General features: G+C 70.7%; 151 protein-coding genes, 6 tRNA genes and 3 pseudogenes. 76 read left to right on the top strand and 84 right to left on the bottom strand.

The genetic code is table 11. The features are described from left to right. Nucleotides 1–64: 64 nt before the first annotated feature. On the bottom strand, nt 65–508 hold the full coding sequence (locus MMR14E_RS04430; RefSeq protein WP_331312992.1) for a DUF488 domain-containing protein: 444 nt from the start codon (nt 506–508) through the stop codon (nt 65–67). A 202-nt stretch (nt 509–710) separates the two neighbouring features. On the opposite strand from MMR14E_RS04430, the gene MMR14E_RS04435 reads away from it, so the two are divergent. Then, nucleotides 711–1,595 (top strand): GH25 family lysozyme, encoded by an 885-nt coding sequence (locus tag MMR14E_RS04435; protein WP_331312993.1) that lies wholly within the window; start codon nt 711–713, stop codon nt 1,593–1,595. A gap of 133 nt (nt 1,596–1,728) precedes the next feature. Next, nucleotides 1,729–2,502, top strand: a complete 774-nt coding sequence (locus MMR14E_RS04440) for a Crp/Fnr family transcriptional regulator (protein WP_331312994.1) — start codon at nt 1,729–1,731, stop codon at nt 2,500–2,502. A 15-nt stretch (nt 2,503–2,517) separates the two neighbouring features. On the opposite strand, the gene MMR14E_RS04445 is transcribed toward MMR14E_RS04440, so the two are convergent. Genes MMR14E_RS04445 through MMR14E_RS04460 form a run of 4 tightly spaced genes read right to left on the bottom strand, consistent with a single transcriptional unit; the run spans nt 2,518 to nt 5,811 of the window. Beyond that, a complete protein-coding gene (locus MMR14E_RS04445) occupies nt 2,518–3,315 on the bottom strand; it encodes an ABC transporter ATP-binding protein (RefSeq protein WP_331312995.1) in 798 nt (265 codons plus the stop codon). After that, nucleotides 3,315–4,367: an iron ABC transporter permease gene (locus MMR14E_RS04450; protein ID WP_331312996.1), complete on the bottom strand. Its 1,053-nt coding sequence runs from the start codon at nt 4,365–4,367 to the stop codon at nt 3,315–3,317. The genes MMR14E_RS04445 and MMR14E_RS04450 overlap by 1 nt, the downstream gene beginning before the upstream one ends. Further along, nucleotides 4,364–5,428: an iron ABC transporter substrate-binding protein gene (locus MMR14E_RS04455; RefSeq protein WP_331312997.1), complete on the bottom strand. Its 1,065-nt coding sequence runs from the start codon at nt 5,426–5,428 to the stop codon at nt 4,364–4,366. Before MMR14E_RS04455 ends, MMR14E_RS04450 begins: the two co-directional genes overlap by 4 nt. After that, on the bottom strand, nt 5,428–5,811 hold the full coding sequence (locus tag MMR14E_RS04460) for a VOC family protein (RefSeq protein WP_331312998.1): 384 nt from the start codon (nt 5,809–5,811) through the stop codon (nt 5,428–5,430). Before MMR14E_RS04460 ends, MMR14E_RS04455 begins: the two co-directional genes overlap by 1 nt. A gap of 240 nt (nt 5,812–6,051) precedes the next feature. Here MMR14E_RS04460 and MMR14E_RS04465 point away from each other — a divergent pair, with 240 nt between their 5' ends. Next, entirely contained in the window at nt 6,052–6,978 is a 927-nt protein-coding gene (locus tag MMR14E_RS04465) for a J domain-containing protein (RefSeq protein WP_331312999.1), read from the top strand. Nucleotides 6,979–7,105: 127 nt separating this feature from the next. Continuing rightward, nucleotides 7,106–7,930 (top strand): enoyl-ACP reductase FabI, encoded by an 825-nt coding sequence (gene fabI / locus MMR14E_RS04470; protein ID WP_012322413.1) that lies wholly within the window; start codon nt 7,106–7,108, stop codon nt 7,928–7,930. 54 nt (nt 7,931–7,984) lie between these two features. Here fabI and MMR14E_RS04475 read toward each other — a convergent pair whose 3' ends face one another. Together MMR14E_RS04475 and MMR14E_RS04480 are read right to left on the bottom strand one after the other, a co-directional pair. Further along, nucleotides 7,985–9,139 (bottom strand): AAA family ATPase, encoded by a 1,155-nt coding sequence (locus MMR14E_RS04475; RefSeq protein WP_331313000.1) that lies wholly within the window; start codon nt 9,137–9,139, stop codon nt 7,985–7,987. Between the two features lie 16 nt (nt 9,140–9,155). Further along, nucleotides 9,156–10,148: a polyphosphate kinase 2 family protein gene (locus MMR14E_RS04480; protein WP_331313001.1), complete on the bottom strand. Its 993-nt coding sequence runs from the start codon at nt 10,146–10,148 to the stop codon at nt 9,156–9,158. A gap of 96 nt (nt 10,149–10,244) precedes the next feature. Here MMR14E_RS04480 and MMR14E_RS04485 point away from each other — a divergent pair, with 96 nt between their 5' ends. The 3 genes and pseudogenes from MMR14E_RS04485 to MMR14E_RS04500 all read left to right on the top strand — a co-directional run bounded on the left by MMR14E_RS04485 (nt 10,245) and on the right by MMR14E_RS04500 (nt 16,650). Further along, a complete protein-coding gene (locus MMR14E_RS04485; RefSeq protein ID WP_331313002.1) occupies nt 10,245–10,832 on the top strand; it encodes a histidine phosphatase family protein in 588 nt (195 codons plus the stop codon). A 111-nt stretch (nt 10,833–10,943) separates the two neighbouring features. Continuing rightward, nucleotides 10,944–15,133 (top strand): annotated as a pseudogene (locus tag MMR14E_RS04495) (Pls/PosA family non-ribosomal peptide synthetase). Between the two features lie 362 nt (nt 15,134–15,495). After that, nucleotides 15,496–16,650, top strand: a complete 1,155-nt coding sequence (locus MMR14E_RS04500; RefSeq protein ID WP_331313004.1) for a GGDEF domain-containing protein — start codon at nt 15,496–15,498, stop codon at nt 16,648–16,650. Between the two features lie 14 nt (nt 16,651–16,664). On the opposite strand, the gene MMR14E_RS04505 is transcribed toward MMR14E_RS04500, so the two are convergent. Further along, on the bottom strand, nt 16,665–18,140 hold the full coding sequence (locus MMR14E_RS04505; protein WP_331313005.1) for a PAS domain-containing methyl-accepting chemotaxis protein: 1,476 nt from the start codon (nt 18,138–18,140) through the stop codon (nt 16,665–16,667). Between the two features lie 368 nt (nt 18,141–18,508). Here MMR14E_RS04505 and MMR14E_RS04510 point away from each other — a divergent pair, with 368 nt between their 5' ends. Further along, nucleotides 18,509–18,715, top strand: coding sequence for a SlyX family protein (locus MMR14E_RS04510; protein ID WP_020092944.1), 207 nt, complete (start codon nt 18,509–18,511; stop codon nt 18,713–18,715). A 39-nt stretch (nt 18,716–18,754) separates the two neighbouring features. Here the strand turns inward: MMR14E_RS04510 and MMR14E_RS04515 are convergent, their stop codons facing one another. Next, nucleotides 18,755–20,188 carry an NAD-dependent succinate-semialdehyde dehydrogenase gene (locus MMR14E_RS04515; protein ID WP_331313006.1) on the bottom strand — a complete coding sequence of 478 codons (1,434 nt, stop codon included), beginning with the start codon at nt 20,186–20,188 and terminating at the stop codon, nt 18,755–18,757. 101 nt (nt 20,189–20,289) lie between these two features. Beyond that, nucleotides 20,290–21,075: a class II glutamine amidotransferase gene (locus MMR14E_RS04520; RefSeq protein ID WP_331313007.1), complete on the bottom strand. Its 786-nt coding sequence runs from the start codon at nt 21,073–21,075 to the stop codon at nt 20,290–20,292. A 320-nt stretch (nt 21,076–21,395) separates the two neighbouring features. Here MMR14E_RS04520 and MMR14E_RS04525 point away from each other — a divergent pair, with 320 nt between their 5' ends. Continuing rightward, nucleotides 21,396–21,788 (top strand): response regulator, encoded by a 393-nt coding sequence (locus tag MMR14E_RS04525; protein ID WP_331313008.1) that lies wholly within the window; start codon nt 21,396–21,398, stop codon nt 21,786–21,788. Between the two features lie 353 nt (nt 21,789–22,141). Here MMR14E_RS04525 and rpsU read toward each other — a convergent pair whose 3' ends face one another. Then, entirely contained in the window at nt 22,142–22,477 is a 336-nt protein-coding gene (gene rpsU, locus MMR14E_RS04530; RefSeq protein WP_012322424.1) for a 30S ribosomal protein S21, read from the bottom strand. A 222-nt stretch (nt 22,478–22,699) separates the two neighbouring features. On the opposite strand from rpsU, the gene MMR14E_RS04535 reads away from it, so the two are divergent. After that, a complete protein-coding gene (locus MMR14E_RS04535) occupies nt 22,700–23,746 on the top strand; it encodes a low specificity L-threonine aldolase (protein ID WP_331313009.1) in 1,047 nt (348 codons plus the stop codon). Between the two features lie 253 nt (nt 23,747–23,999). On the opposite strand, the gene MMR14E_RS04540 is transcribed toward MMR14E_RS04535, so the two are convergent. Together MMR14E_RS04540 and MMR14E_RS04545 are read right to left on the bottom strand one after the other, a co-directional pair. Next, nucleotides 24,000–25,187 (bottom strand): DUF1501 domain-containing protein, encoded by a 1,188-nt coding sequence (locus MMR14E_RS04540; protein WP_331313010.1) that lies wholly within the window; start codon nt 25,185–25,187, stop codon nt 24,000–24,002. After that, a complete protein-coding gene (locus tag MMR14E_RS04545; protein ID WP_331313011.1) occupies nt 25,184–26,713 on the bottom strand; it encodes a DUF1800 domain-containing protein in 1,530 nt (509 codons plus the stop codon). The genes MMR14E_RS04540 and MMR14E_RS04545 overlap by 4 nt, the downstream gene beginning before the upstream one ends. 181 nt (nt 26,714–26,894) lie before the next feature. Between MMR14E_RS04545 and MMR14E_RS04550 the strand changes: the two genes are divergently transcribed. After that, nucleotides 26,895–28,508, top strand: a complete 1,614-nt coding sequence (locus MMR14E_RS04550) for a peptide chain release factor 3 (RefSeq protein WP_331313012.1) — start codon at nt 26,895–26,897, stop codon at nt 28,506–28,508. 10 nt (nt 28,509–28,518) lie between these two features. Here MMR14E_RS04550 and MMR14E_RS04555 read toward each other — a convergent pair whose 3' ends face one another. After that, complete coding sequence (locus MMR14E_RS04555) at nt 28,519–28,977, bottom strand: response regulator (RefSeq protein WP_331313013.1); 459 nt, start codon at nt 28,975–28,977, stop codon at nt 28,519–28,521. Nucleotides 28,978–28,984: 7 nt separating this feature from the next. After that, the gene (locus MMR14E_RS04560) at nt 28,985–29,452 is read right to left on the bottom strand and encodes a BLUF domain-containing protein (RefSeq protein ID WP_331313014.1); all 468 of its coding nucleotides are present in this window, start codon (nt 29,450–29,452) and stop codon (nt 28,985–28,987) included. Between the two features lie 310 nt (nt 29,453–29,762). Here MMR14E_RS04560 and MMR14E_RS04565 point away from each other — a divergent pair, with 310 nt between their 5' ends. The 6 genes from MMR14E_RS04565 to MMR14E_RS04590 all read left to right on the top strand — a co-directional run bounded on the left by MMR14E_RS04565 (nt 29,763) and on the right by MMR14E_RS04590 (nt 35,577). Continuing rightward, entirely contained in the window at nt 29,763–31,148 is a 1,386-nt protein-coding gene (locus MMR14E_RS04565; RefSeq protein WP_331313015.1) for a flagellar hook-basal body complex protein, read from the top strand. Between the two features lie 34 nt (nt 31,149–31,182). After that, the gene (gene flgK / locus MMR14E_RS04570; protein WP_331313016.1) at nt 31,183–33,066 is read left to right on the top strand and encodes a flagellar hook-associated protein FlgK; all 1,884 of its coding nucleotides are present in this window, start codon (nt 31,183–31,185) and stop codon (nt 33,064–33,066) included. Nucleotides 33,067–33,068: 2 nt separating this feature from the next. Further along, the gene (locus MMR14E_RS04575) at nt 33,069–34,667 is read left to right on the top strand and encodes a flagellin (protein ID WP_331313017.1); all 1,599 of its coding nucleotides are present in this window, start codon (nt 33,069–33,071) and stop codon (nt 34,665–34,667) included. A 147-nt stretch (nt 34,668–34,814) separates the two neighbouring features. Then, nucleotides 34,815–35,075: a hypothetical protein gene (locus MMR14E_RS04580; RefSeq protein ID WP_331313018.1), complete on the top strand. Its 261-nt coding sequence runs from the start codon at nt 34,815–34,817 to the stop codon at nt 35,073–35,075. Between the two features lies 1 nt (nt 35,076). Continuing rightward, a complete protein-coding gene (locus MMR14E_RS04585) occupies nt 35,077–35,301 on the top strand; it encodes a hypothetical protein (RefSeq protein ID WP_331313019.1) in 225 nt (74 codons plus the stop codon). Between the two features lie 3 nt (nt 35,302–35,304). Further along, nucleotides 35,305–35,577 carry a hypothetical protein gene (locus MMR14E_RS04590; RefSeq protein ID WP_331313020.1) on the top strand — a complete coding sequence of 91 codons (273 nt, stop codon included), beginning with the start codon at nt 35,305–35,307 and terminating at the stop codon, nt 35,575–35,577. On the opposite strand, the gene MMR14E_RS04595 is transcribed toward MMR14E_RS04590, so the two are convergent. From MMR14E_RS04595 to MMR14E_RS04605, 3 genes are read right to left on the bottom strand one after another with little or no spacing between them, the layout of a single operon-like run. After that, the gene (locus tag MMR14E_RS04595) at nt 35,574–36,047 is read right to left on the bottom strand and encodes a hypothetical protein (protein ID WP_331313021.1); all 474 of its coding nucleotides are present in this window, start codon (nt 36,045–36,047) and stop codon (nt 35,574–35,576) included. The two genes, MMR14E_RS04590 and MMR14E_RS04595, sit on opposite strands and share 4 nt — an antisense overlap. Next, entirely contained in the window at nt 36,034–36,393 is a 360-nt protein-coding gene (locus MMR14E_RS04600) for a rod-binding protein (RefSeq protein ID WP_331313022.1), read from the bottom strand. The genes MMR14E_RS04595 and MMR14E_RS04600 overlap by 14 nt, the downstream gene beginning before the upstream one ends. 25 nt (nt 36,394–36,418) lie before the next feature. After that, entirely contained in the window at nt 36,419–37,555 is a 1,137-nt protein-coding gene (locus MMR14E_RS04605) for a flagellar basal body P-ring protein FlgI (RefSeq protein WP_331313023.1), read from the bottom strand. A gap of 240 nt (nt 37,556–37,795) precedes the next feature. Between MMR14E_RS04605 and MMR14E_RS04610 the strand changes: the two genes are divergently transcribed. After that, nucleotides 37,796–38,212, top strand: a complete 417-nt coding sequence (locus MMR14E_RS04610; protein WP_331313024.1) for a flagellar assembly protein FliX — start codon at nt 37,796–37,798, stop codon at nt 38,210–38,212. A 63-nt stretch (nt 38,213–38,275) separates the two neighbouring features. Here MMR14E_RS04610 and MMR14E_RS04615 read toward each other — a convergent pair whose 3' ends face one another. Then, a complete protein-coding gene (locus tag MMR14E_RS04615; RefSeq protein ID WP_331313025.1) occupies nt 38,276–39,772 on the bottom strand; it encodes an ATP-binding protein in 1,497 nt (498 codons plus the stop codon). A 330-nt stretch (nt 39,773–40,102) separates the two neighbouring features. Between MMR14E_RS04615 and MMR14E_RS04620 the strand changes: the two genes are divergently transcribed. The 4 genes from MMR14E_RS04620 to dksA all read left to right on the top strand — a co-directional run bounded on the left by MMR14E_RS04620 (nt 40,103) and on the right by dksA (nt 44,485). After that, nucleotides 40,103–41,350, top strand: a complete 1,248-nt coding sequence (locus MMR14E_RS04620; RefSeq protein ID WP_331313026.1) for an Hsp70 family protein — start codon at nt 40,103–40,105, stop codon at nt 41,348–41,350. Between the two features lie 149 nt (nt 41,351–41,499). After that, complete coding sequence (locus MMR14E_RS04625; protein WP_331313027.1) at nt 41,500–42,873, top strand: MBOAT family O-acyltransferase; 1,374 nt, start codon at nt 41,500–41,502, stop codon at nt 42,871–42,873. A 2-nt stretch (nt 42,874–42,875) separates the two neighbouring features. Then, nucleotides 42,876–43,883, top strand: coding sequence for a hypothetical protein (locus MMR14E_RS04630; protein WP_331313028.1), 1,008 nt, complete (start codon nt 42,876–42,878; stop codon nt 43,881–43,883). 182 nt (nt 43,884–44,065) lie between these two features. Beyond that, entirely contained in the window at nt 44,066–44,485 is a 420-nt protein-coding gene (dksA, locus tag MMR14E_RS04635; RefSeq protein ID WP_012322444.1) for an RNA polymerase-binding protein DksA, read from the top strand. Between the two features lie 47 nt (nt 44,486–44,532). On the opposite strand, the gene MMR14E_RS04640 is transcribed toward dksA, so the two are convergent. Genes MMR14E_RS04640 through MMR14E_RS04650 form a run of 3 tightly spaced genes read right to left on the bottom strand, consistent with a single transcriptional unit; the run spans nt 44,533 to nt 47,466 of the window. After that, entirely contained in the window at nt 44,533–46,239 is a 1,707-nt protein-coding gene (locus tag MMR14E_RS04640; protein WP_331313029.1) for a TadE/TadG family type IV pilus assembly protein, read from the bottom strand. Further along, nucleotides 46,211–46,876 carry a TadE/TadG family type IV pilus assembly protein gene (locus MMR14E_RS04645; RefSeq protein WP_331313030.1) on the bottom strand — a complete coding sequence of 222 codons (666 nt, stop codon included), beginning with the start codon at nt 46,874–46,876 and terminating at the stop codon, nt 46,211–46,213. The genes MMR14E_RS04640 and MMR14E_RS04645 overlap by 29 nt, the downstream gene beginning before the upstream one ends. Beyond that, complete coding sequence (locus tag MMR14E_RS04650) at nt 46,855–47,466, bottom strand: TadE/TadG family type IV pilus assembly protein (protein ID WP_331313031.1); 612 nt, start codon at nt 47,464–47,466, stop codon at nt 46,855–46,857. The genes MMR14E_RS04645 and MMR14E_RS04650 overlap by 22 nt, the downstream gene beginning before the upstream one ends. Nucleotides 47,467–48,309: 843 nt before the next feature. On the opposite strand from MMR14E_RS04650, the gene MMR14E_RS04655 reads away from it, so the two are divergent. Further along, nucleotides 48,310–48,780: a hypothetical protein gene (locus MMR14E_RS04655; RefSeq protein WP_331313032.1), complete on the top strand. Its 471-nt coding sequence runs from the start codon at nt 48,310–48,312 to the stop codon at nt 48,778–48,780. A gap of 35 nt (nt 48,781–48,815) precedes the next feature. Here the strand turns inward: MMR14E_RS04655 and MMR14E_RS04660 are convergent, their stop codons facing one another. Next, the gene (locus MMR14E_RS04660; RefSeq protein ID WP_331313033.1) at nt 48,816–50,093 is read right to left on the bottom strand and encodes an FAD-binding oxidoreductase; all 1,278 of its coding nucleotides are present in this window, start codon (nt 50,091–50,093) and stop codon (nt 48,816–48,818) included. Between the two features lie 147 nt (nt 50,094–50,240). Between MMR14E_RS04660 and MMR14E_RS04665 the strand changes: the two genes are divergently transcribed. Beyond that, the gene (locus tag MMR14E_RS04665; protein ID WP_331313034.1) at nt 50,241–51,581 is read left to right on the top strand and encodes a glutamate--tRNA ligase; all 1,341 of its coding nucleotides are present in this window, start codon (nt 50,241–50,243) and stop codon (nt 51,579–51,581) included. Nucleotides 51,582–51,585: 4 nt separating this feature from the next. On the opposite strand, the gene MMR14E_RS04670 is transcribed toward MMR14E_RS04665, so the two are convergent. From MMR14E_RS04670 to MMR14E_RS04680, 3 genes are all read right to left on the bottom strand, one after another. After that, nucleotides 51,586–52,383, bottom strand: coding sequence for a class I SAM-dependent methyltransferase (locus MMR14E_RS04670; RefSeq protein ID WP_331313035.1), 798 nt, complete (start codon nt 52,381–52,383; stop codon nt 51,586–51,588). A 16-nt stretch (nt 52,384–52,399) separates the two neighbouring features. Further along, nucleotides 52,400–53,608, bottom strand: a complete 1,209-nt coding sequence (locus MMR14E_RS04675; protein WP_331313144.1) for an MFS transporter — start codon at nt 53,606–53,608, stop codon at nt 52,400–52,402. Between the two features lie 91 nt (nt 53,609–53,699). Continuing rightward, complete coding sequence (locus MMR14E_RS04680) at nt 53,700–54,734, bottom strand: OmpA family protein (RefSeq protein WP_331313036.1); 1,035 nt, start codon at nt 54,732–54,734, stop codon at nt 53,700–53,702. A 113-nt stretch (nt 54,735–54,847) separates the two neighbouring features. On the opposite strand from MMR14E_RS04680, the gene MMR14E_RS04685 reads away from it, so the two are divergent. Then, entirely contained in the window at nt 54,848–55,141 is a 294-nt protein-coding gene (locus tag MMR14E_RS04685; protein ID WP_331313037.1) for a hypothetical protein, read from the top strand. On the opposite strand, the gene MMR14E_RS04690 is transcribed toward MMR14E_RS04685, so the two are convergent. After that, nucleotides 55,078–56,157 carry a DUF2865 domain-containing protein gene (locus tag MMR14E_RS04690; RefSeq protein WP_331313038.1) on the bottom strand — a complete coding sequence of 360 codons (1,080 nt, stop codon included), beginning with the start codon at nt 56,155–56,157 and terminating at the stop codon, nt 55,078–55,080. The genes MMR14E_RS04685 and MMR14E_RS04690 overlap by 64 nt on opposite strands. Before the next feature lie 159 nt (nt 56,158–56,316). On the opposite strand from MMR14E_RS04690, the gene MMR14E_RS04695 reads away from it, so the two are divergent. Continuing rightward, on the top strand, nt 56,317–56,829 hold the full coding sequence (locus MMR14E_RS04695; protein ID WP_331313039.1) for a CreA family protein: 513 nt from the start codon (nt 56,317–56,319) through the stop codon (nt 56,827–56,829). Between the two features lie 62 nt (nt 56,830–56,891). Here the strand turns inward: MMR14E_RS04695 and MMR14E_RS04700 are convergent, their stop codons facing one another. Then, nucleotides 56,892–57,239 carry a hypothetical protein gene (locus MMR14E_RS04700; protein ID WP_331313040.1) on the bottom strand — a complete coding sequence of 116 codons (348 nt, stop codon included), beginning with the start codon at nt 57,237–57,239 and terminating at the stop codon, nt 56,892–56,894. Between the two features lie 310 nt (nt 57,240–57,549). On the opposite strand from MMR14E_RS04700, the gene cysS reads away from it, so the two are divergent. Together cysS and MMR14E_RS04710 are read left to right on the top strand one after the other, a co-directional pair. Then, on the top strand, nt 57,550–58,947 hold the full coding sequence (cysS, locus tag MMR14E_RS04705; protein ID WP_331313041.1) for a cysteine--tRNA ligase: 1,398 nt from the start codon (nt 57,550–57,552) through the stop codon (nt 58,945–58,947). Nucleotides 58,948–59,066: 119 nt separating this feature from the next. Beyond that, the gene (locus MMR14E_RS04710; RefSeq protein WP_331313042.1) at nt 59,067–59,846 is read left to right on the top strand and encodes a trypsin-like serine protease; all 780 of its coding nucleotides are present in this window, start codon (nt 59,067–59,069) and stop codon (nt 59,844–59,846) included. 82 nt (nt 59,847–59,928) lie between these two features. On the opposite strand, the gene ctrA is transcribed toward MMR14E_RS04710, so the two are convergent. Beyond that, on the bottom strand, nt 59,929–60,630 hold the full coding sequence (ctrA, locus tag MMR14E_RS04715) for a response regulator transcription factor CtrA (protein WP_010683835.1): 702 nt from the start codon (nt 60,628–60,630) through the stop codon (nt 59,929–59,931). 419 nt (nt 60,631–61,049) lie between these two features. Here ctrA and fliI point away from each other — a divergent pair, with 419 nt between their 5' ends. The 3 genes from fliI (at nt 61,050) to MMR14E_RS04730 (ending at nt 64,170) form a co-directional block, all read left to right on the top strand. Beyond that, complete coding sequence (gene fliI, locus MMR14E_RS04720; protein ID WP_331313043.1) at nt 61,050–62,402, top strand: flagellar protein export ATPase FliI; 1,353 nt, start codon at nt 61,050–61,052, stop codon at nt 62,400–62,402. Nucleotides 62,403–62,551: 149 nt separating this feature from the next. Further along, a complete protein-coding gene (fliJ, locus tag MMR14E_RS04725) occupies nt 62,552–62,959 on the top strand; it encodes a flagellar export protein FliJ (RefSeq protein ID WP_012322462.1) in 408 nt (135 codons plus the stop codon). Between the two features lie 143 nt (nt 62,960–63,102). Further along, entirely contained in the window at nt 63,103–64,170 is a 1,068-nt protein-coding gene (locus tag MMR14E_RS04730) for a lysylphosphatidylglycerol synthase domain-containing protein (protein ID WP_331313044.1), read from the top strand. 170 nt (nt 64,171–64,340) lie between these two features. Here the strand turns inward: MMR14E_RS04730 and flhA are convergent, their stop codons facing one another. After that, on the bottom strand, nt 64,341–66,491 hold the full coding sequence (flhA, locus tag MMR14E_RS04735) for a flagellar biosynthesis protein FlhA (protein WP_331313045.1): 2,151 nt from the start codon (nt 66,489–66,491) through the stop codon (nt 64,341–64,343). A gap of 230 nt (nt 66,492–66,721) precedes the next feature. On the opposite strand from flhA, the gene MMR14E_RS04740 reads away from it, so the two are divergent. Further along, nucleotides 66,722–67,318, top strand: a complete 597-nt coding sequence (locus MMR14E_RS04740; protein ID WP_331313047.1) for a hypothetical protein — start codon at nt 66,722–66,724, stop codon at nt 67,316–67,318. Nucleotides 67,319–67,357: 39 nt separating this feature from the next. On the opposite strand, the gene MMR14E_RS04745 is transcribed toward MMR14E_RS04740, so the two are convergent. Continuing rightward, entirely contained in the window at nt 67,358–68,599 is a 1,242-nt protein-coding gene (locus MMR14E_RS04745; RefSeq protein ID WP_331313048.1) for a capsule biosynthesis protein, read from the bottom strand. Between the two features lie 140 nt (nt 68,600–68,739). Continuing rightward, nucleotides 68,740–69,393: an ABC transporter ATP-binding protein gene (locus tag MMR14E_RS04750; protein WP_012322467.1), complete on the bottom strand. Its 654-nt coding sequence runs from the start codon at nt 69,391–69,393 to the stop codon at nt 68,740–68,742. 393 nt (nt 69,394–69,786) lie between these two features. Here MMR14E_RS04750 and MMR14E_RS04755 point away from each other — a divergent pair, with 393 nt between their 5' ends. From MMR14E_RS04755 to MMR14E_RS04765, 3 genes are all read left to right on the top strand, one after another. Beyond that, nucleotides 69,787–70,260: a PAS domain S-box protein gene (locus MMR14E_RS04755; RefSeq protein ID WP_331313145.1), complete on the top strand. Its 474-nt coding sequence runs from the start codon at nt 69,787–69,789 to the stop codon at nt 70,258–70,260. 55 nt (nt 70,261–70,315) lie between these two features. Beyond that, the gene (gene frc, locus MMR14E_RS04760; RefSeq protein ID WP_331313049.1) at nt 70,316–71,566 is read left to right on the top strand and encodes a formyl-CoA transferase; all 1,251 of its coding nucleotides are present in this window, start codon (nt 70,316–70,318) and stop codon (nt 71,564–71,566) included. A gap of 82 nt (nt 71,567–71,648) precedes the next feature. Then, nucleotides 71,649–72,827, top strand: a complete 1,179-nt coding sequence (locus MMR14E_RS04765) for an HPP family protein (protein ID WP_331313050.1) — start codon at nt 71,649–71,651, stop codon at nt 72,825–72,827. Nucleotides 72,828–72,830: 3 nt separating this feature from the next. Here the strand turns inward: MMR14E_RS04765 and MMR14E_RS04770 are convergent, their stop codons facing one another. From MMR14E_RS04770 to MMR14E_RS04800, 7 genes are all read right to left on the bottom strand, one after another. Beyond that, nucleotides 72,831–73,526 (bottom strand): esterase, encoded by a 696-nt coding sequence (locus MMR14E_RS04770; protein ID WP_331313051.1) that lies wholly within the window; start codon nt 73,524–73,526, stop codon nt 72,831–72,833. 182 nt (nt 73,527–73,708) lie between these two features. Beyond that, the gene (oxc, locus tag MMR14E_RS04775; protein WP_331313052.1) at nt 73,709–75,454 is read right to left on the bottom strand and encodes an oxalyl-CoA decarboxylase; all 1,746 of its coding nucleotides are present in this window, start codon (nt 75,452–75,454) and stop codon (nt 73,709–73,711) included. A 145-nt stretch (nt 75,455–75,599) separates the two neighbouring features. Next, on the bottom strand, nt 75,600–76,886 hold the full coding sequence (gene oxlT / locus MMR14E_RS04780; protein WP_331313053.1) for an oxalate/formate MFS antiporter: 1,287 nt from the start codon (nt 76,884–76,886) through the stop codon (nt 75,600–75,602). A 134-nt stretch (nt 76,887–77,020) separates the two neighbouring features. After that, nucleotides 77,021–78,826, bottom strand: coding sequence for a hypothetical protein (locus MMR14E_RS04785; RefSeq protein WP_331313054.1), 1,806 nt, complete (start codon nt 78,824–78,826; stop codon nt 77,021–77,023). Nucleotides 78,827–79,057: 231 nt separating this feature from the next. Then, the gene (locus tag MMR14E_RS04790) at nt 79,058–80,146 is read right to left on the bottom strand and encodes a branched-chain amino acid aminotransferase (protein ID WP_331313055.1); all 1,089 of its coding nucleotides are present in this window, start codon (nt 80,144–80,146) and stop codon (nt 79,058–79,060) included. 115 nt (nt 80,147–80,261) lie between these two features. After that, the gene (locus MMR14E_RS04795; RefSeq protein ID WP_331313056.1) at nt 80,262–82,022 is read right to left on the bottom strand and encodes an ABC transporter ATP-binding protein; all 1,761 of its coding nucleotides are present in this window, start codon (nt 82,020–82,022) and stop codon (nt 80,262–80,264) included. A 92-nt stretch (nt 82,023–82,114) separates the two neighbouring features. Continuing rightward, nucleotides 82,115–82,660, bottom strand: a complete 546-nt coding sequence (locus tag MMR14E_RS04800) for a Spy/CpxP family protein refolding chaperone (RefSeq protein ID WP_331313057.1) — start codon at nt 82,658–82,660, stop codon at nt 82,115–82,117. A gap of 155 nt (nt 82,661–82,815) precedes the next feature. Here MMR14E_RS04800 and MMR14E_RS04805 point away from each other — a divergent pair, with 155 nt between their 5' ends. The 4 genes from MMR14E_RS04805 (at nt 82,816) to MMR14E_RS04820 (ending at nt 87,994) form a co-directional block, all read left to right on the top strand. Then, on the top strand, nt 82,816–83,769 hold the full coding sequence (locus tag MMR14E_RS04805; protein WP_331313059.1) for a metal ABC transporter solute-binding protein, Zn/Mn family: 954 nt from the start codon (nt 82,816–82,818) through the stop codon (nt 83,767–83,769). Between the two features lie 176 nt (nt 83,770–83,945). Further along, on the top strand, nt 83,946–85,694 hold the full coding sequence (locus MMR14E_RS04810) for a heparinase II/III family protein (protein ID WP_331313060.1): 1,749 nt from the start codon (nt 83,946–83,948) through the stop codon (nt 85,692–85,694). Nucleotides 85,695–85,776: 82 nt separating this feature from the next. Further along, entirely contained in the window at nt 85,777–87,375 is a 1,599-nt protein-coding gene (purH, locus tag MMR14E_RS04815) for a bifunctional phosphoribosylaminoimidazolecarboxamide formyltransferase/IMP cyclohydrolase (RefSeq protein WP_331313061.1), read from the top strand. Between the two features lie 379 nt (nt 87,376–87,754). Then, nucleotides 87,755–87,994 (top strand): hypothetical protein, encoded by a 240-nt coding sequence (locus MMR14E_RS04820; protein WP_331313062.1) that lies wholly within the window; start codon nt 87,755–87,757, stop codon nt 87,992–87,994. Between the two features lie 601 nt (nt 87,995–88,595). On the opposite strand, the gene MMR14E_RS04825 is transcribed toward MMR14E_RS04820, so the two are convergent. From MMR14E_RS04825 to MMR14E_RS04845, 5 genes are all read right to left on the bottom strand, one after another. Further along, nucleotides 88,596–90,230, bottom strand: coding sequence for an MFS transporter (locus MMR14E_RS04825; protein WP_331313063.1), 1,635 nt, complete (start codon nt 90,228–90,230; stop codon nt 88,596–88,598). Nucleotides 90,231–90,524: 294 nt separating this feature from the next. Beyond that, nucleotides 90,525–92,207, bottom strand: a complete 1,683-nt coding sequence (locus tag MMR14E_RS04830; protein WP_331313064.1) for a cation acetate symporter — start codon at nt 92,205–92,207, stop codon at nt 90,525–90,527. Then, nucleotides 92,204–92,575 (bottom strand): DUF485 domain-containing protein, encoded by a 372-nt coding sequence (locus MMR14E_RS04835; protein WP_331313065.1) that lies wholly within the window; start codon nt 92,573–92,575, stop codon nt 92,204–92,206. Before MMR14E_RS04835 ends, MMR14E_RS04830 begins: the two co-directional genes overlap by 4 nt. A 136-nt stretch (nt 92,576–92,711) precedes the next feature. After that, entirely contained in the window at nt 92,712–94,658 is a 1,947-nt protein-coding gene (gene acs, locus MMR14E_RS04840) for an acetate--CoA ligase (RefSeq protein ID WP_331313066.1), read from the bottom strand. A 268-nt stretch (nt 94,659–94,926) separates the two neighbouring features. Then, on the bottom strand, nt 94,927–96,531 hold the full coding sequence (locus tag MMR14E_RS04845) for a PAS domain-containing protein (RefSeq protein ID WP_331313067.1): 1,605 nt from the start codon (nt 96,529–96,531) through the stop codon (nt 94,927–94,929). A gap of 326 nt (nt 96,532–96,857) precedes the next feature. On the opposite strand from MMR14E_RS04845, the gene MMR14E_RS04850 reads away from it, so the two are divergent. The 3 genes from MMR14E_RS04850 to MMR14E_RS04860 all read left to right on the top strand — a co-directional run bounded on the left by MMR14E_RS04850 (nt 96,858) and on the right by MMR14E_RS04860 (nt 99,876). Then, entirely contained in the window at nt 96,858–98,762 is a 1,905-nt protein-coding gene (locus MMR14E_RS04850; RefSeq protein WP_331313068.1) for a sensor histidine kinase, read from the top strand. Between the two features lie 159 nt (nt 98,763–98,921). Then, nucleotides 98,922–99,410 (top strand): phasin, encoded by a 489-nt coding sequence (locus MMR14E_RS04855; protein WP_331313069.1) that lies wholly within the window; start codon nt 98,922–98,924, stop codon nt 99,408–99,410. 130 nt (nt 99,411–99,540) lie between these two features. Beyond that, complete coding sequence (locus MMR14E_RS04860; protein WP_331313070.1) at nt 99,541–99,876, top strand: hypothetical protein; 336 nt, start codon at nt 99,541–99,543, stop codon at nt 99,874–99,876. 100 nt (nt 99,877–99,976) lie between these two features. Here MMR14E_RS04860 and MMR14E_RS04865 read toward each other — a convergent pair whose 3' ends face one another. From MMR14E_RS04865 to MMR14E_RS04885, 5 genes are all read right to left on the bottom strand, one after another. Next, entirely contained in the window at nt 99,977–100,624 is a 648-nt protein-coding gene (locus MMR14E_RS04865) for a L,D-transpeptidase (protein ID WP_331313071.1), read from the bottom strand. Nucleotides 100,625–100,771: 147 nt separating this feature from the next. Continuing rightward, complete coding sequence (locus MMR14E_RS04870) at nt 100,772–101,590, bottom strand: transglutaminase family protein (protein ID WP_331313072.1); 819 nt, start codon at nt 101,588–101,590, stop codon at nt 100,772–100,774. Between the two features lie 73 nt (nt 101,591–101,663). Next, nucleotides 101,664–102,593: a transglutaminase family protein gene (locus tag MMR14E_RS04875; protein WP_331313073.1), complete on the bottom strand. Its 930-nt coding sequence runs from the start codon at nt 102,591–102,593 to the stop codon at nt 101,664–101,666. A 73-nt stretch (nt 102,594–102,666) separates the two neighbouring features. Beyond that, the gene (locus MMR14E_RS04880) at nt 102,667–103,263 is read right to left on the bottom strand and encodes a response regulator (protein ID WP_331313074.1); all 597 of its coding nucleotides are present in this window, start codon (nt 103,261–103,263) and stop codon (nt 102,667–102,669) included. 120 nt (nt 103,264–103,383) lie between these two features. Further along, nucleotides 103,384–104,550, bottom strand: a complete 1,167-nt coding sequence (locus MMR14E_RS04885) for a transglycosylase SLT domain-containing protein (RefSeq protein ID WP_331313075.1) — start codon at nt 104,548–104,550, stop codon at nt 103,384–103,386. Between the two features lie 229 nt (nt 104,551–104,779). Here MMR14E_RS04885 and alaS point away from each other — a divergent pair, with 229 nt between their 5' ends. Then, nucleotides 104,780–107,458: an alanine--tRNA ligase gene (alaS, locus tag MMR14E_RS04890; protein WP_331313076.1), complete on the top strand. Its 2,679-nt coding sequence runs from the start codon at nt 104,780–104,782 to the stop codon at nt 107,456–107,458. Nucleotides 107,459–107,550: 92 nt separating this feature from the next. Here the strand turns inward: alaS and MMR14E_RS04895 are convergent, their stop codons facing one another. From MMR14E_RS04895 to mdeB, 6 genes are all read right to left on the bottom strand, one after another. Then, complete coding sequence (locus tag MMR14E_RS04895) at nt 107,551–107,820, bottom strand: hypothetical protein (protein WP_331313077.1); 270 nt, start codon at nt 107,818–107,820, stop codon at nt 107,551–107,553. 104 nt (nt 107,821–107,924) lie between these two features. Then, on the bottom strand, nt 107,925–108,335 hold the full coding sequence (locus MMR14E_RS04900) for a DUF2147 domain-containing protein (protein ID WP_331313078.1): 411 nt from the start codon (nt 108,333–108,335) through the stop codon (nt 107,925–107,927). Between the two features lie 35 nt (nt 108,336–108,370). Further along, nucleotides 108,371–108,955 (bottom strand): hypothetical protein, encoded by a 585-nt coding sequence (locus tag MMR14E_RS04905; RefSeq protein WP_419539301.1) that lies wholly within the window; start codon nt 108,953–108,955, stop codon nt 108,371–108,373. A gap of 343 nt (nt 108,956–109,298) precedes the next feature. Further along, nucleotides 109,299–111,008 carry a dihydrolipoyl dehydrogenase gene (gene lpdA / locus MMR14E_RS04910; RefSeq protein ID WP_331313082.1) on the bottom strand — a complete coding sequence of 570 codons (1,710 nt, stop codon included), beginning with the start codon at nt 111,006–111,008 and terminating at the stop codon, nt 109,299–109,301. Between the two features lie 11 nt (nt 111,009–111,019). Further along, complete coding sequence (locus MMR14E_RS04915; protein ID WP_331313083.1) at nt 111,020–112,396, bottom strand: 2-oxo acid dehydrogenase subunit E2; 1,377 nt, start codon at nt 112,394–112,396, stop codon at nt 111,020–111,022. Nucleotides 112,397–112,471: 75 nt separating this feature from the next. Then, nucleotides 112,472–115,147 carry an alpha-ketoglutarate dehydrogenase gene (mdeB, locus tag MMR14E_RS04920; protein ID WP_331313084.1) on the bottom strand — a complete coding sequence of 892 codons (2,676 nt, stop codon included), beginning with the start codon at nt 115,145–115,147 and terminating at the stop codon, nt 112,472–112,474. A 195-nt stretch (nt 115,148–115,342) separates the two neighbouring features. On the opposite strand from mdeB, the gene MMR14E_RS04925 reads away from it, so the two are divergent. After that, nucleotides 115,343–115,831, top strand: coding sequence for an Lrp/AsnC family transcriptional regulator (locus MMR14E_RS04925; RefSeq protein ID WP_331313085.1), 489 nt, complete (start codon nt 115,343–115,345; stop codon nt 115,829–115,831). Nucleotides 115,832–116,070: 239 nt separating this feature from the next. Here MMR14E_RS04925 and MMR14E_RS04930 read toward each other — a convergent pair. From MMR14E_RS04930 to MMR14E_RS04940, 3 genes are all read right to left on the bottom strand, one after another. After that, nucleotides 116,071–116,146: transfer RNA gene (locus MMR14E_RS04930), tRNA-Ala, on the bottom strand. 55 nt (nt 116,147–116,201) lie between these two features. Further along, nucleotides 116,202–116,277: transfer RNA gene (locus tag MMR14E_RS04935), tRNA-Ala, on the bottom strand. Nucleotides 116,278–116,441: 164 nt separating this feature from the next. After that, nucleotides 116,442–116,828 (bottom strand): TIGR02300 family protein, encoded by a 387-nt coding sequence (locus tag MMR14E_RS04940; RefSeq protein ID WP_331313086.1) that lies wholly within the window; start codon nt 116,826–116,828, stop codon nt 116,442–116,444. A gap of 266 nt (nt 116,829–117,094) precedes the next feature. Between MMR14E_RS04940 and aroA the strand changes: the two genes are divergently transcribed. From aroA to MMR14E_RS04955, 3 genes are all read left to right on the top strand, one after another. Continuing rightward, nucleotides 117,095–118,444, top strand: coding sequence for a 3-phosphoshikimate 1-carboxyvinyltransferase (aroA, locus tag MMR14E_RS04945; protein WP_331313087.1), 1,350 nt, complete (start codon nt 117,095–117,097; stop codon nt 118,442–118,444). 5 nt (nt 118,445–118,449) lie between these two features. After that, nucleotides 118,450–119,088 (top strand): (d)CMP kinase, encoded by a 639-nt coding sequence (gene cmk / locus MMR14E_RS04950; RefSeq protein WP_331313088.1) that lies wholly within the window; start codon nt 118,450–118,452, stop codon nt 119,086–119,088. 92 nt (nt 119,089–119,180) lie between these two features. Then, nucleotides 119,181–119,256: transfer RNA gene (locus tag MMR14E_RS04955), tRNA-Lys, on the top strand. A gap of 255 nt (nt 119,257–119,511) precedes the next feature. Here MMR14E_RS04955 and MMR14E_RS04960 read toward each other — a convergent pair. Beyond that, nucleotides 119,512–119,811 (bottom strand): hypothetical protein, encoded by a 300-nt coding sequence (locus MMR14E_RS04960; protein ID WP_331313089.1) that lies wholly within the window; start codon nt 119,809–119,811, stop codon nt 119,512–119,514. Nucleotides 119,812–120,279: 468 nt separating this feature from the next. Between MMR14E_RS04960 and MMR14E_RS04965 the strand changes: the two genes are divergently transcribed. Further along, a complete protein-coding gene (locus tag MMR14E_RS04965) occupies nt 120,280–120,567 on the top strand; it encodes a hypothetical protein (protein WP_331313090.1) in 288 nt (95 codons plus the stop codon). An 87-nt stretch (nt 120,568–120,654) separates the two neighbouring features. Here MMR14E_RS04965 and MMR14E_RS04970 read toward each other — a convergent pair whose 3' ends face one another. Next, nucleotides 120,655–121,614 (bottom strand): alginate O-acetyltransferase AlgX-related protein, encoded by a 960-nt coding sequence (locus MMR14E_RS04970; protein ID WP_331313092.1) that lies wholly within the window; start codon nt 121,612–121,614, stop codon nt 120,655–120,657. Nucleotides 121,615–121,866: 252 nt separating this feature from the next. Here MMR14E_RS04970 and MMR14E_RS04975 point away from each other — a divergent pair, with 252 nt between their 5' ends. Next, nucleotides 121,867–122,046 (top strand): hypothetical protein, encoded by a 180-nt coding sequence (locus MMR14E_RS04975; protein WP_331313093.1) that lies wholly within the window; start codon nt 121,867–121,869, stop codon nt 122,044–122,046. 18 nt (nt 122,047–122,064) lie between these two features. Here the strand turns inward: MMR14E_RS04975 and MMR14E_RS04980 are convergent, their stop codons facing one another. Then, nucleotides 122,065–122,355: a PilZ domain-containing protein gene (locus MMR14E_RS04980; RefSeq protein WP_331313094.1), complete on the bottom strand. Its 291-nt coding sequence runs from the start codon at nt 122,353–122,355 to the stop codon at nt 122,065–122,067. A gap of 408 nt (nt 122,356–122,763) precedes the next feature. Between MMR14E_RS04980 and MMR14E_RS04985 the strand changes: the two genes are divergently transcribed. Next, nucleotides 122,764–123,807 carry a hypothetical protein gene (locus MMR14E_RS04985; protein ID WP_331313095.1) on the top strand — a complete coding sequence of 348 codons (1,044 nt, stop codon included), beginning with the start codon at nt 122,764–122,766 and terminating at the stop codon, nt 123,805–123,807. A gap of 16 nt (nt 123,808–123,823) precedes the next feature. Here the strand turns inward: MMR14E_RS04985 and MMR14E_RS04990 are convergent, their stop codons facing one another. Both MMR14E_RS04990 and MMR14E_RS04995 read right to left on the bottom strand, forming a co-directional pair. Further along, nucleotides 123,824–124,165, bottom strand: coding sequence for a hypothetical protein (locus tag MMR14E_RS04990; RefSeq protein ID WP_331313096.1), 342 nt, complete (start codon nt 124,163–124,165; stop codon nt 123,824–123,826). A gap of 83 nt (nt 124,166–124,248) precedes the next feature. After that, nucleotides 124,249–125,112 (bottom strand): formyltransferase family protein, encoded by an 864-nt coding sequence (locus tag MMR14E_RS04995; RefSeq protein WP_331313097.1) that lies wholly within the window; start codon nt 125,110–125,112, stop codon nt 124,249–124,251. Nucleotides 125,113–125,279: 167 nt separating this feature from the next. On the opposite strand from MMR14E_RS04995, the gene MMR14E_RS05000 reads away from it, so the two are divergent. After that, entirely contained in the window at nt 125,280–126,884 is a 1,605-nt protein-coding gene (locus MMR14E_RS05000) for a cryptochrome/photolyase family protein (protein WP_331313098.1), read from the top strand. On the opposite strand, the gene bcsS is transcribed toward MMR14E_RS05000, so the two are convergent. Then, nucleotides 126,851–127,576, bottom strand: coding sequence for a cellulose biosynthesis protein BcsS (bcsS, locus tag MMR14E_RS05005; RefSeq protein ID WP_331313099.1), 726 nt, complete (start codon nt 127,574–127,576; stop codon nt 126,851–126,853). The genes MMR14E_RS05000 and bcsS overlap by 34 nt on opposite strands. 293 nt (nt 127,577–127,869) lie before the next feature. Between bcsS and MMR14E_RS05010 the strand changes: the two genes are divergently transcribed. Next, a complete protein-coding gene (locus MMR14E_RS05010) occupies nt 127,870–128,472 on the top strand; it encodes an exopolysaccharide biosynthesis protein (RefSeq protein ID WP_267965786.1) in 603 nt (200 codons plus the stop codon). Between the two features lie 7 nt (nt 128,473–128,479). On the opposite strand, the gene ldtR is transcribed toward MMR14E_RS05010, so the two are convergent. Continuing rightward, complete coding sequence (gene ldtR, locus MMR14E_RS05015) at nt 128,480–128,992, bottom strand: transcriptional regulator LdtR (RefSeq protein WP_024827984.1); 513 nt, start codon at nt 128,990–128,992, stop codon at nt 128,480–128,482. A gap of 160 nt (nt 128,993–129,152) precedes the next feature. After that, nucleotides 129,153–129,611 (bottom strand): DUF6163 family protein, encoded by a 459-nt coding sequence (locus MMR14E_RS05020; RefSeq protein WP_419539300.1) that lies wholly within the window; start codon nt 129,609–129,611, stop codon nt 129,153–129,155. Between the two features lie 224 nt (nt 129,612–129,835). Here MMR14E_RS05020 and hemB point away from each other — a divergent pair, with 224 nt between their 5' ends. The 10 genes from hemB (at nt 129,836) to MMR14E_RS05070 (ending at nt 140,433) form a co-directional block, all read left to right on the top strand. Further along, nucleotides 129,836–130,894 (top strand): porphobilinogen synthase, encoded by a 1,059-nt coding sequence (gene hemB, locus MMR14E_RS05025; protein WP_331313101.1) that lies wholly within the window; start codon nt 129,836–129,838, stop codon nt 130,892–130,894. Then, a complete protein-coding gene (locus MMR14E_RS05030) occupies nt 130,891–131,259 on the top strand; it encodes a hypothetical protein (RefSeq protein ID WP_331313102.1) in 369 nt (122 codons plus the stop codon). The genes hemB and MMR14E_RS05030 overlap by 4 nt, the downstream gene beginning before the upstream one ends. 98 nt (nt 131,260–131,357) lie before the next feature. Continuing rightward, complete coding sequence (locus tag MMR14E_RS05035; RefSeq protein ID WP_331313103.1) at nt 131,358–131,846, top strand: RDD family protein; 489 nt, start codon at nt 131,358–131,360, stop codon at nt 131,844–131,846. A gap of 124 nt (nt 131,847–131,970) precedes the next feature. Further along, nucleotides 131,971–132,717, top strand: coding sequence for an arginyltransferase (locus MMR14E_RS05040; protein WP_331313104.1), 747 nt, complete (start codon nt 131,971–131,973; stop codon nt 132,715–132,717). A 120-nt stretch (nt 132,718–132,837) separates the two neighbouring features. Next, a complete protein-coding gene (gene purB, locus MMR14E_RS05045) occupies nt 132,838–134,139 on the top strand; it encodes an adenylosuccinate lyase (protein WP_331313105.1) in 1,302 nt (433 codons plus the stop codon). A 35-nt stretch (nt 134,140–134,174) separates the two neighbouring features. Beyond that, nucleotides 134,175–135,947: a DUF262 domain-containing protein gene (locus MMR14E_RS05050; RefSeq protein WP_331313106.1), complete on the top strand. Its 1,773-nt coding sequence runs from the start codon at nt 134,175–134,177 to the stop codon at nt 135,945–135,947. 12 nt (nt 135,948–135,959) lie between these two features. Then, the gene (locus MMR14E_RS05055) at nt 135,960–136,814 is read left to right on the top strand and encodes a D-amino-acid transaminase (protein WP_331313107.1); all 855 of its coding nucleotides are present in this window, start codon (nt 135,960–135,962) and stop codon (nt 136,812–136,814) included. A 204-nt stretch (nt 136,815–137,018) separates the two neighbouring features. Further along, complete coding sequence (locus tag MMR14E_RS05060) at nt 137,019–137,210, top strand: hypothetical protein (RefSeq protein ID WP_331313108.1); 192 nt, start codon at nt 137,019–137,021, stop codon at nt 137,208–137,210. A gap of 157 nt (nt 137,211–137,367) precedes the next feature. Beyond that, nucleotides 137,368–138,660 (top strand): adenylosuccinate synthase, encoded by a 1,293-nt coding sequence (locus MMR14E_RS05065; protein WP_331313109.1) that lies wholly within the window; start codon nt 137,368–137,370, stop codon nt 138,658–138,660. A 279-nt stretch (nt 138,661–138,939) separates the two neighbouring features. Continuing rightward, on the top strand, nt 138,940–140,433 hold the full coding sequence (locus MMR14E_RS05070; RefSeq protein WP_331313111.1) for a histidine kinase: 1,494 nt from the start codon (nt 138,940–138,942) through the stop codon (nt 140,431–140,433). A gap of 89 nt (nt 140,434–140,522) precedes the next feature. Here the strand turns inward: MMR14E_RS05070 and rpoH are convergent, their stop codons facing one another. Both rpoH and MMR14E_RS05080 read right to left on the bottom strand, forming a co-directional pair. Next, nucleotides 140,523–141,416: an RNA polymerase sigma factor RpoH gene (rpoH, locus tag MMR14E_RS05075; RefSeq protein WP_331313112.1), complete on the bottom strand. Its 894-nt coding sequence runs from the start codon at nt 141,414–141,416 to the stop codon at nt 140,523–140,525. A gap of 236 nt (nt 141,417–141,652) precedes the next feature. Beyond that, the gene (locus MMR14E_RS05080) at nt 141,653–142,657 is read right to left on the bottom strand and encodes an RluA family pseudouridine synthase (protein ID WP_331313113.1); all 1,005 of its coding nucleotides are present in this window, start codon (nt 142,655–142,657) and stop codon (nt 141,653–141,655) included. Nucleotides 142,658–142,760: 103 nt separating this feature from the next. Between MMR14E_RS05080 and MMR14E_RS05085 the strand changes: the two genes are divergently transcribed. Beyond that, a tRNA-Glu gene (locus MMR14E_RS05085) sits at nt 142,761–142,836 on the top strand. 313 nt (nt 142,837–143,149) lie between these two features. On the opposite strand, the gene MMR14E_RS05090 is transcribed toward MMR14E_RS05085, so the two are convergent. Beyond that, entirely contained in the window at nt 143,150–143,308 is a 159-nt protein-coding gene (locus MMR14E_RS05090; RefSeq protein ID WP_331313114.1) for a hypothetical protein, read from the bottom strand. Between the two features lie 325 nt (nt 143,309–143,633). Between MMR14E_RS05090 and MMR14E_RS05095 the strand changes: the two genes are divergently transcribed. After that, complete coding sequence (locus tag MMR14E_RS05095; protein WP_331313115.1) at nt 143,634–143,831, top strand: hypothetical protein; 198 nt, start codon at nt 143,634–143,636, stop codon at nt 143,829–143,831. Between the two features lie 56 nt (nt 143,832–143,887). Here MMR14E_RS05095 and MMR14E_RS05100 read toward each other — a convergent pair whose 3' ends face one another. Further along, nucleotides 143,888–144,175, bottom strand: coding sequence for a hypothetical protein (locus tag MMR14E_RS05100; protein WP_331313117.1), 288 nt, complete (start codon nt 144,173–144,175; stop codon nt 143,888–143,890). 607 nt (nt 144,176–144,782) lie between these two features. Here MMR14E_RS05100 and MMR14E_RS05105 point away from each other — a divergent pair. Next, entirely contained in the window at nt 144,783–145,280 is a 498-nt protein-coding gene (locus MMR14E_RS05105) for a DUF6894 family protein (protein ID WP_331313118.1), read from the top strand. A 121-nt stretch (nt 145,281–145,401) separates the two neighbouring features. Here MMR14E_RS05105 and MMR14E_RS05110 read toward each other — a convergent pair whose 3' ends face one another. Further along, nucleotides 145,402–146,109, bottom strand: a complete 708-nt coding sequence (locus MMR14E_RS05110; RefSeq protein WP_331313147.1) for a sigma-70 family RNA polymerase sigma factor — start codon at nt 146,107–146,109, stop codon at nt 145,402–145,404. 180 nt (nt 146,110–146,289) lie between these two features. Here MMR14E_RS05110 and MMR14E_RS05115 point away from each other — a divergent pair. From MMR14E_RS05115 to MMR14E_RS05150, 8 genes and pseudogenes are all read left to right on the top strand, one after another. Then, a pseudogene (locus MMR14E_RS05115) lies at nt 146,290–147,526 on the top strand (PAS domain S-box protein). Nucleotides 147,527–147,617: 91 nt separating this feature from the next. Further along, nucleotides 147,618–147,791: a CsbD family protein gene (locus MMR14E_RS05120; protein WP_331313119.1), complete on the top strand. Its 174-nt coding sequence runs from the start codon at nt 147,618–147,620 to the stop codon at nt 147,789–147,791. Nucleotides 147,792–147,855: 64 nt separating this feature from the next. Beyond that, nucleotides 147,856–148,386 carry a CsbD family protein gene (locus MMR14E_RS05125; RefSeq protein WP_331313120.1) on the top strand — a complete coding sequence of 177 codons (531 nt, stop codon included), beginning with the start codon at nt 147,856–147,858 and terminating at the stop codon, nt 148,384–148,386. 49 nt (nt 148,387–148,435) lie between these two features. Next, nucleotides 148,436–149,359: a PhnA-like protein gene (locus tag MMR14E_RS05130; protein WP_331313121.1), complete on the top strand. Its 924-nt coding sequence runs from the start codon at nt 148,436–148,438 to the stop codon at nt 149,357–149,359. 84 nt (nt 149,360–149,443) lie between these two features. Further along, complete coding sequence (locus MMR14E_RS05135) at nt 149,444–149,659, top strand: CsbD family protein (RefSeq protein WP_331313122.1); 216 nt, start codon at nt 149,444–149,446, stop codon at nt 149,657–149,659. 84 nt (nt 149,660–149,743) lie between these two features. Next, the gene (locus MMR14E_RS05140; RefSeq protein WP_331313123.1) at nt 149,744–149,947 is read left to right on the top strand and encodes a CsbD family protein; all 204 of its coding nucleotides are present in this window, start codon (nt 149,744–149,746) and stop codon (nt 149,945–149,947) included. Nucleotides 149,948–150,043: 96 nt separating this feature from the next. Next, a complete protein-coding gene (locus MMR14E_RS05145) occupies nt 150,044–151,459 on the top strand; it encodes a TAXI family TRAP transporter solute-binding subunit (RefSeq protein ID WP_331313124.1) in 1,416 nt (471 codons plus the stop codon). A gap of 64 nt (nt 151,460–151,523) precedes the next feature. Further along, nucleotides 151,524–152,000 (top strand): YidB family protein, encoded by a 477-nt coding sequence (locus MMR14E_RS05150; protein ID WP_331313126.1) that lies wholly within the window; start codon nt 151,524–151,526, stop codon nt 151,998–152,000. 16 nt (nt 152,001–152,016) lie between these two features. Here the strand turns inward: MMR14E_RS05150 and MMR14E_RS05155 are convergent, their stop codons facing one another. The 9 genes from MMR14E_RS05155 to MMR14E_RS05195 form a co-directional block, all read right to left on the bottom strand. Further along, nucleotides 152,017–153,003 (bottom strand): ABC transporter substrate-binding protein, encoded by a 987-nt coding sequence (locus tag MMR14E_RS05155; protein ID WP_331313128.1) that lies wholly within the window; start codon nt 153,001–153,003, stop codon nt 152,017–152,019. Between the two features lie 142 nt (nt 153,004–153,145). Continuing rightward, nucleotides 153,146–154,411 carry an adenylate/guanylate cyclase domain-containing protein gene (locus tag MMR14E_RS05160; protein WP_331313130.1) on the bottom strand — a complete coding sequence of 422 codons (1,266 nt, stop codon included), beginning with the start codon at nt 154,409–154,411 and terminating at the stop codon, nt 153,146–153,148. Beyond that, entirely contained in the window at nt 154,408–154,806 is a 399-nt protein-coding gene (locus tag MMR14E_RS05165; protein WP_331313132.1) for a response regulator, read from the bottom strand. The genes MMR14E_RS05160 and MMR14E_RS05165 overlap by 4 nt, the downstream gene beginning before the upstream one ends. After that, entirely contained in the window at nt 154,803–156,842 is a 2,040-nt protein-coding gene (locus tag MMR14E_RS05170; protein ID WP_331313133.1) for a sensor histidine kinase, read from the bottom strand. Before MMR14E_RS05170 ends, MMR14E_RS05165 begins: the two co-directional genes overlap by 4 nt. Then, entirely contained in the window at nt 156,839–157,816 is a 978-nt protein-coding gene (locus MMR14E_RS05175) for an ABC transporter substrate-binding protein (protein WP_331313135.1), read from the bottom strand. The genes MMR14E_RS05170 and MMR14E_RS05175 overlap by 4 nt, the downstream gene beginning before the upstream one ends. Nucleotides 157,817–157,953: 137 nt before the next feature. Next, nucleotides 157,954–160,239 (bottom strand): TonB-dependent receptor family protein, encoded by a 2,286-nt coding sequence (locus MMR14E_RS05180; RefSeq protein WP_419539302.1) that lies wholly within the window; start codon nt 160,237–160,239, stop codon nt 157,954–157,956. Between the two features lie 133 nt (nt 160,240–160,372). After that, a complete protein-coding gene (locus MMR14E_RS05185) occupies nt 160,373–161,749 on the bottom strand; it encodes a PepSY domain-containing protein (RefSeq protein WP_331313137.1) in 1,377 nt (458 codons plus the stop codon). A gap of 38 nt (nt 161,750–161,787) precedes the next feature. Further along, on the bottom strand, nt 161,788–162,147 hold the full coding sequence (locus MMR14E_RS05190; protein ID WP_331313138.1) for a hypothetical protein: 360 nt from the start codon (nt 162,145–162,147) through the stop codon (nt 161,788–161,790). 160 nt (nt 162,148–162,307) lie between these two features. Continuing rightward, nucleotides 162,308–162,381, bottom strand: a tRNA-Gln gene (locus tag MMR14E_RS05195). A 178-nt stretch (nt 162,382–162,559) separates the two neighbouring features. On the opposite strand from MMR14E_RS05195, the gene MMR14E_RS05200 reads away from it, so the two are divergent. Next, nucleotides 162,560–162,649 (top strand) — tRNA-Ser (locus tag MMR14E_RS05200). 955 nt (nt 162,650–163,604) lie between these two features. Beyond that, the gene (locus MMR14E_RS05205; protein WP_331313139.1) at nt 163,605–163,775 is read left to right on the top strand and encodes a hypothetical protein; all 171 of its coding nucleotides are present in this window, start codon (nt 163,605–163,607) and stop codon (nt 163,773–163,775) included. Between the two features lie 672 nt (nt 163,776–164,447). Here MMR14E_RS05205 and MMR14E_RS05210 read toward each other — a convergent pair. Together MMR14E_RS05210 and MMR14E_RS05215 are read right to left on the bottom strand one after the other, a co-directional pair. Further along, complete coding sequence (locus MMR14E_RS05210) at nt 164,448–164,711, bottom strand: hypothetical protein (protein ID WP_331313140.1); 264 nt, start codon at nt 164,709–164,711, stop codon at nt 164,448–164,450. Further along, entirely contained in the window at nt 164,711–164,857 is a 147-nt protein-coding gene (locus MMR14E_RS05215; RefSeq protein ID WP_331313141.1) for a hypothetical protein, read from the bottom strand. The genes MMR14E_RS05210 and MMR14E_RS05215 overlap by 1 nt, the downstream gene beginning before the upstream one ends. Before the next feature lie 1,709 nt (nt 164,858–166,566). On the opposite strand from MMR14E_RS05215, the gene MMR14E_RS05220 reads away from it, so the two are divergent. Further along, nucleotides 166,567–168,450: a Hint domain-containing protein gene (locus MMR14E_RS05220; protein ID WP_331313142.1), complete on the top strand. Its 1,884-nt coding sequence runs from the start codon at nt 166,567–166,569 to the stop codon at nt 168,448–168,450. A gap of 39 nt (nt 168,451–168,489) precedes the next feature. Here MMR14E_RS05220 and MMR14E_RS05225 read toward each other — a convergent pair whose 3' ends face one another. Then, on the bottom strand, nt 168,490–170,154 hold the full coding sequence (locus tag MMR14E_RS05225; protein WP_331313143.1) for a putative bifunctional diguanylate cyclase/phosphodiesterase: 1,665 nt from the start codon (nt 170,152–170,154) through the stop codon (nt 168,490–168,492). Continuing rightward, nucleotides 170,151–170,341: pseudogene (locus MMR14E_RS05230) on the bottom strand (ATPase); the annotation flags it as partial. The gene MMR14E_RS05225 and the pseudogene MMR14E_RS05230, both read right to left, overlap by 4 nt.

Here is a 170,341-nt window from a genome sequence, read left to right on the forward strand (position 1 = left end):
CGGCGCCTCGCCGGCGCGCTGGGCATGCGCGCGCAGCAGCCCCTGTCGGGGCGCTGACACCCGCTCAGCCGTAGAGATCGCTGACCACGAAGCCCCGCGGCGCGAGCCGCTCGGCCAGCACGCGCCGGTGGCAGCCCGCCGGATCGCGCTCGAAGCAGAGCAGGCAGATCGGCGACGCCTCGGCGAGCGCGGCGAGCTCGTCCAGCGCCGCCATCCCGGCGGCGGTCTCCAGCACCTCCTCGCAGTAGATCCGGCGCATCAGGGCCGCGTCCCCGGCCCGCGCCGCCTGCCGGCCGGATGTCGGCGTGCCGAGGCCGCGCAGATGCGCGTAGCCGAGCCCGGCCGCGCGCAGGGAGGTGCCGAGCGCGCCCTTCGAGAAGCCGCGCTTGCGCGAGTTCGCCACCGCCCGGACATCCGCCAGCACCGCGACACCGGCGGAGCGCAGGACGCCGACGAGGCGCTCCGAGTCGAGGCCTTCGTAGCCTATGGTGAAGAGTTGCTTACTCACGGTGCCCCGTGCGGACTCGCGTTGCGGGACCGCGACTTAGCCGTACGCGGCCCTGTGAACCAGCCGGGGATCGGCGTCGTATGTCGCGGGGATGCAACGCGTCCCGGAATTCCGCCGCAATGATCGCAAAGCTCCGTTAACCGCGCCAGGGCCATCGAATACGCCTGTCTGTGGCGCATCTTCGGTGGCGGGCTAAACACTGATGTCGCGGATCTACACGCCTTCGCGGTCACCGATCGAAGATCTCGCTCGGGGCCTGACCAGTCGCCTGCGGCCGGCCCGGCGCCTCGCCGGGCGGTTCGCCGCCGCCGTGATCTTGGCCGGACTCGCGGCCTGCGCGTCGAACAACGACTTCTACCCGACGAAGGGCGACGCCAAGCCCCATCCGGGCGTGGCCAAGGCCAAGCTTCACCCGATCCAGGGCATCGACATCTCGAAGTGGCAGGGCAACGTCGACTGGGCCTCGGTCCGCGCCGCAGGGACCCAGTTCGCCTTCATCAAGGCCACCGAGGGCGGCGACCACGTCGACGAGCGCTTCCGGGCCAACTGGGACGGCGCGGCCCGGGCCGGCGTGCCCCGCGGGGCCTACCACTTCGTGTTCTGGTGCCGCTCCGCCCGGGAGCAGATGGACTGGTTCAAGAAGAACGTCCCGAACGACCCCACCGCCCTGCCGCCGGTCCTCGACGTCGAGTGGAACGGCCACTCGCAGACCTGCCCGAAGAAGCTGCCCAAGGCCCAGGCCCTGGCGATGGTCACCGAGATGCTGGAGGAGATGGAGCGCTACACCGGCAAGCGCCCGATCATCTACACCGACATCACCTTCCATAAGGACGTGCTGGAGGGCGAGCTCCCCGATTACCCCCACTGGCTGCGCTCCACCGCGGCCGAGCCGGAGCAGCGCTTTGTCAACCGCAAGTGGATGCTGTGGCAGTTCACTTCGACGGGCCGGGTGCCGGGCGTGCGCGGCGACGTCGACCGGAACGCCTTCTACGGCACCCCGTCCGAATGGGCCTCGTTCCTGACGACCGACTGCGATCCGCGCGAGCACAAGCGGCTCTCCGAGCAGGGTCTATGCACGGACAAGTAGATGAACGTCTTCGGCGAAACCTAGGTTAGTTCAGGGACGTAGGGCGCGGGGTATGGCTGACGGGCCCGCGCACCGGCGGGCGAGCCCGAGAGGATCCTGAAAGGAGACTCTCCTCCCGCACCTCTCCGTCCCCATGCCGATCGATTCTGCCGCCCCTACCGGCAACCTGCTCCTCGACGCGCTGCCGGGCCCCGACCGCGCCCTGATCGCGCCCCATCTCGAGCCGGTGACCCTCGTCAAGGGGGACACGGCGCTGATGGCCGGCGCTGCGGCGAGCCGCGTGATCTTCCCGCGCGAACAGGCCGTCGTGGCGCTGATCGTCGCCACGCGGGACGGACGGACGGCCGAGATCGCGGGCGTCGGGCATGAGGGGGCGATCGGCGGGATCATCGGCGAGGGGCGGATGCCGCCCGCGGTCAGCGGGTTGGTGCAGGTCGGCGGGGCGGCACTGCGCCTCGACGCCGATCGGCTGCGACAGGCCGAACTTGAGTCGTCGACGCTGCGCGACCTGTTCGCGCGCTACGCCGACTGCTTCCTGGCCCAGCTGTTCCAGATCGCGGCCTGCAACGCCCTTCACCCGATCGAGCAGCGCTGCCTGCGCTGGCTGCTGTCGCTGCAGGACCGGACCGGCGGCGACACCCTCCCGATCACCCACGAGTTGCTGGCCTCCATGCTGGGGGTGCAGCGGACCTACCTCACCCGCATCCTGCGGGTGCTTCAGGAGCAGGGCCTCATCCGGGTCGGCCGCGGGCGCATCACGATCCTCGACCGCCGGGCAGTCTCCAACGCCGCCTGCGAGTGCCACGCCCGCGTGCGGATGCAGTGCGAGGCGGTGCTCGGCGCGGTCTTCGGACCCGAGGAGCCGCGCCGGACCCAGCCGGTCGAGATGCTCTCGCGGGCCGGGTGAGGCATCGCCGCGCGGTCAGGCGACGACCGGCACGCACACCGGCGCCGCGAGGCCCGGCACCGGCGCCACGACGACGTCGATCCCGTAGATCAGGCGCAGCAGCTCCGGCGTGATCGTCGCGGCGGCGGGCCCGTCGGCGACGAGGCGGCCCGCGTGCAGGGCGATGAGGCGGTCGGCGCAGAGCAGGGCGTGACCGGGATCGTGCGTCGAGAACAGCACGGCGATGCCGGCCTGCGCGAGGCGGCGGATCTGCCCGAGGACGCGGGCCTGGTTGCCGAAATCGAGGCTGGCGGTCGGCTCGTCCATCACGAGGAGCCGCGGCTCGCTGCTGAGCGCCCGCGCGATCAGCGCGAGCTGCCGCTCGCCGCCGCTGATCTCCGTGTAGACCTGATCGGCGAGATGCCCGATCCCCAGGGTGGCCAGCGCCCGCTCGGCGGCCGCGACGTCGGACGGGCCTGGGGCGGTGAACGGACCGAGCCGGCTCGCCCGGCCCATCACGACGACCTCGCGCACGGTGAACGGGAAGAAGGCCGCGTGCGCCTGGGGCACGGCCGCGATCGTGCGGGCGATAGCGGTCCGCGAGAGACGCGCCAGGTCCGCGCCGTCGAGGTCGACCCGCCCGGCCCGGGCAGGCAGCAGGCCGAGCAGCGTCTGGAACAGCGTGGTCTTGCCGCCGCCGTTCGGCCCGACCAGGCACAGTACCTCGCCCGCGGCGAGGTCGAAGGAGACGCCGTGGCCGACGGTTCGGCCGGCGGTTCGGCCGGCCGTGCGGCTGCCATACCCGAAGGCGAGGTCCCGGACCCGGAGCAGCATCAGCTGAAGCCCCGGCGCCCGGAGGCCAGCAGCCAGAGGAAGAACGGTGCCCCGACCAGGGCCGTCAGGATGCCGAGGGGCACCTCGACGGTGCCCAGGTTCCGCGCGATCAGGTCGACCAGCACGAGGTAGCCCGCCCCGAGCACCAGCGAGGCGGGCAGCAGGCGGCGATAATCCGGCCCGACCAGCAGGCGGGCGACGTGCGGCACGATCAGACCGATCCAGCCGATGACCCCGGTCATCGCGACGGCCGCCGCCGTAATCAGCGTCGCGCCGGCGATCAGGACGGGGCGCAGCACCCGCGTCTCCACCCCGAGGGCCCGCGCCTCCGCGTCGCCGAGGCTCATCAGGTTCATGCGCCAGCGCAGCAGCACCAGGGGCACGAGGCCGAGCAGCATCATCGGCAGGGTGGCGGCGACGTCGCCGAGGGTGACCGAGGACAGGCTCCCGAGGAGCCAGAAGGTGATCGCCGGGAGCTGGTTGTAGGGGTCGGCCAGAACCTTGAGGAGCGAGATGCCCGCCCCGAGAACCGCCCCGACCGCGACCCCGGCGAGGACCAGCGTCAGGACCGGGTCGTGGCGCCGCACGGCGAGGCCGACGCCGTAGACCGCCGCGACGGCGCCGAGGCCGCCCAGGAAGGCCAGGGCCTGGATCGGCGCCACCGGCAGGCCGAGATAGATCCCGAGCACGGCGCCGAGGCCGGCCCCGGCCGAGACGCCGAGGATGTCGGGCGAGACCAGCGGGTTGCGGAACAGGCCTTGGTAGGTTGCTCCGGCCGCCGACAGGGCCGCGCCGACAACCAGCGCGGCGAGCACCCGGGGCAGGCGCACCTGCATCACGACGGTCTCCGCCGTCGCCGGAACCCGGAGGGGCAGCCCGAGCAGACGGTGGCCGAGGATCGCGGCGAGGTCGGCGGGCGCGACCGGGTACTTGCCGACGGCCAGCGCAAGGGCGGTCAGCGCCAGAAGGGCGAGCCCGGACAGCAGCGCCGCGGGCAGGGGGAGGCGGGTGCGCGTCCGGATCGTCGCGGCGGAGGCCGGGACGCGGCTCACCGGGACGGGCCCGGGGATGAGCCCGGGGCCGGCGGGCCGAGGAGGGCGGCGGCCTCACCGGCGTCGAGGTCGACATGGTAGAAGCGGCTGAAGAAGGCGCGCACCACGCCGGGCATCGGCTCCGGGAACAGGTCCGGATGGAGCCGGGCCGCCAGCCAGCGCAGGCCGATCAGCCGGTTTACCCCCGGCGGGGCGTCGAACCACGGGAACGGCTGGAGCGGCGCCACGTAGACCCGCCCAGTCTGGACCGCCCGGACGTCCCGCCACAGCGGGTCGGCGCGCAACCCGGCCGCGAAGACCGGGTCGAGAGTGACGATCACGTCCGGGTTCCAGGCGAGAACCTGCTCCGGCGAGACGTTGCCGAGGCGACCGCCGCCGTCCCGCGCGACGTTGCGGCCGCCCGCGGCCTCGATCAGCTCGGTGTTGATCGATCCGGCGAACCCCGTCTCCAGCCCGCGCGGCCCGCGCGCGTAGTAGACCCGAGGCCGCCTCTCCTCCGGAACCGTCGCGACGGCGCGCTCCACCGTGCCGGCGAGACGCTCGGCCTCCGCCGCCAGGGCGTCCGCGTCGGACTGACGGCCCAGGGCCGCGCCGAGCTGCCGATAGGCTTCCGGAGTCTTCGCGAGGCTGCCGTCGAGCAGGATGTAGGGGATCCCGATCTGGGCCTGCACCCGGTCGGCGAGCGACGCGTAGGTCGGCCCGAGGCTGCCCGAATCCACGATCAAATCCGGCTTGCCGGCCAGCACCGCCTCGACGTTGGCCGTGCCGCCGCGCCCGGTCAGGCGGCCGTAGGCGGGGAGGGCCCGGGTCCGGGGCTCGAGGAAGGGCAGCGCCTCGGGATGCGGGGCGCTCACCCAGCCGGCCATGAGGTCGGGCGCCAGGGTATAGAGCAGCACCGCGGCCGGCGGTCCCGCGGCGAGCACCCGACCGACCCGTTCGGGGAGTTCGACCGTGCGGCCGGCCGCGTCCGTGAACGGCCGCGCCGCCGCCCCGCCGGACGCCGCCAGCAGCAGGATCAGCGCCGCGGTCAGGGCGCGGCGGCGGCCGTGTCTCCGCGCCATCAGGCGGGCTTCCGCTCCAGGATCTCGATCAGCGCCCCGTCGGGCCCTTCCACGAAGGCGATCCGCAGTCCGGGGCCGCGCTCGGTTATGCCGGTCCGCACCGTGACGCCGAGGGCTTCGAGATCGGCCATCGCGGCCTCGATGTCGGCGACGCGCAGCCCGACATGCTCGATCCCGAGGCAGGGCGTAGCGGTCGCCGGCGCGATCTCATCCGGGGCCTGCTCGATGAAGACGGCGAGGCCGCCGAGGTCGAGTACGACGCGCTGCACCGGGTTCGCGCCGACGCGCTTCACCTCCCGGGCCCCGAAGGTCTCGACGTAGAAGGAGGCGGCCGCGACGGGGTCGCGGCTGCGCAGGTGAAGGTGGTCGCAGGCGTAGTGCATCGGCTCTCCGGCCCCGGGTGATCGCGTCGCGAGCGGCCTCCGGCGCCGTCCCGCCGGAGGCGCCGCCGCGCGCCGCGTCCGACGATAGGGCCGGCGCGGAGCCGCGGCGAGACCGGCCGCTTGACGTTCGGCGCGAACCCGCAGACTTTCGCCGCTAGGACCGTTGCAGGGATGCAACATCCATCCCACATCCCGGTTGCGAACGCACATCGCACAGCCAACCGCACAGCCAAGAGATCCATGCGCAATCCCTACGACGTGCTGGGCGTGGCCAAGGGGGCGAGCGAGGCCGAGATCAAGAAGGCCTATCGCAAGCTCGCCAAGGACTTCCACCCCGACCGCAACAAGAACGACGCGAAGGCCAAGGACCGCTTCGCCGAGGCGAACTCGGCCTACGAGATCCTGGGCGATTCCGAGAAGCGCAAGCAGTTCGACCGCGGCGAGATCGACGCCGAGGGCAAGCCGCGCGCGACCGGCTTCGAGGGGTTCGGCGGCTTCGGCGGCGGGCGCGGCGGCAATTTCGACTTCGAGAACATGGCGCGCGCCCAGCGCGGCGGCGGCATGGGCGGCGGGATGGGCGAGGACATCTTCTCGCACATCTTCGGCGAGGCCTTCCGCGCCGGCGGCGCCGGCCCGGGCGGCCAGCGCCAGGCGGCCAAGGGCGAGGACGTCGCCGCGGAGCTGCTGGTGACGCTGGAGCAGGTCGCCAGCGAGGAGAAGCTGCGCCTCGCCCTGCCCACGGGCCGGGAGGTCGACGTCGTGATCCCCCGCGGCGTGGTCGACGGCCAGACCATCCGGCTGCGCGGCCTCGGCCAGAGCGGCGGGCCCCGGGCCGAGCCGGGCGACGCTCTGCTCACCATCCGGATCCGCCCGCACCCGCGGTTCACCGTGGAGGGGGCCGACCTGCGCACCAGCGTCGACGTTCCGCTGGAGGATGCCGTGCTCGGCGGCACGATCCGCGTGCCGACGCTCACCGGCGCCGTCGAGATGAAGATCCCGGCGATGACGAGCTCCGGCCGGACCTTCCGCCTCCGCGGCAAGGGCCTGCCGAAGAAGGACGGGACCCGCGGCGACCTGTTCGCCACCACGGCGATCGTCCTGCCGGAAGGCGAGGACGCGGCGTTGACCGAATTCGCCCGCGGCCGCAGGGCCGCCAACGCGGCCTGACCGGCGGGTGTAGCCTCCGGGACGCGCATGAAGGCGCCCGGCGGCGTCCCGGACTTCCGTCGCCGGGCCGCCTCCGCTAAGGAGGCCCCCCGGCCCCGAAAGGGGGCGCGCGGCTTCGGGATCGATCATGGCGGAACACGGGCAGGGCCTTCTGGCGGGCAAGCGGGGCATCGTCCTCGGGGTCGCCAACAACCGCTCGATCGCCTGGGGCATCGCCCGCAGCGCCCGCGCCCACGGGGCCGAACTGGCCTTCACCTACCAGGGCGACGCCCTGCGCAAGCGCGTCGAGCCCCTCGCCAAGGAACTCGACGCCCACGTGATCGGGCACTGCGACGTCACCGAGTCGGCCACGATCGACGCGGTCTTCGCGGAAGCCGCGAAGGTCTTCCCAGACGGCATCGACTTCGTCGTCCACTGCGTCGCCTTCTCCGACAAGGACGAACTGACCGGCCGCTACATCGAGACTTCCGAGGACAATTTCACCAAGTCGCTCCTGGTCTCGTGCTACTCGTTCACCGCCGTGGCCCAGCGCGCCGAGAAGATCATGCGCCCGGGCGGGTCGCTGGTGACCCTGACCTATTACGGCGCCGAGAAGTGGATGCCCCACTACAACGTGATGGGCGTCGCCAAGGCGGCGCTGGAGGCGTCGGTGCGCTACCTCGCGGCCGATCTCGGCCCGAAGAACATCCGGGTCAACGCGATCTCGGCCGGCCCGATCAAGACCCTCGCGGCCTCGGGGATCGGCGATTTCCGCTACATCCTGAAGTGGAACGAGTACAACGCGCCCCTGCGCCGGACCGTGACGATCGGGGAGGTCGGCGAGACCGCATCCTACCTCGTCTCGGACATGGCGGCCGGCATGACCGGCGAGATCCTCCACGTGGATGCCGGCTACCACGTCGTCGGCATGAAGAACCCCGAGGCGCCCGACCTCACCCTCGACAAGGACTGAGATTCTTCGCTCGTCGCGCCCGCAGGGCGTGCGGCGCGATCGGGCATACAATCCTCACGCGTCTTCCGCCTCTTCGAACTCGCCCGAGAGCTTCAGCCCGTCGATCCAGGTCTCGCCGTCGCGCTTGATGACGGTGCGCGGCCGGACGTTGCCGCGCCGCGCGATCCCCGCCGCCAGCCGCTCCGAATGCGTCACGAGCCAGACCTGCGTCCGCTCCGCGGCCCGCGCGATCAGCCGCGCCAGGGGATCCATGAGATCGGGATGCAGGCTGGTCTCGGGCTCGTTGAGCGCGATGAACGGCGGCAGCCGGTAGCCGAGCAGCGCTCCGGCGAGCGCGAGGTAGCGCAGGGTGCCGTCCGACAGTTCCGGCGGATCGAAGGTCCGGGCGGGAAAGTCGGGAAAGCGCAGGCCGAAGCTCGCGTGACGGCCGGGCTCCGGAAGGACGAGCTCCGCGCCCGGGAAGGCGCCGTCGACGGCCGCGTCGATCTCGGTCGTGTCCTGCCGGATATGCGCCAGCGTGGCGAAGACGGCCGCGAGGTCGGTGCCGTCGGACGCGAGCGTCGGCGTCGTCACCGCGAGGCAGGGTCGGCGCAGGGGCGACTCGGCATCCGTCCGGAAATCGTGGTGGAAGCGCCACCCCGCCAGGGCGAGGCGGACCGCGGCGATCTCCGGATGGGCGGTGGCGTCGAGGAGGCATCCGAGGGCGGTCTCCGTCGGAAGCAGGTCCCCGCCGAGGCCGCGCTTGCGGCCCTCCGCGTCGCGGACGAACCCGCTGCGCCCGTCGCGATCGAGGATCACGGCGGTGCGGCCGCGGGTGCGGACCGTCAGGCGCTCGATCTTGACCTGCGGTTCCTTGCGGAAGGCGGCGCCGAAGGTGGTTCCGCCGACCTGCTGCACCAGCCCGATCTCGACCGCGTAGACGAAGTCCTGCCCGATCGTGTCGTGGCGGAGGGTTGCCGACAGGCAGATCCGCGCCGCCTCGCCCTGCCGCCGGCGGCCGGCCCAGAGGGCCGAATCCATGCCGCCCTCGGCGGCGAGGTCGCGGGTCAAGGTGCCCCGAGCTGCGGCCTGCAGCAGCTCCAGGGCGCGGTAGAGGTTGGTCTTGCCGGTACCGTTGCCCCCGACGAAGACCGACAGCGCGTCGACCGGGAAGCTGATCCGCCGCAGAGAGCGGTAGCCCGAGACCGCGACCTCCCGAACCACCAGCATCCCGGCTCCTCCCGCGTCAGTCCGGCACCGTCAGATCCGCGATGCCCCTGGCGGCCTCGGGGAATCGCGGATCCATGGCCTCCAGCGTATCCGCCACGGTGCGGGCAATCACGTAGTTGCGGAACCACTTGTGGTTGGCCGGCACCACCAGCCAGGGCGCGCGGGACGTCGAGCAGCGGCCGAGGGCGTCCGCGAAGGCCTGCTGGTAGGCGTCCCAGGATTTCCGCTCGACCAGATCGGCAGGGTCGAACTTCCAGTGCTTCTCGGGATCGGCGATCCGGTCCTCCAGGCGCTTCTTCTGCTCCGCCTTGGAGATGTGCAGGAAGAACTTGAGGACCGTGGTGCCCGATTCGACGAGCAGGCGCTCGAAATCGTTGATCCGGCCGTAGCGGCTCTGCCAGACAGCATCCGGCACGAGGCCCTTCACCCGGACCACGAGGACGTCCTCGTAGTGGCTGCGGTTGAACACCCCGATCATGCCGCGCCCCGGCAGCCGGGCGTGGTAGCGCCACAGGAAGTCGTGATCGAGTTCCTCGCTCGAAGGCACCTTGAACGAGGCGACCGCGCAGCCCTGCGGGTTCACCCCCTTCAGAACTGACCGGATCGTGCCATCCTTGCCGCCGGTGTCGATCGCCTGGAACACCAGCAGCAGGCTCCGGGCCCGCTCCGCGTAGAGGCGCTCCTGGAGGGCGACGATGCGCTCGCGCTCCTCGGCGAGGGCGTCCTTGGCCCAGTCCTTGTCGAGGTCGCCGACGTCGTCGGGATCGACCGCCGCGAGATCGAAGGGCGCGCCCGGCTCTACCGCCACGATGCCTGGCGCGGGGCGGATCGGCACCGGCTCGTGCTGGCCGAGCGCTGCCGGCACGGATTCGGCGACGGCGTCGACGCTTCCGGCCCACCGGGCCGTCGACGGGCGGTGATCCACGGTGGGATCGTGCAGATCGGCCTCACCTGTCATGCCGTCACCGCGCTTGTGGCCGCGATGATGCTTGCCGTGCTTCTTGGACATGGGGCAGGACCTGTTTCCGGATATTGCCGACCGACGGCGAGAACGGCCGGTATCCCAGGCTGTTCCGGACGCCTGTGCAGGACGGGGTTGAGACGGTTGGGTACGATCTACTTCATCCGGCACGGCCAGACCGCCTGGAATGCCGAGGGACGCCTCCAGGGCGGGCGCGACACCGACCTCAACGCGCAGGGCGAGGCGCAGGCCGCGGCCGTGGCGGAGCGCCTCGCCGCCGCGGCGGGGCCGGCGCTGGCGTCCGCCGATTTCGTCGCGAGCCCGCTCAAGCGTACCCGGCGCACCATGGAGATCCTCCGGACCGCCCTCGGCCTGCCGCCGGAGGCGTACCGCACCGACCCGCGCCTGCGGGAGATCGGCTTCGGCAGCTGGGAGGGCTCCACCTGGGCGGAGATCCGGCGCCGCGACCCGGCCGGCGCGGCCGGGCGCGACCGCGACCGCTGGCACTACCGCCCGCCCGGCCTCGGTGCCGAGAGCTATGCCGGCCTCGTGGAGCGCGTCGGCCCGATGATCGCGGGCCTTGAGCGGGACACGGTGATCGTCGCCCATGGCGGCGTCGCCCGGGCCGCCCTCGTGGCCCTCGGCCATCTCGACATCTACGCCGCGCCCCGCCTCGGTATCCGCCAGGGCGAGGTCCTGATCCTCGAGCCCGGAGGCTGGCGCTGGGCTTGATCCTGTGCGCCCGCGCAGTGCAAAGCCGCCTCGATAACGGCATGATCGGCAGGCTATAGGGCGGCGGCCAGGACAGGCGCCGGCACGAGCGGCCGGCCAGCGGAGCAGCGGATGAGCGACCTCGCCGAGAAGACCCGGCCCGGCCCGGCGGCCGGAGAGCCCGCGCCTCTCGGGGACGCGGCGGCGATCCTGCGCGGCGACCACCGGCCCGACCTGATCCGCGACGAGGTCCTGGCCGAGATCTTCCTCCATGCGGCCGAGACCCGCCCCGATCATTCCTGCCTCGTCGACGGGTCCCGGGTCGAGGCCGGGGGCGTGCACCCGCACCTGACCTACGCGGACGTCGCGGTCCGGGCCGGCCGGATCGCCGCCGGCCTCGCCCATCGCGGCATCGGACCGGGCGACGTGGTCGGCCTGTGGATGGCGCGCGGGCCGGACCTCCTCGTGGCGCAGATCGGCATCACGATCGATGCTGCCGGATACCGGGATCCCGACCCTCGTTCCGGGCTATGCGGCGGTTCCGCCCGGCCACATCGCCACGATCGTCACCAGCCTGGAGATGCTGCGACCGCCGCCCCCGCGGCCGCAGAAAAGCGGCGTGACCATCACAAGACCCGTGACAACCACNCGAAACCGCGAAGGGCGGCCTCTCGGCCGCCCCCGAATCGTATCCGAGGACAGGCTCCGCCTCAGCCGCGCTGGTCGACCGCCACGTAGTCGCGCTGGGCCGGGCCGACCTCGCCGCCGCGACGCCAGCCGACGCGCCGGTACCGGATCCGCGCGCGGCCGGGCTGACGCCCGAGCACCCCGCTTACCTGATCTACACTTCCGGCTCGACCGGCGTGCCCAAGGGCATCGTCATCAGCCACGCCAATATCTGTCACTTCCTGCGCTCGGGGAACGCCCTCTACGGGATGCGCGCCGACGACGTGGTCTTCCAGGGCGCCTCGGTGGCCTTCGACCTGTCGATGGAGGAGATCTGGGTCCCGTACCTCGTCGGCGCGACCCTGTTCGTGGCCAGTCCCGCCATGATGGGCGACCTGGAATCGCTCCCCGGCATCCTGGAAGCCGAGGGGATCACGGTGCTCGACACCGTCCCGACGCTGCTGGCGATGATCTCCGGCGACCTGCCGCGGGTCCGCCTCGTCCTGCTCGGCGGCGAGGCGCTGCCGGAGCCGCTGATCGCCCGCTGGGCGACGGGCGGCCGCCAGCTGTTCAACACCTACGGGCCCACGGAGGCCACTGTGGTGGCGACCGCGGCGGAGATGCGCCCCGGCGAGCCGGTGACCATCGGCGGCCCGATCCCGAACTACTCCGTCTACGTTGCCGGCGAGGACCTCTCCCTGCTCGGCCGCGACCAGCAGGGCGAGCTGCTGATCGGCGGTCCCGGCGTGGCGCGGGGCTACCTCGCCCGTCCCGAGCTGACGGCGGAGAAGTTCATTCCCAACCCCTTCCCGTCGGACGGGACCGACCCCGTCCTGTACCGCTCGGGCGACGCGGTCTCCCTCGATGCCGCGGGCCGGATCGTGTTCCACGGCCGCATCGACGACCAGGTGAAGATCCGCGGCTTTCGCGTGGAGCTGGGCGAGATCGAATCCCGGATCCGCGCGGTGCCCGACATCAACCAAGCCGCCGTCGTGCTCCGGAAGGACGACGGCGTCGACCGGCTCGTCGCCTTCCTGATCCCGGAGCGCGGCCGGTCCATCGACGCCGCCGCCCTGCGCCGGACCCTCGCCGGGCAGATGCCGCCCTACATGGTCCCCGGCCACTTCGAGGTGGCCGAGACCCTCCCGCGCCTGACCTCCGGCAAGGTCGACCGCAAGGCGCTGAAGATCGCCCCGCTCACCGTGGTCGCCGCCGACGGCGAGCAGGAGCCGCCCGCCAACGAGACCGAGTCGGCCCTGGTCGCCGCCGCCAAGCAGGTCTTCGGCAACCAGCCGATCGCCCTCGAGGGCGACTTCTTCTCCGATCTCGGCGGGCACTCGCTGCTGGCCGCCCGCTTCGTCTCGGCGGTGCGCGAGAATCCGCCGCTCGCCGGCATCACGCTGCCGGACGTCTACGCCCTGCGCACCGTACGGGCGATGGCCGACGCGCTCATCGCCCGGACGGGCGGCATGGGCGCCGGCACCGCGACCCGCGACCTGAGCTTCGAGCCGCCGCCGCTGCTGCGCCGGGCGCTGTGCGGCCTCGCGCAGCTCGTCGCGCTGCCCTTCGTGATCGCGCTGGCCACGGCGCAGTGGCTCGGCATGTTCGTGACCTACCTGCTGCTCACCGGCGGCGGGCTCAGCTTCTTCGCCGAGCTCGGGGTGCTGCTCCTCGTCTACGTGGCGATCAACGGCGTGACCGCGGTGGCGGCGGTGGCCGGCAAGTGGCTGATCCTCGGCCGGACCAGGCCGGGCCGGTACCCGCTCTGGGGCACCTACTATTACCGCTGGTGGCTCGCGCAGCGGTTGGCGCCCCTCGTCCACGTGAAGTGGCTGCAGGGTTCGCCGGCCATCGCCATCTACCTGCGGCTCATGGGCGCCAAGGTCGGCCGCGACACCCTGATCTCCGACATCGAGATCGGCGCGCCCGACCTCCTGACCATCGGCGACGGCGCGTCCCTGGGTGGCCGCCTCGTGATCGCCAACGCCGAGATCGTCGGCAACGAGCTGGTCATCGGCACGGCCGAGATCGGCGCGGACGCGGCGGTGGGCACCTCCTGCGTGATCAGCCACGACACGGTGATCGGGCCGCAGGCGGAGATCGCCGACCTGACCACGATTCCGGCGGGCTCGCGGGTCGGCGCGGCCGAGCGCTGGGACGGGTCGCCCGGCCGCAAGGTCGGCATGGCCGACCCGTCGGAGCTGCCCGCGCCCGCCGAGGCCTCGTTCGCGCGCCGCGCGGCCTTCCTGGCGGCCTACGTCGTGCTGCTCGGCGCGATCCCCGCGGTCGGCCTGCTGCCGATCTTCCCGGCCTTCTTCATCTTCGACCAGATCTCGGACTCGCTCTCCGACATCACCGACATCGACTACCACTGGTACCTGCCGATCCTCACCTGGCCCACCGCCATGCTGATGACGGCCGGCACGGTGCTGCTGATCGCCGGCATCCGCTGGGTGGTGCTGCCGCGGACCCGCTCCGGCACCTACTCGGTCCACTCGCTGTTCTACCTGCGGAAGTGGTCGCTGGCCCTCGCCGTCGAGGTCACCCTGGAGACGCTCTCGTCGCTGTTCGCGACCGTCTACATGCGCGCCTGGTACCGGCTGATGGGCGCCAATATGGGCCACGGTGCCGAGATCTCGACCAACCTCGCGGGCCGCTACGACCTCGCCGACGTCGGCGCGAAGAACTTCGTCGCCGACGAGGTTGTGTACGGCGAGGAGGAGATCCGGCGCGGCTGGATGCACCTGGAGCCGACCCGCACCGGAGCGCGGGTCTTCGTCGGCAACGACGCCGTGGTGCCGCCGGGCGCCGTCATTCCCGACGACGTGCTCATCGGCATCAAGTCGAAGCCGCCGGAGAACGCCGCGATGAGCCCCGGCGAGACGTGGTTCGGCTCGCCGCCGATCCGGCTCCCGGCCCGCCAGAAGGTCGATCTCGGCTCGACCGCCCAGACCTACGAGCCCGGCGCGTGGCCGAAGATCCGGCGCGGCATCTTCGAGGCCTTCGCGACCTCGTTCTCGCCGATGCTGTACATCACCCTCGCGATCACGGTGATCGACTGGTATTTCTACCCGGCCATCCTGGAGCAGGACTGGTCCGGGCTCGCCTACAGCTTCGTCGTGGCGAGCGTCGCGATCGCGCTGATCCAGTCGTCGGCGGTCATCGCCATGAAGTGGCTGCTGATGGGTGTCTACAAGCCCGGCATGCAGCCGATGTGGTCGTGGTGGGCGATGCGCACCGAGGCCATCGCGGTGGCCTACTGGGGGCTCGCCGGCAAGGTGCTCCTCGAACACCTCCAGGGCACGCCGTTCCTGCCCTGGGTGCTGCGGCTGTTCGGCGTGAAGGTCGGCAAGGGCGTCTGCATGCTCACCACCGACATCACCGAGTTCGACTGCGTCACCATCGGCGACTACGCCACGATCAACCGGGTCTCGGCGCTGCAGACGCACCTCTACGAGGACCGGATCATGAAGATCGGTCGCGTCGTCGTCGGGCGGGGCGTCTCGGTGGGATCGTTCTCGACCGTGCTGTACGACACGAAGGTCGGGGATTACGCCCGGCTCCGGCCGCTCACCATCGTCATGAAGGGCGAGTCGATCCCCGCCAACACCGAGTGGGAGGGGGCGCCCGCGGTCCCGGTGATCCATCGCGCCTGACGGGCGAGGCGCTCCCCGGGTCCGGACTCGCCTGCATCGGCTCGAAACGCCGGGGCTCGACCCGCGGGGGGGCGGCAATCCGGCGCCCTGTCCGGCCCCGCCATCCCGGTCGCGCGCGTGGAGGAGACCGCACCAAGGTCAGAGCCGGGGCGCTGCTGCAACCGGTCCGGGACGCCGGCTGGATTGTGCGATGAATATGCTGGTGTACTAGTACCTTCGCCCATTATCGTCATTATAATCTAGCTTATTGTGGCTCCGGGTGAGCTATAGTGTTATCGTCACCGGGCTCGTACGACCGTGCTGCCGCACGATTCGGGGAAGGGGACGGCGCCGACGTCCGGGTCGAGGATTGACGATCATCCGTGCAGCTTGATCCCGCCACCCTGCTGGTCGTCAGCGCGGCGACGACCTTCCTGGTCGGCACGCTGTTCATGGCCTCGTGGCGGCAGGCGCCCGAATCCCGGGTGCTGGCCTTCTGGGGCGCGGCGCACCTCGTGGGCGCTGCCGGTTCGGCGGGCCTCGCGTTGCGCAATCAGATCCCCGACCTGATCTCGGTCGGCCTGGCGAACGCCGTGGTGCTCGCCGCCTACGGCCTCATCTGGAGCGGCGTCCGCTCCTTCGAGCGGCGGGAGCCGCGGGTGGGCGTCGCGATGGCGGGCGCTCTCGGCTGGTGCGTCCTCTGCCTCATCCCGACCTTCTACGCGTCGATCGAGGCCCGCATCATCTACGCCTCCGCGGCGGCGGCGCTCTACTGCTGCGCGGCGACGGCGGAGATCTGGCGCGGCCGCGCCGAGCGGCTCGCCTCCCGGATCGCCGCCGCCGCCATCCTGGGGCTGCACGGCACCTTCTACATCGTGCGGATCCCCGCGACGCTGGTGGCGCCGCCGCAGCCGGGTCCGAGCCCGCTCACGTCGCCCTGGGTGGCGATCCTGTGCTTCGTCACCCTGATGTTCTCGATCGCCTCGGCCTTCACCTTCATGGCGCTGGTCAAGGAGCGGGCGGAACGCGAGCAGCGCATCGCCGCCTCCACGGACGCGCTCACGGGCGTGCGCAACCGCCGGGCCTTCGCGCAGGCCGCCGAGGCCGCGATCGCGCGGCACGGCGACGCCGCCCTGCTGCTGTTCGATCTCGACCGGTTCAAGGCCGTCAACGACCGCTTCGGCCACGGGGTCGGCGACGCGGTCCTCGTCGGCTTCTGCGCCGTGGCGACGACGCTGCTGCCCCGCGAGGCCTTGCTGGGCCGCCTGGGCGGGGAGGAGTTTGCCTGCCTGCTGCCGGCCGTGTCGCCCGCCGAGGCCCTGGCCCGGGCCGAGGAACTGCGCCGGACCTTCGCGCAGCTCGAGGTTCCCGAACTGCCGGCCCTGCGCGTCAGCGTCAGCATCGGGATCGCGCAGGCCCGCGCCGGGATCGCGTTCGACGAGCTGATGCGGCGGGCCGACGCCGCCCTCTACGCCGCCAAGGATGGCGGGCGCGACCGGGTCGCCGTGGCCGGGCAGGCCGCGATCCGCGCCGCCTGAGGCCTGCGGGCCGTTCAGGCGAGGGCGCGGGCGGCCTCCGAGACCTTGCGAACCGAGGCGTCGACCACGCCCGCCGAGGCCGCGATCTCCGCCATGGCGGCGTGGACGGCGGCGACGCTCTGCGCGGCGGACTGCATGTTCTCGGTCATGTCCCGGGTCACCGCGGCTTGCTCGGTCACGGCCGACGACACGCTCAGCGAGATCGCGCTGAGCTGCTCGATCGTGGCACCGATCCCGTCGATCGCCGCGACGGCCCGGGACGTCTCGGCCTGCACGGCGGCGATCTGGGTGCCGATCTCGCCGGTCGCCTTGGCGGTCTGCTCGGCCAGGGCCTTCACCTCGGCGGCGACGACCGCGAAGCCCTTGCCGGCGACCCCGGCCCGGGCCGCCTCGATGGTGGCGTTCAGCGCCAGGAGGTTCGTCTGGTCGGCGATCGAGCGGATCAGGTTCACCGCCGCGCCGATCCGGTCTGCGGCGCCGGTCAGGCCCACGACGATCGCCCCGGCCTCCCCGGCGCGGGTGACGACGAGGTCCACGGACGACTTCGCCTGCAGGGCGTGGCGGCTCAGCTCCTCGATCGAGGCGGCGAACTCCTCGGAGCCGGCGGCGACCGCCTCGACGTTCTGCGCGGTCTGACTCGACGTCTCGGCGGTCTCGTCGGCCTGCCGGACGACCCGGCTCATCGAGTCGCGGATCGCCGTGATGTCGGCATCGATGGCGCGCTGGCCCTCGGCCCGGCGCTGCCGGTCCTCGACCTGACGGGTGACATCCGTGGCGAACTTGACGACGGCGCAGGGTTTGCCGTCGGCGTCGAGGATCGGGTTGTAGGCACCGAAGATCCAGACGGTGTGGCCGTCCTTCCCGATCCGCCGGAACTCGCCGGCCTGATACTCGCCGTTGCCGAGGGCGGTCCAGAACGCCGTGTAGGCGGCGCTCGCCGCCTCGGCCGGCGGCAGGAACATCCGGTGATGCCGCCCCCGGATCTCGTCCAGGGTGTAGCCCATGGTGGCCAGGAAATTGGCGTTGGCGTCGGTGATCGTCCCGTCGAGGGCGAAGGTGATCACCGCCTGCGACCGGTCGAGGGCCGCGATCTGGCCGGCGTGGCGGGCGTTGCGCGCGCGCTCCTCGGTGATGTCGGTGGCGAGCTTGACGACCTTGGTCGGCCGGCCGCGCCGGTCGAGGATCGGGTTGTACGAGCCCTGGATCCAGACGATCTGACCGGACTTTGTGACGCGGCGGAAGGCGCGGGCCTCGTGCTGGCCGGCCCGCAGCCGGTCCCAGAAGGCGGCGTAGTCCCGGCCCGCGCGATCGTCCTCCGGAACGAAAACCCGGTGGTGCTGGCCGCGCACCTCGTCGCGCGTGTAGCCCAGGAGGTCGAGGAACAGCGGGTTCGCGTCCATGACGGTGCCGTCGAGGTCGAACTCCACGCGCGCCATCGTCCGGTCGATCGCCGCGAGCAGAGCGTCGTCGCGTGAACCAAACATCGCCATCGGAGCCCGTGCCCGCCTGATCTGTAGAGTCGCGACGAGCATGAGGAGACGCGCTTAAAAATCTGTCAATGGCACGCTCATTTCAGGGTGTGGGCTAGCGCGCGACCGTGGAAATCTGTGTAGCTCGCGTCGATCGTTGAGAGATGTACTTCCCGGTGAGAAAAACTCTATCGGCGTATAAACCGCGCTCGGTCGATCGCGGTGTATTGTCTCTCTATATCGCGTGACTTGGATTCCGCGGCCGGTCATGCCTGGGCGCTGCCGCTCCGGTTGCCCGGCGCGTGGCCCGCGCTAGGAGGAGGGCCGGGAGCCGGCGGCACGACGCGCGTGATGCCGATTCGCCGCACGGCACTGACGGGAGACCCGAGATGGACGAGGCCACGCGGATCGACCGCCTGGAGATGCGCCTGACCGAACAGGACGCGACGATCGAGGACCTGAACCGGACCGTGACCGAGCAGTGGCGGGTCATCGACCGACTCGTCCGGCAGCTCGACGCGCTGCGGGAGCAGGTCGAGGAGGCGGCCGCCCGGGCGGCCCCGCGGGGGCCGGAGCCGCCGCCGCCGCACTACTGAGGGGCGGGGCCGGCGCGCGGTGGCGCGCCGGCCGGGGCGTCAGAAGTTCGCCTGCGTGACGAACTTGGTGACCAGGTAGGCGTCGAGGGCCTCGGGGCCGCCCTCGCTGCCGTAGCCCGAATCCTTGACGCCGCCGAACGGCGTCTCCGGCAGGGCGAGGCCGTGGTGGTTGATCGAGATCATGCCGCTCTCGACCGCGTTCGAAACGCGCGCCGCCCGCTCGGCGGAGCGGGTGTAGGCGTAGGCCGCGAGCCCGTAGGGCAGGCGGTTGGCTTCGGTGAGCGCCTCGTCGTCGTCGGAGAACCGGTTGATCAGCGCCAGGGGGCCGAAGGGCTCCTCGTTCATGATCCGGGCGGTCAGCGGCACCTCGGTGAAGACCGTCGGCTCGAAGAAGTTGCCCCGGTTGCCGATGCGCTTGCCACCGGCGCGGAGCGTCGCGCCGCTCGCCTCGGCGTCCGCCGACAGCGCCGTGACGGCGTCGAGGCGCCGGCCGTGAACCAGCGGCCCCATCTTGGTGTCGGGATCGAGCCCGTCGCCGACCTTCACCGACTTGGCGAAGGTGGTGAAGCCCTCGACGAAGCGGTCGAAGACCGAATCGTGCACGAGGAACCGGGTCGGCGAGACGCAGACCTGGCCGGCATTGCGGAATTTCGAGGGAGCCAGGACGGCCACCGCCTTCTCCACGTCGGCGTCGCCGAACACGATCGCGGGGGCGTGGCCGCCGAGTTCCATCGTGGCGCGCTTCATGTGCTCGCCCGCGAGCGCCGCGAGCTTCTTGCCGACCACGGTCGAGCCCGTGAACGAGATCTTCCGGATCACCGGATGCGGGATCAGGTAGGCCGAGATGGTCTCGGGATCGCCGTAGACCAGCGAGAGCGCGTCGCCCGGGATGCCGGCATCCAGGAAGGCGCGGACCAGGGCGGCGCAGCTCGCCGGCGTGTCCTCGGGGCCCTTCAGGATCACCGTGCAGCCGGTGCAGAGCGCAGCAGAGATCTTGCGCACCGCCTGGTTGATCGGGAAGTTCCAGGGCGTGAAGCAGGCCACGGGGCCGACCGCCTCGCGGACCACCGCCTGCAGCACGCCGTCGGCGCGGCCCGGGATGACGCGGCCGTAGGCGCGCTTACCCTCCTCGGCGAACCAGTCGATGATGTCGGCCGCCGCGAGCGTCTCGACCCGCGACTCGGCCAGCGGCTTGCCCTGTTCCAGGGTCATGATGCGGGCGATCTCGTCGACCCGGGTGCGCAGCAGGTCGGCCGCCTTGCGCATCACCTTGGCGCGCTCGAAGGGGGCGACTTTGCGCCAGGCCGGGAAGGCGCGGGCGGCGGCCGCCAGGGCCTCGTCGAGATCCGCCGTGGTGGCGACCGCGCACTGGCCGATCGTCTCGCCCGTGGCGGGGTTCAGGACCCCCAGGGTGTCCCGATCGCCACCCGCGCGCCAGCGCCCGGCGATGTGAAGCTCGGTATCCGGATACATCGGTCGATTCCCGCTCGGCCGCACCATCGGCCGCAGGCGGAATGTGGCGATGTGGCGCGCCCCGGCAATCCCCGCGGCGGCATGGCTGGCGCCGACTGTATTCAGGCCGCGGCGCGGGCCGGCTCCGGCGCCTCGACGATGGTCGCGGTCCCGTGGCGGGCACGCAGGGTCGCGCCCTTCGGGACCACCCGCCAGCCCTCGCGGCAGCCGTCGATGGGCTCCGAGACGACGACGATGCCGCCCGGCCCCTCGCGGTAATACAGGCTCGGCGGCCGGCCGTCGCAGGCCCAGCGATAGGCGGTCAGCGTCTCGCCGTCCGTGAGCAGCGCGGTGAAGCGCAGCGGCTCGCAGACATGCGCCGCCTCCATCAACTCGCGGACGGTCTTCAGCGTCCGCGCCATCGCGCCGACGGGGTCCGCCTCGAGGCCGTTGGCGAGCGCCAGGAGGAAGATCGCCTCCGAGTCGGTGCTGCCGCGGCGATGGTCGTAGTAGGAATCCGGGATCAGCGCCTCGAGGCGACGCTTGATTCGGTGGTAGCCGCCGATCTGGCCGTTGTGCATGAAGAGGTGGCGGCCGAACACGAAGGGGTGGCAGTTGGCCCGGGCGGTGGCCGTCCCGGTCGAGGCGCGCACGTGCGCGAAGAACGTCCGCGCCCGCACCTGACCGCAGAGGTTCACGAGGTTCTCGTCCGACCACGCCGGGGAGATGTCGCGGTAGACACCCGGCTCGGGCCGCTCGGCGTACCACCCGATGCCGAAACCGTCGCCGTTGGTCTCGGTCTTCCCCTCGTCGGCGTGCAGCGACTGGTGCACCAGCGAGTGGGTCGGCGCGCAGACGAGGTCGGAGAGGAAGACCGGCTCACCGCTGTAGGCGAGGAAACGGCACATGTCGGACGATGATCCTTCAGCTCTGGGCCGCGTTCGATCCGGCGAAACGCTCCGAGCGGGTGGAGACGTTCCGCCGCAGGACGTTAACAGTCGGTCCACGCCGGTGAACAGTTTCTTAACCGCCCGGAAACTGCGCCATTTTCGTGCGTTCCGCATGAAAATGGTGCCGCCTGTCCGCAGGGCAGGCATTCGCCGCCGGAGCGATGCGACTCTTGTGAGCCGCCTCATGAAGGGTCAGCATGGCCGAATCGGGGAATCAGAAGCTCGCCCTCCAGGCGACCGCCCGACGCGGGGCACGGCACCGTCAGCAGGAGACTTTTATGGATCGCGCAACGCCCGATAGTTCCGCCCCCGTGGCGCTCGTCGTGGAGGACGATGCGGCTGTGCGCGATCTCGCGACGGCGGTGCTGGAGGAGACCGACCTCGGCGTGATCGCCTGCGAGAGCGCGGAGGCGGCCCTATCGGTGCTGGAGCGCGCGGACGTGACGGTGGCGCTGCTGTTCGCCGACGTGCGCCTTCCCGGCGCCATGGACGGCGTGTCGCTGGCGCAGGCGGTGAAGCGGCGCTGGCCGGACGTGCGCGTGGTCGTCACCTCGGGCGCGAGCCGGGACGCGCGGCTCCCCGATCAGGCGGTCTACATGCAGAAGCCCTGGCGGGCTCTCGACGTGCTGGTCCAGGCCGAGCGCGCGACGATAGCCGCCAAAGCGGCCTGAGCTGACGGCCTGAGCGCGCGGCGCTCGACGCTCTTCACGTCATCGCGAGTGCCGAGCCCTGGCCCGGCGCTACAGCCGCGACCCGCCGCCTCTCCCGTGCGGGAGAGGGCTGGGGTGACGGACCCGTTTTTTCCGGGGTGGTCGCATCCCTCACTCTGTTCCCTCCCGACGGATCTCGGGCCTGCCCGAGATCCGTCCTGAGAAGTCCGAGTCGGGCAAGCCCGACCTGGGTGGAAAGGGGAAACGCGCCACGTGCGGTTCGCGTGACTGGACGCCTCATCCGGCCGCGACCCAAAGAAAAAGCCCGGCCTGCGCGTGCAGGCCGGGCTTTCTCAAGACTGAGGTGGTGTCGCTCAGGCGGCGGGAGCCGGGCTGACCGGGGTCTGGCCGGCGGCGTTGCCGCCCTGGCCCTGCGCGGCGGACGGCGACGGGAAGCCGGGACGACGGCCGCCGGCGGGGAAGCGGGGCTTCGGCTTCGGCGCGGCGATCAGGCCCTCGCGGATCGCGGTCTTGCGGGCCTGCTTGCGGGCGCGGCGGACGGCCTCGGCCTTCTCGCGAGCCTTGCGCACGGACGGCTTCTCATAAGCCTTGCGCTGCTTCATCTCGCGGAAGATGCCCTCGCGCTGCATCTTCTTCTTGAGGACGCGGAGCGCTTGATCGACGTTGTTGTCGCGAACGAGTACCTGCAACGGACTTGATCCTCTGGACCTGAAGTTCTGGGTTCACGCGGCCCGCCGCCGATCTGGAAACCGGCAACGTCCCTCGCCCGGTTTGAACCCGGGAGGGACGGGAACGTCGGTTTCCGAATCGGCGTGGAGCTCACGCCTTGACGGGGCTATTACACCAAGCGCGCACCAGTTCCAACCTGTCCACGCGATCCATCCGCGCCTGCGCCGTGCTAGGTTGCGCGGATGAGACACGACGACTCGCAGCAATTCGCCAGCGACAACTATTCCGGCATCTGCCCGGAGGCCTGGGCGGCGATGGAAGCGGCCAATCGCGGCCACGCCCCCGCCTACGGCGAGGATGCCTGGACGGCCCGGGCGGCCGACGCGTTCCGGGACCTGTTCGAGACCCCGTGCGAGGTCTTCTTCGCCTTCAACGGCACGGCGGCCAACGCGCTGGCCCTGGCCGCGCTGTGCCAGTCCTACCACAGCGTGATCTGCGCCGACTCGGCCCATGTCGAGACCGACGAGTGCGGCGCGCCGGAATTCTTCTCCAACGGCTCGAAGCTGCTGACCGTCCGGACGGAGGGCGGCAAGCTCACGCCGGAGGCGATCCGCGGGCTCGCGCAGAACCGCAGCGACATCCACTTCCCGCGGCCGCGGGTGGTGACGATCACGCAGCCCACCGAGACCGGGCAGGTCTACAGCCTCGCCGAACTGCGGGCCCTGTCGGCAACCTGCCGCGAGCTGGGCCTCGCCCTGCACATGGACGGGTCGCGCTTCGCCAATGCCTGCGCGAGCCTCGGGTGCAGCCCCGCCGACATGACGTGGCGCTCGGGCATCGACGTCCTGTGCTTCGGCGGCACCAAGAACGGCATGCATGCCGGCGAGGCGGTGGTGTTCTTCGACGCCAAGCTCGCGGAGGATTTCGGCTACCGCTGCAAGCAGGCCGGCCAGCTCGCCTCGAAGATGCGCTTCCTCGCCGCCCCCTGGGTCGGCATGCTGGAGAGCGGCGCGTGGCTGCGGAACGCGGCCCACGGCAATGCCTGCGCCCGGCGCTTCGCCGAGGCGGTCGCCGGGCTGCCGGGGGTGCGGGCGCTGTTTCCGGTCGAGGCGAACGCGGTCTTCCTGACGATGCCGGCGGCCACGATGGATGGCCTGCGCGCCCGGGGCTGGCGATTCTACACCTTCATCGGCGGCGGGGCGCGCTTCATGTTCGCCTGGGATGCCCGGTCCGAGCGGGTCGACGAGCTGGTCGGCGACCTGCGCGCGCTGGCGGCCGCCGCGGCCTGATCCGGTGGACACAAGGGTGTACAGCCGCCCACCGAAGGTGTTTCGCGCGCGCTGATGTTGGCATCTGCTGGGTCGGATCAAAATGTTGGCGCGACAGGCGCCCGGTCGTCTTGCGAGCGCAGCGAAGCAATCCAGTGTCGCGCGACGCCATCCGATGTCGTGCAGCCCTGGGTTACTTCGCTGCGCTCGCGATGACGGAGGGCCCGAAGCCCGGGCCGGAAGGATGGGACGGCGCGATCCTTCGGCTCGCCCCCTACAACAGAGCGAGATCCGCCGGGTCCGCGCTGGGGAAGATCCGCCGCAGGCTCGCCTGGTCGAGCCCGTAGAGCCGCCGGAACAGGCCACCCAGCAGCCCGCGGTAGTCGCTGAGCACCGGATAGTCCCGGTTCTGGAACAGGTGCGCCTCGTCGGCCCGCACCTGCGGCCCCGCGATCCGGCCGCCGCGCACCCCGCCGCCGAGGATCCAGTAGACGCTGCCGTGACCGTGGTCGGTGCCGCGGCTGCCGTTCTCCCGGAAAGTCCGCCCGAACTCCGACAGCACGACCACCACCGTGTCGGACCAGCCGGGGCCGATCTCCTCGACGAAGCCCGCGAGGCCGCGCCCCAGCTCGCCGAGCCGGTCGGCGAGGTAGCCGGTGCCGGCACCCTGATTCACGTGCGTGTCCCAGCCGCCGACATCGACGAAGCCGAGGTTGAAATTCTCGCGCATCAGGCGGCCGATCCGCCGGGCCGAGAGTTCGAAGCCCTTGGGCGAGACCGCACCGCGGTCGGCCTGGCCGGCATGGTCGGAGATCGTCTGGTAGACTGCGTCGCGCACCCGGAAACCCTCGGTCACGGCGGCGGCCAGCTTGGTGTCGCTGTACATGGCGGCGATGAGGCGGGCCTGCCGGTCGTCGATGCCGGGCTTCCCGACGCCGTTGATGGCGATGTTGGGGACCGTCTCGCCGCCCCGGAAGATCAGCGGCATCTGGTCGGTGAAGGCGATCGGACGGACCTGGGTCAGCTCCGCGGCGAGCCGGGCCATGAAGCCGGAATTGTAGTCGCGGGCCGCGCCGACCGTCTGGCCCATCTCGATCGTGTCCTGCGTCTCGAAATGGCTCCGGGTCAGGTCGTCGGTGCCGGCGAACGGCACGAAGGCGGCCTGGCCCTTGGCGTAGAGCGGCAGGAGCGTGTCGCGCAGCGCCGGGTGCAGGCTCCAGTCGGCGTCGAGCGCCAGCGCCGCCTTCGGGTCCGACGCGTCGGGCTTGGCGATCGCGAGATTCGGCCGCGACCGGTAATAGAAATCGCTGCCGGTCGGGATGACCACGTTGGCGGCGTCGTAGGCGCCGCGCAGGAACACCACGAGGAGGCGCGCGTCGGCCTTCGGGGCGGCCCAGACGCGGCCGGCCACCGTGGACAGGCCGAGCGCCGCCGAGGCGCGGATCAGATCGCGACGGTTCATCGCATGAACTCCGGCGAGGCGAGGTAGAGCGTGTTCCAGTCCTGCGGCGAGACCGCCTGGGCGAGGGCCGCCCGCGTCGCCGCCGACAGGGTGCCGGACAAAGCCGCGAAGTAGAGCCCGTTCGCGAGGACCGGGAAGGCCGGCTCCTCGGCCTGATCGGGCAGCGCCGGCTTGAACAGGCCGGCCGAGCCGGACCCGATCTGCCGGGCGATCTCGAACCGCGTCGCGAGCTGCCCGGGCCCGCTCCAGGCGGCGGCGTCGAGGGGGTAGCCGTCCGGCGTCGAGCGGTTGAACAGGCCCTCGCCGAGGCGGTTCAGCCAGCCCAGGACCGGGCCGGCGTTGCGGATCACGCGCGCGTCGTAGGCCATGCGCAGGGCCGAGAAGACGTAGCGGACCGGGTCCTTGAAGGCGCCGCCGCGCTCGGCCGTGAGGGCCGGCTCGCGCACCAGCGCCTCCATCACCGCGGCGATGTCGCCGTCGGTCCGCGTGAACACGGCGGCGAGCCGGGCGACGAGGGCGTCGTCGGGCGGCTGGCCGACGAAGTAGGTGGCCAGTGCCCGGGAGACGCTGGTGGCGGTGGCGGGATTGCGGGCGATCAGGTCGACCGCCTCCTCGACCTCGGGCCAGCCGCTTCCCCGGATGCGCGTTCCGAGGAAGACCTTGTCGCCGTAATCGTGCCGGTTCGGGTTGAATTCGAACAGGCCGTCGCGGCGGAAGTCGGCGGCGTGCTCGGGGCGGAGCTTCGGGGTCTCGGGCTTCATGTCGATGCCGACCCCGCTCAGGATCCGCGCCAGCGCCTCGACGTCGCCCTGCGTGTAGCCGGAGCCGACGCCCATCGTGTGCAGCTCCATGATCTCCCGGGCGTAGTTCTCGTTCGGTCGACCGGCGGCGTTGGCGTCGTTGTCGAGGTACCGCAGCATCGCCGGGTGGCGCAGGCTCGCCATCAGCAGGTCGCGGAAGTGCCCGAGCACGTGCGGGCGGATCGCCGTGTCGAGGTAGTCGCCCACGGCGGCGCGCAGGGTCGACTTGCCCTGGTGGACGTTCAGGCGATTGAACCAGAACCACGTCAGCCGCTCGCGCAGCTGGTCGGGGCTGTAGAGCGCCCGCAGCACCCAGGCGGAGGCGGCGTTCCGCGCGGCCGCGTTGAGCGCCCCCTGGAACGCCTGCTGCGCGGCCTTCCGCGCCTCGGGGTCCGGAATGTCCTTGGCGGCCCTGGCCTGCGCGTCCAGCGCCTGGGCCCGCTCGAACAGGCTGCCCGGCGGGGTCAGCGCGTCGACCTGCGCCTGGGCCGCGGGGGGCAGCCGCGTTTCGGCCGGCGGGTGGAGCTGCGCGCGCAGCCAGCGCGCCCGCCCCTCCGCGTTGAGCTGCGCGTAGGACGAGGGCGTGGCGCCCCACGTCAGGGCATCGAGGAAGGCGGCATCGGCCGCGGCGGCGCGCGACGGCGCCTCCTCCGCGTGGGGGGCGTGGCCGGCCGCGGCGAGCAGCAGGACGGTGACCAGGTAGGAGCGTGTTGCGGCGCGCGACATCGGAGCCTCGCGAAGCGGAAATCGACCGGGGAAGCGTGGTGCCGCGCCCCTGTACGGTGCCTGAAAGGCGGCCCCATTCTGCCGCCGTCTTTGCCAATATCGGGGCTTGCCGCTACACGATCCCGAGACCGCGCGCCCGAGGCCGCGCCCACACGTTCCGCCGATCCAGAGCGTTCGCTCCATGCTGATGCAGACCAAGACCGAGGCGAGGCCGGCCGATCCGGTGTCGCGGCGGCGCACCTTCGCGATCATCTCCCACCCGGACGCGGGCAAGACCACGCTCACCGAGAAGCTGCTGCTGTTCGGGGGCGCGATCCAGCTCGCCGGCGAGGTCAAGGCCAAGCGCAACCGGGTGTCGACCCGTTCCGACTGGATGGGCATCGAGAAGGAGCGCGGCATCTCGGTCGTCACCTCGGTGATGACCTTCGAGTACGGCGACTGCGTCTTCAACCTCCTCGACACGCCCGGCCACGAGGACTTCTCGGAGGACACCTACCGGACGCTGACCGCGGTCGATTCGGCCGTCATGGTGATCGACGCCGCGAAGGGCATCGAGGCGCGCACGCGCAAGCTGTTCGAGGTCTGCCGCCTGCGCGACATCCCGATCGTGACCTTCATCAACAAGCTCGACCGCGAGGCCCGCGACCCGTTCGAGCTTCTGGACGAGATCGAGAAGACGCTGGCCCTCGACGTCGCCCCGGTCACGTGGCCGATCGGCACCGGCCGCAATTTCTCCGGCACGTACGAACTCGGCGGCAACCGCGTGCGCCGGCTCGACGCCGCCGAGGATGCCGGCATGGTGGCGGTGTCCGGCCCGGACGACCCGCTGTTCGACGAGCTGCTCACCGAGAACGGTGCGGCCGACGCGTGGCGCGAGGAGGTCGAGCTCGCCGAGGGCGGGCTGAAGCCGTTCGACCTCGACGCGTTCCGCGAGGGCCACCTGACGCCGGTGTTCTTCGGCTCGGCGCTGCGGAATTTCGGCGTGCGCGACCTGATCGACGGTCTCGCCAAGGTGGCACCGCCGCCCCGGGGCCAGGACGCCGACAAGCGCCTCGTGGAGCCGACCGAGCCGCGCATGACCGGCTTCGTGTTCAAGATCCAGGCGAACATGGACCCGAACCACCGGGACCGGATCGCGTTCATGCGGGTGTGCTCGGGCAAGCTCAACCGGGGGATGAAGGCCCGCCTCGTGCGCACCGGCAAGCCGATCTCGCTCTCGGCGCCGCAGTTCTTCTTCGCCCAGGACCGCGCCATCGCCGACGAGGCCTATGCCGGCGACGTGGTCGGCATCCCGAATCACGGGACGCTGCGGATCGGCGACACCCTCACCGAGGGCGAGGACATCGTGTTCCGCGGCGTGCCGAGCTTCGCGCCCGAGATCCTGCGCCGGATCAAGCTCACCGACGCCATGAAGGCCAAGAAGCTGCGCGAGGCGCTCCAGCAGATGGGAGAGGAGGGCGTCGTCCAGGTGTTCGTGCCGCAGGACGGCAGCCAGGCGATCGTCGGCGTGGTCGGCGCGCTCCAGCTCGACGTGCTGAAGGAGCGGCTCCAGGCCGAGTACGGCCTGCCGGTGGATTACGAGACCTCGCGCTTCGCGGTCTGCCGCTGGGTGTCGTCCGATTCGGAGGCCGAGCTCGACAAGTTCATCGACTCGCACGGATCGGCCATGGCCAGGGACCTGGACGGGGCCCCGGTCTTCATGGCGACGACGGCGTTCTCGCTCCGCTACGAGGAGGAGCGCTACCCGGCCGTGCGCTTCACCGACGTGAAGGATTACCAGAAGCGGGCGGGGTGACGCGTCGGCGTCAGAATTTCCCGAGCATCGGGAATTCGACGCTCAGGGTCGATTCGGACGCGATCGGCGCCTCGCGCTTGCGCGGCTTGCGGTTGAGCACCTGCTTCAGCTTGGTCTTCAGCACCGCCATGTCGAACGGCTTGAGGATGAAGGCGTCCGCGCCCGCCTGGTGGGCGAGGTTGATGTCCTCGAAGTCGAAGGACGACTCGGTGAGCATGAAGGGCGTGTTCATCAGCGCGTCGTCGGCCCGGATCTCGCGCAGCAGGCTGATCCCGTCCATCGGTTCCATGTCGAGATCGGAGATCACCAGGGCGTAGCGGCGCTGCCGCATCCGCTCGAGGGCCTCGGGCGCGTTGGTGACGCCCTCGACGTCCGGGAAGCCGATGCGGGTCATCAGCATCACGATCAGCCGCAGGAGCTTCTCCTGATCGTCGACGATGAGAATCGGGGGCGTATCGCTCTCGGACATCGGCGGCTCAGATGAAGAGGTGATCGATGCCCTGACGGGACATCGCGTCGGATTGGAGCGACAGGCACAGCCCGTGGATCGCCGACGCCTTCGGCGTCCCGCGCTGGAGCATCGGGAGCAGGTTGGCCTTGGCGAACAGGGTCTCGTTCCCGGCGGTGCGCTGCGCGCTCTTGAACGAGTGGACGAACTCGCGCTTGGCGATCTCGCGCCACTCGCTGATCTGGACGTCGCGGTGGCGGCTGTCGGCACTCACCCGATCGAAGGTCTCGTGCACCGACGTCCGCTCGCCCTCGATGACCTGACAGGCGAAGTTGCCTTCGATGACCAGGAAGCTCGTGATCACCGCGAACTCGTTCTTCTTCTGAGCGATGCGACCGATCTCGCTGATCTGCTCGGATCTCTTCGCCGCGTCCGACGACAGATTGAGACGCGAGAAGTAGATGATGTGGACGAGGCTTGTCCGTTTCGCCCGCATGATCCCGAGATCCGAAATCCGTACCCGTTCAGCGCTTCCGGACAGGACTCACCGCGCGTGGCCCCCGCCCGGCGGCATCTTCGCGCGTGTCGAATAACGCCGCGTAAACGCGGCCGGCCGGACTTCCCGCCCGGATCCGGCCTCCTGCGAGCCCCACCCGGCAGGATCTGCCGGGTGGGTGGCCGTGACCGGCGAACCCTGCCGGGTCGATGACGGACCGGTCTCGATTCATCAAGGGCTTAGCCGTGGCACGGCGGTTGCGGCCCGTCGGTCCTGCGGGCCAGTGCGGCGCGCATCGGGATCGTTCGCCATGGATCTTTTCTCCGCGCTGCAGACCTCGGTCTCCGGACTCCAGTCGCAGTCCTACGCGATCAGCAACATCTCCGGGAACATCGCGAACTCGCAGACGACCGGCTACAAGCGTATCGACACCAGCTTCGTCGACCTGATGTCCGAGAAGACGCCCGACCGAGAGGTCGCGGGTTCGGTGTTGGCCAAGTCGCAGCTCACCAACACGCTGGCCGGCAACATCGTCTCGTCGAGCGTGCCCACCAACATGGCCATCAACGGCCAGGGCTTCTTCACTGTCGTGCAGAAGACCGGGGACGCGAACGGCGCCACGACCTTCGGCGGCACGGACCTGTACACGCGCCGGGGCGATTTTGCCCAGGACAAGGACGGCTACCTCGTCAACGGCGCGGGCGGATACCTGACCGGATCCAACCTCGATCCCATCACCGGACAGACGACCAGCATCGGTCCGATCAAGATCGGCAACTCGACGCTGCCGGCGCAGGCCACCACGACGATCACGTACGCCGCCAATCTGCCCTCGACGCCGAGCACCTCGGCCTCGGCGACGTCGGGCTCCGATCTCTACAATCAGAACTCCGCGGCCGTCGTGACCTCCGGATCGGGGCAGACCGGCGTCAAGGTCGACTCGACCCAGACCGGCGCCGTCTCGACCTTCATGAGCAACAGCATCGCCGGCCCGTCGCTGCCGGTCTACACGTCGACCGGCGCGCCGCTCACGCTGACGACCCGCTGGGCCAAGGTCCAGGACGCGACGACGACGCCGGCTCAGCCGGCCGTGTGGAACCTGTACTACTCCACCAATCCGAGCGCGCTCAGCACGTCCGACTGGAACAACGTGGGCACGGCCTTCACCTTCGACTCGACCGGCAAGCTCACCTCGCCCTCGACGAACCCGATCGCGCTCGGGCCCGTCACCATGGGCGACTACACGTTCCCCAGCCTCACCATGAATCTCGGCGCGTCCGGCCTGACGCAGTACGCCGACACGACCGGGGCGGCGACCACCAACGCGCTGACGCAGAACGGCAACAGCTCCGGCACGCTGACGAGCGTGGCCGTCGGTCCGGACGGCAAGGTCAACGGCACCTTCTCCAACGGTTCGGTGGTGGCTCTCGCCTCGGTCGGTGTGGTCCAGTTCGCCAATGCGGACGGGCTGAAGGCCGATACGAACGGGAACTATCTTCAGACCGTCGATTCGGGGCCGCCGCTCTCGGGCCTCAACGGCAGCACGATCTCGGGGGCCAGCAACGAGCAATCCAACACCGACATTGCGAGCGAATTCTCTAAGATGATCGTAACCCAGCAGGCTTACTCTGCGAACACGCGCGTCATGTCGACGGCCCAGACGATGATGTCTGATCTGCTCAACGTGATCCGCTGAGTGAGGGTGCGGATCGAGCCGCGGAGGCCGTGACATGTCGCTGAATGCGATCTCCACCTCGACCGCAGGCCTCGCCGCCACGCAGGCGGCGATCAACATCGTCTCGCAGAACGTCGCCAACGCCGGGACGGCGGGTTACGTCAAGCGCACGCTCTCGACGGTCGCCAACGGCCCGAACAATTCCGGTGTCGCCACCGGGCAGATCACCCGCAGCTTCGACGCGGCGGCGCTGAACCAGCTGCGACTGGAAACCTCGGGCGCCGCCTACACGAGCACCAAGTCCGGAATCGCCACCCAGCTCGACGCGCTGTACGGTGTGCCCGGCAGCTCCACGTCCCTGGACGGGACGCTGAACACCTTCACCGAGTCGCTTCAGGAACTCGCCGCCAACCCGACCTCGGCGGCCGCCCGCACGACCGTGCTGGGCAATGCCTCGGCGGTCGCGAGCCTCATCAACAGCGCCGCCGGCACGGTTCAGAACCTGCGCACCGGCCTGGAGTCGCAGCTCGGCACCGACACGAGCGCCGCGAGCACGATCCTGTCCAACATCGCGACGCTCAACGGCAAGATCCAGAACACCACCGACAGCACCTCGCTGACCGATCTCCAGGACCAGCGCGACCAGGCGATCAACAGCCTGTCGAGCTACATGGACGTGCAGACGGTCGCGCAGCGCGACGGGACTGTCTCCGTCATGACCCAGTCGGGCGCGACGCTGGTCGATCGCGGGAACGCCGCGACCCTGACCTTCGACGGTCGCGGCGTGCTCAGCCCCACCGCGAGCTACGCGACCGATCCCGCGCAGCGGACGGTCGGAACCATCACGGCGACGCTGCCGGGCGGCGGCAAGATCGACCTCGGTGCGCCCGGCGTGCTGCGCTCCGGCAGTCTGGCCGCCGAGATCGAGATGCGCGACCAGACCCTGCCGCAGGCGCAGCGCCAGCTCGACGACCTGGCGGCCGGGCTCTCGACCGCGCTCACGAACACCGCGACCACCGGAACGTACAGCGGGACCGACACGCAGATCAGCGTGTCGACCATGCAGCCCGGCAACACGATCACGTTCCCGGTCACCGACAACACCGGGGCCGTGCGCAACGTGACGCTGGTGGCCTCCGCGACATCCAGCGGCACGATCGTGCCGGCCTCGCAGACCACGGATGCCAGCGGTCTCACCCTGACCTTCAACGCCAGCGGCGGGCCCGGCAGCTACGCGTCGGCGATCCAGTCCGCATTTGCGACATTCAACGCCTCTGGCAGCGCCTACAAATTGCCGACCCTGTCGGCGACGCCGGTCTCCTCGACCGCCACCAGCGCGACGCTGACGCTGGGGGCGGCCGGCAAGGTCGCCGGCGCGGCCAGCGCCAGCGTCTCGGCCGTCTCAGCGACGGACCTGAACACCGGCAACCCGTCGCTCGCGATGTTCGTCGATGGCACGGGCAACAAGCTGTACACCGGCTCGTTCGACGGCAGCTCGCAGCTCACCGGCTTCGCCCAGCGCATCACGGTCAACGGCGCCCTGGCGGGCAACACGGCCGCGCTGACGGCGACGAGCGCCACGGACACGAGCGCTTCCGGCGCCCGCGCCCAGAAGCTGTTCTCGGCGCTCACCGCGAGCCAGCAGACCTTCTCGTCGTCGAGCGGCATCGGCGGCGTCTCGGCGCCCTACCGCGCCACCGTGATCGGATTCGCGCAGGACATCGTCTCCACGCAGGGCGCCAACGCGTCGAACGCGTCGGCCCTCGACGCCACCCAGCAGACGGCGCTCTCCACCGCGCAGAGCCGGTTCTCCGCCGGGGCGGGCGTCAATATCGACCAGGAGATGTCGAACCTGATCGCGCTGCAGACCGCGTACGGCGCCAACGCCCGGGTGCTCACCGCGGCCCGCGACATGCTCACCCAGCTGCTGCAGATCTGATCATGACGACGATCACGCCCTTCGCGGCCGGCTCCTACCTGACGACCCGCAACGCCTCGCAGCTCCAGGCGCTGAAGGGTCAGCTCAACGACCTGACCAACCAGCTCTCCAGCGGTCAGGTCTCGCAGACCTACGGCGGCCTCGGTTCCGGACGGTCGACGGCGCTGTCCGCCCAGGCCACCCTGAGCGCGCTCACCGGCTACGCCGCCGGCATCACGGCCGCGCAGACCCGGACCGACCTCGCGGTCACGAGCCTGACTCAGGTGTCGACCCTCGCGACCTCCACCGGGACGATGCTCCAGAACGGCCTGCAGAGCGTGGCGGCGAACTCGGTCTCCGGGCGGTCGACGGCGCTCGCCAACCTGCAGACGGCGCTCGACACGCTCAACGAATCGGCGGCGGGCAACTACCTGTTCGGCGGCAGCAACACGACGACCCAGCCGGTGGTCGATTCGAGCAAGATCCTCAACGGCACGACCGACGCGAGCGGCAACAAGCTCGACGGGCTCTCGACCCTGATCTCGCAGCGGGTCACCGCCGAGCTTGGCACCGGGGGCAACGGCCGCCTGACGCAGACGCCGGCCAGTCCGACCACGGCCGTGCAGATCACCGAGGAGGCGAACAACGCGACGCGCGGGAAGTTCGGCTTCACCCTGGCGGGCGCGCCCACGACGACCGGCACGGCGATCGGCGCGACCTACACGGCGGGCACGGCCACGAGCCCGGGCAGCTTCACCCTCAGCATGACGACGCAGCCGAGCGCGGGCGACACCGTGTCGTTCGCGCTGAAGATGGCGGACGGGACCTCGACGACGATCACCCTCACGGCCGCGACGAGCGCGGACCCGAAATCGATCACCAGCTTCGCCATCGGCTCGACGCCCGCCCAGACGATGGCGAACCTGTCGACGACGCTGAACAACGCGCTCACCGGTGCGGCCAACAGCACGCTGGCGGTGAACGCCACCGCGGCGACCGCGTCGGACTTCTTCACGGGCTCGGCGAAGGGTGGTCCGTCGGGGACCGGCGTGATGCCGCAGCGCATCGCGTATGACGGGAACAACAACCCGATCGGCTACACGCCGGCAACGGCCCAGAACACGGTGCTGTGGTACCAGGGCGAGAACACCTACGATCCCGCGACAGGGAAGCCGACCTCGGCGATCGACACGCAGTCCGTCCAGGTGAGCGCGACCGGGAGCGTCGGAACCGGTGCCCGCGCCAACGATCCCACGGTCCAGAACGTGCTCGCTGGACTGGCGACGATGGCCTTCGGCCTCCCCACCACGAACGACGCCAACACCTACAACACCTACCAGACTGTGGCGACGAAGGCCGGCAGCCTGCTCGCCTCGGCCAATCAGACCCCCAGCGTCCAGGACACGATCACCCAGCTGACCGTCGCGTCGACCCGGCTGTCGAACGCCAGCACGACCAACAAGGCCACCCAGAACACGGTCCAGAATGCCCTCGACGGGATCGAGCAGATCTCCCCCGAGGAGGTCATCACCAAGCTGCTCGACGTGCAGAACCGGCTCCAGGCCAGCTATCAGGTCACTGCGACGCTGTCGAAGCTCTCGCTCGTCAACTACATCGGCTGAGCCGAAGGCGGTGACCCGTCACGGCGCGCCTGACGTTTGAAAAATTTTGTGACCGGTCGCATTCACCATAGTCTTGCCGCTTTCCGGGAATGAAGCGCAGCGTGCGGACGCGCTGACGCGCCGTCATTCGATTGAGGAGAGGTCGGCATGGCGCTGTCCGGACCCATCGAACTCGTCCTGTGCCTCGGAGCCGCCCCGCGGGTCGGCGCGATCGTCCTGGTGGAGCAGGCCGTCGACACCTACCTCGCCGGCTACGCGCATCCCGACGAGCGCGCCATCGCCCTCGACATCCTGCTGCGCGACCTCGCCCGCCTGCGCATCCACGAGCCTGATCTCGACGGATTCATCGGCGAGGTCGAGCTCTACATCGACCTGCTGCACCGGGATCTCGCCCGCCAGGCCGCCTGAGATGGGCGGCCGCCTCCGGCGCTGCACCGCCCTCGCGGCGATCCTGTCCTGCGCGGGACCGGCCGCGGCTCTCGACCTGCGGGATCTGCCGGTGATCCCGGGTCCGGTGCCGTGCCCGTCCAAGGGCCAGGGCTTCGTGCGCCTGCCGGGGAGCGACAGCTGCGTCCGAGTCTCGGGCCGCGTCGTCGCGGGGGCCGATCTCGCGGCGGGCCCGCCGGCCGCGTAGGCGGTGACCGCCTTCGTGACCTGCTGCAGGAAGGATTGCAGGTCGCTGCCGCTGTCCGTCGCGGGGTCGGCGGCTGCGGTGGTGGACGTGGTCGCCGATGCGCTCGCGGACGTGCTCGCGGACGTGCTCGCGGACGTGCTCGCGGACGTGCTCGCGGACGTGGCGGCGCCGGCCGTCGCCGGGCGCATCGCGGTCGACAACCGCGCCGACACCGATCTCGGCGAGGTGCGGACCTACGTCCGGATCGGCGCCGGCCGCCGTCCGGGCGGGCCCTAGAGGTTGCGCGAGAGGACCAGCGGCCCGCTGCGCACGCCGCGGCCGTACGGGGAGGGCGCCGGCGCCTGCCGCCCGTAGCCGGAGGGAAGCTGCGCCCGGCCGATCTCCTCCGCCAGGGTCTTGATCAGCCCTTCCGAGACGGTCTTGGCGCTGGCGAGCACCGTCTGGTTCGCCTCCACGGCTGCGGTGAATCGCCGGTGCGCCGCGCGCAGGGCCTCGACCCCGTCGGGATGGAAGCGCTTCAGCGCGACGGCATTGGCCTTCGCCACCTCGAGCCCCTGCATGTAGGCGGCCGCCAGCGCGGCCTTCGGCTCGGCCGCGGCAACGCCCTCCTGCAGCCGCCCTTCCCGGACGTAGGCCGCCTCCTCGGCGAGCACGGCCTCCAGCGCGGCCATGTTGCCGAGCACGCCCGCCACCAGCGCCTCAGCGGTGACCCGGTCCCCGACGCGGAGGGGTTCAGCCTTGTGCATGGATCGCTCCCTCGCTCGCCGCACCCTGCATCTTCATGATCTCACGAAAGACCGAGTCGGCGATGCCGACGCCGCCGCTCTTCACGATCTGCTTCGCGTATTCCTTCGTCAGCATCGAGCGGTAGATGCCGCCGCCGGTCCCGTTCTCGCCCAGCGGTCCGTCGGTGCCCTCCGACTGGGTCAGCCGGTCGAGGCTGTTCTCCAGGAACATCGACTCGAATTCGGTCGCCGTCTTCAGGGCCTTGGCCTTGTTGGCGGTCTTGAGGATCCCGTCGACGGCGCTCCCGGCCGCCGCGGTTCCGACGCTGGCGGCGGCGCTGGCCGCGAGACTGGCGAGTTGCAGCATGGATCGTTCCTTCGCGTCCGGTCGGTCACATGAGCTCGATATCGGCCTGGAGCGCGCCCGCGGCCTTGATCGCCTGGAGGATCGAGATGAGGTCCCGCGGGCCGACACCCAGCGCGTTGAGGCCGTCGACCAGTTCGCGCAGGCTGACGCCCTCCTTCACCAGGGCGAGCTTGTTGCCGTCCCCTGTATCGACCTTCACCCCCGTGCGCGGCACCACGACGGTGCGCCCGTTGGAGAGCGGCGCCGGCTGGCTGACCTGCGGCTGCTCGGTGATGGTCACGGTGAGGTTGCCCTGCGCGATCGCCACCGTCGACACGCGCACGTCCCGGCCCATGACGATGATGCCGGAGCGCTCGTCGACCACGACCCGGGCGGTCTGGTCGGGCTCCACCTTCAGCTGCTCCACCTCGGTGATGAGACGGATCATGTTGCCGTTGTAGCGGGCCGGGATCTGGATCGTCACGGTGGCCGGATCGGTGGGCTCGGCGGTGTCGGCGCCCATGAAGTCGTTGATCGCGGCGGCGATCCGCTTCGAGGTGGTGAAGTCCGGGTTGCGCAGCGACAACCGGAGCGAGCGCGCGTCGTTCAGCTTGAAGGCGATCTCGCGCTCGATATTGGCGCCGTTGGAGATCCGGCCGTTGGTCGGCACGCCCCGGGTGATCTTGGCGGCGTCGCCCTCGGCGGCGAAGCCGGCGATCGCCACCGAGCCCTGCGCCAGGGCGTAGACCTCGCCGTCGGCGCCCAGCAGCGGCGTGACCAGCAGGGTGCCGCCCTGGAGGGACTTGGCGTCGCCCAGGGACGAGACCGTCACGTCGATCCGGGTGCCCTGCGCGGCGAAGGGCGGCAGGTTCGCGGTCACCATCACGGCGGCGAGGTTCTGCGTGCGCATCGTCGCGCCCCGGGTGTTGACGCCCAGGCGCTCAAGCATGGCCTGGAGGGACTGCTTGGTGAACGGAATGTTGTTCAGCGTGTCGCCGGTGCCGTTGAGGCCGACCACGATGCCGTAGCCGACGAGCTGGTTCTGGCGAACACCCTCGATGGAGGCGAGGTCCTTGACCCGCGACAGGGCGAGCGCCGGCACGGACAGGGCGGCGAGCAGCAGGGCGCCCGAGAGGGCCGCCAGAAGAGACCGGAGAGGACTGAACGCGTGACGCGGGCGCATGCCGTGTTTCGACCGTGACGGACCTGACGCCATCCTGCCAGGGTCGTGCCATCCGCCATATCTGCGCAAGTCATTGGAGAAGACTAAGGTTTTGCGGGCTCCTTCGGGCCGCGCGTTCCGCGGCACCGGCACCGAACCTGCCGACCCGGCAGCTTCTGCCGGCTTGTTTACCCGGGCTTAACCCTGGCGGCCGAGTTTCCGGTTCTGCGCGGGGGCGCTAGGAGCAACGCGAACCGGATCATGCGCGTCGAGACTCGCCAGCCGATCCAGAGCGCCGGCAGTGTCGCGTCCGCCCGGAAGCCCGAGGGCGGCGCGGCCTTCAGCCTCGGCGCGGCCCCGTCGTCGCCGACGCCGGCCGCCGCCGCGACGCTCGCCGGGCTCGACGCGGTCCTGCTTCTCCAGGCCGAGGCCGACACGCCCCAGGAGCGGCGCCGACGCTCCGCCCAGCGCGGCCAGGACCTTCTCGACGGCCTCGACCGGCTGAAGGCGGCGCTGCTCGGCGGCCGCGTCGCGCCGCAGGATCTGCGCGCCATCGCCGGCCGCCTGAACGAGCGCGCCGGCCTCTCGGGGGATCCGCGGCTCGACGGTCTCATGGCCGAGATCGAGCTGCGGGCCGCCGTGGAACTCGCCAAGCTGGAGATGGCCCGGCGCGTCTGACCGGGATAGCGCGACCCACGCCGGGCACGTCCCCGCGGCGGGACCGACCGGCGCCCGATTCCGCTAGACGACCCGCCGCTTCGGCCCGGTCGGCAGCATCTGCGGCTCGCCCGGTCCGGTCTCGACGCCGAGATCCGGCACGGCGATGATCGGCGCGCCGCGCAGGTCCTTGCGGGTGACGATGGCGCCGCGCTCCTCGAGATAGGCGAGCATCCGCCGCGCCCGGCCGCCCGAGCTGGTGCCGTAGGCCTCAGCCAGCATGGTGTCGGTCGGGCAGGGCGCGCCCTCGATGGCGGCCCGCGCGACCACGAGGAACAGCCCGGCGAGGTCGTCCGGCAGGCCGGCCGCGATCGCTTGCGCCTGCTCCCAGCCGGAATTGTCCGCCACCGCGCCCCCGGCCTCGGCCCGCGCGACCGCGAGCCGCCGCTTGAACTCGGGCAGGCCCATCGTGTCGCCGCGCAGGCGCCGGATGCGGCAGCGGACCGTGAAGTCCTGATAGAGCGTCGCGGGAGTGCAGGCGGCGGCGTCGGCATCCGCCAGCACGGAGGCCAGCACCTCGGCGAGCGCCGCCTCGCGGGCCTCCGGGTCCATGGGCTCCTCCTCCGGCTCCTCGGCCGGCGCCGGCGGGCGGTAATTGGCGAGCTGGACGAGCACGTCCGGTGCCGGCGCGGGTCGCGGCTTCGGCCGCGGCGCCAGCGGCGCGACGGTCTCAGCGGGGCTCGCCGTGAGGATCAGCGCGCGGGCATCCTCAAGGGCGTCGGGCAGGGGCACGAGGACCGGCGAGGCGCTCCGGCTCACGGTCTGGGTCGGCCCGACCGCGATAGTGAGCGGGCGCCTGGACAGCGCCGGCCCCAGGGCCACGAAATGCCCGCGCGGCAGGTCGCGGAACGTCTCGGCCTGACGCCGCTCCAGGCCGAGGAGGTCGGCGGCGCGTGCCATGTCGATGTCGAGGAAGGTCCGGCCCATCAGGAAGTTCGAGGCCTCGGCCGCGACGTTCTTGGCGAGCTTGGCGAGGCGCTGTGTGGCGATGATGCCGGCGAGGCCGCGCTTGCGGCCGCGGCACATGAGGTTGGTCATCGCGCCGAGCGACAGGCGCCTCGCCTCGTCCGAGACCTCGCCGGCGGCCGCGGGCGCGAAGAGCTGCGCCTCGTCCACCGCCACCAGCATCGGGTACCAGTGGTCGCGGTCGGCGTCGAACAGGCCGCCCAGGAAGGCGGCGGCGGCCCGCATCTGACCGTCGGCGTCGAGATTCTCCAGCGACAGCACCACCGAGACCCGGTGCGTCCGCACCCGGGCGGCGATGCGCTGCAGGGCGACGTCGTCGCCGTCGGCCTCGACCACGACGTGGCCGTAGCGGTCGGCGAGGCTGGCGAAGTCGCCCTCCGGGTCGATGATCGCCTGCTGCACCAGGCCGGCGCTCTGCTCGAGCAGCCGACGCAGCAGGTGCGATTTGCCGGACCCGGAATTGCCCTGGACCAGGAGCCGCGTGGCGAGCAGTTCGGTGAGGTCGAGGAGCGCGGGGCGCTCGCCCGTCAGGCCGAGATCGATGTCGGAACGCATGGCGCCTCATAGCACGGCCCGGCGGGTCCGGGTGTGCCGCCGGGGCACTGTCCACGCTTCCCGCACGGGACCGCCCGGGCGGTCGACTGTCGCACGGCACCGCGCCGCGCGGCGTCCTGCCGTCGGGGCCGGGCGCCGGCCCGNCGGGGCCGGGCGCCGGCCCGCGGCCCCGGGACGACGTGGCCGATCCGCCCGACGAGAGCCGGCGACGGGCGTTCGTGCCGTCAACCCCCGTTCGGAAGCCCCGGGCCCTGCTCCTCCGGCCTGGACCCCGGCATGTCGGCCCTGTAGGCCCACGACCCTTCTCCCCATTCCCGGACTCACGACACGATGGCGGCCTGCGGCCTCGATTTCGGCACGTCGAACACCACCCTCGGGCATGACGGCCCGGACGGTCCGACGCTGCTGCCCCTGGAGGGCGCGCACCGGACGATCCCGAGCGCGATCTTCTTCGAGCTCGGCCGGGAGCCGATCATCGGCCGGGCCGCGACGGCGGCCTACGTCGAGGGCCGGTCCGGCCGGCTGATGCGCGGGCTGAAATCCGTCCTCGGCACGCCGCTCATGGAGGAGGCGACCCCGGTCGGCCGCCAGCGGCTGCGCCTGCGCGACGTCATCGCCCGCTACCTGACCGCCGTGAAGGCGCGGGCGGAGGCCGCCAGCGGCCAGAGCCTCGACAGCGTGGTCCATGGCCGCCCGGTCCACTTCGTCGACGGCGACCCGGAGGCGGACCGCCGCGCGGAGGACACGCTGCGCGACATCGCCCGCGACGTCGGCTTTCGGGAGGTGTCGTTCCAGTACGAGCCGATCGCCGCGGCGCTCGACTACGAGCGGCAGGTCCGCGCGGAGGAGATCGCCCTCGTCGCCGATATCGGCGGCGGCACCTCGGACTTCTCGATCGTGCGCCTCGCGCCCGAGCGCCGGGGGCGGCCGGACCGCGCCGGCGACATCCTGGCCAACGACGGCGTGCGGATCGGCGGCACCGATTTCGACCGCCAGCTCAGCCTCGGTACGGTGATGCCGCTCTTGGGGCTCGGCAGCCCGATGCGCCGCGGCGACCTGGCGGTGCCGAACGCCTACTATCACGACCTCGCCACGTGGTCGGCGATCAACCGCCTCTACAATCAGAAGACCCTGCGCGAGATCGACGAGGTCATCCGCGACGGCGCCCGGCCCGACCTGCTCGCGCGGCTGCGCGAGGCCGTCGAGGGCGAGCGCGGCCACGCCCTGGCGGGGGCAGTCGAGGGGGCCAAGATCGCGGCCTCCGAGCAGGACGCCACGGTGCTCGACCTCGAACTCCTGGAGCCCGGGCTCGCGGTGCCGGTGGATCGCGCGACCCTGGCCGCCCAGACCGGCGACCTCGCCCGCGCCGTGGCGGCCCGGATCGCGCGCTGCCTCGCACAGGCGGATCTGGCGGCCGATCGGGTCGACGCCCTGTTCCTCACCGGCGGTTCCACAGGCCTGCCGCACCTGCGCGCCGCGCTGACGGCCGCGCTGCCGTCCGCCCGGGTGGTGGAGGGCGACACGTTCGGCTCGGTGGGTCTGGGCCTGACCATCGAGGCGGCCCGGCGCGGGGCCTGAGGCCGCGCGCGGCGCCTGCCGGGGCCGCCGCGGGCACGTCCTGCACGCGGCGCGGCGATTGACGGGCCGGCCCCGATCCCCGACAAGGCCGTCCCTCCCGCTCGGAGACAACGGCGGCCCACCCGGGCTCCTCCGCGCCGCCCCGCCCGATGCTGTTCAACTCCTTCGTCTTCCTTCTCGCCTTCCTGCCGGCCGCGCTGATCCTGCACGGGCTGGTGGCGCGCGCCGCGCCCGCGTGGCGGCTGCCGCTCCTCGTCGCCCTGTCCTTCGTGTTCTACGGCTGGTGGGACATCCGGTTCGTGCCGCTGCTGGCCGGGTCGATCCTCGCGAACTGGTGCGTGGCCCGGGCCTATCGCCGGTGGCCGGGCCGCTGGCTGATCCCGGCGGCGATCGCCGCCAACCTCGCGCTGCTCGGCGTGTTCAAGTACCTCGACTTCGCGGCCGACCTCGCCAACCTGGTCCCCGGCCTCGAGGCGCAGCGCCTCGGCCTCGCCCTGCCGCTCGGCATCTCGTTCTTCACCTTCCACCACATCATGTATCTCGCCGACCTCCGGGCCGGCCGAGCGCCCGGCTTCGGGCTCGTGAAGTACGCCCTCTACATCGCCTTCTTCCCGCAGGTTCTCGCCGGCCCGCTCGTGCGCTGGAGCGAGATCATGCACCAGTTCGACGAGGCGCCCTACGCGCGGCCCGACGCCGCCGAGCGCTTCGCCCGCGGGCTGCTGCTGCTGACCGTCGGCCTCGCCAAGAAGGTGTTTCTCGGCGATCCGCTCGCGGCGTACGTGAACCCGGTGTTCCAGGCCGCCGCCGCCGGCAAGGCCGTCACGGTGGTGGAGGCGTGGCAGGCCACGCTCGGCTTCACCTTCCAGATCTACTTCGACTTCTCCGGCTACACCGACATGGCGCTGGGCATCGCGCTGCTGTTCGGCCTCGTCCTGCCGCAGAACTTCGACGTCCCGTACCGCGCCACCTCCCTGCGGGAGTTCTGGCGGCGCTGGCACATGACCCTGTCGCGCTTCCTGCGCGACTACCTCTACATCCCGATGGGCGGGAACCGCCGCGGGCTGCCGCGGCAGGTCGGGGCGCTCGTCGCCACGATGACGCTGGGCGGCCTCTGGCACGGGGCCGGCCTGACCTTCCTCGCCTGGGGCGCGCTGCACGGGATCGGCCTCGGGGCCGGTGTCCTGGCGCGCCGGGCCCGGATCGCGATCCCTGCACCCCTCGGCTGGGCGCTCACCAGCCTGTTCGTCGTGCTGACCTGGGTTCTGTTCCGGGCGACGAGCTTCGAGGCGGCGCTCGTGATCTTCAAGGGCCTGTTCGGGCTCGCGCCCAGGGGCTCCGGCTTCAAGTGGCGGACCATCGCCGTCGCCGCCCTGGTCGCGACGGTCGGGCCCACCGCATGGAACGCGGTGCACCGGCTGCCGCCGCGGCGGCTCCTCGCTTTCGGCTTCGCGCTGCTGTTCGTGCTCGTCCTGCTCAAGATCGGCGACGACGCGAACTACGAGTTCATCTACTTCCAGTTCTGAGGATGGCGCCCCCAACCCCCTCGACCGACCGGGACTGGCGCGGCTTCGCCCGCACCCTGATCCTGTCGATGGTCTTCCTGTCCGCGGGCTACCTGGCGCTCGCGGTGCTCATCGATCCCTACGATACCGGCCGCTCGACGCTGCTGTCCCGGGGCGCCGTGCGGCCGCAGGGACCCCGCACCGCGTCGGCGGTCCGCGGCCGCGACCCGGCCTACGCGGGCGTGGTCATCGGCAACTCGCACATCCAGCTCATCGAGCCGGCGGCGCTGACCCGGCTCACCGGGATCCCGTTCCTCCAGCTCTCGGTGCCGGCCACCGGTCCCTCCGAGCAGTTCGCCCTGCTCGGCTGGTACCTGCAGCACCATGCCCGACCCGCCGCGGTCGTGCTCTCGGCCGACTCGTTCTGGTGCGCGGACGACCCGTCCTTCCCGAGCGAGCACGGCTTTCCCTACTGGCTCGTGGGCGACTGGCCCGCCTACCTGCGGGGCCTCGTCCGCTTCTCGGCCGCGCAGGAGACGGTCAACCGCATCGGCTGGCTCCTGAACCCGCGCCGCAAGACCGCCGCGGTCGACGGCTGGTGGGATTACGAGCGCAACTACCTGAGCCAGGGCTTCGGCGTCGATCCAGCCAAGAAGGCGGCGCTGGAGATGCCGGTCGGGCCCGAACCGGAGCCGGGCCACGGCGGGCCGTTCCCGATCGCGGCGCGCCTGCGCGCCGAGCTGGCCCGGATCCCGGCGGAGACGCCGGTCGTGGTGGTGTTCCCGCCCGTCTACGCCCGCGGTGAGGCGCCGCCCGGCAGTCCCCGGGCGCGGGCCGAGGCGTCCTGCCGGGCCACGGTGCGCGCCGTGCTGGCGACCCACGCCCTCAGCACGGTGGTCGACTGGCGCGACGGCCGCCCGGCGGCGGCCGATCCCGATCAGTTCTTCGACCAGACCCATTACAGGCTGCCGATCGCCCGGAGCCTGACGACCGAGATCGGGGACGCCATCGTACGGTTGCGGACCAGATGACAGCGTAAAACATCTGTACCGTGGCCTGTTTGCCGCACGCGGCGATGCAGTGACAGCCGGTTACAGCCCCTGCATCTGTGTGCGTTGTGGCGCTGAGGCACCTCGACTATACGGCACCTCACGTTATCGCCGCACACCGGCCATCCCCTGGTGGGCGGTTTACCATCCAGCGAGGGTGACGCATGGCGAAGGTGCAGCTGGAGGACGGCTACGTCCCGTCCGACGACGAGCCCTTCATGAACGACCGGCAGCGCGAATATTTCCGGCGCAAGCTGCTGAGCTGGAAGAACGACATCCTGCGCGAGGCGCAGGATACGCTGGTGGCGCTGCAGAGCGAGAACGAGAACCACCCGGACCTCGCCGACCGGGCGTCGTCCGAGACGGACCGGGCGATCGAGCTGCGCGCCCGGGACCGCCAGCGCAAGCTCACCGGCAAGATCGACGCGGCGCTGGCCCGCATCGAGGACGGATCCTACGGGTTCTGCGAGGAGACCGGCGAGCCGATTTCCCTGCGCCGCCTCGACGCGCGCCCGATCGCGACCTTGTCGCTCGAGGCGCAGGAGCGGCACGAGCGCCGCGAGCGGGTCTACCGCGACGACTGATCGGGACCCGGCCGCGCGCCGGATCCCGCTTCCCGCCGGCGCGACGCCTACTGCGTGAGCCGCAGCGCGCCGATGCTCGCCTGGATCGACTTGAAGGCCTTGATCAGGTCGTCGGACGAGTTGGCGAGGTAGAACTGGTCCGGCGACGAGGCGCAGTTCCTCAGGAGCGTCTGTCCGGCCGAATCGATCGGATCCGTCGGGATGCTGAAGCCGATCGTGTAGATCGAGATGTTGACCGCCTTCGTGTTCGCGCACGCCTCGGCGGTGAGCGCGTCGAGCGCTTTCCGCGCCGTATTGCCGTCGGCGACGGTCGTGTTCTGGTACGCCGTCGTCAGGCGTGGGTTCGGCGTGGAGCCGTTGGCGTTCCGGAAATAGCCGTCGGCGAAGTAGAGCGAGCCGGTCGGCGCGCTCGAATTGGTCCCCCAGCTGTTCGTGCCGTCGGTCATCAGGATGATGATCTTGTTGATGGTCGTGGCGTTCGAGCTGTTCGCGCTCGACGCGTAGGGTTGGCCGTCCGCGAAGACGCTGTTGGGCGAGAGCGTGCGCCAGCCCCACATGAAACCCTCGTGGATGTTCGTCGACCCGGACGGTGCCATCTTGCTGATGAGGGCCTTCAGCGCGCCGGTGTCGCTGGTCAGCCGCTGGAGCGGCTGGGTCGTGCAGCCGAAATTCGGACCGTTCGGGATCCCCAGCGGGGCGCCGGAGGCGGGGTCCTTGGGCGTGATGTACTTGCAGGCTTGGCCGAGCGCGGTGTTGTACGTGCTGCTGTTCCGGCACGCGGGGCCGGTCTCGTCGTCGATGTAGCTGTTGTAGCTGTAGGCCGTCGCCCGCGAGGCGCCGACCGGGAAGGGCGCGACGCCCGAGGTGCCGTCACCTGGCTCGTCGGGTGCGAGCAGCGGGACGTAGAAGGAATCCTTGGTCGTGGGCGCGCCGTCTTGGACGTTGAACGGGTAGGGGAGCGCCTCGAGGCAGCCGGCCCAACCCCAGTTCCGGTTCGCGGCCTGCAGCTTCGCGAAGACGTCGAAGCGATTCTTGAACGGCGCCGGACTCGTCTGGATGATGTTCGTCCAGTGATAGCTGGAGAGGCCGTTCTGATCGATCCAGCTCGCGTAGCGGTAGGCGGCCGGGTCGACCGCCACCGCGGCCGCGAAGGGCACGATCGCCACCTTGGTCGCGCTCGAGAAGGCCGGGCTGGTGTAGACGTAGTTGACGAAATCGGTCGCGGCCGTCTGGACAGCCTGTAGCTTGGACTGTCCCCCGCTCGATGCGGCCATCGAGCCGGTGTTGTCGAGTACCAGGGCGATCTCGAAGGTCTTGGGCAGCGGCGTGGCGCATTGCGAGACGGCGCCCGGGTTGATGCGCTGGGTGCCGGTCAGACCTCCGAAGAAGGTCGTCGACTGCTTGTGAGCGGTCAGGGTGATCTTGCGCGGGCTGCTGGTGATGGCCAGCCGATCGACCACGAGGTTCCCGCCGCCCATGGCGCCGGTCAGCGTCGTCTGCGCCAGGGCGTTGAGCTCTGCCTCGGACGTCGTCAGCGGCGTCTGGCAGAGCAGGAGCGCCGTGGCGTCGGTGGCGGCCTGAAGCTTCGTCTCGAGCCGCGTGGCGAAGCCGTAATCGATTGCCGCGCCGCCGATCATCACCATCGGGACGCTGAGGAAAGCGAACAGCAGGGCGACGTTGCCGCCGCGGTCGCGCAGGACGTCGCGGCGGCGCCCGGGACGGCCGTCAGGACTTGCGGTCGATTTTCGTGCCATCGCAATTCGCGTGCTGGTCGTCCGGCAGGACGACTTCCGTGTAGGTGCTGGTGCCGTAGGCTTGCCCGCCGCGGGTCGGCCACGGCGCGCTGCTGGTGAACGTGATCGCGTTGCTCACGCCGCTGGCGAGCTTGACCAGGGCGCTCCCGACCATCGGCGTGTAGCTGATGCTGACCTCGGCCAGGACGTAGCGCATGCCCGGCATCCGGTAGCCGTCCGGCACTGCCAGGCCGGCCGCGGAGCCCGGACTCCGCGCGGTCCCGCTGGCGTTGGCGACGCTGGAGCAGACCACCGGAGGGCCGTTGGGGTTCTTCCCGTCGATGCCCATGGCGCTGACCACGATCTTGACCCTCGACGTGTCGAACGGGCGCATCACCGCCGTGGCGGAGGCGAGGATGTCGGTCATCACGGCGGTGCTGATCGGGTTCTGCGTGTCGCCCTGCGCCGTCAGGTCCGCCACGGTGCGGCCGAGCTGGGTCAGCTTGCGCCACTCGTCGATGGCGTGCGCCACCTCGGTCATGCCCGCCCAGATCGCGAGCAGGATCGGCAGGATGACGGCGAACTCGACCGCCGCGCCGCCGCGCCGGTCGTGCCGGAGCCGCACCGCCCGCCGGGTCAGGACGGCGAGGACGGGCACGGGCTCGCTCCGACGATCTGATAGGGCTCGGTGCGGAATACCGCGGTGGAGGTCAGCAGGCTCGATCCCTCGGCGGCCCCGCTGGTGAACTGCTTCGTCTTCGTGCCCATCAGGTTGAAGAAGGTCGGGAACGGCACCGCTGCCGTGACGACCACGATCGTCCCGGGCGACGCGCACTTGTAATTGGAGCCGAAACTCGTGCTCCACGTGCCGGTGGCGGTGTCGATCGGCTTGGCCGCGGCGGCGCCGGAGAAGCTGCTCGCGGTCGACACGTCGATCTTGACGTTCTGGCAGTTGAAGACGGTGGCGACGGGGCTGCTGGCCGGTCCGCACATCCGTGCCTTCAGGGTCGCCAGCACGGTCGCCGGATCGGTCTGCCCCGCGGTGTCGAGCTGGAACTGGCCGGTGAAGATCGTCCGGACCGCGTTCTGGAGCGCGCGATCGAAGTTCTGCGCCGCCCACATCTGGAAGACGATCTGGATGATCGCGCCGCACAGCGCCAGGAAGGGCAGGGCTACCAAGGCGAACTCCACCGCGGCCGCGCCGCCGGTGTCGCGCCGGAGGCGCTCCAGGAGACACCCCGGCGTCACTCTATACTGCGCGCTTGAAAGTCCTTGGCCGTTCATGGGCGAGCAGATCAGTCGGAAGTAGCCATCACGTTCGATGTGACGCCAAGCTTTTGCGAAACTCTTAACTCGATCGACTAGAACAGACTTATCAAACGTCTGCTACTTTGGGTTGTGCTGGTCGGGGCTGCTCGGCGAGGCCCGGTTGACGCCCCGCGGGGGCGCACCAGTTCAGCGCGCGCAGGCGTGGCCGGAGAACCGCATGAGATCATCGCTGATCGCGCTCGTGGCCGGTGCGTTGGCGCTCGGGCTCGCCGCCTGCGACGCGCCGAAGCCGGGGCCTGCCGGGCCACCTGGTGCGAAGGGGGACCGCGGACCGCCCGGGCCGGCCGGGCCGGCCGGAGTCAACGGCGCGACCGGGGCACGCGGACCCGCGGGTGAGACGGGCCCTGCCGGGCCCGCCGGTCCGCCGGGACCGTCGCTGAACAGCCAAGTCCGCCTCGACGTGGCGTGCCGCCGTGACGAGGAATTGATTGGCGCTTACTGCCGCGGCCTGGCGGTTGTNGACCGCGGACCGCCCGGGCCGGCCGGGCCGGCCGGAGTCAACGGCGCGACCGGGGCACGCGGACCCGCGGGTGAGACGGGCCCTGCCGGGCCCGCCGGTCCGCCGGGACCGTCGCTGAACAGCCAAGTCCGCCTCGACGTGGCGTGCCGCCGTGACGAGGAATTGATTGGCGCTTACTGCCGCGGCATGGCGGTTGTGCCGTCCGTGACCGACACGGACGGTGTGTCCACGGTCGGCTGCCTCGACATGACCGCCAAGGCCGCCAAGGATGCCCAGCCCGTCGCGGTCTGCATGAAGAAGCCATGAGATACGTCGTCCCCGCTCTCCTGGCCGCGCTGGCGTCCGGCCCCGCCTGCGCGCAAACCTTCGTGCCCACCGAGCGGGCGGCGATCGAGCTCGTGCGCGACCGGCGCACCGCCGGTTTCACCACCGTGGCGCGGACACTCGCCTATGCCGAGCGCGCGACCGGCGGCGCCTTCCGGTTCGGCGGCTATCGTGTCGATTTCCGCCCGGACGTCCCCTTCGCCCGGGTGCGGATCTGCTATCGATTGGGGATCGATCCGCCGACCTGTGGCCTCGCCTACCGCGTCGCGGTCGATCCCGCCCATGTCGAGCCGGCCGACCGCTACAACGGTCTGACGCGCGACCTGGAGCACGGCCCGCAGGCGTTCCTCCGGGCGCTCGCCCGGGAAGCCGATCTCCAGCGCCAGCCGGAGTTCCTGCGCAAGGTCGAGGCCGCGCTCGAGCCCTACAACCCCTACGACTGGCGCTGAGGGCGGACACCCTTCGGGGCACGGGACAACAGCCGTCAGAGCAGCCGCGGCCAGCGCAGGAGCCGTTCCGGCGCGAAGGCCGCGACCGGCACCGCCGGGGTCCGGCCGGTGGCGAGGTCGGCGACGATCTCGCCGGTGACCGGGCCGGTGGACAGGCCGATATGCCCGTGGCCGAACGCGAAGAGCAGGCCGTCGTGCCGGGGCGCCCGGCCGATCACCGGCATCCCGTCGGGCGTCGACGGGCGGGAGCCGAGCCAGGGCGCGTTGTCCAGAGGCCCGCCGAGCCGCAGGGTTCCGGCCGCCTCCCGGGACGCCGCCTCGATCTGGGTGTGGTCGGGAGTAGCGGCGCGGGCGTTGAGCTCGACACCGGACAGGACCCGGACCCGGTGCTCGCCCATCGGCGACAGGATCGAGCCCGCGCTGGTGTCGAGGACCGGACGGGTCAGCGGCGGGCTGTCCGGATGCAGCGCGTAGTGGCGATGGTAGCCGCGCTCGGCCGCCACCGCGAAGCGGTAGCCGAGGGTCCGGGCGATCGCCCCGGAGGCGGCGCCGGCCGCGAGGACGACCTGGCGGCCCCGGACGGTGCCGCTGTCGTGATCGACGCGCCAGCCGCCCGCCTCGGGCTCCATCCGGGCGACGCTGCCCCGCAGGCGGCGGCCGCCGAGACCGGTGAACAGGGTCTCGCACGCCTCGATCAGCCGGCCGGGCTCGCGGACCGATCCGGTCTCGGTGAGCAGCATGGCCCGCGCGTAGGGCCGAACCAGCGCCGGCTCGAGGGCCCGCAGCGCCGCGGTGTCGAGGATGTCGAAGGCGACGCCGTGCGAGGCCAGGATCTCGCGCTCCAGGGCGGCGGACGCGAAGGCCGCCTCCGTCCGGTAGGCCTTGATCCAGCCCGTCCGCTGCAGCCGGTCGCCGGTCCCGGCCCGGGCCGCGAGGCGCTCGTGGGCCGGATAGGCGGCGCTGGTCAGCGGCAGCAGCGCCGCCGCGGCGCGGCGCCAGCGCGAGGCGCGCGCGGCGGCGAGGAAGTGCGCCGTGTAGGGTACGATCCGCGGGAGATGCGCGTAGTGCAGCCGCAGGCCGCGATCGGCGTTGCGCAGGTAGGCCGGGAGCTTGCCCCACAGGGCCGGGCTCGACATCGGCAGGATCGAGCCGCGGCTGACCACGCCGGCATTGCCGTAGGAGGTCCGGGCCCGCGCCTCGCCGGGATCCAGCAGGACCACGTCGAGCCCGCGGTCCCTCAGCGCGATGGCGCTGGCGAGGCCGACCATCCCGCCGCCGACCACCACGATGTCGGCCGTCTCGTCCGTCGCCATGCCGCTCACGTCCCGCACCGCACCACGCGCGCCCTTCTGGCCGGTTTCCGGTGTCCTGGGTAGCGGTCTTCGCGGGGTCGCGCATCCGGTCGGTGCGCTCGCGAAGTCCCGCGCACATTCCCGCGGAGATCGGTTAGAGAGCGGTCCATGACTCTCGTCCGCTTCGCTCCCTCGCCGACAGGCTACCTCCATATCGGCAACGCCCGGCCGGCCCTGCTCAACGCCCTGTTCGCCCGTCGGACCGGCGGCCGCTTCCTGCTGCGCCTCGACGACACCGACGCGGAGCGCTCCACGTCGGCCTTCGCCGAGGCGATCGGCGAGGATCTCGCGTGGCTCGGCATCGTGCCCGACCTGTTCGCCCGGCAGAGCGACCGCACGGCGCAGCACGACGCCGCCGCCGACCGCCTGCGCGCCGCGGGAAGGCTCTACCCCTGCTACGAGACGCCGGAGGAGCTGGAGCGCCGCCGCAGGCGCCAGCTCGGCCGCGGCCAGCCGCCGATCTACGACCGGGCGGCGCTGCGGCTCACCGCCGCGGAGCGGGCGGCGCTGGAGGCCGAGGGCCGCCGGCCGCACTGGCGGTTCCTGCTGGAGGCACGGACCGTCGGCTGGGACGACCTCGTCCGCGGGCCGGCCCATGTCGACTGCGCGTCCCTGTCGGACCCGGTGCTGATCCGCGCCGACGGCAGCTACCTCTACACGCTGCCGTCGGTTGTGGACGACGCCGATCTCGGCATCACCCACGTGATCCGCGGCGAGGACCACGTCACCAACACCGGCGTGCAGGTGCAGATCTTCGAGGCCCTGGGCAAGGCCGTTCCGGTCTTCGGCCACCACAACCTGCTGACGACGGCCGACGGGGAGGGGCTATCGAAGCGCCTCGGCCACCTGTCGCTGCGCGGCCTGCGCGAGGCCGGCTACGAGCCCGCGGCGGTGCGCTCGCTGGCGGTGCTGACCGGCTCGGCCGAGTCAATTCGGGCGGTGCCCGACCTCGACACCCTCGCGGGCCTCGTCGACCTCGGCGAGATCTCGCGGGCGCCGGCGCGGTTCGATCCGGCGGAACTCGACGGCCTCAACGCCCGCCTGATCCACGCCATGCCGTACCCGGAGGCGGCCGCGCGCCTCGCGGCACTCGGGATCCCGGAGGACCGGGCCGAGGCGTTCTGGCTCGCGGTGCGGGCCAATCTCGGGCGCGTCGCGGAGGCGGCCGACTGGTGGCGGGTCGTGACCGGCCCGGTCGAGCCGGTGCTCACCGAGCCGGCCGTGATCGCGGCCGCCCGGGAGACCCTGCCGCCCGAGCCCTTCGGCCCGGAGACCTGGAAGGCGTGGACGACCGAGATCCGGACCCGCACGGGCGCCAAGGGCCGCGGCCTGTTCATGCCGCTCCGGCTCGCCCTCACCGGCCTGGAGCACGGCCCGGACCTCGCCGGCCTGCTGCCGCTGATCGAGCGGGAGCGGGCGGCGCGCCGGCTCTCCGGCGAGGCCGCCTGAGCGATCAGCGGCCGGGCTTCGGGCGCGCCTCGATCAGCGCGGCGTCGAGCAGGAAGCTGCCGTCGGCCTCGATGCCGAAATGCGCCGCGACCTCCGCGGGCGCGGCGACCTGCAGCGCCCGGATCGCCGCGACGTGGGTCTCCGGCGTCCGCATCCGGGCGATCCAGCTCGCGAACTCCATGCGCGGCCGGCTCGCCGTCGCGTCGCCGGGCGCGAAGCCGGCCGCTTCCAGCAGGGTCCGCCACTCGGAGACGCGGTAGTCGCGCACGTGCGAGGGGTCGCGCAGCAACTCGACCGCCTGAAGGTGCGTGTCGAGCAGCGGATCCTCGGGCGCAACGATGTCGCTGACGATGAGGAACCCGTCCGCCCGCAGCACCCGCCGCGCCTCCGCCAGGGCCGCCGGCACGTCGCGCCAGTGGTGGGCGCTGTAGCGGGTCAGGACCGCGTCGAAGCTCGCGTCCGGGAAGGGCAGGGCCTCGGCGCCGCCCTGCCGGGTTCCGATCCGGTCGAGACCCCGCCGCGCCGCCTCGGCGGCGACGGCCGCCAGCATCTCGGCCGACAGGTCGTAGGCCGTGACGGCGGCCCCGGCCGCCGCCGCCGCGAAGGCGACGTGGCCGCCGCCGCAGCCGAGATCGAGCACCCGCAGACCNAGATCGAGCACCCGCAGACCCGGCCGCGCGCGGACCCGCGCGCCGATCCGGTCGAGGTCGGCGCCGGCGGCGTGGACGGCGCTGGTCACGTAGGCGGAGGCCTGCGCGCCGAACTGGTCGACGACGTGGTGGGCGTGGCTGCGGGCGTTCATCGGCGGATCTCCCGGGTCAGGTCGCGAGCGGCTTCAGGCGGGACAGCCGCAGAGCGATCATCAGCGCCAGACCGTACAGCCCGCCCACGAACAGCACCACGCCGTTCCACCCGGAATGGGCGAAGAACCAGCCGCCCGCCGTCCCGAGGACCGACGAGCCCAGATAGTAGAGGCCGAGATAGATCGCCGAGGCCTGGGCCCGGTCACGCAGCGCCCGCCGCCCGACCCAGCTGCTCGCGACCGCGTGGGCGCCGAAGAACCCCACCGTCGTCACCACGATGCCGGCCAGGATCAGCAGCAGGTTGTCCGCCAGCGTCATCACGATGCCCGCGAGGCCGACGGCCGTGGCGATCCAGAGGACGCGGCGGCGGCCGAAGCGGCTCGCCAGCTCGCCGGTGACCGGGCTGCTGACCATGCCGGCGAGATAGACGGAGAAGATCAGCCCGATCACCGCCTGGCTCAGCCCGTAGGGCGGATCGAGCAGGCGGAAGCCGATGTAGTTGTAGATGCAGACGAAGCCGCCCATCAGCAGGAACGCCTCGGCGAAGAGCCAGGGCAGGCCGGCGTCGCGGAAATGGTGGGTGAAGCTGCCCGGCACCTCGGCCCAGCGCAGCCGGCGCGGCACGAAGCGGCGCGAGGGCGGCAGCCAGCGCCAGAACGCCAGCGCGGCGGCGAGCGCGAGGCCGCCGATCACCGCGAGCCCGGCGCGCCAGCTCACGAAATCCGCCATCACGCCGCTGATCAGGCGGCCCGACATGCCGCCCAGCGCGTTGCCGCCGACGAGCAGGCCCATCGACAGGCCGATGGCCTTGGCGTCCATCTCCTCGGCGAGATACGCCATGGCGACGGCCGGGAGGCCGCTGGCCGTCAGCCCCGTGAGCGCGCGCAGCGCCAGGAAGCCGTACCAGCCAGGGACCAGGGCGGCCACGACCGTGAGCAGCGCCGAGGCGACGAGCGAGGCCAGCATCACCGGCTTCCGGCCCCAGATCTCCGAGAGCGGGCTGACCGCCAGCAGCGCCACCGCCAGTAGACCGCAGGGCAGCGACAGCGCGAGGCTGCTGACGGCCGGCGAGACGCCGAAATCCTCCGCGTAGATCGGCAGCAGCGGCTGGACCGCGTAGAGCACCGCGAAGGTCGAGAATCCGGCTGCCGCCAGAGCCAGGGCCGTGCGGCGGAAGACCGGTGTGCCCGACCGGATGAGCCCGTCATCCGCCTCGCTGTCCATCATCGCTCCGTGCCGCTGTCCTCAACCGGTGGTGAGGCGCAGCGGCCGCACGGTCAACTGCCGCGCAGGACATGCCCGCGCGGCGGCCGCCTCAGCGCGGCGGAGGCGGCGGAGGCGCTGCCTGTCCCTGATCCTGCCCCTGCTGCAGCAGGGGCGTGATCCGCTGGACGACGACGCGGCGGTTCTCCCGCGACGGGCCCTGCGTGTTCACCTTCAGGTACTGCTCGCCGTAGCCCTGGGTGGTCAGGTTCTCCGGCGGCACGCGGAACTGCTCCGTCAGCACGGTCGCCACCGACTGGGCGCGCCGGTCCGACAGGGACAGATTGTCGAGCGCGGAGCCGACGGCGTCGGTGAAGCCCTCGATCAGGAACACCTCCCGCGGGTTGGCCTGGATGGCGCGGTTCATCGCGGCGGCGATGACCGACAGTTTGGCCGCCTGGTCGGGCGTGACGGTGAACGAGCCGGTGTCGAAGGTGATCGTGTTGATGTCGACGGAGCGCAGGCGAACGCGGAGATCCGGGCTGTAGCGGATCTGATCGAGCGTGTACCGGCGATCGACCTGCACCACGGGCGGCGCCGTCAGCGCCTCGTAGACCTCCGACTCGTCGGCCTGGGCGTAATCCACGACGTACCGGTCCCGCGGGATGCGGATCTCCGGAGGCGGCAGGACCACCACGTCCTCGTAGATCGGACGGAGCGGGCCGCCATAGCTGTTGTCGATCAGGACGAGCTCGCGGCCGTCGCGATACCGGAGATAGCGGCGCAGCATCCGCCCGTCGTCGTTGGTCACGGTGACGATCTGCGCGCCGCCTGGCCGGTCGACGTAGCTGTAGAAGTCCACACCCTGCCGCTCGAACCGGTAGCCGCGCGGGTCGAGCGCGCGGAAGCGCTCGTTCTCGTCGTGACGGATCAGGTAGGTGTCGCGGTCCTGCACGATGATGCGGCCCGGCTCCCGGTAATAGGTCCGGCCATCCTCGCGGAACTCGCGCCGGTCCGTGCGGACCTGCTCGAAGTCGCGCACACCGTCGTTCTGACGGAAGCCGCCGGGGACGTAGCCCGGCTGCCCCGGCCGGTTGAAGGCGTTCGGGTCGGCCGCGGGCGGCTGGCCAGGCCGTCCCGGCGGCATTCCCGGCTGCGCCCCGCCGGGCGGCGGGGCCTGGCCGGTGCTCTGCCGCTCTATCGGGTACGGGGGCGGGGCAAACCATGGGTGTCGGTCGTGCGACACACGTTCGGATCGGCGTGGGCGCGCTCGCCCTGACGACGGCGAGCGCGGCCCTGGCCGAGCTGCCGGAGGCCACCGCCGCGCATCCCGCGCGGGAGATCCACAGCGTGGCCGCGCTGGCGATCTTCGGCGGCCTCGTGGCCTTCGCGGTGATCCTGTCGCTCCTGCACCTCTACGAACGCGGGTCAAGCCGAGCCGAACACCGGACGCCGCGATTGGTTCCGCGTCCCGGGACGCGGAGCCGGCCTCAGGGCGTGAGGCGCTGGGGCACCGCGATCACGTCGGGCGCGATGATGCGCACGGCAACGTGATCCGGCTTCGCCTCCGCGACCTTCGCGCCGTCGGCCGCGGCGGGATCGGCCTTCGCGTCGTCGCGCCCGGAGCTGGCGCCGCCCTTCGCGTCGACGCCCGCACGGCTCGCAGCGTCGGCGGCGAGCTCCGCCGCGGTCCGGTCGGCCCGGCCGACCAGGGTCAGGCGCACCTTCGGCCGGGACAGCGCCTCGGCCTGCATCGGCGTCACGAAGATGTCGCCCTTGTGCCGGACCAGCATGCTCTCGGCCTTCACGAGGGACTGCGCCCAGGACTTGCCCTCCGGCTTGCAGGAGCAGTTCGGAACGAATTCCTTGCGGAATTTGAAGGCGTTGGCGAGGTTCGCGTAGGCCCGGCTGCCCTTCACCGAGGCGGCGTGCTTCAGGGCATCGTCGCCGTACGGCATGGAATAGGCCTGCGCCTCGGTCCCGGGGCAGAGGGCCTGACACATCTCGTCGGCGCCGCCGCGGCCCTCGGGCAGGTTCTTCATCGGGAAGAAGCCGCCGTCGCAGGTCCGCACGCAGACCATCTGCGGGCCGCCCCGTCCGTAGGCCTCGCCGGAGCCGGCATAAGCCTCGCGTGGCGGACACGTGGAGGCGACCAAGCCCTGGAGCTCGCGCTTCCGGGCGCCGCTGTCGTCGATCACGGCGCCGCCGTAGGTGGCCTTGAGGGCGCGGATGCGCTGCTCCACGGCGCCGCACTGGGGCGGCCGCGTGTCGAAGAACAGGAACTTGCCGCCCTCGCAGTTGAGGCCGCGGAAGTAGGCTTCGAGGCGCCCGATCTCGTCGTTCAGGGCGCGAGTCGTGCTGGCGCCGCTCTGGAGCGAGGCCAGCTCCGCCCGGTAGCGCCGGCACTGCGGCGACGGCAGCTGCGGCGCCGGCCGCGCCTCGGCGGGCGGCGGGCCGGACGCGGCCTCCTGCGCGCTGGCAGAGGTGGCGAGCGGGTAGGACAATCCGAGGGCTATGGCCGCGCTCAGGACGAGGCGGCCGAGCGTACGGACGATCGGGCGGTGAGGCATAGGCTGCATCGCGTTGATCGGGTGCGCGGCGATCCGGAGTATCCGGGCCCGCGCGCATCCGCGCTTCGGAACGGAAGCGCGGGCATTCTACGCCCCCTCGAAAGACCGCGACACCCCTCCTACATCCGGCCGGCAAGCGTGAGGGGGAATTGACCGGCGATGTTGTTTCGGAGTCTCACCTATGTTGGGCTTCTCGCACTGGGCCTGGCGGCGGCCGGCACGGCCTCGGCGCAGGAGCCGGACCGGATCTTCGACAAGTCGACGGTCTGGCGCCCGCTGACGCCCAACGACAAGCTCGTGGTCTACGGTGTCGACGATCCGGCTGTCTCGGGCGTGGCCTGCTGGTACACCCAGCCGGAGAAGGGCGGGATCAAGGGTACGCTGGGCCTGGCCGAGGATGTCTCGGACATCTCGCTGGCCTGCAGGCAGACCGGGCCGATCGCCTTCAAGGGCAAGCTCAGCCAGGGCGAGGTGGTCTTCAGCGAGCGCCGGTCGCTGATCTTCAAGTCGATGCAGATCGTCCGCGGCTGCGACGCCAAGCGCAACACGCTGATCTACATGGTCTACTCGGACAAGGTCATCCAGGGATCGCCGAAGAACTCGACCTCGGCGGTGCCGCTGGCGCCCTGGGGCACCGAACCGGCGCAGAAATGCGCCGACTTCATGAAGTGAGCGGCGCCCGCTGGGACGAGCGCACCGCGCGGCGTCCCGGCCACGGGCCGTCCGCGGCGGGCTCAGTCCTGACAGGTGATCCGGATCGGGCGCTCGGACGGCGCCGGGACCGGCTGGCTGATCGCGCCGGTGTACTCGTCGGCGGCGGCGACCCCGTAGGAGTTCGCGACGGCGTAGCCCTGCGCCTCGCACCACGCGTTGGCGACCACCTGGCCGCAGGCGCTGCCCGGCGTCGTCAGGCACTCGCCGACGCCGTAGCCGTCGCTCGACGGGATCAGGAACGTCTTCTCGACATGGGCCGGCGCCTTCGCGGGCGTCTCGCCGTCGGTGCCGGCCAGCGCGACGTGGGTCAGGCCCGCGCAGGCGAGAACGGTGGCGAGGGCGAGGGAACCGGCGGCCGAGCGTCGCATGGATTGTCCTTGGGCACAGGATCTGTGGCGTGAGGATCGTGGCCGGGACGGTCCGACGACGCGGTTAAGGAAGCCTTACCCGCATGGCGCGCAGGCCATCTCGAATTCCTCACGCTTTTGGGTTAGCCCCATCGTGCGGGCCGCGCCGTCGCCGCAATGCAACAGGGTGCTGTGCCGGGGCTGGCGGATCCGTCACGTTTCGGCCGTTCTTCGCCGCGCGGGGCCCTCAGGTCGTTGAAGGCAGGGCCGGATTTCCGGCCACGGCTCCGGGCCGGACGTCATCCCCGGCGTCGGAAAAGGAATGGGTTTCATGGCGCCGATGTTGCGGCTCTACAACACGCTGACCGGCGCCAAGGAAGCCTTCGCGCCGATCGACCCGCAGCACGTCCGCGTCTACGCCTGCGGCCCGACGGTCTACGACGCCGCCCATATCGGCAACGCCCGGCCGATCATCGTCTTCGACCTGCTGTTCCGCCTGCTGCGCCACCTCTACGGGCCGGATCACGTCACCTACGCCCGCAACGTCACGGACGTGGACGACAAGATCAACGCCCGGGCGGCCGAGCGCGGCATCAGCATCCGCGAACTGACCGACGGCACGCTAGCGCAGTTCCACCGCGACGTGCGCGACCTCGGCGTGCTGATGCCGGAGGACGTGAACGTGGCGGGCGCGCGGCCCCGCTTCGTCGAACCCCGCGCCACCGACCACATCGCCGAGATGGCGACGATGATCGAGACGCTGGTCCGGGCCGGCCACGCCTACGTGGCGGCGGACCACGTGCTGTTCGACGTCCCCTCGATGCCGGATTACGGCGGCCTGTCGAAGCGGCCCCTCGACGAGATGGAGGCGGGCGCCCGGGTCGAGGTCGCCCCCTACAAGCGCTCGCCCCTCGACTTCGTCCTGTGGAAGCCCGCCAAGCCCGGCGAGCCGTCCTGGCCGTCGCCCGCCGGCATCGCCGTCGCCGGCCGCCCGGGCTGGCACATCGAGTGCTCGGCCATGTCGGCCAAGCATCTGGGCCGGACCTTCGACATCCACGCGGGCGGCATCGACCTGATCTTCCCGCACCACGAGAACGAGGTGGCGCAGTCCCGCTGCTGCTTCGGCACGTCGGTGATGGCCAACGTCTGGCTGCACAACGGCTTTCTCCAGGTCGAGGGGGAGAAGATGTCGAAGTCGCTCGGCAACTTCATCACCATCCGGGACGTGCTGAACGACTGGCCGGGCGAGGTCGTGCGCCTCACCATGCTCAAGACCCAGTACCGGCAGCCGATTGACTGGACCCTGCGCGGCCTGGAGGAGTCGGCCCGCGTGCTCGACCGCTGGTACAACGCCGCCGGCGACGACCCTGCCGCGCCCGACATCCCCACCGGGGTCGTCGAGGCGCTCTGCGACGACCTCAACACGCCGGCGGCGATCAACGAGCTGCACCGGCTGAGCGGCGGGCCGGAGGCGCAGCCCGGGGCGCTGCGCGCCGGCGCGAACCTGCTGGGCTTCCTCGCGCGCACCCGCAGCGACCGCGAGCGGGATCAGGTCGCGGCGTCCGGGGTCGACGTGGCGGCGGTCGAGGCGCTGATCGCCGAGCGCCGGGCGGCGCGGGCCGCCAAGGACTGGGCCGCCTCCGATCGGGCACGCGACGCCCTCGCGGCGATGGGCGTGACCGTGAAGGACAACAAGGACGGCACCACGACCTGGACGGTGGCGCGCTGATTGCTGAGCGGGCCGCCGACGGCAGGGACATGACGGCGGCCGCGTCCTCGCGCCCGCTTGCGCGGCACGGCGCGGGCGGCATCTGTGGTCCGGGGGCTCGCGGCGGAGATGAGCAGCACGTGACCAGCTTCGGGACTACCTTCGCGATCACCGGGGCGCGACGCGTCGCCGCCGCCTCGGCGCTCACTCTCGGTCTGGGCCTGTCGGGCCCGGCCGCCGCGATCGACGGCGGGTCGGCTGCCGGCCGGGACGCCCTGGCGCAGGCGACCGTGGCGATCGGCACGATCACCCGGCCCGAGGAGGCGCCGAACCTGACCCGCTGCACCGGCGTGCTGATCGCGCCGGATCTCGTGCTCACTGCAGCCCATTGCGTCAACGGTGATCCGCTGGGCGCGCTCGTGGTGTTCTTCAGGGGCAGCGAGCCGGCGCGGCCGGTCTACGGAGCGCGGGTCGCCGCCCGCTACAGTCCGGATCCGGGGGAGATGCTGCCGAACGAGGCCTCGGGCGTCAGCCTCTCCGATCTCTCCCTCGACCTGGCGGTCCTGCGCCTGACCGAGGCGGTGCGCGACCGGCGACCGGTCCCGCTGGCGGCGGATCCGGGCCGCGTCCCCAAGAGCCTGCGCATCGCCGGAGCCGGCCTCTCCGGCCGGACGGTCGGGCGCCTGCGCACCGCCACACTGACGCCGGTCGCTGCGAGCAGCACCGGGCTGACCATCGCCCGGGCCAACGGCGCCCGCGTCTGCTTCGGCGATTCCGGCGGCCCGGTCGTCGCCCAGGATCGCCGCGGCACCTACATCTGGGGCGTGGCCAGCGCGGTGATCAGCCGGGCCGCGCCCTGCGGCGGCTACGTGGTGATCGCGCCGGCCGCGCAGGTCTTCGCCGCCACCCGGACGCGGTGAGGGCTGCCGACACGTCCGGAACGCGAAAGCCCCGCGCGGCCGGACCGCGCGGGGCTTTTCACGAGTCGGCGCGACCGGCGGATCAGACCGCCATGCGCTCCTCGCCGTCCATCGGCTCGCGCAGCACGTAGCCGCGGCCCCAGACGGTCTCGATGTAGTTCTTGCCCTGGCTGGCGTTGGCGAGCTTCTTGCGCAGCTTGCAGATGAAGACGTCGATGATCTTCAGCTCCGGCTCGTCCATGCCGCCGTAGAGATGGTTCAGGAACATCTCCTTGGTGAGCGTCGTGCCCTTCCGCAGCGAGAGGAGTTCCAGCATCTGGTACTCCTTGCCGGTGAGGTGCACCCGGGCGCCGCCGACCTCGACGGTCTTCTGGTCGAGGTTCACGATCAGGTCGCCGGTGGTGATGACCGACTGGGCGTGACCCTTCGAGCGGCGCACGATGGCGTGGATGCGCGCCACCAGCTCGTCCTTGTGGAACGGCTTGGTGAGGTAGTCGTCCGCGCCGAAGCCGAGGCCCTTCACCTTGTCCTCGATGCCGGCCATGCCGGACAGGATCAGGATCGGCGTCTTCACCTTCGCCACGCGCAGCGAGCGGAGCACCTCGTAGCCCGACATGTCGGGCAGGTTCAGATCGAGGAGGATGATGTCGTAATCGTACAGCTTACCGAGATCGACACCCTCTTCCCCGAGGTCGGTGGTGTAGGTGTTGAAGTTCTCGGACTTGAGCATCAGCTCGATGCTCTGCGCGGTCGCGCTGTCGTCCTCGATCAAAAGTACCCGCATCGTCGGTCCCCAGCCCCGCCGGCCGCATCAGCGCGCAGACACGTCCCAGCCTTCGCCCGCCACCGGCCTGTGGACGGGCGCTCCGTCGCTCTTGACGTGGAACGCTATGGATTAATCGTTAACAAAACCTGATTCCTGCCCGCAAGCGTCTCGTACGAAGTTCCGCGAGCTTGACAGGAGAAACACCGTTCCCCCGGCCTCGCCCTCGGCCCCGTTTCCGATGCGCTCCCGTCCAGGCCGCTCGCCCCCTTCGGCGTAAGTACTTCCTCCGTAACGATTCGATCCCCGGTGTTGTCCGTCGGACACACCGGTACGACTTCGTCGGGCGCGATTGTGGTCGCGACCCGGATCGAGCCGCTACGAGCCCGTGACCCGCAGTGTTAAGGAGGCCGGTAAACGAAGCGTTGAGAGCCAGGCCGATGACACAGGATCCGGCAAGATCCGTTGCTTCGCTCGCGTCGGCGCAGGCCGCGCTGGAGCGGATCGAGGTGCTGGAGACGTTCGGGCGGGTTGTGGCGATCCGCGGCCTGCTGGTCGAGGTCGCCGGACCTGTGGCCGCGATGCGACTCGGCGGCCGGGTCGACGTGGAGGGCGCCAATGGCCACGGGCTCGTCCCCTGCGAGGTCATCGGCTTCCAGGGTGATCGGGCCCTGGCGATGCCGTTCGGCTCGCTCGAGGGCGTGCGGCGCGGCTGCCCCGCCTATGTCCGCGACGAGTCGGCCGGCGCGATCCGGCCCTCCGGCGCGTGGCTCGGCCGGGTGATCGACGCCCTCGGGCGGCCGGTCGACGGGCTCGGACCCCTGGCGCAGGGCGGTGATGTCTATCCCCTGCGCGCGGATCCGCCCCCCGCCCATGCCCGCACCCGGGTCGGCGGCCCGCTGGATCTGGGTGTCCGGTGCATCAACACCTTCCTGACCATGTGCGCCGGCCAGCGGATGGGCATCTTCGCAGGGTCCGGCGTCGGAAAGTCGGTGCTGCTGTCGATGTTGGCCCGCTACACCGCCGCCGACGTGGCTGTGATCGGCCTCGTGGGCGAGCGCGGCCGCGAGGTGCAGGAATTTCTCCAGGACGATCTCGGCGCCGCCGGCCTCGCGCGCTCGGTTGTCGTGGTGGCGACCTCAGACGAGCCGGCCCTGATGCGCCGGAACGCGGCCTACGTGACCCTGTCGGTCGCCGAGCACTTCCGCGATCAGGGTGCCAAGGTCCTGTGCATGATCGACTCGATCACGCGCTTCGCCATGGCCCAGCGCGATATCGGTCTCGCCGCCGGCGAGCCGCCGACCGCCAAGGGTTACACGCCGACGGTCTTCTCGGAACTGCCCCGCCTGCTCGAGCGCGCCGGTCCCGGGGTGGGGCAGGGCACGATCTCGGCGCTGTTCACCGTCCTGGTCGAGGGCGACGACCACAACGAGCCCGTCGCCGACGCGGTGCGGGGCATCCTCGACGGGCACATCGTCATGGAGCGCGCGATCGCGGAGCGCGGCCGCTACCCGGCGATCAACGTGCTGCGCTCGGTCTCGCGCACCATGCCGCGCTCCTGCGATCCGGCCTTTCTCCCGGTGGTCCGGCGGGCACGGCGTATTCTGTCGACCTTCGCCGACATGGAAGAACTGATCCGGCTCGGCGCCTACCGGGCCGGCTCCTCGCAGGAAGTCGACGAGGCGGTCGCGCTCATGCCCGATCTTGAGGCTTTTCTGGGGCAGGGTAAGGAAGAAGCAACGTCCATCGGCGATGGTTACGCACGGCTCTCCCAGATCATCGGCGGGGCCTGAGCATCATGGGCCGGGGCGTTAACGCTTCGGCGCGATCATGGTGCACGTGGGGGATCCGGGCGGGTCTGCCTTGGGCAGGCTCGCACACAGGCTCGGTCCGGGCACGATCCCGGGCGCGGCCTCAAGCGTTGCGTGGAGTGAGCGTCCTGATGAAATCGCGTGACACGCTGATCCGCCTGCGCCGCTTCCAGGTCGACGAGAAGCGCCGGCGCGTGACCCAGATCGAGATGATGATGGCCGACTTCCAGCGCATGGCGGTGGAGCTCGATCGCGAGGTCGCCGTCGAGGAGGCCCGGGCCGGAATCACCGACGTCGGTCACTTCGCCTACCCGACTTACGCCCGTGCGGCGGCGACGCGCCGGGACAACATGATCCAGTCCGCCCAGGCGCTCGAGGGCCAGCTCGCCGAGGCGAAGGCCGAGCTGGGCGAGGCGTTCGAGGAGCTCAAGAAGGTCGAGATCCTGAACGACCGCGAGCGGACTGCCGAGCGCGCAGCCGAATCGGCCCGCGACCAGGCCGCCATGGACGGGATCGGCCTCAACCGCGCCCGGGGCTGACCCGGTCCGTCGGACCGCTCGGCCGGCTCCCGCGGCACGAAACCGTCACGATCACCTGACAAGGGGGATCGCGGCGGCGCGATGCCGCTTGCAGCGCGTCGCGTGCCGGCGCATCAGGGGCTCTCCCCAGGGCGTCGGTGTTCATGAAGAAGATCAGCGAGTTCATCTGGCCCTTGATCGGCCTCGCGGCCGTCGTGATATCGGGCTATTTCCTCTATCAGGAATTGAAGACGACCTCGCTCTCGGCGATCTGGGCCGCGATCCTCGCGATCCCACCGCACCGGATCCTGCTGGCGGCCCTCTCGACGCTCGTCGCCTACGCGGCGCTCGCCTGGTACGACCGGATCGCGCTGCTGCACCTGGGCGTGCGCCACATCTCGTGGCTCTTCGTCTCGCTCTGCTCGTTCACGACCTACGCGCTCTCGCACAACATCGGCGCCTCGGTCTTCTCGGGCGCGCTGGTCCGCTACCGCGCCTACACGGCCAAGGGCCTGACGGCGGCGCAGGTCGCCGTGCTGGTGGCGCTCTGCTCGTTCACGTTCTTCCTCGGGACCGTCCTCCTCGGCGGCTTCACGCTGGTGGTCGACCCACACCTGCTGACGCGGCTCGAGGGCAAGCTGCCGGGCTTCCTCACCGATCCCAAGACCGCGCTGGTCGTCGGCATCGGCATGCTGGGCTTCGTCGGCCTGTACGTGATCGGCTCGATCCTGCACCTGCGCCCGCTGCACATCCGGTCGTTCAAGCTGGAGTATCCCCGGCCCGGCATCATGGGGCGCCAGCTGCTGGCTGCGCCGCTGGAGCTGCTGGGCGCGGCGGGCATCATCTACTTCGCCCTGCCGGAGGCGATGAACCCGGGTTTCATCCCGGTCCTGGCGATCTTCCTGGCCTCGTTCTCGGTGGCTCTGGCCTCGCACGCGCCCGGGGGTCTCGGCGTGTTCGAGATCGTGTTCATCACCGCGATGCACATCACCGACGAGGCGCAGAAGGACGCGATCATCGCGGCGGTGATCATCTTCCGGATCTTCTACTTCTGGCTCCCGGCCCTGGTCTCGGTGATCGTCGTGATCGCCTTCGAGCGCTCGCGGCTGGCCGCGGCGATCGGCTCGGCCGCGCACGGGCATAAGGCGGCCGCGGTGCCGGAACCGCCCGTCGTCGTTCCCGGCCTCGACGCCCACGAGATGGAGCGGGAGCTCAAGCAGAAGGCGATCTGAGAGGGCTGAAGGCATCCTCGACGATCGGCGCGACACCGTCGCGCCGGTCCCCCAACGCCGTACCGCACGCGCCCGGGATCGCGCCGCCGACCTTACGACGCGTGGGCGCCTGGATCGTCGGACGGGCCGCGGGAGGGTGCGGTGGCGCGGGCGACGCCGTCCGTCGATCGTCAGATCGAGTTCACCGTCCGCAGCCGCGCCCGCGGGTGGATCTCGGCCTGGCTCATCACCGGCGTCTCGCGGCGGAATCGCTCGATGATCGAGCGCACGAACGGCCGCGTCTGGGCCGAGGTGACCAGCACCGGCATCTCGCCCTGGCGCGCCGCCGTCTCGAAGCGGTCGCGCACGGTGTTGACGAACTCGCTGAGCTTCGAGGGCTGCATCGCGAGGTAGCGCTCCTCCCGCTCGCCCACGATGGACTCCATGAACGCCTGCTCCCAGGCCGGCGACAGGGTGATGATCGGCAGCATGCCGTTCGGATCCTGGTACTGCGCGCAGATCTGTCGGCCGAGGCGCGCCCGGACGTGCTCGACCACGTCGCGGGGGTTCTTCACGGCACCCGCCACCTCGGCGACCGCCTCCACGATCGCCCCGAGATCGCGGATCGAGACCCGCTCGGCGAGCAGGAACTGCAGCACGCGCTGTATGCCGGTGGTGGAGATCTGCGACGGCACGATCTCCTTGAGCAGCTCGGCGTGCTCCTTGGGCAGCTCGCGGAGCAGCTTCGAGACCTCGACGTGGTTGAGGAGCTCGGAGACGTGGGCCTTGATGACCTCGGTGAGATGCGTCGAAACGACGGTGGCGGCATCGACCACCGTGTAGCCCTTGAGCTGGGCCTGGTCGCGCAGGGCCGCGTCGATCCAGGTCGCCGGCAGGCCGAAGGTCGGCTCCAGCATGTGCTGTCCGGGCAGCTGAACCTGACCGCCCATCGGGTCCATCGCCATGAACTGGCCTGGGAAGATCCGTCCGGTGCCCGCCTCGATCTCCTTGACCCGGACCACGTAGGCGTTGGCGTCGAGCTGGACGTTGTCGAGGATGCGCACCGACGGCATCACGAAGCCCAGCTCCGCGGCGAGCTGGCGGCGCAGGGCCTTGATCTGGTCGGTGAGCCGGTCCTGGCCCTCGCCGTTGACGAGGGCGAGGAGCGCGTAGCCCATCTCGAGCTTGAGGTCGTCGAGCTTCAGCAGGTCGGTGACCGTCTCCTCCTTGGCGGCGCCGGCCGCGGCGACCGCGGCGGCGTCCATCGGGGCGCCCTGGGCGTCGAGGGGCGGCGCCAGTTTGGCGTTCTTGTTGATGCGCCACGCCGCGTAGCCGGCCCCGCCGCCCAGCAGGACGAAGGGCAGCATCGGCATGCCCGGCAGGAGGGCGATCAGCAGCATCACCGCCGCCGACATGCCCAGCGCCTTGGGGTAGTGCGCGAGCTGCTTGCCGAGCGCCTTGTCGGCGGCGCCGCGCACGCCGGCCTTCGAGACCAGCAGGCCCGCCGCCGTCGACACGATCAGCGCCGGGACCTGACTCGCGAGGCCGTCGCCGATGGTCAGCAGGGTGTAGCTCTTGGCGGCCTCGCCGAAGCTCAGACCCTGCTGCGCCACACCGATGATGATGCCGCCGACCACGTTGATGAACGTGATCAGCAGGGCCGCCACCGCGTCGCCGCGCACGAATTTCGAGGCACCGTCCATGGCGCCGAAGAAGGAGGATTCCTCCTCGAGCGCCGCGCGCCGGGCCTTCGCGGCCTTCTCGTCGATCAGGCCGGCCGACAGGTCGGCGTCGATGGCCATCTGCTTGCCGGGCATCGCGTCGAGGGTGAAGCGGGCCGCCACCTCCGCGATGCGGCCCGAGCCTTTCGTGATCACCACGAAGTTCACGATGATCAGGATCGCGAACACGATGATCCCGATGACGAAGTTGCCGCCCATCACGAAGTGGCCGAAGGCCTCGATCACGTGCCCGGCCGCCGCCGTCCCCTCGTGGCCGTGCCCGAGGATCAGGCGCGTCGAGGCGAGGTTCAGGGCGAGCCGCAGCATCGTGGCGATGAGCAGCAGCGTCGGGAAGACGGTGAATTCCAGCGGGTTGTCGATCGACAGGCCGGTCATCATGATCAGCACCGACAGGATGATCGACACGGCGAGCAGCAGGTCGAGCAGGATCGCCGGCAGCGGGAAGATCAGGACCGCCAGGATCCCCAGTACGCCGGTGGCGAACAGCAGGTCGGACCGCTTCGACAGCGCCTGGAGGTCGCCGCGCGTCGGCAGGGTCAGCTGGCCGAGGACCGCCGCCGCTGCTCCCGTCTGTGCCGGCGCGCTCGCCGTCTCTGCCATCGATGCCATCCGCTGCCGTTCGCCCGGCGCCGACCCGGGACGTACCCGGCAAGATCTGCCGAGCGGATGGTTAGCGCGGCGTTAAGATGGGGCTGGCGGTGACGGGAACCCGGGCCGCCGCGATCGCTTGATCGGACGGTGAGAGCGTCGACCCGACCGAGCCCGCGTCCGGGCCGCCCGCCCCGTCGTCACGTCGCCGGGCCCAGGCCCGCCAATCCCGGGAGAGTTCGATGGCCCTGCGCGCCCTGACCGCCCTGTTCGACGATTACGATGCCGCCGCGGGTGCGGTGGACCGGCTGGAGGCCGCCGGTATCCCCCACGCCGACATCAGCATCATCGCGAATCGCGACGAGCCCGGGGCCCCGCCGCCATCGGCCGGGACCGCCGTTGCCCGTCCAGTGGACGCCGCCGATTCCGCCGGCACCGGCGCCACGGTGGGGACGGTGCTGGGCGGCGGCGCCGGCCTGCTCGCGGGCCTGGGTCTCCTGGCGATACCGGGGCTCGGTCCGGTGGTGGCGGCGGGCTGGCTCGTCGCCACCGTGACGGGGGCCGGGGTGGGCGCCGCAGCGGGCGGCCTGATCGGCGGCCTGACGGCGGCGGGCCTCAGCGCCGACGAGGCCGAGACCTACGCCGAGGGCGTGCGCCGGGGCGGCACTCTGGTGACGGTGCGCGCCGACGAATCCCGGGCCGAGCGCGTCCTGTCCATCCTCGACCACGCGGGGTCGATCGATCTCGACGAGCGCGCCGAGGGCTGGCGGGCGCAGGGCTGGACCGGCGGCACGATCGGCCCGGCGGCCGGAGAGCGGGGTGCCGGGCCCGGCCGCTGAGGATCGCGAGTTGTCCCGGGTGAGTCCCGGCTGCGGTCGTCAGGCCATCATCTTCCGGGCGAACATCGCGGCGCCGAACAGGACGCCCGCCCCCGCGGTGATGAGCCCGATCATCAGGAGCCGCCGCGGCTCGGTGGAGGATTCCGCCTTCACCGGCTCGACGATCGGGCTGAAGAACTCGATCTGCCGGGCCGCGATGATGCGCGCGCGCTCGTGGGCGGTCAGCACCTGCTGATAGTATTTCTCGGCGTTCTTGCGGTCGTTCTCCAGGACCTCGAATTTGGTCAACGCGTCCGAGAGCAGGCGCTTCTGCTCCGGATCCTGGCTGGCGGATTGCCGCTCGATCCGGGCGATGTTGTCGTCGAGGTCCTTGATCTGCTGCTTGATGTCGATGATCCGGCGCGCGTCGGGCCCGAGGTCACGCTGCCCGATCGCGAGCTGGAGCGCGAGGTTGATCCGCGAGGCCCGCATCTCGGCGATCATCTTGACGTTGATGTCGTTGGTCTTCTGCGCGTCGAGCACACCCTCGCGGTTGCGCAGGTCGCGGGTCGCGAGGCGGATCTTGGTCATGCGCTCCTCGGCGAGCCGCAGCTCCCGGGTGCTCTCGGCGACTGCATCCTCGCGCGATTTGACGCTGAGGTCGTTCACCTTGCGCTCGGCCTCCTTCATGACGGCCCTGGCGATGGCGAGGGATTCCTGGGGATCGAAGGCCTCGACCTCCACCGACAGGATGCCGGATCCGGCCTCGACCTCGACGTCGACGCGCCGCTTCCAGTAGCGGACGAACTTCTCGATCGGCTTCTCCGGATCGAATCGCGAGAAGTAATCGATGGACTCGTTGCTGAACCACTGGCGCAGCGGCAACTGCGCTTCGAGGAGCTCCAGCATCGGCCGGCTCAGGATGAACTCGCGCGTGATCAGCGTGTCCTGCGCCACCATCTGGCTCGCCATGCCGGAATTCGACCCGCCGGTGTCCGTGGACGTCTTATCGGCCGAGCCGATGGCGGGCCGGATCGCGAACCGCGCCTCGGTGACGTAGCGGTCCGACGCGATCAGGCCGTAATAGACCGCTCCGGCGAGCGTCGGCAGCAGGAAGCAGACGACGAACAGGATGGGAATCCAGGGATCGTTCTTGGCGTCGGCCTGGTAGGACCGGATGCCCTTCTTGCGATCGGCGAAGCGCGACATGCGCGCGATCTGCCGCAGCGACTCGCTGACAGCCTGCTGGCGGTCCGCGGGCGTGACCGGCTGCCCCTCGGCCTTCCGGATCTCCATGTTCATGGTCTGATTCCCGGCCTCCCCGGCCTCGAAGGTCGATCCGTCACCGGGATCCCGACCGCGCCGCACGCGGCGCCGCGATCGTCTCTCGCACGGCGAGGCGGCAAAAGCATGTCGTCGCGGTCCGGCCGCTGCCGGGCCGGTCAGGCGTTGAGGCGCCTGTACACCTCGATGGCGTCGTTCACGTCCTCGTAGATGATCGCACGACCGTTCAGCAGGACCAGCCCCTGCGTGCACCACTGGCGGATCGTCTCCATGGAGTGCGAGACCATGATGATGTCGGCGTTCTTCCGGCGCTGCGAGAACACCTCGTCGCAGCGTTTCGAGAACCGCGCGTCGCCGACCGAGGTGATCTCGTCGATCAGGTAGCAGTCGAACGGGATCGCCATACTCATGCCGAAGGCGAGTCGCGCGCCCATGCCCGACGAGTACGTGTAGATCGGAACGTCGAGGTAGCTTCCGAGCTCCGAGAAGTCCTCGACGAAGTCGAGCACCTTGCGCGGATCCTCGCCGTAGATGCGCGCCACGAACGTGACGTTGTCGCGCCCGGTCATCTTGGGGTGGAAGCCGCCGGCGAAGCCGAGGGGCCAGGAGACCCGGAGGCCGCGGTGGATCCGGCCGCGCGTCGCGTCCTCGGTGCCGGCGATCAGCCGCATCGTGGTCGACTTTCCTGCGCCGTTGATGCCGAGGATGCCGTAGGACACGCCCGGCTTCAGGGTGAACGACACCTGCTCCAGGATAGTCCGCCGGTGACCTTCCGTGCGGTAGACCTTGCTGACTTTCTCGAAACGGATCACCGAGATGGTCTCCAGGGCGGTGTGCCGAACCGCCGGTCCGAGCTGTCTGACGACGACCTCCTGCTCGCCGAAAGCGGCAAATCTGAGAAGGACATGGCCGCCTCGCTGGGCTGCCTGGCCACGGACGGGCGGCGCTCGCTCGGAGTCCGGTCCGATCCGGATCGGGATCGCGGGCTTGAAGAAAAGTTCCACCTGTCACCCCGCCGGTTGACGCCATTCTCCATTTGGCATACCAAATACCAACCGAAGAGGGCGGGTGACGGCCCTTCAAGGATGCGGGACAGGAATTTTAACGCCGCTCCCGCGCGTGACGTTCAGGAAGGGCCGCCCCATGACAAGGCGCCGGACTGCCGCGACCCGACACTCATCCGCGCCGCAGGCCGGGTGGCGCCCATGACCGAGACCGGGCCGACGCTGGCCGCGCCCGGTTCCTCCGCAACCCACGGACTGGCCGAGGCGATCGGCGACGCCGTGGTGGTGTCCGATCCGGAGGGCGCCATCACGGTCTGGAACCCGGCCGCGGAGCGCATCTTCGGCTTCACCGCCGCCGAGGCGCTCGGCCAGACGCTCGATCTGATCACGCCCGAGCGGCACCGTCGGCGCCACTGGGACGGCTACGCCAAGACCATGCGCACCGGCGTCACCCGCTACGGGGCGGAGACCCTGAGGGTGCCGGCGCTCCACAAGGACGGCCGCCAGCTCTCCATCGCCTTCACGGTGGGGATGGTGCGGGACGCCTCAGACCACGTGACCGGGATCGTCGCCGTGATCCGTGACGAGACCGAGCGCTGGGCCGAGGAGAAGCGCCTGCGCCAGCGCGTCGCCGAACTCGAAGCTTCCTCGGATCCGACCCGCCGGGCGCCTTGAGCCCGCCGGACGATCCGAAGGTTCCGATCACCAAACCGCACAGGGAGAACGCCCAATGAGCAAGCCGCTGGAAGGCATCAAGATCATCGACTTCACGCACGTCCAGGCCGGCCCGGCCTGCACGCAGCTGCTCGCTTGGTTCGGCGCCGACGTGATCAAGGTCGAGCGTCCTGGCGCCGGCGACGTCACGCGCACCCAGCTGCGCCACGTCGAAGACGCGGACGCGCTCTACTTCACGATGCTGAACTCCAACAAGCGCTCGCTCACCCTCGACACCAAGACTCAGGCCGGCAAGGAAGTCCTCGAGAAGCTCATCCAGGATTCCGACGTCATGGTCGAGAATTTCGGTCCCGGCGCCCTCGACCGGATGGGCTTCTCCTGGGCCCGCATCCAGGAGCTGAACCCGGGCATGATCCTCGCCTCGGTGAAGGGCTTCTCGGACGGCCACCACTACGAGGACCTGAAGGTCTACGAGAACGTCGCCCAGTGCGCGGGCGGTGCCGCCTCGACCACGGGCTTCTGGGACGGGCCGCCCACCGTCAGCGCCGCCGCGCTCGGCGATTCCAACACCGGCATGCACCTCGCCATCGGCATCCTCACGGCGCTTCACCAGAAGAACAAGACCGGCAAGGGCCAGAAGGTCGCCGTGTCGATGCAGGACTCGGTGATCAACCTCTGCCGCGTGAAACTGCGCGACCAGCAGCGCCTCGACGCCCTCGGCTACCTCGAGGAGTACCCGCAGTATCCCCACGGCGAGTTCTCGGACGTGGTGCCGCGGGGCGGCAACGCGGGCGGCGGCGGCCAGCCGGGCTGGGTGCTGAAGTGCAAGGGCTGGGAGACCGACCCGAACGCCTACATCTACTTCACGATCCAGGGCCATGCCTGGGCGCCGATCTGCAAGGCGCTCGGCAAGGAGGAGTGGATCAGCGATCCGGGCTACAACACCCCCCGCGCCCGCCAGGACAAGATCTTCGACATCTTCAAGACGATCGAGGAGTGGCTCGCCGACAAGACCAAGTTCGAGGCTGTCGACATCCTGCGCACCTACGACATCCCCTGCGCGCCGGTTCTGTCGATGAAGGAGATCGCCGAGGACAAGTCCCTGCGCGAGAGCGGCACCGTCGTCGAGGTCGCCCACCCGAAGCTCGGCAAGTACCTGACCGTCGGCAGCCCGATCAAGTTCTCCGACATGCAGGTCGAGGTGAAGGCGTCGCCGCTGCTGGGCGAGCACACCGATGAGGTGCTCGCAGACCTGGGCTACACCCAGGAGCAGATCCGGGCGATGCACGAGGCCCGCGCGGTCTGATAGAGACCGCCCGACCTCAGCGTTCCTGAGACAGGACGGCGCTCACGGGCGCCGTCCTTTTCATGTGCGAGCCCCGGACCCGATGCGCGCGTTCCTCAGCCGGTTCCTGCCGGAGCTGACCCCGGTCAGCAAGCGCGAGCGCCTGCGCTCCGCCGCCGGTGCCCTCGTGGGCATCCTCGCGACCGGCTTCGTCTGCCGTGCCTCCGTCCCGGCCGAGGCGCTGCCGGTGCTGATCGCCCCGATGGGCGCCTCGGCGGTGCTCCTCTTCGCCGTGCCGGCGAGCCCCCTGGCGCAGCCCTGGTCGATCCTCGGCGGCAACATCGTGGCGGCACTCGTGGGCGTCACGGCGGCGGCCTGGATCGGCGACCCGTTCGTGGCGGCGTCCTGCGCCATCGGGGTGGCGATCGCTCTGATGATGGCCCTGCGCTGCCTGCACCCGCCGAGCGGGGCCGTGGCGCTGACGGCGGTCCTCGGCGGCCCGGCGATCCGGGAGCTGGGCTACGGCTTCGTGCTCTGGCCGGTAGCCGCCAACTCGCTGCTGCTGCTGACCACCGCCCTGCTGTTCAACAACCTCACCGGGCGCACCTATCCGCACCTGCGCCCGGCCGGGCCCCGGACGGCCGATCCGCCCTCGGAAGCCCGCGTCGGCTTCCGGGCCTCGGACCTCGACGCCGCGCTGGAGGATTTCGACCAGCTGCTCGACGTCGACCGGAGCGACCTGGAGCAGATCCTGCGGCGCGTGCAGATGCGGGTCTACGGGCGCCGCTCGGGCCCGATCACCTGCGCGGCGATCATGTCGCGCGACGTGATCGCCGTGGCGCCGGACGCGCCGCTCGCCGAGGCCATGCGGCTGCTGCGCCGTCACCGGATCAAGGCGCTTCCGGTCACCGACGAGGGCGCCCGCATCCTCGGAATCGTGACGCAGACCGATCTCCTCGACAAGGCCGCCTGGGACCGGAGCGGGCCGCGCCTCGGCCTCGGCCGCCGCCTGCGCCTCACCGCCGAGCGCGGCCGTGCCCCCCACGGCTGCGCGGCCGACATCATGAGCGCGGTCGAGCCGGTCGGTCCCGACACGCCCGTGGCTGCGCTGGTGCCGCGGATGTCGGAGGCGGGCCTTCACCACCTTCCGGTGGTCGACGCCGACGGCCGCCTGGTCGGGATCGTCTCGCAGACCGACCTGATCCCGGCGCTCCTGTCCGAGGCCGAGGCGCCCGAGGCGCCGATCCGCGCCCGCGCGCCGTCCCGGGCCGCCCTGGCCTGAGCCTCAGGTGCCGTCGGGCGGATCCGCCAGGAAGAACGCGACCGCCTGCGCCACCACGTCCGGCTGGTGGGCGTGCGGGCCGTCATACTCGACGTAGGTGACCGGATAGCCGGCCTCGCGCAGGGCCGGCACGTGGACCCGGGCGCTCCGGTCGATCGGGATCTGCTCGTCCTGCGTCCCGTGCGACAGGAAGATGCGCGGCGCGCCGACCTGCATGTGTACCGACAGGAACCCGGCCGACGAGACGATCAGGTGGCGCGCCACGTCGCCGTTCGCGAGCCCCAGGGAGAGGGTGTAGCTGCCGCCGTCCGAGTGGCCCGCGAAGCAGAGGCGCTGCGGATCGAGCAGGAACCGGTCGGCGACGTGCGCCAGCGCCGCCGCGACGCGTTCCCGGTCGGGCCCGTGGCCGGCGATGACGACGTCCCAGGTCGGGAACAGGGATTGCGGTGCGAGGAGCAGGAAGCGCTCGGACCGGGCGTGCGCCTCCAGCATCGGCAGGATGCGCTCGGCGCTGCCGCCGCCGCCGTGGAACAGCACCACGAGCGGGCAGGGGCGGCGCGGATCGAGCCCGTCGGGGACGACCAGCACCGCGTCGCGCTCGGCGAAGAGGCCGAGGTCGTGCCGGCCCTGGGGGAGGGGCTCCTCGGTCGGGAGCCGGTGGCGGAAGTGCAGGCGGCCGGCGAGGTCGGGGTCGATCATGGATGCACCGTCACCGAACGGATGACGGATCCGGCGCCGTCACGGCGAGCGCGGCGAAGCCGTCCACGCGCTCGGCGCGGAACTGGACCGCGCCGCCGTTCTCGCTAAAGCAGAGCGCCGGGCTCGACACGCGAGCCCGGCTTCGATGGTGTGGTGTCAGAGATCCCGCGAGGGACTCGGCCTCACTTCTTCTTCTTGATCCCGCTCTGCGGGTTCAGGCTGCCGATGTTGCCGCTCTCGCTGCCGGCGGCCGGGTCGATGACGGCGTTGACCAGGGCCGGGCGGCCCGAGTTCATCGCCTCGTTGACCGCGCGGGTCAGCTCGTCCGGCGTGGTGACGTGGTAGCCGACGCCGCCGAAGGCCTCCATCATCTTGTCGTAGCGGGAATCCGGCACGAACACCGTGGTGGCGGGGTCGCGGCCGGTCGGGTCCGTGTCGGTGCCGCGGTAGATGCCGTTGTTGTTGAACACCACGATGCAGACCGGCAGGCCGTACCGGCAGATCGTCTCGACCTCCATGCCGGAGAAGCCGAAGGCGCTGTCACCCTCCACGCAGAGCACCGGCTTGCCGGTCTCGACGGCGGCCGCGACGGCGAAGCCCATGCCGATGCCCATGATGCCCCAGGTGCCGACGTCCAGGCGCTTGCGCGGCTGGTACATGTCGATGATGCCCCGGGCGAGGTCGAGGGTGTTGGCGCCCTCGTTGACCAGGATCGCGTCCGGCCGCTCCTTGACGATGGTACGCAGCGCGCCGAGCGCGGCGTGGAAGTTCATGGGCGCGGCGTTGCTCATGAGCTTGGGCGCCATCTTGGCGACGTTCGCCTCGCGCTTGCTCTTGAGCGTCTCGATCCAGTCGGACGGGGGCTGCTGCCAGCCCTTGCCCATGCCGTCGAGCAGCGCCTGCACGCAGGAGGCGATATCGCCGACCACCGGGGCGACGATCTCGACGTTCGAGTCCATCTCGCGGGGCTCGATGTCGATCTGGATGAACTTGGTCGAGCCCGGCTCGCCCCAGCTCTTGCCCTTGCCGTGCGACAGCAGCCAGTTCAGCCGGGCGCCGACCAGCAGCACCACGTCCGAGTCCTTCAGCGCCGTGGAGCGCGCCGCGCCGGCCGAGAGCGGGTGGGTGTCGGGCAGGAGGCCCTTGGCCATGCTCATCGGCACGTAGGGGATGCCGCTGGTCTCGACCAGCGAACGGATGGCGGCGTCGGCCTGGGCGTAGGCGGCGCCCTTGCCGAGCACGATCAGCGGCCGCTTGGCGGATTTCAGGACCTCCAGCGCCCGGGCGATCGCCTCGGGGGCGGGGTGCTGGGCCGGCGCCGGATCGATCACCTTGACCAGCGACTTCTGGCCGGCCTCGGCGTCCATCACTTGGGAGAACAGCTTGGCGGGCAGGTCGAGGTAGACGCCGCCCGGCCGGCCCGAGCAGGCGGCGCGGATGGCGCGGGCGACGCCGATGCCGATATCGGCGGCGTGCAGGACGCGGAAGGCCGCCTTGCACAGGGGCTTGGCGATGGCGAGCTGGTCCATCTCCTCGTAGTCGCCCTGCTGCAGGTCGACGATCTCGCGCTCGGAGGAGCCCGAGATCAGGATCATCGGGAAGCAGTTGGTGGTGGCGTTGGCGAGCGCCGTCAGGCCGTTCAGGAAGCCCGGGGCCGAGACGGTGAGGCAGATGCCCGGCTTCTGGGTGAGGAAGCCCGCGATCGCCGCGGCGTTGCCGGCGTGCTGCTCGTGGCGGAACGAGATCACCCGCATCCCCTCGGCCTGGGCCATGCGGCCGAGGTCGGTGATCGGGATCCCCGGGACACCGTAGATCGTCTCGATGCCGTTGAGCTTGAGCGCGTCGATGACGAGGTGGAAGCCGTCGGTCAGCTCGGGCTCTGCCTCGACCTCGGGGGCGGTGTGGACGATCTTGGCGACTGCGGTCATCACGGTTTCTCCCGGAGGATCGGTGTGTACGGGCGGCTCTCGGCGCCGGCTGGCTGGGGGATCCCCCGCGCTCCCGAACAGGGGGCGGGCGGGGGATCCGTGACGGTCGGACATCGCTCGCGCGACGTCGTGGGGCGGGGGCCGGTCAGGCCGCCCGGATCGGCTGGGCGCCGAGCGCCGCGGGTTGCTCCTCCGTGGCGAGGTAGCGGGCCCGCATCGGGCGCAGGACGAACATCGCCATCGCCGCCGCCGTCACGTTGAGGATGATGATCAGCGTGAACACCGCTGACCAGCCGTAGGCCGCCGACAGGATGCTGGCGAAGGGGACGAGGAAGGCCGCGGTGCCCTTGGCGGTGTAGAGCAGGCCGGCGTTGCTGGCCGCGTACTTGGAGCCGAACGTATCGCCGCAGGTCGCCGGGAACAGCGAGTAAATCTCGCCGAAGACCCCGAAATACACTGCGGTGGCCAGCACGAAGACCATAGGGGTGTGCCCGTAGGTCAGCAGCACGATCACCGCCAGAGCCGCCGTCGAGAACGCGATGAACATCGTGTTCTCGCGGCCGATGTTGTCGGAGACGTAGCCGAAGAACGGTCGCCCGAACCCGTCGAAGATCCGGTCGAGCGAGATCGCCAGCGTCAGGGCCGCCATCTGGAGGCCGAACAGGCTCACCGGCACGCCGGCTACCTGGAAGTCGTGGGCGATCGGGGCGATCTGCGCCGCCGCCATCAGGCCGCCGGAGGCGACCATCACGAACATGGCGTACATCACCCAGAAGACCGGGGTGCGCACCGCCTCGCGGGGGCTGCGGTCGACCTTGGTCTGCGGCAGGCGGGTGCTCTTGCGCTGGACCGGCGTGTTGGTCGACGGCTTGCGCAGCAGGAAGGCGAGCGCGAGGACCACGACACCCTGACCGATGCCGAAGTACAGGAAGGCGTCCTGGTAGCCGCTCGACGCGATCATGCGGGCGATCGGCACCACCGTGATGGCGGCACCCGCGCCGAAGCCGGCCGCGGTGGCACCGGCGGCAAGGCCGCGGCGGTGCGGGAACCACTTGAGCGCATTGCCCACGCAGGTGCCGTAGACCGAGCCCGCCCCGATGCCGGCGATGACGGCGCCGAGATAGAGCATCGCCAAGCTGTCGGCGTAGGCGTTGATCGTCCAGGCTAGGGCGATCATCACGCCGCCGAAGGCGACCACGATCTTCGGACCGTAGCGGTCGACGAACCACGCCTCGACCGGGACCAGCCAGGTCTCGGTGGCGACGAACAGCGTGAACGCGAGCTGGATCGCCGCGCGACCCCAGTGGTAGCGCTGATCGATCGGGTCCACGAACAATGTCCAACCGTATTGAAGGTTGGCGATCATGGCCATGCAGATCACGCCGAAGGCGAGCTGCCACCATTTCGCCGACGGCGAATCCTGGCGTTCCATCCCTGAGCCTCTCTCTTGGGCGGCGCGGCCTTGCTATGGCGGCGTCTCTCATGCACCGACGATCATGCACATCCGTTCTAGGTATGCAATATACCAGCGTGAGACGGACGGGATGAACTGTCAGGGCGGCGATATTATTCCGTTTGCCCCGCTGCAGGAATCGGGCCCCACGCGCCGAGCGTCGGCGCGTCCGCCGGGTGCAGGGTCTCCTCCAGGATGGAGATCGGGCCCGGATCGGCCGGGAAGCCGATGACCGCGCAGGCGGCCTCCCAGTCCGGGCCCGCCTTCACCGCCGCGAGGGTGTCCGGATCCAGCGCGGTGATGCGTCCGCGGTCGAGTCGCAGGATCGCCCGTCCGGTCTCGGCCTGAACAAATCGGACGGTGGCCATCCGGCGCAGGCAGTCCCGCAGGAAGGTGGTGTTGGCGGCTGCCGAGAGGTCGGCGCCCTTGAACACCGCCTCGGGGCCGCGGGCGAAGATGTCGACCTTCCGGAAGCGGTCGATGTCGATCAGCCCCTTCACGTCGAGGATGTTGAGGATGCCGTCCGCCCAGAAGGCGATCGTGCGCGGGCGCTCGCCCAGCGGCACGCTGTTGTCGAGGAACTCGCAGACCACCTGCTTGTCGCGGGCGAGCGCCCAGTTGAAGAACAGGCGCGGCATCCCGGTATAGGCCTCGACGTTGTGGGCCAGCAGGTCCTCCACGGCCTTGTAGCGGCCGAACAGTTCGCCGCGCTTCCAGGCCCGCTCCACGGTGTCGGCCGGAGGCGTGACCATGAACTGCATGTAGACCCGGTCTCCGAACCGGGTGAGCAGCTGGCCGCCGCCGTCCGAGCCGGCCTCGGCCTGGAAGCTGTCGAACCGGAACCGGTCGATCAGCAGGTTGGAGATCCGCCGCTCCGCCGCCTTGCGGGTGACGTAGCGGTCGAGCTTCATGTCGATGATCTCGACCTCGTAGCCGGTCAGCGTCCCGGCATAGCGCGAGGCCTCGCCCAGGCTGTCATAGTCGAGGAGGTACTTGCGCCAGACATCCGGGGTGATCACCGCGAAGTCCGACCACGCCATGCCCAGGCGCCTGGCGAGGCCGAGCTGGTAGGGACGTATCGTGCTCTTCCCGGACGCCGAGGCGCCCTTCACGTTCATCACCACCGGATGATCCTGCGGCGCCAGCCGCCGGTAGCGCTGCGCCTCCACGACCGCGTCGATCCAGGGCTCGATCTGCTCGCCGATGCGGCGGCTGCCGTAGCCGTTCGAGACGAGCGTCCCCGCGATCGTCCGCAGCAGGGCCGCGTCGCGGATGACGGTGTTCTGCCGGGCGATCAGGCCGGACACGACGGCGCGCAGGGCCTCGCAGGCGGCGATCTCCAGGGCGTCGCCGGCCTCGGCGGCGCGCCGCTGCCAGGTTTCGAGGTGGCGCAGGGCGCGGGTCGGAAGATCCTCGCGCGGGGCCTCGATGATCGCGGGCCGCCGCCCGAGGAGCCGGTCGAACCAGCGCGGCTCCGGCGGCGGCGGGGCCGGCCGCTCGTCCAGGATCGCGGCGACCTCGCGGGCGAGCACCGTGTCGGCCTCGGCGCGGAGGCCCGCGAGGGCGGCTTCGATCTCGCCGAGGCGGGGCTCGATTCCCTCGCGCAGGATCGTCGCGACGATGGCCCGGAAGTTCACGCCGAGATCGGCGTAGACCGCGCCGACCGGCACGGACAGGTCCGACATGACCCGGATCAGGACCTCGTGGACGACGAGGCGGCCGGCCCGGAACCGCGTGAGCTGGCGGGCGGGGAGCCCGCAGAGATCGCTCAGGTCCAGGGCGTCGCGGAGCGGCGTCTCGACGTGTTCCGGCCTGTAGACGGTGACCAGAGGCAGGAACGCGGACGGCAGATCGGACCGGACGCCCGGGTTCCAGGGACCGACGGGGATGTCGGGAGCGAGGATCGCGGCGTCCGTCACGCGGGCGTCCGCCGCGTCGCGGATCGGTCGTTCCGGTCGGATCGCCTCGCGCCGCGGGAACGCACGGCGGTGCCGGAAGCGTCCGGCGACCGCGCGGCCGGCCGCAGACCCAGGTCGAAGCCTGCGCGCTCCGGCAGATCGGGACGGGGCCGGCACGGGCGCCTGCCGGGTCCCGGAGGCAGGCCCGGCCGTCCCGACGCCGGTCGCGCCGCCGCGGCCGGGCGAAGAGCCCTAGAAGATCTTCTGGAACCAGCCATGGGCGTCATTGGAATTGCCCCGCTGGATGTCCACCAGCAGGCTGCGCAGCCGCTGGGCCACGGGGCCGGCCTTGCCGGTCCCGATGGTGAAGCTCTCCTCCCGGCCCTTCACGGTGCCGATCGGCGTGATCACCGCGGCGGTGCCGCAGGCGAAGGCCTCGGTGAGGCGACCCTCCCGCACGTCGGCGCGCCACGCGTCGATCGTGTAGGGCTCCTCCTTCACGGTCAGGCCGGCCTCCTGGGCCAGGGTGATCACCGAGTCGCGGGTGATGCCGGGCAGGATGCTGTCCGAGAGCGGCGGCGTCACCAGCGTACCGTCCTCGAACACGAAGAACACGTTCATGCCGCCGAGCTCCTCGACGTAGCGGCGCTCGGCCGCGTCCAGGAACACCACCTGCTCGCAGCCCTGGGACGCCGCTTCCGACTGCGCCGCGAGGCTCGCCGCGTAGTTGCCGCCGCACTTGGCCGCGCCCGTGCCGCCCGGGGCGGCGCGGGTGAAGTGCTCCGAGACCCACACGGTGACGGTCCCGGTCGGGTCCTTGAAGTACGAGCCGACCGCCGAGGCGATCGTCACGAACAGGTATTCCGAGGCCGGCTTGACACCGAGGAAGGCCTCGCTGGCGATCATGAACGGGCGCAGGTAGAGGCTGCCGTCCGGCGTGTCGGGGATCCAGGCGCGGTCGATCTCGACGAGCCTGCGCATGGCCTCCACGAAGGCGTCCTCGGGGAACGGCGCCATCGCCATGCGCTCGGCCGAGCGGCGGAAGCGGAGGGCGTTGGCCTCGGGCCGGAACAGGGCCGCGCCGCCGTCGGCGGTGCGGTAGGCCTTCAGACCCTCGAAGATCTCCTGCGCGTAGTGCAGGACCGCGGCGGCGGGATCCAGCGGGATGGCCTCGCGGGCCTGGATCCGCGCGTCGTGCCAGCCGCGGCCGGCCGTGTACCGCGCCACCACCATGTGGTCCGTGAACACCTTGCCGAAGCCTGGATTCGCCATCAGCGCGGCCCGCTCCTCGGCGGTCCGCGGCGCGGGATGACTTTGGATCTCGAACGTCAGGTCGCTCACGGTGTGGTCCTCATCGACTGAGGCCCTTATGGCGCGCTCCGGCGCGCGAATCTACGGAGCCGGCGCATGACGGCGTCGCCGCATATGCGAGTCGCCCTGCCGGCCACGTGGCGGCTCACTCGGCGGTCGCCGATTCCGACAGCTGCAACCGGTGGAGGCGCGCGTAGGGGCCGCCGGCCGCGAGGAGGTCGTCGTGCTGCCCGATCTCGATCACGCGGCCGGCGTCCATCACGGCGATCTGATCGGCCTCGCGCACCGTCGACAGCCGGTGCGCGATCACCAGGGTCGTCCGGCCACGCATGAGCCGGGTCAGCGCCGCCTGGACCAGCCGCTCCGATTCGGAGTCGAGGGCCGAGGTCGCCTCGTCGAGGAGCAGGATCGGCGCGTCCTTGAGGAAGGCGCGGGCCAGCGCCACCCGCTGTCGCTCGCCGCCGGAGAGCCGCCCGCCGCCCGAGCCGACCCGGAACCCGTAGCCCTCCGGCAGGGCCGAGATGAAGCCGTGGGCCGCTGCGGCCTCCGCGGCCGCCTCGATCTCCGTGCGCGTCGAACCCGGCCGCCCGAAGCCGATATTGGCGGCGATCGTGTCGTCGAACAGCACGACCTCCTGCGAGACCACCGCGACCGCGGCGCGCAGCGAGGCCAGCGTCACGGTCCGGACGTCCTGGCCGTCGATGGTCACGGCGCCGCCGGTGACGTCATAGAGGCGCGGAACGAGGTTGAGCAGCGAGGACTTGCCCGAGCCGGAGCGCCCGACCAGCGCCGTCACGGAGCCGGCCGGCACCGCGAGGTCGATGCCCTCCAGCGCCGGCGCGTCCGGCCGGTAGCGGAACCGCACGTCCGCGAACTCGACGGCGCCGCCCGCGATCGCCAGCGGCGGGGCATCCGGCGTCTCGCGGATCGTGGGGGCCTCGTCCATCACGTCGAAGTAGCGCCGCAGCGCGGCGGCGGCTTCCTGCAGGATGGCGTTGAGATTGCCCAGCGCCCGGGCCGGCTGCGCGGCCAGCAGCAGCGCCGCCACGTAGCCGGTGAAGTCGCCGACCGTCTTCTCCCCGGCGAGAACCCGCTGCCCGACCAGCACCAGCACGCCCGCCACCGCGATGCCGCCGCCGATCTCCAGGAGCGGGTCGAGGCGGCCGCGGGCGTTGGCGGCCTTCATCTTGAGGCGGCGCACCTCGTCGAGGGCGGCGGCGGCACGGCCCTTGAGGTAGCTCTCCATGGCGAAGGTCTTGGCGACCCGCGCCCCCTGCAGGCTCTCGGAGATCAGGCTGGCGGTGGCCCCCATCTGCTCCTGGGTCGAGGTCGAGACCCGCCGGAGCTTCCTGCCGATCCGGCCGATCGGCCCGGCAACGAACGGGACCGTGACGCCGGCCACCAGGGTCAGCACCGGATCCATCCAGATCAGCGCCGCCACGAGCCCGATCAGCATCGCGATGTCTCGGAGCAGGACCGTCGAGATGCGGGTCAGCGCCTCCTTGATGAAGGCGAAGTCGGTGGTGAAGCGCTGGGTCAGCGCCGCCGGGCTCTCGCGGCCGAGCTGGGCGAGGTCCGAATCGATCAGGTGCCCGTAGAGCGCGGCCTGCATGTCGGCCTCGACCCGGGTCACCACGCGGTTGGTCAGCACCGTCTGTCCGTACAGGGCGAAGCCGCGCGTGGCCGTGACCACGATCACCACCAGCGGTCCGTACGCGATGGCGGCGGCATCCTTGCGGTCGAAGGCGTCGAAGGCGGCCTTGATCAGCGCCGGGTAGAGCCCGGTCGAGGCGCCCACCAGCGCGATCAGCACCAGCACCACCGCGAGGGTGGCCCGGTGCGGGTACAGCCAGGTGCGCCAGAGCCGGGCGAGGAGGGGAGCCGTGTCGCCGGGAAGGCGCGCCATGAGACCTACCGGGTCGGATCAGTGCCGCCCTTCGGCAGGATGCGCGGCGGCAGCGGTTTGCCGCCGCCGCCGCCGCGGATCAAGGCTTTTGCTCAGCGGTCGTCGCCGCGCGGCCCGCGATCGTCGTCATGATCGTCACCGCGGTCGCGGTGCCAGCCGCCCCGCATTCCGTGGCCGCCCATCGGGCCCATCGGCCGGGCGAGGATCATGGCGCGCCGCTTCTGATCGGCGTCGAGGCTGGCGTAGAGCGGCTGCGACGCGTCCGCGAGCTTGCGCAAAGCGTCGCCCCGCGCGCTCGCCGCGTCCGCCATCGCCCGGAGCGCCGCCGGGGCGTCGTCGCTGAATTTCGGCCGGTCGCGCATCGCCTCGCGCCGCTGCTGGCGCAGCTTGGCCATGTCGCGGATCGCCGTCTCCACCGGCGGCCACAGCTTCTCCTGGTCGGCGTTGAGCTTCAGCCCGGCATGCAGGGCGGCGATGCGGGCATCCGTGAAGGCCGCGCGGTCCTCGGGCGTCAGCGCGCTCCAGCGCCCGTGCCCGCGGAAACCGTCGGCCCCGTGATCGCGCGCAACGGCCGCGCCGGCGAGCCCCAGTCCGAGGGCCCCGCTCACCAGCATGGCCGTCGTCAAACGTCGGGACATGGAATTCTCCGTCTCACGCTCGGGATGTCGCCGCGGCCCGCGACGGCACCCAACGCCGCGCATAGGGCACCCGCCGTGTATCCCGCTTGTGTATGTAACAATGTTACATTAGTGGCAGGCGCGACGGGACTTCGGGCAGGTGAGCGGTGCGGGACGTGGCGACAACATTCCGGATCACGGCGCTCGCGATCCTGTCCCTGTGGTTCGGGTCTGCGTGGCCTGCCGCGGCCGCCCCGCCGGACGGGCCGGTGCGGGCGGTGGCGACCTTCTCGATCCTCGGCGACCTCGTCCGGCAGGTCGGCGGATCGCACGTGGCGGTGGCGACGCTGGTCGGGCCGGACTCCGATGCCCACGGCCTGAGCCCGTCCCCGGCCGACGCGCGCAAGCTCGCCGAAGCCGACATCGTGTTCGTCAACGGGCTCGGGCTGGAGGGCTGGTTCGACCGGCTGATCCGGGCCTCCGGGACGCGCGCGCCCGTCGTGGTGGCCTCCGCGGGCGTGAAGCCTCTGCCCGCCCAGGATGAGCACGCCCACGGCGACGGCGGCGACCACGGCAACGGCCACGGGGACGGAGACCACGCCGTGGACCCGCATGCCTGGCAGGACGTCGCCAACGTAAGGATCTACGTGGCGAACATCCGCGACGGCCTCGCCAAGGTCGATCCGGCCCATGCCGACGCCTATCGGGCGGCAGCGACCGCCTATCTCGCCGAGCTGGACGCGCTGGAGCGGGACGTCCGGGCGGCGATCGCCCGCATCCCGCCGGAGCGGCGGCGGATCATCACGACCCACGACGCCTTCGGCTACTTCGCGGCGGCCTACGGCCTGCGCTTCATCGCGCCGCAGGGCGTGTCGACGGACAGCGAGGCGAGCCCGCGGGACGTGGCGGCGATCATCCGCCAGATCCGGAAGGAGCGCGTGCCGGCCGTGTTCCTCGAGAACATCAGCGACCCGCGCCAGATGCAGCAGATCGCCCGTGAGAGCGGCGCCCGCGTCGGCGGCAAGGTCTATTCCGACGCGCTCTCGGCGCCGGACGGCCCGGCCGCGACCTATCTCGACCTGATGCGGTCGAACCTGACGGCGTTCGACGCCGCGCTGATGCCGGGCTAGCCGCGCCGCGCGGGCGGGTCGCCCCCGTCATTCGCCTTCACAGCGTCGGACATGACATAGCGTAAACCGCCGGTTAAGAGGCCCCCACTAGCCTTACGAAACGGGTGCCAGCCGATCCTCGTGCGCGAGGGCTCAAGGCCTTGGGGCCTTGTCAGAACGCGTAGCTCGGAGATCGCGTGGCTTGGGGGCCTGACCGCTGGCGCTTCTATCGGCTCGTCGCGCGCGAGACCGCGCGCGCGGTCCGCGCCGCCGGCGCCCGCGTCACCGCCCCGCCCGACATCCTCGCCCGGATGCGCGTGGCCGGGCTGGTGATCGCGCCGCAGGACCTGCGCACCTCCGACGCGACCTTCGCGGACGACATCTACGCCGGCCTGTTCGTCTTCGCCGGCCGGTCGCTCGCGGCGAGCGGCGGCTCGCCGTTCGACTACGCGGCGCCGTCGCCGGAATGGGCCGACGAGCTCTACGGCTTCGGTTGGCTGCGCCACCTGCGCGCCGCCGACACCGCGCTGGCGCGCGCCAATGCCCGCGCCTTCGTGGCCGATTTCATCGCCGGCCGCGGCGACGCGGCGCTGGCCCGCCAGACGCCGGTCGCGGCGCGCCGGCTGATCTCGTTCCTGTGCCAGTCACCCCTCGTGCTGGAGGGTGCCGATCACGGCTTCTACCAGAACTTCCTCAAGGCGATCGGCCGCAACGCGCAGCAGCTCGAGCGCGATCTCCGGCGGGGCGTGCCGCCGCAATGGCGCCTGAACGCCGCGGTGGCGCTCTGCTACGCCGGCCTGTGCTGCGACGGCATCCAGCCGATCCTGCGCCGGGCGACCCGCATCCTGACGCGGGAACTCGACCGGCAGATCCTGACCGACGGCGGCCACCGCTCCCGCGACCCGCGCTACGCCATGGAGCTGCTCCTCGACCTCCTGCCGCTGCGCCAGAGCTACCTCAGCCGCAGCGTCGAGCCGCCGCTGGCGCTCCTGCGCGCCGTCGACCGGATGCTGCCGCTGCTGCGGCTCCTGCGCCACCCGGACGCCTCGCTGAGCCACTTCAACGGCATGGGCGCCACCGACGCGGACCATCTGGCGACCCTGCTGGTCTACGACGGTGCGCTCGCGCGCCCGCTGATGCACGCGCCGAATTCGGGCTACGAGCGCCTGGAGGGCGGCCGGGTCGTGATCGTGGCCGATGTCGGCGCCAGCCCGCCGCTGCCCTACGCGGTCAATGCCGGGGCGGGCTGCCTCGCCTTCGAGATGTCGAGCGGTCCGCAGCGCATCGTGGTCAATTGCGGCCTGCCGGCCAGCGGGGCCGATCTGCGCCTCCTGGCCCGCTCGACGCCGGCCCATTCCACGGCCTCGGTGGCGCACGCCTCGTCCTGCCGGTTCCTCACCCGCACCGGGTGGTGGGGCGAGCGGCTCGTGGCCGACTGGCTGATCCGCCGGCGCGGGCCGGTGGTCCTGAGCGGTCCGTCGGCGGTGGCGGCCGAGCGGGCCGAGGAGGCCGACAGCGTCGTCCTCGCGGCCCGGCACAACGGCTACGGCCCCGAATTCGGCATCGTTCATGAGCGCCGCTGGCAGCTGTTCCACGCGACGGCGCGACTCGAGGGCCGCGACGCCTTCCTGCGACAGGGCAAGGGGCTCAGCCGCGGGCGACGGCTGCGCCCGCAGGACGTGGCGATCCGCTTCCACCTCCATCCCGGCATCGCGGTGCGCAGCATCCCCGAGGGACTGGAGCTCGCCTCGGCGCTCGGGGAAATCTGGATCTTCCGCGCCGAGAACGCCGAGATCGCCATCGAGGAGAGCGTCTACTTCTCGGGCCTGACCGGGCCGCGCCGGACCGACCAGATTGTCCTCCACCTGCGGGTGTCCGACGACGTCGAGGTTCGATGGACCTTCGAGCGCCAGGCCTCCGCGCCCCTGCGCGGCGTGGCGCCCTGACAGGCGCCCGACGGGCCCGGCTGGCCCGGGTCACCGTTTCCATGCTACCGCGCCCGAAAATCTCGAACTTCGGCACGTAGCTATGGCGCACGATCAGGTGCGGGTCTCCCGCGCGCTCCTCTCGGTCTCGGACAAGACCGGCCTCGTCGACTTCGCCCGGGCGCTCCACGCCCGCGGCGTCGCGCTGGTCTCGACCGGGGGCACGCACCGCACCCTGCAGGAGGCCGGCCTGCCGGTCACCGAGGTCGCCGACCTGACGGGCTTCCCGGAGATGATGGACGGCCGGGTCAAGACGCTGCACCCGGCGGTGCACGGCGGCCTGCTCGCCATCCGCGACAACCCCGAACATCAGGCCGCGCTCGCCGCCCACGGGATCGGCGCCATCGATCTCCTCGTGGTCAACCTGTACCCGTTCGAGGCGACCATCGCGGCGGACCGGTCGGACGCCGACTGCATCGAGAACATCGATATCGGCGGTCCGGCGATGATCCGCGCGGCGGCCAAGAACCACGCGGACGTCGCCGTCGTCACCGATGTCTCGGACTATGCCGGCGTGCTCGCCGCCCTGGAGGCCCAGGACGGGGCGTTGGGCGCGGATCTGCGCCGGAGTCTGGCGCAGAAGGCCTTCGCCCGCACCGCGTCATACGACGCCGCCATCGTCAACTGGATGGCCGGCCGCTTCGGCGCCGAGGCGCCGGCTCGCTTCCGGGCCTTCGGGGGCGCCCTCGGCCAGGAGCTCCGCTACGGCGAGAACCCTCACCAGTCGGCCGCCTTCTACCGCGCTCCCGGCAAGGTCCGGGCGGGCGTGGCCACCGCCCGCCAGCTCCAGGGCAAGGAGCTGTCCTACAACAACTTCAACGACACGGACGCCGCCTATGAGTGCGTGGCCGAGTTCGACCCGGCCCGGACCGCCGCCGTGGCGATCATCAAGCACGCCAACCCCTGCGGCGTCGCCGAGGGGACGAGCCTGATCGAGGCCTACGAGCGGGCTCTGAGCTGCGATCCGACCTCGGCCTTCGGCGGCATCGTCGCGCTGAACCGGACCCTCGACGCCGAGGCGGCCCGCCGGATCGTCGAGATCTTCACCGAGGTGATCATCGCCCCCGACGCCACGCCCGAGGCGGCCGCCATCGTGGCCGGCAAGAAGAACCTGCGCCTGCTGCTGGCCGGCGGCGTGCCCGACCCGCGGGCCGGCGGCGAGACCGTGCGGACTCTCGCGGGCGGTCTGCTGGTCCAGAGCCGGGACGCGGCGGTCGTCGACGATATGCCGCTCAAGGTCGTGACGAAGCGCGCGCCGAGCGAGGCCGAACTGGCCGATCTCCGGTTCGCCTACAGGGTGGCCAAGCACGTGAAGTCGAACGCCATCGTGTACGCGAAGGCTGGCGCCACGGTCGGCATCGGCGCGGGCCAGATGTCCCGGGTCGATTCCTCGCGCATCGCCGCCTGGAAGGCCGCCGAGGGAGCGAAGCGTCTCGGGCTGGCCGAGAGCCTCGCTGTCGGTTCAGTGGTGGCGTCGGACGCGTTCTTCCCGTTCGCGGACGGCCTCATGGCGGCCGCCGAAGCGGGCGCCACCGCGGTGATCCAGCCCGGCGGCTCGATGCGCGACGCGGACGTGATCGCTGCGGCCGACGAGGCCGGTCTCGCGATGGTCCTGACCGGGCACCGCCACTTCCGGCACTGAGCCGCGTGGCCGTTCTCCGGGGCGTTCGTGATTTCGGCGGCCGGACCGGGCGCCACGGAGGTCGTGCCGTGGCACCGGCGCGTCGTTAACGATCCGGCGCGATCGGTTCGGTCGCGCCGATTTCTGGCCGGTTGCGCGGGTCGGCCGAGCATTGCCGCGAAAAGGTCCCTGTCCATCCGAAGCTCGGCAATGGATAGATGGCGTCCAGAAACGCAATTTTTGAAGCATTATTGCGGGTGTAATATTCCCATCTTGGCGAATATGTACGGCATCTGCTGCGCGGGTTGAAATTTTCTCTGCCGCACGCCACAATCACGGAGATGTGCGCCGGAAGCTCGTGTGAAGGACTTCCTGGAACAAGTCCGGCTCGGGTGACGAGATGGTGGTCGCAGCGCTGTTGTTTCTCGTGGGATGGCTAGTCGGCCGGTCCTACTCGGTGATCGTCGTCGCGCTGACCTCGTCGGTGATCCTGGTCACGGCCGCGACGATCTTCGTGTCCGTCTACGGGATCGACCTGCTGCGTGTGCTGATCGTGATGGGGTACCTGACCGCGCACCAGGCGGGATATCTCGTCGGTGCCTATTCCACCGGCTACCCCGAGAATGACCGGGGGCGGTGAGGCGGATCACCACAACCAGACCAGATGTCCGGCGCACCTGTTGATCAGGATCCAGAGCCCCGCGGCAACGACGGACCAGACGATCACCAGGAGAAGGGGGGGCTTCGTGCCGGGCTGACGGCGCAGATGTGTCAGGACGGTGTTCACGTTCGAGATCCCAGGAACCCGGAGCGGAGGGTGACCTGATACGGACTCGTACCGCACAGGGTTCCACCGGGCGTATTGTCGGCAGGTTAAATTGTAGACAGGTTCAGGTGACCGGCACGGCCATCGGTAAGTCCGGGGATGGCCGATATTTTATTTGCAGTTGCAATAATTAGCCTCTTACAACGCGTGAAATCGAAACCAAGACAATTGGCGCGACGGCTCCATCCGAGGAGGGCCGTTTCCGCCGGGTCTCGATACTTGTCACCTCCGTACAGGATCAGACGAAACGCAATCCGTGACGTACCGCACGGATCGCTAATTCGCGCCGGCGTTGCAGGCTCGACACAAGCGGGGCGGCCGCGAGGCGCCGCCCCGAACGAGAACGCCCAGGCAACGGGTGCTGCCTGGGCGCCGTTGACGCGGGCCGGACCGGGATCCGGTCGGCTCGCGCCGATCAGGTGTCGGCGAAGATGTCGCGATCCTTGGTCTCCGGCACGAACAGCACGCCGATGATCACCGTCGCCACCGCGATGACGATCGGGTACCAGAGGCCGAAATAGATGTCGCCGGTCTGTGCCACCATGGCGAAGGCCGTCGCCGGCAAGAGTCCGCCGAACCAGCCGTTGCCGATGTGGTAGGGCAGCGACATCGAGGTGTAGCGGATCCGGGTCGGGAACAGCTCCACCAGCATGGCGGCGATCGGGCCGTAGACCATCGTGACGAAGAGCACGAGGATGAACAGCAGGCCGATCACCTGCGCGACCTGCGGCCGGAAGATGTCGAACGGGTTCGCCATCTTGACGATCTCGGGATCGCCGGCCTTCGGGTAGCCCGCGGCCTGGAGCGCGGCGGTCGTGGCCTTGTTGGCCTCGGCGTTGCCGCCCTGCAGGTACGGGATCTCCGTGTCGTTGATCCGGATCGTGGTGGGCTGGCCGGCCGCGCCGGCCACGGTCGTGTAGCGGACCGACGACTTCGACAGGAAGTCGCGGGCGAGGTCGCAGGGCTGGGTGAACACCCGGGTCCCGACCGGGTTGAACAGGGTCCCGCAGGCGGCCGGATCGGCCGTCACCGTCACCTTCACGTTCTCGATCGCCGCCTCGAGCTTCGGGTTGGCCGTCGAGGTGATCCCCTTGAAGATCGGGAAGAACGTCGCCGCAGCGATCGCGCAGCCCGCCAGGATGATGACCTTGCGGCCGATCTTGTCGGACAGCCAGCCGAAGACGACGAAGAAGCCGGTCCCGAGAAGCAGCGACCAGGCGATCAGCAGGTTGGCCGTGTACCCGTCGACCTTCAAGATCGATTGCAGGAAGAACAGCGCGTAGAACTGACCCGTGTACCAGACGACGCCCTGGCCGGCGACGAGCCCGAACAGGGCGATGATCGCGAACTTCGCGTTCCGCCACTCGCCGAACGCCTCCGTGAGCGGCGCCTTCGAGGTCTTGCCCTCCTCCTTCATCTTCTGGAACGCCGGGGATTCGGAGAGCTGGAGGCGGATCCAGACCGAGATGCCGAGCAGCAGCACCGACACCAGGAACGGGATGCGCCAGCCCCACTCGGCGAAGGCGGCCTCCCCCGTGAAGGTCCGGGTGGCCAGGATCACCAGCAGCGACAGGAACAGGCCGAGCGTCGCGGTCGTCTGGATCCAGCTCGTGTAGAAGCCGCGCCGGCCGTTCGGCGCGTGCTCGGCCACGTAGGTCGCCGCGCCGCCGTACTCGCCGCCGAGCGCCAACCCTTGCGCGAGGCGCAACACGATCAGGATGATCGGGGCCGCGATGCCGATGGTCGCCGCGTTGGGCAGGATGCCGACGATGAAGGTCGACAGACCCATGATCAGGATCGTGACGAGGAAGGTGTACTTGCGCCCGACGAGGTCGCCGACGCGGCCGAACACGAGGGCGCCGAACGGCCGCACGATGAAGCCGGCCGCGAAGGCCAGCAGCGCGAAGATGTCGCGCGTGGCCGGCGGGTAGGCCGAGAAGAACTGCGCGCCGATGATCGCCGCGAGCGAGCCGTAGAGATAGAAATCGTACCACTCGAACACGGTGCCGAGCGAGGATGCGAAGATCACCCGCTTCTCGGCCGACGTCATCGGCCGCGCGGCGTCTTCCGCTCGCGGGATCGCGGTTGCCACAGGCATAAGACAGGTCCTCCCAGACGCACATGGGCGGCCCGAGACCCGGATCGCCCGCTCACCGGCCCGCTTCCCGGGCGGTTCTGCGCATGGCGCAGATCACCTATGCGTTATCGCACGGGCTGGGGCGGTCAACCGGTAAAGCGATTGTGAACTCCCTCATCAACATGGGCGCGTGCGGTGTTGTCACCGGAACGACGAGGGGCGCGGCTCGCGCCGCGCCCCCCGCCTGTCCGATCGGTCCGGGTGCCGTCAGTGCGCGTGCGCGCCGGCCGCCCCGATGCCCGTCTCGGAGCGCACGTACTGCGCCTCGAAGGCCGCGCGCTCGCGCTGGGCCCGGCGGCTCTTGTCCAGGAGGGACACGACCCAGATCGTCGCGAAGGCCAGCGGCATCGAGAACAGAGCCGGGTTGTCGTAGGGGAAGAGCGCGGCGGGATGGCCGAACGTCGTCACCCAGACGGCCTTCGACAGCACCACCATGGTGACCGCCGAGAGCAGGCCCACGAGGCCGCCGGCGAGCGCGCCCCAGGTCGTGGTGCCGCGCCACAGGATCGACATGGCCAGCACCGGGAAGTTGCAGCTCGCCGCCACCGCGAAAGCGAGGCCGACCATGAAGGCGACGTTCTGGTTCTCGAACACGTAGCCGAGGTAGATCGCCACGATGCCGATCACCACGGCCGAGATCTTCGACAGGTTGACCTCGTGCTTCTCGGTGGTGCGCCCGCGGGCGATCACCTGGGCGTAGAGGTCGTGGCTGATCGCCGAGGCGCCGGCGAGCGTCAGGCCGGCGACGACCGCGAGGATCGTCGCGAAGGCCACGGCGGAGATGAAGCCCAGGAAGTACGGGCCGCCCACCGCGTTCGCGAGGTTCACCGCCACCATGTTGGTGCCGCCGATCATGTCCTTCAGCTTGTCGAACGCGCCGGCCGGCCCGAGCTTGAAGTAGACCGGATCCGACATCAGCAGGGCTATGCCGCCGAAGCCGATGATGAAGGTCAGGATGTAGAAGTAGCCGATCAGGCCGGTGGCGTAGAACACCGACTTGCGCGCGGCCTGGGCGTCCGAGACCGTGAAGAACCGCATCAGGATGTGCGGCAGGCCGGCGGTGCCGAACATCAGGCCGACGCCGAGCGAGATCGCCTCGACCGGGTTCGACACGAGGCCTCCCGGGGCCATGATGGCGTCGCCCTTCGGGTGAACCTGCACGGCGTTGGCGAACAGCAACTCCGGGTTGAAGCCGTACTTGTACAGCACCGCGCCGGCCATGAAGGTCGCGCCGCCGAGCAGCAGGCAGGCCTTGATCACCTGTACCCAGGTGGTCGCCTTCATGCCGCCGAAGGCCACGTAGACGATCATCAGCACGCCGACGATGATCACCGCGTAGAGGTAGGGCAGGCCGAACAGGAGCTGGATCAGCTTCCCCGCGCCGACCATCTGGGCGATCAGGTAGAAGGCTACCACCACCAGGGTACCCACCGCCGAGATGATGCGGATCGCGGTCTGGTCGAGGCGGAAGCTCGCCACGTCGGCGAAGGTGAACTTGCCGAGATTGCGCAGGCGCTCCGCGATCAGGAACAGCACGATCGGCCAGCCGACCAGGAAGCCCGTCGAGTAGATCAGCCCGTCGAAGCCCGAGGTGTAAACGAGGCCCGAGATCCCGAGGAACGAGGCCGCCGACATGTAGTCGCCGGCGATCGCCAGCGAGTTCGTGCCCGCCGAGATGCCGCCGCCCGCCGCGTAGAAGTCGGCGGCCGACTTGGTGCCCTTCGCGGCCCGGTAGGTGATGCCGAGCGTCAGCAGCACGAAGAACAGGAACATCAGGATGGCCGGCCAGTTCGTGGCCGATTGCGACACGGCACCGAGATCCGGGCCGGCCGCGTAGGCGGCGCTCGCGACGATCGTGGCCAGCGTCAGGCCGAGGAGGAGGCGGTTCATCGGGCGACACTCCGCTTCAGGGCGTCGCTCAGCGCGTCGAAGCGCGTGTTGGCCCGGGCGACGTAGACGCCCGTGAGCGCGAAGGCGAACAGGATCACGAACACGCCCGCGAACAGGCCGAGGGAGGCGGTGCCGCCGACCTTCACGGCGAGGAGCGACTTGTCGAAGGCGATCAGGCCGATGAAGCCGAAATAGACGACCAGCATCAGGGTCGTCAGGATCCAGGCGAAGCGTGTGCGCTCGCCGACGAGCTGCTGGAACTCGGGGGTCCGGGCGATCCGCTCGACCTGCGGGTCGACGCCGGTCCCGAGTGTGCGTGTTCCCGGGGGCGCCGTGCGCCCTCGGGTGTCGAGTGTCGTGCCGCTCATGGCTGTTCCTCCCGCGAGGGCATGCTCTCGGCCCCCCGGTTCGTCGCGTTGAAATTCGTGGTTCTTGTTGGGGGCGGGCGCCGTCCCGGCACCCGCCCCGGTCCGGACCCGCGCCGCCGCGGCGGCGCGGATGCGATCAGGCCCGGTTCTGCCGGTTCTCGATCAGGTCGTCGACAACGGCCGGCTCGGCCAGAGTCGAGGTGTCGCCGAGCGAGCTGAAATCGTCCTCGGCGATCTTGCGCAGGATCCGGCGCATGATCTTGCCCGAGCGGGTCTTGGGCAGGCCGGGTGCGAACTGGATCAGGTCCGGCGAGGCGATCGGCCCGATATCCTTGCGCACCCAGGTCACGAGCTCCTTGCGCAGCGCGTCGTCGCCCTCCTCGCCGTCGTTGAGGGTCACGTAGGCGTAGATGCCCTGGCCCTTCACGTTGTGCGGGTAGCCGACCACCGCCGCCTCGGCGACCTTCGGGTGCGCGACGAGCGACGACTCGACCTCGGCGGTGCCCATGCGGTGGCCCGAGACGTTGATGACGTCGTCCACCCGGCCGGTGATCCAGTAGTAGCCGTCGGCGTCCCGCCGGGCGCCGTCGCCGGTGAAGTACTTGCCCGGGTAGGTCGAGAAATAGGTCTGCTCGAAGCGCTCATGGTCGCCGTAGACCGTTCGCATCTGGCCCGGCCAGGAATCGGCGATGCAGAGATTGCCTTCGCAAGGCCCCTCCAGCACCTTGCCCTCGGCGTCGACCATCTCGGGCTTCACGCCGAAGAACGGGCGGGTGGCCGAGCCCGGCTTGAGGGCGGTGGCGCCCGGCAGCGGCGTGATCAGGATGCCGCCGGTCTCGGTCTGCCACCACGTGTCGACGATCGAGCAGCGCTTGTCGCCGACGACGTTGTAGTACCATTCCCAGGCTTCCGGGTTGATCGGCTCGCCGACGGAGCCCAGCACGCGGAGCGATTGCCGCGAGGTCTTCTTCACCGGGCCCTCGCCGCCGCCCATCAGCGAGCGGATCGCGGTCGGCGCCGTGTAGAAGATGTTGACCTTGTGCTTGTCGACCACTTCCCAGAACCGGGAGGTCGACGGGTAGGTCGGGATGCCCTCGAACATCAGCGTCGTGGCACCGTTCGCGAGCGGCCCGTACACGATGTAGCTGTGGCCGGTGACCCAGCCGACATCGGCCGTGCACCAGTACACGTCGCCCTCGCGGTAATCGAAGACGTATTCGTGCGTCATCGACGCGTAGACGAGGTAGCCGCCCGTGGTGTGCACCACGCCCTTCGGCTGACCGGTCGAGCCCGACGTGTACAGGATGAAGAGCGGGTGCTCGGCCTCCACCGCGACGGCGGGGCACTCGTCGGTCACCTGCTCGGCGGCCTCGTCGTAGTAGACGTCGCGGCCCGCCTCCATGGCGACGCTGCCGCCGGTGCGGCGCACGACGATCACGTGGTCGACGAGGTCGGTGCCGAGGCGCTTGATCGCCTCGTCGACATTGGCCTTCAGCGGCACCTTGCGGCCGCCGCGCAGGCCCTCGTCGGCGGTGATCACCACCTTCGAGCCGCAGCCCTGGATGCGCGAGGCGAGGGAGTCCGGCGAGAACCCGCCGAACACGATGGCGTGGATCGCACCCAGCCGCGCGCAGGCGAGCATCGCGTAGGCGGCTTCCGGGATCATCGGCATGTAGAGCGTGACGCGGTCGCCCTTGCCGACGCCGCGGTTGCGCAGGACGTTGGCCATCCGGCAGACCTGCGCGTGCAGCTCGCGGTAGCTGATGTGCTTGGACTCGTCCGGGTTGTCGCCTTCCCAGACGATCGCGGTCTGATCGCCCCGGGTCTCGAGATGACGATCGATGCAGTTGTGGGCGACGTTGGTCGTGCCGTCCTCGAACCACTTGATCGAGACTTTCCCGGGCTCGAAGCTGGTGTTCTTCACCGTCGAGAACGGTTTCATCCAGTCGATGCGCTTGCCGTGCTCGGCCCAGAACGCGTCGGGATCGGCGACCGAGGCCGCGTACATCTCCCGGTACTTGGCATCATCGACGTGCGCGCCCTCGCGCCACGCGGATTGAACCTCGACCACCTTGCCTTCCATGGCGTCCCATCCCTGTTTTGGTGCCCGATCGTATCGCGGTCTCCGCCGCGCAGCCAGGACTTCCAAAGTAACGTAGCCGACAATCTACGATGACGATATCATCGCGGTTTCGCGCTCAGCTGCGCAGCTCAATTCCCGTGAATAGATTGGGCACAATGTAAGAGCTGCTTGAGGCTTCGATGCTGCGCTGTCAAGCGCGCCCGCGCGGGGCGGCTGTCACCGGCAGCCCTCTGTTTCCGCCTCGATCGCCGCGCGGTCGCGATCGATCCTAGCCGTTCGCCGCGCGGCGCGCGGGCATGATGATCTCCACGAGCGTGCCGTCTTCCGGCCGGGCGGAGAGCTGCAGCCGCCCGCCATTGGCCTCCACCAGCGCCCGCGGCAGCGCCAGCCCGTCCTCGACATCGCCCCGAGGATCGTCCGGCCGCGGAGCGTGGCCGGTCCCGATGTCGCGCACCCGAACGGCGATCCCCGCCCGCTCGTCGGAAGCGGTGGACACGATGATCTGGCTGCCGGCCGTCGACCGCCGGATGGCGTTCTCGATCACCAGGCTGGCCGCGCGGCTGACCGAGCGCTCGTCGGCCTCCAGGTCGCCGATATCGGTGGAGAAGCTCGTCCGCATGACGATGCGGCCCCGCGCGGCCTCGCCCTGGAGGCGGGCGACGCAGCTCGCGACGACGTCGTTGAGGTCGAGGGCGCGCGGTTCCAGGTGCAGCGACCCGGCCTCGACCGCGGCGAGGTCCAGGAGCTTCCCGACGCGCTCCAGCATTGCCTCCCCCGAGGCCTTGATCTCGGCGAGACAGCCCCTGTAGCGCGCGTCCCCGAGCGGGCCGAACGGCTCCTTCAGCATCGCTGCGGTGAGGTCGATGATGCCGGTCACGGGCTCGCGGACGGCGCCGCCGAGCCGGTGGAGGGCATCGATGCGGCCCGGCACGGGATCCGGGCTGCCGTCCGCCTTGGGCGCGAAGGTCTCGCGCTCGGCCCGCGCGATCTGGGCGACGCGCCGGCCCGGCACCGCCGCCACGGTGAGCGACACGGGCGCGCCGTCGAGGTGCACGATGCGCCGCTCGGGGCCGGTACCCCTCAGGGCATCGGCGACCGTCAGGACGCTCTCCCGGTCGAACAGGGCGACGAAACTGCTGCCGACGATCTCGCGCGGATCGCAGCCGAACAGGCCGGCTGCGGCGCGGTTCAGCGCGACGACGCGCCCGGCCCCGTCGACCGTGACGACGCCGGTCTCCAGCGCGTCCAGGGTCGCCTCGGCGCTGGCCGTCCGCTCGGTCTGGGCCGCGCGGGCGAGGCGCTCGGCCGTGAGCGCGTCGGCGACGTCGGCGTCCGCGACGGGGCGCACGACCAGGCACGTGGCGGTCGCGCCCGACCAGGGGAGGGCACCCGCCAGCAATTCCACGGGCCGGGCACCGCCGTCGGCCGTCGTGACGGTCGTCCGGCGCGCGGTCGGTTCGGGCGTCTCCCCGAGGGACAGGCCGGGCAGCAATCCCGAGAGACCGATGCGCGCGAGGGTGGGCAGGTCGGGATGGCCGGTGAGGTCCAGGAAGGCGCCGTTCGCCGCGACGATCGCGCCGCCGCGATGGACCAGCACCGGCAGCGGCAATCCGCCGAGAAGATCCGATTCCGCCGGCGCCGCCGCGGCCGGTTCGGCGACCGCGATGCCGGCCTCCGGTCCGACCTCCTCCGAGGCCGCGCCGGTCTCCACCGGCCCGGCCTGCGGAGCCGGGAACGGCATCACCGCCCCGCTCTCGGTCTTGGGGAGCTCGGTCTCGACCTCGTCGCCGGCGTAGCGGGCGCCCAGTGCGCGGGCGATCTCGCGGAACGCCGCGTGCTCGTCATTCGTCAGCGGCGCCGCGACCGGTCCCACCTCGGCGGCGGCGGGGATCGCGAGCTCGCCGGTCGCGGCCCCGACGGCGGCCGGATCGGCATCCGCGCAAGCTGCCCGGCGCGCTGGCCGGGCCGCCGATCGGCGATGTCGGCCTGCCCGGCGGCCTCAGCGGCCGGGAGACGGCGGAGGCGGCCCGCCCCGGCCCGCCGGACCGGAAGATCCCGGTCATCACCGGCTGCGCCGGGACCGCGGCCTTCGGCACTCGCGGCCTCGAACCGGGGCTCCGGGTGATCGCCGGGCCGGTCCCCGCGCGGACCCTGGCCGCGCGGGTGCGCGCGACGATCGCCGGTCGCGACTGACCGTCGATGCCGCCGCGCTTCCGGTTCCCCGCCCCGCTCCCGCGCTCTCTGCCCCTGTCGCTGACGACCCGCATCCTGCTGCTCGTGCTGCTCGCCCTCGCCCCGGCGCTGGCGATCCAGGGCTACAACGAGGTCGCCCTGCGGGCGAGCCGCGACGCGGCCGTGCGGGCCGACGCCCGCGCCACCGCGCGGGACGTCGCCGAGGATTTCGCGCAGATCTCCGAGCGGATGCAGCAGGCCCTCGACCTGATCTCCGGGGACGCCACCGTGCAGGCGCGGGAGCCGGCGGCCTGCACCGCCTACCTGCGGCGGGCGGCCGCGCGGCTGCCGCACGTGCTGCTGATCGCCCTCACCGATCCCGACGGGGCCGTGATCTGCGACAGCGCCGGCGCGCCCGCGGGCGCCTATTCGAGCCGCGGCCGGACCTATCACCGCCGCGCCCTGGAGCGGGGCGGCTACGCGGTGGGCGGATACGCGGTCGGCTTCCAGACGAAGCGCCCGTCGATCCACTTCGCCCGGGCCGTCCATGCCGGCGACGCGGCGGGGCCCCCCGCGGGCGTCCTGCTCGCCGCCGTCGACCTCGACTGGCTCTCCGACCACCTGGAGCAGGCGCTCCATCAGGCGGAGACGGCGATCACCGTGACGGACCGGGACGGCCTGATCATCGCCCGCCGCCCGGACGAGGCGGCCTGGATCGGCAGGCCGATCCCGCCCGACCGGGTCGCCATGCTGGAGGCTCAGGGCAGCGACGTCCGCGTCGCCGCCGGCCTGGACGGCCGGACGCGGATCATCGCGACCGCGATGCCGGACGGCCCGCTGGCGGGGGTGCGCGTCGTCGTCGGGCGCGACTACGCCACCGCCTTCGCGGATATCGACGCCGCCACCCGCCGCGGGCTGGTCCTGATCGCCCTGGGGGCGGCGCTGGCGCTCGCCGCCGCCCTCGTGGCCGGACGGGTGTTCATCCGGCGCCCGGTCGACCGACTCCTGCGCACCGCGGCGGCGTGGCAGGCGGGCGACCTCGCCGCCCGCACCGGCCTGCGCGGCGCCGCGGAGTTCGACCGGCTCGGCAGCAAGCTCGACGCCATGGCCGGAACCCTCCAGCGCAGCACCGCCGAGCTGCGCGCGGAGATCCAGCGCGGGCGCGCCCTCCAGGCGCAGCAGGGCACGATGCTGCACGAGCTGAACCACCGGGTGAAGAACACCCTGGCCACCGTCCAGGCCCTCGCCCGCCAGTCCCGCGGCTCCGCGGAGATCCTGGAGGCGCGCATCCTCGCCCTGTCCAAGACTCACGACCTCCTGACCCGCGAGGACTGGAGCGGGGCCGCCCTGCGCGAGGTGCTGGAGAGCGAGCTCGGCCCGTACCGGACCGGCGGCGACCAGATCCGCCTGGACGGGCCGGACGTGTCGCTGAGCCCCCGCGAGGTGCTGGCCCTCGGCATGACGGTGCACGAGTTGACCACCAACGCCGCCAAGTACGGCGCCCTCTCGGTCCGCGAGGGCCGCGTCCGCGTGGCGTGGTCGCTCGCCGCCGGCGCGGCCGGGGAGCGGCGCTTGCGGCTCAGCTGGGAGGAGCGCGGCGGCCCGCCNGCCGCCACGATCTGTCGGGTCAGGCCGGCGAGGGCGGGGCCGTCCAGCGCCGCGACGAGACGAGCCGCCGCGCCGGATGCCGACAGGATCCGCGCGTCCGACGGATCGACCACGAGGTGCACGGCGTCGCGCGCGGACATGGCGGCCGCCAGGGCGGGCAGCCGCTCCCAGGCCGCGAAGGCAGTCGCCAATCCGGGCGGGGCTGCGGCGGCCGTCGATGTCACTGTCGTCTCCAAAGCCCGCGACCTCGAACCCAAACGCGATCCTGACGCTCCGCGGTCCCGCTCTGCCCGAGAAACGGCCGCGACCGAAGCCCTATTGTAAACTCCATCGCGCCGCGACGCTGGACTCTCGGCGCGACCGTCACACGTTTACGGTATGTCAACCTTAACGCCGTGAGCGCGGGTGGCATATGGCGGCGAATCAGTTATTGTGCACCGCACAAAGCGCCATCCACAGGCCAATGAAGAGAGGAGACGACGTATGAGCACCCCCCCGAACTACGAAGTTCCGGCCGAGATGCGCGACTTCGCCGAGAAGAGCGTCGAGCAGGCCCGAAAGGCATTCGACAGCTTCATCGGCGCGGCTCGCCGCACCGCCGACACCGTGCAGGGTTCGGCCGAGCTGGCGCGCTCGAACGCGCTGGACGCCTCCTCGCGCGGCTTCGAGTATGCCGAGCAGAACGTGAACGCGGCCTTCGACCTCGCCCAGAAGCTCGTCCGCTCCAAGGACATGCAGGAGGCGATGCAGCATCAGGCCGAGTTCGTCCGCAGTCAGTTCGCCGCCATCCAGGCGCAGGCCAAGGAGTTCAGCGGCCTCGCGCAGAGCGCGATGCAGCAGGGCGCCGAGCGCGCCAAGTCGGCGATGCAGCAGGGCGCCGACGAGGCCCGCAAGGCCATGGAGCAGGGTCAGGACGCCGCGAAGCAGACCGCCCAGAACGCCCAGGACGCTGCCGAGCGCGCGACGCACTGAGCCTCACGCCGTCGAACGGGGCCGCGGCCCGCTCCCGATCCCGGGGGCGGGCCGTCTCGTTTTCGCCGGTATTCCCGCCGAGAGCCGCCGGGCGGACGCGTTGGGTCCGCGCCGAGTGAAGGGTTCAGGGATGCGCCTCACTGTTTCCGGCCGATCCGGCCTGCGTGGACCTCTCCGCCTGGCGGTCGCCGCTCTGGCGCTCGCCGCCGCCGTTCCGAGCAGCGTGGCCTGGGCCCAGTACTACGATGATCCGGGCTACGACGGCGGTTACCGGCCGGTCCCGCGCCGGGCGCAGCGCGCTCCGGTCGGCTACAATTGCGACGCCGTCCAGCAGGGGATCACGGGCCCGAAGCCGTTCTCCTGCCCGCTGCCGGGGCCGCGCCCCCTCGGCGTGCGCTGCTTCTGCGACATGCCGATCGCCTCGTTCAGCCCGCCGCAGACGGCCGTCGGCCGCGTCGTCCCCTGAGGAGCCCGTCCCTGACGGCGACGGGCCGCGCCTCCCGGGTGGGATGACGCGGCCCGCGCGGCACAAAGGGTTCGGACGCGGGTAATCCCGCGCCGCGCCCTCAGTTCAGCACGACGACCTTCGCGCCGACCTTCACCCGCTCGTACAGGTCGGTGACGTCGTCGTTGGTCATCCGGATGCAGCCCGACGACACCGCTTGGCCGATCGTGTCCGGCTCGTTGGAGCCGTGGATGCGGTACTCGGTGCTGCCGATATACATGGCCCGGGCGCCGAGCGGGTTCTCGATGCCGCCCGCCATGTAGCGCGGCAGGTCAGGGCGGCGGGCGATCATGGCCTTGGGGGGCGTCCACGACGGCCACTCGCGCTTCGCGGTGATCTTGTTGGTGCCGCTCCAGCTGAAGCCCGGGCGGCCGACGCCGACGCCGTAGCGGATCGCCTCACCGTTGCCGAGCACGTAGTACAGGCGCCGCTCGGCGGTGGAGACGACGATCGTGCCGGGCGCGTAGGGCCCGTTGAACGCCACGATCTCGCGGGGGATCGGCTGGACCTGCGCCTGCGGCGCGGCCTGCACGCCCTGGCCGTAGCCCGGCGCGTAAGTGCCCTGGTAACCGTACTGTCCCTGATCGGAGTAGTACTCGTCGGCATTGTCCGTGCCGAAGGGATCGTACGACGAGGCTGCGAGGACGGGCGTCGCGGCAAGAACAGACACGCCCAGGAGCGCGGCGAGTGCGGTGACCGTGGTCTTCATGAGTGGCCTACCTGTGCAATAACCTTTGCCATTACAAGCGTGAGCATAGGCAGGCAGTTCCATACACCCGCCGGGAATTTGCTGCCCGGCGGAATACGCAGGCCCGCTCGGCCGTGCGGTGCGCGAGATCACGGGGGCGTGCGCGACTCAGGGGACCTCGTCCGTGTGGACGTCGAACCGCGCGAGGTGGGCGTAGCCGAAATTGGTCGAGATGGCGCAGTCGGTGGCGTCGCGCCCGCGGGCCATGACGATGCGGCCGATGCGGGGCCGGTTGTGCCGGGCGTCGAACGTGTACCAGCGCGGCCCCTCGGGCCCCTCGAGGAAGACCTCGAACCACGCCGAGAAGTCCATCGGGGCCGGATCCTTCGGCACGCCGATATCGCCGAGGTAGCCGGTGGCGTAGCGCGCCGGGATGTTCATGCACCGGCACAGGGTGATCGCCAGGTGCGCGAAGTCCCGGCACACGCCCTCGCGCTGCATGAAGGCGTCGTGCGCGCTCCGGGTCGCGTCGGCGCGCTGATAGTCGAAGCGGATCCGCTCGTGCGTGTAGTCGACGATCGCCTGCACGCGGGCCCAGCCCTCCGGCGTGCCGCCGAACAGGGACCAGGCGGTCTGGGACAGCTTGTCGGTGTCGCAGTAGCGCGAGCCCAGGAGGAAGATCAGGACGTCGTCGGGCAGGTCCTGAACCGGGACCTGCCGGGCCTCCGGCACGACCGGATCGGGCTCACCCGTATCGTGGACCGTGAAGTCGGCCGCGATCGTCAGCTGCCCCGGCGGCGCGATGATCCGGTGGCAGATGTTGTCGAACCCGTCCCGGTACGTTCGCGCCTCCAGCGGCGGATCGAACACGATCGCGTGCGGGGTCAGCACGTCGTCGATCCGCGAAGGGTGGACGCTCAGCATCAGGATCATCGGCGTCGGCTGCGACAGCGTGAAGGCGATATCGAAACCGGTCCTGATCTTCATCGCGGCCACCTTGCTCTGTCGCCTTCCGCGCGGGGTCGCCACGCTCGTTCCGGGTCCGGGTGCTCGAGGAAGCTCAACGCGCCAGGGACGTCTCCGGCCCCTGCACGGTTCGGGCCGCCGGCCCCTCCGCGGGCAGCTCCACCACGTCCACGTCGACGCGCATGCCGAGATCGTCGCTCGCGAGGCCGAAGAAGGAGCCGTGCAGCGGCACCGCCTGGGCGGGGTCGCGGGTCACCGCCACGCGGATCAGGTCGCGGTTGCCCACGATGCCGTTGGTCGGGTCGAACTCGACCCAGCCGGCGCCCGGCAGGTAGACCTGCAGCCACGCGTGGGTGGAGCCGCCGCCGACGTGGCGCGCCCGGTCGTTGCGCGGGTTGTACAGGTATCCGGAGACGAAGCGGGCGGCCATGCCGAGCGCCCGGACACCCTCCATCATCAGCACCGCGAAGTCCCGGCACGAGCCGAGCTTCGTGCGCAGGGTTGTCAGCGGGTCCTGCACGCCCTTCTCGGAGCGGGCGAGGTAAGTGAAGTTCGCCCGGACGCTGCGCGTCATGGCGGCCAGCAGCTCCTGCGTCGGGATGCGGCCCTGGGGTGGCAGGAAGCTGCGCGCCCAGGCATCGACCTCGTGCCGCGGGTCCGGCCATTGCCGCTCGATGGAGCGGGCGAGATCGGGCATGTCCTCGGCGCCGTAGCCGAACGGGTAGTGGGTCGCGTGGGGCGCCAGCGGGAAGACCGGCGCGTGCTCCGGGGTGTGATCGAGGGTGATGCCGCAGTCGAAGGTCAGGGTCTCGGCGCGGGTGTCGAAGGTCGCGACCGCCACGCAGTTGCCGAACACGTCGAACAGCCAGCGCAGCGTGGCCGGCTCGGGCGCGATGTCGAGGGTCGCCGCGATCAGCCGCTGATCGTAGCTGTCGCGCGGCCGGAACATGATCCGGTGCTCGCCGAAGGCGACCGGACGCCGGTAGCGGTAGACTGTGCGGTGGCGGACGGAGAGGATCGGCAAGGTCGCAGGCTCCGGGCTCGCGCCGACGCGATCACCGGCGATGCAAGGGCCGGGCCCGGCTGCGCGGAGCCCTTCAGACCACCGGCGGGGCCGGGTCGGCGGCGGCGCGCTCGGCCTCGACGAGCACGTCGAGGGCACGCCACGGCTTGGCGATGAACACGGCCTCGGCCGGGAGTTCAGGACGGGGGATGCCCTGGCCGGAGGTGATGACCAGCCGCGCCCGGGGCCACAGGGTCGCGACCGCGCGGGCCAGCTGCAGACCGTCCATCTCGCCGGCCAGCCGGACGTCGGCGAAGACGAGGGCGACGTCGCCGCCGCGCGCCTGCAGGACCGACAGGGCGGCCTCGGCGCTGTCGCAGCCGACCACGTCGAGCTCGGTCTCCTCCAGCAGGGTCTCGGCCAGGGCGCGGATCTCGGGATCGTCCTCGACGACCAGCGCGAGGCGCGGCGGATCGGCCACGACCGGCACGACGCCCGGCCCGCCGCGGGCATCCTCCGGACCCTCGGTCTGCCGGACGCGTCGGACCAGGGCCGCGAGATGCTCGGGCACGCCTTCGGTGACGAGATTATCGTAGAACGACGCCAGTGTCTGACCGATCTGGTCGAGGGGAATACCCGGTGACAGCGTATCGGTGAGCGGCAGGGGTGCGCTCGTCTGGTGCTTTTTCAAGGACTCCCCCCGAAGTCGACTTCCGCGCCGCCCGAGGATGCGGTGCATGAAGGAGGAAAGTCGGCAATCCGCCGCTGGTTGCGCCGGGCGGTCGGAATCCCGCCCGGCGTCACAGAGCCGTTACTGCGTGGCGAGGCCGGCGTCGGCGTCGGCATACGCCATGATTCCAGAGACTTGGCGGACGTTCTGATAGCGCGTCCCGCGGGTGCTCATCATCGCCTCGAACTTCTCGTGAACCTGCGCGACCGACAGGCTCAGCGGCTTGCGGTGGCGGCCGCGGCCGACGAAGCGCCCGGCGGCGAAGAAGATCGAGCGGTTGGCCCGGGCCGGGCCAGGGAGCAGCGCGGCGGCGGCGGCGGCCGGCTTGTTCACGACGTTGGCGAGGAATTCCTCGGCATCGTCCGGCCCGAGGAAGTGGGCGAGGTAGACCTCGCCGAGCGTCAGCTCGCGGCCGATGCGCAGGGCGATGCGGGCCGCGTCGCGCTTCAGCATCTCCCCGGCCATCAGGGCCGAGAGGTACGGGTCGCGGCGCAGTTCCAGCACCCGGGCGCGCTCCGCCGGATCGGTGATCACCGGCCGGTCGTTGGCGTCGGCCGTGATCAGCGCGGCCTCCTTCTCCAGCCCGTACTTGGCGCCGAAGTCGCGCACGACGCCGAGCCAGGTCCGCTCGATGAACTGGTAGAGGCCTGTCGCCGAGGAGGTTTTGGCCTGGACCGCCGTGACGAAGCTGGATTCCTTGTCGGCCACCGCCATCAGCAGGACCGGATCGGTCTGGACCGCCTGGGCCGCCCGGACGATCGTCTGCACGAGGTGGCGCCGGATCTTCATCGGGCCGAACTCGAGGATGTCGTTGGGGTCGCCGACGGCACTCTCGGAGAGCAGGAAGTCGTAGGACACGCGGTCGACCGTGTTCGAGCCGAGCTCGGTGTCGAGGTCGTGCACCGGGGCGAAGCTGGCGGCGGCGCGCAGCGGCGTCTGCTCCAGCGGGGTGCTGAGGGCGACGGTGTGGATCCGCGGTCGCGGCATCGGGATCTCGGTGGCGGCCTCCGCCACCGACACGGCGGGCGACAGGCCGACCTTGGCGAGGTCCACGCCCGACCCGATCAGCGCGGCGCTGAGGCCGCCGGCGATCATCGAGACGGTGAGCAGCGAGCGGAACAGCGCGGGGCGGCTGCCATGGGCACGGCCCAGCATGGGCTGCGCGGCGATCACGTCGGCTCGGCCCGAGCCGAAATGGCCCTGCTTGCCGGTGATGGTCCTCGGCGATCCGACCGTGCGGCCCTGCATCGTTATCCCGACTCTCCACACGCCGCTGTGGCGCTACGGACTCACCATCGCTTGACAGATGTGGCGACAACACGGCCGCGGTTGTGGCCGAGTTGCGGCGTCCCGTGGAGATTTCGGGGCAGGCCGCCCGTGACTCGCGCGGCATCCCTCCTTAAGAGGGCGCCATGCGGGCGCCGGGCGGATGACGCGCGGCCGCCCTTTCCCGTCCGTACTGCCAGAGTCAGCCCCGATGAGCGGCGTCAACGAGATCCGGTCGACCTTCCTCGACTACTTCGCCAAGGCGGGCCACGAGGTCGTGCCGTCCTCGAGCCTCGTGCCGAAGAACGACCCGACGCTGATGTTCACGAACGCCGGGATGGTGCAGTTCAAGAACGTCTTCACCGGCATGGAGAAGCGCGCCTACGACCGGGCGACGACGGCGCAGAAATGCGTGCGCGCCGGCGGCAAGCACAACGACCTCGACAATGTCGGGTACACGGCGCGCCACCACACGTTCTTCGAGATGCTCGGCAACTTCTCGTTCGGCGACTACTTCAAGGACCGGGCGATCGAGCTGGCCTGGACGCTGATCACCAAGGAATTCGGCCTCAAGCCCGACAAGCTCCTCGTCACCGTCTACGCCGACGACGACGAGGCCGCCGGCCTGTGGAAGAAGATCGCCGGCTTCTCCGACGACAAGATCATCCGGATCGGGACCTCCGACAATTTCTGGCAGATGGGCGACACCGGCCCCTGCGGCCCGTGCTCGGAGATCTTCATCGACCAGGGCCCGGCGCTCCAGGGCGGCCCGCCCGGCTCCCCGGACGAGGACGGCGACCGGTTCCTCGAGTTCTGGAACCTCGTGTTCATGCAGTACGAGCAGCTGGAGCCGGGTGTCCGGAACCCGCTGCCGCGGCCGTCGATCGACACCGGCATGGGCCTGGAGCGCATGGCGGCGATCCTCCAGGGCGTGCACTCGAACTACGACACCGACCTGTTCCGCGCCCTGATCGACGCCGTGGCCCACGCGGTCTCGCGGGCGCCGGAGCCGGCCACGATGGCGTCCTACCGGGTGATCGCCGACCACCTGCGGGCGGCCTCCTTCCTGGTGGCCGACGGCGTGCTGCCGGGCAACGAGGGCCGCGGCTACGTGCTGCGCCGGATCATGCGCCGCGCCATGCGCCACGCCGAGATTCTCGGCGCCCGCGAGCCCACCATGTTCCGCCTCGTGCCGACGCTGGTCCGCGAGATGGGCCAGGCTTACCCGGAGCTGATGCGGGCCGAGAGCCTGATCGCCGAGACCCTGAAGCTGGAGGAGACTCGCTTCCGGCGCACGCTGGAGCGGGGTTTGTCGATCCTCGACGCCGAGAGCCGCGACCTCCGGGAGGGCGACAAGCTCTCCGGCGAGACCGCCTTCACTCTCTACGACACCTACGGCTTCCCCCTCGACCTGACGCAGGATGCCCTCAAGGCCCGCGGCATCGGTGTGGACACCGACGCCTTCGCGGCCGCGATGCAGCGCCAGAAGCAGGCGGCCCGCGAGGCCTGGAAGGGCTCGGGCGAGGCGGCGACCGAGACGGTGTGGTTCGGCCTGCGCGAGCGCGTCGGCGCCACAGAGTTCCTGGGCTACGAGACCGAGACCGCCGAGGGCATCGTCACCGCGCTCCTGCGCGACGGCGCCGAGGTGAAGGCCGTCGCGGCGGGCCAGACCGGCCTCGTCCTCGTCAACCAGACGCCGTTCTACGGCGAATCGGGCGGCCAGGTCGGCGATACCGGCCTGATCCTGGCGCCGGGCGTGCGGGCGCGGGTGACCGACACCCAGAAGAAGCTCGGCGACGTGTTCGTCCACCACGTCACCGTGGAGGAGGGGACGGTGAGCCTCGACCAGCCGGTCGAGCTCAGGGTCGACACAGCCCGCCGCAGGGCGATCCGGGCCAACCACTCGGCCACCCACCTGCTCCACGAGGCCCTGCGGCAGGTGCTGGGCGACCACGTCGCCCAGAAGGGCTCGATGGTCAGCCCCGAGCGTCTGCGCTTCGACATCAGCCACCCGAAGCCGATCGAGGCCGACGAGCTCGGCCGCGTCGAGGACATCGCCAACGCGGTGCTGCTGCAGAACGCGCCCGTCGTCACGAAGCTGATGGCGGTGGACGACGCGATCGCGTCGGGCGCCCGGGCGCTGTTCGGCGAGAAGTACGGCGACGAGGTGCGGGTGGTCTCGATGGGGCTGCCGGTCGACGGCGACGCCGCGCAAATGCGCGCCAGGAACTTCTCCGTGGAACTCTGCGGTGGCACCCACGCCGCGCGCACCGGCGATATCGGGGCGATCACCATCGTGGCGGAGAGCGCGGTGGGCGCGGGCGTGCGCCGGATCGAGGCGCTGACGGCCGACGCGGCGCGCCGCCACCGGGCCGAGGAAGCCCGGACGCTGGCGGCGCTCGCCGGTATCCTCAAGGCGCCGGTCGCGGAGGCGCCCGACCGCCTGACCGCGCTGATGGAGGATCGGCGGCGCCTGGAGCGCGAGCTGGCCGAGACCCGCCGCAAGCTCGCCATGGGCGGCGAGGGCGGCCCGGGCTCTGGGGCGCAGCAGACCGAGATCGGCGGGGTGGCCTTCCGCCGCTCCGTCATCGAGGGGCTCGACATGCGCGACCTCAAGCCGATCGTCGACGAGGAGAAGAAGCGCCTGGGCTCCGGCATCGTGGCGGTGGTCGGCGTCGGACCGGACGGCAAGGCGGGCTTGGTGGTCGGCGTCACCGATGACCTGACCGAGCGCTACGACGCGGTCGGGCTGGTCCGGGCCGGGGCCGGTGCTCTCGGCGGGAAAGGCGGCGGCGGCCGCCGCGACATGGCGCAGGCCGGCGGCCCGAACGGGGCCGGGGCCGAGGCCGCCCTCGACGCCGTCGCGCAGGCCCTCACCGAGGCCGCCTGAGACGCACAGGCACATGAAGAGGCCGCATCGTCGCCGATGCGGCCCGGGGGGCGACCGATCCGGGCCGGATCGCCGCGCCGGTGATGAAACCGTTACTTGTTGCCGCCGCCACCGCCGCCCTGCGGCGCGACCCGCGACGGCTGGTTGGCGTTGCCCGCCGCCGCCGAGTTGCTGGAGATCGTGTCGGCCGGCCGGCCGGTGGGCGAGTAGTTCACGGCGGCTTCGTTCCCGGTGGCGTCGCTCTGCTGGCTGACGACGCCCGGCGCACCGGGAGCGGGCGCGACAGGCCGGGCCTCGACCTGGGCGCTGGCCGGCGCGACGGTGGCGAGGGCGAGGAGGGCGGCGAGACAGGTGCGGGTCATGAGAATCCTTGCTGGTTCCAGACCCAGGCAACCTCAGTCGCGCGCAATCGATCCTGCGTTGTTGCGACGCGGCACCGTCTCGCCCCGGTGCCGGCCGCCCGGGATCACTTCACGCGCGTCCAAGTCTGCCGCTTGCAGAACACGCTCATGACGCAGCCGGACACCTCCAGCGAGTCGGGCCCGGTGAGCTTCAGCGAGCCGGAATAGGTCTTGCCGTCGTTCGGATTGTAGAGGGAGCCCGAGAAGCCGCCGCCCTCGGGCCGGCGCGCGTCGAGGATCTGAACGCCGACGACGCTGCGGCCGCGCAGGGCCGGATCCGGGTTCTTCGCGTCGAGCCCCTTCCCGGGGGCGCTGATGATCGTGCCGCAGAAGCCGCCGCCGCAGGGCGCGATGCGGACCCGGGAGCTGCCGGTCTCCGTCAGCCAGACGCCCGCCGGATCGGCCGCCAGGGCCGGTCCACAGACCGCGCCCGTGGCGAGCAGAGCCAGTATCGTGCGACGAAGACTCGAACCCATTCCTGTTCCTCCCAACCGAGAACGCGGTCGGGTTCTTACCGCGATGCCCGCGGCAGCGCACCGCCCAGATACGTCTCGACGACCTCGCAGAACGGCTGCCCGGCACCGGTCGACAGCACGGCATCGATCTCGAAGAGCGGATCGTTCGGTCCGGGCGCCGCGCTCTGGACCGGCGCGCGCACCTCGACGGTGCTGCGCACCGGCGCGAGGGGGCGCACGACCCGGCCGAACGGGGTGCGGGTGGTGTCCAGCGTCGCGTTCATCTCCGGCGTGAGCCGGGCGGGCACGTACCAGTTGTCCGCCTCGGACAGGACGCGGTCCCCGCAGGCGAGGCGGACGCGGCGGTAGCGGACCGGCTCGTCCGGGCCGATCGCGAGACGTGCGCGCTGGGCGGCCGTCAGGGGCTTGTCGGCCACGGACACGCGCTCCGCGACGAGGTGCGGGTCTCCGGCGAGCTTGTAGTCGGCGCACCAGCTCTCGAGGGCGAAGGTCGCGCTGTGCGCCGCCAGGATGCGGCTGCGCAGCGAGGCGATGAGCGCCTGCGGTCCGTCAGCGGGCGACGCCGCGTCGACCGGCTCCGCCGCCGCGGCAGGATCGCGGGCCCAGCTCGGCGACCCCATCACCGCGACCGATCCCAGGAGCGCCGCGAGGGCCAGGACCGGCAACCGTGATACCGGACCGGGCTTCGCGCGCCGCGCGCGACCGCGCGCCGATCGATCCAAGGCCCGTGACGGCAAGATGTGGACGGCATGGCGGAAAGACTTTCCGAGGTGCCACAGCATCTTGGATCATGTCCTCCCAGATGAGCCACCAGATGTTCGCCGCGTGCCGCAGCGTCGAGGCTCGGCAGAACGTCGCGGCCGGGCCGATTTCCGGCCGAGTCGGCGACGCGGACCGAGATCTATACAAGACGCGGCGATCCGTCGAGGCGCCCGGCAGCGGCGACGATGCTCCGGCCGCGTCCTACCGACGGGCGACCGGTGGCAGGTCGGTGCACAGGCCGAGACCGGCCTCCGCCGCGAGGCCGATCGTCTCGCCGAGGGTCGGGTGCGGATGGATCGTCCGGCCGATATCGGTGGCGTCGGCGCCCATCTCGATCGCCAGCGCGACTTCGCCGATCATGTCGCCGGCGCTCGGGCCGACGATGGCGCCGCCGACCACGCGCTTGCTCCGCGCGTCGAACAGCAGCTTGGTCAGGCCGTAATCGGCGCCGTTGGCGATGGCCCGGCCCGAGGCCGCCCAGGGGAAGCGCGCCACCTCGACGGCCCGCCCGGCCGCCTTCGCGGCCGTCTCGGTGAGGCCGGCCCAGGCGATCTCCGGGTCGGTGTAGGCGACCGAGGGGATGACGGCGGCGTCGAAGCCGGCCTTGTGCCCGGCGGCCGCCTCGGCGGCGACGTGGCCCTGATGCACCGCCTTGTGGGCGAGCATCGGCTGGCCGACGCAATCACCGATGGCGAAGATGCGCGGAACATTCGTGCGCATCTGGGCGTCCACCGGCACGAAGCCGCCGTCCAGCGCCACGCCGGCCGCGTCGAGACCCAGCGTCGCGCCGTTCGGCCGGCGGCCGGCGGCCTGAAGCACGAGGTCGTAGGTTCCGGGCTCGGCGTCTCCCGAGAACGTCACGGCGATCCCGTCCGAATCCGCCTCGGCGGAGACGACCTCGACCCCCGTCAGGACCCGGTCGAAACGGTGTGCGTTGCGCTTCGTCCAGACGCTGACGAGATCCCGGTCGACGCCCTCGAGCAGGCCGGGCAGGCGCTCGACCACGTCGACCCGCGCGCCGAGCGCGCTGTAGACGGTCGCCATCTCCAGGCCGATGATGCCGCCGCCGATCACCAGGAGCCGGTGCGGCACGGCGGGTAGCTCCAGCGCCCCGGTGGAGTTCACGATCCGCGGATCGTCCGGCAGCATCGGTAGGGCCACCGGCGACGAGCCCGCCGCCACGACGGCGGCGGCGAAGGAGACGTCCCGCGTGCCGCCATCGTGCAGCGTCACCGAGACCGTGTCGGGGCCGGTGAAGCGGGCTGTCCCGCGGACCACCTCGACCTTGCGCTGGCGCGCCATCTGGGCGAGCCCGTCGGTGAGACGGCGGACGGTGCCGGCCTTGAAGGTCCGCAGCTTCTCCAGATCGACCGTCGGCGCGCCGAAGCTGATCCCGTGTGCGGCGAGCCGGACGGCCTCCTCGGTCACCGCAGCGACGTGGAGCAGCGCCTTCGAGGGGATGCAGCCCACGTTGAGGCAGACGCCGCCGAGGGTCGCGTGGCGCTCGACCAGGACGACGCGCTGCCCGAGATCGGCGGCCCGGAAGGCGGCCGAGTAGCCGCCCGGTCCGCCGCCGATCACCAGGAGGTCGCAGCCTGCGCCGGTTTGCGGCTTCGGCGCCGGCGCGGCGGGATCCGGCGCGGGGCCCTGTTCGCCGCGCGAGTCGGTCACGCCGACCGCGAGGCGGGCGACGAGGGTGCCGGCCGAGACGGTGTCGCCGAGGCCGACCAGCATCTCCACGAGGCGCCCCGCCGCCGGGGAGGGGATGTCCAGCGTCGCCTTGTCGGATTCGACCACCAGCAGGGTCTGGTCCTCGGCGACCGGCTGGCCGGGCGCCACCGGGATCTCGATGACGGGCACGTCGGCGTAGTCCCCGAGATCGGGGACGCGGATGTCGAGGGTCTCGGGCATGGCGGCGACGGTCACAGGAGGGCGCGGCGCAGGTCCGAAAGGACCGAGGCCACGTGGCCGAGGAAGCGGGCGGCGGCGACGCCGTCCACGACGCGGTGGTCCCAGGACAGGCTGAGCGGGAGGATCAGGCGCGGCTGGAAGGCCTCGCCGTCCCACACCGCCTCGGTGCGCGAGCGCGCCGCGCCCAGGATGGCGACCTCGGGAGCGTTGATGATCGGCGTGAAGCCGTCGCCGCCGATGCCGCCGAGCGACGAGACCGAGAAACAGCCGCCCTGCATGTCGGAGCCCGGGAGCGTGCCGGACCGGGCCTTCTCGGCCATCGCGGCCATCTCGGTGGCGATCTCGATGAGGCCCTTGCGGTCGCAGTCGCGCACCACCGGCACCATCAGGCCCTTGGGCGTGTCCACCGCGAAGCCGACATGGACATAGTCCTTCAGGACGAGGTCGCCGCCTTCCAGGGAGGAATTGAACCGCGGGTAGGCGCGCAGCGCCGAGGCCGCCGCCTTGATCAGGAAGGCCACCATGGTGACCCGAGCGGGCGGCGTGCGCGTCTCCTTGTTGAGGCCGACCCGGAACGACTCGATCTCGGTGACGTCGGCCCGGTCGAAGTTTGTCACGTGCGGGATCGTCAGCCAGTTGCGGCTGAGATTTGCCCCCGAGAGGCTCTGGATGCGCGAGAGGGGCTCGCGCCGGACCGGCCCGTACTTGGCGAAGTCGACCTCCGGCCAGGGCGGCAGGCCGGCGCCTATCCCGGACGCGGCGACGGGCGCCTGGGCCGGCGCGCTGAGCGCCGCCTTGACGAAGGCGTGGACGTCCTCGCGCAGGATCCGCCCCTTCGGCCCGGTGGCGGCGACGCGGTCGAGCCCGACGCCCAGCTCTCGGGCGAGCTGGCGGACCGACGGGCTGGCATGCACGTCGCCGCTTGTCGCGGCGATCGGGTCGGCCCGCATCGGCTCCGGCGCGGCGCGGCCGGCGCCCTCTCCCGTTCGAGAGAGGGCCGGGGAGAGGGAGATGCCATCTCCGGAGAGCCCTGATCCCTCACCCGGTCCCTCTCCCGACCGGGAGAGGGGGACCGCGCTCCGCTCGGAGGACGCCGACGGCCCGGCAGCGGGCGACGTGTCCGGCACCGGTGCGCCCCCACCGCCCTCGGCGGGCTCGACCGTCAGGATCGGCGTGCCCTCGGACACCTTCGACCCCACCGACACCAGCAACTCGCGCACGATGCCGGCGACTGGGGAGGGGACCTCCATGGTCGCCTTGTCGGACTCGATGCTGAGGATCAGGTCGTCCACCGCGAGGCGGTCGCCGGGCTTCACCAGAAGCTCGATGACCGGCACGTCCCGATAGTCGCCGATATCCGGGAGGGCGATCTGCAGCGCGGCGCTCATGCGGTCGGATTTCCGTGGGTCGGGCGTTCGGTGAAGGGGTGGGGCGGATGGCGCCCTTCGACGGGGCGCCCGGCCTCAGATCGTCCAGGGCGCGGGCGCGTCCGCCGCGATGTTGTAGCGGCGGATCGCGTCAGCCACCGCGGCGCGCGGCACCGTGCCGGCCTCGGCCAGGGCGTGCAGGGCGGCGATGACGACGTGCTGCCGGTCGACCTCGAAGAACCGGCGGAGCGCGTTGCGGGTGTCGCTGCGCCCGAACCCGTCGGTGCCGAGGGCGACGAAGCGCGCGCCCACGTAGGAGGCGATAAGCTGCGGGTAGGCCCGGACGTAGTCGCTCGCCGCCACGATGGGCGCGGAGCCCGGCAGCAGCGCCGCGACGTGGCTGACCGGCGCCTCGGCCTCCGGGTGGAGCATCGCCTGCCGCTCGGCCTCTCGGGCATCGCGGGCCAGCTCGCTGAAGCTCGTCACGCTGAACACCTCGGCCGCGACGCCGAAATCCTGCGCGAGCATCGCCGCCGCCGCGATCACCTCCGGCAGGATCGCCCCGGAGCCGAGGAGCCGCACGGCGGCACTTCCCGACTCGGGTCCCGACAGCCGGTACATGCCCTTCAGGATCCCGTCCTCCGCCCCGTGCGGCATGGAGGGCTGGGCGTAGTTCTCGTTCATCGCCGTGAGGTAGTAGAAGGCGTCCTCGTCCTCCTCCATCATCGCCCGGGCGCCCCGGTCGACGATCACCGCCATCTCGTACGCGAAGGCCGGATCGTAGGCCCGGCAGTTCGGGATCGCGGCCGCCTGCATGTGGCTCGACCCGTCCTGGTGCTGCAGGCCCTCGCCGCCCAGCGTCGTGCGGCCCGCCGTGGCGCCGATCAGGAAGCCGCGGGCGCGCTGGTCCGCCGCCGCCCAGATCAGGTCGCCGACCCGCTGGAAGCCGAACATCGAGTAGTAGATGTAGAACGGCAGCATCGACAGGCCGTGGACGCTGTAGGACGTGGCCGCCGCCGTCCAGGACGAGATCGCCCCGGCCTCGGTGATGCCCTCTTCGAGCAGCTGCCCGTCCCGGGCCTCCCGGTAGTAGAGCATCGAGCCGGCATCCTCCGGCTCGTAGAGCTGCCCCTGCGGCGCGTAGATCCCGACCTGCCGGAACAGGTTGGCCATGCCGAAGGTCCGCGCCTCGTCGGCGACGATCGGCACGACGCGCGGCCCGAGATCCTTGTGCTTCAGGAGGTTGCCGAACAGGCGCACCACCGCGGTCGTGGTCGACATCTCCTTGCCGCCGGCCTCGAGGGCGAAGCCCGCGTAGGTCGAGAGCGCCGGGACGGCGACGGTCGGCGCCGTGCGGCGGCGGGCCGGCAGGACGCCGCCCAGCATCTCGCGGCGCTCGCGCAGGTAGCGCATCTCGGCGCCGTCCTCGGCCGGCTTGTAGAAGGCCAGACCCTCGACCTGCGCGTCCGACAGCGGCAGGGCGAAGCGGTCGCGGAAGGCGCGCAGCGCGTCGACGTCGAGCTTCTTGGCCTGGTGGGCGGTCATGCGCGACTCGCCCGCGCCGCCCATGCCGTAGCCCTTCTTGGTCTTGGCCAGGATCACCGTCGGACGGCCCTTGGTGGCCTTGGCGGCCGCGAAGGCCGCGTAGAGCTTGCGGAAGTCGTGGCCGCCGCGCTTCAGCCGGTCGACGTCGGCGTCCGACATGTGGGCGACGAGCTCGCGCACCTCCGGGTCCTCACCGAAGAAGTGCGCGAGGTTGTAGGCGCCGTCCTTGGCGCCGAGCGTCTGGTACTTGCCGTCCACCGTCTCGGCGAAGCGGCGCAGCAGGGCGTGGTTGGTGTCGCGGGCGAAGATCCCGTCCCACTCCGAGCCCCACAGCACCTTGATGACGTTCCAGCCGCCGCCGCGGAACAGGCTCTCCAGCTCCTGGATGATCTGGCCGTTGCCCCGCACCGGCCCGTCGAGCCGCTGCAGGTTGCAGTTGATGACGAAGGTCAGGTTGTCGAGGTTCTCGCGCGCCGCCAGCGCCAGGCCGCCGATCGACTCGGGCTCGTCCATCTCGCCGTCGCCGAACACGCCCCAGACATGCCGGCCGCCGGTTTCGGCGAGGCCCCGGTCGCCGAGGTAGCGCATGAACCGGGCCTGGTAGACCGCGTGGATCGGGCCGATGCCCATCGAGCCGGTGGGAACCTGCCAGAAATCCGGCATCAGCCAGGGATGCGGGTATGAGCACAGGCCGTCGCCGGCGATCTCCTGGCGGTAGTGCTTCAGCTGCTCCTCGGACAGCCGGCCCTCGAGGAAGGCCCGCGCGTAGACGCCCGGCGCCGAGTGCGGCTGGAAATAGACGAGGTCGCCGTCAGTGCCGCCCTTGAAGAAGTGGTTGAAGCCGACCTCGAACAGCTCCGCCGCCGAGGCGTAGCTCGCCACGTGGCCGCCGAGCTCGCCGTAGGCCATGTTGGCGCGCACCACCATGGCGAGGGCGTTCCAGCGCATGATCGAGGTCAGGCGCTCCTCGATGTCGAGGTCGCCGGGGTAGCGCGGCTGCTTCTCCAGCGCGATCGTGTTCCGGTAGGGCGAATAAGGCAGGGCCTCGTCGAGGATGCCGATCTCCTTCGAGCGCCGCTCCAGGCGGTCGAGGATGAAGCGGGCCCGGGCCGCGCCCTCGGTGCGGAAGACGGATTCCAGCGCGGCCAGCCAGTCCTGTGTCTCGGCCGGGTCGTGATCCACCTCGGCGGACCGCGCGATCGTGGCTTTCGGCGGTATGGCGTTCATCGGCGCGGCCTCCCTGGTTGGCGCGATCATACGGGGATCGCGACGGCGGGACATGCCGGATATTTGCCGCGACGCGGGGTTCGGCGGATTGATATTCCGCCATGAGAGCGATAGGCGGCAAAACATACCGCTGAGGCGACCGGTCGGCCCGGTACACGAGGACGCGCGATGCGGCGGGAGAGTGGAGATCGAACCATGCCCGCACGGCCGGCCACCCTCGACGCCGCGAGCCTGCGCATCCTGGAGTGCCTGCAGCAGGACAGCGAGATCAGCATCGCCGATCTCGCCGAGCGGGTGGGCCTGTCGACATCGCCCTGCTGGCGGCGCGTCAATGACCTGAAGGAGGCAGGGGTGATCCGCGGCTGCGTGGCGGTGGTCGACCCGCTGAGCCTCGGGCTCGCGGTCAACGTGTTCGTCCACGTGTCTCTGGAGAAGCAGACCCAGGCCGCGCTCCAGGCCTTCGACGCGGCGGTGCGCAGCCGTCCGGAGGTGATGGAGTGCTACCTGATGAGCGGCGAGGCCGACTACATGCTGCGGGTCGTGGTCGAGGATCTGGGCCAGTACCAGAAACTCGTCCTCGACCACCTCACGCGGATCCCCGGGGTGGCCAATATCCGCTCGAGCTTCGCCCTGGGGCAGGTGAAGTACACGACCGCGCTCCCGCTCGGGCACCTGACCCGCTGAGCCGGCTTGGTCCAGCGTGGAGCCCCGATGCGGGCCCGATCGGCAAAGACGGTTCTCGCCTGAAGCCCTCGGGCGGTATCCTCTCCGCCATAATGATCAGAGCGCAAGGACCGAGGATCGCGCGACCTCCGTCGTCGTCGCGCCGACGGGATCGCTTCGCTCCGCGCGCAGGAACGGTGCGGTGTGGACCTGCTTGACGGCGCGGAAGGCCGGGATGGCCGCGTCGCGCGAGGGTGGGATGGTGGAGCCTAACGGGATCGAACCGATGACCTCTTCCATGCCATGGAAGCGCTCTCCCAGCTGAGCTAAGGCCCCATATTTTAAACGGCGGTCCACGTCCCCGACAGGGCCGCGTCGCGCGAGGGTGGGATGGTGGAGCCTAACGGGATCGAACCGATGACCTCTTCCATGCCATGGAAGCGCTCTCCCAGCTGAGCTAAGGCCCCACTTTTACATCCACCGCGGTTTGGGTACCGCGGGGTCTCGCCGGGCCGGATCGCGGCCGGCGAGGCCGGTTCTATAGGCGGCTCGCATCGCGGACTCAACCCCCTTTTTCGCGGCCGCCCGGCGTTTTTGCGACCGGGGGCAGGCCGGGGAGTCGGAGGCCGCCTCAGCCCTCCTCGTCGTTCTCGATATCGCCGTCGATGAGGTCGGAGACGTCGTCGTCGCCGGTGTCCTCCTCCTCCAGGAAGGTGTCGTCGTCGGAGGAATCCCCGTCCTCGACCGAGTCGTCCTCGGGCGTCGGGTCCGCGTCGTCCTCGGCGGCTTCGACCTCGTCGAGGGAGACCATCTCCGGCCCCTTCTCGTCCGTCTCGTCCTCATCGTCGGTGTTGGCCGGGCTCCGCGACAGCGCCGGGGGCGCCGCACGGCTGGAGGTGGCCACCGCCTGATAGACCGCGCCACATTTCGGGCAGACGGCGGGATCGCGGGCGAGGTCGTAGAACTTCGCGCCGCAGCTCATGCACTGGCGCTTCAAGCCAAGTTCCGGTCGGGCCACGGGCGGACACCTCGTCGTCAGTACTGTCTCGGGGGAGGGGCCCCGTTAGTCGCGGTGGCGGCCCCTGTCAATCGAGCCCGCGGCGGGCATTCCGGGCGACGCCCCGGCGGCCCGCCGCCGAGGATCGGCGCGGGCAACGGATGGATGACGCCGGGCGGTGCCCGTGTTAACCGCGCGGCGATTTCACCGTCCGATTGCAGCGCCGCGGCAGGGCCGCGCGACGCGCCGGATCCAGACCCACGTCTCAGAGCCCGAACGGACGTCCCGTGTCGCACGATTCGAGTCCCCAGCCCCTCACCGCCGCGCCGGGCGCCCCGATGCGCGGACGCCTGCGCCCGCCCGGCGACAAGTCGATCTCGCACCGGTCCATGATCCTCGGCCTGCTCAGCCAGGGCGAGACGCGGGTCGAAGGCCTCCTGGAGGGCGACGACGTCCTGCGCACGGCCGCCGCCGCCAGGGCGCTCGGGGCAGGGGTCGAGCGCCTGGGGGCCGGAAGCTGGCGGGTCCGGGGCGTCGGCATCGGCGGCCTCGGCGACCCGGCCGAGGTTCTCGATTTCGGCAATGCCGGCACCGGCTCGCGGCTCATGATGGGCGTGGTCGGCGGGCAGCCGGTGACCGCGACCTTCGACGGGGACGCCTCGCTGCGTTCGCGGCCGATGCGCCGCATCCTCGACCCGCTCACCCGGATGGGCACGCAGGTCCTGTCCGAGGCCGAGGGCGGCCGGGTGCCCCTGACCCTGCGGGGGCCCCGGGAGGCGATCCCGATCACCTACGAGACGCCCGCGGCCTCGGCGCAGATCAAATCGGCGGTGCTGCTCGCCGGCCTGAACGCGCCCGGGGTCACCACCGTGATCGAGGCGGCCGCGACCCGCGACCACACCGAGCGGATGCTGCGCCTGTTCGGCGCCGCGGTGAGCGTCGAGCCGCACGGGCCGGGCGGGCACGGCCGCAAGGTCGCGCTCACCGGACAGCCGACCCTGCGCGGCACCGACGTGGTGGTGCCGGCCGACCCGTCCTCGGCGGCGTTCCCCCTGGTGGCGGCGCTGATCGTGCCGGGCTCCGACGTGGTGATCGAGGGCGTGATGATGAACCCGCTGCGCATCGGGCTGATCACGACGCTCCTGGAGATGGGCGCGCAGATCGAGCGCGTGGCCGAGCGGGATGAGGGCGGCGAGACCGTGGCCGACCTGCGGGTGCGCGCGAGCCGCCTGACCGGCGTCGACGTCCCGGCCGAGCGCGCACCCGCGATGATCGACGAGTACCCGGTGCTGGCGGTAGCGGCGGCCTTCGCCGAGGGCCGGACCCGGATGAACGGCCTGCACGAGCTGCGCGTGAAGGAATCGGATCGGCTCGCCGCCGTGGCGGCCGGGCTCGCCGCCAACGGCGTCCGCCACACGGTCGAGGGCGACGACCTCGTGGTCGAGGGCGACGGCAGAGCGGCGCCCGGCGGCGGGACGGTCGCGACCCAACTCGACCACCGCATCGCCATGGCGTTCCTCGTGATGGGGCTCGCGGCGCGGGATCCGGTCACCGTGGATGACGGCGCGATGATCGCCACGAGCTTCCCGAGCTTCCTGCCGACCATGCAGGCCCTCGGCGGCCGGATCGAGGCCTGACCGCCATGCCGCTCGTCATCGCGATCGACGGACCGGCCGCGTCCGGCAAGGGCACTCTCGCCAAGCGTCTGGCCGATCATTACGGCCTGCCGCATCTCGACACCGGGCTGCTCTACCGGGCGGTGGCGCTGGCGCTCGTCGATGCCGGCCTGTCGCTGGATGATGCGGCGGCCGCGGCGCGCGCCGCCCAGGACCTCGACGCCGGCCGGCTCGACGATCCGCGCCTGCGCGAGCGGGCGATGGGCGAGGCGGCCTCCCGCGTCTCGTCGGTGCCGGAGGTTCGCGCCGGGCTGCTCGCGTGGCAGCGCCGCTTCGCCGCCGACCCGCAGGGGGCGGTGCTCGACGGGCGCGACATCGGCACGGTGGTCTGTCCGGAAGCCTCGGTGAAGCTGTTCATCACCGCCTCGTCCGAGGAGCGCGCCCGTCGCCGGCACCGGGAGCTGGCCGGACGCGGCGAGGCGGCGACCTTCGCGGCGATCCTGGCCGACATCGAGGCCCGCGACGCCCGGGACGCCTCCCGCAGCGCCGCGCCCCTGCGCATGGCCGACGACGCGGTCCGGCTCGACACCACCGAGCTCGACGCGGACGCGGCCTTCGACGAGGCCCGCGGCATCGTCGAGCGGACCCGCGGCGACGCGCCCTGAGGGTTGTCCACCTCCCTCGTGTTGACCCCCCGGGCCCGCTCACCTATTGCGGACGCGCCGTCCCCGACGGGCCGCCGCGCGGCCCGGGACGCGAGCGCGTAGCTCAGCTGGTAGAGCAACGGACTTTTAATCTGTAGGTCCTGGGTTCGAGTCCCAGCGCGCTCACCATTCTGCCCGCAAGAGCCGTTCTCGGGAGCAGCCTGAAAGGTCGATGCTGTTCTGCGGTCAGCCCGGGATGCGCACGGGTAACGACGCGGTTCGAGACGACCCCGATCCGGGAGAACGACGGTCCGCCACCGGTGACGGGCTCGCCCGAGCCCGGCACCACGGTCTGGGGACGCGTCGGCTATCGGCCCGGCTGCCGCGCGGCTGCGATCGGGCGCTCCCCCGCCCCGCGGGGCGAGCGGAGCGGGGGTGAGCGGATCACCGGCCGAGCGACGGTCCCCCTGACGTGCCGCCAGTTCCAGGAGGCCCGCCGGTGGGCGTGCCGCCGATGTTCACGCCCGGCGTCGTGCCGGGCACGGGCGTGTTGCTCGGGTTGGCCTCGGTGCCGCGCGTGATCGGGCTCGGGCCGAGGTCTCGGGCGCCAGGGGTCGCGCCACCCGTGCTGGTCGGCGGTGTCACCCCGGTGTTGCCGGCTCCCCCCGTGACGACCTGGGCCGCGGCGGGGCCGGCCAGGACGAGACTGAGGGTGCCGGCGAGCGCCATCGTGGTTCGGGTCATGCGGTTGTCCGTGCTGCTGCTGCGGCACGGGAACGGCCGAGGTGTCGCGAAGTTCGACGGCCCTCGCGCGACGGCATGAGGGTGAGGCGCGAGCACGGGCCGGCATGCAGGCCCGCTGCGCGGCGGTCGCAGCCTATGCCATCGCTGTGACGAGCGTCAGGACGGTGGATGCGACTGCCAGAGCCCCGACGAGCGCGAAGGTGGCGAGAATGAAAGCGTGCATCGGCGCAGCTCCCTGAGTCTCCGCTTCGGTGCGGTGGACAAGAGATGCCCGATGCGTGCGGGTGCTGCACTGTCGCGGCGCACGGATGGTTAATCAATCGTCTCCGGATCCGGTTCAGCGCGCTCCTCACGGCATCGATCTCCGCGTCTGAAACCCGGTGCCGTCGCCGCGCCGCCCACACGAAAATCGGAACCCCTGGTTGCGCTTCGGGTTGGGGTCCCAACGCAACTGCGAAGGAGTCCTCGATGCGGAAGCTCGCTCTCATCTCCGCCGTCACCCTGTCCCTCGGCGCGCTCGGTGCCACCGGTGCCCAGGCGCAGGGCTACGGGTACGGCTACGGCGGCCACCACGGCTACGGGTACGGCCGCGGCTACGATCGCGGTTACGGTCACCGGCGCGATTTCGGGTACCGCCGTCACCGCGGGCTGTCGACCGGGGCCGCGATCGGCCTCGGCATCGCGGGCGCGGCCGCCGGCGCTGCCGCGGCGGGCGCCCTCGATCGGGGCCCGGGTTACTACGGCCGCGGCTATTGAGCCGCGCACAGCTGACGGAGCAGAGCCCCGCCGCCACCGCGGCGGGGCTCTCTCTGTTGAGAGGTGCCGTCCGGTGGCCGGCCCGGCTCAGCGCACCCAGCGCCGGATCCGCTCGCGGAGCGTCGGGCGGACGGCCCGCCGCGCCCGCACGGCCGCGAAGCGATCGATGCGGATCCGGTCGGTCGGAACCTGCCGCAGGAATCGCTCGGCGATCTCGAAGATCACGATGTCCGGCCGGACGCTCTCGACATAGGCCCAGTCGATGTTCGCCGACCAGATCGCGTGCACTTCTCCGAAAGTCTCGGCCAGCATCGCGGTGAGGCGCGCGCCCGGGCTGTAGATGTAGGAATCGCCGAAGAGTATCACGCGGCGCGGATCCGGCGCGTCCCTGTTCTCCAGGACGACGCGGGATCCCACGAACAGTCCGCGCGGCCGCACGGCCCGTCCCGATTCCCGCACCGCCACCAGCGCGTTCGAGTCGACCCGCGCCGCGCGCCGCGGAAAATCGTAGGCGACGTATGCCTCGTCGACGGGGGGGACGAGCTTCTCGCCGAGATCGAAGGTGAAGCGCTCGGTCACGCTGGTGCCGGCGAAGACGTGCGCGGCCACCGGCGCGCCCAGGGCCTCGCAGAGCGCGCGGTAGGCCGTCAGGTAGCCCCTGTAGGTCCAGTGCGTGTCCGTCCGCAGGTAGACGGGCTCCTCGGCCCGCGCCGCCAGGAGCGGCGTCTGCAGGTCGACCATCGCGGCGCCGCCGTCGCCGGCAACAAGCCGGGCAAGCCGGACACCGGGCGGATCGTCGAGGCCGGGGAAGGGCCGGCCAAGCAAATCGGGATAGATCGCGAGCTTGTCGGGCACGACGGTATGCACGTGCCGGATCCCGAGGCTCTCCAGGCGCCGCGCCCGTCGCCCGATGAGCCGCGCCCAGCGCTTCAGGATCCGCCGCGAGGTCGCGGTCTCTCCGTAGAAGGCTTCGACCTCGCGGGCGCGCCCGACCCAGTACAGCCAGCCATCGTGCCCCACGGCCACGCCGTTGCCGCTCGTCTTCAATGGGTCCCGCCTCCCGCCGCCCGCGACAACCCCCGTCGATGACGCTGGACTCCCGCCTCGACGGATCTGCGCGCGATTGCAACCCCTCCGCGGCGGAGCGGCGTGTCCCCGCACGGGTTCGGTGGCCGGGCCGCCGCGACGCGCGTCCCTTTCCGCCCGCGCATAGGTCCCGCGTTGAAACTTTATGGCCGCGCCGCAGGTACTCTCGTCAGGCGCATCACACCGCGCGGCGTTGCGAAGAAGGGGCGGTCCATGTCCGCGCTTGTCACGTTCATCGGCTGCGGCCTCGTCCTGGCGGGCTTCGCGGCCGAGAAATTCGCCGAACATCGCTGGATCGCGGCGAGCCGACCCGCGCCGCTCGACACGCTCGCGGTCCTGGCCCTGGCGCTGCCGGCCGTCGGGCTCACGCTGATGGCGGCGCTCGCGGTGTGAGCCTGCCGTGCCCGGGTCTCACCCCGCGTCGCCGCAGAACAGGACGCCGACCGTCCGCTCCTTGCGCCAGATCAGCTGAACGGCGTAGCGCGTCTCGGCGCTCGCCAGGACGAGATCGAACACGTCCTCCAGAAGCACCGCCTGGGAGCCGAGGAACTCCAGCATCGCGCCGCGATCGGAGATGTTCTTGACCTGGCAGGGATAGCGCGCGCCGTCCCGATGCTGCGCGAAGGCCAGCAGGGCGGTGGGCCTCCGCTCGGTCGCCCGGCGTTCCACGAAGGCGGCGGAGGGGCTGGCGTTGCGGGACACGGCCGAGGTTCCTGCCCAGGTCGGCCGGTATGGCGCGATATCAGTAAAAATGCGCCGGATTTGCTAACATGTTATTGATGAGCGCCGCCCATGCGAGAGGATAGTAAGTCGCGCTCGGTCTATCGGTCCGATCTCAGGTAATCAACGCCGGTCTTCTCTCGGCGGCCCCTCGCCAGCCTTGATGAACCGGCCGATCAGGAGGCCGAGGGGAATCGACACCAGGAACCATGTGCGCAGGAATCGCAGGGCGTTCATCGGCTCGCTCCGACGGCGTGGCGGGTGTCGCGTCGGCGGTTCGCCCCGGGGCCCGCGTCGCCGATGCGATCCTGCAACCTATCTGGTCCCGCGGACGGCCTCTGCCAGTGTGTTCTCGGCCGAGGCGCGCCGAGACGATATCCGGAGACGATCATGCGCATGCGCCCCGGCACGGCCCTGCTGCTCGGCCTCGCGATCGGTGTTCCGACGGTCGCGGCCGGCGAGGCGCCCGGACAGCCACCGCGCGCCGTGCCGGCGACGGATCCGGCATCCGCGCAGCAGCCGTGGCCGCCGAATTTCTCCCGCAGCGTGCAGGGGACCGGGGTGCCGGGCCTCGATGGCGGCCACGTCTTCCTCTGGAACCGGCCGCAGGGCTTCGATCCGGTCTCGACGCTGCGGGTCGACCGGCACGTGCCGGAGGGGTCGGGTGAGGCTACCCACACCTACAAGGCGCTCTGGGCACTCGGATCCACCGGCCCGCACAACGCCGGCTACGAGTGGACGATCACGGGCGAGCTCCACAATCGCGCGCTCGCCAGCACCGGTGCGCAGAACGTCGCTGTCAACGGCACGATCTTCAAGGAGCCCAACGGGCTGGGACCGGTCGGACCCTCCTGGGCCGGGAACTTCAACTGTGTCGACATGACCGACGAGGCCGATCCGGTAGCCTCCTGCATCGGCGCCGAGATCGACGTCTCCGCACAGTCGCCGACCACCGACCGCAACCGGCAGAGGGTCGGTCTGCAGATCTCCACCGGCGGGGTGCCGGGCGCCCATACCGGCTACGGGATCCTCATGGGCAACCTCACCGGCTCCGTCACCGACCGGGCGATCTCGTTCCAGGGGGAGGGGACCTACGGCATCGGCATCGACGCCGCCGCGGCGCGCTTCACCGGCGTCCCGATGCTGCTCGCGGCGGGGCAGGCGATCGGGCTCGACGGCGACCGCGGGGGCGGCTTCTCCCGCAGCCTCGGCTTCGACGGGCGCGATCTGGTCTACGGCACGGCGGCCGGGCCGGTCGTGCGGGTGAGCGACGGCGGGCAGATCGAGGCCGCCTCCCTCCGTGAGAGCCTGCCGCGGCCGCCCGCGAGCAGCCGCGCGCCCTGCACCCCCGGCGACCACGCCTGGGACGAGGCCTACGAGTACCGCTGCGTCGCGCCCGACCGCTGGAAGCGCGCGGCGCTCAGCGACTGGTGAGCGTCGTCGCCCATCTTCAGCGGTCGAGGATGCGCACCACCGCGCGGGTGTCGGGATCGACGACCACGATCTTGTCGCCGGGCGCCACGAAGTAGCCGAAGCGGCGCAGGCGCGGGTTCGGAGCGTCCGTGAAGGGCGCGAGCCGCACGTCGGGCGGCACGATGCTGCCGGGCCGGAGCGGGATCGATCCGACGATCGGTCCGGGGCCCACCGGCCGGCGCACGATGTAGTCGCGCACCACGACGTCGTCGTCGGGGCCGAACGCGTCGGGGGTCACGATCACCGCCTGCGCGAGGGCGGAGCCGGTGAACAGCGCGGCAAACCCGAGGGCTGCGGCGAGGCTGGCGCGGGTCGACATGGCGGACTCCCGTGGGGCCCGGGCGTCAATCGCCGGGCCGCCGGAAACATCAGGGTCGGCGCTTGGGTTCCCGGACGTACCGGTCAGCGCCCGATCTGCCCGGCCTCCGCGAGGGCGACCGGCGACCACCGGGTGAGCTGGACGTACCCGTCGAGGGCCGCCACGACGACGTGGCGGCGGTGGCGGTGCACCACCGCTCCGGGCGTGTGCGCGTGGCGCTCTTGCCATCCCTGCGCCTCCGCCACGAAGACCCGGGCATCCCCGAGCCGCGCGATCGTCTCGACCGTGCCGAAGGCCCGCACCCGGCGAAGGACCGTCTCGACGTCCTGCCGGAAGTCGAGCGTCCGGTCGGCATCGGTGGCGCGCGGCCAGTAGGAGCCGTCGCCCTGCGGCTCGGAGCGCCGCCAGCGGTTCGGCAGGTCGCGGCCGAGGGGCCCGGCCGCGAGGCGGCGCGCCGCCATCTGGCACTTGGCGAGGAGCGTCTCGTGGGTCTCTCGGGGGCTCAGGGCGAAGATCTCCTGGGCCAGGATGTCGCCGGTGTCGAACCCCTCGGCGAGCACGTGGGCGGTCACGCCCCAGGTCTCGTAGCGGTCGAGGACGGCACGGAACAGCGGGTAGGGGCCGCGGCCCGTCGGGAGCGGGGAGGGGTGGAAGTTGAGGCCGTAGGCGGCGCGGCCCTTCCAGCCCTTGATGAGCCAGGGGTAGCCCGCGACCACCAGCGCCCAGTCCCGGCCGTGCTCGGCCTGCAGCGCCTCGATGTCCCGCTCGCGGATCCGCGAGAGCTGGATCGGCAGCCGGAGGGACCGGGCGCGGGCCACGACGACCTCGTTGTGGTCGTAGACCCCGTCGCAGGGCCGGGTGAACAGCTTCACCGGCGTCCAGCCGGCGTCGAGCAGTCCCTCGAAGACCCCCCCGAGGAAGTCGATGCCGGCGAACGCGAACTTCATGCTTGCCGCCTGCGACCTTGTGCACGTGGAGGGCGCGGGTCCGCTGCCTGACCGGCGGCGTCCCCGGTCTTACCTTGATTGGGCCGACGACGGTGGCAAGGGGGAACAGCGTGGTTCGGGTGATCATCGACGGCGGCCGCGCCGCCCTCCACGGCGCGGGCTGAGGCGTGGCCGGGAGACGCCGCGGTAGCGCCGCACCGTCCGGAACGCTGCGGTTCGTCCTGGGCGATCAGCTGACCCGCCGGGTGTCGAGCCTCGTCGACCTCGATGCCGAGCGCGACGTCGTCCTGATCGTCGAGGTCCGGGACGAGGCGACCTATGTCCGTCATCACAAGCAGAAGATCGCCTTCCTGTTCGCGGCCATGCGGCACTTCGCGGCCGAGCTGGAGGCGGAGGGTGTCACGGTCGACTATGTGCGCCTGACCGACGCGGACAACACCGGCAGCTTCACCGGCGAGCTTGAGCGGGCCGTCGCGCGCAATCGGCCGGAGCGGGTCGTGGTCACCGAGCCGGGCGAATGGCGCGTCTGGGAGATGATGCAGGACTGGCGCGAGACCCTGGCGGTCCCGGTCGAGATCCGCGCCGACAACCGTTTCCTGTGCCCACGGGAGGAGTTCGCCCAGTGGGCGGAGGGCCGGCGTCACCTGCGGATGGAGACCTTCTACCGGGGCATGCGGCGCCGGACCGGCCTCCTGATGGACGACGGCGAGCCGGCGGGCGGCCGCTGGAACTACGATCCCGAGAACCGCAAGCGCCTGCCCAGGGGGCATCGCCCGCCGGACCGGATCGGCTTCCAGCCCGACGCCGTCACGCGCGAGGCCATCGCCCTCGTGGACGCGGAATTCGGCGACCATTTCGGCGATCTGACCGGTTTCTCCTGGCCGGTGACCCGGGCCGACGCGCTCGCGGCGCTCCGACACTTCCTGGCCGAAGCCCTGCCGACCTTCGGCGATTACCAGGACGCGATGAAGACCGGCGCGCCGTTCCTGTACCACGCGCTCCTGTCACCCGCCCTCAACGCCGGTCTGCTCACCGCCGAGGAGGTGTGCTGGGCCGCCGAGCGCGCCTACCGCGACGGCGCGGCGCCGCTCCACTGCGTCGAGGGCTTCATCCGGCAGATCCTCGGTTGGCGGGAATACGTGCGCGGCCTGTACTGGGCGCGGATGCCGGCCTACCGGGACAGCAACGCCCTCGGCGCGGGCCGCGACCTGCCGTGGTTCTACTGGTCGGGCGAGACGGCGCTGAACTGCGTGGCGCAGGTCGTCGCGGAGACGCGTGCCCACGCCTACGCCCACCACATCCAGCGCCTGATGGTGACCGGCAACTTCGCTCTCATCGCCGGCCTCGACCCGACGCAAGTGGAGGAATGGTACCTGATCGTGTTCGCGGACGCCTATGAGTGGGTCGAACTGCCCAACGTCCACGGCATGGTGCTGTGGGCCGACGGCGGAGTCATGGGCCCGAAGCCCTACGCGGCCTCGGGTGCCTATATCGACCGGATGTCCGACTACTGCGCGTCCTGCGCGTACGACGTGAAGGTCAAGGCTGGCCCGGAGGCCTGCCCGTTCAATTATCTCTACTGGAACTTCCTCATCGAGAACGAGGACCGGCTGGCCGGCAATCAGCGGATGGCGATGCCGTACCGGACGCTGCGCGGCCTGGGCGACAAGCGCCGTGCCGAGATCCGCCGCGACGCGACGGCGTTCCTCGATTCCCTCAAGGCCAGGCCCGGCGCCGATCAGAGTGACGACCAGACCGACAGCGTCAGGTAGGGGTGGGCGCGGCTCCGGCCGCTCTCGGACTGCAGGCCCACGGACGCGCGGAAGCTGTACCCCCCGAGGCTGAAGCCGGTCCCGTGCAGGCCCAGGCTCCACTTCGCATAGCCGGTCCCGTCCGTGTAGAGCGCGGCCTCGGGGCCCAGATAAGTTTCCCACAGCCGGTAGCCCCAGGCGAGGCGCGTCCACAGGCTGTCGCGCGCCGACCCCGCGACGGCACTCGCCTGCAGGAGCGTCGCCTCGGTCGGGCGTGCCCAGACCTCGCCGTGGAGCCGGAGGCCGAAGCGCGTCGGCAGGGCATCGAACTGCGGCCCCGCGAGCAGCATCTCCCGCGCGATCTCGGGCCCGGCGAAGGCCGCGACCGCGCCCCAGTCGAAGAACCACTGGTATCCCGCGAGGGCTGCGGCGGCGACGGTGTAGCGCGTGCGTGGGCCGTCCGGAGCGCACTCAACGCGCCGTCCGCCGCCGCCGCTCGCCAGCGCGGCGAACCCGTCCTGCGCGAGGGACGTCAGTCCGGCTTTCGCGCCGACGGTGAAGAACGCGTCGCCGCCCGCGTCGAGGCTGCCGAACAGCAGCGCGTCGATCTCGCCGGCGCCGACCGGGTTCGGAGAACCGGCCAGTCCCGAGAGCAGCGTCGCGAGCACGGGCGCGCGTCCGGCGATCGTCGGGGCGGGGCGCGGGCTCGCCATAGTTGATCCTCCGGATTCGGAGGAAAGCGGTAAGATAAAATTCACCGCGCTGCACCGGGAGTCGCGTTGCTGTCCCCGGTTTTATCCTGTCCGATCGCGATCGGGCGACGATCGACTTGAGCAATGCTGTCAGGCGGCGCGCGAAGCGTCGCGCGATGCTTCCCGGAACTTCGCGGGGCGTCGGCGGCCCGAGCGCCCGGCGCTCGCCATCGCGCTGTCGCGAATCTGCCGTGCTTGGCGTGCCAGATGTTCTCGGCTAGAGCCCCCGCGGGAAAGCGAAGGTTGGCAGATCCTTGACCTCCGGTGCACGAACGTCGGACGTCCTCACTGTGCTGGCGAGCCAGGAAGGCGAGCGCCTCACCGTGGGCGACATCGTCGCGGTCCTGCGGGACCGTGCCTTCGCGCTGCTCGTGGTCCTGCTCGGGCTGCCGAACTGCCTGCCCATGCCGCCGCCGATCCCGCTGATCTGCGGCCTGCTCCTGCTCCTCGTGGCGATTCAGATCGCCGCCGGGATGTCGGCGCCGTGGCTGCCGCGGATGCTCCTCGGTCGCTCGATCGCTCTGACGGATGTCCGGCGCGCCGTCACCCGCGCGGTGCCGATCCTGCGCCGCCTGGAACGCTGGTCGCGGCCCCGCGTCAGCGTATTCGAGACCGCGCTCGGCATGCGCGGCATGGGGATCGTCCTGCTCGCCCTGGCGCTGGCGCTGATCGTGGCCGCGCCCATCGTCGGGCAGATCCCGCTGGGTCTCGCCGTCTGCCTGGTCGGGCTCGGTCTGGTCGAGCGCGACGGTCTGGTCGTGCTGGGCGGCCTCGTGATCGGGATGTTCGGCGTCGCCATCAACGCCGGCTTCGCCTACGCGGTCATCGCCGGAATCATCGGCCTGCTGAACCTCTGAGGACGTCTCAGAGGCGGTAGCGGATCTGGTCGGTCCAGAAGCGCTCCAGGCGGGTGAGGGCCTGGTTCAGGCGGTTGAAATCCTCCTCCGAGATCCCGCCGATCGGCGTGATCGTCCGGGCATGCTTGTCGTAGAGCCCCTGGATGATCTCGTGGACTTGGCGGCCCTTGTCGGTCAGGCTGATCCGGACGGAGCGCCGGTCCGTCTTGGAGCGGGCGTGGTGGAGGTAACCGGCCTCGACCAGCTTCTTCACGTTGTACGAGACGTTGGAGCCCAGATAGTAGCCCTTGGTCCGCAGCTCACTCGCGGTCAGCTCCTTGTCGCCGATGTTGTACAGGAGCAGCGCCTGGACGCTGTTGACGTCCTCGCGGCCGCGGCGCTCGAACTCGTCCTTGATGACGTCGAGGAGCCGGCGGTGCAGTCGCTCCACGAGGTGCAGGGCCTCGAGATAGGAGCCCTTGGCCGACGCGGCCTCCTCGGGGGCCTCGATCTGCGCGACACGGGCGTTCTGGGTCTTCATCTCTGCCTCGCCATCCGATGATCCGGCACCCGTTCGATGCGGCGCCGTTGATGATGGCTAAGCTAGGGCTCGGGAATGAAAGGCGATTTAAGCGACAGGATGAATTCGCGATTTACTCTTCGCGGTAAAGACAAACTGAATGAAGATAAGAACGGTTCGTTCACCGTGCTTCCTGCGCAGCCAGCCAGGACAGCAGGAAGTACAGCGTGACGACACACCCCCCGAATACGAGCAGCGGCACCGATAACGGCAAGAGTTGCGGTGTCAGGACCGCGAGTGTCATCGCCGACGTGACGGCGAGCAACCAGATCACGCCGCCCCAGGCGCTCGTCAGCCACAAGCCGATCGCCGCCGCCGCGTCGATCACCGCGAAGTAGACGATCGCGGATTGCCGGCCGAAGGGCTCGGCCTCGAAGGGGCGGACGCCCGGCAGGACGTCGAGGATCGTCGCCCAGGCGAAGACGCTCTTCAGCAGCCAGATGAGCGCCGTGAGCCGCATGAACCAGATCAGCACCGTGTCCCACGTGCCGGGCGCCGGTCCCTGGGCGCGCTCGATGCGGTCGCTGGGAATGCCGCCCGGCCTCGGCGCCTTGCGCCGAATCGGAAGGTAGCCGGGCACTATCGATGGCTCGCGGGGCGGAGGAGCCGGTTGATGCGGCGGTTCATGCGGGGGAGGCCGGGATCCAGATCGATCGGACGGGGGTCGCCGGGTTGAAGCGGTTCCGCCGTCCTGCGTCAACGGTCGGGTTTCGTTGCGCCGGCCCGGTGTGGTAGTCGAGCGCCTCCGGCGCACGGGCGCCGCGCGATCCGCGGCGTGGTCCGCGCGAACGGTAGCGAAGCCGCATGTCAGACACCCTGCCAGAGCCGCGCCCTCTCGCCGTGGAGGCCGCCCGCGAGGGCGCCCGCGTGGAGGGTCTCAAGATCACCCAGCGCCCGCGCAGGAACCGGAAGGCCGACTGGTCGCGCCGCCTCGTCCGCGAGCACACCCTGACGGTCGACGACTTGATCTGGCCGATGTTCGTGATCGAGGGCGAGGGTCGCCGCGAGCCGATCGCCTCGATGCCGGGCGTCGAGCGCCTGTCGGTCGACCAGATCGTCCGCGACGCGGAGCGCGCCGCCAAGCTCGGCATCCCGGCAGTGTCGTTCTTCCCGTACACGGAGGTGTCGCTGCGCGACCCGACCGGCTCGGAGGCGCTGAACGCCAACAACCTCGTCTGCCGGGCGGTCCGCGCCGTGAAGCGGGCCGTGCCCGAGATCGGGATCATGACCGACGTGGCCCTCGATCCCTACACGAGCCACGGCCACGACGGTCTGATGAAGGACGGCGCGATCCTCAACGACGAGACCGTCGCGGTCCTCGTCGAGCAGAGCCTGATCCAGGCCGAGGCCGGGACCGACATCATCGCCCCGTCCGACATGATGGACGGGCGCGTCGGCGCGATCCGCGCCGGCCTCGACAAGGCCGGCTTCCTCGACGTGCAGATCATGGCCTACGCGGCGAAGTACGCGAGCGCATTCTACGGGCCGTTCCGCGACGCGATCGGCACCAAAGCGGCTTTGGTGGGCGACAAGCGCACCTACCAGATGGATCCCGGCAACTCGGCCGAGGCGCTGCGCGAGGTGAGGCTCGACCTCGACGAGGGCGCGGATTCGGTGATGGTGAAGCCGGGCCTGCCCTATCTCGACATCATCCGCCGGGTCCGGGACGAGTTCCAGGTTCCGACCTTCGCCTACCAGGTGTCGGGCGAGTACGCGATGATCGAGGCGGCCGCCCGCAACGGCTGGCTCGACGGCGACCGCGCGATGGTCGAGGCGCTCCTCGCCTTCAAGAGGGCCGGCGCGGACGGCGTCCTCACCTACCACGCGCCGCGGGTCGCGGAGCGCCTGCGCAGCCATCCGTGAAGCGCGGGCACCGCTGGCTCCTCGGGGCCGCGGTCGTTTTCGGCTTCCTCGGGGGGCTCGTGGCCTGTCAGGACACGCTGCACCGGGATCGCGTCGCCACCTGCCGCCGCGCGCTCCCGGCGGTCGCGCCGCAGGACGGGATCCGGCTCCTGCGCGCGGCGACGGGGCCGTCGGCGAATTCGGTGCGCGTCGACTACACCGACGGGAACCGGCAGCACTGGCTCACCTGCCGCTTCGATGCCGGCACGACCCTCGTCGCCCTCGCGACCGAGGCCAGCACCCTGTCGGGCCCCTCGCTGTACATGCTCAAGCGCTTCTACCTCGACACGCCGGACGCCGCGGCCGGAGACCCGGCCGGGCGCTGAAAGGTGGCCGCGGCCGCGTCTCGTCGCGGATCCCCTTGCGGCCTCCGCGAGGCGCACCCACCTTGACGTTTGCAGCCTCGCTTGCAGGACGCGAAACCATGCAGAACCCTCAACCCGGATACGCGCAGCGCTTCGAAGCGCCCGGCTACGCCACCGCGTTGCCGATCCCGTTCGTGCGGGCGAGCCTGGGTGGCCGGACGGTCGCCTATCTCCTCGACATCCTGTTCATCTTCGGCTTCACGGCCCTGCTGACCCTCGCGATCACCGTCATCGGGGTGGTCACCTTCGGCCTCGGCTGGACGCTGTTCGCGGTCCTGCCGGCGAGCGGCATCATCTACAGCGCGATCACGGTGGGCGGGCCGAAGCAGAGCACGATCGGCCAGCGGATGATGGGGCTGCGGACCGTCGCGCCCGAGAGCGGCGCGCGGGTCGACGTCATCACGGCGGCCGTCCACGCGCTGCTGTTCTACGTGGCGATCTCGACTTTCCTGCTCTGGTGCGTCGACATCGCGTTCGGCCTCATGCGCTCCGATCGCCGCCTCGGCCACGACCTGCTTCTGAGCCTGGCCGTCGTTCACGCGCGCTGAGCCGGGATTCCGCTGATGAAAATCTGACGGTGCGACCGGCCGGGCCATTGAGCCCCGGCCGGTCGCCTGTACACTGGCACGCCGGCGCCGAGAGGATCCACCCGGCGCAGGGTCTGTGAGAAGCGTGACCAGCCATCCGCGCGACACACCGCAATTCTACCTCACCGCCCCCTCGCCGTGCCCCTATCTGCCGGGACAGGAGGAGCGGAAGGTCTTCACCCATCTGGTCGGACGGCGCGCCCGCGACCTGAACGAGATCCTGACGCAGGGCGGCTTCCGCCGCTCGCAGACGATCGCGTACCGGCCGGCCTGCGAGACCTGCCGGGCCTGTATCTCGGTGCGCGTCGTGGTCGACGAGTTCGAGCCGAGCGCCAGCCAGAGGCGCATCCTCGCGCGCAGCGCCGACTGGGTCGGCACGCCGGAGCCCAACCGGCCGGCCTCCGAGCAGTATGCCTTGTTCCGCCGCTACCTCGACGCCCGGCACGGCGACGGCGGCATGGTCGACATGACCGTGCTCGACTACGCCATGATGGTCGAGGACAGCCACGTCGACACCCACCTCGTGTCGTACCGGCGGCACGGGCCGGACACGGCGATCACCGGCCGCGGCTCCGGGCCGCCGCTCGCCTTCTGCCTGACGGACGTGCTCTCCGACGGTCTGTCGATGGTCTACTCGTTCTACGACCCCGCCGAGGCCGCGCGCTCGCCCGGGACCTTCATGATCCTCGACCATATCCGCCGCGCGCGCCGGCTCGGGCTCCCGTATCTGTATCTCGGCTACTGGGTCGAGGGCTCGCGCAAGATGGACTACAAGTCCCGCTTCCGCCCGCAGGAGCGCCTGATGGGCCAGGGCTGGGTACGGATCGACTGAGCCCGGAGCCGGCGCGCGGTCCACACCGCTTGCCGCGCCGGCATGCCCGATGCGCATTGAGCGGCCGGCCCGGCGCATGCTACCGGCCACCCACGCAATCCGGACCGTGCCGAGGCCCCCATGATCCCCCGCTACAGCCGCCCCGCGATGACGGCGATCTGGTCGCCCGAGAGCCGCTTCCGGATCTGGTTCGAGATCGAGGCCCACGCCACCACGGCACTCGCCGAGATCGGCGTCGTCCCGAAGGCGGCGGCGGAGACGATCTGGACCAAGGGCAAGGACGCGGTCTTCGACGTCGCCCGCATCGACGCGATCGAGGCGGTGACGAAGCACGACGTCATCGCCTTCCTGACACACCTCGCCGAGATCGTCGGCCCCGAGGCGCGCTTCGTCCACCAGGGCATGACGTCCTCGGACGTGCTCGACACCTGCCTCAACGTGCAGTTGGTGCGCGCCGCCGACATCCTGATCGCCGACGTCGACTCGCTGCTGGCCGCCCTCAAGGCGCGGGCCTTCGAGCACAAGATGACGCCGACCATCGGCCGGTCGCACGGCATCCACGCCGAGCCGGTGACCTTCGGTCTGAAGCTCGCCCAGGCCTACGCCGAGTTCGAGCGCAACCGCCGCCGCCTCGTCGCGGCGCGCGCGGAGGTCGCGACCTGCGCGATCTCAGGCGCGGTCGGCACGTTCGCCAACATCGATCCGCGTGTGGAGCAGTACGTCGCCGAGAAGATGGGGCTCGCCGCCGAGCCGGTCTCGACCCAGGTGATCCCGCGCGACCGGCACGCGATGTTCTTCGCGACCCTCGGCGTCGTCGCCTCGTCGCTGGAGCGGCTGGCGATCGAGATCCGGCACCTACAGCGCACCGAGGTCCTCGAGGCGGAGGAGTTCTTCTCCGAGGGGCAGAAGGGCTCCTCGGCGATGCCGCACAAGCGGAACCCGGTCCTCACCGAGAACATCACGGGCCTCGCCCGGATGGTGCGCGGCTACGTCACCCCGGCGCTGGAGAACGTCGCCCTCTGGCACGAGCGCGACATCTCCCACTCGTCGGTCGAGCGCATGATCGGGCCCGACGCCACCGTCACACTCGACTTCGCCCTCGCGCGGATGACCGGCGTGATGGAGAAGCTGCTGGTCTACCCGGCCAACATGCAGAAGAACCTCGACCGACTCGGCGGCCTGATCCACTCGCAGCGCGTGCTGCTGGCGCTGACCCAGGCCGGGGTCTCCCGCGAGGATTCCTACCGGCTGGTCCAGCGCAACGCGATGCCGGTCTGGCGCGGCGAGGGCGATTTCCTGGCGCTGCTCAAGGCGGATCCGGAGGTCGCCGCGGCGCTCCCGGCCGAGCAGATCGAGGCCTGCTTCGATCTCGGCTACCACTTCAAGCACGTGGACACGATCTTCGGGCGGGTCTTTGTGTAGCAGCATTTTGAACAGATTGCATTGCGGAGGGTTTTATGGCCGATATTTCAGCTGAGCCAAAGCCAATACAGGCGATTTATGAGTGGTTTAGTAGCAGCCGAATCATCGTCAATAGATCATATCAACGCAAGTTGGTCTGGACACTTGAGGAAAAACAAAAACTGATCGATAGTATTTTGAAAAGGTATCCGATTCCTCTTATATTGATGGCGGAAGTAAAATCTGAAACGGACAGCAACTTTGAAATAATAGACGGTCTTCAGCGGCTGCACACGATTATTTCCTTTATAGAGGGACAATTTTGCACCTCAGACGGTCGCTATTTTGCGACCGAATACTTTACCGCGGCTCTCAATCGACGGAAGGAAGAAAAATACGTCGAGAATGCAGATATTAATGTCAGAATAGATAGTAATGAAGTCGCGCTCATACTGAACTATGTAATGCCTGTATCAATATTGAGAAACATAACTCCAGAACAAATTACAGAAGTATTTAGCAGAATTAACTCCTATGGCCATCGTTTGAGTGATCAAGAGAGAAGGCAGGCAGGTTTGCTTGGTAATTTCTCAAATTTGGTCAGAAATTTAGCTTGCGATATTAGAGGGGACGTCTCCTTTGATCGACTGCTTTTGAATGATATGCCGTCGATTAGTATCGATCTCCCAAACTCTCGTTATGGATATCAGATTCAGGCTTCTAACGTATTTTGGGTTCGTCACGGTATTTTGCAGTCAACGGGATTGAGAGACAGCATGGATGAACAGGCAATAGCTGATCTGATAGCTTCTGTTGTTTTGAGTGATCCTGTCGATCGATCAAAAGAATATTTAGACAATGCCTATGACGCCGGTAGCGAAGAATCGATCGCTTTGAGCTCGGCTTTGCAGCTATATGGAGAAAAGCGGCTTGCAGACGAATTTAAATTTGTAATCCAGGTCATTGACGAAATATGTGCTTACTCAAATCCAAGTTCCCTCCGAAAAATACTATTTAAGAACGCGAACACCAACCCGTTTCCAACAATTTTTTCAACAGTGTTTCTTGCTGTTCATAATATTATTTTCAAGGACAAAAAGGTGCTTTCTGATACTGCAAAGGCGTATGACGGATTAACTAATATTACAGAGCGGTTAAATACTCGTCGCAATGCACTTAGTGTCGACGAAAGAAAGAAAAATTTGGCGGCGGCAAAAGGAATTCTCCAAGATGCATTTGTATCTGGTAAACCTGAGAAAATTGCTTACACGAATATCAGCGTTATTGATCTCGAAAATCTTATCCGGCGCTCTCCCATCGAAACAAGCAGATTTGAAATAAAACAGGGAGTTGTGAACCTCGATCAAAGCAGAAAGATCAACATTTCGGTGTTTGATGACATTGTTCAATCAATTTGCGGAATAGCAAATATAGGAAAGGATTCTGAAGGTCACGTTTTGATAGGGGTAGCTGACAGAGAAGAGCACGCTAAGAGAATCGAGCAACTCGACGCCATTTCAGCGATTAATCTTGGCAAGCGATTTATCGTTGGAGTTGATCGAGAGGCCAAGATATTAGGGATCACCACAGAACAATATCTGCAGAAGTGGAGAGATGCGATCGCTAATTCAAAATTATCGCAACTTCTCAAAGACGGAGTGCTCGCAAATATTGACCTTATTACTTATCGCGGGCTGAATGTTGTGCACATAAGAATCCCAAGTCAGAAAGCTGTGTCGCTCGTAGGAGACTCCTATTTCTCTAGGAAGGCTGATTCTACTCATGAGGCGAAAGGTCTGGAAATAGCCTCCTTGTTTTCGCGTTTTTGAAGGCAATTGAAAATGTCAATACGCATCGTCTACCTCAACGGCCAGTTTCTCCGCTACGAGGAGGCGCGCGTGCCGATCATGGACCGCGGCTTCCTGTTCGCCGACGGCATCTACGAGGTCTCGGCGATCCTCGACGGCAAGCTCGTCGACAACGCCGCGCACCTCGCGCGGCTCGACCGCTCGCTCGGCGAGATCGGCATCCGCAACCCGCACGACGCGGCGGGCTGGGAGCGCCTGCAAACCGAACTCGTGGCGCGCAACGGCGTCGCCGAGGGGCTCGTCTACATGCAGGTCACCCGCGGCGTGGCCGAGCGCGACTTCGCCTTCCCGAAGGCCGGCACCGAGCCCACCGTGGTGATGTTCACGCAGGCCAAGACCGTCCTCGCCAACCCGCTCGCCGAGAGCGGCGCCCGGGTGATCACCGTCGAGGACCTGCGCTGGAAGCGGCGGGACATCAAGTCGGTGGCCCTGCTGGCGCAGGTGCTCGCCAAGCAGCAGGCGGCCGAGGCCGGCGTCGCCGAGGCGTGGATGGTCGAGGACGGCGCGGTCACCGAGGGCTCCTCCTCGACCGCGTTCATCATCGGCCGCGACCGCGTGCTGGTGACCCGGCCGCTCTCCACGGCGCTGCTGCCGGGCATCACCCGCGCTTCGGTGCTGCGCCTCGCCCAGGAGGCCGACCTGCGGATCGAGGAGCGGCTGATTCCGGTCGACGAGGTCTACGCGGCCCAGGAGGCCTTCTACACCAGCGCCTCCGCCTTCGTGATGCCGGTCGTCGAGATCGACGGGCGCGCGATCGGCGAGGGGCGGCCGGGCGCGCTCACCCGGCGCCTGCGCGAGCTCTACATCGAGGCCGCCCGCCAGGGTTGAGGCCGCCGCTTCCCGTCCACAGGACGGGCCGTCGGGCGCGCCGGAGGACAGGAACGAATCCCGTCTCCGACTGTTCCTCCCCGAATTCGTATCTCGAACCCGGGGGGGCCCCTGTGCCGAACAAGACACTGCTCGCCGCGCTCGCGACGACCCTGGCGGCCGCCCTCGCGGCGGCGCCCGCCCGCGCCCAGACGACCANAGCGCGTGCGCCCCAACGCGGACGCGCCGCCGCGGGACCAGTCCCTCAGCGACAAGCTCCAGAAGAACGACGGCGTGATCAAGCCGCCGGATTCCGGCACGACCGGCACCGTCGTGAAGCCCGACCAGACCGGATCCATGCCGGTGATCAAGCCCCATGAGCTGCCCGGTCGTGATCCCGGCACCGAGGCCAAGTAAGGCGGTCACGTCGGGGACCGGCGGGCCGCCATGCGGCCCGATCATGCGGCCCCTTGCTTGATTTCGCTGCCCGGATCGCGGAAACGGCTCACGACGTGCGCCGCCTGCACCCGTGGGCGGCGCCGTCCCGGTTTCCGTCGCGGGTAAGCAGGCAGGCATGGCCAACGTCGTCGTTGTGGGCGCCCAGTGGGGCGACGAGGGCAAGGGCAAGATCGTCGACTGGCTCTCCGAGCAGGCCGACATCGTGGTCCGTTTCCAGGGCGGCCATAACGCCGGCCACACGCTCGTCATCGACGGCGTGACCTACAAGCTGGCGCTGCTGCCGTCGGGCGTCGTCCGCGGCGGCAAGCTCTCGGTGATCGGCAACGGTGTCGTCGTCGATCCCTGGCACCTGATCGACGAGATCGAGCGGATCAAGGCGCAGGGCGTGGACGTCTCGCCGTCCTCCCTGCGGATCGCCGACAACGCGACGCTGATCCTGCCGCTCCACCGCGAGCTGGACCATTTCCGCGAGACGGCCAATGCCGGGCTGAAGATCGGCACGACCAAGCGCGGCATCGGGCCGGCCTACGAGGACAAGGTCGGGCGCCGCGCGATCCGGGTCGTCGACCTCGCCGATCCCGACGCGCTGCCGGCCAAGATCGAGCGCGTGCTCACCCACCACAACGCCCTGCGGCGCGGCCTCGGGATCGACGAGGTGAATGCCGAGGCGCTGCTGGCCGAGCTCAAGGCGATCGCGCCGAAGATCCTGCCCTTCGCCGATACCGTCTGGTCGCTGCTCGACGAGGAGCGCCGGGCCGGCAAGCGCATCCTGTTCGAGGGCGCGCAGGGCGCACTGCTCGACGTCGATCACGGCACCTATCCGTTCGTGACCTCCTCCAACATCGTGGCCGCGCAGGCGGCGACGGGCTCTGGCCTCGGCCCGGGGGCGATCGGCTACGTTCTGGGTATCGCCAAGGCGTACACGACCCGCGTCGGCGAGGGTCCGTTCCCCACCGAGCTGTTCGACGAGATCGGCGAGACCATCGGCAGCCGCGGGCGCGAGTTCGGCGTCAACACCGGGCGCAAGCGCCGCTGCGGCTGGTTCGACGCCGTGCTGGTGCGCCAGACGGTCCGGACCTCCGGCATCCACGGCATCGCGCTGACCAAGCTCGACATCCTCGACGGCTTCGAGGAGATCCGCGTCTGCACCGGCTACCTGCTGGACGGCCAGCCGATCGACCATCTGCCCGCGAGCCAGGCCGCGCAGGCCCGGATCGAGCCGGTCTACGAGGTGATTCCGGGCTGGTCGGAAACGACCGCCGGCGCGCGCTCCTGGGCGGATCTGCCCGCGCAGGCGATCAAGTACGTCCGCCGGATCGAGGAACTGATCGGAGCACCGGTGGCGCTGCTGTCGACCTCGCCCGAGCGCGACGACACGATCCTGATGCACAACCCGTTCGAGGATTGACGCATCGCGCGCTATCCCGTTGACGACGCGTGTTTTCGGCGGCCCTGCCTGTATCCAGTCCGCGCGGGCTTGATCTAGAACGGGCTGGCGGCCGGGCGGTCCGTCTCGCGATCGGCCCGCCGCCTCGAAGGCGACCGGCGCGCGGGCCCTGAACCGCGCGGCGGGATACGACAAACCGGCCGACGGCCGCGACCGGACCTGTCGGGCGGGCGCGGACCTCGGTCCCCGGCCTCCGACCGGTGTTGCCGGACGGCGGCCGAAGGGGCGGACCAGAGTATCATGGCCGATTACTACCCGCTTCTGGCCCGCGCGCTCGACGCGCTGCCGGACCGAACGCCCGCCCTGCGCAAGGCGGTCTACGATCGCGCGCGCAACGCCCTGATCAGCCAGCTGCGCTCCCTCGACCCGCCGTTGTCGGAGAACGACATCGATCTCGAACGCCGGGCGCTCGACGCCGCGATCGAGCGGCTCGAAGTGGATCACGGCGGCCTGCCGGCCCCCGCCAACGATGCCGCGCAGGCGCCCGAGAAGCCCGCCCCGGCCTCGATACCGGTCCCACCACCGGTCCCGGCTCCGGCCGTTCCGGAACCCGCCGTGCCCGAGCCGATCGCGCCGGCGGCCACCGAGCGCGAGATCCCCGAACCGTCTCCCCCGGAGCCGGGGACCGGACCGAAGCTGGCGCCGATCCTCCCGCCCGCCAAGCCCCCCTTCGCGGTCGCGCCCCGCCAGGACGATCGTCGTGCCGAGGACGGTCCGCGCGAGGCGCCGATCCCGTTCGCGCCGCCGCGGACGGGCACGCAACCGCCGCCCGCGCCCGATCCGGCGCCGCCGGTCGCCGAGGCCTCCGCCGCGGAGGAGCCGGCCGTCGAAGATGCGGATGCCGAGTCCACCGAGTCCGCCGGTGGGCGTCAGCGTCCGCGGATCGAGGTCGTCCCGCCGCGCACCGGTCGGTCCCGCGTGCTGCGCAACGTCTTCGTGGGCGGTGTCCTGGCAGTGGTGATCGGCCTGATCGCCGTCGCGGCCTTCCTGCTGCGCGACCGGCCGCAGAACCTGCCGTCGAGCGGCACGGAGGCCGCGGACACGCAGCAGCCAGAGGGTGAGACCAAGTTCGGCGACCGGGTCGGCGGCGACGCCGCGCCGGCGCCGAAGGCGCCGACGCGCGTCGAGAACGGTGCGCCGCAGCGGAATGCGGCCGCCGCGCCCGCGCCCGCCGATGCGGGCGTCGCCGTCGCGCAGAGGGCGGAGCTGGTCGAGGAGGCGACGGGTGCCGAGGGTGGACAGCCGACAGTGACCCCGGGACGGGTGACGTGGCGGCTCGAGACCGTGAACGGGGATCAGGGGCAGCCCGTACAGAACGCCGTGGTCGCGACCGTGACGATCCCGGATGCCGGCCTGACGCTGGTGATGACCATCCAGCGCAACCTCGACGCGACCCTCCCGGCCTCGCACACGGTGAGCTTGGCGTTCAGCCAGAGCGGCAGCAGCGGCGCGTCCCGCACCGTCCAGGATGTCGGGTTGCTCCAGGCCAAGGACGAGCAGAGCGCGCGCGGCTCGCCGGTCTCGGGGTTGCCGGTCCGGGTCCGCGACAACCTGTTCCTGATCGGCCTGTCGTCGCTGCAGAACGACGTGGAGCGCAACACCGACCTGCTCCTGCACCGGAACTGGTTCGACATCGCGCTGCGCTACACGTCCGGCCGCCGGGCGGTGCTGACCTTCGAGAAGGGCGCCGCGGGCGCCCAGGTGATGCAGAACGCCTTCGACGCTTGGCAATGATCGCCTGGCAATGATCGCTCGGCGGCAGCCGCCGCCGAGCTTCGACCAAGTCGGAGGGACCCGCCGCGTCGCGCGCGCCGGGAAGCGGGTCAGCGGGCCTCGATGCCGGTCCGGGGGTGTTCGCGGGTGGCGATGTTCCGCTTGACCGCTTCCTGGACCTTCTCGAAGGCGCGGACCTCGATCTGGCGGACACGCTCGCGGGAGACGCCGAACTCGCCGGAGAGATCCTCCAGGGTGATCGGGTCCTCGGCGAGGCGCCGGGCCTCGAAGATGCGGCGCTCGCGCGGGTTGAGCACGCCGAGGGCGTCCTTGAGCGCCGACAGTCGGTTCTGGCCCTCCTGCTCGCGCGCCAGCACGGTCTCCTGGCTCGGGCTGTTGTCCACCAGCCAGTCCTGCCACTCGCCCTCGCCCTCCTCGCGCAGCGGCGCGTTGAGCGACGTGTCGCCGGACAGGCGCCGGTTCATGTCGATCACGTCCTGCTCGGGCACGCCGAGGCGGGTGGCGATCTGCTTCACCTGATCGGGCTTGAGATCGCCCTCGTCGAGGGCCGAGATCTTGCCCTTCGCCTTGCGCAGGTTGAAGAACAGCTTCTTCTGGTTCGCGGTCGTGCCCATCTTCACGAGCGACCACGAGCGCAGGATGTATTCCTGGATCGCCGCCTTGATCCACCACATCGCGTAGGTGGCCAGACGGAAGCCCTTGTCGGGATCGAAGCGCTTCACCGCCTGCATCAGGCCGACATTGCCCTCCGACACGACCTCGCCGATCGGCAGGCCGTAGCCGCGGTAGCCCATCGCGATCTTCGCCACGAGCCGCAGGTGCGACGTGACGAGGCGGTGCGCGGCTTCGCGGTCGCCGGCGTCCCGCCAGGCTTTCGCCAGCGTGAACTCCTCGGACGGCTCCAGCATCGGGAATTTGCGAATCTCGTCGAGGTAGCGCGAGAGGCCACCTTCGTTGGCGAGCACGGGCAGCGTACCGGCCATGGCATTCTCCTGGACTAAGGTCCCCCTGTCGGGCGGACGCGACGGACAACAGTGCCGTCCACTCGGGCCGCTCTTGAGCCGACCCTGCCGGCCCCCCATCTCGTACGGGACGCCGGGGAGCCGGTCGCGGTCGATGACACCCACGTCGTCAACAACGCGCCACCGGCGAATTTGGTCGTACCATGTCACGATGTGACGCGGTACGGGGTGATCTTTCGCACGCCGCGGGGCGGCGGTTACACGCGCGGCGCCCCGTCGCCCTCCGCTCTCAGGGTCCGCACCAGGTTGTCCAAGTCGGGCGGCAGCGGGCTCTCGAACCGCAGCGTCGCGCCGGTGCGCGGGTGGCTGAAGCCGAGCAGTTCCGCGTGGAGGGCTTGGCGCCCGAGCGCCGCGAGGGCGGCGCGGCTCTCCGGCGACAGGCGAGCCGCCTTCGTCCGGAAGGCGCCGCCGTAGACGGCGTCCCCGAGCAGGGGATGTCCGCGATGGGCGAGATGCACGCGGATCTGGTGCGTGCGACCCGTCTCCAGCCGGCAGCGGACGAGGGCGGCTTCCCGGTACGCCTCGGCCACGGCGTAGTGGGTCACCGCGTGGCGCCCGCTCGCGTCCGAGACGACGGCGATCTTCTCCCGATGGAAGCGCGACCGCGCGAGGCTGGCCTCGATCGTCCCGGCCCGCGGCTGGGGCAGGCCCCAGACCACCGCGGCGTAGGCGCGTTCCAGAGGACCGGACCGGCCGTGATCGGCGAACTGGGCGGTGAGGCCCTGGTGGGCCGCGTCGTTCTTGGCGACGACGATCAGGCCGCTCGTGTCCTTGTCGAGGCGATGGACGATGCCGGGCCGGCGCACGCCGCCGATCCCGGACAGGCTGGCCCCGCAATGGGCGATCAGGGCGTTGACCAGTGTCCCGCTCTCGTGGCCCGGGGCGGGGTGAACGACGAGGCCGGCCGGCTTGTCGATGACGATCAGGTCGTCGTCCTCGTGGACGATCGGCAGATCCGCGGCCTCGGCCACCGGCTCTGCCGGGGCGGCTGGCGGTACCGTCAGCACGACGCGCGCGCCGGCGGCGACCTTGCTGGCCGGGTCGAGGGCAGGGCGGCCGTCCCGCTGAACCTGGCCGGTGCGGATCAGGTCCTGCAGCCGGGCCCGGGACAGATCCGGGAACAGCGCGACCAGTGCGCGATCGAGCCGCACGCCTCCCTCGGCCACGATACCGGCCCGCTCGTCCTGCGCGTTGTCCACCACGACCCCAGTTTTCTCCCGATCTGACCCGCCGCGGCGGATTTCCTGACGAAGGCACTTGCTCCGCCGCCGGGTGGTGGCTATAGCAGCCCCGCGCCGCCGGAAAGCTCCCATCGTCTAGCGGTCTAGGACGTCGCCCTCTCACGGCGAAAACAGGGGTTCGATTCCCCTTGGGAGCGCCAGCGCGCTGGCTTTCATCACAGGTCGCGCCGCCTCATCATCGAGGGCCGCACTTCCGGGCCATGCCGGATGGGCCGAGGCGGCGGTGCTCGCCCGCCAGGCCCGTGCGTCCGCGTGCGGCAGCCTCTGAGTCTGCGCGATCGATCGACGGAGCGCGCGAGTTTCTCCCTGCTGGGTCGGTGAACGTTCGTCGGGCCGATGCCGCTCGAGCGGCGTGATCCGGGCGCGGATACCGGCTTGGCTTCGAGCCGAGGAGGCGCTTCCGGCCGTCGACGGCCGCGTCTGCGCTCTGCGATACGGGATCTGCGTCCCGCCCTACCAGAACCATATCACGCGGCCGGAGACCGCGTGGATCACGAACCAGAGCCCGACGGCCAGAACGATCGACGCCACGACGGCGGCCAGATGAGGCTTCTTGCGGGTGCGGCTGGTGCGGAGGGGCGCGATCTGATCCATGAGCGAGAGGGACGGCATCTCCTGCCGAACGCGTACCCGGGGGCTGCCTGCCCGAAGAGCCCGCGGCCCCGTGGATGCGGTCGGTGACAACGCCGCCTTAGCACCAAGATCCGCCTCGGCTGTCCCCATCAAAAGATGCGTTGGTGTCGTTCGGAACGCCGGATGCGCGCGCGACGTCCGCTCATCGACCTTCGCCGCCGATGGGTTCTGGCCTGTGGTCAGCGTGAATATCGGGGATGACGCCGGTTCGCCCGGATCCAGGTTGTTGCGCGGCGCAACCCATTAACACGGCGCGGCTTTCCAGCGGGCATGATGGCAGGATGCCTCAGCCCGTGAGCTCGCGATGCACTTCAAGATCCACGCCACCGGACAGCATCTCTGGACCTGGGTGCTGCTCGACGAGACCGAGATGACGGTCGCAGAGTCCGACCGGTCGTTCCCTTCTCGGACGCAGGCTTCCGCGGCCGCTCTGGCTTTCGCGAAACTGGTGGCGCGCGCCAGCCGCTCGCTCAATGGTGGCGCGTCGAGCGGCCTCCTCTAGGCGATCGCGTTCGTCGCGGATCTTCCGCAGGTCCTCGCCCGGCTTCGCGCCGCCGATCAGCGCCAGCGCTCCTTCATGCAGGCCAGCACGTAGACGCTCCGGAGGCAGCCTTCGCGATCCGACTGGGAGCGCGCGTTGCTCATGCAGGCATCCATGCCCAGGCTCAGCAACTGGCGGTCCACGTCTGTCGTGCGGGCGCAGGAGAAGATCGGCTGAAAGCCCTCGAACCGGCTGACCTGCCAGAAAATCGCGATGAAGGCGGCCAGGCAGAAACCGCAGACCAGCAACCGGCTGTCGTAGAACCAGTGCCTGCGCCTCTGATCGGTGACGCCGTGCTCGCTCATCTTGCCACCAGCGAATCGCGCGATGTCGCACCGAGCGAGTCTCGACGTTGATCCCGGGCGGGGGCGCTGACTGCCGAGCGCACCCTCCCGGGGGACAGGAGACCATAGCGCTGCCACCGTGTCGACGCGGGCCGATCGCGCGGTGACGGCTCTCGTACCGGTGAACCGGTTGGATCGACCGCGACTCCGCACCTGTCAGCCCGATGCCGACGGGCCACGTCCTGAGCGGCAGGTCGAAGTCCGCATTCCGCTCATCGGACGTGTCGCCAGTATCGTCGTCCGGTGAGAACCGGATGCGCGCCGATCTATGGCATGACGAGGCGCCCGAGCATCGATCGTTGGACGGTTATAGTCGGCAACAGACCAGTCTTCGGCTTGAGCCACTGATGCTCATACTATCCGGCTCGCTTCGAGCTTCTGGAATACGGCGCTCACGTGGAGCCGGATCGGGCGCCCCGTTAATTGTGAATGCGAAATATCTTCCGGGTACGTATTCCGACGCGATCAACAATTCGTGGTGTCGATGTGTTTCTGTTGGCGCTTGCGCGATAGGGTATTGCTGTATACGCCACACGGAAGAGCCGACGCGTGATCGAGGGCTGGGGGGATGCCGCTGGTTGTCATCTTGGCTGCCTTGTGCAGCGGACTGGCTGTGCTTGCGTTCGGCTGGCAAGCGTTGGGTTTCTATACGCTATTTCTGGCGTCCTGCGTCGCGAGCGCGGTCGCCGTCCTCGTAGGCGGCGGGCTCGCGCTCCTGAAGGCCGGGACGTCCAGACCGTTCCAGGATCCCGCGAAGATGTTCGACATCGCCGGGCTCGCGAGCGGCCGTCGCCGCGACCTTCGCCTCGTGCCGCGGCGCCTCTACTTCGATATCGAGCACGGTCGCGAGATCATCAAGGATGAGATCGGCATCGAGGCGACCAGCCTCGATCAGGCGCTGGACGACGCCCGGAGCGTGATCCGGGACATGGTCCAGGAACTCGCCGACGAGGGCTACGCGGACGATTGGGTGCTGGTCGTGCGCGATACCAGGGGGATTTCGATCGCGCGCCTGCCGATCGAACGGACGCCCGCGCAGGCGCAGGCCGACCGCCGCTCCGCCTGATCGACGGATCGTCGGGCCGCGTCCCGGTCCCCGCACCGTCCGGACGGCCTTCGCCGAGCCCCGGTCACCCATCGGCGACGCTCGGAGCAGCACCTCGCGCCTGCCGGCCGGTCCGCCCGGATCAGCGCTCGCCCAGTTCGTTCAGCAGCCGGTCACGGGCCCGACTGACCCGGCTCTTCACCGTTCCAGCGGGGCACCCGATCACGGAGGCGGCGGCTTCGTAGGGGAGGCCGTCGACGGCGACGAGGATCAGCGCCTCGCGATAGGCCGGTTCGAGCCGGTCGATCGCCGCCTGCACCTCCTTGAGGCCCATGCTGTGTTCCTGGGCGGCCGGCTCGGAGCGCGCGGTGGCGTGCACGCCGTCCGGATCCGGGACCTCGAGACGGCGCTTGCGCCGCCCGTTGATGAAGCCGTTGCGCAGGATCGTGAACAGCCACGCGGCGAGGCTGGTGCCGGGCTGGAAGCGCTGCCGATGCTCCCAGGCCTTGAGCAGGGTGAACTGCACGAGATCGTCGGCCTCGACGCCGTCGAACGTCAGCGACAGGGCGTAGCGGCGCAGGCGCGGCACCAGGGCAATCAGGTCATCCTTGAAGGCATAGGGAACCTGCCGTCCGCTCTCGGCGGCATCCAGGGCCGCTGACAGGCGGTCCAGCACGGCGGAGAGCCGGGAGCCGATCTCGATTGGTGCAACTTCTGAATAGTATTGGCGCAGCCGAAGACCGAGCTGCGCGTGGACATGCGAGATGACGGGATCGGACGCGCGGGTCCGGTCGCACTCTTCGTCAGAGGGCTCCACGGTGAAGCTCTGGGCTCGATGAGTCGGAGACATCGGCGCGGCGCGCACGACCTCTCGCGGGAGGGACGGGGACTTATCTCTGGTTGATCTCGACGGCGTCAATGATGCGGGTATACCAGTGAAAAGGTCGGATCTGGTGGAACCGGTTTGCGCGCAACCCGTTTGTGCCCCGCTGCCGACAGGGCAGCGAGCGCGCGAAGGGGTGCAGAAGCCGTGACGGCGGGCGTCGACAGGCACGAACTCCGGCAGATTATCGCCGGGTCGAGCGAGGGCGTGATCCTGGTCGAGCCCGACCAGACTATCGCGTACGCCAACGAGGCCGCGCTCGCCATGCACGGCGCCGGGTCCCTCGACGAGCTCGGCCCGACCGTCGACGCCTACCGCGAGCGCTTCCACGACGTCGTGGTCGGGGTGCGCCGGGCCGACAGGCCCGACATGGACTTCATGCACTCGCTGCGCAGCCTCGTGGCCACGGACCGCGACGGCAACCCGAGCTGCCTGGCGCTGAGCCTCGAGGTCGTCTCCGACCAGTTCGAGGCCGAGGAGCATTTCGACCGGGCCCGGCGCGCCGTGCGCCGCGCGGCCGACGATGCGGCCGACGATGCGGGCGACGATGCGTCCGACTACGCCGGGGACGCCTACGCCCGCGGCGGCCACGACCTGCGCCGCGCCACGCGCGAGGTCAGCCACCACCTGCATGCTGTTCACCTTCGCCGACCTGGAACTGCGCCGGAAGGCCGAGGCCGCCCTGCGCCAGAGCGAGGAGCGCTTCGCCAAGGCGTTCCGCCTGACGCCGGTCCCCACCGTGCTGGTGCGGGCCGACGACGGCCAGGTCACGGGCGTGAACGAGACGTTCGGCCGGGTCTTCGGCCTGGGCGAGGACCGCGTCGTCGGCCGCTCGCTGGTGGAGGCCGGCCTGTGGGTCGCCGACAAGCAGCGCCTGCAGGTCGAGGCCGCCCTGGAGCGGCAGGGCTACGTGCTGGGTGTCGAGGTCTGCCTGCGCCACGAGAGCGGCGCCAACCTCGACTGCCTGGTCTCGGCCGAGCGCATCGAGATCAACGAGACGGCCTTCGTGCTGATGGTCCTGCAGGACATCACCGAGCGCAAGCACACCGAGCGGGAGCTGTTCGACGCCATCGAGACGGTGATGGCCGACACGTCGTGGTTCAGCCGCGGGCTGATCGAGAAGCTCGCGAACCTGCGCAGGCCGGACGTCGGTAGGCCGGACGCCACCGTCTCCACCCTGACGGTGCGCGAGCGGCAGATCCTGAACCTGATCTGCTCCGGGCTGAGCGACGACGCGATCGCGCGCAAGCTCAACCTGTCGCGCAACACGGTGCGCAATCACGGCGCCGCGCTCTACCGGAAGCTCGGCATCCACAAGCGCAGCGAGGCCGTCGTCTGGGGTCGGGAAAACGGATTTCCGCTGCAAATCGGCGGAACCAGCTGACATTTCTACTAGTATAAATATCTCATTGAATGCGAGTGTCGCCTCGATATCTCGTCTTTGGTTGAGGTTTTACTCCGAGCACGGATTTCCCATGACCGAAGACACGAACTCGACTTCGCCCAAGCACATCAAGGCCTCCGTCAAGGAAGCTCTCGGCAAGCTCACCGGCGATGCCGGTGTCGAGGCCGAGGGCCGGCGTCAGAAGCGCGAGGCCCGCTCGGCCAAGGCCGCCGTGACGGCGCCTGCCGGCTCGGACCGGGACTGATCTCCGTTCGGGGGCGCCCCGAGGACGGGCGCCATTCCACCACCCACCACACGAGGAGCACGACATGGTCGATACGGATCGGATCACAGGGGCCGCCAAGGAGTTCGGCGGCAAGGTGCAGGGCGCGGTGGGCGACCTGACCGGCTCGCGGCGGGACTCGGTCGAGGGCCGCGCCCGCGCGGCGGCGGGCCAGGCCGAGACCGTCTACGGGCAGGCCAAGGACGCCGCGCGCGACGCCGCCGAGCACGTCGCCGACACGGCCCGCGACATCGGGGGCAAGATCCGCGACACGGTCGGCGGCCTCGTCGGCTCCGACGACGTCGAGCACCGCGCCCGCCGGGCCCAGGGTGCCGCCGAGGAGCATTTCGACCGGGCCCGGCGCGCCGTGCGCCGCGCGGCCGACGATGCGGCCGACGATGCGGGCGACGATGCGTCCGACTACGCCGGGGACGCCTACGCCCGCGGCGGCCACGACCTGCGCCGCGCCACGCGCGAGGTCAGCCACCAGGTCGCCGAGTTCCCGCTCGCCTCACTGCTGATCGCCGGCGCCGTCGGCTTCGGCCTCGGCCTGCTCGTGAGCGCCACCCGCGACTGAGCCACCACAGCCTCTCGGCGACGAACGACCCACCATCCGGAGTGACAGCGTGACCATCCAGACGACAACCGCCCCCCTCGCGACCGGAGCGGCGCACGCCGATACGCGCGCCGTGCTGCTCAACGAGGTCTCGTGGGGCGCGATCTTCGCCGGCGCCGTGACCGCCCTCGTGACCCAGGTCATCGTCAACCTCGTCGGCGTCGGGGTGGGTCTCGCCTCGGTCGGCACGACRGCGGCCGACAACCCCTCGGCCGCGAGCGTSTCGATGGGCGCCGGGCTGTGGTTCGTGGCCTCGGGCCTCGTCGCCTCGCTGGCCGGCGGCCTGATCGCCGGCCGTCTCTCCGGCAAGCCGCTGCCGGGCGCGGCCGCCCTGCACGGTCTGGTCTCCTGGGCGGTCACCACCCTGGTGGTGCTGTACCTCTTGACCTCGGCCGCCAGCGGGCTGGTCGGCGGCACGCTGAGCACGGTCTCGGGGGCGCTCGGCGGGGCCGGCAGCCTCGTGGGCGGCACGGTGCAGACGGCGGCCCAGGCGGCGGCGCCGTCGCTGTCGAAGATCTCGAACCCGCTCGACGGCATCGAGCAGAAGGTGCGCGAGCAGGCCGCCGGGCAGGACCCGCAGGCGGCCCGGGACGCGGCGGTGGCGGCYGTGAAGGCCGTCCTGACCGGCGACCCGGCCCAGAAGGAGCAGGCCAAGACCCGGGCGGCCGACGCCCTGGCCAAGGCGCAGGGCATCGCGCCGGACCAGGCCAAGGCGCAGATCGACGACTACCAGAKGCAGTACGAGCAGGCCGTGGCGACCGCCAAGCAGAAGGCCGAGGCGGCGGCGGTGACCGCGAAGTCGGCGGCGACCCAGGGGGCGTTCTACGCCGCCATCGCGCTGATCCTCGGCGCGCTGGCCGCCTTCCTCGGCGGCCGGATGGGCGCSCCGAAGCCCGCGACCCTGCTCGGCGCCTACGAGACCCGGCGCGTCTGAGCGTTCCACCGGCCCCCGCGCGGGACGCGGGGGCCGCCCCCGGCCGGGACGACCGGCCTCACCAGCGAAGCAGGAGCACACGCGATGAGCAGCACGACCGACAAGCTGAAGGGCCTGGCCAACGAGGCGGTGGGCAACGTCAAGCAGGCGGCCGGCAAGGCGACCGGCAACGACCGGCTGGTGGCCGAGGGCAAGGCGCAGGAGCTGAAGGGCGAGGCGCAGAAGACCGTCGGCGACGTCAAGGACGGCGCCAAGACCCTCGCCGACAAGNTCGGCGCCTACGAGACCCGGCGCGTCTGAGCGTTCCACCGGCCCCCGCGCGGGACGCGGGGGCCGCCCCCGGCCGGGACGACCGGCCTCACCAGCGAAGCAGGAGCACACGCGATGAGCAGCACGACCGACAAGCTGAAGGGCCTGGCCAACGAGGCGGTGGGCAACGTCAAGCAGGCGGCCGGCAAGGCGACCGGCAACGACCGGCTGGTGGCCGAGGGCAAGGCGCAGGAGCTGAAGGGCGAGGCGCAGAAGACCGTCGGCGACGTCAAGGACGGCGCCAAGACCCTCGCCGACAAGGTCACCGGCAAGCGCTGAGCCGGGCCCGGCGGCGCGGGCCTGTCCGGCGCCGCCCTCAGGCCCTCGTCCGGCAGGGTGTCGGTCCGAACCGCACAACGCGCGAGAGCAGAGCCGATGCGGCGCTTCGCCAGCCTCTTCCTGCGTCAGGAATTCGTGTTTCTGGTGCTCGCCATCCTGCTGAGCGTCGGCGCGGGCGTGGCCTACTGGGTTTCCCGCGCCACCGTCCTGACGATCGCGGTCGCCCCCAAGGACGGGACGGAGCCGGCGCTGATCCACGCCTACGCGGATGCCCTGGCCAAGCGCCACAAGGAGATCCGCCTCAAGATCCTGTCCTTCGACGACGTGCGCGACAGTGCCGAGGCGCTGCGCGACGGGCAGGTGGATCTGGCGATCGTGCGGCCGGACGTCGAACTCCCCGACAACGGCCTGACCCTGGCGATCCTCCGCGACCAGGCGATGATCATCGCCTCGCCGGAGGCGTCCGGGATCGACCGTTTCCCCGACCTCGACCGCAAGCGCCTCGCGATTCTGGCCCATCGGGACGCCGACGAGGCGCTCATCCGCGCCATGCTGGAGCATTACGGGTTGACGCTGGTCGCCACCGAGCCGGAAGGCGGTCTGCCGCCGCGCCACGTCGCCCTGATCGAGATGGCCGAGAGCGACCTGGGCGCGGCCTTCGCCCGGAGACGGGTCGACGCGGTGATCTCGGTCATCGCACCGACCGCGCCGACGGCCCAGCGGATCGTCGGCCTCGTCCAATCGGCCAGCCGCAACCGCAAGGTCTCCTTCGTCGACGTCGAGAATGCCGATGCGATCGTCGCCCGGCTGCCGCGGCTGCAGGTGGTCACCATGCCGGCCGAGACCTTCGGTGGCAGCCCCAAGGTACCGGCCGAGGACGTCCACACGGTCGGCGCCTCGTACCGGCTGATGGCGCGGTCGAACCTCGCCCGCTCGGTGGCGGCCGACGTCACCCAGCACCTGTTCGAGCTGCGCAGCGCGATGGCCAACGTCACGCCCGCGGCCGACTACGTTCAGGCTCCCGCCTACGACGGGACCGTCGGCGCGACGAGCGCGCGGCTGCCGATCCACCCCGGTGCCGTCGACTATTACGAGCGCGAGCAGCAGAGCTTCATCGAGCGCTACGAGACGTGGATCTACCTGCTCGCTTTCCTGGGCGGCGGCATCGGCTCCGCGCTCGCCTGGATCGGCCAGCGCCTGTCACGCCTGCGCCGCGAGCGCGTCGAGGAAGCGACCGACCGCCTGCTGCAGATCCGCCAGGAGGCGCAGGAGATCCCGGATGCCGGGCGGCTCGAGATGCTCGCCCGGGAGATCGACGATCTCGCGGGCGACATCGCCAAGCATGCCCTGGAGCGACCGACCGAGGCCCGGACCATGTCGGCGGCGGCCATCGCCATCGACGCGGCCCGCTCGACCGTGAAGCGCGCCATCGCGGCCGGCCGGAGCGCGGATGACGGTCCGGCCCTCGCCGGCAGGGCCGTCACCGCCGACGCGGCCCAGACGCCGGCATGACCCGTTGCGGCGGCCCATCGCCGTACCACCCGGGCTTCGGCCCACCTGAAGGAAGGACGACGCCATGAGCAAGGGATACCCCTCGATGACCGCGCTGCTGGGCCTGCTGGCAGTGGCCGGCTACCAGAACCGCGATCGGATCGCCGAGTGGCTCGGCGGCCACGCCAAGGAGGCCGGGCGGTCACCCGCCCCGCAGGTTCCGCCCGCGACGGGGTCGACGATCCCGGCGAACCTGGATCGACTCCTCGGCGGCGCCAGCGCGGGAGGCGTCGGCGGCCTCATCGCCGGAGGCCTGACAGAACTGGTCGATCACTTCACCAAGGGCGGCCACGCCGAGACGGCGCAGTCCTGGATCAATCACGGCCCGAACCGCGACATCCCGGCCGCCGACCTGGAGCGCGCCATCGGGCCGGACACGCTGGCGGCCCTGGAGCAGCGCACCGGCCTGAGCAAGAGCGAGCTGCTGGCGCGCCTCTCGCGCGATCTGCCCTCGGCCATCGACCGCTACTCGCCGGACGGGCGTCTGCCGGCCTTCGGCTGATCCGCGACGGCGGCCGCTACTCGACCAGCTCGTCCACCGTCGCCATCAGCGACGGCGCGATCGTCAGCCCGAGGGCAGCGGCCGTCTTCAGGTTGAGCAGCGTGATGAAGCGCTCGCTCGCCTGCACCGGCAGGTCGCCGACCACCGCGCCGCGCAGGATCCGGTCGATGTAGCCCGCCGCCCGCTGCACGTCCTGCTCGACGCTGGTCGTGTAGGCGGCGAGGCCGCCGAGACGGACCGGCGCCGCGTAGGCGTAGACGGCCGGCAGGCGGTAGGTGGCTGCCAGATCCACGATCCGCTGGCCGTACACGCCGGTCACCGCGTCCGGCAGCGCGATGAGGCCGCCCTTCGGCTGGGCGGCGAACGCCGTGATCGCCGCGTCGATCTCGGCGGCGTCGTGCACGCCCGCGATCCGGGCGTCGATCCCGAGTTCGGGGCCGATCCGGGCGATCTCGGCCGTGTAGCCCGCGAGGCGCGCCCGGTAATCGGGATTGATCAGGGCGAGGGCCCGGGTGACGCCGGGGCTGAGTTCCTTGAGGAGCTGCAGCCACTTGCCGACGAGGACGAAGTCGAAATTGGTGAAGCCGGTGAGGTTGCCGCCGGGCCGCGACAGGTTGGTCACGAAGCCGCCGCCGACCGGGTCCTGGAGCATCATGAAGACGACCGGAACGGTCGTCGTCGCCCGCTGGAGCGCGGTCGCGCCGACGACGCCCTGGGCGAGCACGACGTCGGGCCGGCGCGCGAGGATCTCCTCCGCCTGAACGCGCATCCGCTCGGCATCGCCGTTGCCGTACTGCAGGTCGACGGCGAGGTTCTGCCCCCAGATCCAGCCGTACCGCTTCAGGCTCTCCTTCAGCGTGTCGACGATGACGGGAGAGTCGGGATGCGCTTCGCCGTAGACCAGCAGGATTCCCAGGCGACGCTGACCGCGCGCCTGCCCCGAGGCGAGGGCCGGCCACGCGGCGGCTCCGCCGAGGCCCGCGATGACGTCGCGCCGTCTCATGCGCCGGTCTCCCGCCTTCACCATCTCCGAGCCGCGCCGATCGGGAGGAATCCGGCCGCGCGCTCCGCGACGGTAATAGGCGCTGCCTTAAGGCACGGCTATCGCGGCCAAGGACGGGCCAGCCCGGGCGGGAGCGCCGGGCTCAGCGGACCTCGACCCGGCTGCCGCTGCCGCCGTTCAGCAGGCGCTTCAGGTGGAACGCCGCGACCCCGTCTTCGGGGCGCAGGCCGACCAGGGCCGCGAAGGCCGGAAGGGCCCCGGCCTCACCCGCGTCGAGCTTGGCGTAGGCGTCCTGGTACTGGGCGAGCAGCGCGTCGCCGTAGGCGGCTTCCGTCAGGGGTTCGTAGGCGCGCAGCGCCGTCTGCTTGCCGCGCAGGAGCAGGTCGCCGAGGGGGCGGCCGCGGAACTGTCCGGCGCGGATCACGACGGCGTCGCTGACGCAGATCCGGGTGCCGAAGGCCTTGTTGGCGTTCTCCAGACGGGCGGCCGTGTTGATGGTGTCGCCGTAGGCGGTGTAGTCGAAGTACCGGCCGCCTCCGAAATTGCCCACGATCGCCGGGCCGGCATGGACGCCGATCCGCGTGACGCCGATCTCGATCCCGCGCTCGCGCCAGCGCCCGCGGAAGCCCTCGGCGGCCTCGTCCAGGGCGAGGGCGCAGGCCACCGCCCGGGCCGCGTGGTCCGGCTGGTCCCCCGGCGCGCCGAACAGCACGTGCAGGGCGTCGCCGACGATCTTGGCCACCGTCCCCTCGTGGGCGAAGACCACGTCGGTCATCTCGGCGAAGTAGCCGTTGAGGATCTCGGCGAGCTGCGCCGGGTCGAGGCTCTCCACCAGGCCGGTGAAGCCGGCGATGTCGGTGAACAGCGAGGCCACGTCGCGGCGATGGCCGCCGAGCTCGAGACCGGACGCGTCCCCGGCGAGCCGCTCCGCCAGGTTCGGCGAGAAGTACCGGGCCAGGGAGGCGTGGGCCCGCTCGGCGAGCGATTGCCGCCGCCGCCCCTCGCGCAGGTCCTCGACGTGGCGCAGCGTCCGCTCGATCGTCGTCTCGAGGTCCGCGAAGTCGATCGGCTTCGTCAGGAAGTCGAAGGCGCCCCGGTTCATCGCCGTCCGGATGTTCGCCATGTCGCCGTAGGCCGAGACGATGATGATCGAGGGGCGTTCGGCGAGGTCCTGCAGCTTGGCGAGGAGCGTCAGACCGTCCATCCGCGGCATGTTGATGTCGGACACGACCAGGTCGACGTCGCGGCTCTCCGCGAGACGGTCCAGCGCCTCCTGGCCGTCATGGGCGAACAGGAACGTGACGAGGCCCTGCCGGATCTGACGGCGGAACTTCTGGGTGATCAGCGCCTCGAGATCCGGTTCGTCGTCGACGACGAGGATCTTGGCGCTCGGTGCGCCGGGCGTCATTCGGCCCCCGCGAAGGCGGTCAGCCGGCGATCGATCTCGGCCTTCAGCACGGCGAAGTCGATCGGCTTGGTGATGAGCCCCACGGCGCCGGCGGCGCGGACCTTCTCGCGCGTCTCGGCGTCGCCGTAGGCGGTAATCATGATCACCGGCACGTCGGGCCGCGCGGCGCGGACCAGGGGCAGCAGTTCGAGGCCGGTCATCCCGGGCATGTTGATGTCCGACAGCATCAGGATCAGGCTGGGCTCGTTGGCGCCGGTGATCCGCTCCAGGGCCTCCGCGGCCGAGTGCGCGAAGGCCATGGCGAAGCGTCCGGCCCGAAGCTCGCGGCGGAACTGCTGCCGGAACAGGTCTGTCACGTCGGGTTCGTCATCGACCACGAGGATCAGGACGTTCATGGCTGGCTCTCGGTCTCGGTCGCCGGCTCGGCCGCGGGATGCGGCGGCGCGGCCGGCGTAACACTCTGGCGCGGCAGGGTGATGATGAATTCCGTGAAGGCACCCGGTTCGGTGGCGACGTCAACCGTCCCGCCGTGCTGCTTGACGAGGATGTCGTGGCTCAGCGACAGGCCGAGCCCCGTTCCCTCGCCGGCCGGCTTGGTGGTGAAGAACGGGTCGAACATCTTGGCCTTGACGCTCTCGGGAATACCGGTGCCGTTGTCGCGCACCCGGATCTCGACGTGGTCGCCCCGGTCCCGCGTGGCGACCGCCAGCGTCGGTTCGTAGCCGGGCTCGCCGTCGGCGGCGCGCTTCTCGGTGGCGTAGAACCCGTTCGACATCAGGTTCAGGAGCACCCGCGTGATCTCCTGGGGGTAGAGGTCGGCGAGGCCGGCCGCCGGATCGTAATCGCGCACGAGAGTCACGTTGAAGCCGGGTTTCGCCGCACGGGCCCCGTGATAGGCAAGATTCAGGCTCTCCTCGACCAGCGCGTTGACCTCGACCGGGCGATGCTCGCCGGACCCGGTGCGCGAGTGCAGCAGCATGTTCTTGACGATCGAGTCCGCGCGCTTGCCGTGCTGGACGACCTTCTCGAGGTTGCTCTTGAGCAGGCCCGCGAGCTCCTCGACCTCGGCGCGCGTGTCCGGGTCGAGGGCGGTCGGTTCGAGCACCTCCCGCAGCTCGTCCACCAGCTCGTTGGAGAGCGAGGCGAAGTTATTGACGAAGTTCAGCGGGTTCTTGATCTCGTGGGCGATGCCGGCGGTCAGCTGTCCCAGCGAGGCGAGCTTCTCGGACTGGACGAGCCGGCTCTGCGCCCGCTGGAGATCGTCGAGCGACCGGTTGAGGTCGCGGGTCCGCTCCTCGACCTTGGCCTCGAGCGTCTCGTAGGAATCCTGAACGCGGCTCGCCATCGTGTTGAAGCGGTGCGCGAGGGTCTCGATCTCGTCGCCGGTGCGGATCTCGATGCGCTCGGACAGGTCGCCCGCACCGAACCGCTCCGCCCCGTCCTCGAGTTCGCGGATGGGCACGACCATGCGCCGGGCCAGGAAGGTGCCCGCCACCGCGGCCAGCAGGACGCCGAGACCCATCAGCGAGGTGGTCTGGATCACGGATTCGAGTGCTGGACCCATGGCGTCGCGCAGCGATTCCTGCACGAACACGATCCAGTCGACCCGCGGGATGGTGGCGTGGGCCGCCAGCACCCAGCCGCCGTCGAGGCCGGTGGTGATCTCGTAGTCCTGGCCGGCCATCCGGGAGCCGGGGAGCGCCGCCGCCACCTCGGGCAGGCCGGACAGATCGGTGTCGCGCAGGACGAGGCTGAGATCCGGGTGCGCGATCAGCCGCCCGGTCGCCGTCGTCACGAAGGCGTAGCCGTGCTCGCCGACATTGATCGCGCTGACCACGTCCCAGATCAGCTTCAGATTGACTTCCGCGACGGTCACGCCCGGGTCGCGGCCGGCATGGGCCACCGAGACGGTCATGTACGGCTCGGAGCCGCGCCGGAAGTAGACCGGGCCGAACCACGTTTTCTGGGCGAGCGCCTGGGTGAAACGCGGCGAGGTCGAGAAATCCTTCCCGCTGGCGACGGCGTCCGGCTCCAGCCGCGAGACGCGCAGCTGCTCTTTCCCGGCCGGATCGAGATAGGCGACCTCCGTGATGGCCGGAGCCTGGCGCAGCAGGCGGATGAAGTCGTAGCGCTGCTGCTCGGGGGAGACGCGCCGCCACTCGGCCCGGGTCGTCCAGCCGATCTGACTCTCGATCGAGGACAGGAAGGCGTCGACGCGCTCGGCGGCGGCGCGCGCCTTGGTGCGCTGCGTCTCGATCGCGGTTCGCTTGGCGTCCTGGTAGTTCAGCGTCAGGTCGACCGCGCCGTTGATGAGCAGCACCAGGCTGACGAGGCCCACGAAGGCCACCGCGAACTTCCCCGCGAGCGGCAGGCGGAACCAGCGCGGCGGGTTCGCGGCCGGCGGGGCGGCGAGCGGGCGCGGCGCCGTCATTCGACGATCTCGTCCGCCTGGGCGAGGAGCGCCGAGGAGATGGTCACGCCCATGCTGCGCGCGGTCTTGAGGTTCACGATGAAGTCGAATTTCGTGGGCGCCTGGACCGGCAGGGTCGCGGGATTCTCGCCGCGCAGGATCCGGCCGACATAGGCGGCGGCCCGGTGGACCGTCTCCACCGGGTCCGGTCCGTACGACATCAGACCGCCCCGGTAGGCGAAGCGCCGGATCGCGAAGACCGCGGGGACGCGGAGGCTCGTGGTGAGCGCGACGATCCGGTCGCCGTTGGCCTCGCTGAACGTGCCGGGCGCGACGATCAGGCCGCCGTCGCCCAGCCGCGCGAGATCGGCGATGACGGGCTCGATGTCGGCCGCCTTGTCGATCTTCACGACCACGGTCTCGATCCCGAGCGCGGCCGCGGTCGCGCGGAACGGCTCGGCGTAGAGGTTCTCGCCGCGGATCTCGGTGCTCGGATTGGACAGGAGCGTGACGCGCCGGAGGCTCGGGACCGCCTCCTTCAGGGCCGCCACCCATTTCCCGCCCAGCGGCGCCTCGTAGAGCGTGAAGCCGGTGATGTTGCCGCCGGGGCGCTGGAGGCTCTCCACGTACCCGAAGCGGACCGGATTCGAGGCGCCGACGAACACGATCGGAATCTGCTTCGTGAGGGCCGCCACGGCCGTGAGCTGCGCGCTGAGATAGGCGAAGATGACCGGCGGCTGCGCGGCCACGAGTTCGGTCGCGAGGAGACGCGTGCGCTCGCGATCCGCTCCGGTCCAGCGATCGTCGACCCGCTGATCCGGATGACCGTGATCGCGCAGGCCGGCGTGGAACGACTCGGCCAGCACCCGGCCCTCGGGATCGCCCTCCGCGAAGGGCCAGAGCGCCGCGACGTGGGCCTGACTCTGCGCCAGCACGGCGCGCGGCCAGCCGGCGAGCGCCAGGGGCAGCCCAGCGAGTACGGTCCGCCGCCTCATCCGACCCCCGCGCCCCATCCCCGCCCACGGCCCCGCCGCGCGGACCGGACCGTGCGCCTCGGCCGACCCCTGCGAACGATCGCCGGAGCATAGTGCAAGCTCGACTTTGGCACCACGCGCGAGCCGTCGCGCGGTTATCAAAATGCCAGCCGCATGCCGCCGACGATGTTTCGCGGCGCACCCGCGAAGATCGACCCCGTGGTGGTTGCCAGCACGGCGGCGCCGTTCTGGAGGCCGGTCGCGCCGCTGATCCCGTTGGCGAGGTTCTGCGCGGAGGCGACGTAGGTCGTGTCGAACAGGTTGCGCACCTCGACGTACAGGCTCAGCCGCTTCGCGTAGCCGCCCGTCAGTTCCGTGGCGTAGTGCAGGTTGGCGTTGACGACCGCGTAGCCGGGCGCCTTCAGCAGGTTGGCGTTGTCGAGGTAGAAGTCGCCCTGGACGACCGTCTCGACGAACGCGCCGAGACCCGCGAGCGGGCCGCTCGGCACGTCGTAGCCGAGGCGGGCCAGGAGCTGGTGGGCCGGCACGCCCGGGATCCGGTTGCCCGCCCGGTCGAACGACCGCGTCAGGCTGCCGGCGCTGAGCTGCTCGGTGTAGCGGGTGTAGATCTGGTCGTCGAACGTGTAGGCCAGCGTCCCGCGCCAGCCGGGCGCGAAGGCCCAGTCGGCGCCGACCTCGACGCCGCGATGCTTCGAGGCCGGGGCGTTGAACGTGTAGGCGAGGAGGCCGGCCCCCGGCGATTGCGAGACCAGCTCGTTGCGGAAGAACTCGTAGAATCCGGTCACGCTGAGGCGGAGATCCGTCACCGGGCTCCACTCGGCGCCGAGATCGAAGCCGAGATTCTCCTGCGTCTGGAGCTGCGTGTTGTTGCCGGGCAGGCCGGCCGGAGTGACGAACAGGTTGCTGGCGGCCGGCGTGGTGTAGCCGGTGGCGACCCGGCCGCGCAGCGCCCAGGCCGCGTCCGGCCGGTAGACCAGGGACAGTTCGGGAGCGACGTTGAGGAAGGACCGGTTCGCGTCCGCCACCGTGCGCGTCGTGCCGCCCGCCGCGTACGCGTAGGCGATGTTGCGCCCGGTGATCGCCGTGGTCTCGGCGCTCAGGCCGACGATCCCGGTCCACTGATCCGACAGCGCCAGTTCCAGACGCGCCCGGCCGCCGAGATTCGACTGCACCGCCACCTGATCGCCGATCAGGGCCCCCAGGCGCGGGCCGTCGTAGGGGGCCCGGTTGAAGGTGGTGATGTGGTTGTCGATCGTGTTGTAGGCGAGCGCGACGTAGCCGGTCGCCGGCAGGCCGAACAGGTCGCCCCGCCGGGTCAGGTCGGTCAGGAAGTTCCAGGACGGGTAGGAGCCCCGCGACGCGGTCGTGTAGAACGGCTGATCGAAGTTGCGCTCGTCGAAGCCGAGCTGCGCGCGCCACGTGGTGAACGCGTCGACGTCGTGCTCCCAGCGGGCGGCCACGATGGTCCGGCGGTCGTTGCGCCCGAAGCCGCCCTCGTCGGCCGTCACCGGCACGGTCGCGCCGAAAGCCCCGTTCCGGAACAGGTTGAAGGTGGTGCAGCCCGGGGCCGCGCTCGCCGCGGCGGCGCAGCCGCGCTGGTACGGGTTGATCCGGTACTGGGCCAGGGACGCGCGGGCGGGCAGGTTGGCGTCGAGCGTGTTGTTGATCACCTTCAGGGTGAAGCGGTTGTCCGGCGTCGGGGTGTAGCTCGCGAGCAGATTGATGGTCTGCGTGTCGTAGCTGGCGTGGTCCTGGTAGCCGTTCGCGCGGACGTCGCTGGCGAACAGGCTGATCTCGAACGGGCCGCTGACGCCGCCGACGGTGAAGTAGTTGCTGAGGTAGCCGAAGCTTCCGGCATCCACCCCGATCTCGTAGCCGTCGATCTCCCGCCCGGTGCGCGTCCGGAACGCGATGGCGCCCCCGGTGGCGTAGTTGCCGAAGAGCGGCGATTGCGGCCCGCGGAACACGTCGATCCGGCCGTAGGCGCGGGGGTCCGTGAGGTCGAAGCGCGACGCCCCGTCCGGCTGGGTGAGGATGAAGCCGTCCTCCAGGACCACGGTGTTCTTGATCACGCCGGTGGAGCGGGCGTTGTTGCCGCGGATCGAGATGACCACGTCGCGGCCGCCGTTCCCCTGCCGCACCGTGACGCCGGGGCTGTTCACCAGGACCGAGCCGATGGTGGTCGCCGGCCGGTTCGCGATCGTGTCGTCGCGGCCGATGCCGGTGACGATCTCGCCCACCGGGTGCTCGATGACGGATGGCGCGGAGCCCGGCGGCGCCGCCACGNCGGCGCGGCACAGCCCGCAGAGGGCGCAGGATCCCGTCGCCGGCGCGTGCGGGCCGACGGTGAGGGGCTCGGCCTGATCCGGCGCGTGCCCGCACAGGATCTGGCCGGGCAGCGCCCCCCGATCCGCCTGCGCCATCCGGAGCGCGACGGCCGGTGCCAGCGCCTGGATCCAGAGCGCGAGCACGATCAGGATCGCGCCCGGGAGGCCGGGGCGCCCGCGTCTCAGGCGTGGAGGAGGTTGCACGGGCACGGCGCCCGCCCGGACCGGTTCAGCGCGCCCACCGCTCTCGGAGCCGGCCCGCGGCGAGGTCGAGGCCGACCATGGCGGCGACGGCGAGGCCGGTCAGCGGGAACAGGGCCCCGAGCCCGAGAATGATCCCGGTCACCGTCGCGGCCACCCGCCGGTCGCGGGGCCAGGGCGGCACCCCGACGCCGCCGGCCGGGCGCCGCTTCCACCACATCGTTCCGGCGGTGACGGCCAGCAGGATGGTGGCGAGGCAGAAGCCGAGCATCGCCAGCTGGTTCGCGCGCCCCCAGTGCTCGCCCTTGTGGATGCCGATCCCGTACTGGATCGCCCGGCCGACGGGTCCGAGATCGCGGAAATGCACGTCCACCAGCGGGCGGCCGGAATATTGGTCGAGGGTGATGACCCGCTGCCCTGTGACGTCGCGCGGGTAGATCGCGGCGGCGTAGACGCCGTCCGCCCCGACGGGCAGGGCCAGCTCGAAGCCGGGGGGCATACCGAGCCGCCGGAGGATCGCGACGGCGTCGTCGATCCCGACGCTCGCGGCCGCGGCCGGCGCGGAGCGCGGCACAGGCGCGTCCTGCAGGGTCCACCCGGCGTCCTCGAGCCGGTCGCGCAGGGGCACCGTCGAGACCGGCCTGTTCGCCCAGAGCGCGGCCGGCTGCCCGAGGCCGGCGGCGTTCGACCAGGCGCGCAGCTCCTGTCCCCACCAGATCGACCAGGGCAGGCCGGTCAGCGCCAGGAACAGCAATCCGCCGCCGGCCACGAACCCAGTCACGGCGTGGAGGTCGCGCCACCAGACGCGCCGTCGCGGGCCGGCGCGCACCGTGACGACCCCGCCCGCCCGGCCGCGCGGCCACCAGAGATACGCGCCCGTCAGCACCAGGACGATCGCGAAGCCCGCGACGATCTCGATGACGGCGTTCGCCGGCGGTCCGATCACCGCGAGGCTGTGCAGACCGCGGACGACGGTCATGAACTCGCGGTCCCGGTCCACGCGGTCGAGCACGTCGCCCGTGTAGGGATTCAGGTAGACGTGAAGCCGGCGATCGCCCGATGCCAGCGTCACGCGCGCCGCGGCATCGGGTGAGGCCGGGTCGGTGTAGGTGACGGGGGCCGCGTCGGGCACGGCCTGCAACGCGTTGAAGATCAGCCGGTCCGGGCCGATCGGCTTTGTCGCCAGGGGCGCGACCCGGGTCCTGTACGCGAACAGGCTGCCGTTGATCTCGTCCTTGAACAGGTAGAGCGCGCCGGTGGCCGATAGGCTGATCAGGAACGGCAGGCACAGCAGGCCGGCGTAGAAGTGCCAGCGCCAGACGGCGCGATAGACGGCGTCGCGGCACAGTCGCCGCGGGGCGGCCGCCCCGTATGCCGGGGCGTCACCGTGGAGAACAATCGACATGTTGGGGTTCCGGGCCTGAACGATCGGGGGCGGGATCGTCAGGCCCTCGGCGGACCTCGCGCGGAGCCGGTCGATGCCGGCGGGCCGGTTGTCGGGAGCTCGGATTCGGGGCGCCACGCGCAGCGCGTCGCGGGCGCAGCAGGCCAGGCGGCCGCGATCGGGTCGAAGCTCGGCAGCGCCAGCGCGCCGGCCTGCACGGCCGTGCAGCACGGATGGACGTGCACCACCGGGCCCGCGGGATCGCCCGAGGCGTGCCCGGCACAGATCACCGCGTCCGGATCGACCCCGGCTCGCGCCGGAATGGCGAATCCCAGGAAGGCTTGGAGCAGCAGCGCGTAGAGCGCGACCAAGCCGATGGTCGCGCGTCCTCGACTCGTGAGAGGCTGGCCCCGGCGCATGGGTCGATCTAGGCGGCCGCGCCGCGGCGCGTCAACGGCCGGCCGCCGCGGGACTGTGCCCGACCCCTGTGCCGAGGATCGCTGCACGATGAGAGGTGGATGTGCCCGATGCGGATGATAAAAAAACCCGCCGGATCTGGGATCGGGCGGGCCGGCGCGGTGGCTGGGGGACCTGGATTCGAACCAGGACTAGAGGAGTCAGAGTCCACCGTTCTACCGTTAAACTATCCCCCAATCAGCCGTGAGCCCTGCGCATCCGGTGTCGAAGATGGCGGGGCTACGCCCGCAGCGCATCGAGCGGCTCCGGGCGTGGGCGGTGAGATAGGCGGAATGTTTCGGGAGGTCAACCGGTTGTTCTGCTGTTGACGCAACCTCCGCTGCGGCCGTAACCGTGAGGCCGCGGATGCCGCCAGGAAGGGTGGCCGAGTGGTTTAAGGCAGCGGTCTTGAAAACCGCCGTGGGGGCAACTCCACCGTGGGTTCGAATCCCACCCCTTCCGCCAGCGGGCATTGATCGGGACGAGAGATTTCCGCCGGTCGGCGATTGAGTTCACCATCGGCCCCCACCAGCTCGCGGGGCACGATGGCCAGGGACCTCGCGACCGTCTCCGGGTCGCGCCGGGCCGCCGCGGTCAGCGAACGGGAGATCGACGCCGCAGTCGACACCGCGCTGGCGGATCCGGCGTCCGTATAGGACCCGCTCATGAGGTTCTGGACCCTCGGTCTCGTCGCGAGGCTCCGCACCAACAGCAGGCTGGCTGCGGCCCTGACCACTGACGAGCGGGCGTAGGGACGCAACATGGTCCGGACCGCGACCTTGCTGGCGCAGCCGCTCGAGGGGTGAGCCAGCGCATCACCAGCGACGCCGATCAGCGGCCCTGGTTCTCCGACAACAGGGGCTTGGTGCCGGTTTCTGCCCCGTGCTGGTCGTCGTCACTGTCCGGCAGGTCAGCCGGTTTGAGGGCTCCCGCCCGATCTTCACCTGCGGTGGGATCGATGGCGGCGATCGAGAGATGGTCCAGTCCGGCATGACGGCATGCTTGGCCGATGCAGGCTCGCAGGCCGCGCAGAGCCACTGCATCCGCCCCGTCCACATCCTGTCGTGCACCGACGAGCGGTGGCGACGACGCCACAGCGCAGCGGGGCCTGGCCGCGCCAGGCCGCCCGCCCGCGCGCGCTCGCAGCGCCGATATCCGAGCCGTCCACGGCCACGGAGCTCGCCGAGCACCCTCGGCTATCCGGCCGGGAGCGGGGCCTGCACCCCGCCCGCTCGAACCCGCCCCGATCTGCCTGCGGGGATTGGGGGCGTCCGATCTCCCCGGCGCGCGCCGGGCCGACGCGCAACGCGGCTCGACGGAACGACGGCCGATGGCGACGATCGCGGCCGAGCCGAGCGACACCAATCCTTAAGCTTACCGGCTCATTGTCGCCGTCTCGCTCCGGCTGCCGGTATCACCCATGACCTTCGCATTCCTGGTCGCCCTGATCGCCGGCGCGCTGTGTCTCGGGGTGCTGTCGGCACTCCTGCCGTTCAGGCAACGCCGCGAGGAGATCGAGCTAGCCCCGATGTTTGACGATGAATGGTTCGACGTGGGTGGTCCCATCATCGATCTTGAACCGATCCGCTGAACGGCATCGCGGCGGATCTATGCACCGTCATCGCCCATGAGAAGAAAGCCCGCGTTACCGGGTCGGGCAGGTCGAGCGGAGGCGCGCCATGGACCCTCAACCATTCACGATCGGTACCGAGGCTGAAGCTCAGGCGTATCTGGTCGACCTCCTCAAAAACCCGAAGAACCGGTCCATGAGCGAGATTGCGAGGCACTGTGCCTTGCGCGTCAGGAATCCGAAGATCAAGGCGTACTTTCTGACCGAGGGCGCCAATATGCTCGCTGAGATGAGGACGTAGATCAGAAGCGAGAAAAGTTTTCGCTGACGGAACGGGCAGGCTTCTCACCTGGGGCCTGGTGGCGGCGCGGTACTCAGGGGTTCGCCACTCTCGTTGCAAGCGAGTACCCGGCCAGGGGAGCTGCAGTCACGAAACAGCCGCGGCGCTGTCGAGGGCTTCACTCCGAGAGGCTGTGAGCGCGCCAAACGCAGCTCCATCGGATACGCCTCAAGGAATTCGCCCGAGAAGGTCGGAGCATGCGCCGGGCACGCGCGGTCCCGGCGATAACGCGTACTCTTCCAGACCGTTGGCGTAAGGCAACAGACTGGCGATCGGGGCCTCACCAGGGTGAAGCGGCGGTCGGCCGACGCGTCGCGCCGAGCATCGCCGAACCGCCCCGGAGCGAGGCGATCCTACGCGAGTGCCGGCTGGCGACTGATCTGCGGCGCGGCCGGAAGCGCTTCCTCTGACGGCGCTCCCCCGGGACCGTCGGTCGCCACGATGAGATCGGCTTCCGACAGCGCGCGACCATCCGGATCGAGTACGGTGATGTCACGGTATCCTTGGGACGTGAAATCTCTCAGCTTCCGCAGCGCCCAATCGACAGTCGGACACTTGTAGGTCGTGATTCCGTTCGATCTCGCGCCACGGACAACATAGAAGCGGCGCGAGTCCATCAAACATCTATCCCAGCTGCGCCAAGAATTGCCCGCTGCTTCAAGATGTTGATGCGATGCGTGCGGATGGCGTTATCCAAGTCGCCCGCGCCAGGATCGTTCCCATCACGCAAGGTGGCGGCGGCGATGGCGAGAGCCTCGATCACGTGTTCGTCCAGCGCAATCGAGAGCGCAATTCTGCACCGAAGGCGATCGGCGCGGATATCCGTGGGTTTCGGGTGCTCCGACATAGCTGCTTAACGGCGGCTGTCGGGAATTGTTCGAGGTGTGGCCGCCGAGGAGCGCTGACAGACAAGTTCGCGTGACCGAACGGGAGTTACCGCACCTGTGAGCCGGGAGGCCTTTCCGGATCTCAGCCTCCGGAGAGAACGATCGATCCGGATGGATCGTATCGCGGCGGCACGCAAAGAGAAGCCCGGCTCACCGAGCCGGGCTGGCTGAGTCATCGCTGATGGCAACTGACTTCCAAGTCGCCAGGGCCGTCTGTAGCCCAATGGAGCCCTGATGAAACACGCAAATGAGGTATATGCAGTTTAGACCCGTGTGTTTGACTGCGTAGACGCCTTCTGCGGCTGCGTACGTCCGCCTTCCGCGACCCGGAGCACGTTCTCGCCACGTTGCGACTTGCTGCTGGAAGCCGCGCCCTCGACGCTCTCACCCATCCGGGCCCGGATCGCCTGATGCTCCGGCGCACCCCTGTCGGCAGCGAGAAGGGCCACCGGGGCGATGTCGGCGACATGGCCGCCCGATGCTCGCGAGCGGCGCGGTCGAACAGGTCGATGTAAGGCTTGTCGCGCAGTTCGGTGGGGAAGGCCGGATCCAACGGTATTCTGGCATCACCCGGTGTCCGGCGTCCAACTCGGAACCTCCCAAGTTGCAGCGATCCTCGGTCGTTCACCGCATGCTGGGGAACCTCCGCGTCGGAACCTTCGGTTGTCGGTCGCGCTGTTCCCGCGAGGCCGAATGCCATGACCATTCCCGGTTCCCCGACCCCCGATCCCGGCAGTCCCGATCTGCCAACGCCCGGCGAACCGCCGCCGCGCGAACCCATGCCGGGTGATCCGCCTGCACCGCAGCCGCCGTCCGACCCTGTGCCGGGCGATCCCGCGGGACCAGATCTCCTACCTGGCGATCCCGTCGGTCCGGGCACGGTCATGTGATCCGCCATCGACCGGTGTCACAGAACCTCGCGCGCGGGCTGGCCCCGGCGCGCGCGATCGCGCGACGCCCGCGACTACGTCTCGGCACTCGCTCTGGCGGCTGCCATCCCCTCCTGGTGCCGATCGAGACCACACCCTTGATCGACGGCGAAGGGCGCTGATCGATCGGTTTCCGGCAGCGATCCCGTCCGCCGTCTTCGGACGGTATCGACGGTTGCCGGGCGTCGCGCGCGGTCGCGCCCCCCAGGGCCAGCGCAGTCCGGCCCGGCTTGCAGCAGATCGAGCGGTTTTCTGAGGGTCTGGCCGAGCGCCGGCGCGAGGCTCAAAGATCGCGTTCGCCCTCGGTCCGCCACGGATCGTCGCTTGTCGGACCCGGCACGGGCCACAGGGCGGTCGAGTGCGGATTCTCGCCGCGGCGTCCGGATCGATCCTCGCTGAATCTGGGCGCGAGCGCGGCCATCACTGATTAGCGCCGCGTGCGCGACACGGCTGGTCAGCCTTAACCGGGTCATCTTTCCCTGTTCAGTCGCGCCACGCGGCGGGCGGCGGATCAGACAGCGGCCTGTCGCGGCCGATGCTCTTTTCGCCGTCGCGAAAAATAGGACATCCTTAACCATTCGCGGATTGCTTGTGAGCAATCTTGATTAGACAGCGCGCCACGTCCGGCGAACCAGAACGGTGATGAGACGGCGTCGATGGTTGATCTGACTGGCTATCGTCTGACTTACGACGACGAGTTCAACGCGCGCAGCATCTCGCAGAACGGCGTCGGGACTTCCTACCGCGATATTCGCGCCGAGTGGCGGTACGACGCGAACTCCGACATCGGCTTCGGCCGGTCCTCGTTCCTCGATTCCGGGTCCGGTTACGACCCCTTCAGCGTCCAGAACGGTGTCCTGACGATCACCGCGGCCCCGCCCGGGACGAGCGCGTCCGGCTATCCGGGGAGCTGGCAGTCCGGCCTCATCAGCACGCAGGGCAACTTCTCGCAGACTTACGGCTACTTCGAGATCCGCGCGGATTTCTCCGACAATCCCGATGCCTGGGACGCCTTCTGGCTGCTGCCGAATCAGCAGAGCGCGCAGTCGAGCAGCGCCAACGGCCACCAGGAACTCGACGTCGTCGAGCATTACGGAAACAACGATCGCGGCGTCTACAGCACGATCCACACGACCGATCCGCAGCCGGCCGGAACGACGTGGCAGCAGACGCGCCAAGTCTACAGCGAGATGCCCAATCCGACCGGGTATCACACCTACGGCATGAACTGGCAGGCGGATCGCATCAGCTTCTACGTGGACGGTCAGCTCGTCGGATCGCAGGCGACGCCGTCCGACCTGCACAGCCCCATGTATCTGCTGGCCAACTTGGCCGTGCAGAGCACGGCGACGACGGGCACCCGCTTCAGCTCGAGCATCGACTATATCCGCGTCTACTCGAACAATCCCAACGCTGTCGCGGTGCCGCAGGATCGCGTGTCGTCGCCGGATGGCCGGGACCCGGGTCTGTACGGGGCGACGGCCGGTCTCCGGTCGGGCGCCGGCGCGGCCGGAACCCAGCCGGGCGCGGCCGGGTCGAACTCCGGTTCGACGGCGCCTGCATCGGGCGCCAACGGGTCGAATGGATCTTCTCAATCGTCCTCCGGCACAGCTCAAGGGACCGCGGCGGCGGGGAACGCCCCGTGCTACTGCACCGGCACCTCCATCAGGACCGACCGCGGCGACGTCGCTGTCGAGCGGCTCGCGGTGGGCGACAGGGTCGTCACGGCCGCGGGCCTGAATCGGCCGATCCGCTGGATCGGTCGCCGCACCTATCCCGGATTGTCGGCCCCGCCGACCGAGCGGCCTGTGCGCATCCGGGCCGGCGCGCTCGACGATGGCGTCCCCGCCCGCGACCTGCTCGTCTCGCCGGATCACGCCGTGTGGCTTGACGGGCTGTTCGTCGCCGCCGGCCACCTCGTCAACGGCACGAGCATCACCCGCGGTGAGGCGGTGATCGATCTCACCTACTGGCATGTCGAGCTCGACAGCCACGACCTGCTGATGGCGGAGGGCACGCCGGCCGAGAGCTTCCTGCCCATGCCCGGCATTCGCCGGCTCTTCGACGGCCCCGGTGCGGAGGACCGGTCGATCGATCCGCGACCCTACGCGCCGCGGATCGGGCTCGGTCCCCCGCTCGTCGCGCTGCGCAGGCGGCTGATCCGTCGCTCCGGCGCGGCGTCGGCGCCCGCGCAACCGGGCGCGATCCGGGCGTGGCTGGATCGCTGCGTGTTGCGGACGGACGGCGCGCTGCGCGTGGCCGGATGGGCCCACGATGCCGCGCAGCCCGGCGCACCCGTGTGCCTGGATATCGTGGTCGACGGCACGATCGTGGCGGTGACGGTGGCGGCGGAGTACCGCGCCGACATCGCGGCGGCGGGCGTGGGTGACGGCCGGCACGGCTTCGACCTCGGCGTCGACGCGCCCCTCAGCCGCGGGGTGCCGCACGTGGTCGAGGTGCGCCGCTCGGCCGACGAGGCGGTGATCTGCGCCATGGCCGCCGACGCGGCGGGCGTGTGGCGGCCCCTGCTGGCCGCGTAGCCCGCCGCGTCCGGGGCGGCGACCGCCGTTCGTCGGAAGTCAGGCGCGCCGCGTCAGGCTGGACGTGCGCAGGTCCGACGCGCGATTGCGCGTGGCGGGGACGCGCGATCCCGACATGCGCGGCGGCTCTGCCTGCCGGATCTGATCGAGCAGCAGCGGGCGCGCGAAATAGTAGCCCTGGGCGCAGCGGATCTGGGTCGCGCCGAGCAGGTAGGCGACCTCCTCGAAGGTCTCGACGCCCTCGGCGACCACCGTCATGCCGAGCGCCGCACCGAGCGACTCGATCGCCTTCAGGACGATCTGGCTGCGCGGTCTCTTGTCGATATCGGTGATGAACGACCGGTCGATCTTGAGTTCGTCCGCGGTGATGTCCGCGAGGGCCGCGAGAGACGAGTAGCCGACGCCGAAATCGTCGATCGACACCCGCGCGCCGATCGCCCGGATCTTGGGCAGCACCTCGCGCTGGAAGTGGCCCGTCGTGAAGAAAGCCTCCTCGGTCAATTCGAGCACGAAGCGCTGCGCGAGCCCGGTCTCGCCCAGGGCCGCGCAGAAGGCGGTCATGAACGGCACGTCGCACGCCTGCTTGGCGGCGATGTTGAGGCTCACGGTGACCTCGGGTCCGAACACTTCGTCGATGTCGGGCATCGCCCGCACGGTCTCGGACAGCAGCTGCAGGGTGATCTCGTTGATCAGACCCAGTTCGATGGCGAGGGCGATGAAGTCGCCGGGCGCCTGGATCATGCCCAGCTCGTCGCGCCAGCGCAGGAGAACCTCGACGCCCGTGACCGCGTGGGAGCGCATGTCGACCTTCGGCTGGAAGGCGCAGCAGAAGCAGCGGTCGCGGATCGCCAGGCGCAGGCGCTGCTCCACGGCCATCCGGGCCGTGGCGGCTTGGCTCATCGCGTCGTCGAAAACGCTGACGCCACCCTTCAGCTCACCCTTGACCCGGTACATCGCGTTGTCGGCCTGCCGGGCGAGCGTCTCGTAGCTGTCGCCGTGCTCCGGGAAGAGGCTGAGGCCGATCGAGGCGGAGGCGAAGATCTCGTGTCCGTCGATGAAGAACGGCTGCTTCAGGCGCCCCGAGATGGCGCACACCGCGGCCAGCGCCTCGGCCCGGTCGGCCACCGGGGCGAGCAGGAGCACGAACTCGTCGCCGCCGATCCGCGCCAGGAGGTCGCTCGGACGCAGCGCGCCGCCGATCCGATCGGACACCTTGCGCAGCAGGGCGTCGCCCGCGGCGTGGCTGTAGTAGTCGTTGATGTGCTTGAAGTTGTCGAGATCGATGAAGGCCAGGGCGAACCGGTCGCCCGGTGCCGATCCGGCCAGAACATCCGCGATGCTCTGCTCGAACATCGTCCGGTTGGGCAGGCCCGTCAGGGCGTCGATGAAGGCCTTGGTGATCAGCTCCCGCTGGATCCGGTGATGGTGCGTGACGTCCGTCAGGGTCGTGAGCGTGAAGCCGGCCCGGCCCTCGGCGACCGGCCGCGTCTGCACCTCGAAGATCCGGTCCTCGACCGCCTCGACCGTCGCGGCGTCGCCGGCCGCGGCGGGCAGCGCCTGGACGGCCCTGTCTCCGAGGGCGCGCGCGGCGGCGTTGGCCAGGACGCAATGACCGCGATCGTCATGAACCACGACGCCGACGGGTAGCGCCTGGATGGCGGCCTCGAGCAGGGTTTGACGCTCCTGGGCAGCGGCCTCGCTCATGCTCCGCCCTGCTGCCACAGCGGCTTGGCAGGCTGAGCGCCGGTCTGACCATCGCTCTGGAACGGGTCGCCGGCCTCGAGGGGGCGGCGGAGCAGACGGCGATGCACCTGCTCGAGGGCGGCGCCGTGCGGGCTGTCCGGGCCCGCCTCGCGCCCGCCGCGGACCGCCGCGCCCGGATCCGCGTCGT

Source organism: Methylobacterium mesophilicum, assembly GCF_036441335.1.
GTDB classification, from domain to species: domain Bacteria; phylum Pseudomonadota; class Alphaproteobacteria; order Rhizobiales; family Beijerinckiaceae; genus Methylobacterium; species Methylobacterium mesophilicum_B.

Excerpts from the sequence above, each read along its gene's own strand:
- MMR14E_RS04665 (WP_331313034.1), top strand. The coding sequence starts at position 50,241 with ATGACTCTCGTCCGCTTCGCTCCCTCGCCGACAGGCTACCTCCATATC.
- MMR14E_RS05140 (WP_331313123.1), top strand. The coding sequence starts at position 149,744 with ATGAGCAGCACGACCGACAAGCTGAAGGGCCTGGCCAACGAGGCGGTG.
- MMR14E_RS05210 (WP_331313140.1), bottom strand. The coding sequence starts at position 164,711 with ATGGACTCGCGCCGCTTCTATGTTGTCCGTGGCGCGAGATCGAACGGA.
- MMR14E_RS05185 (WP_331313137.1), bottom strand. The coding sequence starts at position 161,749 with ATGTCGATTGTTCTCCACGGTGACGCCCCGGCATACGGGGCGGCCGCC.
- MMR14E_RS05160 (WP_331313130.1), bottom strand. The coding sequence starts at position 154,411 with ATGACGCCCGGCGCACCGAGCGCCAAGATCCTCGTCGTCGACGACGAA.
- MMR14E_RS05170 (WP_331313133.1), bottom strand. The coding sequence starts at position 156,842 with ATGACGGCGCCGCGCCCGCTCGCCGCCCCGCCGGCCGCGAACCCGCCG.
- MMR14E_RS04560 (WP_331313014.1), bottom strand. The coding sequence starts at position 29,452 with ATGCGGGCGAAACGGACAAGCCTCGTCCACATCATCTACTTCTCGCGT.
- ldtR (WP_024827984.1), bottom strand. The coding sequence starts at position 128,992 with ATGAAGACCCAGAACGCCCGTGTCGCGCAGATCGAGGCCCCCGAGGAG.
- MMR14E_RS05105 (WP_331313118.1), top strand. The coding sequence starts at position 144,783 with ATGCCGCTGGTTGTCATCTTGGCTGCCTTGTGCAGCGGACTGGCTGTG.
- MMR14E_RS04455 (WP_331312997.1), bottom strand. The coding sequence starts at position 5,428 with ATGGCGCGGAGACACGGCCGCCGCCGCGCCCTGACCGCGGCGCTGATC.
- rpoH (WP_331313112.1), bottom strand. The coding sequence starts at position 141,416 with ATGGCCGGTACGCTGCCCGTGCTCGCCAACGAAGGTGGCCTCTCGCGC.
- MMR14E_RS05145 (WP_331313124.1), top strand. The coding sequence starts at position 150,044 with ATGCGGCGCTTCGCCAGCCTCTTCCTGCGTCAGGAATTCGTGTTTCTG.
- MMR14E_RS04900 (WP_331313078.1), bottom strand. The coding sequence starts at position 108,335 with ATGGGTTCGAGTCTTCGTCGCACGATACTGGCTCTGCTCGCCACGGGC.
- fliJ (WP_012322462.1), top strand. The coding sequence starts at position 62,552 with ATGAAATCGCGTGACACGCTGATCCGCCTGCGCCGCTTCCAGGTCGAC.
- MMR14E_RS04600 (WP_331313022.1), bottom strand. The coding sequence starts at position 36,393 with ATGCTGCAACTCGCCAGTCTCGCGGCCAGCGCCGCCGCCAGCGTCGGA.
- MMR14E_RS04995 (WP_331313097.1), bottom strand. The coding sequence starts at position 125,112 with ATGAAGTTCGCGTTCGCCGGCATCGACTTCCTCGGGGGGGTCTTCGAG.
- MMR14E_RS04460 (WP_331312998.1), bottom strand. The coding sequence starts at position 5,811 with ATGCACTACGCCTGCGACCACCTTCACCTGCGCAGCCGCGACCCCGTC.
- MMR14E_RS04555 (WP_331313013.1), bottom strand. The coding sequence starts at position 28,977 with ATGTCCGAGAGCGATACGCCCCCGATTCTCATCGTCGACGATCAGGAG.
- MMR14E_RS05065 (WP_331313109.1), top strand. The coding sequence starts at position 137,368 with ATGGCCAACGTCGTCGTTGTGGGCGCCCAGTGGGGCGACGAGGGCAAG.
- bcsS (WP_331313099.1), bottom strand. The coding sequence starts at position 127,576 with ATGGCGAGCCCGCGCCCCGCCCCGACGATCGCCGGACGCGCGCCCGTG.
- purB (WP_331313105.1), top strand. The coding sequence starts at position 132,838 with ATGATCCCCCGCTACAGCCGCCCCGCGATGACGGCGATCTGGTCGCCC.
- cysS (WP_331313041.1), top strand. The coding sequence starts at position 57,550 with ATGGCGCCGATGTTGCGGCTCTACAACACGCTGACCGGCGCCAAGGAA.
- frc (WP_331313049.1), top strand. The coding sequence starts at position 70,316 with ATGAGCAAGCCGCTGGAAGGCATCAAGATCATCGACTTCACGCACGTC.
- MMR14E_RS04675 (WP_331313144.1), bottom strand. The coding sequence starts at position 53,608 with ATGGACAGCGAGGCGGATGACGGGCTCATCCGGTCGGGCACACCGGTC.
- MMR14E_RS05050 (WP_331313106.1), top strand. The coding sequence starts at position 134,175 with ATGGCCGATATTTCAGCTGAGCCAAAGCCAATACAGGCGATTTATGAG.
- MMR14E_RS04660 (WP_331313033.1), bottom strand. The coding sequence starts at position 50,093 with ATGGCGACGGACGAGACGGCCGACATCGTGGTGGTCGGCGGCGGGATG.
- MMR14E_RS04535 (WP_331313009.1), top strand. The coding sequence starts at position 22,700 with ATGAGACACGACGACTCGCAGCAATTCGCCAGCGACAACTATTCCGGC.
- MMR14E_RS04575 (WP_331313017.1), top strand. The coding sequence starts at position 33,069 with ATGACGACGATCACGCCCTTCGCGGCCGGCTCCTACCTGACGACCCGC.
- MMR14E_RS05205 (WP_331313139.1), top strand. The coding sequence starts at position 163,605 with ATGACCTTCGCATTCCTGGTCGCCCTGATCGCCGGCGCGCTGTGTCTC.
- mdeB (WP_331313084.1), bottom strand. The coding sequence starts at position 115,147 with ATGAACGCCATACCGCCGAAAGCCACGATCGCGCGGTCCGCCGAGGTG.
- MMR14E_RS04550 (WP_331313012.1), top strand. The coding sequence starts at position 26,895 with ATGCTGATGCAGACCAAGACCGAGGCGAGGCCGGCCGATCCGGTGTCG.
- MMR14E_RS05095 (WP_331313115.1), top strand. The coding sequence starts at position 143,634 with ATGCACTTCAAGATCCACGCCACCGGACAGCATCTCTGGACCTGGGTG.
- MMR14E_RS05035 (WP_331313103.1), top strand. The coding sequence starts at position 131,358 with ATGCAGAACCCTCAACCCGGATACGCGCAGCGCTTCGAAGCGCCCGGC.
- MMR14E_RS04800 (WP_331313057.1), bottom strand. The coding sequence starts at position 82,660 with ATGTCCCGACGTTTGACGACGGCCATGCTGGTGAGCGGGGCCCTCGGA.
- MMR14E_RS04915 (WP_331313083.1), bottom strand. The coding sequence starts at position 112,396 with ATGAGCGCCGCGCTGCAGATCGCCCTCCCGGATATCGGCGACTATCGG.
- lpdA (WP_331313082.1), bottom strand. The coding sequence starts at position 111,008 with ATGCCCGAGACCCTCGACATCCGCGTCCCCGATCTCGGGGACTACGCC.
- MMR14E_RS04990 (WP_331313096.1), bottom strand. The coding sequence starts at position 124,165 with ATGTCGACCCGCGCCAGCCTCGCCGCAGCCCTCGGGTTTGCCGCGCTG.
- cmk (WP_331313088.1), top strand. The coding sequence starts at position 118,450 with ATGCCGCTCGTCATCGCGATCGACGGACCGGCCGCGTCCGGCAAGGGC.
- MMR14E_RS04960 (WP_331313089.1), bottom strand. The coding sequence starts at position 119,811 with ATGACCCGAACCACGATGGCGCTCGCCGGCACCCTCAGTCTCGTCCTG.
- MMR14E_RS04565 (WP_331313015.1), top strand. The coding sequence starts at position 29,763 with ATGGATCTTTTCTCCGCGCTGCAGACCTCGGTCTCCGGACTCCAGTCG.
- MMR14E_RS04480 (WP_331313001.1), bottom strand. The coding sequence starts at position 10,148 with ATGTCCAAGAAGCACGGCAAGCATCATCGCGGCCACAAGCGCGGTGAC.
- MMR14E_RS04610 (WP_331313024.1), top strand. The coding sequence starts at position 37,796 with ATGCGCGTCGAGACTCGCCAGCCGATCCAGAGCGCCGGCAGTGTCGCG.
- MMR14E_RS05225 (WP_331313143.1), bottom strand. The coding sequence starts at position 170,154 with ATGAGCGAGGCCGCTGCCCAGGAGCGTCAAACCCTGCTCGAGGCCGCC.
- MMR14E_RS05110 (WP_331313147.1), bottom strand. The coding sequence starts at position 146,109 with ATGTCTCCGACTCATCGAGCCCAGAGCTTCACCGTGGAGCCCTCTGAC.
- MMR14E_RS04525 (WP_331313008.1), top strand. The coding sequence starts at position 21,396 with ATGGATCGCGCAACGCCCGATAGTTCCGCCCCCGTGGCGCTCGTCGTG.
- purH (WP_331313061.1), top strand. The coding sequence starts at position 85,777 with ATGGCGCACGATCAGGTGCGGGTCTCCCGCGCGCTCCTCTCGGTCTCG.
- MMR14E_RS04985 (WP_331313095.1), top strand. The coding sequence starts at position 122,764 with ATGCGCATGCGCCCCGGCACGGCCCTGCTGCTCGGCCTCGCGATCGGT.
- MMR14E_RS05155 (WP_331313128.1), bottom strand. The coding sequence starts at position 153,003 with ATGAGACGGCGCGACGTCATCGCGGGCCTCGGCGGAGCCGCCGCGTGG.
- MMR14E_RS04765 (WP_331313050.1), top strand. The coding sequence starts at position 71,649 with ATGCGCGCGTTCCTCAGCCGGTTCCTGCCGGAGCTGACCCCGGTCAGC.
- MMR14E_RS04905 (WP_419539301.1), bottom strand. The coding sequence starts at position 108,955 with ATGGGGTCGCCGAGCTGGGCCCGCGATCCTGCCGCGGCGGCGGAGCCG.
- fliI (WP_331313043.1), top strand. The coding sequence starts at position 61,050 with ATGACACAGGATCCGGCAAGATCCGTTGCTTCGCTCGCGTCGGCGCAG.
- MMR14E_RS04640 (WP_331313029.1), bottom strand. The coding sequence starts at position 46,239 with ATGGCACGAAAATCGACCGCAAGTCCTGACGGCCGTCCCGGGCGCCGC.
- MMR14E_RS04865 (WP_331313071.1), bottom strand. The coding sequence starts at position 100,624 with ATGAAGACCACGGTCACCGCACTCGCCGCGCTCCTGGGCGTGTCTGTT.
- MMR14E_RS04440 (WP_331312994.1), top strand. The coding sequence starts at position 1,729 with ATGCCGATCGATTCTGCCGCCCCTACCGGCAACCTGCTCCTCGACGCG.
- MMR14E_RS05125 (WP_331313120.1), top strand. The coding sequence starts at position 147,856 with ATGGTCGATACGGATCGGATCACAGGGGCCGCCAAGGAGTTCGGCGGC.
- MMR14E_RS04860 (WP_331313070.1), top strand. The coding sequence starts at position 99,541 with ATGCGCCTCACTGTTTCCGGCCGATCCGGCCTGCGTGGACCTCTCCGC.
- MMR14E_RS05165 (WP_331313132.1), bottom strand. The coding sequence starts at position 154,806 with ATGAACGTCCTGATCCTCGTGGTCGATGACGAACCCGACGTGACAGAC.
- MMR14E_RS04620 (WP_331313026.1), top strand. The coding sequence starts at position 40,103 with ATGGCGGCCTGCGGCCTCGATTTCGGCACGTCGAACACCACCCTCGGG.
- MMR14E_RS04515 (WP_331313006.1), bottom strand. The coding sequence starts at position 20,188 with ATGTATCCGGATACCGAGCTTCACATCGCCGGGCGCTGGCGCGCGGGT.
- MMR14E_RS04465 (WP_331312999.1), top strand. The coding sequence starts at position 6,052 with ATGCGCAATCCCTACGACGTGCTGGGCGTGGCCAAGGGGGCGAGCGAG.
- MMR14E_RS04885 (WP_331313075.1), bottom strand. The coding sequence starts at position 104,550 with ATGCAGGGCCGCACGGTCGGATCGCCGAGGACCATCACCGGCAAGCAG.
- MMR14E_RS04615 (WP_331313025.1), bottom strand. The coding sequence starts at position 39,772 with ATGCGTTCCGACATCGATCTCGGCCTGACGGGCGAGCGCCCCGCGCTC.
- MMR14E_RS04825 (WP_331313063.1), bottom strand. The coding sequence starts at position 90,230 with ATGACGTCGGCCGAGAAGCGGGTGATCTTCGCATCCTCGCTCGGCACC.
- MMR14E_RS05055 (WP_331313107.1), top strand. The coding sequence starts at position 135,960 with ATGTCAATACGCATCGTCTACCTCAACGGCCAGTTTCTCCGCTACGAG.
- MMR14E_RS04520 (WP_331313007.1), bottom strand. The coding sequence starts at position 21,075 with ATGTGCCGTTTCCTCGCCTACAGCGGTGAGCCGGTCTTCCTCTCCGAC.
- MMR14E_RS05150 (WP_331313126.1), top strand. The coding sequence starts at position 151,524 with ATGAGCAAGGGATACCCCTCGATGACCGCGCTGCTGGGCCTGCTGGCA.
- MMR14E_RS04690 (WP_331313038.1), bottom strand. The coding sequence starts at position 56,157 with ATGCCTCACCGCCCGATCGTCCGTACGCTCGGCCGCCTCGTCCTGAGC.
- MMR14E_RS05070 (WP_331313111.1), top strand. The coding sequence starts at position 138,940 with ATGGCCGATTACTACCCGCTTCTGGCCCGCGCGCTCGACGCGCTGCCG.
- MMR14E_RS04680 (WP_331313036.1), bottom strand. The coding sequence starts at position 54,734 with ATGCCGCCGGGACGGCCTGGCCAGCCGCCCGCGGCCGACCCGAACGCC.
- MMR14E_RS04795 (WP_331313056.1), bottom strand. The coding sequence starts at position 82,022 with ATGGCGCGCCTTCCCGGCGACACGGCTCCCCTCCTCGCCCGGCTCTGG.
- dksA (WP_012322444.1), top strand. The coding sequence starts at position 44,066 with ATGGCGAAGGTGCAGCTGGAGGACGGCTACGTCCCGTCCGACGACGAG.
- MMR14E_RS05190 (WP_331313138.1), bottom strand. The coding sequence starts at position 162,147 with ATGCGCCGGGGCCAGCCTCTCACGAGTCGAGGACGCGCGACCATCGGC.
- MMR14E_RS04585 (WP_331313019.1), top strand. The coding sequence starts at position 35,077 with ATGGGCGGCCGCCTCCGGCGCTGCACCGCCCTCGCGGCGATCCTGTCC.
- hemB (WP_331313101.1), top strand. The coding sequence starts at position 129,836 with ATGTCAGACACCCTGCCAGAGCCGCGCCCTCTCGCCGTGGAGGCCGCC.
- MMR14E_RS04435 (WP_331312993.1), top strand. The coding sequence starts at position 711 with ATGTCGCGGATCTACACGCCTTCGCGGTCACCGATCGAAGATCTCGCT.
- MMR14E_RS04475 (WP_331313000.1), bottom strand. The coding sequence starts at position 9,139 with ATGCTGGTGGTTCGGGAGGTCGCGGTCTCGGGCTACCGCTCTCTGCGG.
- MMR14E_RS04655 (WP_331313032.1), top strand. The coding sequence starts at position 48,310 with ATGAGATACGTCGTCCCCGCTCTCCTGGCCGCGCTGGCGTCCGGCCCC.
- acs (WP_331313066.1), bottom strand. The coding sequence starts at position 94,658 with ATGGAAGGCAAGGTGGTCGAGGTTCAATCCGCGTGGCGCGAGGGCGCG.
- MMR14E_RS04510 (WP_020092944.1), top strand. The coding sequence starts at position 18,509 with ATGGACGAGGCCACGCGGATCGACCGCCTGGAGATGCGCCTGACCGAA.
- MMR14E_RS04445 (WP_331312995.1), bottom strand. The coding sequence starts at position 3,315 with ATGCTGCTCCGGGTCCGGGACCTCGCCTTCGGGTATGGCAGCCGCACG.
- MMR14E_RS05175 (WP_331313135.1), bottom strand. The coding sequence starts at position 157,816 with ATGAGGCGGCGGACCGTACTCGCTGGGCTGCCCCTGGCGCTCGCCGGC.
- ctrA (WP_010683835.1), bottom strand. The coding sequence starts at position 60,630 with ATGCGGGTACTTTTGATCGAGGACGACAGCGCGACCGCGCAGAGCATC.
- alaS (WP_331313076.1), top strand. The coding sequence starts at position 104,780 with ATGAGCGGCGTCAACGAGATCCGGTCGACCTTCCTCGACTACTTCGCC.
- fabI (WP_012322413.1), top strand. The coding sequence starts at position 7,106 with ATGGCGGAACACGGGCAGGGCCTTCTGGCGGGCAAGCGGGGCATCGTC.
- MMR14E_RS04730 (WP_331313044.1), top strand. The coding sequence starts at position 63,103 with ATGAAGAAGATCAGCGAGTTCATCTGGCCCTTGATCGGCCTCGCGGCC.
- MMR14E_RS05220 (WP_331313142.1), top strand. The coding sequence starts at position 166,567 with ATGGTTGATCTGACTGGCTATCGTCTGACTTACGACGACGAGTTCAAC.
- oxc (WP_331313052.1), bottom strand. The coding sequence starts at position 75,454 with ATGACCGCAGTCGCCAAGATCGTCCACACCGCCCCCGAGGTCGAGGCA.
- MMR14E_RS05090 (WP_331313114.1), bottom strand. The coding sequence starts at position 143,308 with ATGCCGTCCCTCTCGCTCATGGATCAGATCGCGCCCCTCCGCACCAGC.
- MMR14E_RS04740 (WP_331313047.1), top strand. The coding sequence starts at position 66,722 with ATGGCCCTGCGCGCCCTGACCGCCCTGTTCGACGATTACGATGCCGCC.
- MMR14E_RS04745 (WP_331313048.1), bottom strand. The coding sequence starts at position 68,599 with ATGAACATGGAGATCCGGAAGGCCGAGGGGCAGCCGGTCACGCCCGCG.
- MMR14E_RS04830 (WP_331313064.1), bottom strand. The coding sequence starts at position 92,207 with ATGAACCGCCTCCTCCTCGGCCTGACGCTGGCCACGATCGTCGCGAGC.
- MMR14E_RS04630 (WP_331313028.1), top strand. The coding sequence starts at position 42,876 with ATGGCGCCCCCAACCCCCTCGACCGACCGGGACTGGCGCGGCTTCGCC.
- MMR14E_RS04580 (WP_331313018.1), top strand. The coding sequence starts at position 34,815 with ATGGCGCTGTCCGGACCCATCGAACTCGTCCTGTGCCTCGGAGCCGCC.
- MMR14E_RS04835 (WP_331313065.1), bottom strand. The coding sequence starts at position 92,575 with ATGAGCGGCACGACACTCGACACCCGAGGGCGCACGGCGCCCCCGGGA.
- flhA (WP_331313045.1), bottom strand. The coding sequence starts at position 66,491 with ATGGCAGAGACGGCGAGCGCGCCGGCACAGACGGGAGCAGCGGCGGCG.
- MMR14E_RS04540 (WP_331313010.1), bottom strand. The coding sequence starts at position 25,187 with ATGAACCGTCGCGATCTGATCCGCGCCTCGGCGGCGCTCGGCCTGTCC.
- MMR14E_RS04545 (WP_331313011.1), bottom strand. The coding sequence starts at position 26,713 with ATGTCGCGCGCCGCAACACGCTCCTACCTGGTCACCGTCCTGCTGCTC.
- MMR14E_RS04895 (WP_331313077.1), bottom strand. The coding sequence starts at position 107,820 with ATGACCCGCACCTGTCTCGCCGCCCTCCTCGCCCTCGCCACCGTCGCG.
- MMR14E_RS04700 (WP_331313040.1), bottom strand. The coding sequence starts at position 57,239 with ATGCGACGCTCGGCCGCCGGTTCCCTCGCCCTCGCCACCGTTCTCGCC.
- MMR14E_RS05100 (WP_331313117.1), bottom strand. The coding sequence starts at position 144,175 with ATGAGCGAGCACGGCGTCACCGATCAGAGGCGCAGGCACTGGTTCTAC.
- MMR14E_RS04975 (WP_331313093.1), top strand. The coding sequence starts at position 121,867 with ATGTCCGCGCTTGTCACGTTCATCGGCTGCGGCCTCGTCCTGGCGGGC.
- MMR14E_RS04695 (WP_331313039.1), top strand. The coding sequence starts at position 56,317 with ATGTTGTTTCGGAGTCTCACCTATGTTGGGCTTCTCGCACTGGGCCTG.
- MMR14E_RS04855 (WP_331313069.1), top strand. The coding sequence starts at position 98,922 with ATGAGCACCCCCCCGAACTACGAAGTTCCGGCCGAGATGCGCGACTTC.
- MMR14E_RS04925 (WP_331313085.1), top strand. The coding sequence starts at position 115,343 with ATGCCCGCACGGCCGGCCACCCTCGACGCCGCGAGCCTGCGCATCCTG.
- MMR14E_RS05120 (WP_331313119.1), top strand. The coding sequence starts at position 147,618 with ATGACCGAAGACACGAACTCGACTTCGCCCAAGCACATCAAGGCCTCC.
- MMR14E_RS04820 (WP_331313062.1), top strand. The coding sequence starts at position 87,755 with ATGGTGGTCGCAGCGCTGTTGTTTCTCGTGGGATGGCTAGTCGGCCGG.
- MMR14E_RS04625 (WP_331313027.1), top strand. The coding sequence starts at position 41,500 with ATGCTGTTCAACTCCTTCGTCTTCCTTCTCGCCTTCCTGCCGGCCGCG.
- MMR14E_RS04605 (WP_331313023.1), bottom strand. The coding sequence starts at position 37,555 with ATGCGCCCGCGTCACGCGTTCAGTCCTCTCCGGTCTCTTCTGGCGGCC.
- MMR14E_RS04870 (WP_331313072.1), bottom strand. The coding sequence starts at position 101,590 with ATGAAGATCAGGACCGGTTTCGATATCGCCTTCACGCTGTCGCAGCCG.
- MMR14E_RS04770 (WP_331313051.1), bottom strand. The coding sequence starts at position 73,526 with ATGATCGACCCCGACCTCGCCGGCCGCCTGCACTTCCGCCACCGGCTC.
- MMR14E_RS04595 (WP_331313021.1), bottom strand. The coding sequence starts at position 36,047 with ATGCACAAGGCTGAACCCCTCCGCGTCGGGGACCGGGTCACCGCTGAG.
- flgK (WP_331313016.1), top strand. The coding sequence starts at position 31,183 with ATGTCGCTGAATGCGATCTCCACCTCGACCGCAGGCCTCGCCGCCACG.
- oxlT (WP_331313053.1), bottom strand. The coding sequence starts at position 76,886 with ATGGAACGCCAGGATTCGCCGTCGGCGAAATGGTGGCAGCTCGCCTTC.
- MMR14E_RS04505 (WP_331313005.1), bottom strand. The coding sequence starts at position 18,140 with ATGGCGATGTTTGGTTCACGCGACGACGCTCTGCTCGCGGCGATCGAC.
- MMR14E_RS04755 (WP_331313145.1), top strand. The coding sequence starts at position 69,787 with ATGACCGAGACCGGGCCGACGCTGGCCGCGCCCGGTTCCTCCGCAACC.
- MMR14E_RS04965 (WP_331313090.1), top strand. The coding sequence starts at position 120,280 with ATGCGGAAGCTCGCTCTCATCTCCGCCGTCACCCTGTCCCTCGGCGCG.